This is a genomic window from Carnobacterium divergens DSM 20623, from assembly GCF_000744255.1.
In the GTDB taxonomy this organism is placed as follows: Bacteria; Bacillota; Bacilli; order Lactobacillales; family Carnobacteriaceae; genus Carnobacterium; species Carnobacterium divergens.
On the sequence record NZ_JQLO01000001.1, the window covers coordinates 1,729,902 to 1,960,587 of the forward strand.

The 230,686-nt window shown below is 34.9% G+C and carries 191 protein-coding genes, 6 tRNA genes, 4 rRNA genes, 2 pseudogenes, 2 riboswitches and 1 other annotated feature (2 of these 206 only partly in view); of the genes and pseudogenes, 45 read left to right on the forward strand and 158 right to left on the reverse strand.

Features of this window, described 5'->3' with window-relative positions; translation table 11 throughout:
* The 11 genes from BR52_RS08400 to BR52_RS08450 all read right to left on the reverse strand — a co-directional run.
* On the reverse strand, positions 1 to 271 hold the start of the coding sequence (locus tag BR52_RS08400; protein ID WP_034571429.1) for a response regulator transcription factor. 446 nt of this gene lie to the left of the window's left edge; the window shows 271 of its 717 coding nt (coding positions 1-271); its start codon is at positions 269 to 271; its stop codon lies beyond the left edge, outside the window.
* A gap of 36 nt (positions 272 to 307) precedes the next feature.
* Positions 308 to 1,504: a PDZ domain-containing protein gene (locus BR52_RS08405; protein ID WP_051915675.1), complete on the reverse strand. Its 1,197-nt coding sequence runs from the start codon at positions 1,502 to 1,504 to the stop codon at positions 308 to 310.
* A 194-nt stretch (positions 1,505 to 1,698) separates the two neighbouring features.
* Positions 1,699 to 2,871, reverse strand: a complete 1,173-nt coding sequence (locus tag BR52_RS08410; RefSeq protein ID WP_034571431.1) for a C40 family peptidase — start codon at positions 2,869 to 2,871, stop codon at positions 1,699 to 1,701.
* Positions 2,872 to 2,921: 50 nt separating this feature from the next.
* A complete protein-coding gene (ftsX, locus tag BR52_RS08415; protein ID WP_034571434.1) occupies positions 2,922 to 3,809 on the reverse strand; it encodes a permease-like cell division protein FtsX in 888 nt (295 codons plus the stop codon).
* Positions 3,799 to 4,485, reverse strand: a complete 687-nt coding sequence (gene ftsE, locus BR52_RS08420; RefSeq protein WP_034571436.1) for a cell division ATP-binding protein FtsE — start codon at positions 4,483 to 4,485, stop codon at positions 3,799 to 3,801. The genes ftsX and ftsE overlap by 11 nt, the downstream gene beginning before the upstream one ends.
* Before the next feature lie 354 nt (positions 4,486 to 4,839).
* A protein-coding gene (gene prfB / locus BR52_RS08425) for a peptide chain release factor 2 (protein WP_115588660.1) occupies positions 4,840 to 5,950 on the reverse strand; the annotation gives its coding sequence in 2 pieces (ribosomal slippage) (positions 4,840 to 5,877 and positions 5,879 to 5,950; 1,110 coding nt in all).
* A gap of 95 nt (positions 5,951 to 6,045) precedes the next feature.
* The gene (secA, locus tag BR52_RS08430; RefSeq protein ID WP_034571439.1) at positions 6,046 to 8,574 is read right to left on the reverse strand and encodes a preprotein translocase subunit SecA; all 2,529 of its coding nucleotides are present in this window, start codon (positions 8,572 to 8,574) and stop codon (positions 6,046 to 6,048) included.
* A 279-nt stretch (positions 8,575 to 8,853) separates the two neighbouring features.
* Positions 8,854 to 9,390: a ribosome hibernation-promoting factor, HPF/YfiA family gene (hpf, locus tag BR52_RS08435; protein WP_034571442.1), complete on the reverse strand. Its 537-nt coding sequence runs from the start codon at positions 9,388 to 9,390 to the stop codon at positions 8,854 to 8,856.
* Positions 9,391 to 9,528: 138 nt separating this feature from the next.
* Positions 9,529 to 10,221: a ComF family protein gene (locus tag BR52_RS08440; RefSeq protein ID WP_034571445.1), complete on the reverse strand. Its 693-nt coding sequence runs from the start codon at positions 10,219 to 10,221 to the stop codon at positions 9,529 to 9,531.
* Positions 10,215 to 11,573 carry an ATP-dependent helicase ComFA gene (locus tag BR52_RS08445; RefSeq protein ID WP_034571446.1) on the reverse strand — a complete coding sequence of 453 codons (1,359 nt, stop codon included), beginning with the start codon at positions 11,571 to 11,573 and terminating at the stop codon, positions 10,215 to 10,217. Before BR52_RS08445 ends, BR52_RS08440 begins: the two co-directional genes overlap by 7 nt.
* Before the next feature lie 89 nt (positions 11,574 to 11,662).
* Complete coding sequence (locus BR52_RS08450; protein WP_034571449.1) at positions 11,663 to 12,526, reverse strand: DegV family protein; 864 nt, start codon at positions 12,524 to 12,526, stop codon at positions 11,663 to 11,665.
* Between the two features lie 307 nt (positions 12,527 to 12,833).
* Between BR52_RS08450 and BR52_RS08455 the strand changes: the two genes are divergently transcribed.
* Together BR52_RS08455 and BR52_RS08460 are read left to right on the forward strand one after the other, a co-directional pair.
* Complete coding sequence (locus BR52_RS08455) at positions 12,834 to 13,478, forward strand: YigZ family protein (protein WP_034571452.1); 645 nt, start codon at positions 12,834 to 12,836, stop codon at positions 13,476 to 13,478.
* A gap of 85 nt (positions 13,479 to 13,563) precedes the next feature.
* Complete coding sequence (locus BR52_RS08460; RefSeq protein ID WP_034571454.1) at positions 13,564 to 14,661, forward strand: LCP family protein; 1,098 nt, start codon at positions 13,564 to 13,566, stop codon at positions 14,659 to 14,661.
* Positions 14,662 to 15,137: 476 nt separating this feature from the next.
* Here BR52_RS08460 and BR52_RS08465 read toward each other — a convergent pair whose 3' ends face one another.
* The gene (locus BR52_RS08465; RefSeq protein WP_034573722.1) at positions 15,138 to 16,229 is read right to left on the reverse strand and encodes a glycosyltransferase family 4 protein; all 1,092 of its coding nucleotides are present in this window, start codon (positions 16,227 to 16,229) and stop codon (positions 15,138 to 15,140) included.
* A gap of 138 nt (positions 16,230 to 16,367) precedes the next feature.
* Between BR52_RS08465 and BR52_RS08470 the strand changes: the two genes are divergently transcribed.
* Complete coding sequence (locus BR52_RS08470) at positions 16,368 to 17,450, forward strand: LCP family glycopolymer transferase (RefSeq protein WP_051915677.1); 1,083 nt, start codon at positions 16,368 to 16,370, stop codon at positions 17,448 to 17,450.
* Between the two features lie 19 nt (positions 17,451 to 17,469).
* On the opposite strand, the gene BR52_RS08475 is transcribed toward BR52_RS08470, so the two are convergent.
* The 4 genes from BR52_RS08475 to BR52_RS08490 form a co-directional block, all read right to left on the reverse strand.
* Positions 17,470 to 18,183 carry a GntR family transcriptional regulator gene (locus tag BR52_RS08475; protein ID WP_034571456.1) on the reverse strand — a complete coding sequence of 238 codons (714 nt, stop codon included), beginning with the start codon at positions 18,181 to 18,183 and terminating at the stop codon, positions 17,470 to 17,472.
* 13 nt (positions 18,184 to 18,196) lie between these two features.
* The gene (locus tag BR52_RS08480; protein WP_034571459.1) at positions 18,197 to 18,901 is read right to left on the reverse strand and encodes a glucosamine-6-phosphate deaminase; all 705 of its coding nucleotides are present in this window, start codon (positions 18,899 to 18,901) and stop codon (positions 18,197 to 18,199) included.
* 29 nt (positions 18,902 to 18,930) lie between these two features.
* The gene (gene nagA, locus BR52_RS08485) at positions 18,931 to 20,070 is read right to left on the reverse strand and encodes an N-acetylglucosamine-6-phosphate deacetylase (RefSeq protein ID WP_034571462.1); all 1,140 of its coding nucleotides are present in this window, start codon (positions 20,068 to 20,070) and stop codon (positions 18,931 to 18,933) included.
* Between the two features lie 99 nt (positions 20,071 to 20,169).
* Positions 20,170 to 24,453 (reverse strand): 2-hydroxyacyl-CoA dehydratase, encoded by a 4,284-nt coding sequence (locus tag BR52_RS08490; protein WP_034571465.1) that lies wholly within the window; start codon positions 24,451 to 24,453, stop codon positions 20,170 to 20,172.
* 268 nt (positions 24,454 to 24,721) lie between these two features.
* Here BR52_RS08490 and BR52_RS08495 point away from each other — a divergent pair, with 268 nt between their 5' ends.
* The gene (locus BR52_RS08495; RefSeq protein ID WP_034571469.1) at positions 24,722 to 25,339 is read left to right on the forward strand and encodes a TetR/AcrR family transcriptional regulator; all 618 of its coding nucleotides are present in this window, start codon (positions 24,722 to 24,724) and stop codon (positions 25,337 to 25,339) included.
* Positions 25,340 to 25,543: 204 nt separating this feature from the next.
* Here BR52_RS08495 and BR52_RS08500 read toward each other — a convergent pair whose 3' ends face one another.
* The 7 genes from BR52_RS08500 to BR52_RS12595 form a co-directional block, all read right to left on the reverse strand.
* Entirely contained in the window at positions 25,544 to 26,494 is a 951-nt protein-coding gene (locus BR52_RS08500; RefSeq protein ID WP_034571472.1) for a glycosyltransferase family 2 protein, read from the reverse strand.
* A gap of 13 nt (positions 26,495 to 26,507) precedes the next feature.
* Complete coding sequence (locus BR52_RS08505; protein ID WP_034571475.1) at positions 26,508 to 26,921, reverse strand: GtrA family protein; 414 nt, start codon at positions 26,919 to 26,921, stop codon at positions 26,508 to 26,510.
* A gap of 13 nt (positions 26,922 to 26,934) precedes the next feature.
* The gene (nadE, locus tag BR52_RS08510; protein WP_034571478.1) at positions 26,935 to 27,765 is read right to left on the reverse strand and encodes an NAD(+) synthase; all 831 of its coding nucleotides are present in this window, start codon (positions 27,763 to 27,765) and stop codon (positions 26,935 to 26,937) included.
* A 109-nt stretch (positions 27,766 to 27,874) separates the two neighbouring features.
* Positions 27,875 to 29,353: a nicotinate phosphoribosyltransferase gene (locus tag BR52_RS08515; protein ID WP_034571481.1), complete on the reverse strand. Its 1,479-nt coding sequence runs from the start codon at positions 29,351 to 29,353 to the stop codon at positions 27,875 to 27,877.
* Positions 29,354 to 29,484: 131 nt separating this feature from the next.
* Positions 29,485 to 30,996 (reverse strand): hypothetical protein, encoded by a 1,512-nt coding sequence (locus BR52_RS08520; protein ID WP_034571485.1) that lies wholly within the window; start codon positions 30,994 to 30,996, stop codon positions 29,485 to 29,487.
* Positions 30,997 to 31,043: 47 nt separating this feature from the next.
* Positions 31,044 to 31,739 carry a glycosyltransferase family 32 protein gene (locus BR52_RS08525; RefSeq protein WP_034571487.1) on the reverse strand — a complete coding sequence of 232 codons (696 nt, stop codon included), beginning with the start codon at positions 31,737 to 31,739 and terminating at the stop codon, positions 31,044 to 31,046.
* 12 nt (positions 31,740 to 31,751) lie between these two features.
* Positions 31,752 to 34,439, reverse strand: coding sequence for an O-antigen ligase family protein (locus BR52_RS12595; RefSeq protein WP_051915678.1), 2,688 nt, complete (start codon positions 34,437 to 34,439; stop codon positions 31,752 to 31,754).
* A gap of 252 nt (positions 34,440 to 34,691) precedes the next feature.
* Here BR52_RS12595 and BR52_RS08535 point away from each other — a divergent pair, with 252 nt between their 5' ends.
* From BR52_RS08535 to BR52_RS08560, 6 genes are all read left to right on the forward strand, one after another.
* Entirely contained in the window at positions 34,692 to 36,251 is a 1,560-nt protein-coding gene (locus tag BR52_RS08535; RefSeq protein WP_034571490.1) for a DUF6056 family protein, read from the forward strand.
* A gap of 296 nt (positions 36,252 to 36,547) precedes the next feature.
* Entirely contained in the window at positions 36,548 to 38,056 is a 1,509-nt protein-coding gene (locus BR52_RS13145; protein WP_051915679.1) for a glycoside hydrolase family 73 protein, read from the forward strand.
* Positions 38,057 to 38,148: 92 nt separating this feature from the next.
* A complete protein-coding gene (locus BR52_RS08545) occupies positions 38,149 to 39,435 on the forward strand; it encodes an ArnT family glycosyltransferase (protein WP_034571493.1) in 1,287 nt (428 codons plus the stop codon).
* A 71-nt stretch (positions 39,436 to 39,506) separates the two neighbouring features.
* Complete coding sequence (locus BR52_RS08550) at positions 39,507 to 40,241, forward strand: WecB/TagA/CpsF family glycosyltransferase (protein ID WP_034571496.1); 735 nt, start codon at positions 39,507 to 39,509, stop codon at positions 40,239 to 40,241.
* Positions 40,241 to 41,332: a glycosyltransferase family 4 protein gene (locus BR52_RS08555; protein ID WP_034571499.1), complete on the forward strand. Its 1,092-nt coding sequence runs from the start codon at positions 40,241 to 40,243 to the stop codon at positions 41,330 to 41,332. The genes BR52_RS08550 and BR52_RS08555 overlap by 1 nt, the downstream gene beginning before the upstream one ends.
* A 1-nt stretch (position 41,333) precedes the next feature.
* Positions 41,334 to 43,172 (forward strand): LTA synthase family protein, encoded by a 1,839-nt coding sequence (locus tag BR52_RS08560; RefSeq protein WP_034571502.1) that lies wholly within the window; start codon positions 41,334 to 41,336, stop codon positions 43,170 to 43,172.
* Between the two features lie 55 nt (positions 43,173 to 43,227).
* Here the strand turns inward: BR52_RS08560 and BR52_RS08565 are convergent, their stop codons facing one another.
* The 3 genes from BR52_RS08565 to groES all read right to left on the reverse strand — a co-directional run bounded on the left by BR52_RS08565 (position 43,228) and on the right by groES (position 46,437).
* Entirely contained in the window at positions 43,228 to 44,370 is a 1,143-nt protein-coding gene (locus tag BR52_RS08565) for an ArgE/DapE family deacylase (RefSeq protein WP_034571505.1), read from the reverse strand.
* A gap of 120 nt (positions 44,371 to 44,490) precedes the next feature.
* Complete coding sequence (gene groL / locus BR52_RS08570; RefSeq protein ID WP_034571508.1) at positions 44,491 to 46,119, reverse strand: chaperonin GroEL; 1,629 nt, start codon at positions 46,117 to 46,119, stop codon at positions 44,491 to 44,493.
* A 33-nt stretch (positions 46,120 to 46,152) separates the two neighbouring features.
* Entirely contained in the window at positions 46,153 to 46,437 is a 285-nt protein-coding gene (gene groES / locus BR52_RS08575; protein WP_034571511.1) for a co-chaperone GroES, read from the reverse strand.
* Positions 46,438 to 46,724: 287 nt separating this feature from the next.
* Here groES and BR52_RS08580 point away from each other — a divergent pair, with 287 nt between their 5' ends.
* From BR52_RS08580 to BR52_RS08590, 3 genes are read left to right on the forward strand one after another with little or no spacing between them, the layout of a single operon-like run.
* The gene (locus BR52_RS08580; protein WP_201785261.1) at positions 46,725 to 47,192 is read left to right on the forward strand and encodes a GNAT family N-acetyltransferase; all 468 of its coding nucleotides are present in this window, start codon (positions 46,725 to 46,727) and stop codon (positions 47,190 to 47,192) included.
* 35 nt (positions 47,193 to 47,227) lie between these two features.
* Complete coding sequence (locus BR52_RS08585) at positions 47,228 to 47,875, forward strand: CPBP family intramembrane glutamic endopeptidase (RefSeq protein WP_034571514.1); 648 nt, start codon at positions 47,228 to 47,230, stop codon at positions 47,873 to 47,875.
* A gap of 47 nt (positions 47,876 to 47,922) precedes the next feature.
* Positions 47,923 to 48,126: a YdiK family protein gene (locus BR52_RS08590; RefSeq protein ID WP_034571517.1), complete on the forward strand. Its 204-nt coding sequence runs from the start codon at positions 47,923 to 47,925 to the stop codon at positions 48,124 to 48,126.
* 36 nt (positions 48,127 to 48,162) lie between these two features.
* Here BR52_RS08590 and BR52_RS08595 read toward each other — a convergent pair whose 3' ends face one another.
* Positions 48,163 to 48,822: a redox-sensing transcriptional repressor Rex gene (locus tag BR52_RS08595; RefSeq protein ID WP_034571520.1), complete on the reverse strand. Its 660-nt coding sequence runs from the start codon at positions 48,820 to 48,822 to the stop codon at positions 48,163 to 48,165.
* Between the two features lie 331 nt (positions 48,823 to 49,153).
* On the opposite strand from BR52_RS08595, the gene BR52_RS08600 reads away from it, so the two are divergent.
* On the forward strand, positions 49,154 to 51,112 hold the full coding sequence (locus BR52_RS08600; RefSeq protein WP_034571523.1) for an ABC-F family ATP-binding cassette domain-containing protein: 1,959 nt from the start codon (positions 49,154 to 49,156) through the stop codon (positions 51,110 to 51,112).
* A gap of 66 nt (positions 51,113 to 51,178) precedes the next feature.
* Here BR52_RS08600 and tsaD read toward each other — a convergent pair whose 3' ends face one another.
* From tsaD to tsaB, 4 genes are read right to left on the reverse strand one after another with little or no spacing between them, the layout of a single operon-like run.
* Positions 51,179 to 52,207, reverse strand: coding sequence for a tRNA (adenosine(37)-N6)-threonylcarbamoyltransferase complex transferase subunit TsaD (gene tsaD, locus BR52_RS08605; RefSeq protein WP_034571526.1), 1,029 nt, complete (start codon positions 52,205 to 52,207; stop codon positions 51,179 to 51,181).
* Positions 52,200 to 52,691 (reverse strand): ribosomal protein S18-alanine N-acetyltransferase, encoded by a 492-nt coding sequence (gene rimI / locus BR52_RS08610; RefSeq protein ID WP_034571529.1) that lies wholly within the window; start codon positions 52,689 to 52,691, stop codon positions 52,200 to 52,202. Before rimI (BR52_RS08610) ends, tsaD begins: the two co-directional genes overlap by 8 nt.
* Before the next feature lie 17 nt (positions 52,692 to 52,708).
* On the reverse strand, positions 52,709 to 53,290 hold the full coding sequence (gene rimI / locus BR52_RS08615) for a ribosomal protein S18-alanine N-acetyltransferase (RefSeq protein ID WP_034571532.1): 582 nt from the start codon (positions 53,288 to 53,290) through the stop codon (positions 52,709 to 52,711).
* Positions 53,274 to 53,996: a tRNA (adenosine(37)-N6)-threonylcarbamoyltransferase complex dimerization subunit type 1 TsaB gene (gene tsaB / locus BR52_RS08620; protein WP_034571534.1), complete on the reverse strand. Its 723-nt coding sequence runs from the start codon at positions 53,994 to 53,996 to the stop codon at positions 53,274 to 53,276. The genes rimI (BR52_RS08615) and tsaB overlap by 17 nt, the downstream gene beginning before the upstream one ends.
* A 259-nt stretch (positions 53,997 to 54,255) precedes the next feature.
* Here tsaB and amaP point away from each other — a divergent pair, with 259 nt between their 5' ends.
* The 4 genes from amaP (at position 54,256) to BR52_RS08640 (ending at position 55,805) form a co-directional block, all read left to right on the forward strand.
* Positions 54,256 to 54,822, forward strand: coding sequence for an alkaline shock response membrane anchor protein AmaP (gene amaP, locus BR52_RS08625; protein ID WP_051915681.1), 567 nt, complete (start codon positions 54,256 to 54,258; stop codon positions 54,820 to 54,822).
* Between the two features lie 16 nt (positions 54,823 to 54,838).
* Positions 54,839 to 55,042 (forward strand): DUF2273 domain-containing protein, encoded by a 204-nt coding sequence (locus tag BR52_RS08630; RefSeq protein ID WP_034571537.1) that lies wholly within the window; start codon positions 54,839 to 54,841, stop codon positions 55,040 to 55,042.
* 63 nt (positions 55,043 to 55,105) lie between these two features.
* A complete protein-coding gene (locus BR52_RS08635; protein ID WP_051915682.1) occupies positions 55,106 to 55,603 on the forward strand; it encodes an Asp23/Gls24 family envelope stress response protein in 498 nt (165 codons plus the stop codon).
* Positions 55,604 to 55,640: 37 nt separating this feature from the next.
* Complete coding sequence (locus BR52_RS08640; RefSeq protein ID WP_034571540.1) at positions 55,641 to 55,805, forward strand: CsbD family protein; 165 nt, start codon at positions 55,641 to 55,643, stop codon at positions 55,803 to 55,805.
* A gap of 46 nt (positions 55,806 to 55,851) precedes the next feature.
* Here BR52_RS08640 and galE read toward each other — a convergent pair whose 3' ends face one another.
* From galE to BR52_RS08700, 12 genes are all read right to left on the reverse strand, one after another.
* Positions 55,852 to 56,841: a UDP-glucose 4-epimerase GalE gene (galE, locus tag BR52_RS08645; RefSeq protein ID WP_034571543.1), complete on the reverse strand. Its 990-nt coding sequence runs from the start codon at positions 56,839 to 56,841 to the stop codon at positions 55,852 to 55,854.
* 115 nt (positions 56,842 to 56,956) lie between these two features.
* Entirely contained in the window at positions 56,957 to 58,111 is a 1,155-nt protein-coding gene (locus tag BR52_RS08650) for a GGDEF domain-containing protein (RefSeq protein WP_034571546.1), read from the reverse strand.
* Positions 58,112 to 58,309: 198 nt separating this feature from the next.
* Positions 58,310 to 60,115: a glutamine--fructose-6-phosphate transaminase (isomerizing) gene (gene glmS / locus BR52_RS08655; RefSeq protein ID WP_034571549.1), complete on the reverse strand. Its 1,806-nt coding sequence runs from the start codon at positions 60,113 to 60,115 to the stop codon at positions 58,310 to 58,312.
* Between the two features lie 361 nt (positions 60,116 to 60,476).
* Positions 60,477 to 61,835: a phosphoglucosamine mutase gene (gene glmM, locus BR52_RS08660; RefSeq protein ID WP_034571553.1), complete on the reverse strand. Its 1,359-nt coding sequence runs from the start codon at positions 61,833 to 61,835 to the stop codon at positions 60,477 to 60,479.
* A gap of 53 nt (positions 61,836 to 61,888) precedes the next feature.
* Complete coding sequence (locus BR52_RS08665; RefSeq protein WP_034571554.1) at positions 61,889 to 63,022, reverse strand: CdaR family protein; 1,134 nt, start codon at positions 63,020 to 63,022, stop codon at positions 61,889 to 61,891.
* A complete protein-coding gene (gene cdaA, locus BR52_RS08670) occupies positions 63,019 to 63,858 on the reverse strand; it encodes a diadenylate cyclase CdaA (RefSeq protein ID WP_034571559.1) in 840 nt (279 codons plus the stop codon). The genes BR52_RS08665 and cdaA overlap by 4 nt, the downstream gene beginning before the upstream one ends.
* Before the next feature lie 92 nt (positions 63,859 to 63,950).
* Entirely contained in the window at positions 63,951 to 66,446 is a 2,496-nt protein-coding gene (locus BR52_RS08675; protein ID WP_034571562.1) for a YfhO family protein, read from the reverse strand.
* A gap of 165 nt (positions 66,447 to 66,611) precedes the next feature.
* Positions 66,612 to 66,684 (reverse strand) — tRNA-Lys (locus tag BR52_RS08680).
* 9 nt (positions 66,685 to 66,693) lie between these two features.
* Positions 66,694 to 66,809: ribosomal RNA gene (gene rrf, locus BR52_RS08685) — 5S ribosomal RNA — on the reverse strand.
* Positions 66,810 to 66,865: 56 nt separating this feature from the next.
* A tRNA-Gln gene (locus BR52_RS08690) sits at positions 66,866 to 66,937 on the reverse strand.
* 4 nt (positions 66,938 to 66,941) lie between these two features.
* Positions 66,942 to 67,025 (reverse strand) — tRNA-Tyr (locus BR52_RS08695).
* 368 nt (positions 67,026 to 67,393) lie between these two features.
* A tRNA-Glu gene (locus BR52_RS08700) sits at positions 67,394 to 67,465 on the reverse strand.
* Between the two features lie 303 nt (positions 67,466 to 67,768).
* On the opposite strand from BR52_RS08700, the gene BR52_RS08705 reads away from it, so the two are divergent.
* A complete protein-coding gene (locus BR52_RS08705; protein ID WP_034571565.1) occupies positions 67,769 to 69,595 on the forward strand; it encodes an APC family permease in 1,827 nt (608 codons plus the stop codon).
* A gap of 67 nt (positions 69,596 to 69,662) precedes the next feature.
* On the opposite strand, the gene BR52_RS08710 is transcribed toward BR52_RS08705, so the two are convergent.
* The 7 genes from BR52_RS08710 to BR52_RS08740 all read right to left on the reverse strand — a co-directional run bounded on the left by BR52_RS08710 (position 69,663) and on the right by BR52_RS08740 (position 76,249).
* A complete protein-coding gene (locus tag BR52_RS08710; protein ID WP_034571568.1) occupies positions 69,663 to 69,935 on the reverse strand; it encodes a GNAT family N-acetyltransferase in 273 nt (90 codons plus the stop codon).
* Between the two features lie 118 nt (positions 69,936 to 70,053).
* A tRNA-Thr gene (locus BR52_RS08715) sits at positions 70,054 to 70,126 on the reverse strand.
* Positions 70,127 to 70,153: 27 nt separating this feature from the next.
* Positions 70,154 to 70,227: transfer RNA gene (locus BR52_RS08720), tRNA-Asn, on the reverse strand.
* Between the two features lie 15 nt (positions 70,228 to 70,242).
* Positions 70,243 to 70,358: ribosomal RNA gene (rrf, locus tag BR52_RS08725) — 5S ribosomal RNA — on the reverse strand.
* Positions 70,359 to 70,447: 89 nt separating this feature from the next.
* Positions 70,448 to 73,369: ribosomal RNA gene (locus BR52_RS08730) — 23S ribosomal RNA — on the reverse strand.
* Between the two features lie 218 nt (positions 73,370 to 73,587).
* A 16S ribosomal RNA gene (locus BR52_RS08735) occupies positions 73,588 to 75,142 on the reverse strand.
* Together the 16S, 23S and 5S rRNA genes with 2 tRNA genes alongside form the textbook arrangement of a ribosomal RNA operon.
* A 408-nt stretch (positions 75,143 to 75,550) precedes the next feature.
* Entirely contained in the window at positions 75,551 to 76,249 is a 699-nt protein-coding gene (locus tag BR52_RS08740; protein WP_034571571.1) for an O-methyltransferase, read from the reverse strand.
* Between the two features lie 224 nt (positions 76,250 to 76,473).
* Here BR52_RS08740 and cbpA point away from each other — a divergent pair, with 224 nt between their 5' ends.
* Positions 76,474 to 77,115, forward strand: a complete 642-nt coding sequence (gene cbpA, locus BR52_RS08745) for a cyclic di-AMP binding protein CbpA (protein WP_034571575.1) — start codon at positions 76,474 to 76,476, stop codon at positions 77,113 to 77,115.
* A gap of 60 nt (positions 77,116 to 77,175) precedes the next feature.
* Here the strand turns inward: cbpA and BR52_RS08750 are convergent, their stop codons facing one another.
* The 15 genes from BR52_RS08750 to BR52_RS08820 all read right to left on the reverse strand — a co-directional run bounded on the left by BR52_RS08750 (position 77,176) and on the right by BR52_RS08820 (position 89,819).
* Positions 77,176 to 77,673: a QueT transporter family protein gene (locus BR52_RS08750; protein WP_034571578.1), complete on the reverse strand. Its 498-nt coding sequence runs from the start codon at positions 77,671 to 77,673 to the stop codon at positions 77,176 to 77,178.
* 6 nt (positions 77,674 to 77,679) lie between these two features.
* Positions 77,680 to 77,727: riboswitch (PreQ1 riboswitch) on the reverse strand.
* Between the two features lie 76 nt (positions 77,728 to 77,803).
* Entirely contained in the window at positions 77,804 to 78,154 is a 351-nt protein-coding gene (locus BR52_RS08755) for a type II toxin-antitoxin system PemK/MazF family toxin (RefSeq protein WP_034571581.1), read from the reverse strand.
* A gap of 13 nt (positions 78,155 to 78,167) precedes the next feature.
* Positions 78,168 to 78,431: a hypothetical protein gene (locus tag BR52_RS08760; RefSeq protein WP_034571584.1), complete on the reverse strand. Its 264-nt coding sequence runs from the start codon at positions 78,429 to 78,431 to the stop codon at positions 78,168 to 78,170.
* Positions 78,432 to 78,566: 135 nt separating this feature from the next.
* Complete coding sequence (gene alr, locus BR52_RS08765; protein ID WP_034571587.1) at positions 78,567 to 79,679, reverse strand: alanine racemase; 1,113 nt, start codon at positions 79,677 to 79,679, stop codon at positions 78,567 to 78,569.
* Positions 79,680 to 79,710: 31 nt separating this feature from the next.
* A complete protein-coding gene (gene acpS / locus BR52_RS08770) occupies positions 79,711 to 80,064 on the reverse strand; it encodes a holo-ACP synthase (protein WP_034571589.1) in 354 nt (117 codons plus the stop codon).
* A gap of 290 nt (positions 80,065 to 80,354) precedes the next feature.
* A complete protein-coding gene (gene cshA, locus BR52_RS08775; protein ID WP_034571592.1) occupies positions 80,355 to 81,974 on the reverse strand; it encodes a degradosome RNA helicase CshA in 1,620 nt (539 codons plus the stop codon).
* Between the two features lie 381 nt (positions 81,975 to 82,355).
* Positions 82,356 to 83,048 carry a Bax inhibitor-1/YccA family protein gene (locus BR52_RS08780; RefSeq protein ID WP_034571595.1) on the reverse strand — a complete coding sequence of 231 codons (693 nt, stop codon included), beginning with the start codon at positions 83,046 to 83,048 and terminating at the stop codon, positions 82,356 to 82,358.
* 87 nt (positions 83,049 to 83,135) lie between these two features.
* The gene (locus tag BR52_RS08785) at positions 83,136 to 84,512 is read right to left on the reverse strand and encodes a UDP-N-acetylmuramoyl-tripeptide--D-alanyl-D-alanine ligase (protein WP_034571598.1); all 1,377 of its coding nucleotides are present in this window, start codon (positions 84,510 to 84,512) and stop codon (positions 83,136 to 83,138) included.
* 103 nt (positions 84,513 to 84,615) lie between these two features.
* The gene (locus BR52_RS08790; protein WP_034571601.1) at positions 84,616 to 85,707 is read right to left on the reverse strand and encodes a D-alanine--D-alanine ligase; all 1,092 of its coding nucleotides are present in this window, start codon (positions 85,705 to 85,707) and stop codon (positions 84,616 to 84,618) included.
* Positions 85,708 to 85,860: 153 nt separating this feature from the next.
* Positions 85,861 to 86,178 (reverse strand): DMT family transporter, encoded by a 318-nt coding sequence (locus tag BR52_RS08795; protein ID WP_034571604.1) that lies wholly within the window; start codon positions 86,176 to 86,178, stop codon positions 85,861 to 85,863.
* Entirely contained in the window at positions 86,175 to 86,504 is a 330-nt protein-coding gene (locus BR52_RS08800) for a DMT family transporter (RefSeq protein WP_034571606.1), read from the reverse strand. The genes BR52_RS08795 and BR52_RS08800 overlap by 4 nt, the downstream gene beginning before the upstream one ends.
* A 185-nt stretch (positions 86,505 to 86,689) precedes the next feature.
* Complete coding sequence (locus BR52_RS08805; RefSeq protein WP_034571608.1) at positions 86,690 to 87,454, reverse strand: hypothetical protein; 765 nt, start codon at positions 87,452 to 87,454, stop codon at positions 86,690 to 86,692.
* A gap of 149 nt (positions 87,455 to 87,603) precedes the next feature.
* The gene (htpX, locus tag BR52_RS08810) at positions 87,604 to 88,497 is read right to left on the reverse strand and encodes a zinc metalloprotease HtpX (protein ID WP_034571611.1); all 894 of its coding nucleotides are present in this window, start codon (positions 88,495 to 88,497) and stop codon (positions 87,604 to 87,606) included.
* Between the two features lie 152 nt (positions 88,498 to 88,649).
* Complete coding sequence (locus BR52_RS08815) at positions 88,650 to 89,204, reverse strand: LemA family protein (protein WP_034571614.1); 555 nt, start codon at positions 89,202 to 89,204, stop codon at positions 88,650 to 88,652.
* Positions 89,205 to 89,345: 141 nt separating this feature from the next.
* Positions 89,346 to 89,819: a Dps family protein gene (locus tag BR52_RS08820; RefSeq protein ID WP_034571617.1), complete on the reverse strand. Its 474-nt coding sequence runs from the start codon at positions 89,817 to 89,819 to the stop codon at positions 89,346 to 89,348.
* Between the two features lie 220 nt (positions 89,820 to 90,039).
* On the opposite strand from BR52_RS08820, the gene BR52_RS08825 reads away from it, so the two are divergent.
* Positions 90,040 to 90,819, forward strand: coding sequence for an SMI1/KNR4 family protein (locus tag BR52_RS08825; RefSeq protein ID WP_034571620.1), 780 nt, complete (start codon positions 90,040 to 90,042; stop codon positions 90,817 to 90,819).
* A gap of 43 nt (positions 90,820 to 90,862) precedes the next feature.
* Here BR52_RS08825 and BR52_RS08830 read toward each other — a convergent pair whose 3' ends face one another.
* From BR52_RS08830 to BR52_RS08905, 16 genes are all read right to left on the reverse strand, one after another.
* The gene (locus BR52_RS08830; RefSeq protein WP_034571624.1) at positions 90,863 to 91,585 is read right to left on the reverse strand and encodes a class A sortase; all 723 of its coding nucleotides are present in this window, start codon (positions 91,583 to 91,585) and stop codon (positions 90,863 to 90,865) included.
* A gap of 553 nt (positions 91,586 to 92,138) precedes the next feature.
* Positions 92,139 to 92,531 (reverse strand): PIM7 family immunity protein, encoded by a 393-nt coding sequence (locus BR52_RS08835; RefSeq protein WP_034571627.1) that lies wholly within the window; start codon positions 92,529 to 92,531, stop codon positions 92,139 to 92,141.
* A 16-nt stretch (positions 92,532 to 92,547) separates the two neighbouring features.
* Positions 92,548 to 93,885 carry a T7SS effector LXG polymorphic toxin gene (locus tag BR52_RS12605; protein ID WP_051915683.1) on the reverse strand — a complete coding sequence of 446 codons (1,338 nt, stop codon included), beginning with the start codon at positions 93,883 to 93,885 and terminating at the stop codon, positions 92,548 to 92,550.
* Positions 93,876 to 94,247 (reverse strand): DUF3958 family protein, encoded by a 372-nt coding sequence (locus BR52_RS08845; protein WP_034571630.1) that lies wholly within the window; start codon positions 94,245 to 94,247, stop codon positions 93,876 to 93,878. Before BR52_RS08845 ends, BR52_RS12605 begins: the two co-directional genes overlap by 10 nt.
* Positions 94,248 to 94,265: 18 nt before the next feature.
* Positions 94,266 to 94,598 carry a TIGR04197 family type VII secretion effector gene (locus tag BR52_RS08850; protein WP_051915684.1) on the reverse strand — a complete coding sequence of 111 codons (333 nt, stop codon included), beginning with the start codon at positions 94,596 to 94,598 and terminating at the stop codon, positions 94,266 to 94,268.
* 378 nt (positions 94,599 to 94,976) lie between these two features.
* Positions 94,977 to 95,255: a hypothetical protein gene (locus tag BR52_RS08855; protein WP_034571633.1), complete on the reverse strand. Its 279-nt coding sequence runs from the start codon at positions 95,253 to 95,255 to the stop codon at positions 94,977 to 94,979.
* Between the two features lie 238 nt (positions 95,256 to 95,493).
* Positions 95,494 to 95,757 carry a type B 50S ribosomal protein L31 gene (locus tag BR52_RS08860; protein WP_034571636.1) on the reverse strand — a complete coding sequence of 88 codons (264 nt, stop codon included), beginning with the start codon at positions 95,755 to 95,757 and terminating at the stop codon, positions 95,494 to 95,496.
* A gap of 132 nt (positions 95,758 to 95,889) precedes the next feature.
* On the reverse strand, positions 95,890 to 97,185 hold the full coding sequence (gene rho, locus BR52_RS08865) for a transcription termination factor Rho (protein ID WP_034571638.1): 1,296 nt from the start codon (positions 97,183 to 97,185) through the stop codon (positions 95,890 to 95,892).
* Positions 97,186 to 97,199: 14 nt separating this feature from the next.
* Complete coding sequence (gene murA, locus BR52_RS08870) at positions 97,200 to 98,465, reverse strand: UDP-N-acetylglucosamine 1-carboxyvinyltransferase (RefSeq protein ID WP_034571641.1); 1,266 nt, start codon at positions 98,463 to 98,465, stop codon at positions 97,200 to 97,202.
* Between the two features lie 215 nt (positions 98,466 to 98,680).
* On the reverse strand, positions 98,681 to 99,235 hold the full coding sequence (locus tag BR52_RS08875) for a biotin transporter BioY (RefSeq protein ID WP_034571644.1): 555 nt from the start codon (positions 99,233 to 99,235) through the stop codon (positions 98,681 to 98,683).
* A 147-nt stretch (positions 99,236 to 99,382) separates the two neighbouring features.
* Entirely contained in the window at positions 99,383 to 100,984 is a 1,602-nt protein-coding gene (pyrG, locus tag BR52_RS08880) for a CTP synthase (RefSeq protein ID WP_034571647.1), read from the reverse strand.
* Between the two features lie 465 nt (positions 100,985 to 101,449).
* Positions 101,450 to 102,049, reverse strand: coding sequence for a DNA-directed RNA polymerase subunit delta (rpoE, locus tag BR52_RS08885; protein WP_034571650.1), 600 nt, complete (start codon positions 102,047 to 102,049; stop codon positions 101,450 to 101,452).
* A 44-nt stretch (positions 102,050 to 102,093) separates the two neighbouring features.
* Positions 102,094 to 102,522 (reverse strand): YwiB family protein, encoded by a 429-nt coding sequence (locus BR52_RS08890; protein ID WP_034571653.1) that lies wholly within the window; start codon positions 102,520 to 102,522, stop codon positions 102,094 to 102,096.
* Between the two features lie 20 nt (positions 102,523 to 102,542).
* Entirely contained in the window at positions 102,543 to 103,484 is a 942-nt protein-coding gene (locus BR52_RS08895) for a sugar-binding transcriptional regulator (protein ID WP_034571656.1), read from the reverse strand.
* A 29-nt stretch (positions 103,485 to 103,513) separates the two neighbouring features.
* Positions 103,514 to 104,503 carry an alpha-ketoacid dehydrogenase subunit beta gene (locus BR52_RS08900; RefSeq protein ID WP_034571659.1) on the reverse strand — a complete coding sequence of 330 codons (990 nt, stop codon included), beginning with the start codon at positions 104,501 to 104,503 and terminating at the stop codon, positions 103,514 to 103,516.
* Positions 104,504 to 104,513: 10 nt separating this feature from the next.
* Entirely contained in the window at positions 104,514 to 105,503 is a 990-nt protein-coding gene (locus BR52_RS08905; protein ID WP_034571662.1) for a thiamine pyrophosphate-dependent dehydrogenase E1 component subunit alpha, read from the reverse strand.
* A 208-nt stretch (positions 105,504 to 105,711) separates the two neighbouring features.
* Between BR52_RS08905 and BR52_RS08910 the strand changes: the two genes are divergently transcribed.
* The 3 genes from BR52_RS08910 to yidA are packed head-to-tail and all read left to right on the forward strand — an operon-like array spanning position 105,712 to position 108,779.
* A complete protein-coding gene (locus tag BR52_RS08910; protein ID WP_034571664.1) occupies positions 105,712 to 106,578 on the forward strand; it encodes a lipoate--protein ligase family protein in 867 nt (288 codons plus the stop codon).
* Positions 106,575 to 107,966, forward strand: a complete 1,392-nt coding sequence (locus tag BR52_RS08915; protein WP_034571667.1) for an HD domain-containing protein — start codon at positions 106,575 to 106,577, stop codon at positions 107,964 to 107,966. The genes BR52_RS08910 and BR52_RS08915 overlap by 4 nt, the downstream gene beginning before the upstream one ends.
* Complete coding sequence (gene yidA, locus BR52_RS08920) at positions 107,967 to 108,779, forward strand: sugar-phosphatase (protein ID WP_034571670.1); 813 nt, start codon at positions 107,967 to 107,969, stop codon at positions 108,777 to 108,779.
* 38 nt (positions 108,780 to 108,817) lie between these two features.
* On the opposite strand, the gene BR52_RS08925 is transcribed toward yidA, so the two are convergent.
* Positions 108,818 to 109,612 (reverse strand): histidine phosphatase family protein, encoded by a 795-nt coding sequence (locus BR52_RS08925; RefSeq protein ID WP_051915685.1) that lies wholly within the window; start codon positions 109,610 to 109,612, stop codon positions 108,818 to 108,820.
* Between the two features lie 122 nt (positions 109,613 to 109,734).
* Entirely contained in the window at positions 109,735 to 109,914 is a 180-nt protein-coding gene (gene thmT, locus BR52_RS08930) for a 2-hydroxymuconate tautomerase (protein ID WP_034571673.1), read from the reverse strand.
* Between the two features lie 122 nt (positions 109,915 to 110,036).
* On the opposite strand from thmT, the gene BR52_RS08935 reads away from it, so the two are divergent.
* Both BR52_RS08935 and BR52_RS08940 read left to right on the forward strand, forming a co-directional pair.
* On the forward strand, positions 110,037 to 110,882 hold the full coding sequence (locus BR52_RS08935) for a GNAT family N-acetyltransferase (RefSeq protein WP_034571677.1): 846 nt from the start codon (positions 110,037 to 110,039) through the stop codon (positions 110,880 to 110,882).
* Between the two features lie 91 nt (positions 110,883 to 110,973).
* A complete protein-coding gene (locus BR52_RS08940) occupies positions 110,974 to 111,408 on the forward strand; it encodes an organic hydroperoxide resistance protein (RefSeq protein WP_034571680.1) in 435 nt (144 codons plus the stop codon).
* A gap of 46 nt (positions 111,409 to 111,454) precedes the next feature.
* Here the strand turns inward: BR52_RS08940 and BR52_RS08945 are convergent, their stop codons facing one another.
* Entirely contained in the window at positions 111,455 to 111,913 is a 459-nt protein-coding gene (locus BR52_RS08945) for an NUDIX hydrolase (RefSeq protein ID WP_034571682.1), read from the reverse strand.
* Between the two features lie 154 nt (positions 111,914 to 112,067).
* On the opposite strand from BR52_RS08945, the gene BR52_RS08950 reads away from it, so the two are divergent.
* Positions 112,068 to 113,105, forward strand: a complete 1,038-nt coding sequence (locus BR52_RS08950; RefSeq protein ID WP_034571685.1) for a YdcF family protein — start codon at positions 112,068 to 112,070, stop codon at positions 113,103 to 113,105.
* Positions 113,106 to 113,196: 91 nt separating this feature from the next.
* Here BR52_RS08950 and BR52_RS08955 read toward each other — a convergent pair whose 3' ends face one another.
* Positions 113,197 to 113,724, reverse strand: coding sequence for a folate family ECF transporter S component (locus BR52_RS08955; protein WP_034571688.1), 528 nt, complete (start codon positions 113,722 to 113,724; stop codon positions 113,197 to 113,199).
* Positions 113,725 to 113,765: 41 nt separating this feature from the next.
* Positions 113,766 to 113,870, reverse strand: a riboswitch (THF riboswitch).
* A gap of 165 nt (positions 113,871 to 114,035) precedes the next feature.
* Positions 114,036 to 114,307, forward strand: a binding site (T-box leader).
* Positions 114,308 to 114,682: 375 nt separating this feature from the next.
* Here BR52_RS08955 and BR52_RS08960 point away from each other — a divergent pair.
* The 4 genes from BR52_RS08960 to BR52_RS08975 are packed head-to-tail and all read left to right on the forward strand — an operon-like array spanning position 114,683 to position 118,537.
* Entirely contained in the window at positions 114,683 to 115,756 is a 1,074-nt protein-coding gene (locus BR52_RS08960) for a methionine ABC transporter ATP-binding protein (protein WP_034571690.1), read from the forward strand.
* A gap of 21 nt (positions 115,757 to 115,777) precedes the next feature.
* A complete protein-coding gene (locus BR52_RS08965) occupies positions 115,778 to 116,461 on the forward strand; it encodes a methionine ABC transporter permease (protein WP_034571693.1) in 684 nt (227 codons plus the stop codon).
* A 28-nt stretch (positions 116,462 to 116,489) separates the two neighbouring features.
* A complete protein-coding gene (locus tag BR52_RS08970; RefSeq protein ID WP_034571696.1) occupies positions 116,490 to 117,323 on the forward strand; it encodes a MetQ/NlpA family ABC transporter substrate-binding protein in 834 nt (277 codons plus the stop codon).
* A gap of 11 nt (positions 117,324 to 117,334) precedes the next feature.
* Positions 117,335 to 118,537 (forward strand): amidohydrolase, encoded by a 1,203-nt coding sequence (locus BR52_RS08975; protein WP_034571699.1) that lies wholly within the window; start codon positions 117,335 to 117,337, stop codon positions 118,535 to 118,537.
* Positions 118,538 to 118,594: 57 nt separating this feature from the next.
* Here the strand turns inward: BR52_RS08975 and mgsA are convergent, their stop codons facing one another.
* From mgsA to BR52_RS09015, 8 genes are all read right to left on the reverse strand, one after another.
* The gene (mgsA, locus tag BR52_RS08980) at positions 118,595 to 119,017 is read right to left on the reverse strand and encodes a methylglyoxal synthase (protein WP_034571702.1); all 423 of its coding nucleotides are present in this window, start codon (positions 119,015 to 119,017) and stop codon (positions 118,595 to 118,597) included.
* A 603-nt stretch (positions 119,018 to 119,620) separates the two neighbouring features.
* Positions 119,621 to 119,860, reverse strand: a complete 240-nt coding sequence (locus tag BR52_RS08985) for a hypothetical protein (protein WP_034571704.1) — start codon at positions 119,858 to 119,860, stop codon at positions 119,621 to 119,623.
* Positions 119,861 to 120,050: 190 nt separating this feature from the next.
* A complete protein-coding gene (locus tag BR52_RS08990) occupies positions 120,051 to 120,536 on the reverse strand; it encodes an NUDIX hydrolase (protein ID WP_034571708.1) in 486 nt (161 codons plus the stop codon).
* A gap of 109 nt (positions 120,537 to 120,645) precedes the next feature.
* A complete protein-coding gene (locus BR52_RS08995; RefSeq protein ID WP_034571711.1) occupies positions 120,646 to 121,875 on the reverse strand; it encodes an MFS transporter in 1,230 nt (409 codons plus the stop codon).
* Between the two features lie 37 nt (positions 121,876 to 121,912).
* Complete coding sequence (aroD, locus tag BR52_RS09000; protein ID WP_034571714.1) at positions 121,913 to 122,674, reverse strand: type I 3-dehydroquinate dehydratase; 762 nt, start codon at positions 122,672 to 122,674, stop codon at positions 121,913 to 121,915.
* A gap of 45 nt (positions 122,675 to 122,719) precedes the next feature.
* A complete protein-coding gene (locus BR52_RS09005) occupies positions 122,720 to 123,922 on the reverse strand; it encodes an MFS transporter (protein WP_034571717.1) in 1,203 nt (400 codons plus the stop codon).
* 124 nt (positions 123,923 to 124,046) lie between these two features.
* Positions 124,047 to 124,913: a shikimate dehydrogenase gene (locus tag BR52_RS09010; protein WP_034571720.1), complete on the reverse strand. Its 867-nt coding sequence runs from the start codon at positions 124,911 to 124,913 to the stop codon at positions 124,047 to 124,049.
* A gap of 27 nt (positions 124,914 to 124,940) precedes the next feature.
* Positions 124,941 to 126,974: an oxidoreductase gene (locus tag BR52_RS09015; protein ID WP_034571723.1), complete on the reverse strand. Its 2,034-nt coding sequence runs from the start codon at positions 126,972 to 126,974 to the stop codon at positions 124,941 to 124,943.
* Between the two features lie 156 nt (positions 126,975 to 127,130).
* Between BR52_RS09015 and BR52_RS09020 the strand changes: the two genes are divergently transcribed.
* A complete protein-coding gene (locus tag BR52_RS09020; protein ID WP_034571726.1) occupies positions 127,131 to 128,033 on the forward strand; it encodes a LysR family transcriptional regulator in 903 nt (300 codons plus the stop codon).
* Positions 128,034 to 128,077: 44 nt separating this feature from the next.
* Here the strand turns inward: BR52_RS09020 and BR52_RS09025 are convergent, their stop codons facing one another.
* Both BR52_RS09025 and BR52_RS09030 read right to left on the reverse strand, forming a co-directional pair.
* Positions 128,078 to 128,446, reverse strand: a complete 369-nt coding sequence (locus tag BR52_RS09025; RefSeq protein ID WP_034571729.1) for a YccF domain-containing protein — start codon at positions 128,444 to 128,446, stop codon at positions 128,078 to 128,080.
* A gap of 58 nt (positions 128,447 to 128,504) precedes the next feature.
* A complete protein-coding gene (locus tag BR52_RS09030) occupies positions 128,505 to 129,227 on the reverse strand; it encodes a TraX family protein (protein WP_034571731.1) in 723 nt (240 codons plus the stop codon).
* 232 nt (positions 129,228 to 129,459) lie between these two features.
* On the opposite strand from BR52_RS09030, the gene BR52_RS12865 reads away from it, so the two are divergent.
* The gene (locus BR52_RS12865; protein WP_156099055.1) at positions 129,460 to 129,618 is read left to right on the forward strand and encodes a hypothetical protein; all 159 of its coding nucleotides are present in this window, start codon (positions 129,460 to 129,462) and stop codon (positions 129,616 to 129,618) included.
* A 97-nt stretch (positions 129,619 to 129,715) separates the two neighbouring features.
* Here BR52_RS12865 and BR52_RS09035 read toward each other — a convergent pair whose 3' ends face one another.
* The 9 genes from BR52_RS09035 to rlmN form a co-directional block, all read right to left on the reverse strand.
* A complete protein-coding gene (locus tag BR52_RS09035) occupies positions 129,716 to 132,484 on the reverse strand; it encodes an endo-beta-N-acetylglucosaminidase (RefSeq protein WP_034571735.1) in 2,769 nt (922 codons plus the stop codon).
* 165 nt (positions 132,485 to 132,649) lie between these two features.
* Positions 132,650 to 133,408, reverse strand: coding sequence for an enoyl-ACP reductase FabI (gene fabI / locus BR52_RS09040; protein ID WP_034571738.1), 759 nt, complete (start codon positions 133,406 to 133,408; stop codon positions 132,650 to 132,652).
* 222 nt (positions 133,409 to 133,630) lie between these two features.
* Entirely contained in the window at positions 133,631 to 141,091 is a 7,461-nt protein-coding gene (locus BR52_RS09045; RefSeq protein WP_051915686.1) for an LPXTG cell wall anchor domain-containing protein, read from the reverse strand.
* A gap of 606 nt (positions 141,092 to 141,697) precedes the next feature.
* Positions 141,698 to 142,504: a MerR family transcriptional regulator gene (locus BR52_RS09050; RefSeq protein ID WP_034571741.1), complete on the reverse strand. Its 807-nt coding sequence runs from the start codon at positions 142,502 to 142,504 to the stop codon at positions 141,698 to 141,700.
* Positions 142,505 to 142,530: 26 nt separating this feature from the next.
* A complete protein-coding gene (locus tag BR52_RS09055; RefSeq protein ID WP_034571743.1) occupies positions 142,531 to 143,649 on the reverse strand; it encodes an AI-2E family transporter in 1,119 nt (372 codons plus the stop codon).
* Between the two features lie 134 nt (positions 143,650 to 143,783).
* A complete protein-coding gene (locus BR52_RS09060; protein WP_034571746.1) occupies positions 143,784 to 145,673 on the reverse strand; it encodes a beta-glucoside-specific PTS transporter subunit IIABC in 1,890 nt (629 codons plus the stop codon).
* A gap of 168 nt (positions 145,674 to 145,841) precedes the next feature.
* Complete coding sequence (gene licT / locus BR52_RS09065) at positions 145,842 to 146,675, reverse strand: BglG family transcription antiterminator LicT (RefSeq protein ID WP_034571749.1); 834 nt, start codon at positions 146,673 to 146,675, stop codon at positions 145,842 to 145,844.
* Positions 146,676 to 146,954: 279 nt separating this feature from the next.
* A complete protein-coding gene (gene abc-f / locus BR52_RS09070) occupies positions 146,955 to 148,520 on the reverse strand; it encodes a ribosomal protection-like ABC-F family protein (RefSeq protein ID WP_034571752.1) in 1,566 nt (521 codons plus the stop codon).
* Positions 148,521 to 148,873: 353 nt separating this feature from the next.
* Positions 148,874 to 149,932, reverse strand: a complete 1,059-nt coding sequence (gene rlmN / locus BR52_RS09075) for a dual-specificity RNA methyltransferase RlmN (RefSeq protein ID WP_034571755.1) — start codon at positions 149,930 to 149,932, stop codon at positions 148,874 to 148,876.
* 280 nt (positions 149,933 to 150,212) lie between these two features.
* Here rlmN and BR52_RS09080 point away from each other — a divergent pair, with 280 nt between their 5' ends.
* From BR52_RS09080 to BR52_RS09095, 4 genes are all read left to right on the forward strand, one after another.
* Positions 150,213 to 152,846, forward strand: coding sequence for a cation-translocating P-type ATPase (locus BR52_RS09080; RefSeq protein WP_034571758.1), 2,634 nt, complete (start codon positions 150,213 to 150,215; stop codon positions 152,844 to 152,846).
* Between the two features lie 160 nt (positions 152,847 to 153,006).
* Positions 153,007 to 154,227 (forward strand): GNAT family N-acetyltransferase, encoded by a 1,221-nt coding sequence (locus BR52_RS09085; RefSeq protein ID WP_034571760.1) that lies wholly within the window; start codon positions 153,007 to 153,009, stop codon positions 154,225 to 154,227.
* A 22-nt stretch (positions 154,228 to 154,249) separates the two neighbouring features.
* A complete protein-coding gene (gene proB, locus BR52_RS09090) occupies positions 154,250 to 155,074 on the forward strand; it encodes a glutamate 5-kinase (RefSeq protein ID WP_034571762.1) in 825 nt (274 codons plus the stop codon).
* A complete protein-coding gene (locus tag BR52_RS09095) occupies positions 155,075 to 156,319 on the forward strand; it encodes a glutamate-5-semialdehyde dehydrogenase (protein WP_034571763.1) in 1,245 nt (414 codons plus the stop codon).
* Positions 156,320 to 156,547: 228 nt separating this feature from the next.
* On the opposite strand, the gene BR52_RS09100 is transcribed toward BR52_RS09095, so the two are convergent.
* The 21 genes and pseudogenes from BR52_RS09100 to BR52_RS09195 form a co-directional block, all read right to left on the reverse strand.
* Positions 156,548 to 157,237: a YcjF family protein gene (locus tag BR52_RS09100; protein WP_034571765.1), complete on the reverse strand. Its 690-nt coding sequence runs from the start codon at positions 157,235 to 157,237 to the stop codon at positions 156,548 to 156,550.
* Positions 157,238 to 157,677: 440 nt separating this feature from the next.
* On the reverse strand, positions 157,678 to 157,974 hold the full coding sequence (locus BR52_RS13180; protein ID WP_366945594.1) for an STAS domain-containing protein: 297 nt from the start codon (positions 157,972 to 157,974) through the stop codon (positions 157,678 to 157,680).
* Positions 157,975 to 159,114: pseudogene (locus tag BR52_RS09105) on the reverse strand (SulP family inorganic anion transporter); the annotation flags it as partial. It abuts the gene before it with no gap.
* A 397-nt stretch (positions 159,115 to 159,511) separates the two neighbouring features.
* Complete coding sequence (locus tag BR52_RS09110; RefSeq protein ID WP_034571769.1) at positions 159,512 to 160,522, reverse strand: sugar kinase; 1,011 nt, start codon at positions 160,520 to 160,522, stop codon at positions 159,512 to 159,514.
* 25 nt (positions 160,523 to 160,547) lie between these two features.
* Entirely contained in the window at positions 160,548 to 161,288 is a 741-nt protein-coding gene (dagF, locus tag BR52_RS09115) for a 2-dehydro-3-deoxy-phosphogluconate aldolase (protein WP_034571771.1), read from the reverse strand.
* A gap of 30 nt (positions 161,289 to 161,318) precedes the next feature.
* Positions 161,319 to 162,416: a DgaE family pyridoxal phosphate-dependent ammonia lyase gene (locus BR52_RS09120; RefSeq protein WP_034571773.1), complete on the reverse strand. Its 1,098-nt coding sequence runs from the start codon at positions 162,414 to 162,416 to the stop codon at positions 161,319 to 161,321.
* A 1-nt stretch (position 162,417) separates the two neighbouring features.
* Positions 162,418 to 163,530, reverse strand: coding sequence for an amidohydrolase/deacetylase family metallohydrolase (locus tag BR52_RS09125; protein WP_034571774.1), 1,113 nt, complete (start codon positions 163,528 to 163,530; stop codon positions 162,418 to 162,420).
* A gap of 8 nt (positions 163,531 to 163,538) precedes the next feature.
* Entirely contained in the window at positions 163,539 to 164,627 is a 1,089-nt protein-coding gene (locus BR52_RS09130) for a DUF871 domain-containing protein (protein ID WP_034571777.1), read from the reverse strand.
* Entirely contained in the window at positions 164,624 to 164,896 is a 273-nt protein-coding gene (locus tag BR52_RS09135; protein ID WP_034571779.1) for a hypothetical protein, read from the reverse strand. The genes BR52_RS09130 and BR52_RS09135 overlap by 4 nt, the downstream gene beginning before the upstream one ends.
* 54 nt (positions 164,897 to 164,950) lie before the next feature.
* Positions 164,951 to 166,249 carry a PTS sugar transporter subunit IIC gene (locus tag BR52_RS09140; protein ID WP_034571781.1) on the reverse strand — a complete coding sequence of 433 codons (1,299 nt, stop codon included), beginning with the start codon at positions 166,247 to 166,249 and terminating at the stop codon, positions 164,951 to 164,953.
* Between the two features lie 117 nt (positions 166,250 to 166,366).
* A complete protein-coding gene (locus BR52_RS09145; RefSeq protein WP_034571783.1) occupies positions 166,367 to 167,023 on the reverse strand; it encodes a DUF4310 family protein in 657 nt (218 codons plus the stop codon).
* Positions 167,024 to 167,045: 22 nt separating this feature from the next.
* Positions 167,046 to 167,828: a DUF4311 domain-containing protein gene (locus BR52_RS09150; RefSeq protein ID WP_034571785.1), complete on the reverse strand. Its 783-nt coding sequence runs from the start codon at positions 167,826 to 167,828 to the stop codon at positions 167,046 to 167,048.
* The gene (locus BR52_RS09155) at positions 167,829 to 168,203 is read right to left on the reverse strand and encodes a DUF4312 family protein (protein ID WP_034571788.1); all 375 of its coding nucleotides are present in this window, start codon (positions 168,201 to 168,203) and stop codon (positions 167,829 to 167,831) included. It lies immediately after the preceding gene.
* Between the two features lie 32 nt (positions 168,204 to 168,235).
* Complete coding sequence (locus BR52_RS09160) at positions 168,236 to 168,592, reverse strand: glycine-rich SFCGS family protein (RefSeq protein WP_034571791.1); 357 nt, start codon at positions 168,590 to 168,592, stop codon at positions 168,236 to 168,238.
* A 40-nt stretch (positions 168,593 to 168,632) separates the two neighbouring features.
* Complete coding sequence (locus BR52_RS09165; RefSeq protein ID WP_034571794.1) at positions 168,633 to 168,980, reverse strand: transcriptional regulator; 348 nt, start codon at positions 168,978 to 168,980, stop codon at positions 168,633 to 168,635.
* A 12-nt stretch (positions 168,981 to 168,992) separates the two neighbouring features.
* Entirely contained in the window at positions 168,993 to 170,849 is a 1,857-nt protein-coding gene (locus BR52_RS09170; RefSeq protein ID WP_034573778.1) for a BglG family transcription antiterminator, read from the reverse strand.
* Between the two features lie 224 nt (positions 170,850 to 171,073).
* Complete coding sequence (locus BR52_RS09175; protein ID WP_034571796.1) at positions 171,074 to 171,778, reverse strand: GntR family transcriptional regulator; 705 nt, start codon at positions 171,776 to 171,778, stop codon at positions 171,074 to 171,076.
* Positions 171,779 to 171,974: 196 nt separating this feature from the next.
* Complete coding sequence (locus BR52_RS09180; protein WP_034571799.1) at positions 171,975 to 172,826, reverse strand: PRD domain-containing protein; 852 nt, start codon at positions 172,824 to 172,826, stop codon at positions 171,975 to 171,977.
* 20 nt (positions 172,827 to 172,846) lie between these two features.
* A complete protein-coding gene (locus tag BR52_RS09185) occupies positions 172,847 to 174,313 on the reverse strand; it encodes a glycoside hydrolase family 1 protein (RefSeq protein WP_034571803.1) in 1,467 nt (488 codons plus the stop codon).
* 29 nt (positions 174,314 to 174,342) lie between these two features.
* Entirely contained in the window at positions 174,343 to 176,181 is a 1,839-nt protein-coding gene (locus tag BR52_RS09190) for a beta-glucoside-specific PTS transporter subunit IIABC (RefSeq protein ID WP_034571806.1), read from the reverse strand.
* A 289-nt stretch (positions 176,182 to 176,470) separates the two neighbouring features.
* Positions 176,471 to 178,480 (reverse strand): KUP/HAK/KT family potassium transporter, encoded by a 2,010-nt coding sequence (locus tag BR52_RS09195; protein ID WP_034571809.1) that lies wholly within the window; start codon positions 178,478 to 178,480, stop codon positions 176,471 to 176,473.
* A gap of 315 nt (positions 178,481 to 178,795) precedes the next feature.
* Between BR52_RS09195 and BR52_RS09200 the strand changes: the two genes are divergently transcribed.
* Positions 178,796 to 180,997, forward strand: coding sequence for a GH92 family glycosyl hydrolase (locus BR52_RS09200; protein ID WP_201785268.1), 2,202 nt, complete (start codon positions 178,796 to 178,798; stop codon positions 180,995 to 180,997).
* Positions 180,998 to 181,034: 37 nt separating this feature from the next.
* On the opposite strand, the gene BR52_RS09205 is transcribed toward BR52_RS09200, so the two are convergent.
* The 3 genes from BR52_RS09205 to BR52_RS09215 all read right to left on the reverse strand — a co-directional run bounded on the left by BR52_RS09205 (position 181,035) and on the right by BR52_RS09215 (position 186,006).
* Complete coding sequence (locus BR52_RS09205) at positions 181,035 to 181,910, reverse strand: ROK family protein (RefSeq protein WP_034571813.1); 876 nt, start codon at positions 181,908 to 181,910, stop codon at positions 181,035 to 181,037.
* 106 nt (positions 181,911 to 182,016) lie between these two features.
* Positions 182,017 to 184,704, reverse strand: coding sequence for an alpha-mannosidase (locus tag BR52_RS09210; RefSeq protein WP_034573780.1), 2,688 nt, complete (start codon positions 184,702 to 184,704; stop codon positions 182,017 to 182,019).
* 15 nt (positions 184,705 to 184,719) lie between these two features.
* On the reverse strand, positions 184,720 to 186,006 hold the full coding sequence (locus tag BR52_RS09215; RefSeq protein ID WP_034571817.1) for a glycoside hydrolase family 125 protein: 1,287 nt from the start codon (positions 186,004 to 186,006) through the stop codon (positions 184,720 to 184,722).
* 191 nt (positions 186,007 to 186,197) lie between these two features.
* Between BR52_RS09215 and BR52_RS09220 the strand changes: the two genes are divergently transcribed.
* Positions 186,198 to 187,286, forward strand: coding sequence for a GntR family transcriptional regulator (locus BR52_RS09220; RefSeq protein ID WP_034571820.1), 1,089 nt, complete (start codon positions 186,198 to 186,200; stop codon positions 187,284 to 187,286).
* Between the two features lie 167 nt (positions 187,287 to 187,453).
* Here the strand turns inward: BR52_RS09220 and BR52_RS09225 are convergent, their stop codons facing one another.
* From BR52_RS09225 to BR52_RS09250, 6 genes are all read right to left on the reverse strand, one after another.
* A complete protein-coding gene (locus BR52_RS09225; protein WP_034571822.1) occupies positions 187,454 to 188,905 on the reverse strand; it encodes a response regulator transcription factor in 1,452 nt (483 codons plus the stop codon).
* A 12-nt stretch (positions 188,906 to 188,917) separates the two neighbouring features.
* Positions 188,918 to 190,627 (reverse strand): sensor histidine kinase, encoded by a 1,710-nt coding sequence (locus BR52_RS09230; RefSeq protein WP_034571825.1) that lies wholly within the window; start codon positions 190,625 to 190,627, stop codon positions 188,918 to 188,920.
* 19 nt (positions 190,628 to 190,646) lie between these two features.
* Positions 190,647 to 191,252 carry a DUF624 domain-containing protein gene (locus BR52_RS09235; RefSeq protein WP_034571828.1) on the reverse strand — a complete coding sequence of 202 codons (606 nt, stop codon included), beginning with the start codon at positions 191,250 to 191,252 and terminating at the stop codon, positions 190,647 to 190,649.
* A gap of 70 nt (positions 191,253 to 191,322) precedes the next feature.
* On the reverse strand, positions 191,323 to 192,795 hold the full coding sequence (locus BR52_RS09240) for an ABC transporter substrate-binding protein (RefSeq protein WP_034571831.1): 1,473 nt from the start codon (positions 192,793 to 192,795) through the stop codon (positions 191,323 to 191,325).
* Between the two features lie 20 nt (positions 192,796 to 192,815).
* Positions 192,816 to 193,745, reverse strand: coding sequence for a carbohydrate ABC transporter permease (locus tag BR52_RS09245; protein ID WP_034571834.1), 930 nt, complete (start codon positions 193,743 to 193,745; stop codon positions 192,816 to 192,818).
* A gap of 18 nt (positions 193,746 to 193,763) precedes the next feature.
* Entirely contained in the window at positions 193,764 to 194,699 is a 936-nt protein-coding gene (locus tag BR52_RS09250) for an ABC transporter permease (protein ID WP_034571837.1), read from the reverse strand.
* A 216-nt stretch (positions 194,700 to 194,915) separates the two neighbouring features.
* Between BR52_RS09250 and BR52_RS09255 the strand changes: the two genes are divergently transcribed.
* From BR52_RS09255 to BR52_RS09270, 4 genes are all read left to right on the forward strand, one after another.
* Positions 194,916 to 195,953, forward strand: coding sequence for a hypothetical protein (locus BR52_RS09255; RefSeq protein ID WP_034571840.1), 1,038 nt, complete (start codon positions 194,916 to 194,918; stop codon positions 195,951 to 195,953).
* 222 nt (positions 195,954 to 196,175) lie between these two features.
* Positions 196,176 to 197,021, forward strand: a complete 846-nt coding sequence (locus BR52_RS09260; protein WP_034571843.1) for a PRD domain-containing protein — start codon at positions 196,176 to 196,178, stop codon at positions 197,019 to 197,021.
* 2 nt (positions 197,022 to 197,023) lie between these two features.
* The gene (locus BR52_RS09265; protein ID WP_034571845.1) at positions 197,024 to 198,889 is read left to right on the forward strand and encodes a beta-glucoside-specific PTS transporter subunit IIABC; all 1,866 of its coding nucleotides are present in this window, start codon (positions 197,024 to 197,026) and stop codon (positions 198,887 to 198,889) included.
* Between the two features lie 68 nt (positions 198,890 to 198,957).
* Positions 198,958 to 200,379, forward strand: coding sequence for a family 1 glycosylhydrolase (locus tag BR52_RS09270; RefSeq protein ID WP_034571848.1), 1,422 nt, complete (start codon positions 198,958 to 198,960; stop codon positions 200,377 to 200,379).
* Between the two features lie 76 nt (positions 200,380 to 200,455).
* On the opposite strand, the gene arsC is transcribed toward BR52_RS09270, so the two are convergent.
* Genes arsC through BR52_RS09285 form a run of 3 tightly spaced genes read right to left on the reverse strand, consistent with a single transcriptional unit; the run spans position 200,456 to position 202,287 of the window.
* Complete coding sequence (gene arsC / locus BR52_RS09275; protein ID WP_034571851.1) at positions 200,456 to 200,869, reverse strand: arsenate reductase (thioredoxin); 414 nt, start codon at positions 200,867 to 200,869, stop codon at positions 200,456 to 200,458.
* Positions 200,866 to 201,924 carry an ACR3 family arsenite efflux transporter gene (arsB, locus tag BR52_RS09280; RefSeq protein ID WP_034571853.1) on the reverse strand — a complete coding sequence of 353 codons (1,059 nt, stop codon included), beginning with the start codon at positions 201,922 to 201,924 and terminating at the stop codon, positions 200,866 to 200,868. Before arsB ends, arsC begins: the two co-directional genes overlap by 4 nt.
* A gap of 48 nt (positions 201,925 to 201,972) precedes the next feature.
* Positions 201,973 to 202,287, reverse strand: a complete 315-nt coding sequence (locus tag BR52_RS09285; protein WP_034571857.1) for an ArsR/SmtB family transcription factor — start codon at positions 202,285 to 202,287, stop codon at positions 201,973 to 201,975.
* Positions 202,288 to 202,510: 223 nt separating this feature from the next.
* Between BR52_RS09285 and BR52_RS09290 the strand changes: the two genes are divergently transcribed.
* Positions 202,511 to 204,139 (forward strand): ABC-F family ATP-binding cassette domain-containing protein, encoded by a 1,629-nt coding sequence (locus tag BR52_RS09290; protein WP_034571860.1) that lies wholly within the window; start codon positions 202,511 to 202,513, stop codon positions 204,137 to 204,139.
* Between the two features lie 364 nt (positions 204,140 to 204,503).
* On the opposite strand, the gene BR52_RS09295 is transcribed toward BR52_RS09290, so the two are convergent.
* The 18 genes from BR52_RS09295 to BR52_RS09380 all read right to left on the reverse strand — a co-directional run bounded on the left by BR52_RS09295 (position 204,504) and on the right by BR52_RS09380 (position 224,540).
* The gene (locus BR52_RS09295; RefSeq protein ID WP_034571863.1) at positions 204,504 to 205,535 is read right to left on the reverse strand and encodes a WxLIP family cell surface protein; all 1,032 of its coding nucleotides are present in this window, start codon (positions 205,533 to 205,535) and stop codon (positions 204,504 to 204,506) included.
* Positions 205,536 to 205,612: 77 nt separating this feature from the next.
* Complete coding sequence (locus BR52_RS09300) at positions 205,613 to 206,314, reverse strand: WxL domain-containing protein (RefSeq protein WP_034571866.1); 702 nt, start codon at positions 206,312 to 206,314, stop codon at positions 205,613 to 205,615.
* A gap of 21 nt (positions 206,315 to 206,335) precedes the next feature.
* A complete protein-coding gene (locus tag BR52_RS09305; RefSeq protein WP_034571869.1) occupies positions 206,336 to 206,989 on the reverse strand; it encodes a WxL domain-containing protein in 654 nt (217 codons plus the stop codon).
* Positions 206,986 to 207,309: an EF2685/EF0750 family sortase-dependent surface protein gene (locus tag BR52_RS09310; RefSeq protein WP_034571872.1), complete on the reverse strand. Its 324-nt coding sequence runs from the start codon at positions 207,307 to 207,309 to the stop codon at positions 206,986 to 206,988. Before BR52_RS09310 ends, BR52_RS09305 begins: the two co-directional genes overlap by 4 nt.
* Positions 207,310 to 207,328: 19 nt before the next feature.
* The gene (locus tag BR52_RS09315; RefSeq protein ID WP_034571874.1) at positions 207,329 to 209,290 is read right to left on the reverse strand and encodes an L-type lectin-domain containing protein; all 1,962 of its coding nucleotides are present in this window, start codon (positions 209,288 to 209,290) and stop codon (positions 207,329 to 207,331) included.
* Positions 209,291 to 209,400: 110 nt separating this feature from the next.
* On the reverse strand, positions 209,401 to 212,100 hold the full coding sequence (locus BR52_RS12610; RefSeq protein WP_051915687.1) for an MSCRAMM family protein: 2,700 nt from the start codon (positions 212,098 to 212,100) through the stop codon (positions 209,401 to 209,403).
* Between the two features lie 80 nt (positions 212,101 to 212,180).
* Complete coding sequence (locus tag BR52_RS09325; protein ID WP_051915688.1) at positions 212,181 to 213,467, reverse strand: hypothetical protein; 1,287 nt, start codon at positions 213,465 to 213,467, stop codon at positions 212,181 to 212,183.
* 44 nt (positions 213,468 to 213,511) lie between these two features.
* A complete protein-coding gene (locus BR52_RS09330; protein ID WP_034571877.1) occupies positions 213,512 to 214,543 on the reverse strand; it encodes a glycosyltransferase family 4 protein in 1,032 nt (343 codons plus the stop codon).
* A complete protein-coding gene (locus tag BR52_RS09335) occupies positions 214,540 to 215,967 on the reverse strand; it encodes a lipopolysaccharide biosynthesis protein (RefSeq protein ID WP_034571880.1) in 1,428 nt (475 codons plus the stop codon). The genes BR52_RS09330 and BR52_RS09335 overlap by 4 nt, the downstream gene beginning before the upstream one ends.
* On the reverse strand, positions 215,968 to 217,227 hold the full coding sequence (locus tag BR52_RS09340; protein WP_034571883.1) for an O-antigen ligase family protein: 1,260 nt from the start codon (positions 217,225 to 217,227) through the stop codon (positions 215,968 to 215,970).
* Between the two features lie 6 nt (positions 217,228 to 217,233).
* Positions 217,234 to 217,983, reverse strand: coding sequence for a WecB/TagA/CpsF family glycosyltransferase (locus BR52_RS09345; protein ID WP_034571905.1), 750 nt, complete (start codon positions 217,981 to 217,983; stop codon positions 217,234 to 217,236).
* Entirely contained in the window at positions 217,973 to 218,617 is a 645-nt protein-coding gene (locus tag BR52_RS09350; RefSeq protein WP_081890721.1) for a sugar transferase, read from the reverse strand. The genes BR52_RS09345 and BR52_RS09350 overlap by 11 nt, the downstream gene beginning before the upstream one ends.
* Positions 218,618 to 218,627: 10 nt before the next feature.
* A complete protein-coding gene (locus tag BR52_RS09355) occupies positions 218,628 to 219,308 on the reverse strand; it encodes a CpsD/CapB family tyrosine-protein kinase (protein ID WP_051915690.1) in 681 nt (226 codons plus the stop codon).
* 28 nt (positions 219,309 to 219,336) lie between these two features.
* Positions 219,337 to 220,017, reverse strand: coding sequence for a YveK family protein (locus tag BR52_RS09360; protein ID WP_034571912.1), 681 nt, complete (start codon positions 220,015 to 220,017; stop codon positions 219,337 to 219,339).
* Positions 220,018 to 220,026: 9 nt separating this feature from the next.
* The gene (locus BR52_RS09365; protein WP_034571915.1) at positions 220,027 to 221,301 is read right to left on the reverse strand and encodes a nucleotide sugar dehydrogenase; all 1,275 of its coding nucleotides are present in this window, start codon (positions 221,299 to 221,301) and stop codon (positions 220,027 to 220,029) included.
* A 21-nt stretch (positions 221,302 to 221,322) separates the two neighbouring features.
* Positions 221,323 to 221,820, reverse strand: a complete 498-nt coding sequence (locus BR52_RS09370; RefSeq protein ID WP_034571918.1) for a DUF4352 domain-containing protein — start codon at positions 221,818 to 221,820, stop codon at positions 221,323 to 221,325.
* 67 nt (positions 221,821 to 221,887) lie between these two features.
* Positions 221,888 to 224,221: an immunoglobulin-like domain-containing protein gene (locus tag BR52_RS12615; protein ID WP_051915691.1), complete on the reverse strand. Its 2,334-nt coding sequence runs from the start codon at positions 224,219 to 224,221 to the stop codon at positions 221,888 to 221,890.
* Between the two features lie 103 nt (positions 224,222 to 224,324).
* Complete coding sequence (locus BR52_RS09380) at positions 224,325 to 224,540, reverse strand: hypothetical protein (protein WP_034571921.1); 216 nt, start codon at positions 224,538 to 224,540, stop codon at positions 224,325 to 224,327.
* 489 nt (positions 224,541 to 225,029) lie between these two features.
* Here BR52_RS09380 and BR52_RS13215 point away from each other — a divergent pair.
* Positions 225,030 to 225,570 (forward strand): annotated as a pseudogene (locus tag BR52_RS13215) (recombinase family protein).
* 126 nt (positions 225,571 to 225,696) lie between these two features.
* On the opposite strand, the gene BR52_RS12620 reads toward BR52_RS13215, so the two are convergent.
* From BR52_RS12620 to BR52_RS09405, 3 genes are all read right to left on the reverse strand, one after another.
* Entirely contained in the window at positions 225,697 to 229,989 is a 4,293-nt protein-coding gene (locus tag BR52_RS12620) for a Cna B-type domain-containing protein (protein ID WP_160113846.1), read from the reverse strand.
* Positions 229,979 to 230,203: a hypothetical protein gene (locus BR52_RS09400; RefSeq protein ID WP_034571924.1), complete on the reverse strand. Its 225-nt coding sequence runs from the start codon at positions 230,201 to 230,203 to the stop codon at positions 229,979 to 229,981. Before BR52_RS09400 ends, BR52_RS12620 begins: the two co-directional genes overlap by 11 nt.
* Positions 230,204 to 230,524: 321 nt before the next feature.
* Positions 230,525 to 230,686: the end of a glycerophosphoryl diester phosphodiesterase membrane domain-containing protein gene (locus BR52_RS09405; RefSeq protein WP_034571927.1), read on the reverse strand. 1,653 nt of this gene lie beyond the right edge of the window; 162 of the gene's 1,815 nt are visible here — the last part of the coding sequence; the start codon falls outside the window, past its right edge — the gene reads right to left on this strand; it ends in the stop codon at positions 230,525 to 230,527.

Consider the following 230,686-nt stretch of genomic DNA (forward strand, 5'->3'; position numbering starts at 1 on the left):
CAATAATTTTTTCTAACTCATCATCTTTAGCTGTTAAGATCATAATTGGTGTTTCTATTTTTTCTTGTCTTAACTTTTTACAAACTTCCATTCCATCCATGGAAGGCAACATTAAATCTAAAATAATAAAAGCATATTTATTTTTTAGTGCTAATTCATAACCTTCTAAACCATCTGTTGCAGTCTGAACGTCATACCCTGCTTTTTCTAAATTAAATGCTAATAAGGTTAAAATAGACTCTTCATCATCAACAATTAAAACTCTTTTCATAATAGGATTAGCCTCCAACTTAATTGTTTCTTTTCATTAAACTAATTTTTCCGGAATTGTCACTACACCAATTTCATGTGGTGAGTCTTCATATATTGCTGTTTGCTCTAATCGGTACTCACCATCAATTTGTTTAATCTTTAAATGACAGTATGCACTATTTATTTTTAGTGCTTGGTAAAAATCATCTTCTGTTTTAATTGGTACATCATTACAAGTCACGATTGTATCCCCAACACTCAACTTCATTTTAGCCGCTGGTGTTGCTGGGCGAATTCCAAGAACTTTTAGCCCTTCATCATTGCTTCCATATAAAAAGGACCAATTATGTTCTCTATTTCGATGACGTAAGTATACAGCGATAGCTCCTATAAACATAATTAAATAGCTAATCCATGTGAATGCTGACCAGACAATATTAATGCCGATTAAAACAACCAATACACCCATTAATATCATTAAATCTTTGACAACAAGTTTTAAAGCCTGTTGAGGAATTTGAGCTTGAACTTTTAACTGCAAGCCTAATAAAATTGGTAAAAATAATACGGTATAGGTCTGATTCCCAATCCCAAAGACTGGCCACCAATCAAAAACTGCAGTAAATAAATTACCTGGTACGATTATTAATAATGGCAATACCCAAAAAGGTTTTAAAAAATAACTTCCAACCCATTTGCCACGACTTGTTTTTAGAAAATCAGGAGATAAGTGCTTCATTTTATAAAAGCTTAAACTAAAAATAGTTACGAGTAACACTAGGAACATTACTACTAATCCATTTACCAGTAAATGGTTATTGAAAAAATTCAGCTGCTCGACAGAATAGCCCATTATATTCAGATTGCTTGATGAATTAGTTTCCAGTATCCTATTCGTTACACTTAAGAGTAAAGCTGTTACTGGAAATGTGATGATTGGATGAATGTAGCGTGTTCCAAAAAGCACTAAAAGAATAAGTGTTGATATTTGATAAAAAACAATCCATTCAATTGTCAAAGGCACTCCAAGGACTGTTAATAAAATAGAAGCAATTACCCCCGGAAGTAATCCCATTACTAAAAAGTCTTTCACTTCAAACCATTCCTTAAAGATAGCTACTCGATAGATTTTTCTTTCTGTTCGAATTCTTTTTAGACTCATACCAATTGACCAGATAACTCCTACAATAAATAATGGCTGTATAAAAAATGATCCCACAATCATTAATAGCGTTTTAATCCACTCTCCCATAAACCTCATCCTTCCTTTTCACCAACACTTACTTCTTATTTTAGCAAATACTTAACAGATAATCACGAAATAATCTTTTATTTTGAAATAAACTATTTTAAAACAAAAAAATACCAATGAACGGTGCATATTTACGCCGTTCATTGGTATTAACCATAAGGGATAGGTTTATTTTAATACATAATAAGAAATTTTTAGTTTACTCGTCCGAAACCAACTAGGTATTTAGCCCAGTAATAAGGTGAAATTGAAGCTACAGCCACACCACTAGAACTTTGAGAACCGATAAATTGACCATTACCAATATAAATCCCAACATGATCGATTGATCCAGATTGGTTAAAGAATACTAAATCACCAGGTTGTGCTTCTGCTTGAGAAACACGGCTTGTTGCAGCATATTGTGCACTTGCAACTCGTGGTAAGCTGACACCTGCAGCAGCAAATGCGTACATTGTGAAACCAGAGCAGTCAAATCCAGCAGTTGTTGTTCCACCATATAAGTAGGGTGTTCCTGCAACGCCATAAGCAGCAGCACTAACTGTTCCCCAACGTCCGCCAGCAGCAGGTGCAGTTGGTTTAGCAACTGGTGCCGAACCGTTAGATACCGGTGTTGTTGTTTCGTTGTTGCTTACATTTGATGTTGCAGCAACTGGTTTCGCTTCACTTGCTGTTTGAATTGCCTTAGCAGCTTTTTCAGCATCTGATTTTTGAGTTAAGAAAGTAGCTTTTTCACTTTCTGCAGAAGCTTGTTCTGAAGCAAGAGATGCAACAACTGCTTCTTTTGAAAGCTTTTGTTGTTCTAAGCTAGCTTTAGAAGCTTCTAATTTAGCGGCTAACATTGTTTGCTCATTTGCTTTTTTTTCAGTTTCTTTTTGTTTAGAAGCAACTGATTCTTTATCTGCTTTTTGGTCTTTTACTAATGTTTGATTAGCTGAAACCATTTGAGAAACAACATCCACACGTCCAACAACATCACTTAAAGATTCAGCAGATAATACAAAATCAAGATAGTTTTGTGTGTCACCATTTACTTGAATTGTACGTGCTTGCTCTTTTAATTTATCTTCGCGTCCAGCAATTTTTTCATTTAATGTATCAATATCAGCTTTTAATGTTTTTAATTCATTTTGAGTTGATTGCATTTCAGCAACTAACTCTTTTGCTGAAGCTTCATTTTCAGTAATAGAATCTGTTACGCTAGCTAATTCTTTTTTTGCATCTGCTTGCTTGCCAGAAATTTCAGTTACTTTTGATGATGCCTTGTTAATATCCTCATCAACTGATGCTGATGCACTAAATGGTGCTACCATTGTTCCTAAACCAATTGTTCCGATGACTGCTAAAGTTATTATTTTCTTATTCACGTAGTTGTTCTCCTATCTGACCCTTATGATTTTTTATTTTTTTGATTAATTTATACTTTTAAGAATCTTCTCATTGAAAGCAATGATCCGAAGGCTCCGATGAAAACACCGAGAGCTAATAGTAATCCGCCAATTTGGTATAAAAATGGCTGCGGTGCTAATAGCGCAAAATACGTTCCTTGTAAGACTTTTGTTACAAAATCGTAAGCTGCTACATAAACAAAACTTAAGATCGCAATTGGAATGATTGCTCCGAAGAATCCAATCCAAGCTCCTTCTAGGAAGAATGGCCATCTGATAAATCCGTTTGTTGCACCAACTAATTTCATAATTTCAATCTCAGTACGACGAGATAAAATTGTAATTCGAATGGTATTTGAAATTAAGAACATTGCAACTAATAATAATGCAATAATAATAACTCCACCAATATTTCGAACGGCTGAAACAAAGTTGAATAATTTTTTAGCCTGTGCGCCTCCGTAATTCACTTTAGCGACGTTGTCTAATTTTTCAGCATCTTTAGCTACTTTTTCAGTATCTCTCGGTGATTCAGTACTTACGACATAAACATCGAATAATGGATTGTCATCGCCACCGAACAGATTAAATTCTGATCCATAACTTCCGACTACTTTATCTAATTCCTGCTCACGACTAGAATACTCGATTTTATCAACATTAGATAATTTTTTTAGATCTGTTTTCAAGGTATCTTTTTGTTCTTTAGTAGCTGCTAAATCAATGTAAACACGAACACTTACATCATTTTCAACATCTGTTGCCAATTTATTGACATTTAAAAGAATTGAGATAAATGAACCTACTAATAATAAGGTTACTGTTACAGCACTGACTGCTGCAATTGACATCCATCCGTTTCTTTTTAAACTTTTCAAACTCTCAATAGCGTGTCTCTTAAACGTTCTAACCTTCATAACCATAATCCCCTTCCAATTGATCTCGGACAATTCGCCCATTTTCAACCGCTAGGACACGGTGTTTTACAACGTTTACGATTTGGCTATTATGAGTTGCCATTACCACAGTTGTTCCTTGATTGTTGATTTCTTCTAAGATATTCATGATTTCCCATGACGTATCTGGATCAAGGTTACCAGTTGGTTCATCTGCAATCAGAACTCGTGGCATATTTGCAATTGCTCTTGCAATCGCAATACGTTGCTGCTCTCCACCAGAAAGCTCTGTCGGAAACATTCTAACTTTATGTTTTAATCCAACTAAATCAAGAACTTCTAGTACACGTTTTTTGATAATTTTAGGATTTTTTTCAACAACTTCCATTGCATATGCAATATTTTCATAGACAGTTAGTCTTGGTAATAATTTAAAATCTTGGAAAACAACGCCCACATGACGTCTTAAGAATGGTACGTCACGATCTTTCATTGTTACAAGATCAAAGTCTCCTACTTTAATACTGCCTTTTGAAGCTTTTTCTTCACGATACATCATTTTTATAAAGGTTGATTTCCCCGCTCCACTTGGACCAACTACATAAACAAATTCACCCTGTTCGATACGAACGGTTAAACCATTTGCAGCAGTGATGCCATTTGGATATTTTTTATAGACATTCAACATTTCTATCATATAATCACCTTACTTTTCTAGTTTTGCTATCATTATCAGGTGTTTCTTACTAAATTAGGATTCATTAGTTATACTTTTCCCAACGCTTATTCATTATAGCATTATATACATTTAAGTCTGTTGTATTTTCTTTACAAATATATTTCAATGTTAGTTAAAAATGTAATGAATTGTCTTATTAGAGATGATTTCACTTCTATAAATCAAATATGACTTTTTATTATTCATTTTCTTGTTTTTTTGCAGTTTATTCCCCACTTTAAATCACCATAATCATCTTTTTTGGGTTTCGTTTTTTACTATTGTAACAATAAAAAAGAAAAAAGTTGCCAAATAAGGCAACTTTTTTCTTTTTTATTCATTTAGTAACATTGTGCTCTTTAAATAAGCATCTATAAATGGGTCTAAATCTCCATCCATAACTCCTTGTACATTTCCTGTTTCATAGTTTGTTCGGTGATCTTTAATCATTGAGTAAGGATGGAATACATAGGATCTAATTTGCGAACCCCAACCAATTTCTTTTTGTTCACCGCGAATTTCTGCTAGCTCTTTTTCTTTTTCTTCTAATTCTAGCTGATATAGCTTAGCTTTTAACATTCCCATTGCTTGATCTCTATTTTTCAATTGTGAACGTTGCGCTTGACTAGCTACAACAATCCCTGTTGGAATATGAGTAATTCGAACTGCGGAATCAGTTTTATTAATATGTTGACCACCCGCACCACTTGCTCGATAGGTATCTACTTTTAAGTCATCATTGTTAATGGCCACAGTTTCGGCATCTTCAATTTCTGGCATGACATCAATTGAAACAAACGAGGTGTGACGTCTACCAGCTGAATCAAATGGTGAAATACGAACTAAACGATGAACTCCTTTTTCAGCTTTTAAATAACCATAGGCATTGTGGCCTTTAATTAAAAGAGTTACACTTTTGATTCCGGCTTCTTCTCCATCTTGATAATCAAGTGTTTCTACTTTGAAACCTTTTTTTTCGGCCCAACGCATATACATTCTAAGAAGCATACTTCCCCAATCCTGTGACTCTGTGCCACCTGCTCCAGGGTGCAATTCAATAATCGCATTGTTTTTATCATAGGGAGCACTTAAAAGCATGTCCAATTCATATTTGTCTAGATCTTTTTGAAATTCTTGATAATTTTCTTCTAGTTCTTTTTCTAATTCTTCATCTGGTTCTTCTTTTACCATTTCTAACAAGATTTCTAAGTCTTCTTTGGTTTGAGATAACTCTTTAAACTGATTGTATTTTTCTTTTAGACTATTGGCTTCATTGATAACTCCTTGCGCCTTAGTTCCATCGTCCCAAAAACCAGGTTCGGTCATTCTGTTGTCAAGTTCTGCAATATCTTGTTCCATTGTCTCTAAGTCAAAGAGACCTCCCAAAGCCTGCAATTTTATCTGTTGCTTTAGCTAAATTATTCCTGATTTCACTTAATTCCATCATTTTCTCTCCTTAGTGTTGCTATTTCCTATTTATTTTAACAAAGAACACGACTTGGTCGCAACCAAATCGTGTTCTTTACTCTAATTTAGTTCTTAAACTTTACCTTTTCCGTGACAGTTTTTATATTTCTTACCACTACCACATGGACAAGGATCATTACGTCCAATTTTATCTTCAACTTTGACTGGTTTTGATTTTGCTGCTTCAACAACATCTCCATCACCAGATGAACGAGCAGGTGTTCCTTGAGCTACTTGTTCTCTTTGAAGGTTTTGTCTAATTTCAGATTTCATTAGTAAACGAGTAACATCGTAATCAATTGCTGCAATCATTTCTTCAAATAATTTGAAGCCTTCTGCTTGGTACTCAACTAATGGATTTGTTTGAGCGTATGCTCTTAAGCCAATACCTTGTCTTAATTGATCCATTGTATCAATATGGTCAGTCCATTTGCTATCAACAACACGTAAAACAACTACTTTTTCAAATTCAAGAATTTGATCTGTACTATTTAATTGTTGCTCTTTAGCTTGGTAAATTTTCTCAGCTTTTTCTAATAACAAAGCTTTGATTTCTTCAGGAGATTTATTTTCTAAATCACTTACTTTTAAACTGTCTTCATGAACAATTGCAGATGTTGCAAAATCATGAATTCCTTGTAAGTTCCACTCTTCTTTTGGTCCTTGTGTGTTTATATCAACGATACGATCAATTGTACGTTTAATCATTGGAATTGTAATTTTTCTTAATGATTCTTCTGCCATGATGACTTCTAAACGTTGTCCATAAATAATCTCACGTTGTTCACGCATTACGTCATCATACTCTAAAACGTTTTTACGCGTGTCATAGTTATTTCCTTCAACACGTTTTTGAGCCGATTCAACTTGACGTGAAATCATTTTACTTTGAATCAAGATATCTTCATCTTGAACTTTCATACGCTCAAGGATTGCTTGGATACGTTCTGAACCAAAACGTTTCATTAATTCATCTTCTAATGATAAATAGAATTGAGTGATACCAGGATCTCCTTGACGCCCTGCACGTCCACGTAATTGATTATCAATACGACGAGATTCGTGACGTTCTGTACCAATAACGCATAGTCCACCAACTTCAAGTACGCCTGCACCAAGTTTAATATCGGTACCACGTCCGGCCATATTGGTTGCGATTGTTACAGCACCTTTTTGACCAGCACTTGTAATGATTTCAGCTTCTTTAAAGTGATTTTTTGCATTTAAAACTTCATGATGAATACCCGCTTTTGTTAAAAGGTTTGAAAGTAATTCTGATGTTTCAACAGCAACTGTACCTACTAAGATTGGTTGACCTTTTGCATGACGTTCTTTGATTTCTTCTACAACAGCATTGAACTTGCTGGTTAATGTTGCATATAATAAATCTGGACGGTCATCACGAATAATTGGTTTATTTGTTGGGATTTCTACTACTTGAATGTTGTAGATTTCACGGAATTCTTCTTGTTCTGTTTTAGCAGTACCAGTCATTCCTGCTAATTTTTTATACATACGGAAGTAATTTTGGAAAGTAACGTTAGCCATTGTTTTTGACTCGTTTTCAATTTCTACGCCTTCTTTTGCTTCAATCGCTTGGTGAAGTCCGTCAGAATAACGACGACCATCCATAATACGACCAGTAAATTGGTCAACAATTAGCACTTCGCCTTCTTGAACTACGTAATCGATATCTAATAACATGATGTAGTTTGCACGTAATGCTTGATCCACATGGTGAATCAATGCTGTATTGTCGATGTCATATAAGTTTTCAACACCAAATGCTCGTTCTGCTTTCACCATACCTTCTTCTGTTAATCCAATGGTTTTAGATTGAACATCGATTGTATAGTCTTCTTCCGCTTTTAACCCTTTAGCAAATTGATCTGCTTTCGTATACAGAACAGTTGATTTTTCAGCTTGTCCTGAAATAATTAACGGGGTTCTAGCTTCGTCAATTAAAATTGAATCGACTTCATCCACGATGGCATAGCTAAGAGGACGTTGTACCATTTGTTCACGGTATACGACCATGTTATCGCGTAAATAATCAAAACCTAGTTCATTATTGGTTGTATAAGTAATGTCGCATGCGTAAGCTGCGCGTTTTTCTTCGGCACTTTTAGAATTTAAATTCAACCCTACAGTTAAACCTAAAAATTCATACAATTCACCCATTTCAGTTGCATCACGACTTGCTAAATATTCATTAACAGTTACAACGTGTACGCCTTCACCTGCAATCGCGTTTAAATAAACGGGCATCGTTGCTGTTAACGTTTTACCTTCACCTGTTTTCATCTCTGGGATATTTCCTTTATGAAGAGTAATACCACCCATTAATTGCACGTGGTATGGGTAAAGACCTAAAACACGTTTTGCTGCTTCACGAACAACTGCAAAAGCTTCTGGTAATAAATCATCAAGTGTTTCGCCTGCTTGATAGCGTTTTTTAAACTCAGGTGTTTTAGCTTGTAATTCTTCATCTGTTAAAGCTGCCATGCGGTCTGCATATGCTTCTACTTTATTTGCTACTCTGTCTAGACTCTTAATTTCTTTTTTGTCATTTTCAATTAAATTTTTTAAAAAATTTGCCATCAATCTTTCTCCTCTTTGTTGTTCATTCTATTTTTATTAGTTTAGTTTAAGATTTATCTAAAATTCTATTTATCTCAAATAATTATACCCTTATTAGCTGGTAAGTGCTATCTTTTTAATTTTATCACTTGTTATTGATAATTGGAACCTTTTTTTAGATATAATCGTTATGTTTCCGTTATTGACTTTGCTAAATTTCTTTATAGCGCCCTTTAGAGGTATTTTTTATTTTTCCATAAAAAAACACCCAATCTTAAAAATAAAGATTGGGTGTTTCCTTTAATTGGTTTCAATCAAGCCATATTTACCATCTTTACGACGATAAACAATACTTGTACCGTTTGTCTCAGCGTCTTCAAAGATAAAGAAATTATGTCCTAACATATCCATTTGTAGAGCAGCTTCTTCACTGTCCATTGGTTTTAGTGACACTCGTTTTGTACGGACAATATCAAGCTCTCCTTGTGAGTCAAGCGTTGCTTCGTCGGGAACGATAAAATCAAACCCTTTTTCACGAGATTTACGATTGATTTTAGTTTTATATTTACGCATTTGTCTTTCTAATTTGTCCACTACTAAATCCACACTCGCGTATAAATCAGGTGAGGTTTCTTCTGCACGTAGAACCAAATATGGTAGTGGAATGGTTACCTCTACTTTAGCAGTTTTGTCAGAGTATACTTTTAAATTCACATGTGCAGTTGCATCAGGTGTATCACTAAAATATTTCTCCAATTTTCCTACTTTTTTTTCAACGTAACTGCGGATTGCCCCAGTCACTTCAATATTTTCGCCACGGACATTATATTTAAACATAAACACTCTCCCCTTTCATCTGACGATATGCCAGAATGTGGAACATCATAGGGACCACTCACTACGATGTTATCCTTAATTCAATTATAAAGGATAGCGCTTTAATTGACAAACAAAATAAGCTACAATTCTCTTTTTTTATCGAGCAATTGAAAAACTTCTAACATTTCTAGCTCCATGTTTGATTAAAATGTCCTTCGCATAGAGGATTGTTCTTCCTGTTGTATATACATCATCAACAATTACGAGGGATTGATTTTTGATAAATTCTGCTTTTTCCTTTATTAAATGAAATGGCTGTTCCATTTGTAATCTTTCTTTTCTAGTTTTACTAGATTGTTTTAGCTGATTTTTTTCATTAATTAAACAATCTGTATATGGAATCTCTGCTGCTTTCAAAATAGCTGTCACTTGATTAAAACCTCTTTTTTGGTAACTTAATTGACTAATTGGAACTGGTATAACAATCTCTTTTTTATAAGTTTTGAAAATGGCTTTCACTTCTTCATTGAATAGATTTCTTAAGCGATAGTCTCCTTGAAACTTAAATCTTTCCATCCACTCTTTGATAAACAGATTGTACTCATATAAAGCCAAATGTCTTAATTCAAATTTTGGGTATTTGACTTGCCATTTTAGGCAATCTTCACACAGCTTACTATCTTTAAGTTTCCTACCACATCCTCTACAAGTTGCAAATTTTTTTAACACCACTAAGTTTTTTTTGCATTTTCTACATAATTTTTCCTCTGTTATTTTGGTAAAAAATAAAATTTCTTTTAGCATTATTTTTTTTATTTCTTGTTGTCCGCAAAAAAGACAATCTAACATTCATTTAACAACCCTTTCTTTTTAGCAAGTTGATTCATTGTTTTTATTTGCTTGATCGCACCTTTCATTGCTCTGGTTTGTCCATAATGTAAAAATAGTACCTCTCCTTTAGGAAATTCAGGGTGTCTACCCACTCTTCCTGCAATTTGTACAAGCGATGCTTCTGTGAAAGTTTGGTCTTCTGCTCCTAAAACGAGAACATCGATATCTCTAAATGTCACACCTCTTTCGAGAATTGTGGTTGATAATAAACCTGACAACCGTTCTGCCCTCATCTTTAAAACACTCTCTTTTCTTTTTTCATCAGCAGAATAGACGCTTAAAAATAATTGAGTTGGGAAACATTCTTGAATCAAGTATGCTAGTTTTTCCATAAGTTCAATTTTCGGGACAAATAAGAGAAAACGTCGCTCGTTATGAATGAGTTTTGCTAGTATTTGTTTTAATTTTTTGGGTATTTTATTTAACGACAACTGCTTTCGCCAATCACCTACCCAGTTGGTTGTAGGTTCAGGTAATGGATAACCGTGATATCTGGCGGGTAAAATCGTAGCTACTAGTTGATTATTAGTAATTGCTTTTTGCATTTCTTTACTTGGTGTTGCTGTTAAATAAATCAAGGTTTTTTCTTTTTTTACAGCTTTGTTAACAGCAAAATGAAGCCCTCTATCTGAATGAAATGGGAAAGCATCAATTTCATCAATAATTAATACATCAAAAGCTTCTTTAAATCGCATTAACTGGTGAGTTGTTGCAACGACTAAAGAGGTATATTGATAACTTTCTTCACTAGATCCATATAGTAAGGCTACTGTCGTATGACCGAAGGCATTTTTTAAACGTGGCGCTAATTCTAAACAAACGTCCACTCTAGGTGAAGCAATACATACGCGTTTCCCCTGATTTAAAGCCTTCTCAATTCCAGCAAATATCATTTCTGTTTTTCCAGCTCCTGCCACCGCCCAAATCAGATGAGTCGTGTTTAAATCGATAGCTTTTTTGATTGCTTTTGAAGCCATTGATTGTTGTTGAGACAATACCCCACGCCACGTTAGAAGATTGGATTGGTTACATGACATACGATTCGGTTCGGCTACTGAAAATAAAGAGCTACATTTTTTCACCTTTCCCATTTGAAGACAGTTGGTACAGTAATAGCACTCTCTTTTACAGACACAGGGGGCTACTTGACGCTTTTGCTTATTTGTTTCTCCACAACGATTACAGCTTATTTGACTTTCTGTTTTTTCTTGAAATCCATTCTCCACAATGAGATTTGAAATCATTGTCACGTCTAGTTGGTGATTGATTTCCTCTTTTAAGAGGTGTCTACCAAAAAGCAATTCTATCACCACAATTCCTCCTTTCTATTAAACTATACGCAAAAAAAGCCGATAGATTTTCTATCGACTTTCAAAATAATTGCTATTCAAAAAAATTTTTAATAAGGATGACTTCTATTTCTATCTTCAATCCAAGCCATGCCTAACGCTCCCTCACCTAAATGAGTACCTATTACTGGACCAAAATAACTTAATTCAAACCGAACCGTTGGCAAGGTTTTTTCTAAATGTTTCTTCCATTTTAAAGCTTCTTCTTCTGCATTCGCATGAATGATTGTGGCAACGATTGGATAGCCTTTTTCGCTATCTTCTACCAACATACCTTCAATTCGTTTTAATGCTTTTTTTGAAGAACGAATTTTTTCAAAAACAACAATTTCTTTGTCTTCAAAGTGCAAAATAGGTTTAATTTTTAACATTGAGCCTAAAATAGCAGCACCATTAGATAGTCTGCCTCCACGGACTAGATGATTCAAATCGTCTACCATGAAATAGGCCCTAAGTGTTTTTTGCATTTCATCAAAAGCAGTTAGAATTTCTTCAACAGTTGCACCATGCTTAGCCATTCGTGCACCCTCTAACGCAAAGTACCCTTGGGCCATACAGCTAATCCCAGAATCATAAGGAAAAACTTTTATGCCTTCTACCATTGAAGCAGCACCTGCAACATTTTGATACGTTCCACTTATTTTACTAGATAAATGAACACTAATAACAGCGTCATAATCTTTAGCCAATTGTTCAAACAATGTGACAATTTCTCCTGTTGTAGGTTGAGAACTGGTTGGTAAGTTTTCCATAGTACGAACTTTTTCAAAAAACTCTTCACTCGTAATATCAACTTCTTCTCGGTAAACTTCATTGCCTACCACAACGGAAAGTGGCAACATATAAATGTTATTTTGTTTATATTGCTCATGTGTTAAGTAAGCAGTGCTATCTATTACAATTGCAATTTTCAACTTTCCACCCCACTATTTACTCATGTATCGTTACATTTTCAGCGTTATTGTTATATTCAAGGATTAATTATAGCACATTTTTCGACACCCGTCTTATTAAAAATAAGATTTTTTTGTTTAAAAGGATCCCTACGTTGACGATTTATGCAGTTTTACTTTTTGTTACATTCATTACAAATTATTTTCAATTTAATGGAACCCTGTTTATTCCTATTAAAAACTGATATTCTTAACAATATCTACTAACATTCCTCACATTTTTCGTTTATAATGTAAATTAAGATTATGTTAGAGGAAGGAACTCTCTATGCTGCAAACCTATCAAACACTTTATCAAGATGGCATCATTGAAATTGAAATCAAGAAATCTCGCTTTATTTGCCATGCTAAAAGAGTTACTGACGAATTACAGGCTACTGAATTTATTCAAACCATCAAAAAAGAACATTGGAAAGCAAACCACAATTGTGCGGCTTATCTAATCGGTGATAATGATGAACATCAACGAGCTTATGATGATGGCGAACCAAGTGGTACTGCGGGCGTTCCAATGCTAGAAGTTTTAAAAAAAATGAAGTTAAAAAATGTTGTTGTGGTTGTAACTCGCTATTTTGGCGGTACAAAACTTGGTGCAGGTGGTTTGATACGCGCTTATAGCAAATCTGTGAGCACTGCACTTCAAGAACTTGGTATCGTTGAAAAAAGTTTACAAACTGAAATTATTGCTACAATTTCTTATCCTGATTCAGGGAAACTTGAATACTTTTTAAACCAAGAAAATTATACGATTAAAGACATTGCCTATACAGAAAAAGTAATCGTAACCTTTTTTGTTAGTGAGTTATTCATATCTGAAATAAAAGAAGAATTGACCAATCTCTTAAATGGTCAAATATCATTCAAAATAGGAGATAAAAGTTACTGTGAAAAAAGAATCGATGTCTCTTCTTAATAAAAGCTTACGTTTTCAGCAATGGCTTTCATGATAAAATAATAAAGACTATTTTTAGCTAAGTACACTTACAAGGAGAATGACTGTGAAAAAAAATAAACTAGAACCTGTAACTTCTTCCCCTCTAAAGCGGAAGAGAAAGAAAAAAAACTTAACCTTAATTATTTTAATTCCTTTACTAGTATTAGTTCTGGCTGCCGTTACTTATGGAGCAAAACTATATGCAGAAGCTAAAAAAACAGTAGATGATTCTTATCACGAATTATCTGGAACCAATAATACGATTACTAAAAATGGAAAAACTGTAAAAGTAAATCCTATTGAAGATACCATTTCAATTTTGGTAATGGGAATTGACGATGATTCTGCTAGACAACTCGGCAGTGCACGAACGGATGCTTTAATTTACTTAACAATCAATCCTAAATCACACGAAATCAATATGGTAAGTATCCCACGTGATACCTATACAAAAATAAAATCAAACAAATTTAACGGAAAAGACAAAATCAACGTTGCTTACACTTATGGTGAGGAAGAAGCTAGTATTGCTACTGTTGAAAATCTTTTAAATGTTCCTATTAATTATTATGTTACGTTTAACTTTGAATCTTTCCTAGAAATTGTTGATGCTCTTGGTGGAATTGAAGTCGATGTTCCAGTATCCTTTACAGATATCAATACTCTGGGTGATGGTCAAGTTACTCTAGAAAAAGGAATTCAACATTTAAATGGAGAGCAAGCACTCGCATTAGCAAGAACTAGACACTTGGATAATGATGTAAAACGCGGAGAACGCCAACAATTAATTTTTAAAGCTATTGTTGATAAAGCGATGTCTGCAGGTTCCATTACTAACTATTCAAATGTAATCAAAGCTGCTGGTAAAAATATGCGAACTAATTTAAAATTTAATGAGATGTTATCTATTGCTCAAACTGGGATAGATAGCAAATATAGTTTCAATTCATATATTTTTGATTGGACTGATTTTACTTTAGAAGGCGCTAGTATGGTTGAACTATATTCTGATAGTGTAGATTTCATAAGCCACCGTTTACGAGTATCTCTTGGATTAGATGAAAAAGACACTACAGATGAACCAGACTATCAATTTAAAACTAACGGAATTAGTAAGTATCACAGTGACGATTCTCAATTGGACAATGGTTCAACTTACTAGAATTAATTAGGCTACAAACCACTAATGTTTATCGATTAGTGGTTTGTAGCCTAATTTTTTTAATAAATTAGCTACCTAATTTTAACAAACTACTTTAGATAAAAAATTTAAGAATGACTTCTACCTCCATGTTTCATTTCGATAAATATGATGTACTAATATTAGTACTTTTTAAATTGAATTCGCTCTAAAACAATAAATTTTTTTAATATCAAAAACTGCATTAAAAAATGAATTAAATATTGCATATCAATGATTAGGACATCTCTAATTTTTGTATAATAAAAATAGAGCTTAATCAATGATTGTAAACATTACATCCATTGATCAAGCTCCACAATTTTCGAGAAGGATATCCTAATTTTCTTATCTTATATTTAATATTTTATGGAACCTATATAAAATATTAAACATCTCTATTCTACTATATCAAGTTCAGTGACTCTTCACTTAGGTCATACAACTTAAGTTTAAATTTATTCTTCCGAATCGCTATTATTGTTATTTCTCTTAGCAAATTTTTTGAATCGCGAAAGTAATGGTTGATGGTTCTCACCAACTAATCCAATCAATTCAACAAATAATTCCAAGCCAACAAGTAAACTAATTGTTAACAGAATCAAGCCCCATAATGTAGAAATTTTATACAATAGTGCAATAAAAGAAAAAATTACTGCTAAACTATAAATAGCTAAAACGGTTTGTCTATGAGTCAATCCTAACGACATCAATCGATGATGTAAATGCATTTTATCAGCACTTGATATAGGACGGTTGTTTAAATATCTACGTAACATTGCATAAATTGTATCTGTAATTGGAACACCTAAAATTACTACAGGGATTATAACTGAAAGAAATGTTACATTTTTTAAGCCTTGCAGCGACATCACAGAAATCATAAACCCGAGAAATAATGCACCTGTATCTCCTAAAAATATTTTTGCTGGGTAAAAGTTATAAGGAAGAAAGCCAATTAAAGCTGCTACTAAAGCAAAAATCATAATTGGAACATTAATACTGGCAACTGTTAAAAAGAAATAGCCAATAATTCCCATCGTGGTTAATGCAATAATCGACACTCCCGTTGCTAATCCATCTAATCCATCAATTAAATTCACTGCATTTGTTATTGCTAATATCCAAATAATCGTTACCGGAAAACTAAAAATTCCTAAATTAAAAGAACCTATAATCGGTAATGTAACCATATCCATTCGAATTCCTGCATAAAAATAAATAACCAATGCAGCTGCAATAATACCTAACAATTTCATTTTAGGACTCAATTCTTTAATATCATCTACAATGCCTGTTACAATAATCAATGTTCCACCAATAAAAATTGGAAAAACCTGTTCAAAAGGAATCGGTAACATAAAAAACATTGAAATGAAAAATGCTAAATAAATTGCAAGTCCACCTATGGTAGGCATTTCTTTTTTATTTACTCTTCTTGCATCAGGTTTATCTGTAGCACCTATTTTAAAAGCCAATTTTCTAACTAACGGTGTCAATATCAGTGATAGAATCATTGTTGCCACTAACATAACAACAATATGAAACATATTATACATTTAAAAGAACCTACTTTCATTATCGGTTTATACCAATTCTATTATACAAATTAAAAGTTCAAATTACAATTGCAATTTCTCTAAAAATCATCTACACTTAATAAATAATTAAAATTTAGGAGAAATTTAATGAGAGCAGACCGTTATAAAGCTGAAAAAAAGATAAGAAATAAGAAAATAAAAAAAATTAGTTTTAGTGTTATTTCGATACTATTAATTGGTTTGATTGGATATTTTACATATTTTGCTTTAGCCACAAATCAAGTTTTAAATGACATCCAGGGAGAACCTTTGACAGCTACAGAAACAAACCCACGGTCTGTACCTGTTAAGTTAAAAAATAAAGACTCATTTTCTGTATTGCTTTTAGGTGTAGATGAGCGTCTAGAAGATAGTGGTCGAAGTGATTCAATGTTAGTAGCCACTGTTAATCCTAAATTAGGAAACGTCAAATTAATTTCAATTCCTAGAGACACCCTCGTATCTATCTCATCTAAGGGAAAAGATAAAATCAATGCAGCATATGCATATGGTGGGATTACTTTAGCTGTTAAAACAATTGAAGAGTTTTTAGATATTCCTATCAATTATTATGCGAAAATAAATATGGAAGGATTAATTGATTTAGTTGATGCCGTCAACGGGATTGAAGTTAATAATAAGTATTCATTTGAATTAGAAGGAATTTCAATAGATAAAGGAACTCAGACTATTGATGGGACTAAAGCGCTCCAATACGCCCGTATGCGAAAACAAGATCCTGCGGGTGACTTTGGAAGACAAGAAAGACAAAAAGAAGTCATTCAAAAAGTCGTTGAAAAAGGTTTGAGTATCACTAGCTTAACTAATTTTAATTCGATTTTTCAAGCTGTTGGTAAAAATGTAGAAACAAATTTTACAGGCAGTGAACTTTGGGATTTACTCAATAATTATAGCTCTGTTGCAAAAAATATTGAAACACTTAATTTAGAAGGAAAAGATAGTTACCTTTACTACATTCCTTCTTATGGCCAAGAAGTTTACGTATGGGAGCCGACAAATGAGTCTCTTAGCTCAATTCAACAAGAGTTGCAACTTCATCTTAATCTTGAAACAACGAATGGTGAAGTAGACTCAAGTTCAGACGAAGCAGTTGATTCATCATCTTCCGAAATAACTAATGATAATAGTAATCAAATAGATTCAACCGAAAAAGAGTACAATCCCAATTAATTGGGATTGTACTCTTTTTTTAATTATTTTTTTCTAAATAGAATTCAAAACGATTCCCTACATACTGCGTTCGTACATACTCAAAGGGCTTGCCATCTACAAAATAACTGATTTGCTTCAATCTAAGCACAGCTTCGCCTCTTTTAATATCTAAATACTCTGAGATCTTTTCTGATGCTAACATAGCCGATACAGTCTGTTCAGCACGACCGATCACTAACCCTTTTTCAAGTTCCAATGTTTTATATAGCGAACGAGTCACTTCTGGTTTACTTAAGGATTCTACTAAATGAAAAGGTATCGTTGCTACTTCAAAACAAATTGGAATCCCATCGGCATACCGAATGCGTTCCATTCTTAAAACAGATGTTTCTTCTTCTAATTGAAGTTTTTCAGCTTCGCTAAAGCTTGCAGGCTTAACATGATAAGAAACAGTTTTACTCGTTGGCTTTCTTCCTTGAGAAAGCATAATATCGGTAAAACTATCAATGCCAGACATTTGCTCTTGAACTTTTTGACGTGCAACAAAGGTTCCTGAACCAATCTTTCGTTCTAAGATTCCTTCATCTACAAGCGTTTGAATGGCTTGACGTAATGTCATTCGACTGACATTAAAAAAAGTGGATAATTCTCTTTCTGAGGGAATTCTTTCGCCCACAGCCCACTTACCTTCTTCAATTTCTTTACGAATTTGGTTATGAATTTGAATATAAACAGGTGTGCTTGCCCCCATAATTAGTTCACTCCTACTTTTGAAGTAATTTCGCTGCTGACTCATCCATAATTATAACAACATTTTTATGGTTTTGTAAAATACTTGCTGGTACTTCTTCGGTTACTTTTCCTTCAATCGTTGCTTTGATTGCTTCTGCTTTACCTTCACCATAAGCAATTAAAATAATTTTTTTAGCAGCCATAATTGATGCGATTCCCATTGAATAAGCAAAACGCGGTACATCTTCTGCTTTATCAAAGAAGCGTGTATTTGCTTCGATTGTTGATTCTGTTAAAGCAACTTTATGTGTTGTTGAATCAAATGGTGTTCCTGGCTCATTGAAACCGATATGAGCATTGCCACCGATTCCTAAAATTTGAATATCAACTGGATTAGCAGCAATGATATCGTCGTAATGTTTGCATTCTGTTTCAGCATCTGCCAAGCCATTTGGAACGTACATTTCTTTAAATGGTTTTTGATTGAATAAGTTTTCGTTCATGAAATAGCGATAGCTTTGTGTATCTTCCCCACTTAAACCAACATATTCGTCTAAATTGATTGAAATCATATCCGAAAAATCAACGTCACTTGCTGTCATTTCTTTATATAATGAAATAGGTGTGCTTCCAGTTGCTAAACCTAATACTTTAGCGTCTTTTTCCATTCCTTCTTTGATTAATTCAAATGCTTTTTTTCCGCCTGCTTCTTGATCTTTTACAATAATAATGTCCAACGTAATATCCACCTTTTACTTTTTATATTTTATTTTGCTTGAATGCTATTGCCTAAACTGATTGTTTCTTGGATGTGTAAATCTTTATCAAAGAGTACCATATCTGCATCTTTTCCAGCAGCAATAGCACCTTTTTGTGTCAAGCCAAATTCTCTTGCTTGGTTGCCGGATGTCATTTTTACAACGTCCTCAATTGAACAACCTGTAAATTCCATCATGTTACGGAAAGCATCTTGGTATTCTAAAACACTACCTGCTAGATTTCCTGTTTCAAGACGTGCTTGTTTATCTTTCACGATTACTTTTTGTCCGCCAAGCTCGCTTTCGCCTTCTGGCATTCCTTTTGCGCGCATTGAATCTGTAATAAGTTCAATACGGTCTGCACCTTTGACTAAATAGGCTAGCTTGATCATGTCTGGATGAATATGGAATCCATCAGCAATGACTTCTGTATAAATGTTTTCTTCTAAGAAAGCATGTCCCGTAACACCTGGTTCACGGTGATGTAATCCACGTTGCGCATTGTATAAATGCGTAATATGAGAAGCTTTTGATGTCAATAATTGTTCACGAGTTGCGTTACTGTGGCCAATTGATGGAACGATATTGTGTTCAACACAGTATTCTTCAAATGCAGAAGTATCACTGTTTTCTGGTGCGTATGTTACTAAGCGAATCCTATTGCCACTTAGTTGATTCCATTCATCAAAAACTGCTACATCTGGAACTTCGATGTATTTTTCAGGTTGAGCACCTTTGAAGACTTTTGATACGAAAGGACCTTCTAAATGAATTCCTTGAATAATTGGGTTGCGTTTAGCTGCTTCTTTGATTGCTACCATTGCTTTTGAAATGTTTTCGTGTGATTGAGTCATTGTTGTCGCAAAATAAGACGTGATTCCTTCTTTTTGCATGTCTTTAACCATTGCATCAATTTCGTCAGCATTTCCGTCCATTGCATCCCAGCCGTAGCCTCCGTGGCTATGAACATCAATAAAACCTGGAACGATGATTTTTCCTTTTGCATCAATAATTTCATCATTTGGCTCGTCAGTAAAGTCTTTCATCTCACCTACTGCTAAAATTTCTTTATTGAATCGTACAAATCCGTTTTCAATCTTTCCTTCGCCTGTATAAATCGTTGCATGTTTCAACACTTTTGTACTCATTTTCTTCACCTCGTATTTGGTATAGTCCAATTGTAACTGGTATAGACCAAATTTGCAACAAAGAACCACTTTAATAATTAAATTAAAGTGGTTCTTTGTTTAAGTTATTTTTTGCATTTTTTTTAACGCTTCTGGATCTTTTTCAATATTTTTAGTTGCTGTTGAAAGCATCAATCTGATTCGATTTAGTTGATTAACAATTGAAACCCCTGGATCGTAATCAATTGCAGCAATATTGGCATCTTTGTATTGTCTGCGTAACTCTTTTATTGCACCTTTTCCTACAACATGGTTTGGCAAACATCCAAAAGGCTGCATACATACAATGTTATTGACACCTGATTTTAAAAGCTCAATCATTTCTCCTGTTAAGAACCAGCCTTCGCCTGTATGATTTCCGATTGATAGAACTTTCGATGCTCCTTCAGCCAAATCATAAATGGAGTGAATGCCGTCAAAACGTTCTGATTTGCGTAAAGCCTTGTCCATCGGTTTTTCACACATTTCAATTAGTTTAATAGCAACTTGAGAAATTAGTTTTGTTTTATAAGGAATCCCCATATTTTCATAACGCCAAATTTGATTATACAAACTGTAATTCATAAAGCCTATAATATCTGGAACAACAGCCTCTGCACCTTCTTGTTCTAATAAACGAATCAAATCATTATTAGCAGTCGGTGAATATTTTACTAGGATTTCTCCTACAACACCTACTCGTGGTTTGATTTCATCGGTTAAAGGAATCGTATCAAAGTCGTGAATAATCTGTTTCATATTTTTATTAAAGGCTCTCATTGAACCCGTTTCAACATTTGTTTTAACTTTCCTTAACCATTTTTCGTGTAAGGCATCCACACTGCCTTTTTCAACTTCATAGGATCTTGTGCGATAGACAACTCGCTCGAATAAGTCTCCATAAATAGCTGCGACTAAAATTCGTTTTAGCATCTTGATATCATAGGTGAATCCTGGGTTACTTTCCACTCCTTGATTTCCCATAGAAATTGAAACTACTGGAATATCAGGAAATCCGGAATCTTTAAGGGCTTTTCGAAGTAATGGAATGTAGTTTGTAGCACGACACCCTCCGCCTGTTTGGGTCATCATTACACTGACATTTTCTAAATCATAATCGCCACTCTGTAAAGCTTCAACTAGTTGACCAATCGAAATAATTGCGGGATAACAAGCATCATTATTTACAAATTTTAGACCTTCATCAACTGCCCCTTTATCCATTGCAGGTAGAGACGCTACGTTATAGCCAGATGCTCTTAATGCAACATCAAAAAGTCCATTTTGATGAATGGGACTCATCATTGGCATCAATAAGGTATGCTTGGCTTTCATCTCTTTTGTAAATTGAATTTTTTCAACAACGGGTGGCTTTTCTGTTAATTCAGCGCTAATGTTGTCTAAGCGAAGGGTTCCTCGTTCTCTAACGGCAGCTTTCAAAGAACGAATTCGAATTCGAATGGCTCCTAAGTTAGCTCCTTCATCAATTTTTAGAACGGTATAAATTTTACCAGCTTGTTCCATAATTTCTTCGACTTGATCAGTCGTTACTGCATCTAATCCACAGCCAAATGAATTCAATTGAATCATTTCTAATTGGGATGACTTTGCAACCACTCGAGCTGCTGCATATAAACGAGCATGATAAACCCATTGATTGACGACTCGTAAGTTCGCAACATCTCCTAAATGAGAAATACTGTCTTCCGTTAAGACATGGAAACCTTCTTGCGTGATCACATCTGCCACTCCATGATTAATTTCTGGATCAAGGTGATAAGGGCGACCTGCCATTACGATGCCTTTTTCACCTTTCATATTTAGCATCATTAAGGTTTCTTCGCCTTTATTTTGAATGTCTTGCTTAAAGTGTTTTAATTCTATGAACGCATTTTTCAACGCTTCGTCAATCTCTTCTTTTGAAATTCCTAAGTCTTTGAATGTTTCAGCTAAGACTTTTGCCATTGAGGTAGGATTGCCAAGATTTAAAAATGGATTTCGATAATCTACAAGACCTTCACGAATTTCATCAACATTATTGCGAATAACATCTGGATAAGATTGAACGATAGGACAATTAAATTGATTTTCTGCTTCTTTAAATTCCTGTTGTTCAAATATAATACCTGGATAAAAGATTAAAGAAACACCCTTGTCAATTAATGCTTGGATATGACCGTGAGTTAATTTTGCTGGGTAACAAACTGTATCACTTGGAATTGTATCCATTCCTAGCTCATAAAGCTGTTTGTTAGAACGAGGCGATAGCTCCACTCGAAAACCAAGTTGGGTAAAAAAAGTATGCCACAAAGGATAATTTTCATACATATTAAGCACTCTTGGTAAACCAATCGTTCCTCTTGTTGCTTGTTTTTTGCGTAACGACTTGTAGCTAAATAAACGTTTGTATTTGTAATCAATCAAATTGATTTTCTTATCTTCTTTTTTGACTTTAATTCTAGCACCACGTTCACAGCGGTTTCCAGTAACAAATTGACGGCCATCGTTAAAAATAGTCACTGTTAGCATGCAATTGTTTTCACATAAACCACAATGGGTAAATTCTTTTTCTGAAGTAAATTCTTTAAGCTCTTCCAATGGTAAAATTGTCGAAATATCCCCTTCAACATAAGCTTCCATCGCTAAAATAGAACAACCATACGCACCCATTAAACCTGCGATATCTGGTCGTATCACTTCTCTGCCACTAATCAATTCAAATGCACGAAGCACGGCTTCGTTATAAAAAGTTCCACCTTGGCAAACGATTTTTTTGCCTAAATCTTCTGGACGCTTGATTTTAATAACCTTGTATAGTGCATTTTTAATTACTGAATATGAAAGTCCTGCAGAAATATCACCAATTGTAGCACCTTCCTTTTGAACTTGTTTCACTTTTGAATTCATAAAAACGGTACAACGAGAACCTAGGTCAACGGGATAGTTTGATTTCGTTGCAGCCAATGCAAACTCTTCTACTTTTGTATTTAATGATTTCGCAAATGTTTCAATAAATGAACCACAACCTGAGGAACAAGCCTCATTTAATTGAATAGAGGATAGGGCACCATTTTTAATCGTCATAGCCTTCATATCTTGACCGCCAATATCTAGTATAAAGTCGACTCCTGGTTGAAAACGATTGGCTGCTTTGTAATGCGCGACTGTTTCAACTTCACCAATATCCACTTTTAAGGCATTCTTAATCAAGTGCTCACCGTAACCCGTAATTGCCGTTTTTCCAATAAATACATCATTCGGTAATTTTAAGTATAGTTCGCTTAATACCTTCATCGTCATCTCTAGTGGTTGACCTTCATTATTTCCATAAAATTTGAATAGTAACTCTCCTTGAGAATTAATTAAGGTGACTTTGGTCGTGGTTGACCCTGCATCGATTCCTAAAAAAGCAACACCATGATGTTCGCTAAGATTTTTTTCAACAACATTCGATTGATTGTGTCGCTTTCTAAATTCTGCTAAGTCTTCTTCTGTTTCAAATAAAGTTGGCAATGTATCACTTGGTTTCATACTTTCTTCATCCGCTTCTTCAAAGCGCTTGAGCAAATGATTAAGCGTAAGGGGTTGTGTTTTTTCTGAATAAAAAGCAGCACCTTTAGCCACAAATAATTGAGGGTCCTCTGGGAAAATAATATCTGCTTCATTTAAATTTAACGTTTCAATAAAACGTCTTCTAAGCTCACTCATAAAGAAAAGTGGTCCACCTAAAAAAGCTACTTTCCCACGAATTTTACGTCCTGAAGCAAGTCCTGCTATCGTTTGATTGACTACTGCTTGATAAATACTGACTGAAATATCTTCCGGTCTGGCTCCTTCATTAATCAACGGCTGAACATCGGTTTTCGCAAAAACACCACATCTTGAAGCAATGGGGTAAATCGTTGTATAATTTTTAGCCAATTCATTAACGCCATTTGCATCTGTTTTTAAAAGGCTTGCCATTTGATCGATAAAAGCCCCAGTTCCTCCTGCACAGCTTCCGTTCATGCGTTGTTCTAAGGCACCGTCAAAAAAGGTGATTTTAGCATCTTCTCCGCCTAATTCAATTGCCACATCTGTTTCTGGAATCAGTTCTTCAACCGTTCTTGTACATGCGATTACTTCTTGAACAAACTCTATTTCTAGTAGTTCAGACAGCCCCATGCCACCTGATCCTGTAATCATCATGGTTAATGAATACTCGCCTAAGGCTTGACTAGCTTCTTTTAAAATACGATAGCTAGCTGCCTTAACATCCGAGTAGTGGCGCTCATACTTCGAAAAAAGTACGTTAGTGTTGGAATCCATAATGACTAGCTTAACAGTTGTTGATCCCACATCTATTCCTGCCCGTAGTAATTCCATTTTTAGTCCCCCTTAAATAAACCAGTTCTCAATTATTTCTCAATTGTCATATTTTGTTCATTATTTCACTTGTCGCTTTAAAAGTAACCAGACAGTTTGTTGAATAAAGAACAACATGTCTGATATGCTATACAGTGTAGATAATATTTATTATAAAATTACTGTTTCATTAAATCAACCAGCAACTTTCTTATTTTTAGTGGATAAGCAACACTCATTATCTTTTTGTCGGTTATTTTTAATTTTATTTTAGAAAGAAGGGGGAAAAATGGAATTTAGTCCAAAAAAAACTGATTTACGTGTTTTACGTACAAAAAAATTAATTTTTAATGCATTTGTTCAGTTAGTTGAAGAAAAAGGGTATGAAGCAGTCACTATTCAAGATATCGCAACTGAAGCAATGATTAATCGAGCAACTTTTTATGCTCACTTTAAAGACAAAAGTGCATTATATGATGAAATTTTTTTATATGCAATGGAGGCTTTTACTAAAGTTTTAGATCCAGAATTATTAGAAAATGGCAATCGGGTTCAGTTAAAAAAATTAGAGCTTATGATTACACAAGTCTTTAAAGAAATTAAAAAAAACCGAGTCTTCTATCAAATTTTGACAGATGGCCCAGCTGCTAATTCTATGAAAGTAAAAATCAATTGGCTGTTAGAACAACATTACTATGAAATTTTTTCAAAATTAAAAATTACTGAAAATGATGTTGAAGTTCCAATCGACTTTATCATTGAATACATGAGTTCAATTTTTATTGGCATGGTTCATTGGTGGTTGAATAGCGATAGTGATTTCCCACCAGAACAGATGGCTCATTTATTGATTAAGCTTGTTGGGAATGGGCATTTGACTGTTTTGGGAATTGAGGTAGTGAAATAAAAAAACACAGTCAAAAAAATCCAAATTTTTTTGAGAAGGTAAACGATTAGTTAAGATTTTTATTGAGACATTCATAGCTAAAAATAAATTTATAACAATGACTATTCATTGATAAAGGATAACAAAAACTTTGATAACGAACAAATTCAATAAAAATTAGGCTATTAATAATCAGTACCGATTATTAATAGCCTAATTTACTTTTTATTTAGTTGTTGTTTCTTGTGTCTCTTTGATAATGTAAATTGGTCGTTTTTTTGTCTCTAAATACGTTTTGCCGAGATATTTCCCAACAATTCCTAAACAAAATAATTGTAGCCCTCCTAAAGCTAAAATGAAACACACTAAAGATGGCCAACCAGAAGTTGGATTTTGAAAAATAATGGTTCTAACTATAATTACTAACAAAATAATCATTGCACTTACAAAAGAAAAGAACCCTATAAATGAAGCAAATGCTAAAGGAATTTCAGAAAATGCTACAATCCCATCTAATGAATATTTAAAAAGACTCCAAAATGACCATGATGTTTCTCCAGCTACACGTTCTTGATTTTTATATTCTAAATACTTTGTATCAAACCCAACCCAACTAAAGATTCCTTTTGAAAAACGATTGTACTCCTTCAATGTTAAAATAGCATCAACCATTTGTCTCGTCATTAAACGATAGTCTCTTGCACCATCAACAATTTCAGTTTCAGAAATGCGATTAATCAATTTATAAAAAGTTCGAGCAAAAAATGAGCGGATTGGCGGTTCGCCATCACGACTTATCCTTCTAGTTCCTACGCAATCATATTCCTCAGTCCTAATTGTGCGCAACATTTCACCTAGCATTTCTGGAGGATCTTGTAAATCTACATCCATTACTGCAACATAATCCCCAGTCGCGTGCTCTAATCCTGCATAAAGCCCTGCTTCTTTCCCAAAATTTCTAGAAAAAGATAAGTATTTAACTCGATCTTTATCTTTTTTTGATAAATTTCTTAAGACCTGCAAAGTTTTGTCCTTAGATCCATCATTAACAAAAATATACTCAATATCTGCATTTTCAAGTAATACTCGTTCTTTTTCTAAAGCTTTATAAAACAAAGGAATTGTTTCTTCTTCATTGTAACAAGGTACAACGATTGATATAGTTTGTTCAGTCATATATGTCACCTTTCTAATTATCTTTGAATATGAATAACTTGCTAAAAATATAATTTAAAATAATCACAATAATTTGTACAATAACTTTTGAAATACCATCATTAACTTCTAACTTAGAAACTAACACAATCATCAAGATCATATCAATAATAAAAGATAGGCCTCTATACCAAAAAAATAAAATTAGTTCTCTTAATATAATTTTAAATTTCAATGACTTAGAATTGAAAACAAAAAATTTATTTGTACTAAATGCAAATAATACTGATAGCAACCAGCTGATAGCATTACTTATTTTATAATCTAACTCTAAAAAATCCTTACAAAAAAAATAAACAGCAATATTTACAACAGTTGTTAACACACCAAAAATAATATATCCAATAATTTCTTGATATTTATGGTAAAGTTCTATAGTTTTTTTCACTTAATTATTTCTCCTACTTCTTCCAAAAATCATCAAATACATTAATTGGCAAATGACGTTTATGTTGTGTTTTTAAATACCATGCTTCAATTCTATCAGCAATTTTAGTCTCTATTTTTTTACCTTCCAAATAATTATCAATATCATCATACGTAACTCCCAAAGCAACTTCATCTGCTAAACCAGGTTTATTGTCTTCTAAATCAGCTGTTGGCGTTTTTACATATAAATGCATAGGTGCTCCTAGTTCTTCTAATAATTGTCGCCCTTGACGTTTATTCAATCTGAAAATTGGATTAATATCCGTACCTCCATCTCCAAATTTAGTATAAAATCCTGTAATTGATTCCGCTGAATGATCAGTACCTACAACTGCTCCTTGGTACGCTCCTGCAATAGCATATTGCGCAATCATACGTTCTCTAGCTTTAATATTCCCTTTGTCAAAATCACTCACTGGTACATCAATTCCGAGCAAGACTTTCATATTTGCATCAACAGCAGGTTTAATATCTACTCGTAAGACTTGATCTGCAGCTATAAATTCAATCGCATCCATTGCATCTTTTTCGTCTGTTTGCTGTCCATACGGTAAACGCACAGCAATAAACTTATACGCACTATTTCCCGTTTCTTCTCGCAACTCTGTAATTGCCATTTGAGAAAGCTTTCCCGTCAAAGTAGAATCCTGACCACCACTGATACCAAGCACTAACGTTTTTAAAAAAGGATATTTTCTTAAATAATTTTTCAAAAAATCAATACTCATACGTATTTCTTCTTGAGGGTCGATTATTGATTTCACTTTCATTTCAGTTATAATTTGATTTTGTAAATTAGACATCTTATCTCAACTCCTAATTGAATTCTATACAATTATATCATAGTTCTACTAAACATAAATTGTAATGAAAAATGAGAAACAAATTTCCATGAGTTTCTCATTTTTATGATTATTTTGCGAAATATTTTTCTTGGATTTTCACTTGCTCTCTAGCCAACTCAATATTCGCCATCTTATGATCCCAACAAACTTTGGATAAATCAACAGGATACGGTTCTGGATTTAAATTGCGCTTGTACTCATCCCACAGTGATTCCAAGTTAGAAGTTGCATAAGCTTTCACTTCAGATAAATTCGGTAATGGATAGATTAAACGACCATCAATGAATATGTCTTTTAGTAACGGACGAGCTGCGAAATTCACAACTGTTTTATTAATGTACGTATGAACAGGATGGAACATATACAGTTCCCCAGCTTGATCTGGGCGTTCATTCCATAATGTAATATAGTCACCTTCAGATTTTCCATCTTCGTTAGCTGTAATTCGCCACACTTGTTTTTTCCCTGGCGTAGAAACTTTTTCCGCGTTTCCAGATAATTTAATAGTGTCAACCATTTTTCCAGATTCATCTTCAATCGATACTAACTTATATACAGCTCCCAATGCGGGTTGATCATAAGCAGTTATTAGCTTGGTTCCGACACCCCAAACATCGATTTTAGCTCCTTGCATTTTCAAATTCAGAATCGTTTTTTCATCTAAATCATTAGAAGCATAAATTTTAACATCTTCAAAACCCGCTGCATCTAACTGTTGGCGCACACGCTTTGAAATATAAGCCATATCTCCACTATCTAAACGAACACCTAAAAAATTAATTTTATCTCCAAATTCTTTTGCTACCCGAATCGCATTTGGTACACCTGATTTTAGCGTATCATATGTGTCAACTAAAAATACACAATCCGTATGTGTTAGTGCGTATGCTTTAAATGCATCATAATCATTACGATATGCTTGTACTAAAGAGTGTGCATGTGTTCCGCTTGCTGGAATACCAAAAATTTTCCCTGCACGAACATTACTCGTTGCATCACATCCACCAATATAAGCTGCTCTGGTTCCCCAGATTGCCGCATCCATTTCTTGAGCTCGTCTTGTACCAAATTCAAGTAATGGATCTGACCCCACAACTGATTTTATTCGTGCTGCTTTTGTAGCAATTAAAGTTTGATAATTTACAATGTTCAATAATGCTGTCTCAATTAACTGACAGTCTGCTAAAGAACCTTCCACTTGAACTAGTGGTTCATTACTAAAAACTAATTCACCTTCAACTACTGAACGAATGGTTGCTTTAAACTTAAAATTCTCTAAATAAGTTAAAAAATCTTCTGGATACTCTTCAACTTCCCTTAGATAATCTATATCAGTTTTTGTAAATTTTAATTTTTCAATATACTCTACAATTCTTTCTAGACCTGAAAATATTGCATATCCATTGTCGAATGGATTATTTCTAAAGTAACATTCAAATACAGCATGACTATCTACTTTACCAAGTTCCCAATAGGTTTTCATCATATTGATTTGATACAAATCTGTATGTAACGACCAACTATCATCAGGGTAAATTTTATTCATTTAACTAAACTCCTTACTTAATAAAATATTTAGTACTATCATACCCCATAGCTGCATTAAAAACTAGAAAAAAGTACAAATTAGAAAAGTTCTAATTTGTACTTTACTTAAAATAAAGCATATCGTTAATTCTAATTAATGAATTTATTAATTATCATATTTTTTCCCTTTATTGTTAACCTTCTAAAACTTGGAAAAATAGCATAAAATAACACAGTTAAAAGACATATTAATAAAGCTGAATAGATACCTGCATGTATAAACCAACTAATCATACTTGTAGTTTTTATAAAATTAGATAAGTAAATTTGACTAAAATATCCAATAATTAAGACCATACTTAGACAAATACTATACCGCAATAAGTCATGAAACCATCCTTTAGCATATACTTTTTTATAGATAATATATGGGTAATACCAAAAAGTTAATAGCATAGAGGAAACTACCACTGCTATTAATATACCTTTTAAACCTAGTAATTTTACTAAAATAACCGAAAGTATAATATTAATCACAACTTCTATAATTGAAACAGTTTGTGTATCTTTATATAAAACTAAAACATCTCTCATTAAGTAATAAGGTCGTCTTGTAACTGTATTAAAGAAAAATAATATTATCAATAAAAAACTAAGCCCATCTAAAACTTTATCCGCACCTACCCAAATTGAAATAAAATTATTCATGACGTATAACAAAGTTGTTCCAAGAAAAGTTGCAACAAAATAAAACAATATGATTATTTCTTCAAAAACAAGAAAACTTCGTTCGTTTTCTTCTTCATATATTAAATTCCCCACACTTGCCATGATTGAAGAAGCAAATAAATAAATAAAATCCAACAAATACTTAGTGATGTATTTATAGCTTGAATAAATCGTAACAGCTAATGGTGATAAAAAAGCTGAAATCAATAAAATATCAGTACTATCCTGTGCTGCTCCTATAAACTTATTATTAAGAGCATAAGCCATACCAGTAATTTTATAATTTCCAGTCTCCTTAACTTCCTTCAACCAACTATATTCCTTAAATATTACTTTATTAACCATTACATTTGTTAATATTCGAATAAAAATAGTAACAATTAGAACCGTTACGTAATCCCATCCATACATAATTAATAAAACTTCTGCTAAACTTTCAACAATCTTATAAAAGTTCATGACCACATTTATTTTATAAATTTTTTGATCTGCTTGAAGTACAAATCTAGGTGAAAACATAAAGTAATCCACTAAATTTTTAACTAAAAATAGTAGAAAAACTACTTGCATGTAAGTCAAACTTAGTTGATTATTTGTTAAATAATTTAGAAAGAATGACACAGCCACACCTAAAACTAATATAATCAAGGATATCCATCTTAACATACGTTTTGATAATGTATAATAAATATTGATTTCATCATTCTTTTTATCAATTAATAATTTGTAATATACATTTTGAACAAGTGCACCCACTCCTGCTTCTGCTAAGGACAAGTATGCAAAAATTTGGAAGAATAGTTGATTTAATGCAAATATATCATTTCCTAAATCTCTTTGCCAAACACTGACCTTCCAAAAGCCAATAAACATTAAGATGATAAATGGAAATAGGCTAGTAAAAAAATTTTTCATTGAATTTTGTTGTCTCATAGGTATATCTCCAATCATTTAATTCAAAGCATAAAATTCTTTAATTGTTAAAATAAGCGTTTGTATAGCTTAATTCGATTTTTACTAGTGGTTCTTAATTTAACCCATTTGTTTATTTTACGTTTGAGTGGTTTTTGACTCTCCATCCAAGTACCAGTAAAAACATGAATAGTAGAAGAGTTGTCAGAAGGATTGCACAATACTCCATCAGGATACACTTTAATCCCTTCAAGTAATAATTGTTCTTTATTATTTACTTTACACTTATATTTATTTATTAAAATATCTGACACAATTTTTGTATTTACGTTTTTCATCTCATTATTTTTATCAAATTCAAATGAGACCTGATCATAGTAATCTAAAATATCTTTAACTAACGGATGCTTAGGCTCTGCTCCAAAAACAGCTGTAAAAGGATATGAAGGATTTTCAAAACCAACAAATGCACGATTTTTAAGAAATTGAGTTAAATCATCTAAAACAATTACATCAGTATCTAAATAAATTCCGCCCTCTTCATAGACTACATAAGCTCTAATATAATCACTTACATAGGCCCATTTTTTTTTTGCATATGCCTCTGCAATAAAAGGATGAGCATTCATGTCAAAGTTTGTTTCATTCCATTCAATAATTTCATACTCTGATAAATGTTTTTTCCAAGTATCCATGCATTTTTGGATATCTTTCGGCTTATCTTTTCCACCAACCCATACGTAATGAATTTTCTTTGGAATCATTTTACCTTCTCCTTACTCAACGATTATTTTTACTTTATGATCAATACACATAAACGTTACTAATTCTTTAACTCTTGGTGCATCAAGCTCAGTAGTTCTAATTTGATTAAATCCTTTTTCCATTTCTGACAAGAAATTCAAATAAAATTCTGATAATTTATTTTCTATCAAATTTTTATTGAAAGCACGCATATCGCTACCTAAATAAATTTTTTCAGATAAATCTATATTTTTTATAACAATTTCACGATTGTTTTGCTTTTCATAAAATTCAACTACTGAATTTAAAAAAAGATTCTCTTTAAAATCATTGCCCATTCTTTTATTAATCACAAATTTCAAAATTTGGGCTTCTTTATTCTCTGGTTTTTTTAAATAAAAAGGCGTATACAGAGATAATAATTTCAATTTATTATAAACTCTAAAAATAGTATATTGTTTATTATAAAATGGAAGTTTGTAGTTTGGAAACAGTCTTGTTAACGTCCGTATTTCACCATTTAAAACATTTAATTCACCAATCTCAGAGTTAATATAATTGTTTTCATGAATACGATATTTAATGAATGGAAAACTCACATTTTCAACAGATAACGTTTCTACTCCATTTCTTAAATCTAACCAGTGAGGTGTATTCCATTTCAAATAATTTTGACTTACTACATTTTTAAATACATCTGCTTGCCAAAAAGCAACATCAACAAATAAATTTCTACCTAACCATAATACCTGAGTGGCAATAGTTCTATTAGATTTATAATAATCAAGTACACGTTGTTTTCCGATTTTTTTTCCTTCATCATTTACTAATTCTAAGTCTGCAATCAATGCATCTGAATTAGTTTGATTTAACTGGTTATTTGCCATTTTAAAAACATTTTTATTTGCCAACATATCATCTGAATGTAAAATAAATATATAGTCCCCAGTTGTATGTTCCAGAGCTCTTTGCAACGCATTTAATTGGTCACTATTCTCTTGATAATAATAATGGATTTTTTCTTGATAATGATTCAATTGACAAAATCCATCAATCTTATTTTTTGTATTATCAGTAGACCCATCATCAACTACTATAATTTCCCAATTATCATAATTTTGACTTTTAACAGAATTTAATGATGTTTCAATCGTTTCTGCATCATTATAGCTCGGCATGATAACGGATATTTTTTTATTTTTTTTACTCTTTGAAAACAAAACATTTCTCAGTAGTTGCCCTTCAACAAAAGCTAAAATAATTGTTACCGTTAAGAAATCCATTACATTTCCACTATATAAGGAAACTGATAAAGTTACTAAAACTGATAATAACAACGAACAGTTTTTAAAGGTGAATTGTTCTTTGAATTTTATTAACATTAAAATACCACTAAATAAAAGGATTAGTAAATACGGAACTAATAATAAAAGAACTCCAATAATCCCCATTGAAAAATAGTGTGACTGGAAATCACGTTCTAGATTAAATATATTATTCATTCTAGTATAGGTAATTCCAAACCAATTATCTTTTGGATTATTATTAATCTCTTTAACACGCTGTAACATTAACGTTTCGATATTTCTAAAATTCAACTTATCTTCAATTGGTAGTTGCATCACTTCAAACCAAAACTTTGGATCATTTACATAAGGATACGAAACCTCGATAAACTGACCATTAATTGAATATTCCACATAATGTTCCCTTATATATTTGACTAGTGGACTTTCTTCTTTATGTTCTTTATCTTTAGTTTTCTTTTCTTCTGTTTTTAATTTATTATTTCGTTCAGTTACTACAGTTTTATCACCTTCACGTTGAGATTGAACTTGTTGGTCAAAGTTATTACGATTCATAGTTGGAGAAAAAGGTAAGATTAATCCACTTAGCACAACCATCAGCAGTAACATCAAGCCTATATTATTATTAAATTTGAATTCTTTTTTGATAAAAGAAAAAAAGAAATACATTCCAATTGTAACGACTAAAATTCCAACGAATCCCAAAGAGGCTACTTTAGTGCCCAACATAAACATCGCTAGTAGATGTGTCAACATTAAAATGATATTTTTAGCATTTAACCGCTTAATTAAAAAATAAAACATCAGCGGTGTTAATAATACAGCTAAAGCTGAAATAGCATTCGCATATGAAAAGAATCCTTTTGAAGCTAATTCAAAATATTGCCCTGCATATGAACTACTAAACCAATCAAAGATAGATCCAGTAATTTTTAAATTTGTATAGGATGCCAACGAAATTTTTAAAATATTAGTTATTACAATACTCCCTGAAACTAAAGCAACTAAAGTACTAACAATTACTTCCATCAGGTTATCCGTAATTTCTTGGTAATAGGAAACTACTAGAATAATAAGTGGTAGTGTCATTCTAATTACATAAAACAATTCAGAAAAAAGTGAATAATTAAAATTCCCTGGTACTAATGAATGAAAATTTTGAGCATTCATATGATGAAAAACAAAATAGACACCAATCAATACAGCATAAATTATGATAAAGTAATTTATTTTTGATTTTCTATGACAAAATAAAAATAGCACACCTAAAACGAAAATAATCAAAATCCGCATAATAGTGGCTGGTGAAAATTTAAAAATATTAACAATATTATCCGAATACAGATAATAAATATCTAAAAACGGTTGAATCAAAATAAATAAAACAAATATTTTTTTTAATGCTTTTTCCAAAATCAAACACTCCAATTTTTTAAATAATTTCATTATTTGTATTGTTATAATCTAAATAGAGAAATTTAAAACTTTATATCTTGTTGATTATAGCATATCTTAGAATTAGCATGCAATCTTCTTAAAAAAAAATTAATCTGGAGATTCTTTTAAGTTTTGATATTTAATTTTTGCACTTAATTTGTTACTGTTTAAATTCTCTTATTATGTTATTCTTCTATGGTATAGATTAATTTAGAAGGAGATTTGAAAATGAAAAAAAACAACTATATTATTGGTAGTATGTATCTGTTGATATTTCTATTTTTTGCACTATGCGCTTATAACTTCCCATTAACTGGAGATGATTTGAACTGGGCAGGTCATTTTGGTGACACTTATTTTAAAGAGGGAATTTACAAATATTACGACGGTCGATACTTAGGAGACTTTTTTATTATTATAATGACCAGAAATCTTTTTTTAAAAATATTTATTTTTTCAACAGTTTGTACAGTTTTACTCTATTTAATTAATTTGCTTACTGAGCGTAAAAATATTCTTGTAATGCTCAGCAGTTTTTTAATTATCCTATTAGTTCCAAAAACTATTTTTGCACAAATTTTTGGTTGGAGCGCAGGATTTGTAAACTATGTCCCTTCAATTATACTCCCGCTACTATATATATACTTGTTAAAAACTAACTTCAATAAACTATCACAAAATCGACATTTAGATGTAAAATTGGCGTTGTTCTTAATTGTACCTTCTATACTAGGTCAATTTTTTGCAGAACATGTGACAGTCTATAATGTTTTACTAGCATTTATTACTATCCTCTATGCCTTTATAAAATATAAAAAAATATTTTTTACTAATCTAAGTTTTTTATTTTCTTCACTAATAGGTGCAGTTTTAATGTTTATGAATGATGCCTATTCTAAAATTGCAACAAAAGATGATGCTTATCGCTCTATGGGGCTATCTTTAAAAAAATTCTATGATGTTGCTGCTAAAGACATCAACCATTATCTTTTTTTTGACAATAGTATTTTAGTTTTATTACTAAGTTTAGCCGGGTTATTAATTATTTGGAAAAATAATCATCTGGTATCATCGAAGCAACAAAAATATAGTACAATGATTTTTTCAATTGTTTTTATCATTTATCCGTTATACACACCAATATTAGTTACGAATTTTAATATTTTTCCTTTTGGAAATTATTATTTTTTATTCTCACTATTCTTATCCGCAGTTTTTTATTTAGGGTTGATTTACATTTCGTCCGTTTTTTTAATTGGACAAGATAGAATACTTGCATTACTCTATTTATTTTCAGCACTTGTATTGGCTGCTCCGTTTTTAGTTGTAAGTCCCATGGGGCCTAGATGTTTCTTTGCTTCATATGTTTTTTTCACTTTGTTTATTTTACTTGTTATAAATAAATTTACTTTCAAAAAAATGGTTTCTAAAAAAAGTAGTAAGGTTTATTATAAAAACACTCTAATTCTATTAGCTACTGTATCGATTTTCTTTGCAAGTACTTATTCAATAATGTTTGAACGCATTGGTAATGCTGCTAGATTAAGGGCTGAGTTCATTGAGTACCAAAAAAAACACTCTAAACAAAATGAAATAAAAGTTTTAGAAGTCCCATATTGGGAATACTTATGGGCTGTAATGCCGATTCAAGAAGATTCTAGTTTTAAAATATATATGGGATTAAAACCAGATTATCCTTTTATTTTCATACCTTACTCACAATGGCATGAAAATTTTAAAAATACCGATAATAAATCCGATTTTTTTAAATCTTCAATAGATAATTAAAAACCAACGATAAAAAATACTTAATCTATCTATAGTTCAATTAAGTATTTTTTTTCAGTACTTTTTTTGCATAGAAGTGGTATTGTATTTATGTTATACTTTCGATTAGATGTGTTAAGCTATATTGATTTTATAGATTTTTTGTAATTTAATTTACATGAAACTGAAAGTTAATATGGACTTAATAAAATGTATTAGTTAAACTGTTTTCGAATACATTAACTAGTAATCATTTCATAGAAAAGGAGCTTTTATTAGCAAAATGAAAAAAAAATGAAAACTATAAAAAAATACTCATGTACAGCTCACTATTCCTACTGTGTTCAACAACTTTACCTCTAAATGTCTTAGCTGAAAAAGTACAATCAAATGAATCTTCTCTTAAATCAGTTGATATTCCCGATTCTACCGAACCTGAGGCAACTAATGTTACTACAAATGATCATTTAGACAATAGCGCTAGTTCTAGTTCTAATGAAGAAACAGAAAATAAAGAAAACACAACCGAAAATGAAATTCCCCCTAATGATATTGATATTAGCAAAACTTATTCTCAAGAAGCTGCATGGAGTGCTGCTATGAATAAACAACCTGAAATTTTTTCACGCTCATTCATGAGTAGTGAAAGCTTTATAGATTCTATCGCACCACATGCTGTCAAGGTTGCAACTGAACGTGGGCTATACCCATCTGTTATGATGGCTCAGGCAATTCTAGAAAGTGGTTGGGGAAAAAGCGGATTAGCATCAGCACCCAACTATAACTTATTTGGGATAAAAGGAAGCTACAAGGGTCAGTCTGTAATGTTTCCTACTTGGGAGTTTATCAATGGTCAATGGGTAACTGTGCAGGCAGCATTTAGGAAATATCCTTCTTACACTCAATCATTTGAAGATAACGGAGACTTATTGAGAAATGGATTAACTGGGGACCCAAACTTTTATTCAGGTACTTGGGTTTCTAACACGTCCTCATATCGTGATGCTACTCAATGGTTACAAGGTCGTTATGCTACTGATCCAACCTACGCATCTAAACTGAATTCTACTATCGAAGCTAATAACTTAACTCAATATGATACTATTCAAAAAAATTATCGTATTTCTATTGAAGATTTAAACTTTGTAAGCCCAACATATGCAAAGCAAGCTCAAGAACAATTAACATCTGTCTTTCCAATTTGGTCGACTGTAGTTCCAAGTAATCAAATGAAAAATTATGCCTACATTCAAACTGGGGATTTCTTAAATAAAGTAGATGCTGAACAAGTAAATAAAAATTTTATGACTAGTACTGGTTTTTGGGCATCTGTTGAAAAATCAGATAAATCAAGACCCTATTATCGTGTTGAAACTGGTGGTTTTCTTGGAAAACAAACAGCTGATATGGTCCTATCAAAATTCATAAAAGATACTGGCTGGTGGGCTGAAGTTGTTCCTACTGGTGAACAAAATAAATATAAAATTATTACAGGAGATTTTTTAGATCCACTAGATCAAGACTCCGTAGTTCGTTACTTTGCATCTGAAAAATGGTGGAGTACTGGATTTGTTAGTCAAAAAACACCTGAACCATATTACAAAATAGTCACTGGTAATTATCTGAATCACCCTGATGCAGTGAAAAGCAGCAAAGATTTTTTTGCTGCAAATAATGTTTGGGCTCAATCATTAGATAGTACTTTACAATTTCAGCTTTATAAAATTAATACTGGTGGTTTTGGTACCTATGAGAATACTCTGCATTGGAAAACTATGATGGAAAGTAAATTTAATTGGAATATGACCATTGAGGAAGATCTTTAAAATTTATTTTCTTTCTAACTTATTGAAGCAGATTTCAAATAAATTCTGCTTCAATTTTTTTTATTAAAATGACTACAGTTTAGGGGGATTTCATGATACATTTTTTCAAAAAAAATAAATTACTTTTAGGAGTAATACTCATTGCTTTAATTGAAAGGCTTGTAATACTATTTCAATTAGGGTTTCGATATAGCATAAACAGTGAAGATATTTTATATCTTGAAAGTGGTATTCATTTAATGAAAACAGGTGAATTAACACTAAACGGCATGCCAAGTACCATCATGCCTGCTCTTCCAGTAATTATTGCACTCCCTCATACAATATTTGGTAGCACAGATGGTTTATGGTTATTCTTAAAATTAGTAATGATTGCTTTTAGTATTCTATCAATAATTGGAGTTTATAAAATTATAATTCTATTTTCGCCAAAGTGGATAGGAGCACTAGCTGCTTTACTATTTTTAACTCCAGATTTTATTTGGATAGATAATTTAATTTTAACTGACTCTCCATTTATGTTTGCTTTTGTTTATACTGTTTATTTTTCAATAATGTTACAAAAAACTCATGAATGGAAATATTACTATTTGTTAACAGCTACATATATGTTTGGACTACTATTGCGCTCAACATTCTTAATATATCCTTTGATTTTATTGGCTTTTTTATTTTTCACAAATTTTCCAGTTAAACTATTGTTAAAGCAAGCAATAATAACATCAATTATTTGTCTTCTTTTTTTCATTCCTTGGACACTTCGTAATTATCTTATTTTTGATCATTTTATTCCAACATCCTTTGAATCTGCTAGTTCAAAATTATTAGGAACTTACCAAGGATATGGCTTTCCAGAAGACACAAAAAAAATTAATAAAGAATTAGAGTTACAACTTAAAGAACTCAGAACAACTCATTATAAAAACGGAAAATATATTCCTAGCTATATGGGGGCATACTATGCTATGAAGTATGATAATTTAAAAGCCAATTATCGTAATACTTTATGGATTAAATCAAATCCAAAAAGTATGCTTATCTCATATGGTTACTCAAAACCTAAAACTATTATGACTTCATCTTTTTCAGAAAAAAAATTACTTGGAATCAATAAATTACTAATTCAGAAATTCAAAAAAATCGAACTAATTATGACTATTAGCTTAGGATTTATAAGTATGTTTTTTCTTAAAAACATTAGGAAATATATATTGTTTATGGCTAGTCTCTATATTGTTAACGTTTATTTATATGCCATTCCAATTAATTTTCAATATTCTGGTCAATCATTACTTTTCTTACGATACACTATTTTGTTTATTAGTATCTATAACATTTATTTGTACATTAAAGAAAAGAAAACTAAACAAGTAAAATAATCTCAATCAGTTGATTAATTTGTTATAATGGATACATTACAAAATCATTCCCTAAGGAGACAGATTACATTATGAAAAAAATTGATATATTAGGAATCCCCTTTGATAATTTAACAAAAAAACAGTTTGTCACTGAAATAATGAATAACAGTGATGCCAATAAAAAAACGTTTATTGTTACAGCCAATCCAGAAATTGTCATGTACGCAAAAGAAAACACTTCATACAGTTGTTTATTGCATGAAGCTGATTATATTACAGCCGATGGTATAGGAGTTATTAAAGCTAGCCATATGTTGAACACTCCAATTATTGAACGCGTAGCTGGTTTCGACTTAATGATTTCTTTATTGGAAGAAGCCAATAAAAAAAATAAGCGAGTATATTTTTTAGGTGCAAAAAAAGAAGTAGTTAAATTAGCTACAGAAAATGTTGCTACTAATTACCCAAATATTATTATTTGTGGATTTCATGATGGCTATTTTGGTGCTAATGATTCAACCATAATGGAATCAGTTCAAGCATCTAATCCAGATTTTATATTTGTTGCTTTAGGATTTCCTCGTCAAGAAGAATGGATACACACTTATTTAAAAACTGCTTCAAAAGGTATTTTAATGGGTGTAGGAGGTAGTTTTGACGTACTTTCTGGTAAAGTGAAGCGTGCACCAAAAATATTCCAAAATTTACATTTAGAATGGCTGTATCGCTTACTTAAACAGCCTACTCGTTTTGTGAGGATGTTAGTTTTACCAAAATTTTTATTAGAAGTTAAAAAAGTTATAAAAGAAAAGAAGGTGAAATAATGAAAGTCTTACACATTAATGTTGGTGCAGAAAATGGTGGGGGAAAAACACATATTATTTCACTTTTATCACAATTTAATTCCAATGAAGCTGAGTTATTAGTTCTTGAAGATGGAATCGTTGCTCAAGAAGCTCGAGCACTCAATATTAAAGTGACAGTTATTCCACAAACTTCTAGATATGATCTTTCAGTACTGAAAAAAATTATTGTTTTTATTAATAAAAACAACTTTGATCTAGTTCACACCCATGGACCTCGTGCAAATTTTTTAATCAATAAAATCCGTAATAAACTAAACGCAAAATGGGTCATTACTGTTCATAGCAACCCCAAATTAGATTTTATGAATCGCGGACTTAAAGGAAAATTATTTACTTTTTTAAACTTAAAATGTTTAAAAAAAGCGGATGCTTTAATTGCTGTTACTGAAAATTTCAAAAAAATGTTAATTGAATATGGATTGAATGAAAAAAATATTTATGTTGTATATAATGGAATTATTTTTGATGATACACCTATAAAAAAAAGGAATAAAAATTCAATTTTTACAATGTCTTATGTTGCTAGATTACATCCCATAAAAGGACATAGTTTATTGTTTAAAAGTTTATCCAAAACAAATATTCCTAATTACAAACTAAATATTATCGGGGATGGAGATTGTCTATCTCAATTAAAGAAAGAGGCTTCTGAATTAAAAATAGATTCTTTTATACATTTTTTAGGATTTAAAAATCGTGAAGAAATAGATCAATTAGTTTCTGAATCTGATATCACCTTACTAAGTTCCTATAGTGAGAGTTTCCCTCTCGTACTCCTTGAATCTGCTAATCAACATGTTCCTTTTATATCTACTGCTGTTGGAGATGTCCACAAACTAATTCCTAATGAAAAATATGGGTGGTTAGTTCCCATCGATAACCAGCTTGCCTATACAAAAGCTTTAGATGATGCATACCGCTCTTGGCTAGATGATACACTCATAGCAAAAGGTGAAAATATTTATAAACTAGCTTCTACTAATTTTTCATTAGATAAACTTTATCAAGATACTAAAAAAATTTATTTAGATGTTCTTAGAAAGGAATAAAATGTCCATCCATACAAAAAAAATTATTTACTACTCAGCTCAATTAATTCTAGCTTTCCTAACACCACAGCTACTTTTCCGACTCTTAGAAGGTAGCTTTTTAGATTTTAACTACAATTTTGTTGATGATTTTATTAATTTAAATCCAGAAATTTATAAATTTTCTTATTTAATTTTATTTTTAATCGTTTTGTGGTTCTCATCAATTTTAGGAGATATTATTTCTGGAAGTATCATCACAAGTACAATTATGATAGCTATCGCCTATGCAAATGCACAAAAGATGCATTCAAGAAATTTCCCTCTCGTTCCAGAAGAATTATCTATGATTTCAGAAGTTAAGTCCCTAATAAAAATGGTTAATTTAAGTCAGTTACTTCTAATTGGATTAGGAATTCTATTTTTAACTGGACTCACTTTTTTTATTAAATATTATTTTTCATTTAAATTGAAAATAACTTTCAAATCTAAATGGGTTTTCCTATTCAGAACTATCTCCTTATGCTTTTTATCAATCAGCCTTTATTCAATTATTCAAATTAGTAACCCTGATTCTGCAGCTGGGAAATATGCACAAAAAAAAGGCATTGAATTTTTAGAATGGAATCAAAATGTTAATTTTATAAATAACGGATTTGTTCTAGGCTTCACTTATAATATAAATTCTTATGCTATGGAAAAACCAGAAAATTACAATCGTAAAAATATTGAAAAAATTGTTACTAAATATAAAAAGCAAACAGCTAAAAAAACAGATACTGCACTTGACGTTAATGTCATCTATATTATGAATGAATCTTTTACTAATCCGGCTAAGAGTAGCAATATTTATCAATATGGAGAAAACCCAATTCCATACATTTCAGAAATTTTGGAAAATTATCCATCTGGTCAAACATTAGTAGGCGAATATGGAGGTGGCACAGCTAACATTGAATTTGAAGCTTTAACTAGTTTTTCAACTTACTTTACTAAAGGTACTCCTTATCAAAATTCAGTCTCCAAGGTTAAAGATTTCCCAAGTATTGTTTCGTATTTTAATGACTTAGATTATCAAACAACAGCTCTGCATCCTTATTTTAAAACAATGTATAAGAGAGATCTTGTATATCAAAACTATGGTTTTGATAATTTTTATGGAATTGATGAGATGGAACATGTAGGAATAATTTCACCATCTTTACATGTAAATGATGGTGAAGCTTATAAAGATGTATTGAAACAACTAAATAGTAATGAAAAAAATCAATTTATTTTACTGATTACTATGCAAAATCATATTCCTTATGACCCTGACTATCTTTCAAATGAATTCTATATTGAGAACGATACTATTGATCAAGAAAAAAAACAAGCTATGTCTGCTTATTTAGGAAGTCTTAATTTATCCGATCAAAGTTTTTATGAATTGACACTAGAATTATCTAAAATAGAAAAAAAAACTGCTGTCGTATTTTGGGGAGATCACTATCCAGGTTCCGATATCTATAAAGACCTTTTTGAAGTAGACCAACAACAAGTTCATCAAACCCCTTTATTTTATTGGACAAATTACCAAGAAAAAGATTCAGAACTAGGTACTATTAGTCCAAACCAAATAACTAATAATTTATTAGATATTATTGATTACCCAAAAACCCCCTTTTTAACTATGATTAATGAATTAGAGAAAACTATACCTGCATTAACTAAAGAAATACACTTAGATTCTAACAATCATATAATTGGACCATCTGAATTAAATTCAAAAGTAATGGAAGATTATCGCTTAATTCAATATGACATACTTTTAGGGAAAAATTATTCAAAAAAATTAAATTTTTTTGAACTTTTAAATTAAATAAAAAAAAGATTTAGAATATACTTATAATATTCTAAATCTTTTTTTCACATCATTACATATATAAATACTTTTTAGAAATCTCTTTATAAACCTCAATCATATCCAAGTAATTATCTACATCCACATATTCATTCACTTGATGGGGCGTTTCATTTCCTGGTCCAAAAACAATAATTGGGAAAGTATTTTTTGCTTTAATAAATTCAGCTGCATCTGTCGTTCCAGGCATACCAAGTAATGGTACTTTTTGCCCGGTCTTTGTTTCAGCAATTTTTTGAGCAATGTGGGCAATATCTGAATCTCGTTCACTTTTAACAACTAATTTGTTGGCTTCAATCGTTAAAGTGAGATTGCATTCTTTTTCCTTATTCAAATCCTCAATTATTTCATTTAATTTTTCTATTGTTTTTTGATTATCGTATTCAGGAATTGTACGAATATTACCTTCTAACGTTGCTTTTTCTGGAATACTATTGATTTGTTCTCCGCCAGATATCATCGTAACATTGTAAATAAAATCACCTAGTACATCATTTGTATAAACTGTTTTTCTAAATTCATGATTCGCTTTAGTGTAAAATTCAATTAAATAATCGATTGCATTAATACCCAATTTAGGCATTGAACTATGAGAGCTTTTACCTTTAGACGCTACGCTAAAATTAATTGAACCTTGATGTGTGTAAATGATACGGTATCCAGATGGTTCACCAATAATCATTGATGTTACATCATCTGCATAACCTTCTTTTGTTAATTGAGCTGCTCCAAGCTCTCCAACTTCTTCTCCGACGGTAGCTAATAATTTTATTTTACCATTCAATTCGGTTTTTTCTTCCACCAGTTCAATCATTGCGATGACCATTGCAGCTAGCCCACTCTTCATATCGCAAGAACCTCGACCATAAATTTTTCCATCTCGCTCATCTGCTTTAAAAGGATCAGTCGTCCAGTCTGCTAGATTACCTGGTGCTACAACATCCATATGTCCTGAAAATGCCAATACCTTTGATGTGCCGTTTCCAATCTCAGCTACTAAATTATCTCTGTCTGTATCATAAGCTACTTGTTTTGTTGAAATTTTATATTCTTTGAATAAATCAGCTAAATAATCAGCTACGGCCTTTTCGTTACCATTAACTGATTCTATATCAATAATATCTTTTAAAATTTGAATTTTTTTTGATTTTTCCATAGAGCATTCCTTCTTTCTTTTAATAATTTAATCATAGACTTAATAACATGCGTTTGCAATCATAAACCCTCAGAAATAAAAAAGAAGAAACCTTTAATTAAAGGTTTCTTCTTTAGTTTTTTACATCATGCCGCCCATCATACTTGGGTCCATTCCAGGGGCCATTGGTGGCATGTCTGGAGTTGGTTGGTCAGCAACAACTGCTTCTGTTGTCAATAACAATGCTGCTACACTTGCTGCATTTTGCAAAGCAGAGCGAGTTACTTTAGTTGGATCAACGATTCCAGCTTCAACCATGTTGACCCATTCACCATTCGCTGCATTAAAACCGATACCTAAATCAGCATGTTTTAATTTATCCACAATTACCGAACCTTCAAGTCCAGCATTGGTTACGATTTGACGTAATGGTTCTTCTAACGAGCGTAGGACAATTTTAATTCCTGTTGCTACGTCACCTTCTGCTTCAATTTCAGCCACTTTAGCTTGTACATTCACTAAAGCCGTTCCACCACCTGCTACGATTCCTTCTTCAACAGCAGCACGTGTTGCATTCAAGGCATCTTCAATGCGTAATTTACGTTCTTTTAATTCAGTTTCAGTAGCTGCTCCAACTTTAACAACAGCTACCCCTCCTGAAAGTTTTGCTAAACGTTCTTGTAATTTTTCTTTATCAAATTCTGAAGTCGTTTCAGCTGCTTGTGATTTGATGATAGCTACACGTTGTTGGATGGCTTCTTTTGCTCCGGCTCCTTCAACAATTGTAGTCGCATCTTTTGTTACTACAGCTTTTCCTGCATGACCTAATTGATCAATTGTTGTATCTTTCAATTCTAATCCTAGATCTTCTGTAATAACAGTACCACCAGTTAAAATTGCAATGTCTTCTAACATCGCTTTGCGACGATCACCAAATCCAGGAGCTTTGACTGCAACAACATTAAACGTACCGCGTAATTTATTTAAAACAAGTGTTGGTAAGGCTTCACCATCCACATCATCCGCAATAATCAACAATGGACGACCTTGTTGTAGAATTTGTTCCAACAAAGGCAAGACATCTTGAATATTTGAAATTTTTTTATCTGTAATCAAAACATATGGATTTTCTAAAACAGCTTCCATTTTATCATTGTCTGTTACCATATATTGAGATAAATACCCACGGTCAAATTGCATTCCTTCAACAACGTCCAATTCGGTCTCGATTCCTTTTGATTCTTCAATTGTAATCACGCCGTCATTGCCAACTTTTTCCATGGCTTCTGCAATTAACGAACCGATTTCGTCATCACCAGAAGAAATGGCTGCTACTTGTGCAATCGCTTCTTTTGAATCGACTACTTTTGAAATCGCATGTAATTCTTCAACTGCTGCTTTGGTTGCCAATTCAATTCCACGACGAATACCGACTGGGTTAGCTCCTGCAGTAACATTTTTTAATCCTTCTCGAACAATTGCTTGTGTTAAAACAGTCGCTGTAGTTGTTCCGTCACCAGCAATATCATTTGTTTTTGAAGCAACTTCTGAAACAAGTTTTGCTCCCATATTTTCGAAATGATTTTCTAATTCGATTTCTTTTGCAATCGTCACACCATCATTTGTAATCAAAGGTGATCCGAATGATTTTTCTAAAACAACGTTGCGTCCTTTAGGTCCTAATGTTACTTTAACTGTGTCTGCCAAAATGTCTACTCCACGAAGCATTGCGCCACGTGCGTCTTCTGCAAATTTAATATCTTTAGCCATTATTTTTCACCTCATAATTTTTTATTTTTATTGTTACCCAACGATTGCTACTAAATCGTGTTCTTTTAAGACTAAATATTCTTTTCCATCATATTTAACTTCAGTTCCTGCATATTTTTCAAATAGTACAACGTCTCCAACTTTAACAGCCATCTCGACCTTAGTACCATTTTCTAAAATACGACCTTCACCAACTGCGATAATCGTCCCTGTTTGAGGTTTTTCCTGCGCTGAACCTGGTAAAACGATCCCACTAACAGTTTTTTCTTCCTCTTTAGCAACTTCTATCATGACACGATCTCCTAATGGTTTTAACACGTAAATCCCTCCATTTATTTATCTTTTTGTTTCTATTAGCACTCATACACAAAGAGTGCTAACTCACTTCTTTATCTTAATCAAAATTTGGATAGAATGCAAGTATTTTGTTAACTTTTTTTCTCCTTTCACTCCTTACTATTTGCAAATCATTGGGATTTCTTTTATTTTGATTTTGTTTTTTTTATTTCCAAAACATACAGTATGGCAAGTGTGGTATACTGTATACTGAATTTGTTTTTTCAGCGGATAAAACCACTATTTCTCGTCATAAAGGAGTCTTGATTATGCAACTAAAAAAAATGATTCAATCTGACTTTGATGATTTTCTCTCTTTTTCAATTTTGGATTACGCAAAAGATAAAGTAGCCGCTGGAACCTGGTCTGGTGATGAGGCTATTGCGCTTGCAACGACAACTTTCAACGAGCTTCTACCTAAAGGCATTCATACTGAAAACGAGTTTTTATTTTCAATAATTGAACCTTCCCTTTCAAGTAAGATTGGTTATTTATGGTTTCACGCTCATCACGATAAAACTGGAAAATCAGCATTTATTTATGATTTCGTTATTTTTGAACCTTTTAGAGGAAAAGGCTATGGCACAAAAGCAATAGAGACACTTATAAAAGAAATAAAAACAATGCATTTTGATAAAATTAGTTTACATGTATTTGGTCATAATGAAGTTGCTCTTTCGCTATACAAAAAAATGGGCTTTGTTACAACAGACATTAATATGACAAGGTACCTATAGTTATGACAAGATGAATTTTAGAAATGAGGTTTAAAATGAAAAACTCAACAATTACAATTTTGGTCACCTATGTTATCGCTCAAACGTTGCCCGCTCTTTTAGGGAGTTTGGTTCCAAGTAATGCCAAAACATCGGTCATCATCTACTCAACTATCGCTTGCTTTATACTAGGAAGTTTAGTTATGATACTTTTAAATAAGAAGTTTCCTATCAAAAATAGTTTGACTATTCAACCTTCTGTTTCAAAGGGACAAGTTTTATCGTGGGGCTTTATAGGAATGTTTTTAGCTATTTTTGTTCAAATAACTGCAAATTTAATCGAACAAGCCGTTTTAAAAATTCCCCCCGGTTCTGCTAATACACAATACATTATTGAAATCATAAACAAGTATCCTTTATTCTTAATTACTGGCGCTATCTTTGCTCCGATTCTTGAAGAATTTGTATTTAGGAAAGTTATTTTCGGCTTTTTCTATGATTTAACCGGTGTTGTTGGTGCTGCAGTTATTAGCTCATTACTCTTTGCCTTTATTCATATGGATGGACACATCTTGCTTTATTCAGCAATGGGATTTGTTTTTTGCTTCCTATATGTAAAAACAAAAAATATTGCTACTTCGATAATTGCACATATGTTAATGAATACATTAGTATTTATTTCTCAGATGGTGCTACTAAAATAAGTTGCTTTGTTGTTAGTTAACAAAGGAGCATAGAAAGGAAATCAATAATGAGTAAAAATAGTTTTCTAACTCAAATCATTTTCAACTATGTAATGGCTGCTGTTTTTATTTGGTTCACGATTGATTTTGTTAAAAGTACAGGCTGGGGATTCTTTTCAATTCTTTGTGTAGTGATTGCAACAAATGATTTTGTTCGAGGAACTAAAATGTTACAGTTATTTTTGAAAATAACAAACCATAATAAAGACTAAAAAAACGTTGAGAAAGAATTCTTTCTCAACGTTTTTTTAATCTTCTAAATCAAGGATGTCATTATTACCTGTATAATGATCTAAGAAATAAATCAATGTTTGCAATTCATTTGTTAAATCCACATTTTGAACGCGAATATGATCTGGAACTGAGATTCTCAGTGGGGTGAAGTTCATAATGCCTTTTACACCAGCATCTACTAATTCATTCACAGTTTCTTGAGCTACAGGTGCTGGGACAGTTAAAATGACAACTTCAATCTGTTGTAGTTTCAATTGCTCAATCATCTCACTCATTGGATAAACTGGTACTCCACTTGCAATCGTTCCAACAATCTCTTCATTTACATCAAAGGCTGCACTAATTCTAGTGTTATTGCTTTGATGGAAATTATAATTTAATAAGGCATGGCCTAAGTTCCCTACTCCAATTAAAGCGACATTGGTCAAACGATCTTGATTCAATGTTTTACTAAAGAAGTTCAATAGATCTTCAACATCATATCCATAGCCTCTTTTTCCTAATGCACCAAAATAAGAAAAGTCTCTTCTGATTGTTGCGCTGTCAACTTTGACTGCATCACTCAGTTCAGTAGAAGAAACACGATCTTTTCCAGCGTCATGTAAGAAACGTAAGTAACGGTAATATATAGGCAAACGTTTTGCCGTTGCCTTAGGTATCTTTTGATTTGGCATCTTTCTTTCCCCCAACATTTTATAGTATCTTGATTTTAAAAAGTTATTGTTTTTTTTCACAAAACTATTTTAAAAGAATTTACTTCACAATCATTAAGTAATCACCAAGCATTATCATTATAGCATTTTTTCTATATTATACTACTTTTTTGCTCAAATAATTTCTTAATTTGTTAGGATTATTGATTGATAATTCAAATAAATTCACAAGCGTTATATTGTGAATTATTTCACTAGTTGGATTCACTTAATTTTTCTTGTGATTTCAATTTCAACACACTGCTAAATTGTGCTACACTAGGAAGGTAGAAGATGAAGTGAGGGAATGAAAATGATTTTATTACAAACACAATCCGTTGCACGTTATTTTGGTGCAGATGTGCTTTTTGAAAATATTCAACTAGAAATACAAGACAATGCCAGAATTGCTTTAGTAGGTCGTAATGGTGCTGGAAAATCAACTTTATTAAAAATAATTGCAGGAATTGAAGAGCCTGATGCTGGTCGCTTATCTAAAGGAAAGACGGTTACAATTGGTTATTTGGCTCAACACTCAGGCTTAGATTCGGATAAAAGTATCTGGGATGAGATGTTGACTGTTTTTGAACCCATCATTCAAATGGAAGCCAAAATGCGTCACTTAGAAGAACAATTAGGAGAACCATCCTTACTAGAAAATGCCGATGCTTACCAAAAAGTTTTAGATTCCTATGACCAGTTGCAGCATGATTTTAATGAAGCAAACGGCTTTGGTTATGAAGCTGAAATTCGTTCTGTGTTACATGGATTCAATTTTTTTGAAGCGGACTATTCAAAAAAAATCACGCAACTTTCTGGCGGACAAAAAACGCGATTAGCTTTAGCTAAATTATTATTAGAAAAAAAAGATTTGCTGATTTTGGATGAACCCACCAACCATTTAGACATCGCTACCTTAAGTTGGCTGGAAAACTATCTACAAACCTATCAAGGTGCACTTTTGATTGTTTCACATGACCGTTATTTTTTAGACAAAGTTTCTCGTGAAGTTTATGAAATAAGTCGTCAAAAAATGACCCATTATAAAGGCAACTATACAAATTACCTCACTCAAAAGGCAGCAAATTTAGAACGTGAGTGGAAAGAGTTTGAAAAGCAACAAGTTGAAATATCAAAACTAGAAGATTTTGTCAGTCGGAATTTAGCCCGTGCCTCTACGACAAAACGTGCTCAGAGTAGACGTAAACAATTAAATAAAATGGAACGGATGGACCGACCTCTTGGGGATGAAAAGTCAGCTCGTTTTAGATTTCAACCTGAAAAAGAAAGTGGCAATGTGGTCTTATCATTAGAGAATGGAGCAATTGGGTATCAAGAAACCATTATTTCTAGTCCAATCCAATTAGACATTCGAAAAACAGACGCTATCGCTTTAGTTGGACCAAATGGAATTGGCAAATCTACCCTTTTAAAATCATTGGTCGATGAACTGCCTTTAATTCAAGGTACAAAACATCTTGGTGCAAATGTGACTCTTGGGTATTATGACCAAGAACAAGCGAACCTTAGTTCAGGAAAAACCGTCTTAGCTGAACTTTGGGATGAACATCCTACAACTCCAGAAAAAGATATCCGCAGTATTTTAGGAAGCTTTTTATTTACAGGTGAAGATGTCGAAAAAGTTGTTTCTACATTAAGTGGTGGCGAAAAAGCTCGATTAGCTTTAGCTAAACTTTCTATGGAACAAGACAACTTCTTGGTTTTAGATGAACCAACCAACCATTTAGACATTGATAGCAAAGAAGTCTTGGAAAATGCTTTAATAGATTTCCCCGGCACGATTCTTTTTGTTTCCCATGACCGTTACTTTATTAATCGGATTGCAACCACCGTTGTTGAGCTTTCTACTACTGGAAGTAAGCTTTATTTAGGGGATTATGATTATTATTTAGAAAAAAAAGCGGAAGAAGAAGAATTGCGTTTGCTCGCGGAAGAAGAAGCTTTAAAAAAACAGCCACTTCAAGAGCAAGTGACTGATTCAGGAACTAAAGAACATTATCAAATAGGCAAAGAAGAGCAAAAACTAATTCGCCAACTCACGCGCCGCATTGAAACATTAGAAAATGAGATGGCCACTTTAGAAGCAACCATCGAAACTTTGGAAACACAGTTAACTTTACCTGAAGTCTATGGCGACCATTTAGAAGTGCAAGAAATCAATCAACAATTAGGACAATTAAAAGAACAACACGAAACCATTATAAATGAATGGGAAGAACAAAGTCTGGCTCTTGAAGATTTAGGAAACTAAGCAGAATCCCATAAAAAAAGCATGAAATTGTCATTTAAAAAATGGCTTTCATGCTTTTTTCTATTCTCATTTCATCATTTCAAAAGAAAGTCCCGGTTTAGCATTTAAATCGTATCCTGAAAAATTTCCTGAATTGAATTCTACATATGCAGCTGCACCAATCATAGCTGCATTATCGCCACATAAAGAAAGTGGCGGAATCGATAAACGAATGGATGGGAATTCTTGATTCATTCTATTTGTTAGCTCTGCTCTAAGACCATGGTTTGCTGCCACGCCACCTGCTAAAACTAATTGTTTCACTGGATATTCACGAATTGCTTTAAGTGTCTTACTAACCAATACATCGATTACACTTGCTTGAAAACTTGCAGCCAAGTCAAACTGATTTAACGTCTCACCTTTTTGTTCGGCATTGTGCACCGTATTGATGAAGGCACTTTTTAGACCGCTAAAACTAAAATCATAGTTATTTTCTTTGATCATTCCACGAGGAAAATGGAAGGTATCTGATCCCATTTTTGCCATTTCATCAATTCGTTTTCCACCAGGATAGGTTAAGCCAAGAACTCGTCCGACTTTATCATATGCCTCACCACTTGCATCATCTCTTGTTTCACCAATTATCTGATAGTCTCCATCTTTTTCCATATACACAAGTTCGGTATGTCCTCCACTAACAACTAAAGCTAGTAGTGGAAAAGTCAGTGGTTCAATTAAACGGTTGGCATAGATATGACCTGCCATATGATTTACAGGTATCAAAGGCAATTGATGCGCAAAGGCGATGGCTTTTGCAGCATTTACTCCAATAAGCAAGGCACCTACTAAACCAGGACCTTCTGTGACTGCTACCCCGCTTAAGCCTTCATAGGTTACATTGGCTTCCTTCATGGCTTCTTCAATACATTGCGTAATTTGTTCAACGTGATGTCTACTTGCAATTTCAGGAACAACTCCGCCAAAACGCATGTGACTTTTAATTTGAGAAGCGACTATATTTGAACAAATCTCTTTTCCATCTTTAATCACGGCTGCACTCGTTTCATCACAACTCGTTTCAATTGCTAAGATCAAATTGCTCTCTTTAGACATTTATTTCACTCTTTTCTTGATTGATTTCTAATTGCATCAATTTAGCGTCTTCATAAGGATTTTGATAATAGTTTGGCCTTATTCCAATTTCTTTAAAGCCATTTTTTTCATATAGTTGAATCCCTTGACGATTTGAAACACGCACTTCTAGATGAATCATTTCAGCATTTTCAACGGTTTCAACTAATGAAGTTAACAATAATTGTGCTAAGCCTTGTTTTTTAAATGTAGGATGGATCACAATATTGGTAACTTCAATTTCTTCAAAAATTTGACGATATCCGATAAATCCAATTAATTGATGTTCGTCATGTAGGACTAAATAGTCGACATAGGCTAATACTAAATCATTTTTAAACACATGGATTTGCCACGGTGAACCGTGTTCATAACTGATATCTGCCAATTGGTACAAATCAAATTCATTAAATTGGGTTGCTTTAATAGAATTTAATGTAAGTTCATTTTTAGTGATTTTTTTCATGAAACGTCCTTCCACTTCTACTCATTTAAAGAAAGTGCCATTTCTAAGGCATCTTCGTGGTCATCTGAGTAATAGGATTGTTTTATTTTTCCATCGCTAAATCCTAATTGATGATAAAGACTCTGGGCATTTTTATTTGATTTTCGAACTTCTAAACTCATTTTAGTTTGTTTTTCGCTGATAGCTATTTTTTTCAATTCAGTGATTAGCAATCTTCCAATGCCTCTTCTTTGATAGATTGGTTGAACCGCTACATTTGTAATATGAGCTTCCCCTTCCACAAACCAGGCGCCAATAAATCCAACGGCTTCTTGAGCTGCATTTTTTATAATTAAATAAATCGAATTTTGATTAACCGACATTTCATGTTCGAAAGCAATTTTACTCCACGGTGCTTTTCCGTCATAACTTAGTTTTTCAATTTTTATCAAATCTGAAATATCTTGTCTTGTTCCTATTTTTAAAGTATAGCAATCTGAAGTTGATGTTAAACGAAATTCAGTTTGAACTAATGTGACGCGTTCACTTAATTTTCGTTGTTGATTCAACTGGATTGGCGGTTCATTTTGTAATAGCCAATTTTTAAATTTTTTCAACATAGCTTTCCTCCAGCTGATCTGGATGAGCCTTTCGCCAATTCTCTTCTGCTTCAGCATATTTTAAATAATTAGGAACGAATGTATGTGGATCGCTAGTTTCAGCAGATCTGCTTAATAGGCCAAGAACACTTGCTTTTGGTATTCGATCTTTTAAAGGCGCAGCCATTACTCGATGTCCTAATTTTTCTTCAAAGATTTGTTGATACAACTCCCAATCTTCCCCTACAATTTCGAACTCTCCCTGTAGTGTTGCCAAATGCTCTGCCCATTTTTCTGCCGAACAGTGTTTTTCTGGTTCCACAGCTTCTAATTCACCATTAACCCATTGATACAATCCTGTATAAATATTGCCTCTTCTAGCATCCATTATAGGAACGAGATAGCGAGAAGAGTTTTCACAATTTGCTGCTAATACTTTTAAGCTAGAGATTCCCACTAAATCTTTATTTAAGGTCCAAGCGAGTGTTTTTGCAATCGTTACACCAATTCGCAAACCGGTATATGAACCTGGACCCATTGCTACTGCTATTCGATCTAATTCATTTGGCTTTAAATGCGCCATTTTGATAACTTCATCAATTGCTGGCATTAAGCTCTCACTATGGTTTCGTTTCACATTTGTTGTGATTTCTCCAACTATCTTGCTGTCATTTAATACAGCAACGCTCATCACTTGATTGGAACTATCAATTGCTAATATATTCATTTTCTAGCCCCTCTCCATTTTACTTTAATCGTTCTTCTATTTTATCATAGTTTGTTTTAAAGATTAAGTTAACTCTTAAGTTTCTAGGTGATTTTTCACCTTATATACTTTTTATTTAACAATATACAACGCTTTTTATTTTATACTTAATCTTTTTTCTATAAGTGCAATTAGTTGATTTTAAATAAAAAAACCGTTAAGCTTTTCTTATAGACGTGGTTCACATTTCAGACACAACTTAAAGGAAAGGAGGATTTTGATGAATAAATTTAATCGATTTATATTAATTTTCATTTCAATCATTGGATTGCTTTCGATGACCACTTTTGCTTCAATGGCTTATCCAGTTCCTTATCTCTCTAATTTTGCAAGTCATTTATGGCAAAACGGATTATGGTTTTCATATACTGTTGTGGTTGTTTCAATTATACTAGGACTTTTCTTTTTAATTTTGTTGTTAACCGCAATTTTTGTTCCAACTTCAGATAAATTTTTAACAATCAAAACTGGGATGGGCGATATCGATATTTCTAAAAAAACAATCGAATCCACCGCTAGACAATCTTTTAGCGATCTGACAGATGCGAAAAATCCTGAAGTTCATGCAAAATTGAAGAGAAAAGCAAAAACTGCCACAATTACAGTTAAAGCAACAGTAGTTGACGCAGAAAAATTACCTACTCTAGGAAAAGAGATACAACAACGTGTTGAAGAAAGCATTCAAAGAGCATTAGAGGTTCCAGTCAAATCTGTTAATGTGAAGATTAGTGAAGCCCACGCAACGAATGGCACAGCAAAATCGAGCCATTCCCCAAGAGTAGTCTAAAAGGAGGTCAACAAAGATGCAACCACCAGAATCATGGTATCCATATCGGGGACGTATTATTGGCCTTTTGATTGGGCTAATCATCGCCTTATTATTGATTACAATTGGATTTGGTTATACCTTATTAATTGTTTTACTTGCAAGCATTGGTTTTATTATTGGCGCTTGGCGCGATGGTAAGATTGATATCACTTCTTGGTTACAATTTTTTATGAAATAGTCTATTTATCTAACTTTATAATGATAAATAAACAACTAACTAATAAAAGGATGGGATTTAGAAATGGCAGAATTTAATGATAATAAACAAAATAATGGAAATACTCCACCAGTAGCACCAACACCTGAGCACAAAAATTCATTAACTTACGAAGATCAAGTCATCAAAAAAATTGCTGGCATTGCAACAAATGAAATTCCAGGAATTTTGTCAATGAGTGGCGGCTTCATTAGTGATATTGCTGATAAATTCCGTAGTTCAGGAGATATCACAAAAGGCATTGATGCAGAAGTTGGCGAAAAACAAGTGGCTTTAGACTTAAAAGTCATTGCAGAGTATGGCAAAAATATTCCTGAAATTTTCCAAACAACCATTGATAAAGTCAGCAGACAAATTAAAGATATGACTGGTTTAACCGTAATCGAAGTCAACATGCATGTGGATGACGTAATGACTCGTAAAGAATTCGATGAACAAAACAATAAGAGTGATTCACAACCAAAAAATGCCCCAAGTGATGGACCAAAAAAACCAGTAGATTCTACTGGAAGAGTTCAATAAAAACAATTAATTAATAATCTATTAGGAGGAATTTAAAATGACAGATTTCAAAGACAAAGCTAAAGGTTTAAAAGATAAAGTAGTGGGAGAAGCAAAAGAAACTTACGGAAAAGTAACAAATGACGTAAAAAAAGAAGCTGAAGGAAAAGCACAAAAAGCTAAAGGTGCCGTTGAAGATAAATTAGGCGACGTGAAGAAATAAAGTAAAATAAAAGAAAGAGCAAATGCTTTTGCATTTGCTCTTTCTTTTATTTTGTATAACCTTTTGGATGATTAACATGCCAGTTCCACGCTGACTCAATAATCGTATCCATTGTTGTGTATTCAGGTTTCCATCCTAACGTATCTTGAGCTTTCTGACTTGCAGCAACTAATGTGCTTGGATCTCCAGCACGTCTTGCCTCCACTTTTGTTGGAATTTCTTTCCCTGTAATTTTTCTTGCAGCTTCCACGATTTCTTGAACTGAAAATCCGGTAGAGCTACCTAAATTAAAGATATTACTTGAATTTCCTGCTTCTAAGTACTCCAAAGCTAAAATATGAGCAGCAATTAAATCCTGTACATGAACATAATCACGAATACACGTTCCATCTGGAGTGTCGTAATCATTACCGAAAATTGAAAGCTCAGCCCTTTGTCCTAAAGCCGTTTGTAGTACCAAAGGAATCAAGTGCGTTTCTGGTGTATGATCTTCGCCAATTTGCCCATTAATTTTCGCTCCTGCAACATTAAAATAACGTAATGCAACATAGTTCATTTGATACGCTTCCTCACACCACTTCAACATTTTTTCCATCATTAGCTTTGTTTCTCCATATGGATTTGTTGGATTTGTTGGAGCTGACTCTGCAATCGGCATCACCTTTGCTTCTCCATAAGTAGCTGCTGAAGAAGAAAAGACAATTTTTTTCACATCAAACTCTTCCATCACTTCTAAAACAACCTGAGTTCCGTACACATTATTGTTAAAATAGGTTAAAGGTTGTTCCATTGATTCGCCAACTAAGCTATTGGCTGCAAAATGCAACACTCCGTCAATGTCTTCCTTTTTAAAAATATCTTGTAAAAATGCTTTATCCCGAATATCACCTTGATAAAAACGAGCCTCCTTATGAATCGCCTCTTTATGGCCTGTTTGCAAATTATCTACGACTACTACCTGATACCCTTTCTCAATTAATTGATCTACCCCGTGAGATCCGATATAACCTGCCCCACCTAAAACTAAAATAGTCATCCCTAATCTCCTTTAATTTATCTTATTTTATTAAAATTAATACTTCAAATATAGTTTACTATGTTTTACATAAAATAGTAATCTTATTTCTCCAATCTTATTAAAAACTAACTTCTTACTTGAATTCACCTGTAAGCACATCACTTGAAAATACTTTATTTCTCCCATTATGCTTTGAATGGTACAGTGCTTCATCTGCCAGTTCCATAAAACCATTTAGTGTGATTTCACTTCTTAGCCCTTTAACTAATGATGTCACACCAACAGATACCGTCACATGAATCAACTGATTTTCATAATAAAAATTCGTTGATTCTACTTTTTTACGCAGTTTTTCAGCGATTCCTACAGTTTCTGTACCATTTTTTTTACTTAGAATAATCGTAAATTCTTCTCCACCTACACGAAACACATCTACTTTTTTTAATTCATCAATTTCTTGAATCGTTTTAGCTAAATTTTTTAACACAATATCGCCAGCTAAGTGACCATAAGTATCATTAATAGCTTTAAAATAATCAATATCAAAAATAATTAACGAGAAGGCTTCTTTCTTCTCCCGAGCTTTAAAAAAACCTTCATTCATTTTAGCATTAAAGTCTTTTAAATTTCTTAATTTAGTTAATTCATCCGTTAAACTTTCTTCCATTGTTTGAAATAGTAAATTGTTCAAATGATATAAATAGGAAGCACTCACATAGGCAATGATACTCAAAATAACAAAATTTAAATAATCAGAAAAAACTGCAAAAAAGTAATAGGAATGATACCCGTCAAAATTAGTCAAATAAATCCAAATCCAAAAAATAGAAGCAGAAATCAGACTATAAATAAACGTCAACAATTGATTTTGCTTTACGATCAACTGAATCACTACCACTAATAGAAAAAAAGAAGTAAAAATGGCAATGTATCCTAAGGAAACAAGGGTCATACCATAATAAAAAAGTCTAAAAACACTACACAAAATAACAGATACTAGTGAAATATTCCGATTTAAAAAAATAATAGGAATTAAAATAATAATCATTCTTAAATTCCCAAAAATCAGGTAATAGTCTTCTTTTTGGGACATCATCATAAAATAGATAGAAAAAAGTGTCATAATCAATCCAGAAATAAGAGTAATCACAATGCGATACGTTCTTTGACTTAAAAATTGCTTAATATATAACTTAAATGAAGCAACAATAAATGCTTCGATAAAAAAGATTCCTAAGATAGAGATGATCCCAGTAATGTAGGGTTCAACTAATAAAAAAGCATCCATAATTACCTCCTTGTAATCAATAATGGAACAAAAATTTAGCAACTAAGAACAGCGCTTATTTTAATCAATTTAAAGTATAACATCTTAATAAAAAAATAACACAATTAAACATTTAAAATCTACTAAAAAATCAGTGTGATTCTACCTAATTTCAAAAAAAGAAACCAACTTGGAATTTTCCAAGTTGGTTTCTTTTCATTATTCAACGGTTACACTTTTTGCTAAATTTCTTGGTTTATCCACATCATTTCCACGATGCAAACTTGTATAGTAAGAAAGAAGTTGCGTGGGAATCACACTAATTAGCGGTGTTAACAACGAATGTACTTGAGGTAAAATGAATTGATCTTCCTCTTCTGCTACGTCTTCCATCGCAATAATCATGCTATGAGCGCCACGAGATTTAACTTCTTGAACATTTCCTCGTGTATGTCCAGCAATGGATTCTTCAGTAATAATCGCCATAACTGGTGTCCCCTCTTCAATCAAGGCAATTGTTCCATGTTTTAATTCTCCTGCTGCAAATCCTTCTGTTTGAACATATGAAATTTCTTTTAATTTCAGCGCTGCTTCCATAGCAACATAATAATCCATTCCACGACCAATATAAAAAGCATTTCTGCTGACGCTTAAATATTCAGTAGCTAGTTGTTCTAATCGTTCTTTTTCATCAATGATCGTTTCCATTCCTGTTGCAACAAGCGCCAACTCGTGGACTAAATCGAAGTTTTGAGCCAGCCCTTTAGCTTTTCCAACAACATCTGCAAGAACTGCTAACACTGCTATTTGGGCTGTATAGGCTTTCGTTGAAGCGACTGCTATTTCTGGTCCTGCATGAAGCAACAAGGTAAATTGAGCTTCTCTAGAAAGTGTAGAGCCGGCAACATTGGTAATGGTTAATGTTGGATGATTCAATTCATTAACTTTCACAAGCACTTGTCGACTATCTGCTGTTTCACCACTTTGAGTTAAGAAAATAAAGAACGGATTTTCAGTTAACAATGGCGTATTATAGCCAAACTCACTTGATAGATGAACTTCAGTTGGAATATGTGTCAATGATTCTAATAATTGCTTTCCGACCCATCCAGCATGGTAACTTGTGCCACAAGCAACTATATAAATACGATCACTTGCTAGCATCGTCTCCGTAATAGCTGAATCAATTTCTAATTGCTGCTGTTCCCCTTGATAGTGTTGCAAAATTTTACGCATAACAGCTGGTTGTTCATCAATTTCTTTTAACATATAGTACGGATAAGTTCCTTTTTCTAAGTCATTTAAATCAATTTCAGCTGTATACGGTAATCGATTGATTTCTTTATTTTCTGCATTTTCAATTTTGATAGCTGTTGCTGTAACCGTTACTACCTCACCATCCATTAACTCAACAAATTGATTGGTTACTTGGATCATTGCCATAGCATCACTACAAACTACATTAAACCCTTCTCCTAAACCAACTAGTAATGGACTTTTATTTTTCGCAACATAAATTGTATCAGACACATTTTTATCCATCAATGCAAGGGCATATGATCCCTTCAAAAGACTTACTACTTTTTTAAAAGAGGCAAGTGTTGTTAATCCTTCTAATGAAAATTTTTCAATCAATTGCACAATCACTTCTGTATCTGTGTCACTAACAAAATCAACATCTGATAAATACATTGATTTTAGTTTAGTAAAATTTTCAATCACGCCATTATGGACAAGCGTAAAACGACCGCTTTGAGATTGATGAGGGTGAGCATTTATCACACTCGGAACACCATGTGTTGCCCATCTAGTATGGCCAATTCCAATGCTTGCTTCAACATCTTGACGAACAATGTTACGTAACGCTAAAATACGACCTTTTTCTTTAAATAGATGGTCTTGCTTCGTATCATCAATAAGATAAATTCCAGCAGAATCGTACCCACGATATTCTAATTTTTCTAACCCCTGTAATAACACTTCTTTTGCATTTTGATTTCCTACTACTCCGACAATTCCACACATAAATAAAATCCTACCTTCTGTTTGATATAGTTGTCGTTTCTAGGTACTTGGCAATTTCTTTGTTAACAAATCACTTTGTATTTTTAGAATTGCCTGTAGACTGCACTGCCTAGAGCCATCCGCCGAATCTTTCGATAAGCTCTCTCCTCGTCACCATTTTTTTGATAAAATGGCCTGGCGCTTTTATTGGTATACCACATTTCTAATATGATATTTCTAGAAACACAATTAATAATATAACACAATCACGTAATAGTCAAATAATATTTCCAAAACCTAAAAATTGGTATACACCAAAAACGAAAAATGCTATTTGAAAGTTCTGCTTAAAAGCATCTTTTCAAATAACATTTTAAAATTTTTATTCAGCTAGTCCAATTTCTTGACGAACAACATCTGCAATTCGATCAACATATTGATTCACTTTTTCTTCTGTTGGAGCTTCTCCCATCACACGTAATAACGCCTCTGTCCCACTTGCACGAACTAAAATACGTCCGTCACCGTTCATTTCAGTTTCAACTTCCTCAATTACCGCTTTAATAGCAGGGACTTCCATTGCACCATTTTTATCAGCTACGCGAATATTCACTAATTTTTGTGGATATGTTGAAACTTCTGCTGCTAACTCAGATAATTTTTTACCTGTTTGCTTCATCACATTCAATAATTGAATTCCAGAAAGCATCCCATCACCCGTTGTATTGAAATCCAAAAAGACCATATGACCTGACTGTTCTCCACCAAAGTTATACCCATTTTTGCGCATTTCTTCCACAACATAACGATCTCCAACTTGTGTTTGTAGAGCAGTCATTCCTGCTGCTTCAACGGCTTTGTGAAAACCTAAATTACTCATAACAGTTGCAACAATTGTATCTTTTTTCAAGCGACCTTTTTCCATCAAGTATTTTCCACAAATATACATAATTTTATCACCATCAACAATTTGCCCCAATTCGTCAACTGCAATAATTCTATCACCGTCACCATCAAAAGCCAATCCTACATCCGCTTCTTTTTCTAAAACAAATTCTGCTAGTTTTTCTGGATGTGTTGAGCCAACTCCATCATTGATATTGATACCGTTTGGTGTATTTCCCATCACATCAAAATCTGTTTCTAAATCAGCAAACAAGCGATTTAACAGTGGTGCTGTTGCGCCATTTGCTCCATCAAGACAAACATGTAATCCAGAAAGATCAGACGGAATTGTTTGTTGCAAGAATTGCGTATATTTCAACGAACCTTCTAAATATTCATCAACTGTACCTAATCCTGCTGCGCTTGGACGCGGCAATGTATCTTCTTCTAAATCTAATAGAGCTTCAATTTCTAATTCTTGATCATCTGAAAGCTTAAACCCATCTGCTCCAAAGAATTTTATTCCATTATCTTGAGCCGGATTGTGAGAAGCTGAAATCATTACACCCGCAACAGCACCTTGCACTCTTGTTAAATAAGAAACTCCAGGTGTCGAAATCACACCCAACTGCATTACTTCTATCCCTACTGATAACAGTCCAGAAATTAACGCTGTTTCTAATAATTGTCCTGATATTCTTGTATCGCGACCTACTAAAACACGTGGATGCTCAATACCTTCTGCATGTTGATTTAAAACATGTCCTCCAAAGCGACCTAATTTAAACGCTAATTCTGGAGTCAGCTCTGAATTAGCTACCCCTCTAACACCATCTGTACCAAAATATTTTCCCATGATAAATTTCTCCTTTATGAATTTATTTCATTCTGCTATCTCAGTCAACCTCATTAGTTGCTGGAATCTTCTTTTGATTCTGAACTTTCACTTGAGCTACTTGAACTTTCTTTACTGGAACTACTGGAACTGCTTGATGAACTACTTGAAGGAGTAGATTCCGAAATAATACTCTCACTTGTTGGAGGACTAATGACTTCCCCACCAGAATTTGTAGATACTGTGTCGCTAACGGTAATCACAACTTTTATAGTGATTGGACTAACTGAAGTAATCCCATCAGGCAGTGATAAGGCAATCTCTTTTGTCGTTGTTTCAGTAATTCCCGTCACATCAACACTAACAGGGAAACTACTTAGACTTTCTAAAAAGTTTTTATCTCCAGTAACATTAACTTTTGTTTGATCTCCTTTAATTCCAAGTTTATAGGTTTTCCCTGCAACGGGTGTTCCCGTTTGATTCAGCATAATAGGCACATCTTTGCTAGCTGACTTAACTGGGATTGATACTTGAACTTCCTTAGGATTGATATTAACATCTAGCTTATTGCCACTTTCATCTAAGACCTGAACAGGAACTTTTTGATTGATATCTTTTGTTACTCCATTTTCAGGGGATACTGTAGCATAGACTTTACTGATTTTATCAATTGTTGACTCTGCTCCCGAAATTTGCACCGTGTTATAGTCTAATGTCGGAGTTCCCGCTTCATAACCTCTTGCAAGCAAAGCTTTATTAAATTCAACATCGACATTAAATGTTTTTATTTTTTTATTTTCAATTATGATAGTCGCATCACTTGGCGTAAGAGTTACCGCAAGCTCATCACTAAACCCTTCTGGAGTTAAATTAATTTTATGAGTTCCCACTCCTAATTTATTCAGGTTTTTTGCAACAACTTTAAAGTTTTGTGCAGTGATGGTTTGTTGGATAATATTCTTGGACCCTTCAATTTTAACAGAAACCGTTTCAGGTAATCCAGAAACGAAATACTTATCTTGATCCACATCAACCGTAATTGGAACATTTGAAATCACTTGTGAACTATTTACACTGAGTCCATCAATGGGATTACTCGTACTAATACGACCATTATTTTCAAAATTCACATAGCTAAACAGCAACAACGCAAAGACTAAAGCGACAATTCTTAAAAACCAAGGATTATTATAAATCTTCTCAATCATTTAGAACCATCCTTTCTCAAGCCTTCAATAAACTCTTGAACCGGATTTTTTTTAATTGTTTCTTCTTCAACAATTAATTCTTTTTCTAAATATCTAATAAACTCTTCTTGTGTTAAGTCTCGTAAAAGCTCACTATTACGAGTCACACTCACACCACCAGTTTCTTCAGATACAACAATTGTTAACGCATCTGTCACTTCGCTTAAACCGATTGCCGCTCTGTGTCTTGTACCAAGCTCTTTAGGAATAAGAGAACTTTCTGACAAAGGTAAGTACCCTGCTGCTGCTGCAATTTTATAATCCTTAATAATCACTGCACCATCATGTAACGGCGTATTTGGAATGAAAATATTAATCAGTAGCTCACCAGATATATCTGCATCTAGCGGTATACCGGTTTCAATATATTCATCTAAGCCTGTTTCCATTTGAATAGAAATCAGTGCTCCAATTCTTCTTTTAGCCATATATTGAACGGATTTATCCAGTGCTTTGATTAACTGCTCACCAGGATTAACTTGTCTTTTGGTTCTTCCAAAGAGCGAACCACGACCTAAATGTTCTAAACCTCTGCGAATCTCTGGTTGAAAAACAATGATAGTTGCTAACACACCCCATGAAATAATTAAATCCATGATCCAATCAATCGTTTCTAATTTAAGGAAGAAGCTAACCATCTTAATTACTACGATTACAGCCATTCCTTTTAATAGTTGGACAGCTTTTGTACCTTTTAACAATGAAATCAGTTTATAGATAAAAAACCAAACAACTAATATATCAATGACGTTTAATAAATGACGCCACGTAATGAGTTGTGACCAATCAAATGTCATCTATACACCTCCAACTTTCTAACTTTACTATTAACAATTTTAATTATAACACAATTTTTATAGGGAAGATGCAACTTAAAAAACCTATTTTTTTATCCCCCTCTCTTTTTTTTAAACAACTCTAAAGAAAGTAAACTTATAAGGGACATTAAACTAATCACACTTCCAAATAAGAAGCCTTTTGGAATAAAGCTTAATTCAATTTGATGGGGGCCTTTTGACAAAGAAATCCCCATAAAGTCATCTAATACACGATCCGCTTTAATTTTCTTACCATCAACTTTAACTACCCAATTTTTATCATACGGAATAGCCATATACAATAAATTATCATTGTCTTTAATGTCGACAGTCGCTCTAATATGATTGTCCTTCCAATCTGTAATCATCCATCGTTTCTTTGTTAATTGATCTTTAACCTGATTTAATACAGTTTCATCTAAAATTTGAATATTTGTTGAATCAATACTTATTTCATCCTTTGTTTTGAAGACTAAATTTGCTGACTCTCCTTTTTTAAGTTCTCCTAAATTAAGCAGCGCTTGATTACGAATCGCTACTTTAGGGGCAATTAATCGATTATTCATATAAACTTCGATGGTTTCCATTTTGTTATTTGGCAAATACAAATACGCTGTACCATCGTTCTCAGCAGTAAAACGATATGCATTGTTAGTTTCTTTTTTAACAACAACAGGCTTAAAAATTTCTTCCCCATTTTTTGTCAAATTAGCCGTAATTTTATTTTGATTTTCAAAGGGTGATTTAGTCATAAAATGAACAGATTTAATTTCTTCAGGAACTACATAGCCTAAACTCGTCGGGTAAGCTTCATGAATTCTATGAATCACTGCGTTACCTGATTCCTCTTCGCTAATCTTGTATCGAACATTAAATAGATAATCAAGCAATTCTGTTTGCCCAACACTGCTAATTCGGCGTTCATTTTTACTATTCAAACCTAAATTTTCAAGTGTTTTCCTTAGGGAATCATTTAATGTTGAACTATAGTAAGGTGTACTATGATAATTGTATAAAAAACTACTATTATATCCATTATCAATTCCTTGTATACTATTATCCATTCGGTATAAGTCAGAATCTTTTTCATTTATGGGATCAATTAAATTCGTCAATTCTATCATATCTGACCTAAAACGAGACTCACTTTCAAATGGTGTTGCTCTTAGCATTTGTTCAAAATTAACACCTATTTCCACTGCCACAATTAAAAAAAGTAGAATTTGCTTTCGTTCACTTAATTTTGACCATCCAATTAAGCAGCCATTGATACTTATAAATAAAATGGATATCCAAAATAATCTACTATCCAGTTTTTCTCCAACAGTTGAAAAATAGTTGCTATAAAAATACCCAATTCCCAATAAGACAATTAAAGAAAAACAAATTTTCCCAATCAAACTGGCAGGAATCTCATCACGTTTAAGCCAAGTTTCGTAAGCCAGTTTAATCAATAAAAAACTCAACATATAAGAATTACGATAAGGAAAACCTGCTGTTTCTTGAAACATATGCCAAATCGTATTAAATAGCTGTAACCAAAAACTCAAGAAAATAAAGCCTATTAAAGTAAAATTACCCCATTTATCTTTTTTAGATACCTTTTTCAAAAAGAAAAAAGCGATTGCTAAGATCAAAACAAAACTCCCCACAAAAAAACTAGGAAGATGTTCTAATCTAGTTTGGAAATTTGTATGATCAATTCCTAATTGAGTAAATATTTCTAAACCAAATAATGGAGTAGGCAGAAAAATATGCCAATCAATCACAGATTTCCCCGTCTTTAACATACCAAAAACGGCTGGAGCTAATATCACTCCATTTAACCCTGCTCCAATCAACGAATACCCCATAAATTTTATCCAATTGGATTTATTAATCGAAATATATTCTTTCCAAGATTGATAGTTTGTTCGAACGACTGTCCAATAAATAAAATACATCAATGCAAAAATACAGGTCATATAGCCTAAATAATAATTTGTAAAAATCGTACTAAATAGAATTAAACAATAAAATACAGTTCTTCCTTCATCAACTAACCATTGAATTCCCAGTGCAAGCAACGGAAGAAAAATTAGCGCATCCATCCACATAATATTGTACATATAAATTCCAACATAACCAGAGAGTGCATAAATCATTGCAAAAAAAAGTTGAGAAAAGTCATTTCTATGATATGTTTTTCGTAAATAATAGTACATACTGCCAGACATACAAGCAATTTTCAAGAAAAGAACATATGTAACTGCTGTTGAAAGATACGTTTGTGAGACAAATAAAAAAATAAGATTAAATGGACTCATTAAATAATAGGCTGCCAACGGTAAAAATGAATCTCCCATTCCACTAGAAAAAGAATAAAGCAGACTACCCTCTCCAAAAAATATTGTTTTTAATTGCGCAAAAAATGGCACGTATTGTGTCCCAAGGTCACTTACTAATAAATTGGCATCTCCAAAAGGGACAATTCCTTTACTAATAAAAATCGGTACCAAAATGAACAACGGCATTAAAAAGCTAACAAGTTGTTTTTTATTTAATTGTTGCATTTTCTTCATTAACATTTCAAAACTCCATTCTTTAGTTTCTTAACTTTAAAATTATTTTACTAACGGAATTTTAATTATACCATGTTCTTATTAAGGATTACTAAAGAAATCCTTAATAGTAGTTGACTATGTATAAAAATACAAAAAAAGCATTTATAACAATTTGTTATAAATGCTTAATGAGTCATGTAGGATTCGAACCTACGACCCTCTGATTAAAAGTCAGATGCTCTACCAACTGAGCTAATGACTCAATATAACTGCATGGCAACGTCCTACCCTCACAAGGGGAAACCCCTAACTACTATCGGCGCAAAGAAACTTAACTACTGTGTTCGGCATGGAAACAGGTGTATCCTTCTTGCTATCGATACCACACAAATTATTTAATTCATTCTACATATCTATTACATAAAATATAAATATTGTAGAGACTGGGCTAGCTGGATTCGAACCAACGCATAACAGAGTCAAAGTCTGTTGCCTTACCGCTTGGCGATAGCCCAATAATGGTGGAGGGGGGCAGATTCGAACTGCCGAACCCAAAGGAGCGGATTTACAGTCCGCCGCGTTTAGCCACTTCGCTACCCCTCCATTTAGAGAAGTCTTGTTAATCAATTAACTCAACGAAAGTTATTATAACAGGATTAACAATCTCATGTCAACACCAATTTTCAAAATAGATAAATGGATTGATTTCTTTGTTGCCACATTTCGTAACAACTTCATTATTATAATATAGATTTGAAAAATTGGCAATACCTTTTAGGCAGTTTTTATGAATTAAAATTAATTTAATCATCAAAAAGTGATAGTTTATACATAAACTACTGGCCATAAAATTAATTCACTTGATTTCTCTCTATTAGATAGAAATCTTTCCAAAAAAATATATGATAGGATCGTCAGGTTCCTCATGTAATAAACAAAAAAAGAGTCAAGAATAAACTTGACTCTTTTTATGACCCGTACGGGAATCGAACCCGTGATACCGCCGTGAAAGGGCGGTGTCTTAACCGCTTGACCAACGGGCCATAAGCACAAGATTTATTATATAAAGAAATGACACATTTGTAAAGTACTTTTTTCATTATTTCCATTTTAATTGAATCCTTTGACTTCTTCATTAATTTTTGTTAGCTTTTAGATACTTATTCTTATATATAATGTGCTATTTTTATTGAAATTTTAGCTTAATAAACCTGATTTTTATTTTTATTAAAATTTTCTTTTTCTTCATTAGAAATTAGTACTTGATAATAGCTAAAAACAGGTATATAATCACTTGTTTGTGAGGGTAAATTTATATCTAATAAAACAATAAGGAGTTAACTAAAATGTGGAGTGTGATTAAACGTTATTTAATTGGAAAACCTTTAAAATCTTCTGAAGAAGGAGATCAAAAGTTAGGGAAATTTAAAGCTCTTGCTCTTCTTTCTTCTGATGCACTGTCTTCTATTGCATATGGAACCGAACAAATCGTTTTGGTTTTAGCGGCTCTTTCGACAGCTGCTATATGGTATTCCATTCCAATAGCTGGATTTGTTTTAATTTTATTATTAGCACTTGTTCTTTCATATCGACAAATTATCCATGCTTATCCTCATGGTGGTGGGGCCTATATGGTTTCTAGTGAAAATCTAGGACAAACTGCTGGCTTAATCGCTGGAGGCTCTTTATTAGTAGATTACATGCTGACTGTTGCTGTTAGTGTATCTGCTGGGACAGAGGCAATTACGTCCGCTCTGCCAATGCTCTACCATTACAAAGTACCAATTGCTATTATTATTGTCTTTTTAATCACCGCAATGAACTTAAGAGGTTTGCGAGAATCAGCTTCCTTCCTAATGTTTCCTGTTTATTTATTTGTAGCAGTTATTACAATATTGATTGTTGTTGGTATTGGTAAAATTATTCTTGGATTAGCTCCTTTCCATGCAACTGCAACGATTGGTGCAGTTGTTCCTGGAGTTACATTAGGTCTATTACTTAGGGCATTTTCTTCGGGTTCGTCTTCTTTAACCGGAGTCGAAGCCATTAGCAATGCCGTTCCTTTTTTTAAAGCTCCTCAAGCAAAAAATGCTGCTGGTACGTTAGCTTTAATGGGTGGAATCTTAGGATTCTTCTTTGCTGGTATTACATTTTTAAACTATTGGTATGGAATTGTTCCAACAGAAAAAGTTACTGTTCTTTCTCAAATTGGAACGGCAATTTTTGGACAAGGAATTTTCTTCTATTTATTACAATTTTCTACAGCATTTATTTTAGCCTTAGCTGCAAATACTGGTTTTTCTGCTTTTCCAGTGCTGGCTTTTAATTTAGCAAAAGATAAATTCATGCCTCATATGTACTTAGCCAAAGGCGATCGTCTTGGCTATTCAAATGGAATCATTACCTTATCACTTGGTTCCATCATCTTGATATCCATTTTTAACGGGGAAACATCCCGTCTAATCCCTTTATATGCAGTAGGGGTATTTGTACCATTTACCTTATCACAAACTGGTATGATCATTAAATGGAATCGTGAGCGCCCTAAAGGATGGATGGTCAAATCTATTTCAAATATTGTTGGAGCTTTAATCTCCTTCTCAATTTTTGCAATTTTATTATTTTACCGTTTATCAGAAATTTGGCCATTTTTCGTTATCATGCCTATCATGCTTTATATCTTCTATAAAATTCATGATCATTACAAAAAAATTGCGTTACAACTTCGCATTGAACAGTCTGTACCCGTCAGTTATAAAGGGAATACCGTTGTTGTTTTAATCAGTAACGTTACGCAAGTAACCAATGAAGCACTAAATTATGCCAAAAGTATCGGTGACAACATAATTGCGATGCATGTTTCTTTTGATGAAAACCCTGAAAAGGAAGAAGAATTTGCTACTGAATTTCGAGAAAAATACCCCGATGTTCGTCTAGTAAATTTACATTCTTCATACAGAACCATCATTGCTCCAGTCTTGAGATTTGTAAAATTAGTTCAGAAAAAATCTAGTAAACAAGGTTACACTACAACTGTCTTAATTCCTCAATTTGTTCCTAAAAAACCTTGGCAACACATTCTTCATAATCAAACTAGTTTACGTTTACGAGCAGCACTGATGTCAAAAGAAAATATCATCGTTTCAATTTATAGTTACCACTTAAAAGAATAATCAAAAAGAAGCCATTACTAGAGTTACGAGTAATGGCTTCTTTTTTAATTTAGACGCTTATCAAAAATTAAGCTTCAATGTCTTTATATTCAGGCTTACGTTCAAATTCAGCTTTAGCATACGGACACAAAGGAACAATTTTCTTACCTTCAGAACGCATTTCATCAACTACGCGTTTTACAAGTTGACTTGCTATTCCCTGTCCTCTTAATGAAGGATCTACAAAAGTATGATCTAAAATAACCTTATTTTCACCTGTTGGTACATAGGTAACTTCTGCAATCATTTTACCTGTCTCGTCGTTCTTATAAAAGCGATTTTCTGATTTCTCAAACTCCATGTAAACACATCCTTTACTATTTGTTACAATTAGTTTACCACTATTTATACAATTTGACCAATAATGCATAAAAAAAGAGCCTTATAGGCTCCTTTTTATAAGAAACATAGAATTATTAAGCCACTTGCCGGATTTGAACCGGCGACCCCTTCCTTACCATGGAAGTGCTCTACCGACTGAGCTAAAGCGGCGACCTAAAATTTGGATAAAAAAAAATACTCCGCAAGTAGGACTCGAACCTACGACATCATGATTAACAGTCATGCGCTACTACCAACTGAGCTATTGCGGAATAATTATAAAAAAAGCGTGGCAACGTCCTACCCTCACAAGGGGAAACCCCTAACTACTATCGGCGCTGAGAAGCTTAACTTCTGTGTTCGGCATGGGAACAGGTGTATCCTTCTCGCTGTCGCCACCACACTTCTTATTTAGTTGAGACAACTTCGTTCTCTCAAAACTGGATATTGTAAGCACAATTTACTTTTTGATTCATGTGTTCCACCATTTATTTGGTTAAGTCCTCGACCGATTAGTATTGGTCCGCTCCATACATCGCTGTACTTCCACTTCCAACCTATCTACCTGATCATCTCTCAGGGGTCTTACTTGCCGAAGCAATGGGAAATCTCATCTCGAGGGGGGCTTCACGCTTAGATGCTTTCAGCGTTTATCCCTTCCACACATAGCTACCCAGCGATGCTCTTGGCAGAACAACTGGTACACCAGCGGTGTGTCCATCCCGGTCCTCTCGTACTAAGGACAGCTCCTCTCAAATTTCCTACGCCCGCGACGGATAGGGACCGAACTGTCTCACGACGTTCTGAACCCAGCTCGCGTACCGCTTTAATGGGCGAACAGCCCAACCCTTGGGACCGACTACAGCCCCAGGATGCGATGAGCCGACATCGAGGTGCCAAACCTCCCCGTCGATGTGGACTCTTGGGGGAGATAAGCCTGTTATCCCCAGGGTAGCTTTTATCCGTTGAGCGATGGCCCTTCCATGCGGAACCACCGGATCACTAAGCCCGACTTTCGTCCCTGCTCGACTTGTAGGTCTCGCAGTCAAGCTCCCTTCTGCCTTTACACTCTACGAATGATTTCCAACCATTCTGAGGGAACCTTTGGGCGCCTCCGTTACTCTTTAGGAGGCGACCGCCCCAGTCAAACTGCCCGTCTGACACTGTCTCCCACCACGATTAGTGGTGAGGGTTAGAGTGGTCATACAGCAAGGGTAGTATCCCACCAATGCCTCCACCGAGACTGGCGTCCCGGCTTCTATGGCTCCTACCTATCCTGTACAAGCTGTACAAACACTCAATATCAAACTGCAGTAAAGCTCCATGGGGTCTTTCCGTCCTGTCGCGGGTAACCTGCATCTTCACAGGTACTATAATTTCACCGAGTCTCTCGTTGAGACAGTGCCCAGATCGTTACGCCTTTCGTGCGGGTCGGAACTTACCCGACAAGGAATTTCGCTACCTTAGGACCGTTATAGTTACGGCCGCCGTTTACTGGGGCTTCAATTCTGAGCTTCGCCGAAGCTAACCCATCCTCTTAACCTTCCAGCACCGGGCAGGCGTCAGCCCCTATACGTCATCTTACGATTTTGCAGAGACCTGTGTTTTTGATAAACAGTCGCCTGGGCCTATTCACTGCGGCTGACCAATTGGTCAGCACCCCTTCTCCCGAAGTTACGGGGTCATTTTGCCGAGTTCCTTAACGAGAGTTCTCTCGCACACCTTAGGATACTCTCCTCGACTACCTGTGTCGGTTTGCGGTACGGGCAGATTGTTTCTAACTAGAAGCTTTTCTTGGCAGTGTGACATCAGGAACTTCGGTACTATTAGTTCCCTCCCCATCACAACTTGTCCTTATAGTAGCAAGCATTTAACTCACTTCAAGACTTATTGCTTAGACGCGCATATCCAACAGCGCGCATTCCTTAGCCTACTGCGTCCCTCCATTGTTCAAACAAAACAAACTGGTACAGGAATATCAACCTGTTGTCCATCGCCTACGCCTATCGGCCTCGGCTTAGGTCCCGACTAACCCTGGGAGGACGAGCCTTCCCCAGGAAACCTTAGTCATACGGTGGACGGGATTCTCACCCGTCTTTCGCTACTCATACCGGCATTCTCACTTCTAAGCGCTCCACTAGTCCTCACGATCTAGCTTCAACGCCCTTAGAACGCTCTCCTACCATAGAACCCTAAGGTTCTATCCACAGCTTCGGTGTACTGTTTAGCCCCGGTAAATTTTCGGCGCAGGGTCACTCGACTAGTGAGCTATTACGCACTCTTTAAATGATGGCTGCTTCTGAGCCAACATCCTAGTTGTCTAAGCAACCCCACATCCTTTTCCACTTAACAGTAACTTTGGGACCTTAGCTGGTGGTCTGGGCTGTTTCCCTTTCGACTACGGATCTTATCACTCGCAGTCTGACTCCCGGATATAAATCAATGGCATTCGGAGTTTATCTGAATTCGGTAACCCTAGAAGGGCCCCTAGTCCAAACAGTGGCTCTACCTCCATGATTCTTAATTCCGAGGCTAGCCCTAAAGCTATTTCGGAGAGAACCAGCTATCTCCAAGTTCGATTGGAATTTCTCCGCTACCCACACCTCATCCCCGCATTTTTCAACATACGTGGGTTCGGTCCTCCAGTGCGTATTACCGCACCTTCAACCTGGACATGGGTAGGTCACTTGGTTTCGGGTCTACGACCACATACTCATTCGCCCTATTCAGACTCGCTTTCGCTGCGGCTCCGTCTTATCAACTTAACCTCGCATGTAATCGTAACTCGCCGGTTCATTCTACAAAAGGCACGCTATCACCCATTAACGGGCTCTAACTATTTGTAAGCACACGGTTTCAGGTACTCTTTCACTCCCCTTCCGGGGTTCTTTTCACCTTTCCCTCACGGTACTGGTTCACTATCGGTCACTAGGGAGTATTTAGCCTTGCGGGATGGTCCCCGCGGATTCCGACGGAATTTCTCGTGTTCCGCCGTACTCAGGATACACAACAGAGTGAACTTTGTTTCAAATACGGGGCTTTTACCCTCTTCGGCGGACCTTTCCAAGTCGCTTCTTCTACAAAATTCATTTATGACTCTTAATGTCGTGTCCTACAACCCCAAAGAGCAAGCTCTTTGGTTTGGGCTCTTCCCGTTTCGCTCGCCGCTACTCAGGGAATCGAATTTTCTTTCTCTTCCTGCAGGTACTTAGATGTTTCAGTTCTCTGCGTCTACCTCTACTAACCTATGTATTCAGTTAGTAGTAACATCCTATAAAAGATGCTGGGTTCCCCCATTCGGAAATCTTTGGATCAAAGCTTACTTACAGCTCCCCAAAGCATATCGGAGTTAGTCCCGTCCTTCTTCGGCTCCTAGTGCCAAGGCATCCACCGTGCGCCCTTATTAACTTAACCTATTTTGATTACTCAAAATTGTCGTTAATACGTTTTATCTTACGATAAGAACGTTAAAAAACTCATTTAAAACGCGGTGTATACATTGTTTCTTTTTTCATAAATTGCTTTCTTACAATATCCAGTTTTCAAAGAACAAATTTCAGTTGAGAAGATTAGACCTCTCAAAACTGAACAAAGTAATGACGAATGTGTGGGGTTTCCGTAATATTCCTTAGAAAGGAGGTGATCCAGCCGCACCTTCCGATACGGCTACCTTGTTACGACTTCACCCCAATTATCTATCCCACCTTAGACGGCTGGCTCCTAAAAGGTTACCTCACCGGCTTCGGGTGTTACAAACTCTCGTGGTGTGACGGGCGGTGTGTACAAGACCCGGGAACGTATTCACCGCGGCGTTCTGATCCGCGATTACTAGCGATTCCGGCTTCATGTAGGCGAGTTGCAGCCTACAATCCGAACTGAGAATGGCTTTAAGAGATTAGCTTGGCCTCACGACTTCGCGACTCGTTGTACCATCCATTGTAGCACGTGTGTAGCCCAGGTCATAAGGGGCATGATGATTTGACGTCATCCCCACCTTCCTCCGGTTTGTCACCGGCAGTCTCACTAGAGTGCCCAACTGAATGCTGGCAACTAGTAATAAGGGTTGCGCTCGTTGCGGGACTTAACCCAACATCTCACGACACGAGCTGACGACAACCATGCACCACCTGTCACTTTGTCCCCGAAGGGAAAGCTCGATCTCTCGAGTGGTCAAAGGATGTCAAGACCTGGTAAGGTTCTTCGCGTTGCTTCGAATTAAACCACATGCTCCACCGCTTGTGCGGGTCCCCGTCAATTCCTTTGAGTTTCAACCTTGCGGTCGTACTCCCCAGGCGGAGTGCTTAATGCGTTAGCTGCAGCACTGAAGGGCGGAAACCCTCCAACACTTAGCACTCATCGTTTACAGCGTGGACTACCAGGGTATCTAATCCTGTTTGCTCCCCACGCTTTCGAGCCTCAGCGTCAGTTACAGACCAGAGAGTCGCCTTCGCCACTGGTGTTCCTCCATATATCTACGCATTTCACCGCTACACATGGAATTCCACTCTCCTCTTCTGCACTCAAGTTCTCCAGTTTCCAATGACCCTCCCCGGTTGAGCCGGGGGCTTTCACATCAGACTTAAAGAACCGCCTGCGCTCGCTTTACGCCCAATAAATCCGGACAACGCTTGCCACCTACGTATTACCGCGGCTGCTGGCACGTAGTTAGCCGTGGCTTTCTGGTTAGATACCGTCAGGGGATGAGCAGTTACTCTCATCCTTGTTCTTCTCTAACAACAGAGTTTTACGATCCGAAAACCTTCTTCACTCACGCGGCATTGCTCCGTCAGACTTTCGTCCATTGCGGAAGATTCCCTACTGCTGCCTCCCGTAGGAGTCTGGGCCGTGTCTCAGTCCCAGTGTGGCCGATCACCCTCTCAGGTCGGCTATGCATCATGGTCTTGGTGAGCCATTACCTCACCAACTAACTAATGCACCGCGGGTCCATCCATAAGTGGTAGCCGAAGCCACCTTTCATCAAGCGACCATGCGGTCACTTGAAATATGCGGTATTAGCATCCGTTTCCGAATGTTATCCCCCTCTTATGGGCAGGTTACCCACGTGTTACTCACCCGTCCGCCACTCACTTGGTCGAAAAGCAAGCTTTTCAACTTCGTGCGTTCGACTTGCATGTATTAGGCATGCCGCCAGCGTTCGTCCTGAGCCAGGATCAAACTCTCATATAAAAGTTATGATTAAGACCGAAGTCTTATGCTCATTTTTGATTGCTAGCGAATAATTATTCACTATTTTGTTTGTTTCTCTTGACCTAGTCAAGAGACCCTACACATTTGGTTCGTCTTACTTTGTTCAGTTTTCAAAGGTCTAAGTTGTTTCGTTGTTGTTTTGACAACTTCTATATATTAGCACGTTTAGAAGTTTGTGTCAACAACTTTTTTTATTTTCTTTTTCGCTAAGTTGTTGTTACGTCCTAGCGACATGTAATAATATACCAAGATTTCACCACTTCGTCAACACTTTTTTATACATTTTTTTGTTTTTTTGTATATTTCATTGGAAACCTGTTAATTAACAGGTTTTTACCTAAATTAAAAAGACTGTTTTTTTGTATAAACAGTCTTTTTACTCTTTTTTTATTCAATTAAATATGAAAAATCCGTGTTATCTTTTTTAACAATCATCAATAAACCGTCTCCAAGTGGTAAAATACTACTTTCTAGGGCTTCATGTTTCATTACTACATCTAAAAAAGCATTTAGTTTTCTATGAATTGCTCTTGAGCGTTTTGGTATCTCTTCTTTCGGAAGTAAAATTGTTCCACCTTGTAAAACATCGTCTACAATCAACATTCCTCCCACTTTCAACAGGCGCATACATTCCGGAAAGAAATCATAGTATTTTGATTTCGCACTATCCATAAAAATAAAATCGTACGGTCCTCCTAAAGTAGGTAGGATATCCGAAGCTTGTCCTTCTAATAAAGTAACTTTGTCCGTTAAACCTAATTTTTCATAGTTTGCCTTTGCTTTATTAATCATCACATCAAAACGATCAATTGTTGTAACGTGTCCGTCCTCTCCAACATGTTGAGCCATTAGACTAGATGAAAATCCGATTGCTGCTCCGATTTCTAAAATATTTTTTGGTTTCAATTGTCCTAGTAATAAGTTTAAGAATACTACTGTTTCGTGTGGAATAATTGGAACTCCGTTAGCATTTGCGGTTCTTTCTATTTCGCCAAGCTCTCCTGCAAGTGGTTTTTGTTGTTTTCGAATAAACTCTAAAACATCTTCATTTACAACTGGACGATACATCATTTCATTTCGTGCCATATAAAAGCCTACTTTCTTATTTATACTATATTTTAAAAGAATTTATTTAGAAACTTGTTCTATTATAAAATTCTACTCTACAAGACACAAGCTTTTAATGAAAAAAAGTTTTATATTTCTTTGCAAATCTAGTTGAAAACATTTTACTCTAGCTCTTTATATGGTATTATCAAAGGAGTAGAGCCTTTTCATCAACTCATTAAATTATAAAGGAGGATACGATGATGTTAATAAAATCACTTTGTATTCCTAAGAAAAAATTAACGACTGTTAAGGAAACCGTTACTCTTCAAGAAGCTATTGAAATTTTGGAAAATTCTGGTTACCGTTGTATTCCAATTCTTGACGAAACCGGAACTATTTTCCGAGGTAATATTTATAAAATGCACATTTACCGTCATAAAGCGAATGGCGGAGATATGAGTTTACCTGTTACTCATTTGCTTAAAAATGCGACTAAATTCATTTCTGTTGATTCTTCATTCTTTAAAGTGTTCTTTACAATCAAAGAATTGCCTTATATTTCTGTATTGGATGAAGAAAATCGCTTTTATGGAATCTTAACCCATAGTTCTCTTTTAAACATGCTCCAACAATCTTGGAATGTTAAAGTAGGTAGTTATGTTTTAACTATTGCTTCTTCTGGTTTAAAAGGCGATTTAAGTAATATGACTAAAATCATCAATAAATATTGTACCATTGCAAGTTGCATTACACTTGACGTTGAGCAAGATGATTTAGTCCGTCGCACAATGATTACCTTGCCAGCTGGCGTTGAAGAAGAAAAACGCGATCAAATTATCGAGCATCTTGATAAACGTGGTTTTAGAGTCGTTGAGATTGAAGATTTAAAACATTTAAATTAGCTATTAAAAAAATCCTCCACTAAACTAAGAGTCATTTCTCCTATTTAGTGGGGGATTTTTTTATTTTTCAATTCTACGGTTAAAATCTACATAAGTATTTAATGCTTTCATAACTGGCATTGTAAGAACTAACACAATCATTTCACCAATTCCAGTCGTTAAATAAGTAGCCCAAAATGGCAACCCAAATACTAAAACAAGCTCCCACGCAATAATCGCCATCGTCAGACTGAAGACTATCGTATTAATAATCATCTTTAACCATACATTCTCTACTTTTGCTTTACGAATCAATCCGCTAGTAAGCAGCAAGGCAACCAACGACTGACCAACTCCAAAAACCAAATCATAAACGCCAAGAGATGAAAAAAATAAATTTGAGATACATACTCCAGATACGATTCCAACAATATATTTTTTATTAAAGACCACTAGATGATTGAACATCTCAGCAAATCTTAGTTGAACTGCTCCAAAAGATAACGGAGCCAGTACTGCTGTTATCGCAACATACAATGCCGCAACAATAGCATTTGTGACTAATGTTTTTGTTTTCACTACTATTTCCTCCTAGTTTTTTTTCGTGGGATGGTATGAATGAACCACGTTTATGAGACAAGCTCTTGAATAGTATAGCATATAATGAAAAAAAATCATCTGCCTTTAGACAGATGATTTTATATAAGTATCAAACACTTCCTGTAAGTCCCACACTAATTTCCAAAGCTTCATCAACCTTTTGCATTAATTGAAAATCAATTTGGGTCACTTTATCTTTTAGTCGTTGTTTGTCAATTGTTCTAATTTGCTCTAATAGGATAACTGAATCTCTTTCTAAACCATGATTTTCAGCTGATACCTCAACATGTGTAGGCATTTTTGCTTTTTGAATTTTTGCAGTGATAGCTGCAACAATAACCGTTGGACTATAATGATTTCCAACATTGTTTTGGATGATTAAAACTGGGCGCATTCCGCCTTGTTCCGATCCAACTACCGGTGATAAGTCTGCGAAATAAACTTCTCCCCGTTTTACCATAGGCTTTTCCTCCCTAGATACCTCGTTCAAACTTTGAACTTACGTCTTTTTCACAACCTTCAAATTCATTACAAATATCCAGATTGATTTCAGACATTTCTGCGTATCCTTTGCGCATGGTATCATGATTTTTTTTATTTTCTTTAAAAAAGCGAATCATTACAGCGTTGACAAATTCCGTTTCATCGGCTGAATATTTTGCACAATATTCTTGGATTTCTTGATAAATTAAGCCATCTAATTTAATTTCTAATGATTCTATTTTTTTATTCTCCATGATCCATACCTCCAAACAATGCTAAGTTAAATTTTATAGCTTTCGTTTTATGGTACCATGAAAAATAAAACTTTTAAATAGTCCTTTTTGAATTATTTGGCATATGTAAAATTTATCAGAAATTCTGTTCACAAATTAAACATAAATTCGAGGTACTCTTAAAGCGATACCACATATGATTTCATAATTAATTGTGCCTAAATATTCTGCTAACTCTTCCATCGTTACTTGATCATTTCCACTTTTCCCAACTAAGACAACGGTCGTCCCTACAGGATATTCTTTTGGCAAACGGATCATACATTGATCCATACACACACGTCCAATGATTTCACAACGTTGCCCATCAACCAGGACAGTTTGTCCTTGTAAACTTCTCCGCCATCCATCCGCATAACCAATTGGAATCGTTCCTACCCACTCACAATCGCTTGCTTCGTAAGTGGCTCCGTAGCTAACTGTATCTCCTGGTTGTATTTCCTTAACATGCACCAATTCACTAATCAGTTCCATAGCAGGTTCTAAAGAAATCGGTGCTTTCAAAGTTGTTCCAGATGGATTTAAACCATACATAGCGATTCCGTAACGAATCAAGTTTGTTGGTATTTGTTGATGCCATAGCGCCGTTGCACTATTTGCAGCATGTACAAATTGTGGCTTATTGCTTAAACAACTTATCAACTTATTGAACTGTTTTAGCTGACGATTAAATTGCGTTTCATCCGCTTCATCTGCTGTGGCAAAATGTGTAAAAATACCTTCAAATTCAATTAATTCAGAATTAGTCACATAATTTTCTGCTTCTGTTAGTTCTGAAACGGTTCTAAAACCAATTCTTCCCATACCCGTGTCTAATGCTAAGTGAATACGTAAGGCTTTAGTTTGTTGCACTAATCTCTGCTCGGCTTCTTTTAACCATTCTAAGCTACTTACAGTCACACTTAAATCTTCAGCTGCTATGATAGGAACAAATTCTACATCAACTATTCCTAAAATCAAGATTGGCTCAGTAATTCCAGCCTTTCTTAACTCCAACGCCTCATCTAATAGCGCAACACAAAATCCAGATACCCCACTATCTCTCGCGATTTTCGCAATTTCAACAGCTCCATGTCCATAGCCATCTGCTTTGACAACTGCAAATAATTTGCACTCATCTCCTATTCTAGCCTGTTCATTTTGCAAATTGTGTCTAATTGCTTTCTTACTAATTCTTGCATATGTCTTGCGATGCTTTCCTGAAACCAAAAAAATCCCACCTTTATTTTGTAGCAAAATATTAGGTATTTTCCAAGATTACTTGAGCCGCAGCAATTGTATCTGTATGCGTAATGGAGATAAAAGTATTACCTATAAAAGGCGCTTTAGCAATATACGGTTTTCCTTTTTCATCGTTTAATACTTCAATATCCAAAAAACCTACTTTTCCAATTCCCGTTCCCAAAGCTTTTGAAAAGGCCTCTTTGGCAGCAAATCTTCCCGCTAGAAATTCCATTTTCCGTTTTCCGTTCAACTGATTGAATACTTGTTGTTCATTTTCTGTCAATACTTTCATTGGAAAACTAGCCTGTTTTTCATATGCCTTAACAATTCGTGGAATTTCAGTTAAATCTAAACCAATGCCAATAATCATTTAGAATCCCTCTTTTATGTATCATTTCTAATTGGCTTACTTACCATTGATTAAGAAGCGGTAAAAGTTCGCAAACCTTTAATAAGTGTTACTAGCAGTAATTTTATCAAAAAAAAATACTTTTGTCACCTTTTAACCACTATTATTCTGTTAAACATTATTATTTATAAGTTGTTATCTTATTTTTTTATTTTTTCTTTATATTTGGATTTTTTTAACAGTTACTGCCCTCTAATTTCTATCAAAAAAAGAAGGAACTTCTATTAATATAGAAGTCCCTTCTTGAAAGATTAATCTTTATTACGGATAGTAAAGTTACGATCTCCGCCACCATTGCGACGGTTATCTGTTGCTTTACCACGGTTGCCAACACTCTTACGAGCTTCGCCACTTCCGTTACTGCTACTACGTTTGCTGTCTTTACTCCAATTTCCATTAGAGCTAGCTCCGCCGCCACTACGACGATTATCTTTACCTGAGCGGTTTCCTCCGCCATTTCCACGACGTTCGCCGCCACGGTATGATGATCCACCTTTGCTACGACCACCGCCGCCACTACGGTTACCACCACCGCCTCCGCCACCTTTACGGTTTGGAAGTGGACGCTCTGGAGTGATTTTAACTGGAACTTCGCTTGCATCTTTTGAAATGCTCTTCAAGAATGCTGCTGCCAGATCCGTTGCATCATAGTCTTCTAACAACTGTGCTGCTGCTTTTTCATAGCGTTCTAATTCATTAGAATTAATAACTTCGCCTACTGTTTCCATTGCTGCTTTGATTTGGCCTTCGAAAGCTTCATCATTTGTTGGTGGACGTAATGCAGTCATTTTCTTCTTCGTCAATTCTTCGATTACTCGTAGGTAGCCCATTTCATTTGGTGTAATGAAAGTTACTGACATACCTTCTTTACCAGCACGTCCTGTACGACCGATACGGTGAACATAACTTTCTGGATCTTGTGGAATGTCATAGTTGTAAACATGTGTTACTCCTGAAATATCTAATCCACGAGCAGCTACATCTGTTGCAACTAAGATATCTAAATCGCCTTTTTTAAATGCTTTTAAAACACTCATACGTTTTTGTTGAGACAAATCTCCATGGATTCCTTCTGCACGGTAACCACGCATTTCTAATCCTTTTGATAATTCATCTACACGACGTTTTGTACGTCCAAATACAATCGTTAATTCAGGTGTTTGAACATCTAATAAACGAGTCATGATATCAAATTTTTCGAAGTCTTTACAACGTACGAAATATTGATCAATCAGATTAGCAGTCATTTCAGTTGCTTTGATTTTAACATGTTCTGGTTCTTTCATGAATTTAACACCGATACGTTTGATAGCATCTGGCATAGTTGCTGAGAATAATAATGTTTGGCGAATTGATGGTACTTCTTTGATGATTTTTTCAATATCTTCTAAGAATCCCATGTTTAACATTTCATCCGCTTCATCCAATACTAATGTTTCAACGTGATCTAATTTTAAAGTGCGACGGTTGATATGGTCAAGTAAACGACCTGGTGTACCAACAACGATATGTGGTTGGTCTTTTAAAGCACGGATTTGACGGCTGATATCAGCGCCACCATAAACTACTTGTACGCGAACTTTTTTATCACGGCTTAAACGGAACAATTCTTCTTGTGTTTGAATTGCTAATTCACGTGTTGGCGCAATAACTAAACCTTGGACAGTACGATTGGTAATGTCGATTTTTTGTAGCATTGGTAACCCAAATGCTGCTGTTTTACCTGTACCTGTTTGTGCTTGACCAATTACATCTTTTCCTTCTAAAGCTAGTGGAATTGTTTGATCTTGAATTGGTGTTGCTTCCTCAAAGCCTAAGCGTTCTACGGATTGTAGTAATTCTGGTGATAATCCTAATTCTGAAAATTTCAATATATTTCCTCCCATTTACAAAACCTTAAAGAGAGATTTTTGCGAAATACAGGCAATAAAAAAACCTTCTGCTGTCAGTCCATATAAAAACCCGGTGTCTGATTGACGAATTCGTCATGCACCAGGCCCTTCATTTCATATAAAAACTTGGGTTTGTTTCTCCAAGTTTCGTTTTCTCGCGTATCTATTCACAAAACCCTCAATGGTTTCATTTTCTGTTATCTAAGCAATGTTACCATGTTTCATTCTAATTTTCAATCAAATTACACTATTGTTTTCATGAACACGTTTTCTCTTTTTATTCAAGACACCCAAAATACGATAAGATTTTTTCTTTTTTTGTTATAAATAAAAAAAGAAAGGCTATTAATAGCCCTTCTTTTAGTCTCTTCCACCAAAAATTCTTAAAATGCTCAAGAAAATATTGATAAAATCTAAATATAAACTTAATGCGCCACTAATAGCAATTGACCCAAGTGTTTCTTGATCTTGGTAGTGCATGTAAATTTGTTTTAATTTTTGTGTATCATATGCTGTAAATCCGATAAAGATTAAAACGGTGATAATTGATAGCACGAAATCTGCTGGTCCGCTTTTCAAAATAAAGCCATTAACAACTGTTGCAATGATTAAACCAATTAACGCACCTCGTAATTGTCCACCAAACGAGCTCATATCTTTTTTAGTTACAAATCCCACAAAGCTCATACCAGCAAATGTTCCAGCTGTAATCATAAATGCAGAAGCAATACTTCCCAAATTGTAAACAAGGAAGATTGAAGATAGCAAGACCCCATTAACAATTGAAAATGCAATAAAACCAACTATGGAAGAGCCTACTGAGCGCAATTTTTTCCCATTAGAAGCTAGTTTAAAGACTAAAAATAATTCTAAAATAACTAAGGCAATCAAGCCAAATGGACTGCCATAAACAAATTTCATAATGATTGGACTTTGTGATGCGTAAAAAGCAGTTACGCCAGAAAGTGCTAAACCTAGCGTCATATATCCATAAACAGTAGCAAAGAAACGTGACATTCCTTCTGTGGCTACTTCTCTTCTTTGATTTTGCATTGTATCTACCCCTTTAAATCTAATTTATTATACCTAATAGTATAACAGAAAGTTCGGCTTGTTGCACTCCGTCCGAAGTCTGATTCGTTAAACTGATTGAATCGCTGTAACGACTGCTAATAAATTTGTACCAAAGCTAGATTTAACTAAAATGTGATCCTGTGGTTGGATTATTTCCGTTAATTCAGCAATCAATTGCTCTTTATCCTTAGTGTAGTGGTGAACTCTCTCTTGAGGGAAAATAAGTAGTAACTTATCAAAGAGAACAGCCATTTCCTCGCCATACAAATAAACTTCATCTATTTTTTGAGGGTTTAGATGTTCTGCAACACTTTCATGCATTTCTTTGGATAGAGAGCCTAATTCCAACATGTCTCCTAGTACAGCAATTTTTTTCCCTTCATTTTTTAATTCACTAAAATTGTCTAATACAGCGTTCATCGCTGTTGGATTTGCATTGTACGCATCATTTAAAATCATGCTGTTGTGAATTCCTTTTACCCATTCTGTTCTATTTTTTGTTAAGTTAAATTTTGCAAGAAATGGTGCAGCTTCTTGAATTGTAATTTCCAATTTCAAGCCAACTGTTAGTGCTGCTAATGCGTTGCTCACATTGTAGGTTCCCAGAACAGGGATAGAGCATTCAGTTAATGGCGCTACGTTTGTTTCAAAGGATGTTTCCATCATTCCTGTTTGGACATTTACTGGATACAGGTCATTTATTTCTGACATTCCAAACGTTGCAAGCTGTGCAGGTTTTAATTTAGCTGTTTTTTCTACTAGTAAAGGTTCTTCACCTGGGAAAATAAGAGCGCCTGTTTCTTTTAATCCCGCAGTAATTTCCATTTTAGCATCTGCAATTCCTGCTCTTGAACCTAGGTATTCAATATGTGATTCGCCAATCATTGTGATAACAGCAATGTCTGGCTGTGCTAAATTTGACAACAGTTCAATTTCTCCTGCATGATTCATACCCATCTCTAAAATGACTACTTCGGTATCTGACGGCATTTCTAAAATCGTAATTGGTAAACCAATATGATTATTAAAATTCCCTTGTGTTTTATGAACTCTATAACGCGCCTTTAAGACTGCCTCGGTCATATCTTTTGTAGTTGTTTTACCATTACTCCCAGTTATTCCAACTACTTTTGGATTAATTTTTTCAAGATAATATTTTGCAAGCTGTTGCAAGGCTATTAGTGTATCTTTAACTTGTAAAACAGGAAATCCGCTTGGGGCTTGATCTAATGGAGCACTCCAAAAGGAAGCCACCGCACCATTTTCTATTGCATTGTCAATAAAATCATGCCCATCATTCGTCCCTTTTAATGGGACAAATAGAGAACCTTCAGTTGATTTTCGTGTGTCAAATTGTACATTATTAATTTCAAGTTCTTCCCATTGGCGGATATTATTTACCGCTCCTACTGCTTTGGCAACCTCTTTAAGTGTTAAATTCATTCTTTATCCTCCAGTTTAAAATCGTATAGAGCGATTTTACCGTTTATTATAATCGAAAAGCTGAACACAAACGCGTTCAGCTTTTCTGACATTTCACAACAAATTAGCTTTCTTCTGAATATTGAAAAGCTTGTCTTTCTTCAAATCTTCTTAAAGCTAATTGGATCAATTCTTCCACTAAATCGCCGTAGCCTAAGCCTGTATTTTCCCATAATAATGGATACATGCTAAATTGAGTAAAACCAGGCATCGTGTTGACCTCATTGATAAAAATTTCATCATTGCTTGTTAAAAAGAAATCACAGCGGCTTAAGCCACTTCCGTCTAATGTTTGGAAAGCTCTCGCTGCGTATTCTCTTAATTGAATTGACACATCTTCCGTTACTTTTGCAGGAATCTGTAATGTCACTTCATTGTTGATGTATTTAGAATCGTAGTCATAAAAATCAACGGTTTTTACAATTTCACCGGGAACAGAAGTATGAATATCTGAATTTCCAAGTACCGCTACTTCGAGCTCTCTTGCTTCAATACCTTGTTCTACAACAATGCGACGATCATATTTTAAGGCTTCTTCAATAGCTTCAATTAATTCTTCTCGATTTTCAGCTTTGCTAATTCCTACGCTTGATCCCATATTTGCAGGCTTTACAAACATTGGATATAAAAGTGTCCCTTCGCATTGCATAAAGACTTTTTCAGCATCTGTTGACCAGTTATTTTTTAAGACTGGAACATATGGTACTTGGGGAAGACCTGCTTGTTGAAAAAGATATTTGCTGATAATTTTATCCATTCCACACGCACTTGCTAACACTCCGGCACCTACATAAGGCATACCAATAACTTCAAATAACCCTTGAATTGTACCGTCTTCTCCATTTGGTCCGTGTAAGACTGGGAAAATAACCGCGTCTTCTTGTTTGATACTTGTCGGGCTGATTTCAACACCTGTCGAAATCGCTCCTTCCTTGATGGCTAAAACCGCTTCATCGGCTTCTTCAAATTTCAATGCATCAGCATTGATAACAGGAGATTCTAAGGTCATTCCTTGTAACCATTTTCCTGATTTTGTAATGTAGATTGGTTCAACGTCATAATATTTATAATAAATTTCTTTAGTGATTGAAAAGGCTGTTAAAATTGAGACATCGTGTTCTGCACTTTTACCGCCATAAATTAGAAAGATTTTCATCTTATTCGTTCCTCCAAGTGTTACTCAAAGTTTATTTTTTTTGTTATTTTTTACTTTAATTCAAAGGTATTGTATCATACTTTCGTTATCCTTGAAATAATAAAATGTCTCATTAAACTCTAAGTTTCACTTAAGATTCTCAAATTTCACTTTCTAATGTGACGTTAATTTTAAGCCGATTACTCCAATTATAATCATGCCTACAAATAAGAATTTTTTCCAGCTTCGATTTTCACCAAGAAAAAACATTCCCCACAAAACTGTTGAAGAGGCGCCAATTCCTGTCCAAATTGCGTAGGCCACACCGATTGGAATGGTTCGAGTCGCTAATGAGAGCAAATACAGTCCCAGTCCCATAATCACAACAGAAATGATCCCTTCTTTTTTCTTTTTAAAACCATCAGATTTTTTTAAAAAAATAATAAAACCAAGTTCACATGCTCCTGCAATCATTAAATATAAAATACTCATTTCTCTTCACCATCCTCAGTCATTTTCAGCCCTAAGATACCACCCAATAAAATTAATAATGAAATAATTTTCCAAAAACTCACATTTTCACCTAACCAAAGCATGCCCATTAAAGCTGTTCCTGCTGTTCCAATTCCTGTAAATACTGCATAGGCAACACCTATACCTAGTTTTCTCATCGCTTTTTCTAATGCTCCAAAGCTAATAATAATAAACACAATTGCAATTATGCTTGGAAGCAGAATTGTAAAACCGTTTGATTCATTTAAGAAATAAGCCCATACAATTTCCAATACTCCTGCAATTAATAAATAGATCCATTCCATTTTTCATTTCCCCATTTCTTTTCTATTCGTTTCATTTTTTCTTACTTGTGTAATTCAGCCATCTCCGGTTGGGATTTTTTTCAAATACATCTATAATCTATCCTTTCTAAAATAAAAAGAAAAAAAGCCCTAGAATGCATGGCACATTCTAAGGCCGAAATTCTCTAAAACATTTCTATATTTAATTAAATACTTGATAGTAATGGTAGTTTTTCTTCAACCGTCCAACTGCCTGTATCTTGATTGTAACAAATCATTCCAACTAGGTCTTTTCCAGAAAAACCATTTGTATTAATTGCTCGTAAACGATCTTCTAAAAGATAAATTGGGATACAGTAACAATTCTCTTCTATTGTAACATGTTTTAAAGAAAGAAGCACTCCTTCTTTTAGGTAGGGTACAATTTCTTTGATTGTTTCTAAGGGCAGTTTTTCAATGACTTTGCTTTTTTGGAAAAAATTTCGTTTTTCGTTAATTTTAGATTCTAATGCTTCCCTAATACTTTTTCCAAGCAAATTGTAAAATTGATCTAAATAACGATAATAAACTTTATTCATGCCATCTGACAACGTCAAATAAATGTAGTTGTTTTGTAACTTATAATAAAATGGAGAATGTAGGTGAGTATGTGCATGCGCAATATAAAGAAGCTCTGAAATTTCAACAGGCGTTAGTTGACGTAATAATTCTAAATTTTCAAAATCTACCCATTTGTACTTAATTTCTGAACGACCAGCTTCTTCTAAAAACCGACGTACATTTTCACGGTCACGAACGATACGAAATCCTGTATGAGTTTCGTATTCTCCAATTCCTTTTTCAGTATTTAGGAGGAGAATGTTGTTAGGTATTTTTTTTAGCGTTTGCTGAAAGTCAACCACCGTAATGCCCTTACTCAACACATGGTTCGTAACACTATCTAAATGTACGTATATATATTCTGAAGCCATGATATGATTTACCCCTCCTATTCGATTTTTGTCTTATAAATAACATTGTACTACTAAACAAGAAACTAATCTGTATCAAAACCATGATAAGACTATTACAATTTGAATTCGAAACACAAGGATTGCGTCAATCAGATTACAAAATGGATTTACATCGCTTCTAATCGTGCAATTCTTTTTTCAGTAGCTGGGTGCGTTGAAAATAAGGAATCTTTGGTTTCTTTTTTTAATGGATTTTCAATATATAAAGCTGCGCTACTTGGGTCTGCTGATTTCATAGGTTCACTTTGAGAAATTTTATTTAATGCAGAAATTAACCCTTGAGGATTTCTTGTTAATTCGACTGCAGACGCATCTGCTAGATATTCGCGATTACGAGAAAGAGCAAGCTGAACTAAGGTTGCAGCTAAAGGAGCTAGAATCATCAAAATAATTGAAATAACCAACATAATTGCAGAGCTTCCATTGTCATTTTTGCTATTGCTGCTACGTCGCCCTCCACCAAACCACATCATTCTTGTCCCAATATTAGCCAATAGTGCAATAGCTGCTGTTAACGCTAGTGCAATAGTCGATAAACGAATATCATAGTTTCGGATATGTGAAACTTCGTGTGCCATGACGCCCTCTAATTCTTCTCGGTTCAACTTCTCTAAAATACCAGTCGTCGCTGCCACTGATGCCGTTTCGGGAGAATTTCCTGCTGCAAAAGCATTTGGGCTTGGATCATCGATGATATAAATTTTCGGCATCGGAATTTTTGCAATTAAAGACAGCTCTTCTACTACATTCCACAACATCGGGTATTGCTCTTTACTAGTTATTTCCTTACCTTTATTCAATCCCATTACAACTTTAGTTGAATTTAAAACCATGATTCCCATGTAAATTGCGGCAATAATTGCCGCCATAATAATTCCAGTTGTAATACTATTGAAATTTGCATATCCCACGGCTGCACCAATTAGCAAAATTAAAAGAAAAAATGCAAACATGACAAGCACGGTCTTCCGTTTATTTTGCTCAATTTGTTGATGTAACACAAAAATCCCTCTTTTCTATACAACTATTTTTATGATAAGAAAAAACCCTTGCGAAAAAGAAAGGAGTTTCCCCTGACTTTAACCACTAAGGGTCACTATCCTTTTATTTGATAAAAGGTCTACCTTCGTCGAAAGATAGACCTTTTGTTCAATTAGAAGGATACTTTTGGAACAACTTTTTCTTCTGTTGGCGTTTCTAACATCGCTTCTTCTGTAAAGTGATGTGCTTTAGCAACAATGTTACTTGGAAATGATTGAAGTTTAATGTTGTATGTCGCTACACTTGAATTATACAATTGGCGCGCATAGGCAATTTTATTTTCAGTTGTTGTCAATTCTTCTTGTAATTGGATAAAGTTTTGATTTGCTTTTAAGTCAGGATAACTTTCGCTTAAGGCAAATATTGTTTTTAATGAATCGCTTAATTGATTTGAAACTTTCATTGTTTCTTCGTGGTTATCTGCTGGAACTTGTGTTAATTGATTACGCATTTCAACTACTTTAGCCAGGGTTTCTTTTTCATGGCTTGCATAACCTTTGACTGTTTCTACTAAATTCGGGATTAAATCGTTACGGCGTTTTAATTGAACGTCGATTTGGCTCCATGCTTCTTTAACCCACATTCTTGCTTTGACTAGACCATTATATAAACTAATATAGACTAGTACTAGTAATACGATAATAACAATTGCAATAATTAATCCCATACCAAATCGCTCCCTCGTGTTTTTATAGTTTAAATATAACAAAGAATTCTCTAAAAGGAAAGCAAAGTTTCCGTTAAGTTTTCTTAACCAAATCGTAAAAAAATTGTAGGTTTTTAGCAAAACCTACAATTCTCAAGATCCTTACTCTCCTTCTAACGGTGATTGATCTAAGAAGGCTTGTAACATCCAAATGTTTTTTTCAATTTCAGTTTTGTAGGCAATCAACATATCTTGTGTTGAATCATCTCCAGCTTCCCCAGTCAACTCTATACCTTCGCTGATTTCATCGCGAATAATACGATAATCATGAACGACTGAAGCCACCATGTCGTTGGCACTGATTTTTTTAGTGTAAGGTTTTTCTTCGATTGATGCATGTTCTAGGTATTCGGATAATGTTGAGTAAGGTGCGCCTCCAATTGCAATTAAACGTTCTGCAATTTCATCGCTATTTGCTGCAATGCTGTTAAATAATTCTTCAAATTTTTCATGAAGTGTATAAAAACTAGCTCCTTGTACGTACCAATGATGTTGATGGAACTTTGTATATAAAACTCCGTGATTGGCTACCTGTTTGTTTAAAATAGCTTTGACATCAATATTCGTTTTTTGCATGTTTTTTCATCCTCCAATTGTTTTTTAAATAAATTCTTATTTTATAATCATTATAAAGTAAAACGACTCTTTTGTCCATTCATTCCGACAAGAAAGCTTCTGTTCCTTTAATTATAACTTTTCAATAGATGAAATACAATAAATAGCATTTAAAGAATCTTGTCTTTTAGGCAGCTTCAATGCTATGATAAACTGAGTATTTTAACGAAAGGATGAGCTTATGTATTTTATTGAAACGCCTTTTTTCCCAACTACTAACTATTCAGTCTCACCTACTCCATTTTTCAACCATTACACTATAAAAGACCTACCAAAAGCTTATCTGCATTTATTGGAAGAACAAAATGGAGGGTACTTAACTAAAAATGCTCTACCAACCAGCGAACCGACTCGTGACGGACTTGATATGGTAGCAATTCATACTATTTTAGGTATCCAAAAAGAAGGGGCACCTAGTATTCTTGAGCAAAAAGAACTTCATGAAGCTTTTCATTTACCTGATTATTTTATTGTTTTTAGTTATCAAAATGAACAATTTTTTGGTTTTGATTATTCCATTTTAAATGCAAATGGGGAACCTAAAATTCGTTATATTGATACAGATACGGATCAATGGCTATACTTAGCCGATTCATTTGAAGAATTTTTGGTTTTGTTGCGTAAAGATTCTTTTACTTTAAATGATGCAAAAGAACTCTCTTTAATTGAGGCTAATCATATTTTTTTGATTGGAGAAAATTTTGAAATTGAAGAATTGTTAACTCGCTTTGAAACAACCACTCATAAAGAATGGTATTTTAACTGGCTTGCTTATCTTGCCAAATCCGACCAACCACCGCTTGTTGCCGCTTCTCTTCAAGCATTTGAAACTCAAGTTTTCTATTTTCATTCAAAATTACCCGAATCTGTAAATAACTTAGTCTCTATTTTTTTAAGTCTTGAGACTCAAAAAAACTCGTCTACTTTAGTTGCTATTTTAAAAGAATTGAACGAGAACTAAAAAAACAAGCAAAACGCCTTTGTTGGGCGCCTTGCTTGTTTTTTTATTTAGTCACATTTTTTTCAATATCAAATGCTTTTTTCATTTCTTTTGTTGCTTTTTTTATAGGTACTTTTTTGACAAATTCACCTTGCACAACTAAACGTTTTGAGCCATCTGGATTACATGTAACTAACGTCAATAAAGTTTTGCCTTCAACATCATCAATTAAATCAACACGGTCTGGATTGACTGTTTCAATAAATGACGTTTTATACACATAGACATCTGTTAAATCTGTTAAATAAATCTCATCATCCATTTTTAATTTGTATAATGGACTAAATAGTAAATCTTTATCGATCATATTATGTCCAGCTAAGGCATAATTCCCCTCACCCATTACTTGATTTTCTTTCATTGTACCCGCGCCAACTGCTAAATTATAGTTCGAAACGCCCTTAATAATCGGTAAGTTAATTTTTACACCTGGAATCGCAATTCCACCTACAACAGCCATTTTATCTTGATATAGTCTTGCTTTAGCGATTGTTTCTAAATCTAAATCTACTACTTTATCAAAATCAAATTCACCTTTGGTTTGATTGTTTTTTTCAATGCTTGCTGCTGATACATTAGAGACCGCATTTTTATTAGACATTTGACCGATGATCCAGTATTTTATTGGGTTACTAAATATTAAAAGTAAACCAATAATCAGTAGCAAACCTGCTAAAATATTGATTACCTTATTTTTGGTACTTTTTTGCTGTTTATTTTTAACCATTTTTTAGTTTCCTCACTTTTTACATAATAGTAGTAATAGTATAACTCAAATTCTTTCTTTTGGATAGTTGCTTTATTTTTTTTTAACGATTGAAAAAATCCCGAAATTTCTGATGCTAAGGGGTTACTCACTAATCACTAAGATTCATTATTTAGTGTAAAGTAAGAAATATGAAAGTACTTCTCATATAACAATTTCTAAAAGAAACAGAAGAAAACGAGAAAAATGACTCTTCTAATCCATAAAACACTATAAAGAAAGTCAATAGACCGCTAGGCTCTCCTAACGTCGCTATTGACTTTCTTTATTGGGCATGTGTTTTTTGATAGTGCCCGAGGAACTCACGAAATAGCTAGTACCTTGACTTGTTCCTCGAGCCTTTTTAGCATAACATGCCCACCGTTTGCTTTAGCATTTAAATTTGTTCTTTCAAACCTTTTTTACTTCATCCTCAGAATCTAACAAAATAGCAGGCAAAGTGCAAAGATACAATGTCATACTAGTTATTAGTAACTTAGCTATCCTAAGATACAGAATCTGTTTATTCCATATCTTACTTATTTTGCCAGAAAAATGAAACATCTTCCATATCTATTTCTTCAACAGAGATATCTTTACAGATGATTTCCATGGACATAATTGATAAATCAAGTTTACAATGTAAAAAACTATCATTTACTTCATGTTTTTTTATAGAAATATCTTGACCATCATATCCTAATTGCCCGCCTCTCATATTTTTCACTTTAAAGTCTCCACGCCAATTTGCATCTGTTTCATAGTTGACTTTGTAACAAGAAAGAAAACTGATTTTCCAACACGTTTTTATATCATTTTCTATAAATATATGAACTTCATCTCCGAAATATTCTGTTTGTACATCCCAGATACGCATATCCCAATACTCTGTCTTTTCTATTTCTTTTTCCAATAGTTCAATATTCATTATTTACCTCCAAATTTTATTTATCTGCCCAAGGAATATGAGCATCTGAACTTTTCCTACCAACAATATTTCCATTTATATCCAATGGGTTATAATCACTATCATATATGTGCATGTGTTTATACTGAGTAACTTTGTCAGGCGGGTCAATTTTAACCCTAAAATTACCATTTGCATCTTTTATATGAACCCGACCATTATTTTCAAAAATTTGCCAATCATCAGGGATACTATTCCTTAATTCATCTAACGACATATTATTAATTTCATTAGGTGTTAGTTTGTTAAGTTTAGCCCCACTGGCTTTCTTAGTTACGGGATGTTTCGTCTTAGGTAGCGTTTTTCCTTTTGGCGTTTTAGGTGTAGATGATGCTCCAACTTTATTTCCCCAATAACCGATACTTGCCAACGAAGCAATACCGCTTAAAATTACCGAACCACTTTGAATTTTTTCTAAAGTAGTTAACTCTCTACCGTTCTCATCTTTTCCAGTTTTGAATCGTTTGAAGTGATAAGTATAATTTTCCATTATCAGTTCTTCAATCGAAGGCTCTCTCTCCATCTCTTGTTTAATTGCATATTTTACTTTCCAAGCATTATGTCTTTCGGTGAATATCAAATCAGATTGATTAGCTGTGCGCCCATCTGATGACCATACCCACATTCTAACACCTGGAGCAATTTCTAAGAATATATATTTTCTTCCCGTTGTATCAGGCTCTTTTTGTTCTTTCTCTCTTTTTTTAGACTCAATATCTTTAATAGGTTGAACCCAATCCATTTTTAAACCAGTGAGATTGAAACTTCCAGAAGATGAATCCCAACCTTTATCATTTCCAATATCTGCTAAACCGTTAGTTAAATTATCGATCATTTGAATAGCTGTTTCAAATGAACTACTTGAGGTTTGATTATAGTCATGTAATTTTGTAATTTTTTCTTGTATGGATTTTTCCATGGCTTCGTAAAGACTGACCAAAGGATTCATTAAAGGCAATGCCTTACTCAATGCTTCTGCTCCAGCTGCAAGTGAACGAAGTCTATTTAATTGATCATTTAACTGATCTTCAATCACATCTGATCCAGATACACTTGATTTGAAACCAGAAGGGAACTCTTCTACTTGTCGTATCATCTCTTCGGCTAAGTACACAAAACCTTGTGCTAGATTCTTATGTGTTTGTGAAAAATAACTTTTCGCACTATCATACGCAGTTCCCTTTAAAAGAGTAGCGTTAGAAAAATTATCAATAGAAGAACTCATCTGTTCCATAGCTTGTATCAATTCAATATAAAAACTAACGGAGCTATTTTTTTGTGAATCGACTTCACCGTGATGCATTTCTAATCCCAAGAATCATCACCACCTAAGTTTATAGCTTTACGTTCTTCATAACAAGTTTGTTCTTTATTTTCTAATTGATTTTTTTCATTCTTCAAAATTTGTCTCTTGTCTTCTAAGTCAAATTCATTTTTATAATTTAAATGAGCAGCTTCATCTTGTAAATCATTGATTAAATTACTCATTGTATTGTCTTTTCTCCATGTATATTGGAATTCATCAAAAAGCTCCTTACTTTTTGAAAAAATAATTTGTGATTCTTGTTCAATTTGTTCTTGTTTTGATAATTTCCGCCTATTATCATCCAAATCCTCTTGAATATATCTAATCTTTTGATTGATAGCATCTAATTTAGTGTCTGTAGATGAACTCAAAAAATCCCCGCCCCTATTTTATTTTTTTGAATTTACATAAGTATTTAAGTCTTTAATCGGATCTTTCATCAATGGTACAGCCAATCCCGCCTTCAATTCCTCATCAACCCGTTGGAACTCTTTTGCCACAGACTGAACATGTGCTACATCTCGATTAAATAATTGTGCATAATTCGATGCCATTGATAAAATTTGTTGATTACAATTTTTCGTCTGCAGATTAGCAGTTAAATTTGTCTGATCTGCTGTTGTTATGGATTTACTTGTTGCACTCATTAAACTATCTGCTGCATGTCCCATTGTTGTAGCCACTTGTGATGCTGTATCAAAGTTGCTTTGAATACCTGCCATATAAGATCCCCCTTTATTTTTCAATTAAATTACTATAGATATTATATTCAGAATACTCGTATAAATGTACTATTAAGTAACAATCGTACCATTTTTAATCATATTTGTTATTTTATATTTTTTAGGAAGAGAAAGAATTTAAATTTGATTTTTAATATAATTTTAACCAATTTCGATATATATACAACCGATATTCTACTGCGAAATTGAAAAAGAATATTTTAGAATGATATTATCACCTTCTGATTTAAACAATGTTGGTATTGTATATGTATGATGCCACCTATTAAGAAAATAGGTAACTTTTTTATTGCAATATCCGTATTTAAGACCAACCCCTTGCTTTTCGTTGCATTAAAATAAGCAACATAGCGCTGTTTACCAGTCCCATCTAGTTAATTGCAACCAAATAATTACGTCGCTCCATACAACTTTATGATATTTAATTGCTTGCCCAATTGATTGATATCCAACAGATCGTGCTACTTTTTTGGGTGTATCTTTAACCTTATTTCGCTCCGTAGCGTATGTCTCGTTATATGATCTAGCAAAACCATTTATTAGCGGTTGTACGGGATTAAAAGGTGGAATTGGATTAATAGTTGAATTAAAAAACTTAACAACTTCTGTAGTTATTGTATTCATCTTAGTTAACAATTTTTGGATGTCTCCTCTGTTACTAATAAAGCCCCGTTCGACTAGCAATGAATATCTATATTCATGTATCTAAAAAAATAAAAATAGTAGCTGCAGATAAATTTGCTGAAATCGTAAACTTCTAACGAGGGGTATTAAAATAAAAGTAGCTGACTTATTAAGAGATATAGAAACAAAAAAAGATCCACTCAAACCACTGCTATAACAGTAATTCAAGTGAATCTTTAAGCTATCTTTCTTATTCTGCTGCGTTTGCGTCTGCAAGACCGTATTTTTTGTTGAAACGATCCACACGTCCGTCTGCTTGGGTGAATTTTTGACGCCCAGTGTAGAATGGATGTGAGTCAGATGTAATTTCGACACGGATTAATGGGTAAGTTTCGCCATTTTCCCATTCAACAGTTTCTTGTGAGTGTTTTGTAGAACCTGACAAGAATTTAAAACCTGTTGTTGAGTCCATGAAAACTACTGGATGGTATTCTGGATGAATTCCTTGTTTCATATCTTATTCGCTCCTTTGCCCTGATTCATTTGCTGTACCAGAGTTATTTTTTGTCTAATGACAACATTAAAATAATACCATGAACTTTGTTAGATTGCAATCTATTTTCTTTTACTTTGTTGTTCTATTTTTTTACTTTTTTATTGGCCGACGCAATTTATTTTGGTTAAAGGTTTCATCCGTAAACTGTTCAAAGAACTCATTATTCGTCTTGTTTTTTTTAAGAATTGTAATCAATTTATTGGTGTATTCTAATGAATCACCCGTCATTGCTCGTCTTAGTTTCCAGATTTCTTCTAATCGTTCTGAATCCATTAGCAGATCTTCTTTTCTGGTACTTGATTTTTTAATATCAATTGCTGGAAATATTCGACGTTCGGCTAATTCTCGTGAAAGATGCAATTCTGAATTTCCAGTTCCTTTAAATTCTTCATAGATAATATCATCCATCCGACTTCCAGTATCAACTAAGGCTGTCGCTAGTATCGTTAAACTTCCACCTTCTTCAATATTTCGAGCCGCTCCAAAGAAGCGTTTCGGACGATAAAATGCAGCTGGATCGATTCCGCCGCTTAATGTTCGACCACTTGGTGGGACTACTAGGTTATAAGCTCTTGCAAGTCTTGTGATACTATCCATTAAAATAATCACGTCACGCTTATCTTCGACTAAGCGCATCGCACGTTCCAATACTAATTCTGTTACTCTAACATGGTTTTCAGGTTTTTGGTCAAAGGTGGAGGACACAACATCTCCTTTAACACTACGCTCAATATCCGTTACTTCTTCTGGTCGTTCGTCAATCAGTAAAATAATGAGTTCGGCATCGGGATAGTTTTTTGAAATTCCATTGGCAATTTCTTTTAGTAAAATAGTTTTCCCCGCTTTAGGTGGGGCTACAATAAGTCCTCTTTGACCAAACCCTACTGGGGCTAAAATATCGACCATTCGTGTTGGGATTCTTGTTTGCTCTGTTTCTAAGTGAATTTGTTTATCTGGATATAAGGCTGTCAATGCTGGGAAATGTGGGCGTTCTTTTGCTTCTTCTGGATTCTTCCCATTCACTGAGTTTACATGCATTAAACCGTAGTAACGTTCTGACGGTTTAGGTGGTCTCGCTTTTCCTGTAATCTTATCTCCATTTCGCAATCCAAAACGTCTGATTTGTGACACTGAAATATAAATATCTTCTTGGCTTGGTGTGTAATTAATTGGGCGTAAAAAACCGAAGCCTTCTTGCGATACAATATCCAAGACCCCTTCTGCGATAAAAAAACCTTGCTTTTCTTCTTGCATTCTCAATACAGCTAATGAGAGTTCTTTTTTGTTCATTTGACTATAGTATGGAATTTTAAATGCCTTTGCAAATCCGTAAATCTCTTTTAATGTTTTATTCTCTAGTTCTGCTAATGTTAATAAATCGCCCATATACGTAACTCCTATTAGTTTTCGATTTCACTCATTTTAATATCTGCACCTAAATTGGTTAATTTTTCAACAATGTTGTCATAGCCTCGTAAGATGTTTTCTACTCCGGTAATCGTTGTTGTGCCTTCTGCCATTAATCCCGCTGTTACTAGGCATGCTCCTGCTCTTAAATCACTTGCTTCTACTTCTACGCCTTTCAAAATGGCTGGTCCTTCTAGTAAAATCATATCGCTTTCTACTCGTGCATTTGCTCCCATTCTTACTAACTCAGGGATGTGCTTAACGCGTTTGGGATAGATGGTGTCCACAATCGTACCTTCTCCTTGCGCTTTTAGTAGTAGCGGCGTTAGGGGTTGTTGTAAATCTGTTGCAAATCCTGGATATGGCAAGGTTTTAACGCTAACCATCTTTAAGTTTTTAGCTTCTAAGACACGAATGCTATCTTCGCCGATTTCCATTGGAACGCCCATTTCTTGCATTTTAGCGATTAATCCTTCTAAATGTTCAAAAATAACATTTTTAATAACAACATCCGTTCCAACTGCTCCTGCTATGGATAAGTACGTTCCGGCTTCAATTCGATCAGGAATTACGGTGTGACGACAGCCGTGCAGTTCTTCTACGCCTTCAATTCGAATTACATCGGTTCCGGCACCTCTAACTTTTCCACCCATATTGTTTAGCAAGGTTGCCACATCAATAATTTCAGGCTCGCGGGCAGCATTTTCAATAATCGTTTTACCTTTTGCTTTAACGGCTGCCAACATTAAATTGATGGTTGCTCCAATTGATACGACATCTAAATAAACTCGTGCTCCGACTAACCCTTCTTCACTTGTTCTTAAGTACATTGCACCCATTTCATTATCAACTGTTGCGCCTAATGCTTCAAAACCTTTAATGTGTTGATCGATTGGTCTTGGTCCTAAGAAACAGCCTCCTGGAAGCCCTACAACACCTTGTCCGTATTTAGTTAACAAAGCTCCCATAAAGTAGTAAGAAGCTCTTAGACTCTTGATTTTTCCACTTGGCATTGGAATTGAAACCATGTTTGTTGGATCAATTGTCAAAGTTGAACCTTTAAAATCAACTTCAACTCCCATAATCGTTAATATTTCAATTAATGAATGAACATCTTGGATGTCTGGAACCCCTTCTAATGTTACCGGCGAATCGGCTAATATTGCTGCTGGAATAAGTGCTACGGTACTATTTTTAGCGCCACTAATCGTTAGTTCACCTGATAATGGCTTTCCACCATTAATCACTAATTTTTTCATAAAATTATATCCTCACTTTTCTATAGTAACAATCATTTAAGTTCGTTTTAATCTCAATTTTATTTTGTCCCTAATAACCATAATAGAAAAGAAAATGCAAAAATACAATAGTTCATTTATTAAGTTTCTAATTACTTTGTGAACTTTGAATAGCTTATTGAAAAAAAATAACAAAAAACGTCAGCCTCTTTTTAGTTTAAAGAGACTGACATTTGCTAGGATACAATCGTTTTGATACCGACTGCTTTTCTGATCCTTACTGCTAAAAATGAAGCAACTATTGCTTTTATAATATCTAAAGGTAAGAATACTGAGATACTTGTAGTAATTAAGACACTTAAACTAATGGGTGTTTCCAAAACAATGTTCATCAAAAAGTAAGCATAACTAATACCGATAATATAAAGAACAGGAATACTGATGACAGAAATCGTAACTAGTGATTTAAAGGAAGCATTTTTATTAGCTACGCTACCAATCATTGCTGCGATGACAAATCCTCCTATTAAATAACCAAATGAAGGTTTTAGTAAACTTTGCAATCCGCCCATCCCTCCTGCGAATACTGGAAATCCTACTAAACCTAGTACTAGGTATAAACCAATCGTCAACATGCCTTTTTTGGCGCCTAGTAAGGCTGGTATTAAAATCAAAAAAAGAACTTGCAACGTAATCGGGATTGGCCCAATTGGAATCATAATTAAAGAAGAAATAGAAAGTAATGCTGTACATAGTGCTATTTGAATCCTATCTTTTGTCGTTAGTTTCATCTAAACGCCCCTTTTAGTTTAAGAATAAATGCTTTTTTTACAGTCTACTTCAAATTACGTTAACTTTCAAGTTTTTTTAGGTTAACGTAATTCAGAAAATAAAAAAGTCTTAAAATGACGAATTGCCATTTTAAGACTTTAAAAGGGTTATTTTGATTGAAGTGCTGCTCCAATAAATCCAGTAAATAATTTTTGTGGACGTGTTGGACGTGAAATCAATTCTGGATGGAATTGACATGCAACATAGAATGGATGATCTGATAATTCAACGATTTCAACTAAACGGTTGTCTGGTGAAACGCCTGAAAAGACCAATCCTGCTTCTTCTAAGGTTTGACGGTACTCATTGTTAAATTCGTAACGGTGACGGTGACGTTCTTCAACAACTTCTGCATTGTCGTAAGACTTAGCTGCTACTGTCCCTGGCACTAAATGACATGGGTATAAACCTAAACGTAAGGTTCCACCTAAATTTTCGATATTTTCTTGATCACTCATCAAATCAATAATGTTGTTTTCACAATTTGGATTTGTTTCTGCTGAATCGGCATCTGCTAAGCCTGCAACGTTACGGGCAAATTCAACACAGGCTAATTGCATTCCTAAACAGATTCCTAAGAATGGAACTTTATTTTCACGAGCGTAACGAATTGCTGAGATTTTCCCTTCTAATCCACGATCGCCAAAACCGCCTGGTACTAAGATACCATCGGCTTCTTTTAACATTGACGCAACGTTTTCGTCTGTTACGTGTTCTGCGTTGACCCAATCAATTTGAATATCTGAATCGTATTCAAAACCGGCATGTTTTAATGCTTCAACAACTGATAAATAAGCATCTGGTAATTCAACGTATTTTCCAACTAATGCAATTCTTGTCATTTTTTTCAAGCCTAATACTTTTTCTTCTAGTTTGATCCATTCAGTCATATCCGCAACAGGAGCGTCTAATTTTAAATGATCACAAACAATTTGATCCATGTTTTGTGCTTGTAAAGCTAATGGAATTGAGTAAAGAGTTTCAACGTCACGTGATTCAATAACTGCTTCTGGATCAACGTCACAAAATGATGCTAACTTGTCTTTCAAACTTTGTGGAACTGGTTTTTCAGTACGAACCACTAAAATGTTTGGTTGAATTCCTAAGCTGCGTAATTCCTTCACGCTGTGTTGTGTTGGTTTTGTTTTCATTTCGCCAGCTGCATTTAAATAAGGAATCAAAGTTGTATGGATGTACATCACGTTATCCGCACCAACATCAGCTTTCATTTGACGTAATGCCTCTAGGAAAGGCAATGACTCGATATCTCCAACCGTTCCACCAACTTCTGTAATGACGATATCAGAATCCGTTGTTTGGCCTGCACGCATAATTTTTTCTTTGATTTCATTGGTAATGTGTGGAATAACTTGCACGGTTGCGCCTAAATATTCCCCTTTACGCTCTTTACGTAATACTTCTGAATAAACTTTCCCAGTTGTTACGTTTGAGTATTTGTTTAAGTTAATATCGATAAAACGTTCATAATGACCTAAATCTAAATCTGTTTCCGCACCATCATCTGTTACAAAAACTTCACCATGTTGGTATGGGCTCATCGTTCCTGGGTCTACGTTGATGTATGGATCAAATTTTTGAATTGTTACTTTTAGTCCACGATTTTTCAATAATCTTCCTAGAGATGCTGCTACAATCCCTTTTCCTATTGAAGATACAACGCCACCTGTTACAAAAATATACTTGGTCATTAAATCGAACTCCTTTGTGTGTTTTTTTGAAATAATCGATAGTTTTTTCACTTGTTTCCTCTCTCTTTAGCTAAGAATGAACAAAGAATAAAACAATCTTATTTCTGAAATCTCGTTTCTTACAAACTAAACCTTGCCTAAAAAATAAAAACAGACGCTACTTAGCTTCAATAGCAATCTTGTTTGCATTTTTTATTTAGGGTACTGAAAACAAAAAACAAAGCTCCCCATCCATAAATGAACGGGGAGCGTGATTATCGTTTATCTCATCGGTCCTTCAAGATTACTCTTTAGGGAGCCCAATAAAGATAATACAATCAAAACAGACAATCGTCAAGGGATTTATTTTTTTGATTGTTGCGAAACAAGCCTACATCAACTTTAATCGTCAAAAAGAATGTCAATTGACTTGCTGAAATCAAAAAAAAGAAAAACTCTCCCAAAAAGGAAAGTTTTGTCAATTCATTAAATTGGGTTGCTTTCATCTTCTGAATCGAAGTCATCTTCTTCTTCGTCTTCATCAATTAAAGTTAAAGAACCTTCAATTCCATCTGGAAGTTCGTCTTCTTCATCTTCGTCTGTCCCTAATTCAGTTAAGTCAGATTTGTATTCGCCAAGATCTTCTGTACTTTCATCATCAACAACAACACCTTCGTCATCCACTAAGACAACATCTTCATCTTCTGGATCGTCATCGTTGTAATCAATTACGTCATCGTCTACATTCGGAACAAATGCACTCACTTTTTTACGTTTTTTACGACGTGGAGCCTCTTCTTCAGTTGAATGAGTTACTTCTTCATCGATAGAATCGATCGGATACCATGAACGTAACCCCCAACGATTGTCTCCTAAAGAAATAAAACTACCATCAATATTTAAATCTGTATAAAATTGCGGAGTATTTTTTTTAACTTTTGCAGCAGAAGTGCCTAAAAATTTCTGAATTTGTTCAACGAGTTCAGAAAAATCCATCACGTCTCCTTTTTGTTCTAAAATGGCATGAGCTACTTCAATCATTGACAATTCATCTTTTTTCATACCGTCAAATCGTTTTAATTCCACATTCGCCACGTCCTTTCAACAGTCTACTCTTTATCATACAATATTTAGGCAGTAAAAAGCAATTGTAATTTGTATTCTCCTAATTTTTCTTTTCCCATATAGAGATCATAATGGATTTCTAGGTTGCCACGAAAGGGTTGGTCCATCAAACTAATTTGTAAATGATTGGTCATTGTTTCTAAGGAAACCACACCTTGTGGGGTCGTATAATGTGTCACATACCGTTCACCTTTGCCAAAACGCAATTTTGTTCTTGTTTCTCCTGCTCGAATCAATCCCACTGTTCCGTCTGGTTCTATCTTAATTGTTACGGGGATTTCGCCGTCTGTTTCTTCTTTGTAGCGTAAGTAAAGTGTATCTCCCATTTGAGTTGCTTGTCCCATTACATCGAAAGTATGGTTTTCTACTGCTTCATATTGTGTAATCGTTGTTGATAATTGAATGTTTACTGGGGTTATTTTTTTTAAGCTCATTTTTTTACTCCTTTTGTTTCTTAGTTTAGTTGTTCAGCAATGGATTGATCGATAATCAAGGTATTTATTACATGATTGTTTAATAGGGCTTGAATGCTTGTTCCTTTAGTTGAACCTGACGCAATTGCCACTACATTGGGAATTTGAATTAAATCTTCAATTGTCATTCCCATCATGCGTTTCGTTAAATCGGTCATAACGGTTTGACCTGTTTCATCAAATAAAGAAGCCACTGCATCTCCAACAATCCCTTGATTGTTAGCTTGTATTAATTCTTTTTTTTCGATATATCCTAGTTCTTTCCATGTTGTATTTCCAAGAGGATTTCCCACACCAATTATGGCTAACTCAACTTTACGGGCATCGGACATTGCGGTTTCAACTACTGTTGATTCTGCTAGTAATTCTTTTAATTCAATGGTGTCAGCCAGTGCTGGTGCGTAAAAATAGCTACACTGAGCAGATAATTTTTCAGCTAATAAAAAGGTCAAATGGTTGGCATCTAAATAAACATGTTGGCTTTGGATACCACCAACTAAAGGATGAATCGTTATTCCTGGCTTTGATAAATAGGGCATTTCGTCAATAACTTCTGCAATCGTCGTCCCCCAAGAAAGTCCAATTTTAGTGTCCTTTTTTAGGTGTGTAGTTAAATAGGAAACTGCCGCTTTAGCCACATTATGCTTAATCGTACTTTTGGAAAATTCGATGCTTTTAGGAACTACAATAACATCATTTAGTTGATATTTTTTTTCAATTTCTAATGCCAATGCAATCGAATGTGCATTTTCATCTTTGACGTAAATTTCAACAATGCCTTCCTGTCTCGCAAGTTGTAGCATTTTTGAAATAACTGGCCTTGAAATGTTCATTTTTTTGGCAATTTCTGCTTGGGTTTTTCCTTCGCTGTAATACATGGTAGCAGCTTTTAATAGGTTGCGTCGATCTTCGGTAATTCTCAACGTATCCCCCCTAACGTTCTCGTTCTTTTTTAGTTTTTATGCTCATGCATAAGCGTTTTGACTGCTGCTTCGATATCTTCACATTGCGGAATTGCGGCTTTTTCTAATTCTTTTTGGTAAGGCATCGGAATAAACGCTCCTCCTAAGCGTTTGATGGGTGCTTTTAAGGAATAGAATGCCTCGCTTTCAACAACAATACTTGCAATTTCGCCTCCAAAGCCACTTTCTTTTACAGCCTCATGGACAATCATTAGTCGACCTGTTTTGATAACGGATTTTAAAATCGTTTCTTTATCTAAGGGGACTAAGGTTCTTGGATCGATTACTTCTAAAGAAATGCCTGTTGGGGCTAGTTTTTCTGCAACAGCTAGCGCTTTATGGACCATCACCCCTGTAGCTACAACAGTGATGTCCGTTCCTGGTTGTTTAATAGCTGCAACTCCAATCGGAATCGTATACTTTTCGTTTGGAACGTCACAGCTCAATTTATAGCATAATTTGTGTTCGTAAAACATCACGGGATTATTATCTTCTATCGCTGCGTGCAGCAATCCTTTGGCGTCATAGGCATTGGAGGGCTGGATGACTTTTAATCCTGGAATATGCGCCATCCAATTTTCTAAACTTTGGGAATGTTGTGCAGCAGCACCGGTGCCTGATCCTCCAGCGGTTCTCATTACTAAGGGTACGTTAACTTTCCCGCCATACATATAGTGCATTTTTGCTGCTTGATTCACTAGCTGATCCATAGCAATCGTAATAAAATCAGAAAATTGGAGTTCTATCACAGGACGCATGCCAGTAATCGCTGCTCCAACTGCTGTTCCTGCAATCGCGCTTTCAGAAATAGGGGTGGAGCGGATGCGCTTTTGACCGTATTTTTCAACAAGTCCTTTGGTTGCACCAAAGCCACCACCATAAACACCAATGTCTTCTCCCATTAGGAAAACTTCTTCATTTGTTGCCAATGCTTCATCTAATGCTTCATTGACTGCTTGGATATAAGTTATTTCTCTCATCACGCACCTCCTATTCTGCATAAACTTGTGTCGTTAAATCACTTAACTCAATATCTTCACTTTTTTCTGCTTCTTGAACTGCTTTTTGAACATTCTCAAAGGCTTGTTTTTTTAATTTCATTAGTTCTTCGTTTGAAGCAACTTGAGAGTTCGTCAACAATTTTTCAGTTAATTTGATAGGGTCTCGTTCTTCTTCCCAACGCAACTCTTCTTCTTTGGTGCGATAAATACGTTGGTCTGACTTTGAATGCCCTTTGAAACGGTAAGTTAGGGCTTCTATCATCATCGGACCATTGCCTTTTCTGGCTTCTTCTATACCTTGATAAGTTGTATCTAGTACAGCGATTAAGTCATTTCCGTCAATCGTTACGCCTTTTAATCCATAGCTTTCAGCTCGTTTGGAGAGTTGAGGGATATTTACCATCTGATCAATTTTACTGCTCATACCGTATTGATTATTTTCAATAAAAAAGAGTGCTGGGACTTGCCAAATCGAGGCTAAATTTAAAGCTTCATGAAAACTTCCTTCATTCGTTGCGCCATCCCCAGCATAGCAAATAACTACTCGGTCTTCGCCTTTTAATTGAGCAGATAAGGCGGCTCCAACGGCAATGGGAAATCCTGCACCAACAATGCCATTTGAACCTAAATTTCCCTCTGCTAATTCAGCAATATGCATACTGCCACCTTTACCAGCGTTTGTACCACTTCGTTTGCCGAATAATTCAGCCATCATTGCCGTCATTGAGGTTCCTTTTGCAATGCTGTGACCGTGACCTCGATGCGTTGAAGTAATCCAATCGGTTTTTCTTAATAAATAACCGGTTCCTGCAGCTGTTGCTTCTTGTCCTATTGAAAGGTGCGTTGTACCATGAATTTTTCCTTTTGCAAAAAGCTCTTCCACTTTTTCATCAAAAAAACGGATTTCCCACATCATTTGATAGATGTTTTTAAAGTCTTCGTCTGACAATCCAGCTAAATTTTTTATTCGACTGGTCAAAAAAACGCCTCCTTTACAAATGTTCCTTCTCGAATCAATTGTAAATAGTATAACGTGTTTTTGAAATTCAGGTCAACTATTCTACTTAACTCTTAGCATTTTTTTAGCTTAATTCCTTTATTTATGCTTCTTGTTACGTTATTTTTTGGTATAATGAAGTTATTAAATATAAACGGTATCGTAATTTTACTATAAAGGAAGACAAACTATGTCAGAAAAAAAAGATTATTTAAGTCAACAAGCTTATGAACTATATGATTCTACTTCGATGCCTTTTACAAATCAATTTATTTCTCATTTTGCTTTGGGAGATAGCTTGATAAAAAAAATTGGGACTCATCAATCCTTTGGAGCACTGCATTTTTGGACTGCTTCTGAATTAGTGATTTTAGGGATGATGGATACAAAATTGCCTTTTTTCAAGGATGCACTAAACGTTTTCATTCACCATCAACAACACTTTTTAGTTCGTAATTCGGGTGGTCTGGCAGTGGCTTCAAATGAAGGTGTGTTGAATTTTTCGTTAATTCTTCCTGAAGATCCTCTTGTTAAGATGAGTATTACGGAAGGATACGAGTTCATGTTACGCTTGATTCGCCAAACATTTAAAGCGTATGGTAAAAAAATTGATGCTTATGAAATTGAAGAATCTTATTGTCCAGGAGATTTTGATTTAAGTATTGATGGGAAAAAATTTGCTGGCATCGCGCAGCGCCGTTTAAAAAAAGGTGTGGCGATTATGATTTATCTTAGCGTGACGGGTTCTCAGGATAAAAGAACCGAAATGATTCGTGATTTTTATCAAGTCGGATTGGCAAATGAAACAGTTAAATGGCATTTTCCTAAGGTGAATCCAGCTGTAATGGCAAATTTAGATGAGTTACTTGAAACCCCTTTAACCGTGGATGGTGTCAAGCAAAGGATTCTTGAAACGTTAACAACAAATGGTTGTTTGTTAAGTGATGGGCATTATGACTTAGAATTGAAAGAAGATTATAAATTGGCTTATCAAAAAATGATTGAACGCAATGAACAAATGTTAGCAGAAACATTCGATGAGGAGCTGAGTAGATGAATTCGATAGCCTATCAAGATCAAATTTTGCCGATTGAACAGGTTTTTCGTGATCCTGTTCATGATTATATTCATGTTCAACATCAAGTGATTTTAGATTTGATTAACTCTCGTGAATTTCAGCGATTGCGCCGCATTAAACAGCTTGGAACTTCTTCTTTTACTTTTCACGGTGCAGAGCATTCTCGTTTCACTCATTCTTTAGGCGTTTATGAAATTGCTAGAAGAATTTGTGATAAATTCGCAAGAAGCTTTGCTACTAAAGTTGAAGATGACGGTGGTTGGGACGATAGTGAGCGATTAGTTGTCCTTTGTGCAGCTCTGCTTCATGACATTGGTCACGGTCCTTATTCTCATACTTTTGAGCGTATTTTTGAAACGGATCATGAGGCTATTACGGTTGAAATTATTACTTCGCCAGAAACTGAAGTCAATCAAATTTTAAAAAAAATCCATTTTGATTTTCCTGAAAAAGTAGCAAGTGTCATTCAAAAAACCTATCCAAATCCACAAGTTGTTCAATTGATTTCTAGTCAGATTGATGCAGATCGAATGGATTACTTACTAAGAGATGCTTATTTTACCGGTGTTAATTATGGCACTTTTGATTTAACTAGAATTTTGCGTGTCATGCGTCCTTATAAAGATGGCATTTCTTTCCAAGTATCCGGTATGCATGCGGTTGAAGATTACGTGGTGAGTCGTTATCAAATGTATATGCAAGTTTATTTTCATCCTGTTTCTAGAAGTATGGAAGTCATTTTGGATCATTTGCTAAAACGCGCTAAAAAGCTTTACGAAGATCCTGATTTTGAAATGCTAGGCTCCGTTTCTCTATTGGCTCCATTTTTCAGAAATGATTTTACACTGAAGGACTATTTGAAATTAGATGATGGGGTTTTAAATACCTATTTTACTCAATGGCGTGAAGAGAACGATGCTATTTTAAGTGATTTAGCTACTCGCTTTTTAGATCGACACCCATTTAAATCTGTTGCCTTCAACAGTGAAACAGATTTGCCTGTCATTGGCCATTTAGAAAATCTAATCTTAGAAGCTGGCTATGATCCAGTTTACTATACCGCTATTAATAACAGCTACGACTTGCCTTATGATTTTTATCGCCCAGAGCAAATCAATAATCGAACCCAAATTGAATTAGTTGAAGCTGATGGTTCTTTAATTGAGTTATCAAAAGCAAGTCCGATTGTTGCTGCACTGACTGGTAAAGTTCGAGGAGATGAACGTTTTTATTTTCCAAAAGAGATTATTAAACCAGCTAGCATCAGTGAAGTGAATCTCTTTGAACCTTTGTTTAATGAATTTACAAAATATATTGCCAATGGAGCAATCAAAAACCCAACCACACTTCAGGAGGAGTTAGATTAAATGAGTATTGAATTAATTGCCATCGACTTAGATGGAACACTATTAAATCCAGATAAAAAAATCAGTCAAGCCGTGAAAGAAACGATTATGGAAGCAAAAACAAAAGGAATCAAAATTGTTTTATGTACAGGCCGACCTTTGATTGGGGTTAAAAACTTCTTAGCGGAATTGAATTTAGAAGAAGAAGGCGATTTTGCCATCACTTATAATGGGGCTTTAGTTCAAAGCACACATGATGGAAAGGCAATTGTTCATCATACATTAGCTTATCAAGACTTTTTAGCATTAGAAAAATTAAGCAATGATATTGGGGTTCATTTTCAAACATTTGATATGGATCATCTTTATACAACCAATAAAGACATTAGCGAATATACAGTTCGAGAAGCTTTCTTAGTAAATATCCCTTTAAAGTATCGAACTGTTGAAGAAATTGACCCTGCAATCGAAATCAGTAAAATGATGATGATTGATCATCCAGCTATTTTAGATCAAGGAATTGCACAAATTCCTGCTGAATTTAATGAACGCTATACGATGATTAAAAGTGAAGATTTTTATTATGAAATTTTAAATAAAAAGGCAAATAAAGGCAACGCGGTGAAAGATTTAGCTGCTCACCTTAATATTCCTCAAGAAAATGTGATGGCGATTGGCGATAATATGAACGATATGGACATGCTGCACTTTGCAAAATATAAAATTGCTATGGGCAATGCTGTTCCTGCGGTGAAAGAAATCGCTACTTTTATTACGAAAACCAATGCCGAAGACGGCGTTGCGCATGTGATTAAAGAGCTTGCCTTTCATTAAAAAAGAAGGCAACATTAATTTCTAATGTTGCCTTCTTTTTATTCTTTTTTACCTTTTTCAAAATAACTGGTATCGCCAATAGATTCCACTTTAAATTTGCCATTATTATAAATAATTTTCGTTACACTTGCATTTTTTAATCCTTCCCCCGTATACTTATCCGTCATATCCGACACCATAATGTTAATAGACATCCCGTGCCCAACTACCAATACATTGCCGCCTCCATTTTTTACTTCTTTTTTAGCCATTTGCTTTAAGGTCGTTTGCATTCTTTCTTTAATTGTTTTGGCGTCTTCCCCCATATGGTATTCTGTATCTAATGCACTTACTGCATCGGCTCCTTTTTCAAACATTTCTTTGCCCAGTGGGTTATTATCTAACGTTTCGTAGCCGTAATATTCAGCCATCGCTTTTTTCATGTTTTCGTTGAAATCACCTTCAAATTTTCCGTAACATGCTTCTCTTAATGTCTTTTTTGGTGTAATCGCCAATTTTTTTTGACCGTTAGTTGCTAATACAAGTTGAGCCGTTTCTCTTGCACGTTCCAAATCACTACTGTAAGCTGATTTAAACTTAATATCTTTTAAACCACGACCTAAGTCCTTCGCTACTTCTCGACCTTGTTCTGTTAATGGTGTATCTGACCAGCCTTGAACGCGATCCATCGTATTAAATAGCGTTTTACCATGTCTCGCTATGTAAAAGGTTACCTTCCCATCGTTTGAAGCCTCTTTTTTAGTTTCTTTTTTTCCGCTTGCCTCATGCCCACTTCCAACAATCATTAAACTAATTCCCACACCTATCACCATTGCTTTAATTAACTTGTTCATTTGTTTTTTCCTCCTTTTCAAAAATAAGAAACATTCGTTCTTTAATAACTATATCATTTTATGTAAACGCTAACAATAGTTTATAAATAAAAAAACAAGCACTAAAAGTGCCTATTTAAATTTTATCCTTTGAAGATTCCATTTTGAGCATAATCACTAGCTTGCATTTCTTGTAAAATAACATGAACATTTTCACCAGCAGCTCCCGTATTGCGAACAACTGCTTCTGTTACCTCTTTGACTAAGTTTTCTTTTTGCTCTTTTGAGCGTCCTTCAATCAGTTCAATATGAACAAATGGCATATAACTCTCTCCTTTGATAAATTATTTTGTTTAAATTATAGCATAAATCTCAATTAAGATTTCCCTATTTGATAAAAAAGCCTATAATAAAAAGAGAATACAACAGAATCGGAGGAAACCTATTGGAAACTGTATTATGCCATCTGCAAGAATTAACAGATCAACAAATTCAAGCAATCCAAACACTTGAATCAGCACAACAAAAAGAAAACCTTTATTATAAATTAGATCCTAAAGCTTTTGAAAAAAAATCCCCTCATTATCAACATTTTCTTTATTTTGAAGATACTGAACTTAGAGGCTACTTATCCGCAAGTACTTTTGATGGAGTTGAAATTGAAGCGAGTATTTTAACTAATAACAATCAAGAAATTGCTATAACTCTTATTGATTCCTTAGTAAGCTATGCTAAAGAACAAGAAATGAAAAGAATTCTATTTATTTCGGATCGAAAAGATCCTATCATTCCTGATTTAATTAAAAAATATGCTGGGGCTTTCTCGTTTACAGAATATCGTTTAAATTTTGATCCAGCTAATTTTAATCAAGCGGATTACTCCCCTTTGGTTCTTCAATCGGCTAGTCAAGAAGATCGAAAACTACTCTATCGTCTTGATCATGAAGGTTTTTCACCTCAGGATAAACTAATTTATGACCAAAAAAAAATAGAGACTCTTGAAATTGAAGGAAATTATATCGCCTATTTAGATAATGAAATTGTAGGAAAAATTAAATTAGACCATTTTCAAGGAATTATTGGGATTTACGCAGTGGTCATTGCAAGCGAATGGCAAGGACAAGGATTGGGACGTGCTCTACTAAATCAAGGGATTCAACTTGCGCTTAACCAAACGTTTCAAAAACTTTACCTTGAAGTGGATAGCCAAAATGCCCGTGCTTTAAAATTGTACTTATCGGCAGGTTTTTACCAAGAAGCAATCTTTGATTACTATGAATTAGATTTATAAAATTATTTTTTTGAGCAAATCATTAGGTCTTTTTACATTTTTTCGGTACCATAATAATGTAAAACTAAAGGATTTGAAAGGAGATTATTTTATGTCAGAATCAAAAAAACTTTATCAAGCAAAAGCTATCAACACTGGTGGCCGTAATGGTGAGAGTCGTTTACCTGATGGTTCTTTTTCAGTTCGTGTTTCTACTCCAAAAGAAATGGGAGGAAAAGGACAAGGAAGTAACCCTGAACAATTATTTGCTTTAGGTTATAGCGCTTGTTTCAATTCTGCCTTGGAACATATTATGGGCCAACAAAAAATTTCTGGAAAATCAAAAGTCTACGTTACAGTTGATTTAGTAAGTGATCCAGTCGACAATGGTTTTAAATTAGCTAGTGAAATTCAAGTAGCAATTGAAGGCCATGACTTAGAAACTGTTCAAGATTTAGCGGATAAAGCACATGCTTTTTGTCCTTATTCAAAGGCAACTAAGGGAAATATCGATATCTCAGTTACTGCTGTTGCTTACGAAGAATAGATGCATCAAAAAAGAACCTTCTATTTAAGAAGGTTCTTTTTTTGATTTAATGGATGCTTAAACCATGTTGTGCAAGATACGTTTCAATTGCCCATTTATGACTGCCTCTTTTTAAAAGGCGGTGAGCTTCTTTGATTGGCAACCAATAAAGTTTGTTAAAATCTTCCAAAGGCTCACTCACTTTTTGATAAGATTCCACTACATAAAAATAGCCTGGATTATGATAATGTTTTTTGCGAAACGTCGAGTAGTAGAAATCCTCTGCTTCACCGAGATATGTACCTATGGATACTGTAAAACCAAGCTCTTCCATTACTTCTCTATGCAACGTCTCTTCCTTTGTCTCACCTGTTTCAATTTCCCCACCTGGTAATAAATACGCACCATTAGGTGGTGAAACAATCATTAAATTTTCACGTGTTTCGTCAAAAATTAATGCATAGACTCCCACTCGAACTGTGTAAGACACTTCTTCAATTCTAGTTCCAAATCGTTTGACTAACATACCCATTCCCCCCTATTCTTTTCATTTTATCAGAATAGACTGACTATTTGCTAGTTTAATCCTTTTTATTTATAAATTATTTCCTTTTTTGTCTTTCTTGAACTGATTTTTTTGTTATAATAATTTGAATCCAAAAATTAACGGAGGTGTCAACTTGTTTTTTTTGTATCTTAATGTAGTTGTATTTTTAGTTTTTGCTCTTTCTTATTGGCAAGATCGGCGTAAGATTATCAACGGATTTTTATTTAATTGTTTCTTATTTTCAGTTTTTATTACCTTACTCTACTTTAGTTTTACAACCTATAATCGAGTTTTAGTGATGATTTCATTAGTCTTTTTAGTCATCTTGGGATTGATTGGTGTCTTTGGAGCCTTCGCGTTAATGGTGGCCTCTTTTGTAAATGCTCGTATTTTGATAAAAAAAGAAGGGGCTCGTTTTTCAAATTTTTTAACGTTATTTTTAGGTCTTGCGATTTTAGGTTTGTTAGTTCTCTCATCAACTATCTTGGCAAACTATTTACCTGAATTTATGAAGGATATTACTGGATTTTTAATTTTATTGTTCTTATATTTTTTATTCAATTTTATGAACTTTTTCATCGCCTCATTTATTTATCAAATTTATCGTCCAAGATTAGATAAAGATTTTATTATTGTTTTAGGCAGTGGATTAATTGACGGGTATATCGTCCCACCTCTGCTGCAAAATCGAATTAATGTCGCAATGAATTTTTATTTTAAGCAATCGAAGGCCCACAGGCCACCTAAACTTTTGTTTTCAGGCGGACAAGGTGGGGATGAAAAAATACCTGAAGCTGTAGCGATGCAACAGTATGCATTAAAAAACGGGATTCCTCTTGAAGATACTTTACTAGAGGATCAATCTGTTAATACTTTAGAAAATATGGTTTTTTCAAAAAAAATCATGGATAGTTTAAAGGGTGACAATCAGTACAAAAGCTTATTTGCCACTAATAATTTCCATCTTTTTAGAGCTGGAATATACGCTAAACGTGCTGGCTTAACTAGTCAAGGGATTGGTTCGAAAACAGCTTTTTATTATTGGCCTAATGCAATGATTCGTGAATTTATTGCTATTCTTGCGTTATATAAAAAATGGCATCTCGCTGTCATTATCGTCATGGCGCTGATAACTATCGCATTAAGCATTATTGGTTATTTTTTTACATGAGTACACAACTTTCCAATCCTTCGGGGTTGGATTTTTTTGTAAAAAAAACACCTCCAATGAATGAAGGTGATTTGGATGTTGTAACTTGTTTTTATTTAGTTGAATCAATGCCTATTGTTTTAGTTAAAATGTTGCTGCGAACAACAAAATACAATAAAGCAATCTGAATAGGTGTCATAATCAAATTTTGAAGAATTCTAGCTGGAAAAATTACAATCATTGCCTTGTCGTAAATCATCGACAACCAAAGTGTATTGAGCCCTAAATTAATCACGATTGTCACCGTAATAACTGCTAACGCCACACGTAATAAAGTTTTAGGCTTTTTGTATAAAAAGAGTCCATAAACTGCTGCCGTTAAAAAGGCCGATAATGTAAATCCAGGGAAAAATGGTGCTGTTCTAGCAAATAGTGAAATCCCAATAATATCGGTCATTGCAACCGCAACGCCAGATAACCAAGGACCAAAAAGCATCCCCATAATAGCAATGGGTAAAAAATCAAATCCAATTCGAACAATTGGGGTCTCAATCGAAACAAATCGGGTTAAAACTAGCTGTAAAGCCATTAATAAACCCATTGTTGCAATTGTTTTTGCGTCTAACTTTTTTTTGAACATTTGAAGATCTCCTTTAAGAGCTCCCACACATAAAAACTTTATGCAGCGAATGCAAAAATAAAACCGCAAATGATTTTTCAATCATTTTTCGTCTGAGGGCAACATCCCATCCCATCAGCACTTAACGCTTTATTTCCTACTCTGTTTATTTTTAGATTTTCTCGTATGAGAAAATCCTCTCTTACTATAGCATATGGTTTTCATAAGTTCTACTTTATTTCACTAAGTCATTTATTTTTTATTTTGTTGTTGACAAATTGACAACTGACCTGTATATTAAGAATCAAGTTAACAAACAATGAGAATAACATTAAATCACAATGAAAAGGAAAGTACGTTTTACAAACACTTATAGAGAGCCCTGAAAGATTGCTGAAAAAGGGTAGTGGGAAGAAAGCTGAAAATGGCCTTGGAGTGAAGCAGTTGAATTGTAGAACTTCTACTTTAGATTGCTACGGGAGCACCCGCTATCGTGCCACAGTATGCAAAATAAAATTATTTTAAGTACTGGTTAAGGTAAAACGAGCAATCGTTTTATAAAAAAAGGTGGTAACACGAATACATAATTGTACTCGTCCTTTAAATGGTTGGCTTCAATCATTTAAAGGACGAGTTTTTTTATTTTATATCGATAAACGCAGTGACGAGAAAAGTACACTTGAAATTTCATTCTAACAGAGAGCCTGTATGATGCTGAAAAGGGCGAATGAAAAGCAAGTCGAAAATGGCCTCTGAGGCGGGATACCGAGTGGATTTTCCATTAGGCTATCATGGGTGCACCCATTAACGTGCTAGAGTATCGGAAGCATGTCTTCTCGTACTTGATAAGGGATTTCTTGTAAAGGAAATCTAAAAAAAGGTGGTAACACGAACGTTAAATTCGTCCTTTTAAAATCAACTTACATTGATTTTAAAAGGACGTTTTTTTATTTTAAATTATCTTGAAGGTGGGAATAGTATGATTCAATTGGAACAAGTAAGTGTCACATTCAAAACAAAGGATCAACAAATTACTGCTGTTGAGCAAGTTGACTTAACTGTTGAAAAAGGCGATGTCTTTGGAATTGTCGGTTATAGTGGGGCTGGAAAAAGTACGCTCGTCAGAACCATCAACCTGCTCCAACGTCCAACTAGCGGAAAAGTAATCGTTGCTGACCGCGATCTTTTAAGCCTCACTCCTAAAGAACTTCGAACGGCACGTAAAAAAATAGGCATGATTTTTCAACATTTTAATTTAATGGCTTCTCGAACAATTGCTGATAATGTGGCTTATCCTTTAAAACATTCATCATTATCAAAAAAAGAGCTGAGTGAAAAAGTCTCTGGTCTACTTGAATTGGTTGGTTTATCAGATAAACATAACGCGTATCCTTCCCAACTTTCAGGAGGACAAAAACAACGTGTTGCCATTGCTAGAGCTTTAGCAAATGATCCTGAGGTTCTCCTTTGTGATGAGGCTACTAGCGCGTTGGATCCCAAAACAACGTCATCAATCTTAGCGCTTTTAAAGGAGCTCAATCGAAAATTAAATTTGACGATTGTGATTATCACTCATGAAATGCAAGTTGTAAAAGAAATTTGCACTAAAGTTGCGGTAATGGAAAAAGGTCGCGTCGTTGAAGAAGGAAATTTAGTCCAAATTTTTACCCAGCCTAGAAAACCCATCACTAAAGATTTTATTAATACTGCGACTCATGTAGATCAAGGATTAGAAACTATTTTAACCCATCCTAGTTTGTTGGATTTACAGCCGAACGACATTCTTGCGAAAGTTTCTTATGTAGGTGCTACAACAAGTGAACCTTTGATTGCTCATCTCTATTCTCAATTTACAATTTCGACCAATATTTTATTTGGCAATATTGAAATTTTACAAGACACTCCGATTGGGAATTTAATTGTTATCTTTTCAGGGGAAAAAATCAAAAGTAATCAAGCACTCGCTTATCTGGTTTCTAAAGATATTAAAGTCGAAATAATTGAACATCAACAAAACGTTATTTCGTTGCCACGCAAACAAAAAATTAGTTGATTTACAAAAGGAGTGAAAACAATGTTGGATTCATTAGCTAGCTATTTTAAAAATATTCCCCCTTTAAAAGAGGAATTTATTGAAAGTACGATTCAAACGTTATACATGGTCAGCGTTACAGCCATTATTGCAGGAATTTTAGGAATTATCTTAGGGGTAATCTTAGTTGTAACAGATGCTAATGGAATTCTAGAAAATAGAGGAATTTACACCACTCTAGATAAAATCATTAATGTCTTTCGGTCAATTCCATTTATTATTATGTTAGCCGTTATCGTCCCATTTACACGCTTACTAGTAGGAACTTCCATTGGCACCACAGCAGCAATTGTTCCTCTTGTTATTGGAACGGTTCCCTTTTTTGCTAGACAAATTCAAAACGCCTTAGTGGAAGTTGACTCTGGCGTGGTTGAAGCAGCTCAAGCGATGGGGTCTAGTCCTTTAGAAATTATTTTCCGCGTTTATCTAAAAGAAGGGTTAAATGGTATTATTCGCGCTTCTTCAGTAACCATTATTAATTTAATCGGACTAACTGCCATGGCTGGAGCAATTGGAGGCGGTGGATTGGGAAATTTAGCTATTTCAAAAGGATACAATCGATTCCAAAATGATGTCACGCTCGTGGCAACTTTAATCATTTTAATTTTAGTCTTTATTAGTCAATTTATCGGAAATTTCTTAATTAAACGAACAAGCCATTCTTAAAAAAACAATTAAAAAGGAGTTTTACAACATGAAAACAATAAAAAAATTAACGATTTCTACTTTACTAATTTTAGGTGCTTTCTTCATTACCGCATGTGGCGGTACGCAAGCAAAAGAAAAAACGACTACTGTCAAACTAGGTGTTGTTGGAGATGATTCTGATGTTTGGGATGACGTTAAAGAGCGTTTAAAGAAAGACAATATTCAATTAGAAATTGTAAAATTCACGGATTACACACAACCGAATGCCGCTTTAAATGAAGGTGAAATTGATCTAAATTCTTTTCAACATCAAATTTTCCTGGATTCTTACAACAAAGACCACGGAACAGACTTAGTCCCTATTGGGGAAACTGTTATTGCACCATTAGGCATTTATTCTGAAAAGATTAAAGATGTAAAAGAACTAAAAAAAGGAGATATTGTGGCCATTCCAAATGATGTTACTAATGGTGGACGCGCGCTTTTATTGCTACAAACAGCCGGCTTAATCAAAGTAGACCCTGCTGCTAAACAAACACCCACAGTTAAAGACATTACCGAAAATAAACTCGATCTTGAAATTAAAGAACTTGATGCTGCTCAAACTGCTCGTGCATTAAGTGACACAACGGTTTCACTCATTAACAGCGGAATGGCTGTCGATGCAGGATTTGTTCCTAATAAAGATGCGATTTTCCTAGAACCAGTAAATGAAACATCAAAACCTTATATCAATATCATTGTTGCCAAGAAAAAGGATAAAGATAATAGCATTTATCAAAAAATCGTTAAAGCTTATCAGTCCCCTGAGACCGTTAAATTACTTGAAAAAACAACTAAAGGTTCCTCTACACCTGTTTGGGAAGATGCTAAAAAATAACCACAAAAAGGATGAAAAATATGACAATCAATTTAATTGAAACAGACTTAACAACTGAATTAAAAAATGGTGCTGCTGAAGTTATCGCATTACGTCGATATTTCCATCAACACCCCGAAGCAAGTTTAAAAGAATTTGAAACCATTAAACGCATTAAAGCTGAACTTACGAAAATTGGGATTCCATATGAATCAGTTGGTGAGACCGGTGTCCTTGGAACCATTCAAGGTGGACTTGGTGAAGGAAAAACTATTTTGTTACGAGCAGATATTGATGCCCTTGAGTTGGCAGATGCAAAAGATGTTCCTTATAAATCAGTGCATCCAGGTTTAAATCATGCTTGTGGTCACGACGGACATACCGCTGCTTTACTTGGCGCAACGAAATTATTAAAGAGTCACCAATCTGAATTTTCAGGAACCATTAAACTCGCTTTTCAACAAGCCGAAGAAATCGGTGCTGGGGCTAGACAGTTTGTTGAGGGGAATTTTGTTCAAAATGTAGATCAAGTTTTTGGACTCCATTTGGATTCAAGTGTTGACGTTGGCAAACTTGTTACGACTAAAGGAGCTACAAATGCTTCTTGTGATATTTTTAAACTTACGATTAAAGGAGAATCTGGACATGCTGCTAGGCCAGATTTAGGAAGAGACGCACTCTTAACAGCTGCAGCTATTACGGTTGAACTCCAAAGTATTGTGGCTAGAGAAGTCAGCCCCTTAGACAACGCGGTGGTGGCTGTTGGTGTTTTAAATGCTGGCACTCGCTACAATATTATCGCAAATGAAGCTTCGTTAGAAGGAACGGTCCGTACTTTCAGCCACGAAACTCGCCATTTCGTATTAGACGCTGTTAAACGCATTGCAACTGACGTAGCGAAGGCTCACCGCACCTCTTTAAGCTTTGAAAATTATAATGCAGCAGCTCCCTTGATTAATCACCCTGTTGCAACCCATTTTGCTGAACAGATTGCGAATGATATGGTTGGTGCTGAAAATGTGATTACTGATAACCCGAAAAGTTTAGGAGCCGACGATTTTGCCGATTTTCTAGCCGTTAGTGAAGGAGTCTACGCACGTGTTGGAACTAGAAATCCTGAAAATCCTGACACTTGGTATGGTCATCACCATGAAAATTTTGATATTGATGAACGAAGTTTAGTTTTAGCAACAGAATTTCACGTTCGATACGCTCTTAATTATTTACAAAAATAATCTTATCTGATGGAAAAGGCTCAGTTACTAATTCATAGTAGCTGAGCCTTTTAATTGTTAAATGTCTAAAATTTTAGTTTCAACCTCATTGGTTATCGTTCGCCAATCTGCAAATCCTGCTCCCAAACCTCTTAATAATATTTCTCCAGTGCCGATATTGGTTGCTAACGGAATCTCGTAAACGTCACTTAATCGAATTAATGCAGTCACATCAGGTTCATGAGGCTGGGCTGCTAATGGATCTCTTAAAAAAATCACCATATCGATCTTATCTTCTGAAATCAGAGCACCGATTTGTTGGTCGCCTCCTAATGGGCCTGATTTAAATCGATGAACGGCTAATCCAGTTTCTTCAATAATTCTCAAACCAGTTGTACCAGTTGCATAAAGAGTATGCTCTTTTAATATTTCTCGATAAGCCGTTGTTAATTCAATCATCAGCTTTTTTTTACGGTCATGCGCAATTAATGCAATATTCATTTGAATACCCCCCTATTTATTGTAAGCCCTTTTAAAAACTATATCATATAAATAAAATTTAATAAACACCTCAACAAACACTTTAAATTAAACAATACCATCCATAACACTAATAATTAAATAACATAAAAATGAGAATAAGATTAATCTGAAAGCGCTTTTAAATAAATGCATTGCCACTGATTTAATAAAAAAAGATTATGTGTTTATCATTTTAATTTCAGCTATTCTAGGTATACTACCTAAGTAGTCCAAACTAAATCTTTTTTATTTTTATTACTCTTTTCTCCCCCTATTGAAAAGAGTCACTCCCCCTAGCTACCTCTTTGAGAGGTAGCTTTTTTTGTAGCTTTGTTTCTTTTTCAGTTATCGATAAAAGTAGCTTTAGTTTTTCTTAAGAAAAATAGCAAACTTTGGTCATAGTTTCTTCATATTTATTGGGTATTATTATCTTACAACCAACAAACAACCAACTTTTTTATTTTTCATTTACCTTATACTCCTCCAAAGTTAAGGTAACCAACTCCTTTTTGGCCACTCCTAGTGAGTGGCCTTTTTTATTTAAATAAAAAAAATCCATTTAATAAAATGGATTTTATAACTTTATTTTAAATTAGATTTACAGCATTTAAACACAATAAATTTAATGGCAATCGCCACTAACGCACCACAGGCAAAAATATCTAAATAATAAAACAAACGATTGGCTTGGTATACAGTTGTATCACGTAAAACCACGCTAATTAAAATAATCGAAACAATCGCCATAAAATTTGTCGTTTCATAGTAAGGTTGCTTTTTAGAGAATGGATTCGACTTAATAAAGCGAACAATAGAATGCAAAACAATTCATCTTCTTTCCATAAAATATAAATGCGTCATTTCAAACAAACACCATATTAACACAGAACAATTAGAGAAGATAGTCCTTTTACTTAAAAAAATAAATTGTCAAAAAAAGAAGTTAATTTGCATGTAAAAAGGTTCTCTTTTTATCCTATCAAATCCAATTCTTAATTTTATTTTTACTCTTTTAATCCTTACTAACTACCCAATTTTTATATTTTTTTGCATCGAATACTCTTTCATCCAATTCACCTTTTAATTCTTCTATTACTTTTACCACTAGAGGAGACACATTCTCTGCTGATAAATCGCTAATTTCTACCCAAATCGGACCTGCTGAATCATTAGTTTCATGGGTAGGTTCAGGGAGCTTGTCATATTTTTTTATTACTTTGATCGTGTAAAGCACGAATATATGATGGATGATGTCATCCGTACTATTATCCTCTATAAAGACATCATAGCATCTAGAATGTCCATAATTACTCACACCGTATCCTGTCTCTTCCATTATTTCTCTAACTAATGTTTCTGTTAGGCCTTCACTTTCCTTTTGACTCCCTCCTGGCAGATCAAATCGATTCTTATATGGACCTATTTTTTTCTTGATACATAATAAGTGTCCATTCGCATAAGCCACACCATACACACCAAAATGCTTTTTATGAACCATGTTTCTACGCCCCCTTTTCTAACTAAACAAAAGCAACTTGAGTGGTTCTCGTCAAGTTGCTTAATCCAATATAAACTTTCATTGTCAGTAAATCCCATACGCCTTATACTCAATACTCAATTGTTTCATTTCCAACTAGCACATCAGCTTCTTCTATTCGATGCAATCTTTGGTACCTAACATAAACAAGTATCGCTAATAAAAAGCCCACTAACGTGACACCTGCATTGAAAATCATGACAAGTTTTATATTTACTTCACTCAAATTCCCAGTAATCAAAGGAATCAGCATCACTGAAAATGAAGTCATTAAAGTATAGTAACTTGTCATCTGCCCTTTGTTCCTTGGAAATAACTGTAGCAACAACGTCAATGCCAGTTGCCAAATACCACCTGACGAGAATAGCCCAATGCCAAATGCTGCAATACTCGCGCCTACTTCTGTTGGGAAAATGAGAACAAATACTAACACTAAAAAAGAAGCCAATGTACAGCTTAAAATAACAAGAATCGGTTGCACCCATTTTTTTACAATAAAAGCTGTCAGAAAAACAGATACTAATGATCCAACGCTGTATAGGCTGATCAGCATTAAAGAATTGCTTTTCACCATTCCGGCAATTTCCTCTGCATACTGTGGCAACCACAGGACAATAATATTAAATGTCGATACTGAAGTAAAACCAAACAAGATAAGCGCAGTGCCTTCTAACCAAAATTTTGGTTTTCCGTTTAGATGAATAACAGGAGTCTGTTGCTTCTCTTTCGCCACAGTTCCAAGAGCTGGGAATTTCTGTTGCGACATAAATACTAGATTAGCACAAATCACTCCTAAACATAAAATAAAACTGATGCCATAATAAAATTGATTTGTTAATAATACCCCTACTAGAATTGGCAAAATAAATTGACCTGCTGAAATAAAAGCCTTATTTAAAACACTCATAAAACCACTAGAATCAGGGTATGCTTCCATCAAAGCTGGATAAGTTCCAGTGTCCAATAAAGCATTAGCAAAGCCTGCAAACAAGGTAAAAAAACTTGCAATCCAAATAGAATTGCTGATTAATATACCTCCAAAAAAAACAACATAACTCGCCATTCCCATTAAAACAATCCGTTTGCGACCAAATTTATCTGACATTCGTCCAGCAAAGTATAAAATCAAAATGCGACCTAAACCGATTGAAGAGATTACCAAAGACATACCCGCAGCCGTCGTACCAAATTGCTTCATTAATGGTACCATATTTTGTGCTAAAATAATGGCCGCCATTCCTTGTAAGATATAATTAATATACAAAGACATGACCGTTGGAAAATAAGGATTTTTACGCATCTTGGTTTTTCTCTCCTATCAGTTGATATTGGTTTTATTAAATACTATCGTGTAGAACATTTAACATTGAACGTAACTCCGCTACTGGAACTTGACCAGGTGCAGATGCTTGTTTTGCTGCTCCAAAGGTCATAGCAGAACCAAAAGTTTCACCCGCAATGCGGCTGACAACTCCCATGCCTCCCATTGACATGGTGACGATTGGACGATCTGCATACTTTTCTTTCATTGTATTGGTTGCAGATAACAACGTTAGTACATCTTCTGTTGACGTTGGCATAACAGCAATCTTACAAATATCCGCTCCCAGTTCTTGCATTTTACGTAGTCGGTTGATGATTTCTTCTTTTGGAGGCGTCTTGTCAAAATCATGGTTGCACATCACAACTTTCACTTGATGATTTTGTGCTTTAGCAACAGTGGCTTTCACTTCAGCATCTCCCATAAATAATTCGATATCAACTAAATCCACTAAACCACTTTCCATCATCATTTCATTTAATTGGAAATAATAAGTTGATGGAACCTCTCGTTCGCCGCCTTCTTTTTTTGTTCTAAATGTAAATAAAATCGGTGCTTCTTTTAAAATCTCTCTAATTTTAACGCCTATTTTTTTGACTTCTGCTAGTTTTTCAACTTCTTCAAAAAAATCAACACGCCATTCAACAATATCTAAATCCAATTCTAGTAAGTTGTTAGCTTCTTCAAGTAATTCAGCTACCGTTTTCCCCACCATTGGAACACAAATCTTAGGTGCCCCACTACCTAATGTGACATTTTTTATCGTAACAGTTTTCATTCCAATTCATCCTTTACGTTGCATTTTTTAGAATAACAACTCATTTTATTTTGAAAATACCTTATTATACCTTACGTAAATAATAATCGCTAGCAAAAATCCAACTAAGGCAATGCCAACATCAAACAACATAATATTAGCGACACTTGTTTTAGACATTTGTCCGGTAATTAAAGGAATTGTAAAGGACGCAATACTTCCTGCTGTGTAGAAAATACCGGTAACCGTCCCTTTACCTGCTGGGAACATCTCTGACATCACTGTTAAACCTAATTGCATGACGCCACCAGCAGCGCTGAATCCAATCACAAATGCACCAATCATGCAGACAAGAGGAGTTGGGAATAACCATAGGATTAATAAGGAAACAAAGGAAATAAACGTATAGATCACTAAAAATTGAATAGGTTTGAACATTTTTTTAACTAATGCTGATGTTATAAAAACACAAAGCAGTGAGCCAATACTGTAATAACTAATTAACGCTCTAGAGGCAGTGTCTCCCATTCCTGCAACTTCTGATCCATATTTCGTCAGCCATTGACTGACAAGGTAGAAGGTAGCTTGTGAGATATAACCATATAAAATAAAACACAGACCTTCAACGGCAAATTTCACTTTTTTAACTGGCTTTGCTGCTACTGTTTGAACTTCTTCCAATTCCGCTTCTTCATTAACGGCTTTGCCTTTTTGATCTGGAAAGGGTTTATTAAAAAGATAGATTGCATTTGCTACAAAAATAGCAATGGCAATAACAAAAGACCAACCATACCAAGCTCCTGTTGAGATAAGCAATCCTACAATCAATGGCAAGGCGAATTGACCTGCTGAAATAAAGGCTTTAATAATAACATTCGCTGTTCCAGGTGATTCTGGAAAAGATTCCATTAACGCTGGATACGTGCCTGAATCCATAAAGGAATTGGCAATCCCTGCTAATATTCCAAAGAAATACGCGACTGCAATACTTGGACTAAATAAAATTCCGACAAAAAAAGCGATATAGGTCAACATACCAAGATACACAAACGGCTTTCTTCCAAATTTATCCGATAATGCTCCTGAAACAAATAGCACTAATAAGCGTCCAATTCCAAGTGAAGAAATCACAATTGCTACTCCAGCATCATCTGTTCCCCATTGACTTCCTAATGCTCCCATATTTTGGGCTAAAATTAAAACACCCATACCATGAACGAAGTAGTTAATATACAAACTAATCGCTGTGGGCATATATTTATTTTTCATTATTAATCTCCTTAATTTATATTTGTTTATTATTTCACAATGATTATTACTTCTAGTTAATAATACCTACTTTTATAAAAGAAGCCCAAACCTACTGATTCAGGCCTTTTTATTCAATAAAAATTTAATTAAATAACAACTCACGAATATAGTCAACAGGCATTTCTTCGCCTGTCCATAATTCAAATGCTGCTGCACCTTGCCACAGCATCATCCCTAATCCGTTTACCGTTTTACAGCCTTGCTTTTTGGCTAATTTCAATAATTTAGTTTCACTTGGAACGTAGACAACGTCAGCAACAACCAGCTCTTTGCGTAACATTGTTGGATCCGTAATTAAACTTTCCTCTTGTAAGGGTTTCATGCCAACACCTGTTGCATTTGTAAAAATAGCACTTGTCGCAATTTCTTTGCGTAGTTGTTCTTCATCACTAATATCGTATAAAGTTGCTTTACAATCCGTTTTTTCATTAATCATTGAAACGGTTCGTTCTGCATTTTTGTAGAAATCATCTTTACGATTAAAAATAGCCAACTCCTTAACGCCATCCAGTGCAGCTTGGATACAAATAGCCGTTGCCGCTCCTCCTGCTCCACAAATCGTCATTTTCTCTCCGATAATCGATACATCTGCTTGTTGTAAACCACGCATAAATCCTGTTCCATCTGTAATATGTCCTGTTAAAACCCCATCATCATTGACGATTGTGTTAACGGCTCCCACCATTTCTGCAGCTGGAGACAATTTATCCAAATGGCTTAAAACAGCTTGTTTATTCGGCATTGAGATGTTTGAACCGCGCATGCCTAGCGCACGAATGGCTTGAATGCCATCTGCTAATTGATTATTTCCAACTTCAAAAGCAAGATAAGCATAATCTAAACCTAATTTTGCAAATGCTTCGTTGTGCATAGTTGGTGATAAGCTGTGTCTGATTGGTGTTGCCATTAATCCAATTAAAATGGTGTGTCCGTTTAATCTTTCTGTCATGTTAAGTTGCTCCTTTTTTATTAACGTTTATTGGTAACTATATTGTTTCAATGATTGACGACCCTTTTCTCGGTCTACTTGATGAACGGTTGTTAAAATATCGCGAGCCTCTTTTGTCCCTTCATATATACGGCGGGCTACTTTGCTATCGCCAAGATTAACAACTGTTGCTCCACTCTCTTTTTGATAAGACATTAAAGGTTCCATTAATGGACGCTCTGCCTTCATACCCAAGCAAACAAATCCTAAGTCAAAAGGAATATCGACTTCTTCTCCCTGTTGCATTACTGTAAAGGAAGCTTCATTTACTTGTGTCAATGCTGTTTCAGTATACGTAGCCACTCCATGACGTTGAATAATGTCCATCATTGAGATACGTGTAATCATATCTAAATCTTTACCTAATGTTGGTTGCATTTCAACAATCGAAACAGATTCCGCATGTCGTTCTGCATAATACTCTACAACATCTAAGCCGACTGCGCCACCACCGATAACAGCAATTCGTTTTCCAGTAAATTCTTGGAAATTTTCCATATTGTTTAGTAAATCAAAAATTGAAAATACCTTACGATTTGGGTTTTCAAGCTGTTCTTGCAAACCTTTGATTGGAGGCAACAAAGGTTTTGCGCCTGTTGCATTCACAACAATATCCGGTTTAATTTTTTCAATCATTTCTACTGTTGCTTTGGTCTGTAAGTGAATCGTTAAGTTGGGCAATTGTTTGGCTCTCTCTTTTAAATAAATAACATAATCATCAATTCTTCGCTTATCAGGTAAGCGAGCGATTTCATGTGCTAAACCTCCTAGATAAGCTTTCGCTTCAAATAATATTACTTCAACGCCAACCTCTGCTGCAGTTGTAGCTGCTTCAAGAGCTGCAGTACCACCGCCAATAACGACCATCTTCAGATGATTTTTTACTTGATGCTCTTTGTAGGCATCCTCGTAAATCACATCTGGATTAACCGTACAACGTAAGGGACGAGATTTGGCAATGCGATGATCTGCACATCCAATGTTGCAAGAAATACACTTACGCAATAACTGTTCTTCACCATTTTTCACCTTATTGACCCAGTTAGGTTCAGCAATTAACCCACGACCCATTGCTAATAAATCTGCATCGCCTTTTAGTAAAATATCATTGGCAATTTTAGGACTGCGGATATTTCCTGAGGTAATCGTCACTTTGCCAAATTTCTCCTTCACAGCTTTTGCCATATAAGAGCGCCAACCATCAGCCAAGTTCATCTGGTCGATTTGATATTGAATGCTGTCATTTAACGCTGCCGAAACATTTAGAATGTCAATCTCTTCTACAAAATAGGTTAATAAATCTAGGGTGTCTTCTAATGTATTTCCACCTTCTAATAATTCATCCGCACTAAAACGGAGACAAATCGGGTAATGTGGGCCAACTGCTCTTCGAACTTCCTCAACAATTAATTTGGCAAAGCGCGAACGATTTTCTGGGCTTCCGCCAAATTCATCTGTTCGTTGATTGTACAGCGGCGATAAGAATTGGCTCACTAAGTAAGAATGGCCTGCATGAATTTCAACACAGTCAAAGCCGGCACGTTGCGCGCGATTGGCTGCTTCACCATATTTTTTTACGATTTCTAAAATCTCTTCTTTTAAAAGAGGACGAGGAACGGCATTTCCTTTTTTAGAAGGAATATTGGAAGCTGAAACAGCTTGTTTTCCTTCTAAGCGTAGACCATATGCTGAGGCTCCCGCATGATTGATTTGAACTGAGGTACAAGCACCATACGAATGCATGACTTCATTAAATTTCCATAAGCCAGGTAGATACTGATCATTATCAATTCGGAGCTGCGTCGTTCCATTAGTCCCCATTGGATAGTCGATACAAGCGTTCTCTAATGTAATCAAGCCTGTTCCACCTTTTGCACGTTGTTCATAATAGGTAATATGTTCATTGTTGAACGAACCGTCCATATTGGCGAAATTGGTTCCCATCGGAGGCATAATCACACGATTTTTAAGTGTCATACGTTTAACTGTCAATGGTTCAAAAATTGCTTCATAATTTTCCATTTATTAAATCCTCCTGTTAAATTCATTAATATAACGATGTATTGCTCTCTATTTCACAATTAAATTGTAACGTGAAATTTTCTATTAATCTAATGCATATTTTTATATTTATTGATAGAATAAAACTATCAATAAAAATAGAGAGGTGATAAAATCATGAATTTGAAACAACTTTATTATTTAAAAACATTAGCAAGAACACAACATATGACGCAAGCTGCCGAATTATTAGCGATTACTCAGCCTAGTTTAAGCCATTCTATGGCTGAACTTGAAAAAGAACTTGGAACTTTTTTATTTGAAAAGCAAGGACGTAACATTCGTTTAACTAAATACGGTGACTTCTTTTTGTCCTATGTAGAACGTTCACTAGATGAATTGGAACGCGGTGAAAAAGCCTTAAAAGAATTAACTAGTCCAGACAAGGGCCACATTGATTTAGCTTTTATCTATACTTTAGGTGCTCATTTTGCTCCTCTTTTATTAAAAGAATTTTCGACTCACCCAGACTATCAACAAATCTCATTTTCATTAAGTCAAGGCAACACAAAAGACCTATTAACTCATTTAAAAAATGAAACCATTGATATCGCTTTATGCTCTATGGTGGTTCCTGATGAACAAATCCATTTTGAACGAATTGCAGAAGAAGAGGTCGTACTAATTGTTCCAATTCATCATCCTTTAGCCGAACTTGAAGAGATTGATTTAGCTGACACGGCTCCTTATCCATTTGTCTTTTTTAATAAAAAAAGTGGCTTACGTCCTATTGTTGACAGTATGTTGGCTGAAGTAAATATCTCACCTAAAATCGTTTGCGAGGTAGAAGAAGACCATACTTTAGCTGGTTTTGTGGCTTTTGGACATGGGATTGGTATTTTACCTCGGATAGCAGCATTGGATTATTACGCGGTTAAAATTATTTCGATTAAAAATCCAAGCTACCATCGCTTTATTTATGCCGCTACCTTGAAAAACCACTATTTAGCACCTGCTACACGCTTATTTCGCGATTTCGTCGTAAATTATGGCCAAACATTTTTTCTTCATAAACCTTAATTTTTCCCATAAAAAAAAAGCTCTCCATAAAAAGAGAGCTTTTTTTAATAACGGTAAACAACTTGTGCGCCAAATGGCATTAATGCTAACTTGGCTAGTTTAAAACTTTGCATCCCAAAAGGAATCCCTACAATCGTGATACACAAAATCACACCGCTAACTACATGAGCAAATGCTAATGGTAAACCACTTATAATCAACCAAATAATATTCACCACTAGTGAAAAAGAATTTCCTCCGTAGACAACTTCTTTTCCAAAAGGAAAGAAGGTTAGTCCTGCTAGTTTAAAACACTGTTTGCCAATTGGAATGCCAATAATGGTAATTGACCATAAACATCCCGCTAAAATCCAGCCTAAACCGGAAACTAATCCACCAAAAATAAACCAAATAGCATTTCCTAGGCAACTCATTAAAACACGTCCTTCATTATTTATCTATATTATTTACTATAACATCTGCCTTATTTTTCTACAACAAGTTCGCTGAGAGCAATGCAATCAACCATAAATGAATAGGGTAGAAAAAATAAAAAAAGTATTTTGAAAATAAATTGTTCATTCCACGTTTGCCATTGTATAAATAAATAAACGGCAACACTGTAATGAACATAAAGTCTGAATTATAAGCTAGCATATCTAGTGTCTCATATAACGTTGGATAACTAACAAAACTCATACTAAACAATACTACTGACATCACTAAATAAAGAACATTTCGTACTTTAGGTTTATTGCGACATAAGTAGGTAATTAGCATAAAGGGTAATTCTACCATACCGCCTTCGGTAAAAATAATCCCCAGAGCCAATACCAAAATACTTGCTAAAATCAAGAAGCTTTTTTTTAACCCCGACGATTGTTTCGATACTAAACTAATTAAATAAAGCATAGCAATTCCTGTTGCTAACGTAAGAAAAATATTGTTATGAACTACAATTGCTGGATTCTGAATGAGCCAATTGATTACTCGATTGCCGATTTCCATAAAAATGGCCATTCCTGTTAAACGTAATAAATAACTTTTACGATTCCTTGTATAATGAAATCCCTCTACTGCCATATAACAAAAGAAAACACCTACACATCGTGTTAAGACATGAAATATCCCTCCAACTTCTGGGGGAACAAAATACCCAATATGATCTAAAACCATTAAAATGGCCATCATAAACTTTAATGTAGTTCCTGACATTCTTATAACTCCTCCACTTTTCAAAAAACTGTTATTTTATTAGATATTAAGAATACCATATAGCTTAGGTCTTCTTCCTTTTATTGTGGTGACATTTCTTCTATTTGACCTTACATTTTTAATAGTTTATTTCTACGTTCATATCGTTATCTTTCTTTCGATAGAAGTTGTATACTTAGCGTAGCTTATCTTTACCTAAGTTTTGCAATGCAATTGAATTAGGAGGGATTTTATGTTGACGAAGGATGCAGGCGGTTACCAAAATCGTGAAAATTTTCAAGAGTTAAAAAGTAAAAATGTTTTTGATGCAACCGTCAACAAAGCGAAACAACATAAAATTAAAGAAAAAGAACAAGAAGAGGCTAAGAAATTTAGTGATAAAAAAGAATAGAAAAGCGACTTGATTTAAGAATGTTCATTTCTTAGATCAAGTCGCTTTTATTGGTTTTCTTGGTAAATTTTATAGAATCGCAGATTGATTGGGTCGCTTAATTGTTTAGAACTTCAATTCCTGTTTTTTGAAAGCCTAAAATTTCAAATTCATAAATTCTAGCTACTTTACCGGTTTGTTCTGCTTTATTTAACTGTAGTTTTACATATCTTGCCTCTGTTAATGGTATCGTGTCTTCTGTTACACCTGCAGTATTTTTTTCACGCTGAACTACTTGAGTCCAATTTTGGTTGTCTTGGCTAACAAGTATCTCATAATCTCTACTATTCCATTCTGGATTTTCACCACCAGCTTCAGCATGGGCAGTCTTAAATCCGATAATGGACGTAAGCTTGCCTAGATCAACCATCATCCACGGGTGATCGTTTCCATTATCACACCATTTTGTTTGAAGTTTGCCATCTAATGCTTGCTTTGGTGATTCATTAGTAGATGTAAAGCCTGAAGCTGTTGCATTAATAGCTGTTAAAGACAAATTAACTAACGGTTCAGTAAAGCTATCGTCGTAAACAGTGATATAATTTTCCTTTGTTGCTGTCGTACTTCCTGCTTGGTTGCTTGCCGATAACTGAACCGTGTATTTTCCAGCTTTACTAAACGCTGTTTCGACTTGTTTTTCGTTACTCTTGTCAGGAGTTCCTCCTTCTATTGTCCAGTCTAATTTTTCTGCTGACAAAGAAGAGGTACTCGTCAAGGTTACTTTTTCACCAACTTTTACAAATGATTTATTTGCTGTAAAATTAGCTTGAGGTGCCTGTAAGTCCGTAAAGGCAAAGGATACTTGACTTGCTTGGTCCAGATGCTCCAATTGATTCTTATCTACCGGTACAATAATATAATTTAATTGATTCGTACTTGGACGTTTTTGTTTCGTTAGATAATAGGCCGTATTTGCTGTTGATCCTTCAAACTGTCTTTCACCTTGCTCATTTATACGGTAAATATTATATATTGAAGTAGCATCACCTTTTGATTCCCATTTTAGGCGCAGGTTTGCATAAAGGTCTTCTTCAATTGATTGTCCTGCAATCGTTGCATTTTCTACAGGGCTCACTACTAATGGGGTTTCATCTAGAATAGCAAATTGCCCTAAATTAATTTTAGTGCTTGCTTCTGTCGTTCCGTTTATCGTTAAAGAGATTGTGTCAATCGTTTTATTTTGGAAACGATTCAACTCAAAACGAGTTTCTGTCCAAGACCCAATTGCGTTCGTAGTTCCCTTGATTGTTACAGGTACTGTCTCATTTTTAAAATTCAGTTTCAAGGTCATTTCTGCTGGACCTTTTGAAACAATTTTTGCGACTTCATTCCCCGTTAGGAGCAATTCACTTTTGTATAGCTTCATTGTTGTTTCACCTTGTGGAATGGTTGAACCTGTTAAAGCAATAGACGAACCGCCATTAAAAGCGTCGCTATAATCAATGTCCGCTTTTAATTGATTGCCTTTGTTGTCCAAAATCCAACGATAGGTTGGCATTACATCTTGAATACTGCGATTGTTAAAGGTTCCTTCTTTACTTAGATTGCCATTTTGATAAAAACGATCTCCGTTTCCTACATTAAAATTCGTCGTAAAAGGCAAACTTGTAACAGGTGATTTCTCCACGTAATAGCGTGAAATACCTTGCCATTCATTTGACTGCATACTTGTATCACGAGGATCTCCTGCTGAATTGACCCAAAACTTCTCTTCGTTCTTCCAGTAGGTAGGAATATCATAATTAGCGCCATCTCGTAATGTCCAGTCTGGGCAATATAAACCTAAGGACACTAATGGTTTGCCGTTGACTACGATTGAGCTTGGCTTAGTTGCTGTATTAAATCCTTGTGCTTGAACATCAATTCCGGCAAATAAATCATAGGGTGAGCGGGTAAGCTCCGTCGCTTTTTTGGCAGAGCTAGCTAGCTTACTTGGTGAATATTGCCAGTTGAAATCTAAAAACATATTATCTGAAACTTTTTTATCGTTATTTTGAAAATACATTTTATTGCGATCGTTTAGGGCACCTTGCCATGAAATACTGCCATTTTCTAGCATTGAATCATACCACATAATATCCATTTCTGGTTTTTTATGTGCTTGCAGATACGCTAGGAATTCTTTCATTGCTTTTGCTGTTGTTGGATTGCTTGCTGTTTCTTGATTGATAAACCAACCGTCAAATCCATAGTAATCAGCTAATTCAAGTAATTTATCTGCCATTGGAAAACTACCATCTGCTGCTTTTTGAACAAATTGATCTACCCATTCTGGTTTGCCTCCATAAGCTGTTGGTGGAAAGAAGACTGTTCCTAAAATTGGCACGCCATTTCGGTGAGCAGAATCTGTCAAATCGCCACTAGGTGGGACAATGATTCCTTCTCCTGCTGATCCTGCCCAAGCAACCATTGTATCAATGTACTGCCAGTGAGTAAAATTATAGACCGCTTTATCTGAACTGCCTTGTGATGGCGTCCCACTAGTGTTACGATTAGCAATTGCTAATGACACAACTTTAGCATCTAGGCTTTGATCTTTATTGGTTTGTTCACTTTTAATTCGCTTAGCTAAAGGGACTTTTGAGACGTTATGAATACTATCCGCATCTGTTGCTGGATTCCATTTTTTTAGTTCTTCTGGGAAAAAATGCGAAGCAGTTGGGGCTTCTTTTATTTCGGGGATTTCATTTACTTGACCACTTGATACGGTGGAAATTGAAGTGCTTTCTTCTCCTTTTGCAATGAGTGCATTTGAAAAATTACTAGCTAATAAAAATAAAACGCTTACATTTCTAACGTTACGAATCCATCTTTTTTTATTTTTCACTATCCAACTCTCCCTTTTTTTAATTTCAATCTGCAAATCTTAATTTACCAACTTTAGCATAGCGAAGTGATTTTCATAAAGATAGAGACATTTTATTGTTTTTTTGTAACAAACTATAGAAAAAAACAAGGAACACTAACTCTCCCTTGTTTTACCTAGATATTATTATGAAAGATGAGTTCCTTTGTCTACATAAATGGTGTCTCCATTAACCCCTGTTGATAAATCGCTCATTAGAAAGGCTGCTGTATTTCCAACTTCTCTTGTTGTTACCGGTTTATCAGAAGGTGTTCTTTCACTTGCTGAATCGAGCAATTGTTGGAAACCTTTGATTCCTGATGAAGCTAGCGTTTTGATTGCTCCAGCTGAAATCGCGTTAATTCGAATATCTTGTGAAGCTAAATCGACTGCCAAATATTTTACAATAGATTCTAATGAAGCTTTTGCAACACCCATAACATTATAATTAGGAACTGCACGATGAGAACCAATATAGGTCATAGTAGCAATACTTCCACCACGATTCATAATTTTGCTTGCATATTTTGAAACGGCGATTAATGAAAAGGCACTAACATCATGAGCAATGCTAAAGCCTTCACGACTTGCATCTAATAAGCTTCCTTCTAATTCTTCTTTTCTTGCAAAAGCGATTGAATGAACAAGTCCATCAATCGTTCCATATTTTGTTGAAATTTCATTAAATGCTTTTTCAACATCCTCATCTGTTGCAACATCACACTCCACCATTGGCGCATCTGCTCCCACCAATTTTTCTAGTTGACGTTTTACTCGGTCGTTTTGATACGTATAAATGATAAAAGCACCACAATCTCTCATTGCTTCTACGCAACCCCATGCAATACTCGATTTATTTACAACACCCATAATAACTATTTTTTTTCCTTCAAGTAATGTATTCAAACTTAATGCCTCCCCGATATTTAGTACTGTTATTATAGCACAAATTCTGTTTATTCGTGCTGTTTTCTATCAAAGTTTGTGAAAAACATTAAAAAAATCGTTGTTTTAACTCGCTTCTTCATGTGAAATACATTTAATATCCATAATAGACTTTTTTTATCCTTCATATAAAAAACCTCTCTAAGAAGGTTCATTCTTAGAGAGGTTCATGGATATTAACGCTTATTTTTTAGCGAATTTTTTTCTTAAGAACAACAATGCTGCTGATCCTAGTGTTAAGAATCCAAGGTAGCTAAACAATGAATTATTTTGCTCTCCTGTTTGTGGGTAGCTATCTCCATTTTTATAGCCTTTTGATCCTTTTCCATTTACTTTAGTCGTTGTATACTTTCCACCGTTTGTCGTTCCTGAAGTTCCTAGATTTCCTGGTTTTCCTGGAGTTGTGCCAGTTCCATTTCCTGAACCTGGTTTCCCTGGAGTGACAGGAGTTCCTTGATTGTTCGTATCGACTGCTAAAACAATTGTTGATGCGGATGGTCCTTCTTTAACATCTCCACCATTAACGCCTTCGATAAGCGCTGTTACTTGGTCTCCAACTTTTAGAACGTAATTGCTTAAAATTGCTCTAGTGACTGGAGTAAGAGCTGCTTTGAATGTTCCATCTTCTGCAACACTGCCTTCAATTGTTGAACCATCTGGTAAGGTAATAATCGCTGTAAATACGGTTCCTTCTGGAATTGGTGTATTTAGAGTCACTTTACCTGTTACAAATTTATCTCCAACGTGAATTGCATTAATAACTGGTTTCGTAATAACATACGCATCCCATGCTTCATTTGGTAAAATAGTTGACGTTACTGGTGTACTTTCTTTCGTTTCCCCACCATGTGTTGCTTCCACAACAATCGTTACATCTCCTGAAGTTAACACATTGTCGCCTAAATCAACTGAGATATGGCCATTTGAATCAACTGGAGCGGTAATAACTGTTCCATCTAGTAAAGTCACAATCGCTGTAAAGCTTGTATCTGCTGGAACTGGTTGATTCAATATTACTGAACCAATAATAGTTTTGTCGCCTGCATGAATTGGATCAATGACTGGGCTAGAAACCACATAGTCTTCCCACGCTGATGCTAGGACAGTTGTTGAGGTTGGCAAGCTTTCTTTTGTCACACCCGCTTTAGTTCCACGGATAACGATTGAAAGAATGTCATTTTTCTTCACTTTTTTAGCACCAAACGGAATACTAATGACACCGTCTGTAGTACTAACTGGTACCTCAATTGTTGAGCCATCGGCTAAGGTCACGACTGCTACAAAAGTTGCACCTGCTGGAACTGGTGTTGGGAATGTTTCTGATCCAGTTAAGATTAAATCTTCCTCGTGAACTTGATTGATTGTTGGTGCTGTAATCACATAGTTGTTCCATTCTGTTTCTGAAGTGGATGGTTCAACGATAGAAGTTACTGGTGTACTATCTTTTGTAACGCCCCCATTGATACCTTGTACAATTGTTGATAATGAGTCGCCTTCTTTAAGGATATTGTCTCCTAAAGCAACAGTAAAGGTGCCATCTGGATTCACTTGTGCTTGAATAACTGTTCCATTTGGTAACGTTACTAATGCTGTAAAGCTTGAACCATTTGGTATTGGAGTAGTTAAGGTTACTTTTCCTGTGATTGTTGTATCGCCTTCATGAACTGGGCTTACTACAGGTGGTGCAACAGTATAGGCTGCCCACGCTGGATCTGGTAAGGCTGTTTGCACAATACTTGTAACTGGAGTACTTAATTTAGTTGCTGTTCCATTTGTTGCTTCCACAACGTTTGAAAGTGTATCGCCAGCTACTGCTGTGTAACTTCCTAATGAAACAGAGATGTTGCCATCTACACCTACAATGGCATTAACTTTACTACCATCTGGTAAGGTTACAACAACTTTAAATGTTGTACCTGTTGGAATCGGTGTGTTCAAAGTGACATTTCCAGTGAGAGTTGTGTCACCTACATGAACTGGGTTTAATACGGGTGCTGCCACTACATAATTTAACCATGCTGGACTTTCAGAAGCTGGTTTAATCGTTGTGACAACTGGCGTACTGTCTTTTATTTCACCATTGTTTGTTGCTTCAATAATCGTTGAAATCGTGTCGCCTTCTTTAGGTGTATAACTTCCTAAAGGTGCTGTAAAGGTACCATCTGGATTCACTGTTGCCGTTACTTTTGTGCCATCTGGTAAGGTTACAATGGCTTCAAAGGTAGTACCTGCTGGGATTGGTGGTGCTAATGCTACTGTTCCAGTTACGGTTGTATCTCCAACATAAATTGGATTCACAACTGGTGTAGATACCACGTAATCTTTCCAACCTGCAGCTAAGACTGTTGATTCAACTGGATCACTATTTTTAATCACGCCACCATTCAAACCTTGAATGGTTGTAGATAAAATATCTCCTGCAGTTAATGTGTTACTTCCCAATGGAACAGTAAAGGTTCCATCTGGGTTAACTACGGCATTCACTTTTGTACCGTCTTTTAAGGTCACGATAGCAGTGAAAGTTGAACCGTTTGGAATTGGTGTTGTTAATGTTACTTTTCCTGTAATTGCTGTATCTCCTACTGAAACAGGTTCAACAACCGGGGATGCGATAACATAGGCTCCCCATGCTGGATCTGGAAGTGCTGCTAAGACAGTTGTCTCAACGACTGGGCTATCTTTTGTAACTCCGCCATTGATTCCTTGAACGATTGTTGATACAATATCTCCTTCAGCTACTAGATTGCTTCCTAACGCTACTGTAAAGGTACCATCTGGATTCACTGGAGCTTGAACCACATTTCCATTTGGTAAAGTTACTAATGTTGTAAAACTTGATCCTGCTGGAATTGGCGTTGTTAATGTTACTTTCCCTGTAATTGCTGTGTCTCCTGCGTGAATTGCATCAATGACAGGTGGTGCAACAGTATAGGCTGCCCACGCTGGGTCTGGCAAAGTTGCTTGAACGATACTCACAACGGGTGTGCTGTCTTTTGTTGCTACTCCATTCGTTGCTTGTACGATGGTTGATAACGAATCACCTAATTTAGGCGTATATCCATTTAATGCAACCGTAATACTGCCATCTGGAGCAACTACCGCATTTAGTTTTGTATTGTCTGGTAAAGTAATAATTGTAGAGAATGTTGTTCCTGCTGGAATCGGTGTGTTCAGAGTAACATTCCCAGTTAAGGTTGTATCTCCCACATGAATCGGATTTAATACGGGTGCTGCCACCACATAATTTAACCATGCTGGACTTTCTGATACAGGTTTAATGGTTGTGACAACTGGTGTACTGTCTTTTATTTCACCATTGTTTGTTGCTTCAATAATCGTTGAAATCGTGTCGCCTTCTTTAGGTGTATAGCTTCCTAAAGGCGCTGTAAACGTTCCATCTGGATTCACTGTTGCGGTTACTTTTGTGCCATCTGGTAAGGTTACAATGGCTTCAAAGGTAGTACCTGCTGGGATTGGTGGTGCTAATGCTACTGTTCCAGTTACGGTTGTATCGCCTACATATACTGGATTAACTACTGGTGTAGATACCACATAGTCTTTCCAACCTTCTGCTAGAACTGTTGATTCAACTGGTGTACTATTTTTAATTACTCCACCGTTGATACCTTGAATTGTTGTAGATAGAATGTCTCCTGCTGTCAAAGTGTTGCTTCCTAGTGGGACAGTAAAGGTGCCGTCTGGATTCACTGTCGCATTCACTTTGGTACCATCTTTTAATGTGACAATAGCAGTGAATGTTGAACCGTTTGGTATTGGTGTTGTTAACGTTACTTTCCCTGTAATTGTTGTGTCACCTACTGAGATAGGTTCAATGACAGGTGCTGCGATAACATAGCCTGCCCACGCTGGATCTGGAAGTGCTGCTAAGACCGTTGTTAAAACAGGTGTGCTATTTTTTGTAGCTGTTCCATTTACCGCTTCCACAATACTTGAAAGAACATCGCCTTCAGTGATTGTGTTTGAACCTAACGAAGCGGTAAAGGTACCATCTGGATTAATTGCTGCGGTTATTTTTGTACCATTTGCTAACGTAATAATGGTTGAGAATGTTGTTCCTTCTGGAATTGGTGTGTTCAATAGAACCGTCCCAGTGATAGTTGTGTCCCCCACATGAACTGGGTTAATCATTGGTGCTGCCACTACATAATTTAACCATGCTGGACTTTCTGAAACTGGTTTAATCGTTGTGACAACTGGTGTACTGTCTTTTATTTCACCATTGTTTGTTGCTTCAATAATCGTTGAAATCGTGTCGCCTTCTTTAGGTGTATAGCTTCCTAAAGGTACTGTAAAGGTGCCATCTGGATTCACTGTTGCGGTTACTTTTGTGCCATCTGGTAAGGTTACAATTGCTTCAAAGGTAGTACCTGCTGGAATTGGTGTTGCTAATGCAACTGTTCCTGTTACAGTTGTATCGCCTACATAAATTGGATTGACAACCGGTGTAGATACCACATAGTCTTTCCAGCCTTCTGCTAGAACCGTTGATTCAACTGAGGCACTATTTTTTATCACACCACCGTTGACACCTTGAATAGTTGTCGAAAGAATATCTCCTGCTGTCAAAGTGTTACTTCCTAAAGGAACAGTAAAGGTTCCATCCGAATTCACTGTAGCATTCACTTTTGTACCGTCTTTTAAGGTCACGATAGCAGTAAATGTTGAACCATTTGGTATCGGGGTAGTCAATGTTACTTTTCCTGTGATGTTGGTATCCCCTACTGAGACTGGCTCAACGACAGGTGATGAAATAACGTAAGCTGCCCATGCTGGATCAACCACTGGGGCTAAAACAGTACTTTCTACTACGGTACTATTTTTTATCACTCCGCCGTTGATTCCTTGAACAATCGTGGATAAGACGTCTCCTTCAGATACAGTATTGCTTCCCAAAGCTACTGTGAAGGTTCCATCTGGATTGACTGGTGCTTGAACCACATTTCCATTTGGTAAAGTTACTAATGTTGTAAAGCTTGAACCTGGTGGAATTGGGGCTGCTAATGTTACCTTCCCTGTAATTTCTGTGTCCCCTGCATGAATTGAATCAATAATTGGGGCTGCAACCGTATAACCTGCCCATGCTGGATCTGGTAACGTTGCTTGAACAACGCTGCTAACCGGTGTGCTATCTTTTGTTGCTGTTCCATTTTTAGCTTCAACAATTGTTGATAAGGTATCACCTAATTTAGGAACGTAGCCATTTAATGCAACTGTAATACTGCCATCTGGGGCAATAATTGCATTTAATTTGGTATTATCTGGTAAAGTCACAACTGTTGAGAATGTTGTTCCTTCTGGGATTGGTGTATTCAAAGTAACATTACCAGTTAAGGTAGTATCTCCCACATGAATTGGGTTTAATACGGGTGCTGCCACTACATAATTTAACCATGCTGGACTTTCAGAAGCTGGTTTAATCGTTGTGACAACTGGCGTACTGTCTTTTATTTCACCATTGTTTGTTGCTTCAATAATCGTTGAAATCGTGTCGCCTTCTTTAGGTGTATAACTTCCTAAAGGTGCTGTAAAGGTACCATCTGGATTCACTGTTGCCGTTACTTTTGTGCCATCTGGTAAGGTTACAATGGCTTCAAAGGTAGTACCTGCTGGAATTGGTGTTGCTAATGCTACTGTTCCAGTTACGGTTGTATCTCCAACATAAATTGGATTCACAACTGGTGTAGATACCACGTAATCTTTCCAACCTGCAGCTAAGACTGTTGATTCAACTGGATCACTATTTTTAATCACGCCACCATTCAAACCTTGAATGGTTGTAGATAAAATATCTCCTGCAGTTAATGTGTTACTTCCCAATGGAACAGTAAAGGTTCCATCTGGGTTAACTGTCGCATTCACTTTTGTACCGTCTTTTAAGGTCACGATAGCAGTGAAAGTTGAACCGTTTGGTATTGGTGTTGTTAAGGTTACTTTTCCTGTAATTTCTGTATCACCTACTGAAACGGGTGCAACAACTGGTGGTGTAATAACGTAACCCGCCCATGCTGGATCTGGTAAGGTTGCCAAAACTGTTGTTAAAACAGGTGTGCTATTTTTTGTTTCTCCTGCATTTGCTCCTTGAACAATACTAGATAAGATTTCGCCTTCAGTAACTGCATTTGCCCCTAATGGTACGGTAAATGTTCCATCTGGATTAATCGTTGCTGTAACTTCTGTGCCGTTTGCTAATGTAATAATAGTTGTAAAAGTGGTTCCAGTTGGAATCGGTGTTGTTAAAGTTGTTTTACCTGTAATTTCAGTATCGCCTGCATGAACCGAATCAATTACTGGAGGCGCTACCACATAGGTGTCCCAACCTGGACTTGTATTAGCTAAAACGGTGGTTGTTACTGGTGTACTTGTTTTTGTAACACCGCCATTAAGCCCTTCAATAACAGTGGATAAGCTATCATTCGTTTTAGGTGTGTAACTACCAAATGGAACTATGAAACTGCCATCTGGATTTACTACAGCAGTTGCTATTGAACCATCTGGTAATGTCACAACGGTACTAAATGTACTGCCGGCTGGAATTGGTGAAGCTAATGCTACAGTTCCAGTTAAGCTCGTATCTCCGACGTGAACGGGGTTAATGGTTGGTGGGGTGATTGTGTATGCTGTCCAAGCTGGGTTTGCAAAATTTAACGTTACGCTTGCTCCTTCAGATTGGATATCGCCTAAGATTCCGGCAGAAATAAGTGAGGTATTAATTGCTCCAGCAGTGATTTTTGATTGAGCTGTGCCAGGTGGTGACACTGCAAATTTAACGTTGTAAGAAGTTCCTGCTAGCAAACTAGCACTAATTAAATTATTTAAAGCCGAACCTGTTAAATTAAGCAACCCATCAACTACTGTGAAAATTGGGTTTAATGCATTTTTTAAAGTTGCTAAAAGAGGGTTTAAAGTTGCACCCGCCAAACCTGTAAATGCAACAGCATTAATCGCATTGTGTAGGGCATCAAATAACCCTTTGAGTAACTGTTTTACATAATTTCCTAATCCATCTGTAAAGTTAACACTGATATATTTGCCATCAGGTGAAACTACACCAGGTAATGTTTCTTGATAATTCCCAAAATTTTGAGCTGTTTTAATTGCTTGAAAAGCCGCAATAACTGGATCTAATGCTGTTCCTTGACCTGCAAGGTTAGCTGCATTATCTAAAGTTGTCAAGGCTGCATCAGCGGTACCTATCAGTACAGGCAACCCAGGTAGTTGAGCTGGTGTAATTGGTAATAATTTAGCATCAATTGCAACGGTTGCCCCGCCTACGACTTTTCCTTGTAATTCAGTAGGTAAAGCAAATACAACTACTTTTGGTGTTCCTAAACCTACGCTAGCTAAAGCATCTCCACTATAAGTTAAATCTAAATCATAATTTCCAGCGCCATTGGGACTAAGATTAGTTCCCGTATTAGAAACAAGTTGCGTATTATTCAAAATACTTACATCTGCTAAAGCAGCTTGAGCTGTTTGTTCTTGGAAACCAATAAAATGTCCATTTTGAAATAATGGAGTAATCGGTGAAGCCAGTAACACTGATGCAGCAGAAACAATAACTGCCTTTTGAAAAACTTTCTTATTCGTTTTTGATTTTTTTGATTGATTCTTTTGACTATTCATTTTTTCTCCCCCTCTTTTTTACAAAATTCAGATTTAATACTAAAAAGCATTCCATAAGCTCTGGTACTTTTAAATCTGTTTTTTATTCCCCCCTATTACGAACCTCTTAAAATTAAAATAAGATTAAATCATACGATTCAATTCTCACTCAAATCAAAAATAACATAATTTTAAATAAAATCAAATAAAAACACTTATCCAAATAAAGACATCTAAGAATAAATAAAATATTTTTAGAACGTTTTCAAAAACACTTCCCAAAGGATTTGATTTTAATTATCAAAAAAACAAAATCCTAAAAATCGCTTAAAAAACAAGTGGTATAGGTACAAACGAATTCATAATTCTAATAAAAACTGGAAAATTTGTGAAAAAAAAGTATAAAAAATATCAATAATTAAAATTATAAACGAGAATATATATTTGAAAAAAAAACAAGAGGCATATATCTTCTCAAATTAAATAGCTACCCGGCTTTCAATTTATTTTGAATACTCTTGTATAATTTTATGTACAACTAAAAAGAAGCAAATCTATTTTTTAACAAATAGCTTTGCTTCTTTTTTTATACTTATCTACATCCAAATACATAGGAGCCATTTAAATTTAAACAATTGGAAAACAAATTTCCGTCACCCATTTTTCAACTTCTTTTTCTTGTGTGGGTGATACATGATAAATATTAAACATCTTGCCTTCAATCTTATATTGGTGATCTTCAATCCAACAAGCAATACTCTCTGTTACATAAGAAACTTGGTGATAACTGCCATTCATTATGACCGTTGCTGCCTTTACAGTCGGTTCTTTTTTTACCTGAACCAATTTAGAATTAAGATTTAATTCTCCCTTAAAACTTGCTTGAATTTCAACATCAACATTCTTTTCTTTATATTCCTTGTCGTGGAAAATAGCTTTGTGTTGACCCAGTTGTTGTAGGTTCACTTTTTCTTTAGCAAGTTCTTCGTACAAAATACTCCATAACTTTCCTTCTTCTTGATAACTTGTTAAATTCGATCTCAGTGAAACTACCTGTTGTTCTGGAAAATATTTCAACTGAACATGGTAATTTAATGGTTCTTTTTGGTACTTCAAAGAATGGATTGAGCGTTGAAGCATTTTCTTTTGATGCGCTAATTTTTCTAATTCAACCTCTACTTCTGTCTCTCGCTTTTCAAAATATCCTTGAAGTGAATTTTCAGTCGTTAACATTTCTTTAATTTCTGATAAACTAAATCCTAGCTCTTTTAGTCGTTGAATTTTATTTACTTTTTTAAGCTGTTTACTACTGTAGTATCGATAACCCGATTCTGTATCAATCAGTTGTGGATTCAATAGATTTAATTGGTCATAATGCCTTAACATTCGTACGCTAATAGTGGATAATTTAGAAAATTCACCAATTTTATACACATTAGACTCCTCCTAATTTTTAAGAGTTAAACTTCATCAATTTCTTCTCGATTTAATGGAATCTCTCTACGATCATCTACCATTCCATATAGGTGATGCAACACAATTTTCAACACAGCATATAAAGGAATTCCTAAAATCATTCCTATTAAACCAGCTAAATTCCCAGCTACTAGCAGGATAAAAACAATGGTTAAGGGATGCATATCAAGAGATTTTCCCATCACCAATGGATAAACGATATTCGATTCACCTACTTGCGTCACAATCACAATAATTGCAACAAGTAAGGCTTCAAAAGGTGAACGAGTAAAGGCGATTAAAATCGCAGGAGTGACTCCCAACCAAGGACCTAAGTAAGGAATAATATCCATCGCACCAGCAATAACACCTAACAATAATGCGTAGGGTAAGCCAATTGCCCAGTAGCCTAACGATGTACAAACTGCAACATATAAACAAACAATTGCTTGTCCGCTAATAAAAGAAGAAAGAGTATGATCCACATCTGTCAAAAGACTGCCTACTTCTTCTTTGTATTTTAATGGAACAAACCGTTGAACAGCTTTTGGAAATTTCTCTCCATCTTTAAACATATAAAATAAAACGATTGGAACCGTGATAACTACAATTGTCACACTTGAAACAATTCCAATAATCGACAATAAACTATCTGTCACGCCAGAAAATGCCCCAGTGATAAATTTCGAAGTGGATAAGTTTAATTCATTTAAGTATTTTTGCAGATCAATATTTTTAAGTTCTGGACGTTCAACTAATAAATTAAACTGCTTTTGTCCCTCTTTCATCATAGCTGGGAAATTTTGAATCAGTTGTGTTAACTGTTCTAATAAATTGGGAATCAAATTTACTACTAACAAAACAAATAGAACAATCAATACAATAAAGACTAATAAAATGCCCCAAATTCGTTTTATTTTCAAACGATTCTCCAAAAAATTGATTAGAGGGTTCATAATATAATATAAAAACCCTGCAACTAAAACTGGTGCAAATAGAGTTGAAACAAAAGTGCCAATTGGTTCAAATAAAAATCCTATTTTAGTGCTGACAAAAATAAGTGTTGCAAAGGCCAATAATTCAATTGTCCAAAAAAAGAGTCTTGATTCTTTTAATTTATTCATACGGTATTCTCCTTATCGTCGCATTTTCATTTATCGCGTGTATTCTTATTTATTTTAACATGTTTTTTAAATAAATGATTCCATTGAAACTAATACAAAAAAAATAAGCGATGTTGCCATCGCTTATTTCCTAACTAAATGACTACAGTCATCAAGTAATCCTTCCCATTCAGTTCTGTTTTATCTGTTGTTAGTACATCTAAAAAATCTGCTGAGTTTGTCACTACAATTGGTGTAATTACTGGAAAACCAGCCGCTTTTATTTTTTCAATGTCAAATGAAACAAGTGATTGACCTACCGTTACGTGCTCTCCTTGTTTTACATGAGTGGTAAACCCATCACCATTCATTTGAACCGTATCCATCCCAATATGCATTAAAATTTCAGTGCCATCATCAGATGTGATGCCAATAGCGTGTCCTGTTGGGAAAACAATGGTCACAACACCTATAACAGGAGAAGTTAGCTCGCCAACTGTTGGCTCAATTGCCATTCCTTTTCCTAATGCGCCACTTGCAAATGCTTCGTCAGCAACATCTTTCAGTAAAACTGCACGTCCTGTTAACGGACTTTCAATTACTTCTTTTTCAATATATGTTGATGGATCGGTGTCATTGTTCAATTCTTCAGTTGTTGCACTTGTTGTAGCCGCAGTAACAGTTGGGATAACATCATCAAATCCTAAAATTAAAGTTAACACTAATGCTAAGACAAAGGCAATCGCTGTTCCAATAATCGCAACCATGACATTTGAAGCAATTGCTGAATCTGTACTAATAAATGAAGGTAAGCTTAAAATACTTACTAAACCAAATGCAAAGTTTTTAACCCCTGCAAACCCGATAATCGCTCCACCAATTGCTCCACTGATACAACCATAAATAAATGGTTTTTTTAATTTCAACGTTACTCCATAAACCGTTGGTTCAGTAATTCCAAAGAAGGCTGTTAACGTTGATGAACCTGCTAAAGCTTTCATTTTTGTATCTTTTGTTTTTAAGAATACGCCTAACGCTGCTCCACCTTGAGCCAAAACTGCTGGCAATAGCATTGGAACCATTGTATCGTAACCCATTTGTGATAAGTTGGTCATCATGATTGGCACAAAGCCCCAATGCATTCCGAAAATTACTAACACTTGCCAGAAACCACCCATAAATGCACCTGCAACCATTGGGCTTAGACCATAAATCATACTGTAAACATAACCTAGACCATCCCCAATAAATCCGCCTAATGGGCCAATTGCAATAAATGTTAACGGAACCATTACAAGTAATACTAGAAGTGGTACAAGGATAATTTTGATAAACTCAGGAACAAATTTTGTAAAGAAACGTTCAACGTAGCTTTGAATCCAAACTGCTAGAATAATTGGAATAACGGTTGATGCATAAGACATCAATGTGATTGGAATTCCAAAGAAGGTAATCGCATTTCCAGCTGCCGTCGCTGCATCCATCATTGGGTGCATCAAGGCTGCTGCAAGTCCTACTGCAACAAATTGATTGGTATTGAATTTTTTAGCTGCGGTAAAGGCTAGGAAGAATGGTAAGAAATTAAAAATACCATCGGCTGCAGCAAATAGAACAATATACGTTCCAGATGTTGCTGAAAGCCATCCCATTACAGTTGCTAATGATAGAAATCCTTTTAAGACCCCGGCTCCAGCCATTGCACCTAAGAATGGAGTGAAAATACCCGAAATAATATCAATTAATGTACTTAAAAATGAGCCTTTTTCGCCAGACTCTTCTTTTTCACCTGTCGATTGATCCAAATTCGAAATAGCCATTAGATCTTTATAAACTTCGTTGACGTTGCTACCAATCACGACTTGGTATTGACCGCCGCTTTCGACTACAGTAATCACACCTTCATGTGCTTCTAAGCCAGCACGGTTGGCTTTTTTTGCGTCTTTTAATTTGAAACGTAAGCGAGTTGCACAATGTACAACTGAATTTACATTTTCTTCGCCACCTACTAACACTAATACGTCTTGTGCTATTTGTCTGTTATCCATGTTCTCGATCTCCTTTGTATGTTCTTCTATTTTTTCGACAAAGCATTTATGGAAAAATAAAAAACCCAAATCAATAGTGATCGTTATTCTCTACAAGGAGAATGCCTCACTATCAACTTAGGTTTTGCCTGCTTTATCAGTAACAATCCATCATCGATGTATTCTTATTTAATTATCTGCTACTCGGTGAATATGAATGGTTAGATAAACCTGTTCATCCATCGACATCTCTTTTTGATGAGCACTCTTCAAGTAACTGTTGATTTTCACTGTACAATCAAATGCTTTTGGGTATTTGATTTGTACTTGTTCGTATAAAAAATCATCTCCTGATTCATGGATCTCACCTGCAATCATTCGCTGAGCAAAATACTGTAAATGGGTTATGAACCGGGTATAGTTTAAGGAATTTTCATCGAAAACTAAACCATAATGCATGCGAACAATGTTTAAGATATCTTGAACGATCTTTGTCATTTGAAACGTTTGATTCATATCTTGATCGCCTTGTCTTGCATTTACAATATGCAACGCAATTGAACCGGCTTCATCAGGATTCAACGTTACACCTAATTTTTCTTGAATTCTATCAATCGCGTTTAACCCAATTTGGTATTCTTTTTTATAAAACTTTTTGATTTCCCAAATTAAGGGATTTTTGAGGTCTAGTCCTTCTTTACTTCTAGTGATAGCAAAATGGATATGGTCGGTTAATGTCAAATGGATATTTGTGCTTAGTTTGACATCTAATTCTTTTTGAGCCAGCTGAATAATTTCATTTGCGACTTCTATTTCATCTAATGGAATTTCTTTGAATAGCTCAGCTAATTGTTCGGTGACTTCTTTTCCTTCGGTAACGAAAGTTTTTTCAATCAATGTGGGATCGATCCCATCCCCCACCCTCTTATTGAAGGCCAAACCTCTTCCCATTACGACCATTTCTTTTTCATCAGCAGTCAAGGTTAGAACGACATTGTTGTTTAAAATTTTTTCAATTATCATTTCTCCCCCACCTTTAATCCTAGAGTAAAAAGAAAAACCTAAACTCATTCCAAATCTAGTTATCCCTCAAAGTGGATAGATATGATTTCGAATCAATTTAGGTTTTGCCTGCATGACCAGTAACAACCCTGTCTGTTATATTCACAATATACCATGTGATTTTAGTTTTTGCAACCGTTCTCTTAATAAATTTTTTAATTTATTTTTATCCAATTCATTCAATACTTTTTTTTATAGAAAAACGATTCGTAAAATCAGGCTACGAATCGTTTCTTCTATCTATTCTTTTAATTTTTTCAATAGTATTTGATACTCATTTTCCAATTTTTGTCGGTCTTCTTTTGGATTTGGATTTGATAATTTCCCAATAATTGCCGTTAATTGGGTTTCTAATACTAGTTTTTCATCTGCTGATTGCTTTACTGGAATTTTTTTATCAGAGGTTTCTTTGTTCTTTTCAGCTTCCCGCATAGTCAGTTTTTGCTGTTTGATTTCCCAGTAATGAGTTGCTATCTTCTGGTTGAAAGTTTCATCATGTGAGACAAAAAGAAGCGTTCCTTCATAAGCCATTAAAGCTTCCTCGACTGCTTTTAATGAAGGAATGTCTAAATAGTTGGTAGGTTCATCTAATAGTAGTAAATTGGCATCACTTACAAGAAGCTTCGCCAATGAAACCTTATTTTTTTCACCACCACTTAGTAAATGGACTTTTTTATAGACATCTTGCTTTCTAAATAATAGTCTTGCTAATAGCATCCGAACAAAGGTCTCGTCATGAACGCTTTCCTTCATTACATTTTCTAAAATCGTACTTTCTTCCTCCAATAACTCTAGCTTTTGACTAAAGTAACCAATTGAAAGGTTTTTCACTTTTTGAATTTCCGGTGAATTTTCTATAATCAGTTTGAGTAAGGTTGTTTTTCCTACGCCATTTCCCCCGATTAAAGCTGTTTTTGAGTGATTGACTAACGAAAAATCAATTTGATTTAGAAGGATGCGTTCGTCAATTTTTTTAGTTAGCTTTGTTGCCGATAGTAAAATAGGTGCGTGTAAGGTCTTGCCTTTAGCCAATTTGATTTTAATGTTCGCAAGCTCCGTTGGCGCTTGTTTGACATCTAATTGATCCAGTCGTTTTTCAGCATTTTTTGCTAATTGACCTAATTTTTTCTTAGCTTTTTGATCCCCCATCTTATGGAGTCTTGCTTCCGAATTCCCCATTCGTTTAGGAGCCTTTCGAATTTTCGACGCTCTTGTTTCTGTCTCTCTGGCCACTTGTTTTAATCGTTTTTTTTCTTTTTCGTATTGGTGATATTCTGCTTGCTCCGTATATTGTTTAAGTTCTTTTTGGTTTAAATAGTCGTCATAGTTTCCTTCGTAAAAGTACGTTTTTCCTCTTTCAAGTTCTACTATTTTAGTACAGACTTGGTTTAAAAAGGTTCGATCATGAGAAACCACAAGAACGGCACCATTAAATTGCTTGATTGCTTTTTCTAAATAAAGACGGTTGTCCTTATCAAGATGGCTTGTTGGTTCATCTGCTAGCAAAATGCCGCTTCCAAATTCAAACGCTTTTTGTAGCTTGCGTTTGGTTTCTTCTCCACCACTTACAGTAGCGCCTGCGACAGCATCTGGTAGTTGTTCCAAATAACCAATCGGACTAAACGAACGAATGAATCCACTATCAGGAACTTCTTTATTGCTTAATAAATTTAATAATGTTGTCTTACCTGAACCATTGGCGCCGACAATTCCAATGCGGTCGCCATCCTCAATTCGCCAGTTGTCAATCTCAACTAAGACACGACCTCCAACTGATTTTTTGATTGCTTTTATTTCTACTAACATAAAAAAACCTCCTTCAAATCTGAAGAGGTGATGGTTTACTTGCATACAAAATAAATAGACCGATTCTAATAAAGGAACTAGACGGGTATTTTGGCTTGTATGTTGATAAAATCCACTCTCAGATTAGTTGCGAAAATTCCAAATAACCCTTCATTATTTTGCCTTTGAAGTTACTTTAAGAATTCAGTTAACTAAGAAACAGTGAATTATATTTTCATCGCCTTAAATACCTTTACCTTTCATGAATTGATCTTACACCGCTATTGTACTTTATTTGTTGCTAAATTTCAAATCGTAGCATTAAAAAAAATCCCTTCAAAAAATAATTGAAGGAACTTTATTATACTATTGAACTATTCTTTAGACTTTAATTGCTTGCTTCTTAGTTGTCCACAAGCAGCATCGATATCGCTTCCTTGTTCTTTACGGACAACTGAATTAATCCCTTTTTTCTTCAACGTATCGTGAAAGGCCAGTACATCTGCTTTTTTACTGCGGCTGTACTGATCGTGTTCGGATACTGAATTGTATGGAATCAAATTTACATAGGCTAAATGACGTTTATTAGCAAGGAGTGCTGCTAGTTCCAAAGCTTGTTCTTTTTGGTCATTTACGCCTCGTAACATAATGTATTCAAAGGTAATGCGACGATTTGTTTTTTCTAAATAATAATCGACGGCTTCCATTAATTTTTCAATTGGGAAGTTGCGATTGATACGCATAATGCTTGTTCTGATTTCATTGTTTGGCGCATGTAATGAGATTGCTAGGTTTACTTGCAAGCCGTTTTCAGCAAATTCTTTGATTTTTGGTGCTAGTCCACTAGTCGAAACTGTAATATGACGAGCGCCAATTGCTAGCCCTTCATTGTCATTAACGATTTTCAAGAAACTCATCACATTATCATAATTATCGAAAGGCTCGCCAATTCCCATTACAACAATATGACTCACGCGGTCGTTTTCTTCTTTGTCATCTAAATAATGTTGTACTTGCATAATTTGCGAAACAATTTCACCGGCCGTTAAATCACGTTGTTTTTTCAAAAGACCACTTGCACAGAAGGTACAACCGATATTACAGCCTACTTGAGTTGTCACACAAACAGATAAGCCGTATTCATGGCGCATTAATACCGTCTCAATCAACAAACCATCTGATAATTCAAACAGGTATTTAATTGTTCCGTCATTTGATTCTTGAACAATTTTTTGTTCCAATGGTTGCATAATAAAATTTTCTTCCAATAATTGAATGGTTGCTTTTGAAAGATTCGTCATTTCAGAAAATTGACGCACACGTTTTACATATAACCAGTCCCAAACTTGTGTTGCTCTAAATTTCTTTTGATCGTGTTCTAAAAACCACTCTATTAATTCTGCATTTGTTAATCCGTAAATTGACGGTTTCATCTTCTTACCTCACTTTTCTCACTTTTTTAATTTGTCATTCGTTACCTATATCACAATGGATAGTCTTTAACAATATATACCAAAATGCCTATTCTAGCAATCTCTATTTGATTAATTTAATTTAAATGTGACAGATATCAAACGATTTATTTCTTTAATAAGGAAAGTTTTAATGAGGTATTACTTGTAATTAAATTCTTTTTTTGTTAAAGTTAGATTATAAAGCAAGCGACTACTTGCTTGTATTTTCCAAAAAAATAGACTTAAAGGAGGATGATTTATGGATTTAAGAACTGATTCAATACAGTCTGTCTTAAAAAAATTAAACGTCAACGAAAACAAGGGCTTGACTCTAGAACAAGTAGAAACGATTCGAAATGAAACAGGGCCGAATCAATTTAAAGAAGAAAAAAAAGACTCTCTTTTCATAAAAGTCCTCGATCAACTAAAAGAAATTACCACCATTATTTTACTTATTGCCGCGGCAATCTCCTTTTATTTGACCTTAACATTACATCCAGAAGATTTTGCTGAACCAATCGTTATTATTGCAATTGTGGTTTTGAATGTAATTTTAAGTATCAAACAAGAGAATAATGCAGAAAAAGCCCTAGATTCTCTTAAGAACTTAAATTCACCACAAGCAACTGTTTTAAGAAACGGTCAAATTGAAAAAGTTGAAGCTTGGGAGCTTGTTCCTGGTGACATTTTAATTTTAGAAGCGGGTGAATCGATTCCAGCCGACGCTAGATTATTGACGTCTTCTGGTTTAAGCGTGGAAGAATCTGCCTTGACTGGTGAAAGCTTACCTGTTGATAAGGATGAAAAAGCACTTGTTGCAGCCGATGCTGCTTTGGGGGATCACTTCAATATGGTTTTCTCAGGTTGTTTAATTACAAATGGTCGTGGAACTGCTGTGGTAGTTGCAACGGGCATGGATACTGAAATGGGAAAAATTGCTGAGTTATTGAGCACAACTAAAAAAGCTAAAACACCTTTACAGCATCGTCTTCATAATTTAGGAAAAACGCTAAGTGTGATTGCTTTACTTGCCGGAGTTTTTATTTTCGTAATTGGTTACTTACATGGCGAAGCCCTTGCCGAGATGTTGATGACTGCTGTATCCTTAGCAGTTGCTGCCGTTCCTGAAACGTTACCGGTTATTGTGACGATTACTCTTGCCTACGGTGTTCAAAATATGGTTAAACGAAATGCGATTATTCGAAACATTCCTTCTGTTGAAACTTTAGGGAGCGCTTCTGTTATTTGTTCAGATAAAACAGGGACCTTAACACAAAATAAAATGACCATTAAAGAGCTTTGGGCAGTAAATCATGAACCTATCAAAGCTGATGCTGATTATCAAGAAGAAGAAAATAATTTATTAGAAATGATTAGTTTAGCAACAAATGCTACGATTGAGGAACGAGATGGCGAAGAAGTTTTAAGTGGGGACCCTACTGAATCTGCGATTATTCGCTTGCTACAAGATCGTGGTCAACAAAAAGATGAACTTGAGAAACGTCATCCTAGAATACACGAAATTCCTTTTGACTCCGAGCGTAAGTTAATGACTACCCTTCACGAATGGGAAAATGGCTATATTTCAATTACAAAAGGTGCATTCGATCGAATCCCTGCTGATTTTTCTAACGAGTTAAAATTAAAAGCGCAACAAATTCATGATTCTTTTGCTGAAAAAGCTCTTAGAGTTATCGCTGTGGGATACAAATATTACGAAGAGCTTCCTTCTGATTTAACTCAAGCAGAACTTGAAACAAATTTAACTTTTGCTGGAATCGTTGGGATGATTGATCCTCCTCGTAAAGAAAGTAAAGAAGCCGTTCGAGCCGCTAAAGCTGCCGGCATTAAGACAGTCATGATTACCGGAGACCACATTGTCACTGCTAAAGCTATTGCTAAAGAGATTGGTATTTTAGAAGACGGTGATAAATCGATTACGGGAGCAAAATTAGCGCAACTATCTGATGAAGAGTTAAAAAATTCGGTTCGCGATTATGCAGTGTATGCCCGTGTTTCACCAGAAGACAAAATTCGAATCGTTAAAGCCTGGCAAGCAAACGGCGAAGTTGTTGCCATGACTGGAGACGGTGTCAATGATGCTCCTGCTTTAAAAGCAGCTGATGTTGGAACTGCGATGGGAATTGCTGGAACCGAAGTAGCGAAAAGTGCTGCGGATATGGTTTTAACGGATGATAACTTCGCAACGATTGTTCATGCAGTTGAAGAAGGTCGTCGTGTGTATGAAAACATTCGAAAAGCTGTTTACTTCCTATTAAGTTGTAATATTTCAGAGATTTTCGTTATGCTAATTGCGGTTAGTATGGGTTGGGGTGTTCCAGTGATCTCGATTCAACTATTATTAATCAATGTTGTAGCTGATGGAATTCCTGGTTTCTCTTTAAGTAGAGAAAAAGCTGATGCAGATATTATGGAACAAACCCCTACTAAAAAAGGCGCTAGTATCTTTAGTGGTGGCTTAGCTCAAAAAATTGGTGTACAATCAATCATCTTTACGATTATTACGTTGATTGGGTTTTATGTTGGTTCCTTTGTAGATATCAACCAAACGATTACAGCAAATCACCAAGTTGGACAAACGATGGCCTTTATCATTCTTGGCTGGTCTTCTGTTATCCACATTTTCAATGCGCGTAGTAAAGAATCGATTTTCAAAATTGGCTTTATGTCCAATCCCGTTTTATTCTGGTCTGCAATGCTTTCGATTTCACTGATTCTATTAGTAGCATTGGTCCCAGCCTTCGCAAGTATCTTCTCACTTGTGTCGCTAAGTTCCACTCACTGGTTACTAGCCGTTGGTTTATCCATCGTGCCATTAGTCGTAATTGAGATTCAAAAAGCTGTGCTTAGAAAAATGGGGAAAAGTTTCTAAAATAAAAAATGATTTCAACACTCTTATGCAGAACTTATGTATAAGAGTGTTTTTTAGATAAGTTTTCCTTAAAAGATAGTCTTTCCTGTTAGAAACTGATAAAATAGAACTATTCATTTATTTCTATTTATTGAAATAAAAATTAGAGCGAGGGATACTTATGATACAAGATGATCATGGCAAACAATTTGAAATGAAACCTGTAGAAATGGAACACCTATCACAATTTAACGAGCTGTTACGCTATGTTTTTCAGGTGACCAATCAAGATCTTCAAGAAGTGGGCTATGAAGAAGATGAATTAGAACGGGCTAAACGACCGGTATTGCGTCAAGCCGATGTATTAGGTTGGTTTGATGATGAAAAATTGATTTCGCAATTAGCCGTTTATCCCTGCGAAGTAAACATTCGAGGAAAAATCGTAAAAATGGGCGGTCTAACAGGAGTTGGAACTTATCCAGAGTATGCAAATTTAGGTCTGATGCATCATTTAATGAAAGAAAGCTTAAAACGCATGCGTGAAAAAGGCCAATGGATTTCTTACTTGTTCCCCTACTCCATTCCTTATTATCGCCGAAAAGGCTGGGAAATTATGTCAGATAAAATGACATTTACAATCAAAGACACGCAGCTACCAAAAGCTGTCCCAGTTAATGGCTTTGTCGAACGCTTAGATATCAACCATCCTGACGTAATCGCTGTCTATGATACCTTTTCAAGAGTCAATCATGGCGCAATGATTCGTGATGAATTGGCTTGGGATGAATACTGGCGTTGGGAAAATGAAGAAGAGCATATTGCGGCTGTTTATTATAATGAAAAACAAGAACCGACTGGCTATCTTTTTTATTGGATAGCAGAAGATGTCTTCCATATGAAAGAAATGATTTATTTAAATCAAGAAGCAAGAAAAGGTTTATGGAATTTTGTTACGGCCCATTTTTCAATGGTTGACGAAGTACGCGGCAATATCTATAAAAATGAACCGATTGCATTTATTCTGGAGGATAGCGAAATTATTGAAACGATCCAGCCTTATTTTATGGCGCGAATTGTTGACGTTGCTGAATTTTTAAAAGAATATCCTTTTGAAACCGTGACTGTTGAAGACTTCCATTTTGTTGTAGAAGATCCGATGTTAGAGTGGAATACCGGAGTTTTTGGACTTCAATTTTCTCCAGACGGCACCTTAGCTGTTACAGATAAAGCCATTGGCAATCCTGTTCACATTGATATCCAGACCTTGACAACCATGTTGATGGGGTATCGCAGACCTTCTTATTTAGCAAAATTAGAACGATTAAGTACAGATAAAAAAACATTACGTAGTTTAGAACAACTTATTCCACAAGGTGAGCCTTACTTCTCAGACTACTTTTAACTAGAAAATTGGAGGATGACTTATGAAAGCAGCAACTCGTTCTTCATTAAATAAAATGAAACGAATCGTAATCAAAGTTGGTACAAGCACCTTGATGTACCCAAATGGCAAACTGAATTTACAACGTATTGAAAAATTAGCTTTCGTGCTGACCGATTTAAAAAATCAAGGCAAAGAAGTCATCTTGGTTTCATCTGGTGCTATTGGCGTAGGATGCCATCGTTTGAATATAACTAAACGCCCAGCTACCATTCCTGAACAACAAGCTATTGCTGCCGTTGGCCAAAGCGAATTAATGAATTTATATAGCCAGTTCTTTGGAAATTATGGACAAATTGTTGGCCAATTGCTATTAACAAGAGATATTATTGACTATCCTAAAAGTCGAAACAACGTGATTAATACCTTCGAGCAGTTGTTAAAACAAGGAATTATTCCTGTTGTTAATGAGAACGACACTGTAGCGGTAGAAGAACTAGATCATTTAACAAAATTTGGCGATAATGACCGACTTTCTGCGATTGTGAGCGAACTGGTCACTGCAGATTTACTGATTATGCTGTCTGATATTGATGGTTTTTACAATGACAATCCCACAACTAATCCTGCTGCCACATTATTTTCTGACATCCATGCTATTACACCTGAATTGGTAATATTAGCAGGTGGAAATGGTTCGGAATTTGGAACAGGTGGGATGGCAACAAAATTGAAAGCCGCCCACCATGTTTTAGAACAAAATGGACAAATGATTTTAGCAAATGGTGCAGATCCAACGATCATTTTTGATATTATTAATGGGGAACAAATTGGAACGCATTTCAGAGCTTTGAAAGAGGTGGACTAAATGAGTGATTTAATAACGATGGGTAAAGCAGCCAAAAAATCTGCCACTTTTTTGGCCCAAGCAGATACGCTATTAAAAAATAATGCTTTAAAACAAATGAGTGCTGCTTTAATTGCTCATGATGCTACGATTATAAAAGCCAACGAACAAGACTTAAATGCTGCAAAAAATAATGGCGTTACTGAAGTCATGTTGGACCGCTTAAAACTTGATAAAAACCGTATTCAAGCAATGGCACAAGGACTTTTAGATGTCGCGGAATTACCGGATCCAATTGGCCATGTCAGTGAAATGTGGAAAACTGACGCTAATTTAACCATTGGCAAACAACAGGTTCCTTTGGGTGTTATTGGCATTATTTATGAATCTCGTCCAAATGTAACGGCTGATGCTGCAGCTCTTTGTTTTAAATCTGGAAATGCAGTCATTTTGCGTGGTGGAAAAGAAGCTATCCATTCTAATAGTGCAATTGTACTTATTTTACAAACAGCCATAGAACAAGCAGGCTTTCCAAAAGATGCGATTCAATTAATTACTGATACTTCAAGAGAAACTGCACGCCAATTGATGCAGTTAAATCGTTATTTAGATGTACTGATTCCTCGTGGAGGTGCCACATTAATTCAAACCGTTTTAGAGCATGCTACGGTTCCTATTATTGAAACAGGAACTGGAAATTGTCATGTCTACATTGATGGATCTGCCGATTTAAAAATGGCGACGGATATTATCGTAAATGCTAAATGTTCTCGTCCATCTGTCTGTAACTCTGCTGAAACCTTATTGATTCATAGAAATGTAGCAAATACCTTTCTCCCTGTTATTGAAGAAGCCTTAGCTCCTTATCAAGTAGAATTACGAGCAGATTCTTCAGCTTTGGCTATCTTCAAAACGGCTGTTGAGGCAACTGAAGAGGATTGGGAAACTGAATTTCTTGACTTCATTTTAGCTGTCAAAGTTGTGGATTCTATTGACGAAGCCATCAAACATATCAATCAATACAGTACAAAACATTCTGAATCGATTGTGACAAGTAATTATTTTAATGGTCAACAATTCCACCGTGAGGTTGATTCGGCGGCTGTTTACATTAATGCCTCCACTCGTTTTACCGATGGTTTTGAATTTGGTTTTGGGGCTGAAATTGGAATTAGCACGCAAAAACTTCATGCTCGAGGCCCAATGGGTTTAAATGAACTAACATCTTCAAAATACATTATCTTTGGCGAAGGTCAAATTCGATAAAAAAAAGGATATCTAAAAGCATGTTGCTTAATAGATGTCCTTTTTTGGTTTAACATTTAATGGATTAAAGTCTAAATTTAAATTATTAGAGGATTAGCAAATCTTTTTAGCTTCTATTTAAAAAAAGTTAAAAATCGATTGACTACCGATAGTAAAAGCTTTTTTCTTAAAAAAAAGACTAGCGATTTTTACATTCCTATTTCAAAATACAACTACTTCATTTAACCTCTACTTAGTTGACTTTCGAAGAGCTTTAAATAACATTGTATACTGCCCTTTAAAACTCATAGCTTCTTCAAATATATCTTGTCCATCATTTAACATTTTTACCGTAACCCAACCTAGCGCTTCCGTTATCGTACTCGCAACCGTAGCGTTGATTGCTGCACCTGTCACAGTTCCTACCCCTGGAACTAACTTAACTATATTTCCAACGGTACTTCTTCCTAACCCAACAATTATCAATTCTTTTGATAAGCTTTTCCCTAAACTTTCCGACCATGATTGACCAAATAACTTATGCAGACGAGCCATCATGGTAAGTTGCACTGGGACTAGTAAAAAAGCGTCTGAAAAAGGAATGGGAGAACAGCCAATAATAGCTGCTGTTAAGGAAGCTGCATGAATGATTGTATGGCATTTTTTCCTTGTTTGGCTATCGACATCTTTTAGAAACACATCAAACTGTCCGTCTAATTGACTCTTACTATTTTCAAGTATTTTTTCAGCCCGTAATTTTGAGCTTTCATAACTTTTAAGAATGACTTTTCCTGTTTTAGAAGGCATTTTTTTTATTACTTCTGAAAAAAAAGAGTCAAATTCTTTGTCACTCTGTTCTAAAACTTGATTCTCTTCTTTAGGCTCTTTTTCTACTAATTTATCTTCATCTATCCTTTTTTTCTTAAAAATTTTTTTCATATTGAGTTCCTCCTATATCTACTTAATTCGTTCTTTAAAATTTTCTAGTAAAATTAAGTTTTATTTTACGCTTTTTTTGTGGTAAAACAAGATCCCCACCTTACATCTCCTATTTTATCACAAAACATAAATTACTCATGTCTTCATGTTTTTATAAGTTCGCATTCTTATTTAAAAGCAACTCTGAATTTAAATTGCCCTTTCGCTATCTTTTGAATTTACTTGTAACGAACTAGTGGTTTAGTGTTCCTATTCTTTTTCAAAATAGGGATGAGCATCTTTAGTTTCATTTAATAATTTGAAAAACTAGCTGTGTTCGTTTTATTGAACGATTATTATAGAGTTTTTAAATATGTAATTTACGCGTGAATCTAACCTTCGGATTCACGCTATCTTTAGTTATTTTTTATTTGTACACATCTTTTTGAATTCATTTTTTATTATTCCGATAAAAGTAAGTCCATCTCATTACGCAATTCAGGGTTATGAATTTCTAAACCAATAATGACTATTTTTCTGTTTTGTTTTTTTGTATTGATAATCAAGGTCTTTAGTGCTTCAATTCCAGAATGATCCAATATATGTGAGTCAGATAAATTTATTATAAGTGTCTCGTTATCGTAATCACGAGATTCAAAATAGTGAAGAAACTCATGTGTAGAAGCAAAAAATAAAGGTCCCCTTACTACAAATACATTCTCCTCTTGAGTGATAGAAATGTTAGCTAATTTTGCCATGAAAATGACAGAACTTAGTAAAACTCCAACAAAAATACCAATTGCTAAATTATGTGTATAGACAACTAGACTAATGGTCACTAACATAATCATGCTCTCAGTTATTTGAAAAGATCGAATAAGCGACAAGCTCTCCCATTCAAAGGTTTCAAATGAAACGGTAATCATAATTCCAATAAGAGCTGCCGTAGGAATTTGTACCATCATATCCTTTAACCCAAAAATTAATACTAATAATGCTATTCCCGCAATAAAAGTAGAAAGCCTTTTTCGTCCTCCAGATTTTACATTTATCACAGCTTGCCCAATCATTGCGCAACCTGCTGGACCACCAAATAACCCTGTCACTATATTGGCAAGACCTTGCGATTTTACCTCTCTTTTACTATCCCCTTTAGTTTCAGTCATTTTATCAACTAATGGAATCGTTAAAAGAGATTCTATAAGCCCCACCATTGTCAAAGCAATCGCTGTTGGAAAAATAATTACAAGTGTTTCAATAGTGAATGGAACAGTTGGAAAAGACAAAATAGGTACAACTGTAGACATGTTTCCCATATCTCCAATTTTTTGCAAATACTCAGGAAATATCATTGCCACAACGGTCATGATCAGGATAACAATTAATGCTGGTGGGACTGATTTTATGATTTTTGGAAGTGCGTACATCAGTATAATAGTGAGTGCTACCATAAAATACGTCCATAATGTTTGCCCCGGCAATTGCTGAATTTGTGCTAAAAAAATCAAAATAGCTAAAGCATTTACGAAGCCAAACATAACAGTTTTTGGAATGAATTTCATTAATTTTTGAATCCCTAGGTATCCTAAAATTAGTTGCAAAAGACCCGTTAAGATCGTTGCTGCAATCATATATTCAAGACCATGACTTTTGATTAAGCTAGCCATAACAAGCGCCATCGATCCGGCAGCTGCAGAAACCATAGCCGGTCTTCCACCTGTAAAAGAAATTACCAAAATGGTCGTCGCTGAAGCAAATAAAGCTGTCATTGGATTTACCCCTGCAATAATGGCAAAGCCAACAACTTCTGGAAGTAATGCTATTGAAGAAACTAATCCAGCAAATAAATCATTTCTTATATTTCCTAGCCATTCTTCTTTTTTTATACTAAATAGCATGTAACCCGTCACATCCTTTAAAAATTATAGTTAAGTGTCACAACTTTACCATAATATCAAAATTATATTAACTAATAAAGCAACACAGCCTCTTAAAAATATTTTATACACAGGTCTGTGGGTAACTATTATAAATGAATTTAAGTTATTCACAGAGGTTGTGTATAACTTATCTATTTTTCTGCAATTAAACCGATTAAAAAAACCGATTTTACGGTTTTAATAACAGCTATACATACTTATGCACATTTTCCTGTGGGTAACTCCTGACTTTATCCACAGATGCTTTCTGTTTTTGTTGATAACTTCTTTTTTTACACAATTATTTCCTTAAAAAAAGAATCAAACCCTTCCATAGTGGAAAACGGATCTGATTCTTTCTACTTTAAATTCTTTCTTACCGAATAACGTCCCCTCGGTTTCCCTGACTAAACGCTTCTACCTGCTCTCTTCTCATTAAAGGGCTATCCCCGAAGGTCGTATGAGCTAGAACAGCATTATTGATTGCAAATTGAACCAATTTTTGATTGTCCCATTTCTCAATCATTCCTGTAATAATCCCTGCAGCATAGGCATCCCCAGTTCCGATACGGTCATAAATCTGTAATTCCATTGGCTGGCTCAGGGCGAATTCTTGGTTGCTTGTTACAAAACCTCGAATGGATGGAGTAGTTTCTTTTTGACGAATGGTTCCTGCAAAGTACGTTAATTGATACTGCTTGACAAACATTTGGCTAACATAGGCTAACTGTTCAATGGAACCTTCCAGTTCTGTTGGAATTTTAAAATCCATCAACTCTGTTAAATCTCTTATACCCCCAATCACAATGTCACAATAGGGTAGAATTGCCTCAAATTGTTGTTTTACCCATTCGTGACTATTGTGTTTATTTAAACTTGGCCGGTAATTGAAATCAAAACAAACTTTTTTACCCGTCTGATGTGCCAATTCAGCCAATTTAAAAGCTGCTTGTCTAGTCCCTTCTGACAACATTAACGCAATACCGCAAATATGGATCACCTCACTGTTAGCGACCGCTGTTGCTAAATCATAATCGATAAGGGTACTTTCACCAAAGGAGCTAGCTAAACGATTTAAATACGTCACTTCCGAAGGCCGATTGCCAAAGCCCATCTCTAAAAAATAAAGTCCCATATGATCGCCTTGATAACGAACGAATTCATCTTTGATACCTAGGCTTCGAATGGCGCCTGCTGCTGCTCTTCCTACTTGATTGTCTGGTAAGATGGTTAACATTGATGTCTCGTACCCAAAATGAGATAAGCTACTCAAAATATTGACTCCTGTTCCGGTAAAGCTTAGATCTACATTATCTGTTTGTTGAATCAATTTATACTGAGGTGGCGTCAAACGCATCATCACTTCGCCAAATGCTAAAATTTTCATAGGTAGCTCCTTTTTCTAAAATTGATTACGCGAGTGTTTTTTTCATCATTGCAAGTAAAGTCTTCACGTCTTCGGGGCGTGTATCACCTGTTGTAGCATCAATAATTGAACTATAGACATGAGGAATAACTTTTTTTACGCCTGCATCAATAGCGATTTGAACAATTTCTTCAAAGTTTTCAAGATCAATACCACCTGTTGGCTCTAAATAAAAGTCATGTTCAGCGCATGCTTTGGCTACAGCTTTGTATTCTTCAATATGTTGCAAGCCTTTCATTGGGAAAAATTTGATGGAACTGCCTCCCATATCTTTTAACAATGCAATTGCCGTTTCAATTGTCACTTCTCCAGCAGGCGTTTGACTACTTAGTGGACCTGTCGCGATATTCACTACGCCTACTTTTCCAGTTGGTGAAATCAGGCCGTTGACGATTGTTTCTGATTGATTTAATAAAGCGCGACTTGTTCCAACACCTGTGAATACTTGATTTACATGTTGCGGTTGTAAGGTTCCTGAGATGCGACTCACCATTTGACTTTGATTCGGATCTCCTGCCCCTAAACCAACTGATAAGGCATTGTTAGTTGCAGCTTGGTAGCGTTCCATATCGGCAATTGCTGCCTCATCACTGTCATAATTTTTTGATAAAACTCCTAGCACGATATGCCCATCCGCTGCTTTATAACAGTCCATGGCGTTTTCAACAGAGTTGGCTAAGACATTTAAACAAATACGGTCTTCTAAATAATTGGGTGTTTTTTTCATAATGGGGTTCCTTCTTTCATTTTAAGTCATTTATTTTAAAATTTCTGCCAAACGAGTCACGATTTGTTGCATTTCTTTCTCGTTTACAGCACGAATATCAAATTCAATAATGCCATTATTCCCGCGGTATTCTCTTGTATAAATCGCAATCTGGCCTTCTTTTAACTTTTTAATCACTTCTATTGCACTCAGTGGAGCAGAATCTTTAATTTGAACCTTCGCTCGGTAAATCTCACGTCCTGCTCCGTCTTGTTCCACGCTGGCTTGAAGATGAGGCAGTTGATTCAACTCTTTAATAAAAGGTTCTAAACGAGTTCTCATAGATGTTCCTGACTCGCTACCATCTCGTACATATTCTTCAATTGCTGTGGTTAGGCCTAGAATATTTTCTTTTCCAATTTTCATGGCACGACCAATGCCTTTTCCTTGCAGACGAACCCACTCAATAAAGCTCGCTTTTCCAATCACTAGTCCAGAACTTGGTCCGCCTAATGCTTTAGCACCGCTATAAATGACTAAATCAGCGCCTGCTTCACGGTATTTCACTAAATCCTCTTCTGCTGCTGCATCCACAATCAGTGGCAACTTATGACGTTTGGCTACAGCTGCCGCCTCGTCAACCGTCAACATACTTTTTTGTACAGTATGATGGCTCTTAATATAGAGAATCGCCGCAGTATTTGGCGTAATCATCATTTCTAAGTGTTCAGCTGAGCACATATTTGCGTAGCCCGCTTCAACGACTTGCCCGCCACCTAATTCAACCATCACTTCTACAGGTGTTCCATAGTCAACATTATGACCTTTCGGTAGAATAATCTCACGTTTAGTAATCTGATTTGTAAACGGATGGTACACATGATACAAATTTCCTTCTCCAATTACTCCAGCTACCGATTGGGCAATTCCTGCTGAAGCTGAAGAAACAACAATTCCATCTTCTGCACCTAGCAAATTCGCAATGTGTTTCCCCGTTTGAATCGTTAAATCCGCCATCTCAAAAAAATGCTGTCCTCCAAATTGTTGCGCTGCAAGAACTTCATCACTAACCTTCGAAACTCCTAAGATGGTCATTTTTCCACTTGCATTAATAACCTCTTTTAGATTGTATTTTTCGTAACTATTCATTTCAGTTTCCTCCTACTGGATAAACTTCGCCATTAACGATTGTGTAGATCGGCTGAATCAATTCATTGGTTTTTCTTGTTCCTCCATTTGAATCTGTTAGCCCTTTTTCACCCGCTACCACATTAAAAATAGTCATATCCGCATCAAAATCAGGCTTCAATTCGCCTTTAGTTGCTAAATGGAAAGCACGGGCTGGATTTGTTGTTACCATCGGCATTAGCTCTTCTAAGGTATATCCTAAAGTGCGCATTTTTTCAAGCGTTGTCGCTAAATCGTAGACTGGACCTGTTTCACGATTTCGATGGTAAATATCGGTACTAACCGTTTGAGGCGTTAGCCCCGCTTCTTTAGCCACTTGAGCTACATGAAAATTAAAGCTATCTGTTCCGTGTCCAATATCAAAAAGAATACCACGACGGTATGCATCCCAAACAAAAGGTTTAATCCGTCCCTCACTGTCTAAAATTCCATTTTCTTTTCCATTGAAACAGTGGGTTAATATATCGCCTTTTTCCATTAAAGCTAACGTTTCATCTAAGGTAGGTGGTGCCGATCCGATGTGTACCATTAAAGGTAAATTTTCATTTTTCTTTTGGATATTTTTAGCTAACTCTAGTGGGACAACATCATTTTCTCCAACTACAGTCTTGCTCATCCTTGCTTTGATTCCCACGATAAAATCAGGATATTGTTGCAACGCTTCGTGAATCAATTCTTCTTTGATTTTTTTCAAATCAGCTAGTTCATCTTGCTCGACAATGCCCCATTTTGAAATATTCACCAGTGCATAGACATTGGTTTTGGACTTTTTCGCTAATTGATAAAAATCTCCAATATTTTCTGCACCAGTTGTTCCTGCGTCGATTACCGTCGTTACGCCTTTGGGAATTCCAATTGCATCGGGTGAATCATAATACAAGGTCATTTTTTCATAGCAATGCACATGGTCATCGATCCAACCAGCAGATACAACGGATTGATGCTTTAAATCTAACACTTTTTTAGCTGTCACCGATAGTTTTTCTGCAACTGCAGTAATTTTCCCAGCTTCAATGGCAACTTCAATTGATTTTCCTGTAACACTCTTTCCATTTTTAATGTATAAATCTACCATGTTGCGCCTCACTTTTCGTTGAATTTAAACTTACTCCATGGATAGATAAAGTCCAACAAGATTTGCTCTTCAGGGATAATGTGTCCAACTAAATTTTTACGCTCATCCTGATGAGGCTCTAAAACCACTTGTAGTTCATTTTTGTATTTGCCAAATTGATCATTGCCAATCACGATGTCGCCTTTTTGGAACATCTGTAAATGATCATGTGGTTTATTTTCATGATTTTTAAATTTTTTGCGTACTTCTGTGGAACGGATCACTTGATCCGTAATATCCCCTCGGCGGTAATGTTGCATTGTTTTAACGATTTCTTTTTCCACAGGATTAACGTCTGCCACAAACTCAATATCAAAGGTCACTTGATAAGGATTTATTTGTGATAAAGCGTTTAATTCATCGTCTGATGCATATGCATTGCCTATAATCACGTCATCAATCCTATTCGTAGCAAATAGATGCTTTGCTTGAACTTCAACGGGAAGAAAACGATGCATTTCGACTGTTGGCAATCCATCATTAATGTCCCAAGGACCCATCTTTCCTACTTGAGAATTTACAAAAGCTGCTGTTCTTAATCCTTGGTTTTTAAAACGTTCGTTGCATTTCATAAAGAAATCAAATGGCAATGCCGTTCCATTTTGTGGATAAAAATTATGACATCCATACAACATTGGTTTATTGGCTTGATAAGTTAAGATGTTATCCAGGTACGCTACATCATTACTCATATTTAATTCAATAATCATTTCATATGGATTGAAAGAAATCATCGCTTCTTTGTTTCCATCAAAACCAACATCTAACCGTAAACCGTCTGCTCCTAGCTGATGGAAAAAGCTTAAATCATCATATGAAATAGCTAGCTCATCAAAAATAGACGGGGCAATATCTAAAATAACTTCGTATCCCAGTTCTTTCGCAAAATGAATAATATGAGTAAATTTAGTTGCAACAGCCTCTTTTCCTTCCGTTACTTCTAACATGCTCATAAAAATTCTTGAAAATCCATAATCTGCTGCTTTTTTTAAATAGGCTTCATCTACTGTTACATCACTATGATCTGGGTATATGGATACACCTAAACGTCTCTTCATATTTTACCGCCTCTTTCCATTTCATTAAATACTTTACGGTATTTGCCAGCAATAATACTTGCCACTAACATGGTCATTGCCACTACTAGTGGAACGGCAATCGATAATAAAACACCCATCACCATGCTTAAAACAATTACAAAAATACCACCTAAAATTAATTTCAGTGCAGAACAATCCATTATTTCTTTAGGGATTTTTTCTTTTTCTACAAGATATTGACACCCGATAAAATAAACGACAAATCCAATAAAATAAATTAGTTGCATTTTTCTCACCAAGGAAGAAAGCCAACGGACTTTCCCCCATTCCTTTTCTTAAATTTAGTTCATTTCAGCTGCTTCTCGTTCACGAGCTAATTGTTGTTTTTCAAAAACTTTAAAGAATGGATAATAGATAGCTAAGGAAATAAAGAAGTTGATAATAACTAAAATTCCCGCCATAATACTCCAGTTCGTACTAATCCAAGCTGCAATCGGTGAAATAACTGTAAATGGCAACCTTGCTGTCATCATCGGGACGACATTGGTCACTGTTAAAATATAAGATAATGTTGTTGTAACTAACGGAGCAAGAATAAATGGCAAACCTAAAATTGGATTCATTACAATGGGTGCACCAAAAATAATCGGTTCATTGATATTGAATAATCCTGGTAAAAGTGACAATTTTCCTAAGCTACGTAAATATTCTGATTTTGAAAAGAGGAATAAAACGACTAACGAAAGCGTCGCTCCTGCTCCACCAATCCAGACAAACCATTGTAAGAATTGTTCTGTAAAGATATTAGGCAATTGATGGGCATTTGTTCCAGCTTGAAAAGCATCCATATTTTCTGCAATTGAAATATCCCAGAAAGGACGAATTACTGGTCCCATAATTGCTGGCCCGTGAATTCCCAAAACCCAGAAGAAAGTAATTAGAAAGACCGTTAAAAGTCCACCAAATAAACTATTCCCAGCTAACACGCCTTTCAAGGGCATCAATATCGTACTTAAGAAGCTACTAATATCAAAACCTAAAACATAACGAATTGTCCAAAAGAACAGAATAATGACTGCTGTTGGCAATAAAGCGACAAATGAATTGGAAACCTCAGGTGGAACACCTTCTGGCATTTTAATGGTAATATTCTTTTCTTTCATAAAGCGATAGATCTCAACTGAAATAATTGATGTTACAATGGCACCAAATAACGATGCCGAGCTTAGCGATGCGATATTAATATAACGACCCGCTTCAATTACTTTATCGACTGGATCTAAGACTTGCGTGGGTACCACAGTGGAAATTAAGAAGGCTAAAACTGCCAGTAATCCACTGGTCATACTATCCATTTTATAGCTTTTGGCTAATGAAGATGAGATCCCAAAGGTAGCATATAAAGACAGGATTCCAACTGTAAATCGAAATGGAACATCTAAAATAGATTTATAAGGTTCAATGATAGCTGCAACGGAATCAATTGGAATATTAAGCAAAATCGTGAAAAATGATCCGACAATTGTTAAGGGTAGCGTTGCAATAATCCCTTTTCTAATCGCCGTCATATGACGTTGTGATCCAATTTTTGTTGCTACTGGTAGTACTTTTGATTCTAATAACTCAACAAGTTTATCCATACGTTCCTCCCAAATAAAGATTATAATGTTTTACAAAAACAATATAACATTATAATCTTTAGATGTAAACGATTTCTTGAATTGTTTTTTAGATTCATCCCTCCCACCTTCTTAAAACTAACTTCCTAAAGCAATAGGGAAAATCGCTCCTAAAATCATGGCTCCTAAAATGGCTCCTCCTGCAATGGGTTTTTTCCAAAGATAAAAAATGACTGAGCCAATTGTTGCACCAATTCCAATTGGAATCGATGCGCCACATGCGCTTAAAATAATCAAAGGACCTAAAAATCGACCTGAGGCATTTCCTGCTCCCATCATGACATCTGCTCCAAAAGTTGAATTTGATTGATTGATAGTAAACTTACGAATCAATACAATAATTCCTCCGGTTGCCAATCCACAAATTAAACCTGTTAATAATGCCAATGCAAAATTTTCAATTGGGGCAACAATTCCCATACTAAGCAAAATCGCTGGCACACCGATTCCAATTCCGGTTAAAATCGCTCCCCCTAGATCTAAGATACCGACTAATGACCCTTCTAATATGCGAGCAAATAAGAAACTAGCACCAAAAGCTGCAGCTGCGCCATAGGAACCTCCATCCATTCCCGCTTTTAACATTGCCACAATTGCGACCTCGTTAAATGCTCCAACGCCGTACACAAAATACATATGTGTTCCGGCAAAAATACCTGCCGCTAAAAGCCCAACAAAGATTGGAAACGACCAATCCGCAAACCAAAAATTTGGTTTTTCAATTCGTTCATTCATCTATTATTCCCACCTTCTTTTATTATTTGCCGATATTAAAGATACCGTGAGTGTTTTCTAACCATTGTGGAATTTGTACTCTAAAGCTTTCTAGCATTTGTAAATCAAAGCCTCTAAAGAAACCACTTAAAATAAAGAGTAAAATAACTGCTACCATCATGCTCTTAGTCACACGATTCCAACCAATTTCATCCACGCCTTTGCCAATTAGAATCCCAAGGACTACGCCTGGTGTTGCATTTCCCATAACCATTGCAGATAAGCCACCGAAAATAGTTCCCCATAAACCAGAACGTTTTCCAGCATCAATTGCAGCTAACCAAAATAGTACTGGCATGACAGTGTTGATTAATAGATTGGCTGCTGGTACTAAAACCGCTACTGCCGTTACTTGTAACGCTTCTGGAATTGCTGAAGCGGTTGTATTTAAGAATGCCACTAAAATCATTCCAATCACGCCGCCAGCAATACTCATTTTTTTAGGATCATGCATTGTTTCTGCTACGTTTTTATTTTTAATCATCAAAGCAGCCGTTGCCCAGTTGGGAATGACACGGTGGGTAATATCTTGCGTAAACGCACCTGCTCCAACAGTTGATGCCCAAGCATTAAAGAAAAAACCTAGTCCAAATGAGAAATGACTCGCTGCATCCCCTTCACAAGCGTTCATCTCACCTAGCGTTCTAAAGGCGCCTAGGCCTTGTGTTGTCGGGGCATGGAACATTCGTGCTGCCCCAGCTCCAGCTGCAAATCCCACCAAGCCTCCGATAAACAATGATTTCAACAAAATAATAATAATCGTCATCTAACTTTCCTCCTTTTGAATCAATTTCTTTTTACGAAAAGGATTGGAGACACCATTTGGATCAGAAATCTTTTTTTGGACAAAGGTTACTTTCTCCATTTCGATTAAGGTTACTTCAATCTCAACATTTAAAACGACCCGGTAAGTAACTCTTGTTCTTGGCAAGAACAGGAATAGAAATTTTTCTGTAAAAGTTTCTTCTTCCGCAACAAGAACCTGAACATCTAACGGTTCAATACGTAGCACAACTTCATTGCTTTCCTTTAATACTTTTGTATGAATGCTATTTAAGGCACTTGCAAAAGCTTGTGTTTTTTCTTTACCAGTTCCCTCTACTCGAATCACCTGTCTTTTTTTGCATCTGACTTCTGACAAATGGATCTCCTCCTCTTGTGTTTTTTATTCTATTAGGATCCAATTTTTTTTAAATACGTTTCAACAATCCGTTTCCCTAATTCTTCTTGGTCCATGAAACCAAAGCCTAAAACAGTTTTTCCATCATTGATTGCCGTGATTCCCTCTTCGACTGAGCGCATGCCATGTCGTTCTGGATAGCCATATTTCGTTGCTGCTGTTAACGCCCCAGCGCCTCCACTGCCACAAAATGAAATACCTAAATCGGCTTTCTCTTGTTGCATCACGTCACCCAAACGCATATCAGCCCCCATTCCTGGTACTACAACAGCTTTTCCTCCTGCTGCTTCTACTCCTTTTGCGACATTTTGTCCTTTTCCTAATCGATCTGCAATGACTACTGTTATCATAATTGTTGCCTCCTAGTATTATTGTTTGTATTTCATTTAGTTAATTCAATTTATTTTGTCTTGCTGTTTCAAAATGAATCGATAAAACATATTTTTCATCAACGGCTAAATTTCCAACTTCTTTTACGACTGCTTGAGAAAGGGCAAGTGCCTCCTTAGAAACCTCGCTAAACATCAACGGATCAACACGCATCATCCTTTCGTTCGTTTGTGAACGACGAATCATTTCACCTAAATGATTCGCTAATACAACCAATTGAACTTCCGTTGGTACAATTTCAAATGTGCGTAATTTTGCTAACGTAAAATCTATTATTTTTCTTGTTGCAACAGAGTCGTGACTTGCTAAAATGATTTCTTCAACCGCTTGTGTCACTTGATTTTCCAAAATCTATTCCTCCTAAATGGTTAGGTATTGTAATAAAGCTGTGATTTCAGCTTTGTTAATTGGCAACTTATTTTTTGCCATAATGCTTTCAATTTCAGCAACTTCTTCTTGATAATTAAGTAATGAATCTGGTGCTACATTGCCTTCATTTTCATATTGCGATTGAAAATAAATTCGATGAACCATCATATAGACATGTAATAAAAAGGCTGCTTCGTACTCTTCTTGGATACGTTGATTAAATAATTTTATTAGTTCCTCATATACCAGAAATCCCATTAAAATTAATTCTCTGCTTTCTTCTTCAATTCCGTTTTGACTTGGTTTTCCTTTACTTGCCAAAAATTTTGTCGTTGTTTTGTTTGGATTTCCTTGTAAAATTCCTTCTACCATTTTACGAATGGTTGCGATATCTGATTTAGTTGGGATGGGATTGACTTTAACGAAGGGCAGTTGTATATCTTCTAATGGAAAAATACTCACAACTAAATCGGGCTCTACTTCTTGAAGGACTTCTTTTACTTTTAAAACAGAAGCAAAGCTAGCAATTTCAACGTTTGGAACTTCTTCCATAATTCGTTGTTGAATGAGACTCGTCACTCCTAAACCGGTAGAACAAATGTAAACGATTCTCACAATCGTCTGATTGATCGTTAATTTTTCAAATGACACGAGAAAATGCAAGGCAATGTACGAAATAAAAGAATCATTAATAATCGATACGGATTTAGAAATTTCTTTTTGACAAGCATCACTAATCGTTTGAAATAAAGAAGGATACCGTTGCTTAATATCTTCTGTAAAGGGATTGTACTCATTTACAAACAAGTATTTTTTATGCAGCTTCAATGATAAATGGGCGAATAAATTGGTAAATAATTGCTGATCTCCATTGAATGCAACCTCTTCTTTTTCGCTGACAAATGCAATCATCTGCCTCGTTAAATCGGCTATATTATGTTCTTCATAAGCCATTAAAACATCACTAAAAATATAAATGTACTCATCTTCCAATATTGGAAATTCATAGGAACTAAAAACTTGTCGCATCAATAAGAATGGCAATTCTTTTTTCTTTTCCAATAGTTCTTGATTGGGCAATATTTTATAGCTTTCAATGGTGTGATTGATATTCATTCTGGCAGTCGCGATGGTTACGCGTAAAATAATCGATAAAATTTCGCTATAATTGAACTGCTCTAACACTTCTTGATTCACGATTTTTGACATTTCAAATAAGGTTACTTGATAGATCTGTTGCATTTGGCTATGAATGGCTAATTTCAACTGATGATTGCTTTCCTCAGTGGGATTGGTGATCACGTTCATAATATTGTAAATATCGTAATCGGTAATTTCTTTTTGAATAATAAATTCTAGCAACAGCCGAATCTGATTTTCTGCTCCTACGATGGTGTAACCAAAATAGTTCTTTCGAATCAATTGCAATTGGTAGCTCATTAAGACCTGTTCTAATTTTTCTAAATCTGCTACAATGGTGCTTTTACTGACTTTTAAATCATCTGCAAGCTGTTGGGTGGTTAAATAAGTTGTTTGCAAACATAGAATCGTAATCATTTGATGTATTCTAATTTCTTGATCTGGATACAATTCATAACGCTCAACTTGCAACAGTTCATTTTTTAATTCGATTCTTTTGGAGTCTGTCACGTCTAGCCAGATTCCTTTGTTTCGCTGTGTGCACAATAAACTGCCTTTCTTTGTAAACCATGTTTTGATTGCGTCTAAATCATACTTGATTGTGCGAATACTCATTTGAAACTGTTCAGCTAATTCTTTGGTTGTAATGGCGTTTTCTAAATCCAATAAGGCTAAAATTATTTTGATTTGTCGTTTTGATAGCTGCATCTTACTCAATCCTTTCTTTTTCAGCACTTTATTGAAACCCTTTACATTTAAAATATATCGGTATCCTAGCTGAAATACAATAGTAGATGATTGCACTTGAATAAGTGCAGTTTTTTTATTTTCTTTTTTTAGCTCTTGCATGACTTTTCTTTTTAAATAAATGAATAACAAAAAAACAGCACTAAGCCGCGGCTTTTTGTGCTGTTTTTCGTCCTTATTAGGGATTAAATTTCATATTCAATCAAATAAGGATACTTGATTGTGTCGTAAAGTGCATAAGAAATTTCAATAATTTCTCCTGTTTGACTATATGAAGTTCGCTTTCGTTTTAATAAGTGGCTTTGATCGGTGGCTAATAAAGTTTTAATTTCTCTACTTACTTCCTCCACTGAAAAGCTATCTTGAAATCGAGCAACCACTTTTTGGTGACTAGCTAACCATTTATACAAAGAGATTTGTTCCATTTGAATCAGATTTTTTTCGTTTCCTAACGTTGGTAAGTAATGTTCAAAGTAAATATAAGGTTCCTCGTCTAAACGATAAAAACGTGTTAATTTAAAGGCTTGTTTGCCAAAAATTTGTGTTAGCTCTGTTTGATCGACGGTTAGTTTCACTTTTTCTACGGCTAAAATTTCTTTGGTTAAATGGTGCCCTGATGCTTCAATCATACTAGAAAATGAGGCTGCTTTAGACAGTTTATTAAATAATCGATCACTTAATACGGTTGTTCCTTTGCCACTTTTCTTTTCCACATAGCCTTCATTCGATAAAATCTCAATAGCTTTACGAACCGTGATTTTACTAACGTTAAAGGTTTGTTCCAACTCATTTTCAGTAGGGATTTGTGTGCCAACAGGATAAACCCCATTTAAAATAGCGGATTTAATATTTTCAGCAACTTCGATATACAGTGGACCTTTTGCTTTCATAGTCTCTCCCTTCATTTTATGTAGTATCTTTAGAATAGGAGAGTCGGTGGCATTAGTCAATAAAAAACTTTATTTCGTTAAAATGTCTTTAACTATTTTGAGCAAGACTAGTTGTCATCGCTATTCTTATCTTCTTTGCTTAAAAAAAACAAGCCTTGACTTCAAATCAAGACTTGTTGAATCATTTAATCAGACACTAGTCATTTTCAATCGCAGAATGATTCATCAAACGATTAAGATGAACACCAAGGTAAACCAATTCATTTTCCGGTATTTGTGTATAGTAGCTTTGATCGATATAATTTTTAACTTTTGTTGCAATTTCCATTGCACCTGGATATAAAGACCACATTTGACGGTACAATTCATCTTCCTTTTCTTGAAGTAGACCATCGGAAAAAAAACGATCAACAAAAAAGCGGACATGGGTGATAAAACGTGTATAATGTACTGAATTTGTATCAATTTCTTGTCGTAGTGAATAGCGGACCATATTAACGATTGTTCCAACCAATTTAGCTTTTTTTAACCCATCTTTGTCCTCGTGGTTGTCGGATTGGGCATTAATTAAATGAAAAGCGATATTTGAAGCTTCTTCAATTGGTAGCTCAATTTGATAGCTCCTTTTCATTTTGTTTAAAGCAATCTCACCAATATGAAGCTCTTTTGGATAGTAATTTTTAATTTCCCAATACAATCGATTCGAAGTATTTAATCCCTTCTCACTACGTTCAACTGCAAAATGCAAGTGGTCGGAAAGGGTTAAATAAATACTTGTATTCAGTGATACAGCTAACTCTTCTTCTGCAATCGAAACAATTTCTTTCGTGATTTCAAAAAATTTCATTGGAATTTCATCAACTAGTTCAGCAAATTGTGAAGATTTCTGCTCTTCTATTGGCAAGAAAATTTGGTCAACTACTGAATCGGAAATAAAATCGCCCCTTTTTTTACCGTAACCGATTCCTTTCCCTAAAGCAATCATTTCTTGTCCTTCTTTTTCCACAAGAACTACACTTGAATTCAATACTTTTTTTACTAAGATCATCCAGATCCTCTCCTTGTCTACTACTCCTCTAAACTTCCACCATTTGTGGCAATAACCTCTTGATACCAATCAAAGGAATCTTTTTTAGAGCGATTGTATGTGCCATTTCCTTCATCATCTGCATCAACATAGATGAATCCGTAACGTTTTGACATTTGAGATGTTCCTGCGCTGACTAAATCAATCGGCGCCCAACTCGTGTATCCTATCAAATCGACCCCCTCATCAATGGCTTCTTTCATTTGTTGAAAATGTGCTTTAAAATAAGCAATTCGATAGGGATCGTGAATATGTCCCTCTTCAATCGTATCAACAGATCCCATTCCGTTTTCTACAATCATCAACGGTAGCTGATAGCGATCGTATAATTCAATCAAGGCAATTTTTAGTCCTTTGGGATCAATTTGCCATCCCCAGTCTGTTGATGGTAGATATGGATTTTTAACACCTAAAACAGTATTACCAGGAGTTCTTTCCGCTTTAGGATCTCCGGACTCCGCCATCGACATATAATAACTGAACGAAAGAAAATCAACCGTATTTTCTCTCAAAATTTGTCGTTCTTCTGGAGTTATTTTAATGTCAATTCCTTTATTTTTTAAAGCAACTTCAATCATTTTAGGATATTCTCCTTTCACTTGAACATCCGTATAAAAATTATTTTCTAAATTTTTCTTTAAAGTAAGTTCAACATCAAGGGGTGCACAAGTTAATGGATAGGTCATTAGTTTAGTCAACATACAGCCTACTTTGTTTTCTTGATTAATTTCATGCGCTATTTTTGTTACTAATGCACTCGCAACAAATTGATGATGCAATGCTTGATAGATTTCTTGCTCTTCTTTTCCAGGTTGACACTTGTCTGGTACAATCCCAGCTGTTGTAAATGGATGACGATGAATACTATCAATTTCATTAAACGTCAACCAGTAATCAACGTATTCACCAAATTCTTCGAAACAAACGGTTGCAAAACGAACAAAATCATCTATCACTCGACGATTAACCCATCCATTGTACTTTAAACTAAGAGATAATGGCATTTCATAGTGGGACAGCGTAACAATTGGTTTGATTCCTAGACGTTGCATCTCTTTAAATACACTACGATAAAAGGCGATTCCTTTTTCGTTTGGCTGTTCTTCTTCACCTGTTGGAAAGAGACGTGTCCACGCGATAGACAAACGTAAAGTTTTAAATCCTAGTTCGCTAAACAATGCCAAATCCTCTTTGTAGCGATGATAAAAGTCAATTCCTCGACGTTTAGGGTACCATTTGTCTGTTTTATCAGCCATCGCTGATTCAATTGTTGAAGTGGAAATATCCATATGAGCTGCATAATCTTTATTATCTACATGTGGTTTGTAACTAGCAATATCTGCTACAGATAAGCCCTTTCCATCAACATTCCAGCCCCCCTCTACTTGATTGGCAGCAATTGCGCCACCCCATAAAAAATTCTTTGGAAATGTGTTTTTAATTTTCATAATATCCTCCTATTTTCACGTTTTTTCTGTTATATAATTGGTACAATGGATAAGACATCCGTCTGGTTCGTAACCATCTCAGATTGATGAGACGTTTTAACCGTGTAGGCTTCCTTATTTGTTACAACACAGACAATCGTTGGATCAAATCCAGCTGATTTAATTTTTTCCAAATTGAATTCAATCAATTTTTGTCCTTTTACGACCTTATCTCCCACTTGTACAAATGCTTCAAATCCTTCTCCGCCTAATTGTACGGTATTTAGACCAATGTGAAATAGAATTTCTGCTCCATTAGTTGTTTTAAATCCTAAAGCATGTTTTGTTTCAAACACCATGGTAATTTCACCGTCTTCTGGTGCAATCAATACATTATCGTCTGGAATGATCGCAAGTCCATCTCCCATTAACCCACTTGAAAAGACATCGTCTTTGACTTCACTCAAAGAAATAATTTGTCCTGCGACTGGACTGATTAGTTTTTCAGCGTCTGCGTTAGAAGCTTCGTTGACCTCATCAGCTTTTTCTAATTCAACCTCATCTTTGTAGCTAACTAGTACAGCTATAAATCCAATTACAAAGGAAATACCTACTGTGACAAATGCCCAAATTAAGTTCATTGGATTTATTTTATCGACAAACATCGTAATGCTAGCTAAACCAGGTCCTACCAATGCAAAAGCTTTAATAGCCATAATTCCTGCAAAACTACCTCCGACTAAACTAGCAAACATCACACTATACAACACACGTTTATTTAAAATCGTTACGCCATATAAAGCTGGTTCTGTAATCCCAAAGAGTGCTGAAATTGCTGCAGATATCGCAGTAGAACGTAGCTTTTGATCTTTTGTTTTAATACTTACAGCAAAACAGGCCCCTGATTCCGCAATGTTATGGGCTAATGAAGCAGGTAAATAAAGGAGTTCCGCTCCAATTTCACTCATTGAAGAAACAGCATATGGAATCATGGCTTTGTGCATACCCGTCACTACCATAAAGGGCAATCCAGCTGCCAATACTCCTGTAGCAACCCACCCCAAGCGAGAATAAAGCCAAATGATTGCTGTAGAAAAAACGGTCCCAACATTATATCCTAATGGTCCTAAAACAAGTAGTGCGACTGGTACTGTAATCAATAAACTCATCATTGGAACAAAGAAAATTCGAATGGGCTTTGGTGAATAGTTGGTAAATAGTTTTTCTACCTGAGCATAAAATAATACCGTTAAAATTGCTGGAAATACTTGAGAAGCATAGGCAATATTCGTTATACCAAAGCCTAAAAAAGTAGCTCCTTCTGTCAATAAAGTAGACAGCTCTGGCAAAATCAGTGCACCTACAGCTGATACGGCAACCAGCTGGTTTACTTTTAATTTATTTGCCGTTGTCATAGCAACCAAAATAGGTAAAAAGTAAAGCGGTGCACCTCCAATTAAGTTAAGAATTTGGTATGTTTGACTTTGATCGCTCATTACTCCAGTAACAGAAGCAAGTAACAATAATGATTTTAAAATACCTCCACCAGCAATGGCTGGAATAAGGGGCTGAAAAATAGAAATAATAAAATCTAATATCACGGCTCCCCATTTTTGTTTTTCAGTTGAACTGCCTGATTCTGATAGTTCTCCTAACAAAGCTTTCATTTCATCGTAAACTTCAACAACATCATTGCCAATAATGACTTGACATTGAACATTTTGACGAACTCCAATGACGCCATCAATTTTTTCAAGTTTTTCAGTTTCTATTTTAGTATTATCTTTTAACGTAAAACGTAATCGAGTCGAGCAATGCTCAAGGTGTGATACATTTTCTTTTCCGCCAATTAGCGATAGAATCGATACAGCAGTTTCTTTATAGTTCATCACAATTTCTCCTTTATAAGTAGTTACGTAGTATTGGCCAAACACTACGCAAAAAAACAGGCAGAATCTAAATACTGCATTCATCAAAATGAAACTCTTTTTTGAAAAATACTGTATTTAGGTCCTGCCTGCATTACCAGTCACATGCCTGTTCTTAATTGTCTTTATGTTAGCATATGTTTTTTGAAAACGCAACCATTTTTTTGTTTAGCTGATTTATTATGTAAAAAAAAACGATACAACCATCTATTTAAAGGTTGTATCGTCTTTTATAGCTTTATATGTCACGTTACTTCGCTACTCGTTTTAACACCAAATCTTTCCGCTTCCCTAAGAATAATGGCACGTATTCGATTTCAACGTCACTTGCATTTAAGCCAAACCATTTTTCGGGTTCAACTGTATGACGTTTCAGCATGAGTTTCGCTTGCATTATAAAGGTTTCAAAGCTGTTTAATTCTGTTTCCATGGAAAGTTGTTCTTGAATCAAGATAAAGCGGAAATCGCCGACTTTACGTCCTGGAATGGTTGTATAGTTTCTTGATTGAATGTCTACTTCGCCACTTTCAACTAATTCTGTTACGATTTGTCGTAAGAATACATTGAGTTTTTGATTGACTCTAAACCCTAATTTTAGTTGAATCTTAATCATATAATCTGTTCCACCAATGTTGTCTACGGTGTACTCTGCGGTATAGGGTTCGTCTGTTACAACCACATTTACAAACCAATACACATCTGCGCGTTTTGGTCGTTTATCTAAGATAGAATACATAATTTTAGATTCTACTTGTCCGGGTTTGGCACAATTGGTTAAATAAACTAAGTTTGTTGCATATTTTGTACGGTCTGCGTCATGAGTTAATTGCACCAACTGATCTTTATAATCTGCTAATGGCACATTTTCCAATAAGCGCATTTTAATTTTGTAGCTGCGAATGCAGATAAACATAACAAACAGAATAGCCAGTGCTATAATCACAGTTACAAAACCACCATGCATAAATTTAACGGCACTTGATAGGAAGAATGAAAATTCAAAAGCGCCAAAGAAAAGCAACATTCCCATTGCAACCCATTTTGGACAATGAATTTTAATCAAATAATTGTACAATAAAATAGTCGTCATCAACATAGTGACCGTAATGGCTAAACCATAGGCGGCCTCCATTCGATCAGAACTTCTAAAGAATAACACCACTCCTACGCACACTGCCCAAAGGATTGTATTGACTGTTGAAATGTAAACTTGTCCTTTTGAACTTGATGGATAGCGACTGTGAAGACGTGGCAATAGATTCAATTTAATGGCTTCTGAAACAAGTGTATACGAGCCAGAAATCAAGGCTTGTGAGGCTATGATTGCGGCTAATGTAGCGATTACGACACCATAAATCAAGAATTGTTTTGGCATCATTTGAAAGAAAGGGTTCATATCTTTCATTGCTAATAATCGAGGATCATTTTTGGCATCTAATAACCATGCAGCTTGACCAAAATAATTTAAAACTAGACTTAATTTTACAAAGCCCCATGTTGCGTAAATGTTTTTTCTTCCCGCATGTCCCAAATCAGAATACAACGCTTCTGCACCTGTTGTTGCTAGGAAAACACCACCTAAAATGAAAAATCCCATTTTATTTTCATCGCTAAAAAGAACTGCGATTGCATAGTGTGGGGACAATGCTCTAAACAACGTCACATCTCTTGTAATATTCACAATCCCAAAAATAGCTAAGGTTGTAAACCAAACCATCATAATTGGTCCAAACATTTTCCCAACAGTTTCTGATCCAAAACGTTGAATTAAAAACAAGGCACTGATAATCGTAATTACAATTACGATGATTATATGTTGGTTTTCACCAAAGAACGAACTAAATACCGGTATCTCTTTTAATCCTTCAATGGCTGACGTTACTGTTACCGCCGGGGTGAGCATTCCGTCTGCTAAGAGCGTGGCGCCCCCAATCATAGCTGGAACGATGAGCCATTTGGCTTGCTTTCGAACTAAAGTATATAAGGAGAAAATCCCACCTTCACCATGGTTATCTGCCCGTAACGTAATTAAGACGTATTTAATGGTTGTTAAAATGGTAATCGTCCAAAATACGAGTGAAACTGAACCTAAAATAAAGTTTTCGGAAATATTAGCTAAACCACCATTTCCTTTTACAATAGCTTTCATTACATAAAGTGGTGACGTTCCGATATCGCCATAAACAACACCTAACGCAACTAAAATTCCACCTAGTGTTACTTTGTTCATATGACTTCTTCTGTCATGATTTACTTCCATTTTTCTGATCCTCTTTTAATTGAATTTTGACTTGCTTTGTGAATTTGAAACTTTCCTTGAAACCATTTCGATTTGTTTTATTGATAATAGCATTCCTGAAATCTAAGCTTGATTATACCAAATATAAAAATAATAACAATCATCTTTTCAACTTTATTTTTACCAAGAAATTATTAAAAAAAATTTTAGTTCAGCCCTTTTTAATGATATATCATTAAAAAGAAATACAACATTTCACAAACACCTTACAAACCTTTTATAGATATGTTAAAATAGCTATATTGATATATCAAATAAAACAAAAAGAGAGGTTTTATTATGCTAGAGTCTATTGACACACGACAAGGTACTCATAACAGTCACAGTTTTTCAAATGGAAATACCTTACCTTACACAAGTTTGCCTTTTGGAATGAATCATTATGTTCCGCAAACCAATCATGAATCTAGTTGGTTTTTCAATCCACTTCACCGCACCTTTCAAGGAATTCGAATTAGCCATCAACCAAGTCCTTGGATGGGCGATTTTGCACATATCTTAATGACACCGGTTACAGGAACCTATTTAAAAGGAGATGTGTTTAGCTATCAAAGCTCCTATCGACCTGAAGAAGCGATTTTTCAACCTCACTATTTAAAAATAAAGCAACAGCGCTATCAAATTACAACTGAATTGACTCCTACTGAACGCGGCGCCAGTTTAAAACTAACCTATCCACAGAAAGATGATCCTGGCTTTATTTTACAAGCACCTGGCAAATCCTCTTATCAACTTGATGTTGAAACTTCGACGTTAACCGGTTTTATTTCAAATTTCTCAGGTTGTTTAGATGAAAATTTTAAACTCTACTTCACAATGACTTTTGATGCTTCTATTGACTTAGCTAAAACGGGCTACTTTAATGGCGATGACTTTATCTCAGCTACTGAATTAAACGGGCAAGATAAAGCTTTTATTCTTCGTTTTTTGACATTGTCGAATCAACAGGCATCTATTAAATTAGCCACTTCTTATATCAGTATTGAGCAGGCTCAATTAAATTACCAACGTGAACTAGCTGAACATTCATTTGCAGATTTAAAGACTCTTGCAGCAGATCGTTGGACTCATTATCTATCTAAAATTGAGATTCAAAGCTCCAATCAAGAACAGGTGAAAACTTTTTACACTTGCTTGTACCGAATGTTTTTATTTCCACAAAAATTCTACGAGCTTACATTAGATAATCAACCGATTCACTACAATACAACTACTAAAAAAGTCGCTAATGGTATTTTGTACACAAATAATGGTTTTTGGGATACTTACAAAACCGTCTACCCTCTCTATTCTTTGATTGCTCCTACTGAATATCAAGAAATTTTGGAGGGTTTGCTCACTTCCTATCGCGAAACAGGCTACTTACCTAAATGGCTTTCACCTGATGAACGCGGACTGATGCCAGGAACCTTGGTGGATGCTGTTATTGCTGACGCTGCAGTGAAAGGTCTCGTTAATAAAGTTCAACTAGAAGAATTTTTATCTGCCATGCTCCATGCTGCTACAACTCAAAGTAAAGATCCAAATTATGGTCGAAGAGGGACAACCGATTACCTGAAATATGGCTACGTTCCACTGGATCACCATGAAAGTGTGAACCACACCTTGGATTATGCGTATAGTGATTTTTGTATTAGCCAAGTAGCTGATTTATTAGGAAAAACCGAGTTGGCTAAAACGTACCGCTCAAATGCTTTAAATTATCAGAATTTATTTGATCCTGCTTCTGGCTTGATGCGGGCGAAAAATACAAAAGGGGAATTCAGACCACATTTTAACGATCTGAACTGGGGTCTTGATTACGCAGAAGGCAGCGCATGGCAAAATAGTTTTGCTGTCTACCAGGATTTTGCAGGTTTAATCAAGCTTTATGGCTCAAAGGAAGCCTTCTTCAAAAAAATAACTGATTTGTGCAACCAACCGCCTGAATTTGATGTGCTTGGCTATGGTTTTGAAATTCATGAAATGAGTGAAATGGCCGCTGTTGATTATGGTCAGTTAGCTCTTTCAAATCAACCTAGCTTCCATTTGCCTTACTTGTTTAATTATGTAGGGCAACCTGCTTCCACTCAAGTTGTAGTGAAACAACTCATGGCACGCTTGTTTAATAGTGGTTTTGATGGCTTTCCAGGGGATGAAGATAATGGGAGCATGTCTGGTTGGTTTGTCTTTAGTGCTCTTGGCTTTTATCCAGTAACGCCAGGTAGTGGGGAATATGTCCTTGGCATTCCATTGTTTGATTCAGTTAAGATACACTTGCCAAATGGAAAGGCTTTGACGATTGAAACAGACAATAACGTTCCCCAAGCAAATTTTGTTGCCAATTTGAAAGTGAATCAACAAGACTATCGCCCTCTATTTTTAACTCATCAAACCTTACTAGAGGGAGCAAGTCTTCATTTTACATTAGGACTAGCGCCAACTTACCATGACTATTCAACTAAAGAAGTTCCTTTCTCAATTTCTGAATCCAACTAAAAAAACATTGAGCTAATTGAATTAGCTCAATGTTTTTTTAGTTTAAACTCGGATAACGCTCACTAAATACCGCAACTGCTCCTACCAAATTCGCATCATTTCGATACACACAAGGGATCACTTGAGGGACAAAGTCTTTCAGCTCATTTTTAGCTAATAAGACTTCCATTCGCTGGTTGATTTCAGGATAAAGCTCTTCTTTTTTTGAAATTCCGCCACCAATAATAATCAATTCTGGATCTACTGTGAATTGTAAATTATACAGCCCGACTGTTAAATAGTGATAAAATTCATGAATAGCTTCCAAGGCATCTTCTTCTCCTTGATTGGCTCTTTCAAAAACCTCTTCCCCTGTATAGAGTGTTCCTTTTTTTTCTGAATAACGTTTCGCCATATTGGCTGCTGTTCCTAGCTCGCTAAAGCTTTCTCCACGATCCAAAATCATTAAACCAAATTCACCGCCATAAAGATGTTGCCCCTTTTGCAACTTCCCTTCCATGATTACTGCTCCGCCAATTCCTGTACCAATGACAACAAACAATACATTTTTCTTTCCCTTACCAGCGCCTTGCCACATTTCAGCTAGGGCAGCGCAGTTGGCGTCATTTTCAATTGTCACAGGTCGATTAAAGCTGTGCTCAAAATGGGCTTTGATGGGAAAACGATGAATATAAGGAATGGCGCTGATTCCCCCAATTTCGCCTTTTTGAGTGTCTACTGTGCCTGGTGCACTAATCCCAATACCCGCTATTTCATATTTTAATTCAAGCTCATTTAAAACCGCTTTCATTTTTTCTTCTAATTCATCAAAAGAAGTTGGGGTACTAAAACTGCTGATTTCTTGCAACTGATTGTTTTCCCAAATTCCGTATTTTACTGCCGTTCCGCCTAAGTCAAAAGCTAAAATTGCCATCTACGTTCCTCCTAAAGAATTCGTTTCTTTTATTTTACATGATTCTATTAAATTCGCAATTTATAGCGAAAAAACACTATAGAAAATAGTGTTTTTTCACTCGTGTTTAATTGCCTTTTTGCCAACGATAGCTAATAATTTCATAAGGAGCTACTACTTTTGTCGGCTTAGCATCAGATATTTCTTCAATTAAATTACAAACATACGGAGTTTGATTAGGAATCGTTAAGTTAAACGTTGTTTGCTCATTTGTTAAATTATACACTCGTGTAACGATTTCAGAAGTAGCTTCATTTCGTTTAAAGGCCGTTAAGGCAACTTTTTCGCCTTCTAAATCCGCAAAACAATGGGTTAGCGGCAATGACCCTTGATGACGATCCGTTTGATACGTACTAAACGGAACTTGGAACGTCATTGCTTCATGATATGTCTGAACGGCATCCGCTGAGCCGTGGAAAGATAGGGCATACTCGACAACCTGTTCTCCTAGGCATTGCGCTTCTGGGGTTGGAAAATATCCCCAATCTCCAAGCTCTCCGACGCTACGTAATAGGGTTAACGCAATGGTTGTGTCTTCAGGTAAAATTTCGTACTCATTTAAGCCAAAATTAGCTACGGTTACACCTTGACGCTGATCTTTTACGTTCACAAAAGCATGCTGGTGCTGTGCATTCGTTGGATTTTCCCAGGCACTATCGGTGGTATTAGGTCTTTCAACAACTTCATAAATACTATCAGCATAATGAACCGTTGTCTCAATTCCTGTTGGGAAAAGAACACGAAGTCGATGATCTTTCATTTGGTTATCAAAGTGAGTGGTGAATTTTAGTTGTCTGCTACCTTTTTCTAATAAAATTTTAGTGGTTAGAGTAAACGGAGCAAGTTTTTTACTGCGTTCTGCTTTACGATAACGGAATTCAACAACCGCTTTTTGTTCTTCTTCTAAGCGCTTATCCATTGAAATTGGTATGTCCAATTGTTGGGTAACTTCAATTTCTCCGTAGCTTGCTGTATTGTTAAGAGTCTTGACTGTCGCTTGACTATTTTTAGAATAAATCGGTTGATCATTAGCAGGTTGTTTAAAAATGTATTCATTCCCTAAATCTCCGACATCTTCAAAATTCAATAAGTCGTGATAGGTGTGATTCGTTTCCTTATCAAGAACCGTCAAGATGCCATTAGAAGCAATCGTAACTTTAAGATACTCATTTTCCATTGTGCCTTCGAGCTCGTTAATAAGTTCGTCTGACGCTTCTTGCAGATTTTTTTCTGTTTCTACTAACATAAATGTTTCCCAGCTCAAACCTGTCATGGCTTCCATTGGAATTTCAACTCGTGCATATCGTGCCATAAAGGGCTGTCTAAAACGATCTTTTGGTAAATCGTATCCGAACTCAACTCCATCATCTTTAATTTCAGCTAAAACAACTTCTCCTTTGCTGTTTTTTACACTAAACGTAGGGAAATCTTCTGCTTTTAACGTTTGATAAAGGGTTTCTGGCAAACCACTAGCAAATGGCAAGCGTTTGATCTCCAAACGAATCGTTGCTAGACCTGTTTTTTCTGAACCATTCGTGTTAAATACAACAAACGGAATTCCATTCTCTGGTAAACTAGCCGTATCAATAGCAGCAATTAATTGGCGTGCTGCTTCATCGGCAACAAATTTTCCAACTTCATTGGCTTTTTCAAAACGTGGCATCATTTCCCGATGAACCTCATCCACACTACAACCACAGATACTATCGTGTGGATGGTTTTGCATCAATGTTTTCCATGCGTAACGCAATGAATCGTGTGGATACTCTTTTGTCACTTCATAAGCCATTGTTGCTAAAGGTTCTGCAATATTTTCTAATTGTCTTGAAACGCGAGTATTCCATTGTTTTAAATAGATCCGTGCAGAAGCAGTGTTCGCCAACGTATACCAGCCGTCAGTCTCTTGTGAAGTCAATTCTCCAGTGACGGTACTTAAATCAGCAGGTAAGGCTTCTTTGAGTCCCGTTAAATACGTATCAAAATCAGTATGCACAAATTCAATCTCTGGATACAATTCATTGGCTACTGCGATGGCTTTTGATAAGTCTTTTTGAACGGGTTGATGATCGCAACCATTCATCATTAATAGATGATCCGTCGATGCATACGTTTCTGCATCTGCTAATTTTTTCGCCCAAAAGGCTTTTGCGGCTTCTTTTTCAACTGGAATTTCATTTCCATTGCTGTACCAATTGGCAAACAATAGACCTAAAATCTTAGAACCATCTGGACCTTCCCACCACATTTCTGAGTATTGAGAAGCATATTTTTCATCATTAATCACTACATTATCAAAACCTGTTGGCTTCACTCCTCGACCAAATGCCGCAACATCTAGCCCAGCTTGTTTCATCATCTGCGGAGTTTGCCCCATATTTCCAAAAGTATCTGGAAAATAACCAAGTTGAACCGGTACACCCCATTTTTTACTTTCATCCATACCAATCAGCATATTGCGGGTGTTGGATTCACTACTTGTTAAGAAATCGTCTTGCAAAATGTAGAAGGGACCAATTTTTAATTTTCCTTCTGTAATGTATTTTTGGACTAATGCTTTTTTTTCTGGTCGGACTTGTAAATAGTCGTCTAAAATAATCGTTTGTCCATCTAAATGGAAACTGTTAAAATCAGGATCCGTTTCAAATAACTCAAGCAAATCATCCATTAATTCTACTAATCGCATATGGTGCTGTTCGTAGGGTAAATACCATTCTCGATCCCAGTGACTATGGGCAATAATTGATACTTTTTTCATGCTTTCCATTCCTTTCTACTTCTCGATTTGAATATCAAAGTAATCCATTACTAACTCGCAAAACATCATGTTTGCCCATGAAAACCACTCTCTAGTGTACTGATTTGGGTCATTAACATCAAAGCCTTCATGCATTAAATTCGTCCCACCGTCTGTTGCAACTAGCGTATTTAAAATTCGTTCTTTTTCTGACTTATCAGAAGTCGTCAACCCTTCCATTGCCATCGCAATTGGCCAAATATAGTTCTCTGGTGTGTGGGAGCTTCCGATTCCTTTCGCAAATTCACCTTCATAAAAGAAAGGATTTTCACTGCTCAACAGGGTTTTTCTTGTGGTTAAATAGACTTCATCTTCTGGCGAACAATAGCCCAAATAAGGAGCGGCTAATAAATTAGGCACATTGGAATCATCCATTAAGCTAGCATTTCCTAGACCATCTACTTCATATGCAAAAACTGTTTCACCAGCTTTATTCGTTGTTTTTCCATATTTTTCAATACCTTCTTGAATGGCTTCTCGTAAAGCTGTGATTCGGGGAATCAGTTCTTCTTCTTTTAAAATCGTCTCAAAAATTTCTTTTAAATAGTCCAAAACAACCACAGCAAACATATTAGACGGAACTAGGTAATGATAAATACAGCGATCATCACTTGGTCTAAAACCAGACCACGTCATACCTGTTGGCGCAACTTCTGTTCCTCGACCTCTATTTACTAACGTGTCTTCTTCTCTTGTTGTATCGCGTTCAAATTGATACGCAGATCGATTATGATCTTGTTCAATTTCCCAGACTGTTAAAACTTCATTCACTGCTGCTTTAAACGTTTGATTGAATTGAGTGGTTCGGCCAGTTGCTTTCCATAATAAGTAGCTTAGTTGCAATGGGTAGCATAAGGAATCAATTTCATATTTGCGTTCCCAAATCCATGGATTCATCTTCGTATGATCCGTTTGATGACCGGCGTGATTTGCCGTTTCGTTAAAAGCGTTTGCGTAAGGGTCTAACTGAATATATTGAAATTGTTTTTCTACTAACCCTTCAATCATATCTCCAATATCTGAATCTTCTTTTGCGATGGCTAAATAAGGACGAACTTGCGCTGTTGAATCACGTAACCACATCGCTGGAATATCTCCTGTTAAAACAAAGGTCGTTCCATCTTCTTGGCGTTTAACGGTTGTTAGCAATGTATTTGCAAAACAAGCATTAAAATTCTCTGCCCAACGTGGATGCTCTTGGCACTTTTCTGTAATCGTATTCATAAAATTTTTAACTGATGTAGGGATTTCTTGATAAACCATTTTATTCGCTCCTCTTATATCATTTTTAGTTATATAACAATTATATGATATATCATTTATATTGTCTACACTTTCTACTGAATTTAATTAAAATCTCTTATTTTCTTTCTTTCGCTTTCTTTTAACTGAAATAAATGATATATTAATAAAACAAGAACTATACCATTTAAAACAACTAAGGAGCTTTTAAGATGAAAAAAGAACCTCTTTACAAAGTCATTTATCTCGACTTAAAAAACGCTATTTTAAATCAACACTACTCCTATGGGACTCAGGTTCCTACTGAAATGGAGTTAACTGAAACTTATCAAGTAAGCAGGATTACAGCTAAACGTGCTTTAATGGAGCTTGAAAGCGATAGATTAATTGAACGAACTGCCGGAAAAGGAAGCTTTGTAATCTACCAAAGTCAATCCCTTCCTCAAACGTATGAACTTGCTTTTATGTTGCCTTTTTCTCAAGCAGCAGGTTTAGAATATTACGTACAAGGGGCAACAGATTACTTAGAAAAAACACCCTATCAATTAACCATCCACGCAACTGAAGGAAGCCCTACTCGACAACGCGAATTATTGCAGAATTTAAAAGAAGATAAATACGACGGACTGATTATTTATCCAGAAAACCCAATCAATTCCATCGACTTACTTTACCGTCAGCATCTAAATGGCTTCCCAATCGTAATGCTGGATAAAAAGCTAGAAGGGACGGATATTCCTTCCATAACTTCAGATAACTTTAATGGTGGTGCGCTAGCTGCTAACTACGCCCTCAAAATGGGGCATACAAAAATCGCCTATTTGTCCACGATTGATTTGCTAGAAAACACTTCCGTTCGTGATCGCTACTTAGGCTATTTAAAGGCTCTCCACGACGCTAAAATTCAAGACTATTCAGATGGGTTAACAAATAAAAAATTCATCAAACAATTGGATACTGCTTCCTTACAAGAATACCTTTTAGAAATTAAACGGACTGGCTTCACTTGCATTATTGCTGAAAACGACATTATTGCCATGCGTTTATTAGCAGAAGCTAAAAAACTCAAACTAGATATTCCAAATGATCTTTCGTTGATTGGCTTTGATAACATCCAAATGACTGATTTAGTTTCCCCACAGCTCACAACTGTCGAACAAAATTTTTATCAAATTGGCTTTTTAGCAGCCGAGTCTTTGGTTCAACAATTAACTGAGCGCGACAATACTAATCAAAAATTTTCAAAAATTGTTCCTGTTGCGTTGGTGGAAAGAGAATCTGTTCAAAAACAGACTCTTTAGATTAAGTTTAATGGGTTTGTTTACTTGAAACTAGTAACAAATTAAAGCGGTTTTTAGACAAATTATCGTTTGTTGATACTTTTTAAGATAAGTAAATAAGCAATACCTACAACTAGGTACTGCTTATTTGCTTTATAAAATCAGTTTCAATAAAAAAATTTGGGTTTTTATTTCCGATTCAAATATTGTTCTCTAAATTCCTTCGGTGAGACGCCACACTTTTTCTTAAAGTTCTTATAAAAATAACCGGAGCTTTGGTAGCCCACGTTTAAGGCAATATCATTAATTGGATCCGTTGAATGCAGTAGGAGATTTTGAGCTAACTTAATCCGGTAGTCGTTTAAGTAGGTTGAAAAGCTCTTTTTCGTTTCTTTTTTAAATAGCTGTCCTAAGTACATCACGTTGACATGTAATTTTTTTGCAATCATTTTTAAATTCAAATCTTCACGGTAGCTCGTTTGGACTAATTCAATCACTTGTTGCGTAATGGGACTGTAGATAACTAGATGCTCATCTAATTCGATTATTTGAAGCATTTTTAATAAGATGTTTTCTACATCTTTTAGTTTTTTAGCCTGATTCACCTCATTTATTTTTTCTTGAAAAAGGGTGTTTTCAATGAAGGTAAATTGTAAATGAAGGTGCATTAAGAGTAAATTAGCATGCTGCTTCACCATTTTTGGTTGTTCCACATTTTGCTCAAAATGAGTTAAAATTTCTTGCATAGCTGCTTTAATTTTGCTCAAGTCTTGCAATGCTAATACTTCTGTAAACTGTTTAAAGGACTCTGGTAGGAATTGGCTTGGTTTCTCCTTTTCTACGATTAAAACATCCTTATTGTAGAAGGCGAATGTATCTAATTTCCCTTTAGCTGTTTGATAACTTCCTCCTACTTCCTCCATCGTTGCAACAACTGTTCCTTCAAAAACCAATACGTTCTCTTGCATTTTACTGGTTAAGTCAGAAATCAATTCGTCTTTTCGAGAATCCATTACAATCACTGCCAGTTCAGTTTCAGAAACCATTAAAAATAAATAATGACTGTTTGAAGCCAATTCTTTTTTTAAACGCTCTTGTTCTTCTCGTTTAATTTTAAAAAGTACCACTTGATAGTTCTGGCTAACGATTGTTCTTCCGCTTGAAGTAGCCCACCTATTTAAGGCGTCGTAATCAACGGTATTTAGTAACCAATCATTTAGCATGCTCCGATACAATAAGTCTTCATTTTGAAAATTTTCTTTTTGAGAATCAAGTTCATTAATGAGTTTTAACAAGGTCTCTTTTAGTTCGATTTTATCCACTGGTTTCACTAAATAATTAGCAGCTCCCAGTTGCATGCCCTCCTTAATATAATCAAATTCTTGGTAGCCTGAAAGAATAATTGTTTTAAATTGTTGATTTAAGCGTTGGGCTTCTTTAATAAATTCTATCCCTGATAAAAGTGGCATGGTCACATCCGTTAGGACGATATCCACTGAATTGGCAACTACAAAATCAAGTGCCTCTTGACCATTTTTAGCAGTACCTACAATGGTCAAATTTAAACTTTCCCAGTCAATTAGTTTTTGTAGTCCCATCAAAATCATATACTCATCGTCTACAATCAACACTTTATACATAAGCAAGCTCCTTTAAGTTTGTTCTTCTTTGTCTTTAAAACGTATGACAATCGTTGTTCCTCCATTTTCTGTTGAGGAATACTTCATATGATAGGAAGATCCGTAATACAGTCTTAGGCGTGTGTTCACATTGTGAATGCCTACTGAATTGACTTTTACCTCATGATTAAAAGCTAAGGCTTCATTGATTGCTCCATACTGGATTTCAGACATCCCTAAACCGTTGTCACTGATTTTAATTACGATCTCCTCGTTTTCACGATAGGCCTTCACTCCTATTGCATTTTCCATTTTTAAATAATCGATGCCATGTTGGAAATAGTTTTCAATTAAAGGTTGAATCGCAAATTTTGGAATAGGTAAGCTTTTAATAGATTCTTCGATTGAAAAAGAATAGGCAATGCTATCTGGGTAGCGCATTTGGTAAAGGTAAACGTATTTTTCACAAAATTTCAATTCATTTTCTAATGTGACTGTTTTTTCTTGTGAAATATTATTGCGTAACAAGGCTGCAAAATTGTATACGACCTCTGCCAGTTCATCTGCGCCTTCACTGACTGCAGACATCCGAATGTATTCTAACGTATTATACAAAAAATGAGGATTGATTTGCGATTGTAACGCTCGCATGTCCGCGTCTTTTTGTTTGATTTCCAGCTCATAGATATCCTTTAAATAGTTTTGAATGCTATCTAACATCTGGTTAATTCCAATCGAGATTTGTTTCATTTCAGCTTGCTTATGATTGACTTCAATCCGATTCTCAATTTTACCTTTGGTGATTTCATTGATTGATAGTAAAATATCTTCTACTTGTCGAACATACTTTCCAAATAATTTAAAAAGAGTTAGCAGTAAAATACTATCAATAATCAAGCTAAATAAAAACAACCACAGAAAGCTTTTAGCTGACTTTAAAAATACTGATTTTTTAGGGACAAAAGTATAAATTTGATACCCTTCTTTTGTTTTTAATTGTGTCATAAAATACGATTCTTTTAGTTTCGATGGTTGAATTTTTGAATGATCGTTCATTTGTTGAACTAATTCTGATTCTAGTGGGGAACCCTTTTCTTTTGTTTTTCTTGAGTAGATTAAGCGATTCGTGTTTGAAAAAATAAAGGTTTCCGATTCTGTTTGTTGGCTATTGTTTGTAACAGCTTTGTTAAATTCCTCTACACTCAATGATAAATAAAACGTACCGATATATTTTGATGTATCTGGATTGTTTAATAATTTTGGAATCATTACTCCAGTGTCTTTTGGAAATTCCTCCAGTTTAATGCCTTGCTTGTTAGCCAAAGTTGATGAATAAACTTCCTTAAATTCATTTAACGAAATGGCGACAGATTGAATGGATTCGTCTAAGTAATACATGTGTTCAATTTCTTTGGGTAGGTAAATATACATGTTATAGTCTTGACTGATGTCTAAGGTATAACTAAGATACTGTTGATAATCCAGTTGGAAATAGCGATATAAGTTCTCAATGCGCAAAGGATTGGATGTCAACTCTGTCGCCATACGCGCGGCCTTTTTTTCATCTTCAACTAAAATGGCATCGATTCGATTTGAAATATCTACTGTTACCTGTTTGGCTTCTTCGTTGTTCTTCTTGGAAATGGTATAACTAACGACTAAAGAGAAGACAGTGACGCCAACAATCAAAATCATTGAGTATATTTTTAATAGGGAATAGATTTGATTCTGTTTGCTTTTCATCACACTTCTCCTTTCGCCATTAAATGGATTCAATCTTTAAACGATTAAAAATTTTAGTTGTTACTTGATTGACAACCGCAACGCTTAAGCCGACACTGATAAATAAAATAAGTCCAGGATAACGATAAGTAATCGTCCAAATCACAACTAAGCAAAGCCCTGCAACTAAGCATTCTTTTAAACTTGTAAAAAATGTGATAAATGCTAATTTTAAAGTATTAGACAGATTGATTTCATACGTAACCGTTATCAGTATACTTAAAATAAAGACATTTATCATTAAAAATAAGACAGCTATAATCAAAAAGTCAATTACCACAAAGATAAATCCCTGTGTTTGAACTGATAGATATAAATTTAATAACAAAAATAAAATAGTACTTCCAAAAATTAACATCATTTGATTTCCTCTAATAATATACGCTTTAAATAGCGCCCAACTTTTTTTCCAAGTTAATTCTTTATAATTCCAAGCTGCTTCTTGATGAGTCTCCGTTAAGGTCAAGAGCGCTGGCACAAAACCAAATACAATTAAGCCGCTTAAGCTTAACCCCCAGAAGTACAAGCTCAATTTAATTAAATAGTACACTCTGTTAAAACCTGTTTCTAGTCCTTTTGCTATCATGTTTGTATACTCCCTCTAATAAAATGCAAAGAGACCCATCAATAACTGACAGGTGCTCTTTTGCATGTTCTTATTTTTTTGATTTATTAAATTCATCAAATTGTTTTTGCATTTCTGCTCTTACTTTTTCAAGCCCAGCACCGTTTAATTTTTGATTCATTTCTGGTAGAGCTTTATCAGGATCCAATGTTCCGGTGTGCAATCCATCTAAATATTGACTCATGACATTGTTGATATTGGTTAATTCTGTTTTCACATTATCCGTTACAAAATTAAAGCCAAGTAATGGTGATTTTTCAGCATTTTCAATACTTTCTTTTCTTTTCTCGATTTGTTCATCTGTAATTGATTTTTCAAGGTAAACAATTTCATTGTTTCCTGTATTCCATGCAGACATATGATTTTTTGGTCCGTATGCTTTTAATAACTCAACACGATCATTGTCTAATTTTTTCCAAGTTTCGTCTTCAATTCCGTAAACCAAACCATTTAATAATTCAGGATCTGAGTTTAATAGGTTTAAAAGTTCAACTGATTTTTCTTTGTTTTTAGAATTATTTGATACTACGAAGTTTGCCATACGTGCATTGGCAGTATTTTTGATTGGGCTTGTAATCGGTCTAGATACGATTGGTTTTTGAGCAGCTCTTGTTAATAAAGTATCGCCGTAATCGTATGGGCCTTGTGTTTCAATACGAGCAAACCATGTGTCTGATTCTAAATTATAGTCTGTGTTGCTTGTTGCGGCATCTTTCGCCACATAACCTAACTCATAGAATTTGTGCATTGTTTTTAGGTCTGGAATCACGCCATCCCCAGTTTCATATGGGTTAATGATTTTTGTTGTATCCCCATGAATATCTACTGCCAACGGAACTTTATCGTCCATTACGTATTCAATATCACGGATGACTCTCCAGCCAGATCCGGCCGCTACAGGAACGACATTCGGTTCTTTCTCTTTGATTACTTGTAACATTGGTTCCATATCTGCCAATGTTTTTACATTTGAAACATCTAAGTTGTATTTATCTAGGAACGTTGAGTTAAATGATAAAACTTGTTGTGCATACACGTTTCCATTAACCGGCATTGCGTAAAGCTTCCCATTCACAGTATTTCCTTGAATATAGGCTTCATCTAACATGTCGTAACTTTCTTTCGCATACTTAGGTAGCATATCTGTTAAATCAGCATAGGCCCCTTTTTGAGCGTTTGCTACATAGTTTTTAGCTAATGCAATATCATAGTTTTCACCTGATGAGGTAATCACTGACATTTTCTTTTCATAATCGCCCCAACCAATGTATTGTAAATTCACTTTATAGCCAATCTTATCTTTGATACGCTTATTCGCAACTTCCATCAATTGATCGTAATTTTCTGGCTTGTCTCCAATTTGATACATCAATAAAGTTTTGCCATCATCATCTTTTGTGGCTTTTCCAGCATCCCCTTTTAAGCCACCACAACCTGCCAACACGCCTCCAAGAAGTGCAAATGCTGCACCTGAGACCAACATTTTTTTGAACGTTTTGTTCATTTTAAACCCTCCATTTATGATTATTCTTTAACTCCGCCAATTGTCAAACCACTGATAAAATATTTTTGGAAAAATGGATAACTACATGCGATTGGAACTGTTGAAATAACAACCATCGCCATTCTTGTTGCTTCTTTTGGAATTGCTGCTGCCCCACCGCTTAATGCTGAACTCATATTGGCATTTTGGGACATATATTCAATATTACTTTGAATTTTCATTAATAAATATTGTAAAGGAACTAAATTATCACTTTGAATATAAAGCAATGCATTAAACCAATCATTCCAATAACCTAAAGCTGCAAACAAGCTGATTGTTGCAATTCCAGGGACTGCTAGTGGCAATACGATTTGCATAAAGACGCGTAATTCACCTGCTCCATCGATTTTTGCTGATTCAATAATCGCATCTGGTACAGAGCGTTTAAAGAAGGTGCGCATCACTATGATATTAAAGGGACTTAACGCCATTGGCAAAATCAATGCCCAAACAGTATCTTTTAAGTTTAATAACGTTGTCATTACGATATAGTTCGGTACCATTCCTGCACTAAATAACATTGTGACTAAGGCAAACACGGTGAAAAATTTACGGTAACGAAACGAATTTCTTGAAATTGCATAGGCATACGTAGAGGTAAACGTCACGTTCACTAGAGTCCCTACAACCGTTACAAAAACCGTGATAAATAGCGCTTGTAAAATTTGATCTTTCATTTCGTAAAGGTATCGATACCCATCAAAACTCCATGAAGAAGGTATGATTCGATACCCTTCTGTTATTAGTGACGTTTCACTTGTAAATGAAATAATAATAACAAAAATAAATGGGAAGATACAGGAGAAAGCGAAGAGCGCGATAATAATGTTAAAGAAAATATCCGCTTTTTTTCCAAAGGTTTGCACCTTTACTGTATTTATTTTTTTCTTTTTACGTTTTTCTTCCATGTTTTCGATTCTCCTCTCCTAGAATAGCGCTGATTCCTCGTCATATTTGCGAACCAATAAGTTCGTGCCAATAACTAAAATACAACCCACAACCGATTGATACAAGCCAGCTGCTGAAGCCATTCCGATATCTCCACTACTTGTTAACCCATTATAAATATACGTATCTAAAACAGAAGTTACCTCGTATAAGGCTCCTGAGTTTCGTGGAACTTGATAAAACAGACCAAAGTCAGCTCTAAAAATATTACCTACGGCTAAAATCGTTAAAATAGTCATTAACGGTGCTAATTGAGGCAAGGTTACATTTTTGATTTGTTGCCATTTTGTTGCACCATCAATCATTGCTGCTTCATAATATGTCGGGTCAATCCCCATAATTGAAGCAAAGTAGATAATACTACTATAACCGACACCTTTCCAAATCCCCATAAAGACTAAAATAAATGGCCAATATTTCGGTTCATTGTACCAGTTGATGCCATCCCCTGCTTGACCTGCTAAAATCGAATTCACTAAGCCTTTGTCTGGGCTTAAGAAGGAATAAACGAAATAACTGATGATAACCCATGATAAGAAATACGGCAATAGCATGGATGTTTGATACACCTTCACCATCTTTTTCGAACGAATCTCACTTAAGATAATGGCAAACATAACGGCTACGACCAGCCCGCTAATAATAAAGACCACATTATAAAGAACGGTATTTCTCGTAATAATATACGCATTCGACGAGCTAAATAGGAATTTAAAGTTATCAAATCCCACCCACGGACTTTCTTGCAAACTCTTAAAAAATCCACCATCAGAATAAGTAAAGTTTTTAAACGCCACGACATTCCCTAAAACCGGAATGTAAAAGAAGAAAATAAGCCATAATGCACCTGGAAGAGCCATTAATAAAAGCATTTTATTTTTATTGAAATGATACCAAAAACCTTTCTTTTTCATCTGTTCTCCTTTCTTAAAACTTGATTTAGTAAACGTTTTCATTACTCTTTCATTATAGCCTCTGCTCTTTTCATTAAAAAGGAACAAATTATAGCGAAAGGGTAACATATTATAGTTGGAGTTTCACTTTAAGTTGTTTCCTTTCCCATTTTCTTCTATATAAATGTTAAAATAGAATTACAGAAAGCCTCACGAGAAGAAAGGATGCTGAACTAAATGGAAATGGAACAAATTCTCACAACCAAAATCACGATAGACGGTCACTTTCAAGACTGCCAATTATATAGTGGACATCTTTATTTATGGAATGACCAAAATAATTTAGCCATTTATGACTGGAATAAATGGATGAAATCACTAAATAAAGTTGAACGTGTCGTTTATTATGAGCCTCGTTCAACAGAGTATCTTCATAGTTCACTAGCAGATTTAGAACCTTTCTTAGAAAAAACACTTCAGTTTAATTTTCCGATACTAGATAGCGCCATTTTCAAGCATACCCTTTATTATTCAGACATCACTGGATTTTATGCCTATTCGTTGCTGGATCCCCATGCAACTAAACTTACCTTATGGGATGAACCCGTTCAACATATTTCAGTTTCAAAAAATGGTAGAATCGCTTTATCTGCTGGTGAAAATGGGTTATTTGAATATGATGCTACTAAAAAACGGACACTGCAAAACACTGCAAAAATACCTCATACTGGTATTTATCTCCTTAACGCCAGCTTTGCAAGTGCTAGCGAATGGTCTGGAAATGATTTGATTCAATATGGTGAAAATCCTTTAAAAGAAAGTTTTTTTCTAACTTTTGGTAAAATAAAAAAACAGCTTCATTTAGTTTCGATTCAACCTGCCGAACCAAAACTTCAACAAGTGGGTCGGTTTATTAAAGAGTTTCCCTTGCCTCTCTCTTTAGAAAAACAAAAACAAAATGAAGGACAGTTATTTTCTTATGAAACAAAAAATCGCAAATTAAACCAAGACTTTCAATACCGTTCAAAGGAAATTTTTATTAAAAAAATGCCTTCTCGCTTAAATAAATCCTTCAACCAATCCCCCCAAGATTTAAGTGTCTCCGAAACAGAAAGTCATTTGCTTATTCGCTGGAAAATGAGCCCTTTCTTACAATTGCCTAAAGTGATGAAATGGCGTGTTTATGATCGGAGTATTTACTATAAAAATCAACTGCATTTATTGCAAGATAAAGAATTGACTCTTTATATTTTTACATTATTAGAAACGTCGTAACCTTCAAAAAAATGATTAAAAATTTAAATCATATGGAAATGTAAATGTAAGCGTTGACTATCCTTGTTTCATGAACTATACTGAAATTAAGAAAAAAAACAATTATGGCGACGTAGCCATTTTATAGAGTATGTTACTGATTAATGCAGGCAGAACTCAAATTACCTAGAAGCAGTCCTTTTCTAGGTAATTTGAGTTTTTTTTCTGGAAAGGAGTAAAAAAATGAAAGTAAGTCAAATTTTAAACAACAATGTAGCAATCGTTAGCAGGGGGAAAAATGAAGTAATTGTTTATGCGAAAGGGTTAGCTTTTAGAAAAAAAGTTGGACAAACCATTAAAGAAACTGAAATTGAAAAGACCTATGTATTAGATTCAAATGATATGTTGGAGCACTTCAGTTATCTGCTAGCTAATTCGGACCCTAACCATATTACACTCGTCAATCAAATTATTGAATTTGGTGAAAAACAGCTAACTGAAAAATCAAATGATTATTTAAGTTTGACCTTACTGGATCATATTGAATTTGCACTAAAACGTGCTGCCAAAGGACAATTTATTCGAAGTCCCTTAACGTGGGAAGTCAAAAAATTCTATCCACAGCATTTCGATATCGGACTTTATGCATTGAACCTGATCAATCAGCAGTTCAATCTTCATTTTCCAGAAGATGAAGCCGTTTCAATTGCGTTGCATTTTGTTAATTTGCAAGAGGATAAAAACAATTTAGATTCAACTATACGCTCAATGGAAAGTCTGAGGGATATTTTATCAATTATTCAGTATCACTTTCAAATTAAACTAGATGAAAAATCGATGAACTATATGCGCTTAATGACTCATTTGCAATATTTTATCCAACGTGTTCAAACCGATAAAATCTATGATGAAAGTGACTTAGTATTGAACACTCAAATCAAAATGCTTTATACAGATGCCTATGATTGCATCCAAAAAATCAAAGTTTATATCCAAGAAAAATATGAGTGTGTGATTTCAATTGATGAGGAGACGTACCTTATGCTTCATATCCATCGCGTAACCAATCGAAGTAAAAAGGAGTCCTAAAAATGATTTATCAAAAACTTAATGAAACTATTATTCAACTAGTAGGTGGAAAAGAAAATATTCAAGCGGTTGTTCACTGCATGACGCGCTTGAGGTTCACTTTAAAGGATCGTTCAAAAGCAAAAACAGAAGAGTTAAAAAACGTAGATGGCGTTATTGATGTTGTATCAAACAACGTTGCTTATCAAGTTATTATTGGAACCCACGTAAACGAGGTGCATGCTGAATTAGTAAGCATGTTAGGAATCAACCCTACTACCGATTCCAACCAAGCTACTAAAGAAAAAAAGCACCCCTTAAAAGCAATGCTCGATTTAGTCTCTGAAACAATGACTCCTGTCATTGAGCCCATTATTGCATCAGGTCTACTTGCTGGATTTTTGTCGTTGTTTACAATTACTGGGGTTCTTTCAGAAGAAAGTCCCACGTACATTTTGTTAAATTCAATTCGCGAAGCAGTTTTCTTTTTCTTGCCAATCTTAATTGCGATGTCTTGTGCAAAACGTTTAAAAGCAAGCCCTTATTTAGCAGTTGCTTTAGCTGCTACTCTCGTTTCAACGTCAATTAACGGCGTTGCAGAACTTAGTATTTTCGGTATCTCTTTGCCTCAAACAACGTATGCTAATTCTTTTATCCCAATTATTTTAGCAGTTTGGTTTATGGGACATTTAACCACCTTTTTAAACAAATACATTCCAAAATTTTTACATTATTTTTTGAATCCTGTTCTAATTATGGTGATTTGTTTACCCGTAACGCTGCTTTTATTTGGACCAATCGGTATTTGGATTGGAGACGGCATCGGCTTATTATTTAAACTACTAATGGACACTTTCGGTAGTTGGATTGTCGTAATGCTTTACGCTGCTTTCCAACCTTTCTTAATTATGCTGGGTGCTGGCAATTTCATGATGCCACTTGCACTAAACTTTGTGAATGAAATGGGGTATGATCCGATTTTCTTAGCAGCTGCAACCATTTCTGATTTGGCCGTTGCTGGAGCAATGCTAGGGTATTTTTTAAGAGCAAAAGAATCTAAACAAAAACAATTATTTGGAACGGTAAGCTTTAGCGCCTTGATGGGCGTAACAGAACCTGCAATTTACGGTGCATTTATTAAATATCGTAGACCTTTTATTGCCGTGATGATTGGTGGAGGTCTTGGTGGACTGTTTGCTGGATTAATGAACGTAAAAACTTATTCGATTGTTTGGGGGTTAATGGGACTGCCTTCATACGCTCAAAATCAAGATTTTTCTAATTTGATATTTATGGTGATTGCGGTTCTAATTGCTTTTATCGGTGCTGCTGTTTCGGCTTATATTCTTGGAATTCCAGAAACGAACACTGCTAAAAACGAAGAAGAAACCTTCTCGGAAGAAACTGCTCTAGAAAAAGAAAGCACCTTTGCAAAAAAATTAACGCTACAACCAGTTGCTAAAGGGGAACTTGTTCAGTTAGCTGACATAAAAGATCAAGCCTTTTCAACTGGGGCATTAGGCAAAGGAATTGGAATTATTCCTTCTACGTCGGAAGTCGTTTCTCCAGTTGATGGTGAAGTTACAGTAGTCTTTCCTACTAAACATGCTATTGGGATTCAAACAAAAGAAGGAGTTGAAATTTTAATTCATATCGGGGTTGATACTGTTGAACTTGATGGAACCTATTTTGATACAATTGTTCAACCTGGAGATAAAGTTAAAAAAGGCCAACTATTAGCTACAGTTGATTTTGACGGGTTAAAAAAAGAAGGCTATGATACAACAATTATTGTCGTTATTACGAATACAACGGACTATTTGGATGTAATCCCTGCTATTCATGAAAAATTAGTGCTTAATGATGAGATGGTTACAATCGTGTTCTAGCTTTTTGAAAAGAAAAACAGTTTATAAAATTTTTTCTATTTAATAACATTTTAAGGGAGGTCTTTCCAATGAAAAAAACGGATTTTTTATGGGGCGGCAGTATCGCTGCTCACCAATGTGAAGGGGCTTGGGATCAAGATGGCAAAGGCATTGCCATTATGGATTTAGTCACACAGGGAACCTATGAACAACCGCGGGAAATTTGTACTAAAATTGAAGCAGGAAAAAAGTATCCTTCTCATGAGGGAATTGATTTTTATCATCACTACAAGGAAGATATTGCTTTATTTGCTGAAATGGGATTTAAAGCTTTGCGTATCTCAATTGATTGGTCTCGCATCTATCCGTTAGGAGACGAGCAAACGCCTAATTTATTAGGTGTCCAATTTTATCAAAATGTCGTAGACGAGCTCTTAAAATATGGTATTGAACCTATCGTTACACTCTATCACTTCGAAATGCCTGTTCATTTAGTGAACAACTATGGCTCTTGGACCAATCGAAAAGTAATTGAGTTCTATTTAAATTACTGCGAAACCATGTTTAAAGCCTTGAAAGGAAAAGTTCGCTACTGGGCGACTTTCAATGAAATGAATCATATTGACCCTCAAACAGAGGCTTCTGATATCTTTACGTACATTATTTCAGGTTTAAAATACTCTGATCTTAAAAATAAAAAACAAACCTTAGCTACCATCAGTTACCATATGACCTTAGCCAGCGTTAAAGCAGTGAAGTTAGCCCATGATATTGATTCAAACTTTGAAATTGGATGTGTTTTTGGCTTAACTCCTGCCTATCCACTAAATTGCGATCCAGAAAATGTACTGAATTCCTTTAAAGAAACGGATCGTGAATTTTACCAAATCGACGCAATGTGTTCGGGTAAATTCCCTGCTTATAAATTAAAAGAGTATGCAAAGGCTGGAATCGATTTAACGATCTCGCAAGAAGACGAAATCGCTTTTGCCCAAGGTAAAATTGATTTTATCGGCTTAAATTATTATTCTTCTAGTGTTGCTCATTATGAAGGAGACCATGAAAACGAAGAAACTTTATTTGGAGGCGTTCAAAATCCTTATTTACAACAAAGCAAATGGGGCTGGGCAATTGATCCAACAGGTTTGCGCTATCTTTTAAATTACCTTTATCGTCGCTATAGCCTGCCCATTATCATTACTGAAAATGGATTAGGTGCCATTGATCATCTTGAAACTGACGGAACGATTCAAGACGACTATCGCATCGAGTATATCGAACAACATATTGAACAAGTAAAAAAAGCCATTGTTGAAGATTATGTAGAGTGTTTTGGTTATTTAACATGGGGGCCTATCGACTTAGTTAGCGCAACTACTGGCGAAATGAAAAAACGATACGGCTTCATCTATGTTGATAAAAATGATGACGGAACAGGGACCTTCACTCGTATAAAGAAAAAGTCCTTTAACTGGTACCAAAACGTTATCCGTACTACAACCTTTGACTAGTAATTAAAAATCCCCTTCTAGCTATCCATAAAACAGATAGTTAGAGGGGATTCTTTTTATTTTAAGCTCATTAAATTTAAGCTATTCGTTTAACTAATTGCATCATTCGCTCTTTTATATCCTCTCTTGTGCTAGAAAAAGCTGCTGCTATTTCTTGATCTGTCCCTGTTGCCTTACCTGGATCACTTAAATCCCAGTGTTCATATTGGGTTGTCGTTGGAATGATTGGACAGTTATCCGCTGCATCTCCACATAAGGTTACGATGAAATCTGCTTGTTGAAAAAAGTCTGGATCAATCAAATCTGACGTTTGTGTCGTAATATCGATTCCTGCTTCTTTCATTGTTGCAACGGCTTTAGGATTTAAGCCATGGGTCTCGATTCCTGCACTTCTTACTTCCCACTGAGAAGGGAAATATTTTTTTGCAAATCCTTCAGCTATTTGACTCCGACAAGAGTTCCCTGTACATAAAAAATAAATTTTCTTCATCCTTTTGCTCCTTTAGTATCAAAATATTTTTGTTTGAATCTTAATGCAACATTGACTAAACCAATTAAAACGGGAACTTCGACTAACGGACCGATTACAGCCGCAAAAGCTTCCCCAGAGTTAATTCCAAAAACACCTACTGCAACGGCTATCGCTAGCTCAAAATTATTGCTGGCTGCTGTAAAAGAAAGTGAGGCTGCAATCGGATAACTGGTCCCCATTTTTTTGGAAATAAAAAATGAAATAAAAAACATAATTACAAAATAAAACAACAATGGGATTGCAATTCTAACCACATCCAAAGGGAGTTCGATTACTTTTTCTCCTTTAACTGAGAACATTACCACAATAGTAAACAATAACGCTATTAACGTAATGCTACTAATTTTTGGTAAATAGATGTCTTCAAACCATTTTTTCCCTTTATATTTTATTAAAAGAACGCGAGATAAAAATCCTGCAATAAACGGAATCCCTAAATAAATAAAAACACTTTTAGCAATTTCGCCCATCGTAATTGCGACGGTATGTGTTTCAAGTCCCAACCAGTTAGGTAAGACCGTCACAAATATATAAGCGAATACAGAGTAAAATACAATTTGAAAAACAGAGTTAAAAGCCACTAATCCTGCCGTATATTCATTATCCCCTTGTGCGAGCTCACTCCAAACCAGCACCATTGCAATACATCTCGCAAGACCAATCATAATCAGCCCTACCATATACTCCGGGTAATCACGTAAAAAAATAACTGCTAAACCAAACATTAAAATTGGACCAATCACCCAATTTTGAATGAGAGATAAGACTAACACTTTCCAGTCCTTAAAGACACGCCACATTTCTTCATACTTCACCTTGGCAAGCGGAGGGTACATCATCAAGATTAGTCCAACTGCTATCGGAATGGATGTTGTTCCGATAGATAAATGGTCAATTATCTTAGGGACACTTGGAAATAAGAAACCTAATCCAATTCCGACTGCCATTGCAAAAAAAATCCAAAAAGTTAAATACCGGTCTAATAAGGATAATTTTTTAGTTACACTATTCATTTCATTCAACTCCAACTATCGTTTTTAATTACAAAATCGTAATTTTTTTTAATCACTACTACTTTCTTCTTTCATACAAATACAGGTTTCAGTGCTAGCAAACAACTCCGTCAGGGATGCCCTAAAGGAGTCTACTCTATCCTCTTTTAACGTATAATAATGCCACTGGCTTTTTTTTTCGACAGATACAATCCCAGCCTTTTCCAGTACTTTCATATGATGGGAAAGCGTTGGTTGCGTAAAGTCAAAATGATCTAAAACGTCACATGCACACAGACTACCACATGACAACAAATCGATGATTTTCATTCTTTTGGGATCTGAAATTGCTTTTAAAACCTTTGATAATTCTTCGTAATCCATAATATCCTCCTTAACATAGATATGTATCTATGTATAATATAGACGAACTTCTATATTCAGTCAAGCGAAAGTTGACTATCTGCCATCAAAATTTTTCTTCCTATAGAATTCAACTTTGATAAAAATGAACGTTTTCTTAACAAAACAACTTAACTTATCGCTTTTACCCCCTCAGTATGCTAAAATAGATAAGATACAAATTTGAAAAGAGGTAAAAAAATAAATGATTACAGTAAGTAACGTTAGTCTGTTATTTTCAGATCGTAAATTATTTGAAGATGTTAATATTAAATTCATTCCCGGCAATTGCTATGGTCTTATTGGTGCAAATGGTGCTGGTAAATCAACCTTCCTTAAAATTCTTTCAGGTGAAATCCAACCTTCAACAGGGGACGTTTCGATGTCAAGTGGTGAACGTTTAACTGTCTTAAAACAAAATCATTATGATTTCGAAGAATTCAATGTGTTAGAAACAGTTATTATGGGTCACAAACGTCTTTATGACATTATGAAAGAAAAAGATTCCATCTATATGAAAGAAGATTTTTCTGATGAAGACGGAATTCGTGCCGCTGAACTAGAAGGCGAATTCGCTGAGCTAGATGGTTGGGAAGCAGAACCAGAAGCTGCTGTTTTATTACAAGGTCTTGGCATTGATGAGACTCTGCAAAATAAAACAATGAGCGAATTAACTGGTGGACAAAAAGTGAAAGTGTTATTGGCACAAGCACTATTTGGCAAGCCTGATGTTCTTTTACTTGATGAGCCTACCAATGGTTTAGACAAAAAATCAATCGAATGGCTAGAAGAATTCTTAATCAATTTCCCTAATACCGTTATCGTTGTTTCCCATGACCGTCATTTCTTAAACAAAGTATGTACACACATGGCTGACGTTGACTTTGGTAAAATCAAACTTTATGTTGGGAACTATGACTTCTGGTTAGAATCTAGTCAATTGGCTTCACGTTTAATGGCCGATTCAAATTCTAAAAAAGAAGAACAAATTAAAGAATTACAAGACTTTATTGCTCGATTTAGTGCGAATGCTTCTAAATCAAAACAAGCAACGTCACGTAAAAAAATGCTTGAAAAAATCACATTAGATGATATTCAACCTTCTTCACGTCGTTATCCATTCGTTGGGTTTACACCTGATCGTGAAATCGGAAATGATTTAATCCGTGTTGAAAATGTTTCAAAAACCATTGATGGCATTAAAATCTTAGACAATATCAGCTTCTCATTAAACAAAGATGACAAAGCTGCCTTTATCAGTCAAAATGATATCGCCATAACCGTTCTCTTTAAAATTTTAATGGGAGAAATGGAACCTGATACAGGCTCTGTTAAATGGGGCGTTACGACTTCTCAATCTTATTTACCAAAAGACAACAGTGCAGACTTTGAAAATGGCGATTTAACCATCGTTGATTGGTTGCGTCAATTTGCTTCTAAAGAAGAAAGCGACAATACTTTCTTACGTAGCTTCTTAGGTCGTATGTTGTTCTCTGGTGAAGATGTATTGAAGAAAGTTTCCGTTCTTTCCGGAGGCGAAAAAGTTCGTTGTATGTTATCTAAAATGATGTTAAGCAAATCAAACGTCCTTGTTTTAGATGACCCTACCAACCATTTAGACTTAGAATCAATCACGGCATTAAACGATGGTTTAATTGCGTTTAAAGGTTCCCTTCTATTCGGTTCTCACGACCACCAATTTATTCAAACAATTGCAAATCGTATTATTGAAATTTCACCAAATGGTGTTGTGGATCGTTCAGAAACCACCTATGATAATTTCTTAGAAGATAAAAATGTTCAAGAACAAGTTGCTGCGCTTTACGCGAAGTAACATATGAAAGTTGTGTATGAAATCAACAAAGCTATATTCACTAGTTTTGTTGATTTTTTATTACGGTAAAAAAAATATTACTATCTCTAAATTCTGATTTATCTCCTATTCATTAAATTTCCAATTCCGATCTACTTAACCAAAAAAATTGTGCTATTAGTGGAATAAACGTTAAACAACTATAATTCAGTTTTTTTTTTACTTTTCAATATTCCTATAATAAAATAGCACAACTCTAAAAACAATTAGAGTTGTGCTATTTTATTATAGTATCTTGTTTTCATCAATTACCTACCTACATTCTAAATAATTTCCAACTACTTTTAACGTATTCCCCCCTATAAAAATAGTCTCCATACTAATACTAGATAATATGTTTTGTTTTTTTAGATTTTTTATTCTTGATAATAAAGAATAAAATTCCAGCTACAACAAGAATAGCAATTAGCGTAATTATCATATAAAAATATAGATTGTCTGTTTTTTCTATCTCAACAGCTTCCTTATTTAACTTTTTGACGTCTCCTTTAATTTCAAAATTCTTTTTGAAATTCCAACCTTTTTTATCCTCCGTATTAGCTGTTAACAACAATGTATATTTCCCTGGTTTCAATTCCTGATTATCCCAAGATATGGGGAATTCGTAGCTTGAATTAGGCGCCATAGATTGATTGTCCTTTTTTGTTTCATGAAGAATCTTATCCGATCCCTCTTTGCTTACTTTTGCATCTACAGTCATTCCTGAAATAATGATTGGACTTGTATTTTGAAGTGTCGCATTTACTACCGTTCGATAATTTTGTAGTCCAGGAGTAATAGTATTTAATTCTAAGTCAGGCTCAATTTTTTTATCTGTTTCGGTTAATTTTACTCCTACTATATAGGAAAAATCATTTTTTATTTGAACATTTTTTTCTGATTCTATCTCTTCTTGTGTCATTTTTTTATGGATATAAAAACCACCAAGCAAAATTCCATCAAATGATTTTTTGGGCATAGTTAACATGTAGTTAACTGTCTTTTTTTCCTTTGGAAGCAATACAACTTCATTCTCCCCTGTAATTAGTTTACTTATATCATAAGTTAAGCTACTATCCTTAGATCCTTTTGATTCCCCATAGTTAATAACCCCGTTACGATTCGTCGTAGCTGTGTTTATATCAACTTGAATAGTTACGTCTTGATCACTTGAATTTTCTATTTCTAAAGAGATTTCTTGTTGCTCTCCAGCTGCCATTTTCAAATCAAAATACGTTTTACTTTGATCAATTTGGTTTTCAGGAATAACTGCTTTAACACTATAGTTCATATCTGCTGCACTTGCTGCAGGATTTCCTATTGATATTAAAAATCCTGTTATAATTGCAAACAAAAACAAATAGTTGTTTTTTTTCATTGTTATTTTCCTTTCTATATTTCATAAGAAATAAAACAATTAAGCCAATTCAACTTAATTGTTTTATTTAAAGTTTATTACATCGGAGCGTCAGTTAGTTCCCAATTAATTGTAGCGGTATAGTCTACATTGGTATCTGCCGTTCCTGGCAATACTTTCAATTGAACATTTTCATTATCATTAAGTTTTCCTGAAAACACGTCCACCCATGTTCCACGGCCAGTATCTTCTTTAGCATTCATCATCACATGAGCATCTGAATTACTAAAAGTTACATCTTTATTTTGTGGCGCTGGAGAAATATTTTCTGTTTGTGTTTTCAAGACTCCGTTTTTAAAAGTTAGCTCTGCACCTTTCAATACTTTTGATCCAGCTGCACTTTTAAATTCAGTTGCTTTTGCTGTTAAATTCCAGCCAGCTCCTGTCCCACGTTTATCTGTAACTTGAACAAAAGGATGTTCATTCTGTGCATGATAAATCATTGTTCCAGATGCTGTTTTTTGTGTCCCAAATTCAATATTTGATACATAATCAATTGTTAGAGAACCTTCATTTCCTGTTCCTGGATTCGTTGGATCTGTTGGATCAATTGGGTCTGAAGGGTTTGGATTATCTGGATTTGTTGGATCTATTGGATTTGTTACTTCTTCTCCTGCTTCGAAAACAATATGATTCGTTGAATTAGCCGTACTTGAAACTGCTGCTAATGCATTTGTTGATAAACCAGTCAATCCTAATAACGAAACTCCTGCAATTGCTGTTAATGTTCTTTTTTTCATTTTATTTTTCCTCCAGATTTATTATTTTGTTGGTGCGTCAACTAAACTCCAATTTATTGTAGCGCTATATTCTCCAGCGAAGTTACCTGCTGGTACACTCAATTTCACATTGCTGTTATCTAACATGTCTGCCCATGTTCCCATGCCCTTTTTCTCATCTGCATTCATTAGAACATCTGATCCACTACCATCTGCATCCAATGTGAAGCCAAAATTTTCTGGTGCTTCTGACACATTTCCATCAGTTGTTTTCATTGTTCCTTTAGGAATTGCAAGAGTAGCTCCTTTTAATACAACTGAATTGTCTTTACTCTCTACGAAAGTGCTTAATCCTACTTGAAGAGTCCATCCTTGACCTGTTCCTCGGCGATCTGAAACTTGAATATTTGGATTTTTTGCAGTTGCTGCATAAACTTCTGAATTTGACGAAATATCATGTGTCCCAAACTCAAATGGAGTCACATTATCAATCGTTAGAGGTCCTTCATGTCCAGTTTCACCACCTGGCTCACTAGGATCAATCGGATCAACTGGTCCAGTTGTTTCTCCTTGCTCTAGCGTTACAGTTGCTTTTGAATCAGCCTTGTCTGCTTCCTCTGCTAAACTCATTTGACTTGCTAAAGTCATTGCTCCTGTTGTTGCTATCGTTACTAATACTAATTTTGTTAATTTCATGATAAATCCTCTTTTCTTATTTTTTTTATTTTAGTTAAAAATAGGATGCATCCTATTATTGATACACCTATAAGCTCTGAATGAACTATGGGTTTTTCCCCTGTTTGTGGAAAAGTTGTTTCTTTATTCGTAACATTAGAATTCTCTGATTCTACATTTTCATTATTATCCTTATTCGTTCCTTCTTCTGAAAATTCGCCTTTTATGAAACGAATACTAGCTTGGCTCTCTGTTTCATTTACTGATACTGCTGCGTAAAGTTCTTTAGGTGAACAAATTATTCCTCCGATTATAATCATACAAAATAATACTCTATTCATAAATTTCCCTCCTTTCAAATTAAGAGGATGGAGTATCTTCCAATATCCATTCAAGTTCACTAGAATATTCTCCTATATAATTTGAAGGTAGAATTTCTAAAGCCAGTCCTTGATTAGGCGCCCACCCAATCTCCTGGATACTTGATTCTTGTGTAACTCCTGTTCTAACAAGTATTAACTCATTTAATTGAATGGGTTGTTTTTGATTGTCTTGATTAATATAATAGAAATCGTTTATTGTATTTCCTTCTAAAGAAGTGAATGGTTTTTTAAGCGTTACATTCAACTTCCAATCACTACCGGTACCTCTTGTATCAGATATTTTGATTGTTTCCTTAGTTGAAGAGAACAACAATTCATTTTTTAATGGTAGCGAAAATTGACCAAATTCAAAATCAGGAACATTTACAAATTTCAATGTTCCTCTAACAAGGATTGTTATTGTTTCAACATTTGATTGAGCACCTTCTTTATCAACTGCCCATACTTTCAAACTATTCGCACCCAATAATAATTCAGTCGATGAAACAGTCGCTAGATAATTGTGCTTAGTGTCTTTAGGGTCATTAATGGTCTCTTTTTCAAATACTAAAGGACTTGAATCATTTACTTGATAATATAAACTCACAGTTTCACTGTCTTTATCTAGCCAATTTCCTGTAATTTCAATATCTGTTCCGTTATCTACAACTTTTTCTTGATTCGCACCTTCTAAAGTTATGACGGGCGCTACATTTGAAATAATAGTGTAATTAAAATTATCCGAATGTGTAATATAATTTTTCCCTTTAGCGATAACAGATTCACTTACTTCTGTATTGACAGGTACTGATTTTACTTTGACATCAAAAACAATTTTTTTCTGTTTATTTTCTACACCTAAATCTCCCAAGGGTAGATTCAATTCATTGCCTGACCAGTATGCATCTGATAAAGGAGTTTCATTTCCATCACTATCAATTGAGCGTAAACTACCTGGTAAATATTCAATATTATCGTTTAAGTTCTTCATTACATGAACTTCTTTCCAATCTTGTTTTCCTGACTGATAGTTTACATCGATTGAATATGTTAGCTTTGCTTCAGAATTAACTGATTTATTCTGTATCGATAATCCTGTATTCTTATCTATTACCTTTTCTTCAATACTACCTTCCACTAGTCCAGGAACCTTTTCAAACACAACACGATTAGAAGCGTAACTACCTCCAGTTGATCCAGTAAATCCCCAAAAAACTTGGTTCGTACCAAAAGTTGTATCTACATTAATCGGTATTGATACTGGGTTTAATGACTCAAATTGATAAGTTAGTATTGAAGCCGATGCACCCCATTTAACGCTAAATTTATGCCATTGATCATTTGAAAAATAATTACTGATTGGATACTGGATATCGTTATGATTCATCCGTCTACTTCCTAGCCAAGGATCATCATACGTACTCTTTTCCCCTGGGTAATTCCAAGCCAAATGATTTCGATTTTTTGCAATTTGACTATCAAAATCATTGTTATAATAGGTATCAAATTCTACAGCTATGGAATTACTAATCGCCAAACCAAACTCACCTTTTTTAGTTGAATCCCATACTCCTAATCTAGCACCATCCCCCGTCCTAAAAGCTTTATTTCCGTTTGGATCTGCCTGCATCACAAACGCCATACCATCTGCTGCATCTTTACCTTTGTCTCCAAAATATAAATACATAGAGGCTTCAAAATTTTTAGTTAAATCCATCATATTATTATCCGTATTCCAAATGGCTCCTGCTTGATTTTTTTGATTAGGTGTAACTTCTACAATATCTACTAACCCTGTGTTGATAACAGAACTATTCGCTCCCTCTGGTGTTTGAAAAACATTGTCTATTTCAATTCCATTTGGTGGACTACTAGAATTATCTGCTAAAGATTTTTCTGGATTCAAATAAAAAATGCTTATAACAGGTAATAGTAAAATTATTTTCGGAATATATTTCACAAAAGGCTCCTCCCTTCTCCTTTATAATAGATTTAATTTATAACCTTTTTTAGTCACCTCCTTTCACCTAATTAAGGTACTTTGTACAATAATATTTAACTTACTCAAGTTTACTTTCTAACTCTTTTTTTCCCCATAATCAGTATTATTAAAATAAACAAAATTGAAACGCCTAAAAATGCAAGCATTGATTGTGGCGATTCGCCTAATGCTGGAATTTGATTTTGTTTATTAGCTTGATTTTTATCCACTGGCAGATTGGGACTATTGGTTTTATCATCTGAAGTTTCATTTTCTACTGTATTTGATTTTTTATTAACTTTATTGACCCTAATAGTTTGTGTTTGATTCGTTGCTATGGTAAAGGAAATTGGCATTTCATCTAACTCATAGCCTTTAGGTGCTTTCGTTTCTACAAATTGATAATCCCCTGGCTCTAAATCTTTAACCGTTAGCTCTCCTTGACTATTTGTGCTTAATTGATTTTTCAATACAATTCCATTAGAGTCTTTCAATTCAAAAACAGCACCTTCTAATTTTTTACCATTATTTGTGTCTGCGGTCTTCGTGAGAATAACCTCTCCTAGCATTTTTTTATTTGTTTTGCTAACTTGAACTGGTTCTGTTTGAGAAGCTATTATTTCAAATACAACTGGCGTTTCATCTAAAAGATAGCCATCAGGTGCTTTCGTTTCTACAAATTGATAATCCCCTGGCTCTAAATCTTTAACTGTTAGCTCTCCTTGACTATTTGTACTTAACTGATTTTTCAATACAATTCCATTAGAGTCTTTCAATTCAAAAACAGCACCTTCTAATTTTTTACCATTATTTGTGTCTGCGGTCTTCGTGAGAATAACCTCTCCTAGCATTTTTTTATTTGTTTTACTAACTTGAACTGGTTCTGTTTGAGAAGCTATTATTTCAAATACAACTGGCGTTTCATCTAAAAGATAGCCATCAGGTGCTTTCGTTTCTACAAACTGATAAACACCCGGTTCTAAGTTATCTACAGCAACTAAGCCATTTTCGTCTGTAATCAACGCTTCTTTTACTAGCTCGTCTGATGCATTATATAAATTAAAATAGGCTCCTTTTAAACTCTGTTCATTAAGATTGTCTTTTTTCGTTAATTGAACAGCTCCTACCATTTTTTTATTCGTTTTAACAACCTGAACTGGTTCTACTTGGCTATTTAAAATTTCGACTATAATTGGAGTTTCATCTAATATATAGCCTTCTGGTGGAACTGTTTCTATAAAGTGATATATCCCTATCTCTAAATTATCTACCATAATAATTCCATCTTCGTTCGTAGTTAAATCTTCTTTTATAAGTTCATTTGATTCATTGTATAAATCAAAATGAGCCCCTTTTAAGCTTTGTCCGTTGACATCGTCTTTTTTGGTTAATACTGCAGATCGATTTCCTTTAGCAACAGTACTTACCGTATTAGAGTAATAGGTTCCTGTATCTTTTTCTATATAAGCCGTATTGTTCAATGTTTCAGGAAAACTATTTCCTTCATAGCTCACATCGAAAAAAAGATTTTCTGTATAATTGACTAACTCTTTTGTTGTTTTAAAAGTAACTTTATTCCCTTCAACTGAAACTAGTTCAAAGGTTTTGTTGCTATCTGATTTTATTCCTTTAAATTCGACTCCATCTGGAAGATAATCAAAGAAAATTGTTCCTGCTGGCAACGTGTATCCAACGCCACCTACTTTTAAGTTATAGGTTAAGTCTCTGTCTGGTAAGGTTATCTCTGTTTTATCTACAGCTTTTTCAAAGAAGCCTTTGCCACTCCCATTAGATTTTATTTTTTCTGTTGATTTTTTTGTAATAGCGTTACTTCCTTCTTTCGTTAATGTGGCTGTATTTGTATAGGTTCCTAACGATCCGTCGGTAACTTCCACAGCATATTGAACAACATAACTTATATTTTGATCCACCGTTCCTAAATTGACTGTGAATTCCCCTGTATTTTCATCGTAAAAAATAGCATCAAGAAATTCTTCTGTAACATATTTTCTATTTTCTTGACCGATAGGAACACTGCCATCGATTTGGTAAACTCTCAATCCATTTACTGAAATTCCCCGATTTCCAGGAATTTCTGACCATCCTGGGAAGCTTGCATCTAATTGTGTTCCTTTAGCTAATTGATCTTGAATAACAACATCTTGAAATTCCCCACTAAAATCTCGGTTAAAAACTAATTCATACATGTTATAGTTGGGATAATTTAAATCTAACAAGCCTAACCCATCCACTGGATCTGTTGCAAATTTTCTGAATTTTGCAAAATGTGGATCACCTGTAGTACCTGGATGAATCATCACTGTATCTTTTGAAATGACGGTATCATTCAAGGTAGCTGTAAAATCATAGCTTGGATCCACTGTTCCTTCCAGCAGCATCGCTGATGTAAATTGAATTGAGAATGTAAAATATTGTTGCCCTGTAGTATCTAGTTCATAACAAATATGTGTGTTATCTCCATCATCTTCTGTGCTTAACCAAGTAAGATAATCTGGCAATTGTTGATTTTGAAAGTCGCTACTCTGACGGATTAGTACCGAAGGAATATCAAAACAAATTTTAGATGGGCTAGGTAACTCTCCAAAAGATGAATCAACTCCTACGTTCAAAGAAACTAACTGCATACTTCCAATAGGATTTGGATTTACTTCAAAGGATAGATAGGGGGCTTTAGGTTGATTCCCTTCAGAAAAAGCAATATCTTTTAGAGAAAAAACTTGTGATAACAGGACAAAAACAATCATTAGTATTGAAAAAAATTTTTTCATTTTTTACACATCCTCTTTTTAGTTTAAAATTATAGATTATTTTAATTTAATCGAATGAAAAACAACTATTTCTAACTCATTCACCATGTTTTATAGGGTTGAACATTTGGGAAAGTTCCTACGAAAAGAAAATCTTTAATCACTAGATGATTAATAGGGGTTAACGGATACATCTCTCTTAAAAACTGAGAATCTAAGGAGATCTCGCCTTCTTTTCGAGAGTTGATTACATTGTCACTGAACTCTACATATTCTATTTTTCGCTTTTCTTTATCTTCTAATGCAAATAATTTTTGGTAACGGGACAATTTTTCAATAGTAATTGAGTTCTTTCGAAATAATAAAACTGTTGTTCTCCCAAACGGAAAGACGTCATAATTTGCTGGTGAGGTGTCCAGATCAAACTGATTATTCTCTACTACAAAAAAATCTACAGTTGATTCTAAAGCATTATTTCTCCATGCAATCACAGCTGGTCTGTTTTTTTGTTCTGGATACTCATACCTATTCGTAATTTTATTGTTGCAAAAAAAAATTTGCTCTAAACTACCATCAATACCTAAAAATTTAACTTTGATATTAGTTGCTTGATTGTGTTGAATGTCAAAAGTTCCTTTTGTCTTGCCCTCTTTTAAATATCCTGAAATAACGATTGCTTCATCGAATAAATCTTTAAACTGATTCCAACGAATTTCAATTTTTTCTATATATAATAGATACAGCGCATTATCCACTAAGTTCTCAAAATAATTATTGTTACATTGACAAATTGACATTGAATTTGATTGAATTACGATACCTTGATTCACTCTAATGAAACGGTTATTTTTAATAAAAAAACCATTCGAAATTGGATTTTTTCTGTCTCTATCATGAATTGAAATGCATCGATTTAATTGTCTATCTTCGTTCGATTGCCCCTCATTATCATGAAAGTAGTTGTTCTTTATCAAAACAGATGTGCAGGATACAAACAACAAATTGCTATCTGTTTTATAGTGTCCAAATTTTAATGAATAGTTTGAGAACTCACAATTTCCAACTACAAGATATTTACCTAAAGAAACAGAAATACTCCCTCTTCCTCTATTCATTAAATTAAATGAAATATTTTTGATGGAAAGAATAGAAATATTCTCATACTCCATCATATACGGAGTGTAATCGTCACCAATTCCATCAAAATGACATTGAATCTCACTCAATGGATTCCCATTTAAATCCACCTCACCTTGTAAACTGCACTTCACATCTTTAATCGGTCTACTTATGGTATAAATAATTTCTTGTTTAGATTTTAGTTTTAATTTTCCTTTACCTACAAGCCTGATTAATGGCTCTAATTCTTCATAGATAATATCAGACACTTTAACCTCTCCCTAAATTAACTTAAAACAACTTTTATTTTAAGTTAATTTACTTTTAGCAATTCTTTATACAGCTGATTCCATTTTATAAAATAGGCCTCAATGGAAAAATGTTCTTGTATCATTTGATACGCATTTTCAGAATAGCTTTTCCTTAGCTTGTCATTTTCTAAAAAGAAAACAATTTTTTCAAACATCTCGTTAATATTTCCAGGATCAACCATCATTCCGTTTTCTCCATCACGTACAACTTGAGGAATTCCACCTACATTTGAAGTTAAATTTGGAATTCCATAAGACATTGACTCCAGTATCGACATTGGCAATCCCTCATGGTAGGACGGCAATAGATGTAATAAGCTAGCTTTCAAGATTGACTGTTGCTTCTCTTTTTCAATCCAACCACCTAAAGTAACATTCATAATATTTTCTTCTTTTATCAGTTGCTTCACTTTATCAATTTCTCCATCTCCGTATAAGACAAATTGAATCTCTGGAAATAAAGGATATATTTTTTTGGCCAACTGTAAACTATCGTAACTTCCTTTTCTTTTTCCAATTCGTCCTAAAGTGATGATTGTAGTAGACTGACTATCATAGTCACTTTTTTCTGGAATTTCCACCGCATTTTCAATAATCGTAATGGGGGTACGCGTTAACGTTTCGTAGAAACGAGCCCACTCTTCACTTAAAACAACCAGCCCATCTAAACTATCTAAGGTTTTTCTAATATAGCTTTTAATTAGAGACGTTGAATTTTCATAAAACGTATCAAATTGAGAGGCATGCATGTGAAAAATGGTTTTCGTCTCCTTTGGAACTCTAGATGCTAAAATCGCTTTTCGATAAAAACTTCCTTTTTGAGCCACATGGAAATGTACCACATCAATACGTTCTTCCTTTATTTTCGCGTTGATTGTATAAACTGACTTGAAACTTCTTGTTAGGCGCTGACCTTCTTTCCAAGAATCAAGATAAAAAACGGTGTTCCCTTGATACTGTTTTTTAAAGTTTGCAATTACTGTCGCAATTCCACCTTTTGATTCAGAAGCTGGACCTACCATTAAAATATTCATCCTTTTTCACCTCGCTTAATTGCTATTTCTTTTCTTACTTCTGTTAAACAGAGTCCTATCACAGAATGATAAATCCCCAAAATTAAAGCTATTATTAATAAAATAATGAAATACTGAATCCAACTATTTGAGCCAAAGATATTGTATAAAGAAACCACATATAAGAGCCCGATTACAATGAAGTGCTTTTTCACTGAAAAACCTTCCCACAGTCTCATAGAAAAATACGTTCTTCCACAAAAAAAGGCGATATAGGCTGTCCCAGTAGCAATAGCCGTTCCAATTGCACCTAAAACGGGCGTTAACCATAAATTCATGCCAATGGCTACAATCAATGCAAGCAGAGAAACGATAATATTAAGGTAACTTTTTTTCGAAAATACAATACCCAAATTAGTGGTTTCGCTAACAGTCATCATTAAGGGATAGAAACAGAGAAATGGAAAAATATACTTTGCCTCTTCATATTCTGGCGATAAAACAACTACAATCCAATCTTTTGAAAGTAACAATAGTAAAAACAAAACGGAAATGGATAACATCACGATATCACTGACTAGTTGATAATACTTAATCGGTTTCTTTTGTTGATACCATTCGTATGCTGTTGGAATCCAAAAATTAGAAAAACTAACTTGTAGAATTAATAACGCACTTGCTATTTTAAAAGCCGCTGTGTAAATTCCTAATTGGCTAAAATCCGTAAAATAACGTAAGAATATCTTATCGATAATAACAAACAAACTGTAAATAAAGGTGCCTATTACAATGGGTAAACCAAATCTTGCAAGACGTTGAATCAATGGTTTATCGAGTTTAAATTCTTTAACGGTCACTAGTTTTAGATTACATAAAATTAAGATCATATCTCCTAAAATTTGACCAATAATGGTACCATAGACAACCGTAATAAAAACTGGTTCGAAGAGTATTAAAAATAATACCGTACATATCAAAATCGTCAACTTAATCAGAATGTTGTATAACGAAAAGGCTAATCCTCGATTTTCCATACGGATGGTTAAGAGGATAAAACGTTCATAAATTAAAAAAATGACTGAGATGGCTAATAGATAAACAGCATTTTTATGTATAGCTGTCGCAAACAGCACCATCGAAATATTTGAAGCAAGTCCACACATTAATGCGATGAGTACTATCGAACTCAACAGCGGAACCAACATGGCATTTTCAAGTAACTGCTTTTTGTTGTCGTATTCATAGAACTCTCGCGTAAAGGCTTGGTCAAAACCTAAATAAATAACATAAATCAGTAAGGTTTGAGCCAATAAAAACATACTTGTTTTTCCATATTCAGTAGGCGATAAATAATGGGTCGTGATTGGAATCAAAATCAAGTTCAAGAGCGCTGCTCCAATCGAACCGATTGAAAATTGTATTAAGCGTCGTATTAAAATATTCATCTACGTTTCCCTCTCCCCATACTTTAAAATAATTCCACCACATACTAATCCTAAAATTGTTGTAGATAATGCGGAAAAAAAGACATGTCCTGCAAAAAAACCATAGCCTAGTAACACAACATAAACGATAGAATAAATACTCTTCCCTCTTTTATTTAATGCTAAAATGAAGAAATAGCTTATCATTATGGTTACAACTACAACACCAATAAAACCAAAGGAAAATAAAAAATCAAAAAAATCCATTTCAATTAATCCCACTCTGCCAAAGTGAAGCAAACGATATTCAAAGCCAAATCCGATTAGTGGAATTAAAAAGGGGTGTTGGCTTTGGCTGAAATATTCCCAACCGCCCTGCAAATACTCACTTCTAGAACTAGTAAGTAATCGAACTAGATCTCCGTCAAATAAGTGGTAAAAATAGGTGATTCTATTGATGGTTCCCGCTGTGGCCGTTAGGATAAATTCACTACCCATTACTACTATAAAAACAGTTAAAACAGCCACCACTAGACTAGTTAATATACGAGAATTTTTTGAGATTTTTTTCTGAAAGAAAAGAAAATAGACAACTAATACAATTGTTAAAATCGCTCCATAAAATATTCCCGTCTTTGTTGCTAATAAAAGCAAGCAAACCATGTTACAAAAATACAAGATTATTAAGCTCAGCGTTTTTATCTTTGTATGCTCTCCTATTTTTTTTACTAAATAATTCCCAGTAAAAGTTGAAGATACAATAAACGCTAACGTTGTATCATTTGTAGCAAAATAAAATCCCTTGTAACCCGCATCAGAATTTTCATACGTTTGATTTCCAATATTCATAAAATAAGGAATCAATAATCCAATCGTGAACAAAAAACTAATCATAATAAATAATTTTTCGTAATTTAAACTTCGTAAAACAGTTTGATGTTGATAAATAAAGTAAGGAATCAATAACCACAAATACAACTTTATTAAAACCACACTATCTTGAAATATTATCGTTGGTGTATGACTCAAAACCATACTTTGAAGAAGGAGCAATAACGTGCAACTGAAGATCGTCCATAAAGTTAACAACGTATAAATACTTTTTTTAAATCCATAAAATAAAATGCTTCCCACTAAAAATAAAAAACACCCCATTCGATAAACTACCCCAATTGGAAATGAATAGTTCATGCTTAACGCATAGCCATTTAAAACATCAATAATCGGGAAAATAGCCATTAGAATTAAAAAAAACGAAACAAGTTGTTTTTCACTTTTCATTGATTTTCACACGCCATTTCTTCTTAGTTTTGCCTTAATCACAGTTACGATAAATGCTGTATTTCCTTTAACATATCGACTAAGCATTCTTTTTGGCTCTTGAATCAGCCTGTAAAACCATTCCAAACCCACTTTTTGCATCCAGTTTGGCGCTCGTTTCGTTTTACCTGCCACGACATCAAAGCTTCCTCCAACCCCCATCATAAAGGGAACATTTAACTGCTCTTTATACTGATGAATCCAATATTCTTTTTTAGGACTTGAAAAAGCCACAAATAAAATATCCGCCTGGCTTTGATGAATTTCTTCAACAATTTCCGTTGACTCTTCTTCTTTAAAATACCCATTTCGGAAACCAGCAACGATTAAATTAGGATATTGTTTTTGATGTAACCGAATCACTTCTTGGACAACTTCTTCTTCACTACCAAAATAGTAAAGTCTCAAGCCATCTTCTGCAGCTTTTTTTACGAGTTCTGTAAACAAATCAATTCCAGTTACCCTTTCTGGAATTGAAAATCCTAAAAATCGACCTGCCCATACGATAGATTGTCCATCGGCATTAATTAGCGGACAGTCATTGATTATATTTTTCAATTGCTCGTCTTTTGACATTAAATTAATTTTACTTGCATTGATTACTACATGTTGAGTGGGAGTTTTTTTTTGAATAATCTCATCAATCACAACTAATGTTTCCCACATCGTTAAACAATTTAACTGACTCCCTAGTAATTCAATTCTTTTAGTATCCATTTTTTGGCCCCACAATAATAAAAATGGTTTTTAACAAAATTTTTAAATCTAATATCAACGACATTTCTTTAATGTAGGTTAAATCTAGTTCTACCATCTCATCAAAATTCAATTCATTTCTTCCACTTACTTGCCACAACCCCGTACATCCCGGAACAACGGCCAATCTTTTTTTGTCATATTCTGAATATTCTGCTAATTCTTTAGGCAAAGGAGGCCTTGGCCCGACTAGTGTCATCTCACCTTTTAACACATTCAGTAATTGCGGAAATTCATCGATACTTGTTTTCCTCAAAAATCGACCAATTTTTGTTACGCGTGGATCATTTTTCATTTTGAACATTGCACCTTCAACTTCATTAAATTGAGTTAACTCTTCAAGCCTTGCTTCTGCATCTACATGCATTGTTCGAAATTTATAGATTTCAAATTCTTTTGTATCTTTTCCGTTTCGAATTTGTTTGAATAAAACAGGTGCTTTAGGTTCTGAAATCTTTAAAAGTATAACGATGATGAGAAAAAATGGTAAGAGGAGAATTAAACTTACTCCTGCAATGCATTTCCCAAAAATTGATTTTACTTTCAGATATTTTTGCTTTTTGTTATAGCGAAGGGTTAAGTGTCTGTTTTCCATAATCGACTCCTTATTTATAAGCATAGTAGTAATTATTGTGTTGTTTTTCCTGTTCCCCGTTGAGAATCGCTCCAATAATCGGTACCCTAGTCATTTTTATCTGTTCAATCGCTTGTTTTGCTTTATTTTTCATCGTTACTTGATTTCTAAATACAAACAAAACGCCGTCAGTGTATGAAGCTAATACTAAAGCATCTGAGACAACCGTAACGGGAGGTGAATCAATAATAATTACATCAAACTGAGTTTTTAATTCTTTTAGTACAGCGCCCATTCGCTTAGATCCTAGCAATTCATTTGGATTTGGTGGAATTGGCCCACTGGTTAAAATAAAAAGATTTTCTATCTCGGTCTTTTGAAAATTATCACTGACTTTACTATCTCCAGTTAGACTGGTTGAAAGCCCCTTAAAAATTGATTGGTTAAAGGTTTTATGAACAGTTGGTTTTCTCATATCTCCGTCAACCAATAACGTTTTTTTTCCTTTTTGTGCATACACAATTGCCAAATTGGCTGAAATAGTGGATTTCCCACTCATAGGTTCTGGTGACGTGATTAAAATCGTCTGAAATGTTTTATCCACCCCAGAAAATTCAATAGCAGTTCGAATGTTTTTAAACTGTTCACTTATTGAAGAAGTAGCATGCATTTTTGTAATCAATCTGCGTTTTTCATCTCCTAATCGATTCATGGCTATTACTACCTCCTTTCCAATTTCTCTATATTTCCTCAGGCAATTCACCTATGCTACCTAGTACTGTAATGTTTAGCATCTCAATGTCTTCTTTGCCTTTTATTGTTCGATCTAGGAGGCTTCTCATAATAATCAATATGAGTCCGATAACGCCTCCTCCAATCAACGCAACTACCATTAACATTGTTTTATTTGGAGAAATGGGTTTACTAGTTTTCTCTAGTTTTGCAGTTGATAAAATAGTGACATTATTTATTTTCATAATAGAAACAATTTCCTTTTGAAAAATGCGAGCTGTTGTATTCGCAATGTCTACCGTTGCTTTTTTGCTTGAGTTCTCAACCTTTATGTCAATGATTTGAGAGTTTGTTGCACTGCTAACTTGAATGGACTCGTTTAATTCCTTTTCCGAGTATGCATTTTTTAATTCTTTTTTTACCTTATCTAAAATTCTAGGACTTTTGATAATTACGTTATACGTATTAATCAAATCTAAATTTGTTTGAACACTTTGTTGTTGGAGAATAGAATCCTTTTCTTCTGTTTGATTAATAAGTAGTTGAGTACTACTTTGGTATACTGGTGTTGCGATAAACCACAGATACATACTCATCATGCTCAATGAGAAAACTATTGTTCCAATTAACCACCACTTATTTTGTTTAATTGTAGTTAGTATCTTTTTTAAATCAATAATTTCTTCCATTGTGATCTCCTACTTTGCGCCCATATTCAAACCCTTGATGCTGGATAAATTCCCTAATGAAATAAGCTTAATTTCTGGTTTTTTCTCAAAAATATTTTTGGTATCAAAGACCACTTTTTGACGCATCAGGGTAAGTTGGTCTACGTCAATCGTTTTAAATTCATCATGATCCGTAAGAACTAAGAGTAAATCGCTATCCACAACGGATTGTTTAAATTCTTTTTCAATCCATTCTTTTTCCACATGTGGATCAAAAATAGACAGTTCATAGCCTCTTTTTTCTTTTAATAAGTCGACAATTTCAAGTGCGGGGCTTTCTCTAATATCGTCCACATTGCCTTTATAAGTAACACCTAATACGGTAATTTTCTTTCCGTCTATCTTCTCCATTAGCTCTTCTACTTTTTCGACAATAAAAGCAGGCATCGTACTGTTGATTTCCCTTGCCTGTTGAATTAATGGCGTAACCGTTGGCGCCATCGAACTAATAAAGTAAGGATCAACTGCCAAGCAATGTCCTCCCACTCCTGGTCCTGGAGAATGAATGTTTACTCGTGGATGTTTATTAGCCATCTCAATTACTTCCAAACTGTCGATGGCTAATGCATCTCCAATTTTGGCAAGCTCGTTAGCTAAGGCAATGTTGACGTCTCGATACGTATTTTCCATCAACTTGGACAATTCTGCAGCCGATGCGGATGACGAGATCAATTCGCCTTTTACAAAAATGCCATAGATTTCTTTTCCCGATTTTGTACAGGCTTCTGTTACACCACCAATAATTCGATTGTTGTATCTTAGTTCTTGTAAGATTTCCCCTGGTAACACACGCTCTGGGCAATGCACAAGAAAGAGATCTTCTCCTACTTTAAATCCAGCCTCTTCAATTAAAGGCAAGATGATATCTTCTGTTGTGCGTGGTGCAATCGTTGACTCTACAATAACGGTATTGCCTTTTTCTAAATAAGGAATCAACGAGTTGACGGCTGAAATCACATACATCAGATCACAACTTTTATAGCGATCCTCTTTATTAGGTGTTGGCACCGCCACGATAAAAACATCTGCCTGTTCAACTTGAGTCTGTGCTTTAAAATTACCTGAGGTAATTGCACGAGTTAATGCCTCTTGAAGTCCAGGTTCCTCAATATGAACTTGACCCTCTTGTAAAGAATTGACAACTTCTAATTGAACATCGACGCCGATAACCTGTTGCCCGTAATTGGCAAACATAATAGCGGTTGGCAAACCGATATAACCTAGTCCTATTGTTACGATTTTCATTTTGACACCTTCAATTTTTTATTATTTTGCTTCCACATTCCAACTTGCTAATACTTTATCTACGGGTTTGTATTGAATTTGTTCAATTTTTTGATCTTTATCAATGGAGAAATAAGCTTTTCCTGAAATGGTTTTATCTGGTTCAATTTCATTCCCAAAATTTGAAACGGTATCATCAATTCTATGTTCTTTTCCGTCCGTTGTGGTGACTACAAAATCAATGGCGCCTAAACCTAGTTTTGCGGAACTAATATTTTTCCCATTAATCTCAAAACCATATAAGGATTTCGTTTCTTTTCCTTCATTTTTAGAGACTGTAGTTGTTTTAAGTTGTTTAAGGGTTAATTCCATTCCATCGACTACGATGGCTTCCCCTAATTTATTGGCTGAAGCTTGTTTTTGAACCACTTCTGTTTTATCTTCTTTTTTAGTTGTTTCTTTACTGTCAGTAGTTTTTGCAGAACATGCACCTAAAAGAAGCATTGCGGTTAAACTAAAGGCTAGTGCTAATTTTTTCATAAAATTCCTCCATTAAAATGATATCTCACAGAAATTTGGCTCTCTGTGAGATATCTTATTCAAAAAATTAAGGTTGTACGGTTACTACTTTTGTAGATAATTCACTGTTGTCTTCGCTGTAACCAACAATTTTCACATTGTCGCCGGCTTTAATTTTGCCTGCGCCAATATAATAACTGAAACTTCCACCACTAAATGTACCGCCCCATGCTTGAGGTTCACCATTGATTAATACACGAGCTCTTACGATATCTCCAGTATATGATCCTTTAATAGTTGTTTCTCCAACATTGTAAACAGACGGTGAAATGGTTCCTTGTACAACTGCTTTAATTTTAACGACTTTATTTGAATCTAACACTTTATCGCTTTTATCATAAGCAGTAATTGTGACAGTATCTCCAGCTTTAATTTTGCCTGAGCCAACATAATATGTGAATCGTCCATTATTGAATGAACCCCCCCATGCTTGGGCTTTTCCATTAATTGTAACGCGTGCTTTTGCAACATCTCCCGTATAGCTTCCTGTAATTTCTGTGTCGCCTACTGAATACTCAGCTGGAGAAATAGTTCCTTGAGTTGCAGCAGATTTAATACTAACAGCTTTATTTGCATCTAAGACTTTATCATTTTTGTCATAAGCAGTGATTGTAACGACATCACCAGCTTTAATTTTGCCTGAGCCAACATAGTATGTGAATCGTCCGTTATTGAATGAACCCCCCCATGCTTGGGCTTTTCCATTAATTGTAACGCGTGCTTTTGCAACATCTCCCGTATAGCTTCCTGTAATTTCTGTGTCGCCTACTGAATACTCAGCTGGAGAAATGGTTCCTTGAGTTGCAGCTGCTTTGATTTTTACAGGTTTATTAGCATCTAACACTTTATCATTTTTGTCATAAGCAGTGATTGTAACGACATCCCCAGCTTTAATTTTTCCGGCTCCAACATAGTATGTGAATTGCCCATTATTGAATGAACCACCGAAACCTTGTGCTTGACCATTGATTGTAACCCGTGCTTTTGCAACATCGCCTGTGTAGTTTCCTGTAATTTCTGCATTTCCAATTGAATACTCAGCTGGACTAATAGAACCTGATACAGTAGCATTGTTCACTTTAACTGGTGCATTCTCCTGAAGCAGTTTGTCATTTTTATCATATGCATTCATTGTGACAATATCAGTAGCACTAATATTTTGATTTGCTGCATAAAAGGTAAATTTACCATTCTCTAAGTTTCCGCCCCACGCAACTGAAACACCATTTATATACAAACGTAATTTAGCAACATCACCGGCATAAATCCCTGTAATATTTGAATCTCCCACTGTGAAATCATTTGCTTTAATTGATCCGGTTACTGGTGGAGTATTTGTTACATGAATTTCAATTTCTTTTGTTGTTTTCAGTCCCACTGAGTCAACAACTGAATATTTCACTTTGTAGTAGCCCTCTCTTGATGTATCTACTTGATTGCTTTCAACGACTAATTTATTTGTAATCCAACCGTCTTCCGTATCATATGCTTTTACATCTTTTAAAGCAGCGGCATCATCATAGACACTGTTCAAAGGTACTGTTAATTCCTTGTTGTCTCCAATAATAATTTCTGGCGCTGTATCGCCATAGCCTGGATCCATTTTAGAAATTGGTATATTCACTCTGCTATCAGTTGATCCAAGATTCCAGTCAATAATATTATCTCTTTGCGATAATGCTGTTTGTACATGATAAAATCCATCTTGAGCATCTGCAATACGTACTCCTGATTCGGTAATTGCTTTACCTAAATCTAGTTCTAAGTTCATCGTAATATGTGGTAAAATTCCAATAATGGTTGTCATTGAAGGATTTTGAAATACAATTGTATTATTTACTGTATCTACTCTTAACTCTGAAGATGTATAGGTATGATTCATTATTGGAAACCCAATATTCCATGCACGAATTTTCCCAGTAATTGAATTTCTAAAGGCTTCTGTTTTTGCTAATTCACGAAATTCTTCTGGTAATTTAATAACGTAATCGCTTCTATCTCCCCAAGAAATATCAGCAATTTTTTGAATATCTAATTGAATGCCTAGGTTACCTGTTGTGATACCATCTTTTAACTGTAACCCTTTGTCAGCAGAACCACTGTAAATTGTTTTTCCCCAAACAACAAGTCCTAAAGCTCTTGCTTCAGCATCTACTGCTTCTTGTGGTGTTTGAACTTTTTCATTTGTTGCTTCTCCATTTTCAGTCGCTTCTACTGCTGTAGTATCAGCTGCTTCTTGTGCTTGATTAACCGTCGTTTCATTTTCTTGTTCAGCTGCTAAAGAGATAGCTGGTAATACTTGAGTTGAAATTGTTACCGCTGCTAAAATAGTTGCTACAGTTTTTGTTATTTTTAAATTCATAAATAATTCCCCTTTTGTGTAATTTTCTGTTTACTAAAATTTTTTCCTTTCTTTAGAATCGTTTTAGTTTTTTTTAACGGGAACTAACTAACCCAAAAACGAACTACTGAATTTCATCTGTTTTCAAACTCAAACATTCTTCCCATCTATCAATATGGTTGATTGCCCTTACGTTATAAAATTTTTCTAAAATGATCTTTTTAACTTCCTCAATAGAATATTCTATGCTTAATACTAGGGCTTTTGATATTTTACGACCATCTAATGTTAAGAACTCAACATAGTAAATGACATCATCTTTCCAATACTCTTCAATCATTGCCCACACCCCTTTTCACTTTTTTCTATTTATTAAACTAATGATAAATGGAAAATCAAAAATAAAACAAAATAGATCAGCAAAGCTAGTAATCATCGCTTTGCTGACCTTTGAATTAGTTATTTTTCTAAATTTTAAAAATCATTAGTTTATTGGAATTTTGATTTAATTTCAATTGTTTGTGTCCAAATAAATTTAAACACCATTTTTTTATTCATATTTTGTTCACAATTTATTTTTAAATATATAGATAACATCCATCTTACAAGTAATTATATGTATTTATTTGTTTAATTTGCTTGTTTTTTTCAATAAAAATCATATTTTATGTACATTTACAAAACTATCTTATAGATAATAGCGTTTTTTATAACAATTTTTTTTATTTTTTTCCAAATTTTAAATAGTGCATTATTAACTTTTTTAATTTAGAATAGTACCGAAACTATTTAATTCTAAGGAGAGATAAAGATGGCAATTATTGGTTATATGCGAGTTAGCACAGTTCATCAAAAATTTGACTCACAAGAGCGAGCATTACGAGAGTATGGAGTTGATGTTTTATATAAAGAAAGAGAAAGTGGTAGAAAAGAAAACAGACCCATCTTAGATGATTTGCTACAAAAACTTAATGCTGGAGATACTCTTGTCATATTCAAGTTAGATCGATTAGCAAGAAGTACAAAACAATTATTGTTCTTACTAGATGACTTTGAAAAAAAAATATTAACTTTGTCAGTATTCAAAATAATATTGATACCTCAACCCCAATTGGGAAATTTTTTTTACCGTTATGGGGGCCTTCGCAGAAATGGAAGCTGAACTTATAAGGGAACGTGTTATTTCTGGTCTTGTTGCTGCTAAAGAAAATGGAAAAACATTAGGTCGACCAGAGCTAACCAAACAAAAAAAGAAAGCTCTTCATTTATCAAATACTACAGAATTATCGACGAAAGATATTGCGAAAGAATGCCAATTGAGCCTTTCTACTGTTTATAACTTAATTAGCAAAAAAAAGATGGTTAATTAAACATCAGCTTTCGTTATTTATTCATGTTTTAGTTATCTATTCCATGAAAAATAGACTCTTTATTTTCCAACTGTTTCAGAAAATAAAGAGTCTCTAAAATTTATTTCTTCATTACTTTAAAAAGATTCATTTCCATACTCTTTTCCTAACATTTCCTAGATAGTGAATTCCTCCTAGTAGCAAGGAGAAACTTCCTAACAACAACCCTAAATTAAATTTAGACTCGCCTGTTTGTGGCAATTTAGCGTCCTTGGCTACCGACATTTCCCTATCGGTTTGTCGCGCTAATCCAGTTAAAACCAATGGATTTTTTTCTGTTGAAATTGGATTTTTTTCAATCTCTTTACTTGGAATAAATGTATTCGTAACGACAAAACCTCTCTGACTGTCTCCTGTTATTTTTACTTGATAGCCAGGCAATGCTTCTTCAACAATCGTATAATGATAAAGTTGTCCATTTTTATCATATTTAGGTAAATTTTCAAAGACTCCTTTCCAGTTAGTACTGTCGTTTAGAATCAATGAATTCATCTGCCTAGTACCATTTTGTTCTAAATAAATAACAACTTGATCAGCTTTTGGTCCTTGCCATCTTTTGATAACTGGAATCGCTAGCGTTTCAATATTGCGATTGGTAACACTGAATCCTTTTTCCTGATTTCCTGTAATTTCTTCTTGATAAGCAGCATTTTTTTCTTCGATTATTGTGTAGCGATATTCTTGACCTTTAGAGTCATATTTGGGAAGATTTTTAAATGAACCTTTCCATTCAGTTAATTCTGTTAGGGTTAAGGTATTTTTCAACTCTACGCCATTTTGCTCAAGATGAAAAGTTACTGCTTCACTTGCAGGACCAATCCATTTTTTAGTAACTGGAATCTCGATTGTTTCAGTGTTTTGGTTTGTAACCGTATAGCCCTGTTGGCTATCGCCACTAATTGTAGCTAGATAGTTTTCCATCGCTAGTTCTTTAATCGTATAACGGTATTCTTTTCCTGTGGAATCGTATTTAGGCAACTCTGAAAATAAACTCTTCCATTCATTCGCTGCGTTTAATTCAATCTGTTGGTACTCTGCACCATTTTGTTCTAGTTGAATGGTGACCGCAGTTCCTACTGGCCCCACCCATTTTTTCTGAACTGGAATTGTAACCGTTTCGTTGTTTGCATTGGTTACAACAAAGTTATTTTTCCCTTGTTTTTCTATTTTTTCATCGTAATTTTTATATCCTACTGTTTCAACAATTGTGTACTCAATTTCAGTCCCATCTTGGTTGTATTTATCTAAATTATCAAATGTGGCTTCCCATTGATTGCTTTTATCTAAATTAACAAAACGATTGACCATTTGACCATCTTTTACTAAATTAATTTGAATACGTCCTGCAATAGGCCCCACCCATTTTTTAGTAACTTTTACTGCTGTTTTCTCTGTGTTGGTATTAGTCACTAAATACCCTTCTTTTACGTTTCCTGTAATACTTGGCCGATAATTTTCAACTGCTTCTTCACGTACAAAATAATTAATTAGTGAACCATTTTTTTGATATTTGGGCAATTGTTCAAATTTTCCTTGCCAACTATTTTCTTCGTTAAGCGTTAACTCTTTTAATTTGATATTTTGGTTGTCGTATAAAAATATCGTGACTGAGTCCCCCACAGGTCCATGCCATTTTTTAGAAACTGGAATCGTGACTTTTTCATTATTTGTATTGGTTACAACAAAACCTTCTGTTGCATCGCCCGTAATTGATACATCATACTGTTCAGAATTTACTTCGCTAATCGTATAACGGATAAGTTGCCCTTCGCTATCGTATTTTGGCAAATTAGTGAATCGAGCTTTCCAATTTTGATCTGCCTTTAATACAGCTTGTCTCCCTGTTTCTTTGCCATTTGTGAGTAAATTGATTGTCACATTTTCACCGATTGGACCGACCCATTTTTTTGAAATTGGGATACTTATTGATTCTGTTCTTGTATTTGTCACTGTATAGCCTTTTAATGCATCTCCTTCATAAGTTGTAGCATAACCATCTAATTGGCTTTCAACGACTGTATAGTTGATTTCTTTTCCATCTGGGCTATATTTAGGTAACTCTTTAATCGAGTCTTTCCATTGGTTGCTTTCAGATAGCTCAATAAAGCTATCTTTTAATAATACACCGTTAGCTTTTGCATAGATTTTAACAGATTGTTGCTTTTCTCCGTTCCACTTTTTAGTTACAGGTATTTCAACTTCTTCCATATTCATATTCGTAACGGTAAATCCTTGTTTTGCATCCCCTTTAATACTAGCTGAGTAGTTTGGAATGGCTTCTTCTTTGATTGTATAGTTGATTTCATGACCGTCTGCTGCATATTTAGGCAATTTCGAAAATGTTCCTTGCCAATTTTCCTGACTGGTTAACGTTAGCGTCTGTTGAGTCGCTTTCCCATCTTGAATCAGCTGAAGGGTTACTTTTTCTCCAATTGGTCCCAACCATTTCTTGGTAACGGGAATCGTAATTTTTTCGCTATTTGTATTGGTAACAATAAACCCATTGCTTGAGTCTCCTGTTACAACGCTAGTATAATTTTCTGGCTTATCTTTTTCTAACACTGTATAATGAATTTCTTTTCCTGTTTCGTCGTATTGCGGTAAATTAGTAAAATGACTTTGCCAATTATTTGAGTGTCCGACTCTAACAAAACGGCCTGTTTCTTTGTCGTTTGCAACTAATTCAAGCGTTACAGGTTTGCCGACTGGACCAATCCATTTTTTCAAAACAGGGATACTGATTGACGCTGTTCTTACGTTGGTAATGGTATAGCCTGTTGCTGGATTGCCTTCGTAGAATGCCGAAAAACCTGCTAGATCTGCTTCAACAATTGAATAAACAATTTCATTGCCTGCTTTGTCATACTTTGGTAATTGATCAAAAGACGCTTGCCAATTATTTTCAGCTGAAAGTTTCAAGACTTGTGTTGTGACTTTGTTGTTTCTTTTCAAGTAAACTTCTACTGAATCTAAAGGCTGTCCAACCCATTTCTTAGCAACTGGTATTGAAACTGTTTCTATATTTTTATTGGTAATGGTGAACCCTTGCGTGGCATCTCCTGTTACAATAGATTCAAAACCAGCTGGGACGTTTACTTCTTTAACCGTATATTCAATAGGCGTACCATCTAAATTATACTGATCCAAATTAGTGACTAGCAATTCCCAATTGTATGCTTTCGAGAGCGTTACTTGTTGATTGATATCGCGTCCATCTGCATAAATTTTCACTTCAATTTGATCCCTTGCAGGACCAATCCAGACTTTTTTTAAGTTGAGACTTGTTTTCTTAATTCCATTGCTTACCTTTACTAGCTCACCAGTTGTGCTACTCTCTTTAATTTCAAATGGATATTGTTTGCTTTCATCAAATTGAAATTGATCTGGTGCTTTCGTTTCTTTAAAGTAATAAGAGCCTAATGCCATTTCTTTAACATTGATTTGACCATTTTCATCTGTTTGATATTCACCTAGGGATTGATTTTGGCTATTAAATAGTTCAAATGTAATTCCTGATAAGAAGGTACTATCATTATTTTCTAGTGACTTAACAAGACGGGCACTTCCCTTTTCTGGTAAGTCGCCTGACCCGCCAGCTCCTGCATTAATATTTTCTGCAGCAGACGTTCCTTCCTCAATGATTTGCTCTTCTCCTGTTATTTGATAGTTTACTTTATAATCATTTTTGTATTCTAACTTACCTAGGTCATTCACTTTCGTATCATAGACAATTCCGAATTTTTTCGTTGACAGTTCTTTAGCATGTAATTTTACTGAAAAATGATTTTGGTTGGTTGAATCAATTTCCAACGTTCCATATTGTTGAAATTCTTCTTTCGTTAACCAGTGGAAATTTTTAGCTCGATCTTCGACAAAATATCTAAAACTATCTGCTAGTAGGGTTTGGTCATTTGCAGATGTGTCTTCAATTATAACCATTTTATCCATTCCAATATTTTGAGCTAATTCTTTTTTAGGTTGATTAACGAACACTTGCCATGTGATTACATTGCTGCCATCTTCTGACATGTAGCCGTACTTATTAAAGAATGGATAGCGATCATCTTCCACTACTCCAGGATCGCCTTTTTCATTTGTTACAGTATAATCAATAGAATCAACATCTAAGCCAAAATCGTTGGTTTTAGAAATCGTCCCCTCTGTTTGACTATCGACACGAATGTTAAAAAAGAAATAACCTTTAACGTTGATTAACTCTTCTGCGGTTTGATTAAACGTACAAATAACTTGATCTTTTACAATTTTCGCTTCACCAAAGACCCTACCAGTTGCCGGATCTTTCAATTCTGCCGATGAAACAATTCCAACTAATTCAGGTGGCAAACTCATTGTAATGGTATCGCCATTTTTAATTTTCACTCCTGGTTTTTTCGGAAAAAGTAACCGAAATGCCAATACGCTCGCCATTGTATAATTCCGTTTTTTCTAGCTTAACACTATCCACTAGCTTACTTCTACCTAATTCAGTTGCATTGGCGACCGTTGTTACAGCTGTTAGTCCTCCAATAATCATCGGAAATACTAATGCAAAAATCAAAAATAGCGAGAATCCTTTATTTGTTCGTTTTATCATCCATGACACATCCTTTTTTGTTTTTAGTACTGCATTTTCATTATTTCTATCGTTATTTTCATTAAAACCCAGCAAAAAAAGATAATTAACTGGGTTTTTTCACAACCCTAGGTTAATTATTTTGATATCTATTACATACTTTTAAATAACAAAAGCATTTAGTTTAAGCTAACTAACACTTTAGATAATTAGTTGCACAACTTGAATATCTTCTCAAATAAATAACAAAAAATCAATAGATAATTATTTACACATCTATTTGAAAAAATAAAAAAAACCACTTATAGCAAGTGGCTTTGATTAGTTATCAAATTTTGATTTTTATGAATCCAATCCTAATAAATAGTTCAATAACATATCGGAATATGATAATTCGTTGGTTAGATCATGATGAACAAGTTCCTTAATTGTCACCAAATGATCCGTTATTAATCCGTCAGCTCCAAAAAACAGCATTCTTTTTGCGCTATTTTCTTCATTGAT

Excerpts from the sequence above, each read along its gene's own strand:
- BR52_RS08405 (WP_051915675.1), bottom strand. The coding sequence starts at position 1,504 with ATGGGAGAGTGGATTAAAACGCTATTAATGATTGTGGGATCATTTTTT.
- ftsX (WP_034571434.1), bottom strand. The coding sequence starts at position 3,809 with ATGAAGGTTAGAACGTTTAAGAGACACGCTATTGAGAGTTTGAAAAGT.
- ftsE (WP_034571436.1), bottom strand. The coding sequence starts at position 4,485 with ATGATAGAAATGTTGAATGTCTATAAAAAATATCCAAATGGCATCACT.
- secA (WP_034571439.1), bottom strand. The coding sequence starts at position 8,574 with ATGGCAAATTTTTTAAAAAATTTAATTGAAAATGACAAAAAAGAAATT.
- hpf (WP_034571442.1), bottom strand. The coding sequence starts at position 9,390 with ATGTTTAAATATAATGTCCGTGGCGAAAATATTGAAGTGACTGGGGCA.
- BR52_RS08440 (WP_034571445.1), bottom strand. The coding sequence starts at position 10,221 with ATGTTAGATTGTCTTTTTTGCGGACAACAAGAAATAAAAAAAATAATG.
- BR52_RS08455 (WP_034571452.1), top strand. The coding sequence starts at position 12,834 with ATGCTGCAAACCTATCAAACACTTTATCAAGATGGCATCATTGAAATT.
- BR52_RS08465 (WP_034573722.1), bottom strand. The coding sequence starts at position 16,229 with ATGTTTCATATTGTTGTTATGTTAGTGGCAACAATGATTCTATCACTG.
- BR52_RS08470 (WP_051915677.1), top strand. The coding sequence starts at position 16,368 with ATGAGAGCAGACCGTTATAAAGCTGAAAAAAAGATAAGAAATAAGAAA.
- BR52_RS08475 (WP_034571456.1), bottom strand. The coding sequence starts at position 18,183 with ATGGGGGCAAGCACACCTGTTTATATTCAAATTCATAACCAAATTCGT.
- nagA (WP_034571462.1), bottom strand. The coding sequence starts at position 20,070 with ATGAGTACAAAAGTGTTGAAACATGCAACGATTTATACAGGCGAAGGA.
- BR52_RS08490 (WP_034571465.1), bottom strand. The coding sequence starts at position 24,453 with ATGGAATTACTACGGGCAGGAATAGATGTGGGATCAACAACTGTTAAG.
- BR52_RS08495 (WP_034571469.1), top strand. The coding sequence starts at position 24,722 with ATGGAATTTAGTCCAAAAAAAACTGATTTACGTGTTTTACGTACAAAA.
- BR52_RS08500 (WP_034571472.1), bottom strand. The coding sequence starts at position 26,494 with ATGACTGAACAAACTATATCAATCGTTGTACCTTGTTACAATGAAGAA.
- nadE (WP_034571478.1), bottom strand. The coding sequence starts at position 27,765 with ATGTCTAATTTACAAAATCAAATTATAACTGAAATGAAAGTGAAATCA.
- BR52_RS08515 (WP_034571481.1), bottom strand. The coding sequence starts at position 29,353 with ATGAATAAAATTTACCCTGATGATAGTTGGTCGTTACATACAGATTTG.
- BR52_RS08520 (WP_034571485.1), bottom strand. The coding sequence starts at position 30,996 with ATGAGACAACAAAATTCAATGAAAAATTTTTTTACTAGCCTATTTCCA.
- BR52_RS08525 (WP_034571487.1), bottom strand. The coding sequence starts at position 31,739 with ATGATTCCAAAGAAAATTCATTACGTATGGGTTGGTGGAAAAGATAAG.
- BR52_RS08535 (WP_034571490.1), top strand. The coding sequence starts at position 34,692 with ATGAAAAAAAACAACTATATTATTGGTAGTATGTATCTGTTGATATTT.
- BR52_RS13145 (WP_051915679.1), top strand. The coding sequence starts at position 36,548 with ATGTACAGCTCACTATTCCTACTGTGTTCAACAACTTTACCTCTAAAT.
- BR52_RS08545 (WP_034571493.1), top strand. The coding sequence starts at position 38,149 with ATGATACATTTTTTCAAAAAAAATAAATTACTTTTAGGAGTAATACTC.
- BR52_RS08550 (WP_034571496.1), top strand. The coding sequence starts at position 39,507 with ATGAAAAAAATTGATATATTAGGAATCCCCTTTGATAATTTAACAAAA.
- BR52_RS08555 (WP_034571499.1), top strand. The coding sequence starts at position 40,241 with ATGAAAGTCTTACACATTAATGTTGGTGCAGAAAATGGTGGGGGAAAA.
- BR52_RS08560 (WP_034571502.1), top strand. The coding sequence starts at position 41,334 with ATGTCCATCCATACAAAAAAAATTATTTACTACTCAGCTCAATTAATT.
- BR52_RS08565 (WP_034571505.1), bottom strand. The coding sequence starts at position 44,370 with ATGGAAAAATCAAAAAAAATTCAAATTTTAAAAGATATTATTGATATA.
- groL (WP_034571508.1), bottom strand. The coding sequence starts at position 46,119 with ATGGCTAAAGATATTAAATTTGCAGAAGACGCACGTGGCGCAATGCTT.
- BR52_RS08580 (WP_201785261.1), top strand. The coding sequence starts at position 46,725 with ATGCAACTAAAAAAAATGATTCAATCTGACTTTGATGATTTTCTCTCT.
- BR52_RS08585 (WP_034571514.1), top strand. The coding sequence starts at position 47,228 with ATGAAAAACTCAACAATTACAATTTTGGTCACCTATGTTATCGCTCAA.
- BR52_RS08590 (WP_034571517.1), top strand. The coding sequence starts at position 47,923 with ATGAGTAAAAATAGTTTTCTAACTCAAATCATTTTCAACTATGTAATG.
- BR52_RS08595 (WP_034571520.1), bottom strand. The coding sequence starts at position 48,822 with ATGCCAAATCAAAAGATACCTAAGGCAACGGCAAAACGTTTGCCTATA.
- BR52_RS08600 (WP_034571523.1), top strand. The coding sequence starts at position 49,154 with ATGATTTTATTACAAACACAATCCGTTGCACGTTATTTTGGTGCAGAT.
- tsaD (WP_034571526.1), bottom strand. The coding sequence starts at position 52,207 with ATGTCTAAAGAGAGCAATTTGATCTTAGCAATTGAAACGAGTTGTGAT.
- rimI (WP_034571529.1), bottom strand. The coding sequence starts at position 52,691 with ATGAAAAAAATCACTAAAAATGAACTTACATTAAATTCTATTAAAGCA.
- rimI (WP_034571532.1), bottom strand. The coding sequence starts at position 53,290 with ATGTTGAAAAAATTTAAAAATTGGCTATTACAAAATGAACCGCCAATC.
- tsaB (WP_034571534.1), bottom strand. The coding sequence starts at position 53,996 with ATGAATATATTAGCAATTGATAGTTCCAATCAAGTGATGAGCGTTGCT.
- amaP (WP_051915681.1), top strand. The coding sequence starts at position 54,256 with ATGAATAAATTTAATCGATTTATATTAATTTTCATTTCAATCATTGGA.
- BR52_RS08630 (WP_034571537.1), top strand. The coding sequence starts at position 54,839 with ATGCAACCACCAGAATCATGGTATCCATATCGGGGACGTATTATTGGC.
- BR52_RS08635 (WP_051915682.1), top strand. The coding sequence starts at position 55,106 with ATGGCAGAATTTAATGATAATAAACAAAATAATGGAAATACTCCACCA.
- BR52_RS08640 (WP_034571540.1), top strand. The coding sequence starts at position 55,641 with ATGACAGATTTCAAAGACAAAGCTAAAGGTTTAAAAGATAAAGTAGTG.
- galE (WP_034571543.1), bottom strand. The coding sequence starts at position 56,841 with ATGACTATTTTAGTTTTAGGTGGGGCAGGTTATATCGGATCTCACGGG.
- BR52_RS08650 (WP_034571546.1), bottom strand. The coding sequence starts at position 58,111 with ATGGATGCTTTTTTATTAGTTGAACCCTACATTACTGGGATCATCTCT.
- glmS (WP_034571549.1), bottom strand. The coding sequence starts at position 60,115 with ATGTGTGGAATTGTCGGAGTAGTAGGAAATCAAAATGCAAAAGAAGTG.
- glmM (WP_034571553.1), bottom strand. The coding sequence starts at position 61,835 with ATGGGAAAATATTTTGGTACAGATGGTGTTAGAGGGGTAGCTAATTCA.
- BR52_RS08665 (WP_034571554.1), bottom strand. The coding sequence starts at position 63,022 with ATGATTGAGAAGATTTATAATAATCCTTGGTTTTTAAGAATTGTCGCT.
- cdaA (WP_034571559.1), bottom strand. The coding sequence starts at position 63,858 with ATGACATTTGATTGGTCACAACTCATTACGTGGCGTCATTTATTAAAC.
- BR52_RS08675 (WP_034571562.1), bottom strand. The coding sequence starts at position 66,446 with ATGTTAATGAAGAAAATGCAACAATTAAATAAAAAACAACTTGTTAGC.
- BR52_RS08705 (WP_034571565.1), top strand. The coding sequence starts at position 67,769 with ATGTGGAGTGTGATTAAACGTTATTTAATTGGAAAACCTTTAAAATCT.
- BR52_RS08710 (WP_034571568.1), bottom strand. The coding sequence starts at position 69,935 with ATGGAGTTTGAGAAATCAGAAAATCGCTTTTATAAGAACGACGAGACA.
- BR52_RS08740 (WP_034571571.1), bottom strand. The coding sequence starts at position 76,249 with ATGGCACGAAATGAAATGATGTATCGTCCAGTTGTAAATGAAGATGTT.
- cbpA (WP_034571575.1), top strand. The coding sequence starts at position 76,474 with ATGTTAATAAAATCACTTTGTATTCCTAAGAAAAAATTAACGACTGTT.
- BR52_RS08755 (WP_034571581.1), bottom strand. The coding sequence starts at position 78,154 with ATGGTAAAACGGGGAGAAGTTTATTTCGCAGACTTATCACCGGTAGTT.
- BR52_RS08760 (WP_034571584.1), bottom strand. The coding sequence starts at position 78,431 with ATGGAGAATAAAAAAATAGAATCATTAGAAATTAAATTAGATGGCTTA.
- acpS (WP_034571589.1), bottom strand. The coding sequence starts at position 80,064 with ATGATTATTGGCATTGGTTTAGATTTAACTGAAATTCCACGAATTGTT.
- BR52_RS08780 (WP_034571595.1), bottom strand. The coding sequence starts at position 83,048 with ATGCAAAATCAAAGAAGAGAAGTAGCCACAGAAGGAATGTCACGTTTC.
- BR52_RS08785 (WP_034571598.1), bottom strand. The coding sequence starts at position 84,512 with ATGAATTTAACACTTAAAGAGGTTGCCAAAGCAGTAGGAGCGGTAAAT.
- BR52_RS08790 (WP_034571601.1), bottom strand. The coding sequence starts at position 85,707 with ATGAAAATCTTTCTAATTTATGGCGGTAAAAGTGCAGAACACGATGTC.
- BR52_RS08795 (WP_034571604.1), bottom strand. The coding sequence starts at position 86,178 with ATGAGTATTTTATATTTAATGATTGCAGGAGCATGTGAACTTGGTTTT.
- BR52_RS08800 (WP_034571606.1), bottom strand. The coding sequence starts at position 86,504 with ATGGAATGGATCTATTTATTAATTGCAGGAGTATTGGAAATTGTATGG.
- BR52_RS08805 (WP_034571608.1), bottom strand. The coding sequence starts at position 87,454 with ATGGCTTCAGAATATATATACGTACATTTAGATAGTGTTACGAACCAT.
- BR52_RS08815 (WP_034571614.1), bottom strand. The coding sequence starts at position 89,204 with ATGGGATTAATTATTGCAATTGTTATTATCGTATTACTAGTACTAGTC.
- BR52_RS08820 (WP_034571617.1), bottom strand. The coding sequence starts at position 89,819 with ATGCAAAAAACGAATATTGATGTCAAAGCTATTTTAAACAAACAGGTA.
- BR52_RS08825 (WP_034571620.1), top strand. The coding sequence starts at position 90,040 with ATGTATTTTATTGAAACGCCTTTTTTCCCAACTACTAACTATTCAGTC.
- BR52_RS08830 (WP_034571624.1), bottom strand. The coding sequence starts at position 91,585 with ATGGTTAAAAATAAACAGCAAAAAAGTACCAAAAATAAGGTAATCAAT.
- BR52_RS08835 (WP_034571627.1), bottom strand. The coding sequence starts at position 92,531 with ATGAATATTGAACTATTGGAAAAAGAAATAGAAAAGACAGAGTATTGG.
- BR52_RS08850 (WP_051915684.1), bottom strand. The coding sequence starts at position 94,598 with ATGGCAGGTATTCAAAGCAACTTTGATACAGCATCACAAGTGGCTACA.
- BR52_RS08860 (WP_034571636.1), bottom strand. The coding sequence starts at position 95,757 with ATGAAACAAGGAATTCATCCAGAATACCATCCAGTAGTTTTCATGGAC.
- rho (WP_034571638.1), bottom strand. The coding sequence starts at position 97,185 with ATGGGCGATTTATTAACATTAGCAGAACTAGAGAATAAAACATTAAAA.
- murA (WP_034571641.1), bottom strand. The coding sequence starts at position 98,465 with ATGAAAAAATTAGTGATTAATGGTGGAAAGCCATTATCAGGTGAACTA.
- BR52_RS08875 (WP_034571644.1), bottom strand. The coding sequence starts at position 99,235 with ATGAAACTAACGACAAAAGATAGGATTCAAATAGCACTATGTACAGCA.
- pyrG (WP_034571647.1), bottom strand. The coding sequence starts at position 100,984 with ATGACCAAGTATATTTTTGTAACAGGTGGCGTTGTATCTTCAATAGGA.
- BR52_RS08890 (WP_034571653.1), bottom strand. The coding sequence starts at position 102,522 with ATGAGCTTAAAAAAAATAACCCCAGTAAACATTCAATTATCAACAACG.
- BR52_RS08900 (WP_034571659.1), bottom strand. The coding sequence starts at position 104,503 with ATGAGAGAAATAACTTATATCCAAGCAGTCAATGAAGCATTAGATGAA.
- BR52_RS08910 (WP_034571664.1), top strand. The coding sequence starts at position 105,712 with ATGTCAGAAAAAAAAGATTATTTAAGTCAACAAGCTTATGAACTATAT.
- BR52_RS08915 (WP_034571667.1), top strand. The coding sequence starts at position 106,575 with ATGAATTCGATAGCCTATCAAGATCAAATTTTGCCGATTGAACAGGTT.
- yidA (WP_034571670.1), top strand. The coding sequence starts at position 107,967 with ATGAGTATTGAATTAATTGCCATCGACTTAGATGGAACACTATTAAAT.
- BR52_RS08925 (WP_051915685.1), bottom strand. The coding sequence starts at position 109,612 with ATGAACAAGTTAATTAAAGCAATGGTGATAGGTGTGGGAATTAGTTTA.
- thmT (WP_034571673.1), bottom strand. The coding sequence starts at position 109,914 with ATGCCATTTGTTCATATTGAACTGATTGAAGGACGCTCAAAAGAGCAA.
- BR52_RS08940 (WP_034571680.1), top strand. The coding sequence starts at position 110,974 with ATGTCAGAATCAAAAAAACTTTATCAAGCAAAAGCTATCAACACTGGT.
- BR52_RS08945 (WP_034571682.1), bottom strand. The coding sequence starts at position 111,913 with ATGTTAGTCAAACGATTTGGAACTAGAATTGAAGAAGTGTCTTACACA.
- BR52_RS08955 (WP_034571688.1), bottom strand. The coding sequence starts at position 113,724 with ATGTTCAAAAAAAAGTTAGACGCAAAAACAATTGCAACAATGGGTTTA.
- BR52_RS08960 (WP_034571690.1), top strand. The coding sequence starts at position 114,683 with ATGATTCAATTGGAACAAGTAAGTGTCACATTCAAAACAAAGGATCAA.
- BR52_RS08965 (WP_034571693.1), top strand. The coding sequence starts at position 115,778 with ATGTTGGATTCATTAGCTAGCTATTTTAAAAATATTCCCCCTTTAAAA.
- BR52_RS08970 (WP_034571696.1), top strand. The coding sequence starts at position 116,490 with ATGAAAACAATAAAAAAATTAACGATTTCTACTTTACTAATTTTAGGT.
- BR52_RS08975 (WP_034571699.1), top strand. The coding sequence starts at position 117,335 with ATGAAAAATATGACAATCAATTTAATTGAAACAGACTTAACAACTGAA.
- mgsA (WP_034571702.1), bottom strand. The coding sequence starts at position 119,017 with ATGAATATTGCATTAATTGCGCATGACCGTAAAAAAAAGCTGATGATT.
- BR52_RS08990 (WP_034571708.1), bottom strand. The coding sequence starts at position 120,536 with ATGGTTCATAAAAAGCATTTTGGTGTGTATGGTGTGGCTTATGCGAAT.
- BR52_RS08995 (WP_034571711.1), bottom strand. The coding sequence starts at position 121,875 with ATGCGTAAAAATCCTTATTTTCCAACGGTCATGTCTTTGTATATTAAT.
- aroD (WP_034571714.1), bottom strand. The coding sequence starts at position 122,674 with ATGAAAACTGTTACGATAAAAAATGTCACATTAGGTAGTGGGGCACCT.
- BR52_RS09005 (WP_034571717.1), bottom strand. The coding sequence starts at position 123,922 with ATGAAAAATAAATATATGCCCACAGCGATTAGTTTGTATATTAACTAC.
- BR52_RS09010 (WP_034571720.1), bottom strand. The coding sequence starts at position 124,913 with ATGACAGAAAGATTAAACGGACACACCATTTTAATTGGATTAATGGCA.
- BR52_RS09015 (WP_034571723.1), bottom strand. The coding sequence starts at position 126,974 with ATGGAAAATTATGAAGCAATTTTTGAACCATTGACAGTTAAACGTATG.
- BR52_RS09020 (WP_034571726.1), top strand. The coding sequence starts at position 127,131 with ATGAATTTGAAACAACTTTATTATTTAAAAACATTAGCAAGAACACAA.
- BR52_RS09025 (WP_034571729.1), bottom strand. The coding sequence starts at position 128,446 with ATGAGTTGCCTAGGAAATGCTATTTGGTTTATTTTTGGTGGATTAGTT.
- BR52_RS09030 (WP_034571731.1), bottom strand. The coding sequence starts at position 129,227 with ATGTCAGGAACTACATTAAAGTTTATGATGGCCATTTTAATGGTTTTA.
- BR52_RS12865 (WP_156099055.1), top strand. The coding sequence starts at position 129,460 with ATGTTGACGAAGGATGCAGGCGGTTACCAAAATCGTGAAAATTTTCAA.
- BR52_RS09045 (WP_051915686.1), bottom strand. The coding sequence starts at position 141,091 with ATGAATAGTCAAAAGAATCAATCAAAAAAATCAAAAACGAATAAGAAA.
- BR52_RS09055 (WP_034571743.1), bottom strand. The coding sequence starts at position 143,649 with ATGAATAAATTAAAAGAATCAAGACTCTTTTTTTGGACAATTGAATTA.
- BR52_RS09060 (WP_034571746.1), bottom strand. The coding sequence starts at position 145,673 with ATGGATAACAGACAAATAGCACAAGACGTATTAGTGTTAGTAGGTGGC.
- licT (WP_034571749.1), bottom strand. The coding sequence starts at position 146,675 with ATGATAATTGAAAAAATTTTAAACAACAATGTCGTTCTAACCTTGACT.
- abc-f (WP_034571752.1), bottom strand. The coding sequence starts at position 148,520 with ATGTTAGTAGAAATAAAAGCAATCAAAAAATCAGTTGGAGGTCGTGTC.
- rlmN (WP_034571755.1), bottom strand. The coding sequence starts at position 149,932 with ATGAAACCGTCAATTTACGGATTAACAAATGCAGAATTAATAGAGTGG.
- BR52_RS09080 (WP_034571758.1), top strand. The coding sequence starts at position 150,213 with ATGGATTTAAGAACTGATTCAATACAGTCTGTCTTAAAAAAATTAAAC.
- BR52_RS09085 (WP_034571760.1), top strand. The coding sequence starts at position 153,007 with ATGATACAAGATGATCATGGCAAACAATTTGAAATGAAACCTGTAGAA.
- proB (WP_034571762.1), top strand. The coding sequence starts at position 154,250 with ATGAAAGCAGCAACTCGTTCTTCATTAAATAAAATGAAACGAATCGTA.
- BR52_RS09095 (WP_034571763.1), top strand. The coding sequence starts at position 155,075 with ATGAGTGATTTAATAACGATGGGTAAAGCAGCCAAAAAATCTGCCACT.
- BR52_RS09100 (WP_034571765.1), bottom strand. The coding sequence starts at position 157,237 with ATGAAAAAAATTTTTAAGAAAAAAAGGATAGATGAAGATAAATTAGTA.
- BR52_RS13180 (WP_366945594.1), bottom strand. The coding sequence starts at position 157,974 with ATGGCAAAATTAGCTAACATTTCTATCACTCAAGAGGAGAATGTATTT.
- BR52_RS09110 (WP_034571769.1), bottom strand. The coding sequence starts at position 160,522 with ATGAAAATTTTAGCATTTGGCGAAGTGATGATGCGTTTGACGCCACCT.
- dagF (WP_034571771.1), bottom strand. The coding sequence starts at position 161,288 with ATGAAAAAAACACCCAATTATTTAGAAGACCGTATTTGTTTAAATGTC.
- BR52_RS09120 (WP_034571773.1), bottom strand. The coding sequence starts at position 162,416 with ATGAATAGTTACGAAAAATACAATCTAAAAGAGGTTATTAATGCAAGT.
- BR52_RS09125 (WP_034571774.1), bottom strand. The coding sequence starts at position 163,530 with ATGGTAGATTTATACATTAAAAATGGAAAGAGTGTTACAGGAAAATCA.
- BR52_RS09130 (WP_034571777.1), bottom strand. The coding sequence starts at position 164,627 with ATGAAGAGACGTTTAGGTGTATCCATATACCCAGATCATAGTGATGTA.
- BR52_RS09135 (WP_034571779.1), bottom strand. The coding sequence starts at position 164,896 with ATGCAACTAATTTATTTTATTGGATTTGTCGTTTATTTTATCGGGTGT.
- BR52_RS09140 (WP_034571781.1), bottom strand. The coding sequence starts at position 166,249 with ATGGATAAACTTGTTGAGTTATTAGAATCAAAAGTACTACCAGTAGCA.
- BR52_RS09145 (WP_034571783.1), bottom strand. The coding sequence starts at position 167,023 with ATGAATGAACGAATTGAAAAACCAAATTTTTGGTTTGCGGATTGGTCG.
- BR52_RS09150 (WP_034571785.1), bottom strand. The coding sequence starts at position 167,828 with ATGACGATTATTATTATTTTGTTGAAATCATTGTTTATCGGAGGCTTG.
- BR52_RS09160 (WP_034571791.1), bottom strand. The coding sequence starts at position 168,592 with ATGATAACAGTAGTCATTGCAGATCGATTAGGAAAAGGACAAAATGTC.
- BR52_RS09170 (WP_034573778.1), bottom strand. The coding sequence starts at position 170,849 with ATGCAGCTATCAAAACGACAAATCAAAATAATTTTAGCCTTATTGGAT.
- BR52_RS09175 (WP_034571796.1), bottom strand. The coding sequence starts at position 171,778 with ATGAAAGCAAAAGGTCCACTGTATATCGAAGTTGCTGAAAATATTAAA.
- BR52_RS09180 (WP_034571799.1), bottom strand. The coding sequence starts at position 172,826 with ATGATCTTAGTAAAAAAAGTATTGAATTCAAGTGTAGTTCTTGTGGAA.
- BR52_RS09185 (WP_034571803.1), bottom strand. The coding sequence starts at position 174,313 with ATGAAAATTAAAAACACATTTCCAAAGAATTTTTTATGGGGTGGCGCA.
- BR52_RS09190 (WP_034571806.1), bottom strand. The coding sequence starts at position 176,181 with ATGAACTATAAAGAAACTGCTGTATCGATTCTATCGCTAATTGGCGGA.
- BR52_RS09195 (WP_034571809.1), bottom strand. The coding sequence starts at position 178,480 with ATGGAAGTAAATCATGACAGAAGAAGTCATATGAACAAAGTAACACTA.
- BR52_RS09205 (WP_034571813.1), bottom strand. The coding sequence starts at position 181,910 with ATGGCAATTTTAGCTTTTGACTTAGGCGGAACGGCAGTAAAATACGGA.
- BR52_RS09210 (WP_034573780.1), bottom strand. The coding sequence starts at position 184,704 with ATGAAAAAAGTATCAATTATTGCCCATAGTCACTGGGATCGAGAATGG.
- BR52_RS09215 (WP_034571817.1), bottom strand. The coding sequence starts at position 186,006 with ATGGTTTATCAAGAAATCCCTACATCAGTTAAAAATTTTATGAATACG.
- BR52_RS09220 (WP_034571820.1), top strand. The coding sequence starts at position 186,198 with ATGAAAAAAGAACCTCTTTACAAAGTCATTTATCTCGACTTAAAAAAC.
- BR52_RS09225 (WP_034571822.1), bottom strand. The coding sequence starts at position 188,905 with ATGTATAAAGTGTTGATTGTAGACGATGAGTATATGATTTTGATGGGA.
- BR52_RS09230 (WP_034571825.1), bottom strand. The coding sequence starts at position 190,627 with ATGAAAAGCAAACAGAATCAAATCTATTCCCTATTAAAAATATACTCA.
- BR52_RS09235 (WP_034571828.1), bottom strand. The coding sequence starts at position 191,252 with ATGATAGCAAAAGGACTAGAAACAGGTTTTAACAGAGTGTACTATTTA.
- BR52_RS09240 (WP_034571831.1), bottom strand. The coding sequence starts at position 192,795 with ATGAACAAAACGTTCAAAAAAATGTTGGTCTCAGGTGCAGCATTTGCA.
- BR52_RS09245 (WP_034571834.1), bottom strand. The coding sequence starts at position 193,745 with ATGGAAGAAAAACGTAAAAAGAAAAAAATAAATACAGTAAAGGTGCAA.
- BR52_RS09250 (WP_034571837.1), bottom strand. The coding sequence starts at position 194,699 with ATGAAAAAGAAAGGTTTTTGGTATCATTTCAATAAAAATAAAATGCTT.
- BR52_RS09255 (WP_034571840.1), top strand. The coding sequence starts at position 194,916 with ATGGAAATGGAACAAATTCTCACAACCAAAATCACGATAGACGGTCAC.
- BR52_RS09260 (WP_034571843.1), top strand. The coding sequence starts at position 196,176 with ATGAAAGTAAGTCAAATTTTAAACAACAATGTAGCAATCGTTAGCAGG.
- BR52_RS09265 (WP_034571845.1), top strand. The coding sequence starts at position 197,024 with ATGATTTATCAAAAACTTAATGAAACTATTATTCAACTAGTAGGTGGA.
- BR52_RS09270 (WP_034571848.1), top strand. The coding sequence starts at position 198,958 with ATGAAAAAAACGGATTTTTTATGGGGCGGCAGTATCGCTGCTCACCAA.
- arsC (WP_034571851.1), bottom strand. The coding sequence starts at position 200,869 with ATGAAGAAAATTTATTTTTTATGTACAGGGAACTCTTGTCGGAGTCAA.
- arsB (WP_034571853.1), bottom strand. The coding sequence starts at position 201,924 with ATGAATAGTGTAACTAAAAAATTATCCTTATTAGACCGGTATTTAACT.
- BR52_RS09285 (WP_034571857.1), bottom strand. The coding sequence starts at position 202,287 with ATGGATTACGAAGAATTATCAAAGGTTTTAAAAGCAATTTCAGATCCC.
- BR52_RS09290 (WP_034571860.1), top strand. The coding sequence starts at position 202,511 with ATGATTACAGTAAGTAACGTTAGTCTGTTATTTTCAGATCGTAAATTA.
- BR52_RS09295 (WP_034571863.1), bottom strand. The coding sequence starts at position 205,535 with ATGAAAAAAAACAACTATTTGTTTTTGTTTGCAATTATAACAGGATTT.
- BR52_RS09300 (WP_034571866.1), bottom strand. The coding sequence starts at position 206,314 with ATGAAAAAAAGAACATTAACAGCAATTGCAGGAGTTTCGTTATTAGGA.
- BR52_RS09305 (WP_034571869.1), bottom strand. The coding sequence starts at position 206,989 with ATGAAATTAACAAAATTAGTATTAGTAACGATAGCAACAACAGGAGCA.
- BR52_RS09310 (WP_034571872.1), bottom strand. The coding sequence starts at position 207,309 with ATGAATAGAGTATTATTTTGTATGATTATAATCGGAGGAATAATTTGT.
- BR52_RS12610 (WP_051915687.1), bottom strand. The coding sequence starts at position 212,100 with ATGAAAAAATTTTTTTCAATACTAATGATTGTTTTTGTCCTGTTATCA.
- BR52_RS09330 (WP_034571877.1), bottom strand. The coding sequence starts at position 214,543 with ATGAATATTTTAATGGTAGGTCCAGCTTCTGAATCAAAAGGTGGAATT.
- BR52_RS09335 (WP_034571880.1), bottom strand. The coding sequence starts at position 215,967 with ATGAATATTTTAATACGACGCTTAATACAATTTTCAATCGGTTCGATT.
- BR52_RS09340 (WP_034571883.1), bottom strand. The coding sequence starts at position 217,227 with ATGAAAAGTGAAAAACAACTTGTTTCGTTTTTTTTAATTCTAATGGCT.
- BR52_RS09345 (WP_034571905.1), bottom strand. The coding sequence starts at position 217,983 with ATGGATACTAAAAGAATTGAATTACTAGGGAGTCAGTTAAATTGTTTA.
- BR52_RS09350 (WP_081890721.1), bottom strand. The coding sequence starts at position 218,617 with ATGGAAAACAGACACTTAACCCTTCGCTATAACAAAAAGCAAAAATAT.
- BR52_RS09355 (WP_051915690.1), bottom strand. The coding sequence starts at position 219,308 with ATGAATCGATTAGGAGATGAAAAACGCAGATTGATTACAAAAATGCAT.
- BR52_RS09360 (WP_034571912.1), bottom strand. The coding sequence starts at position 220,017 with ATGGAAGAAATTATTGATTTAAAAAAGATACTAACTACAATTAAACAA.
- BR52_RS09365 (WP_034571915.1), bottom strand. The coding sequence starts at position 221,301 with ATGAAAATCGTAACAATAGGACTAGGTTATATCGGTTTGCCAACCGCT.
- BR52_RS09370 (WP_034571918.1), bottom strand. The coding sequence starts at position 221,820 with ATGAAAAAATTAGCACTAGCCTTTAGTTTAACCGCAATGCTTCTTTTA.
- BR52_RS12615 (WP_051915691.1), bottom strand. The coding sequence starts at position 224,221 with ATGAATTTAAAAATAACAAAAACTGTAGCAACTATTTTAGCAGCGGTA.
- BR52_RS09380 (WP_034571921.1), bottom strand. The coding sequence starts at position 224,540 with ATGATTGAAGAGTATTGGAAAGATGATGTCATTTACTATGTTGAGTTC.
- BR52_RS09400 (WP_034571924.1), bottom strand. The coding sequence starts at position 230,203 with ATGATAAAACGAACAAATAAAGGATTCTCGCTATTTTTGATTTTTGCA.